At 51.7% G+C, this 230,686-nt stretch carries 191 protein-coding genes, 6 tRNA genes, 1 other RNA gene and 20 pseudogenes (2 of these 218 cut by a window edge); 128 read left to right on the top strand and 90 right to left on the bottom strand.

Annotation, left to right across the window (positions count from 1 at the left end; all coding sequences use genetic code 11):
* The 7 genes and pseudogenes from C1P89_RS00790 to C1P89_RS00825 form a co-directional block, all read left to right on the top strand.
* Positions 1–414, top strand: the end of a protein-coding gene (locus C1P89_RS00790; RefSeq protein WP_001063816.1) for an IS110-like element ISSso6 family transposase. 714 nt of this gene lie to the left of the window's left edge; 414 of the gene's 1,128 nt are visible here — the last part of the coding sequence; its start codon lies off the left edge, out of view; it ends in the stop codon at positions 412–414.
* A gap of 346 nt (positions 415–760) precedes the next feature.
* Entirely contained in the window at positions 761–958 is a 198-nt protein-coding gene (locus C1P89_RS00795; protein ID WP_001171526.1) for a transposase, read from the top strand.
* Positions 959–1,009: 51 nt separating this feature from the next.
* Positions 1,010–2,166, top strand: a protein-coding gene (locus tag C1P89_RS00800) for an IS3-like element IS600 family transposase (RefSeq protein WP_087879964.1) whose coding sequence is annotated in 2 segments (ribosomal slippage) — positions 1,010–1,259 and positions 1,259–2,166 — 1,158 coding nt in all. Because the reading frame shifts where the segments join, the coding sequence is not laid out codon by codon here.
* A gap of 238 nt (positions 2,167–2,404) precedes the next feature.
* Positions 2,405–2,752, top strand: a complete 348-nt coding sequence (gene tnpB, locus C1P89_RS00810; protein ID WP_000612543.1) for an IS66 family insertion sequence element accessory protein TnpB — start codon at positions 2,405–2,407, stop codon at positions 2,750–2,752.
* Positions 2,753–2,837: 85 nt separating this feature from the next.
* A pseudogene (locus C1P89_RS00815) lies at positions 2,838–3,260 on the top strand (IS66 family transposase); the annotation flags it as partial.
* A gap of 38 nt (positions 3,261–3,298) precedes the next feature.
* Positions 3,299–4,486 (top strand): annotated as a pseudogene (locus tag C1P89_RS00820) (prophage tail fiber N-terminal domain-containing protein); the annotation flags it as partial.
* Entirely contained in the window at positions 4,437–5,060 is a 624-nt protein-coding gene (locus tag C1P89_RS00825; RefSeq protein WP_000930150.1) for a DUF4376 domain-containing protein, read from the top strand. The pseudogene C1P89_RS00820 and the gene C1P89_RS00825, both read left to right, overlap by 50 nt.
* 179 nt (positions 5,061–5,239) lie before the next feature.
* Here C1P89_RS00825 and ipaHb read toward each other — a convergent pair whose 3' ends face one another.
* Positions 5,240–7,066, bottom strand: a complete 1,827-nt coding sequence (ipaHb, locus tag C1P89_RS00835) for a T3SS effector E3 ubiquitin-protein ligase IpaHb (protein WP_005154515.1) — start codon at positions 7,064–7,066, stop codon at positions 5,240–5,242.
* 489 nt (positions 7,067–7,555) lie between these two features.
* On the opposite strand from ipaHb, the pseudogene pinE reads away from it, so the two are divergent.
* A pseudogene (gene pinE, locus C1P89_RS00840) lies at positions 7,556–8,113 on the top strand (site-specific DNA recombinase).
* A 338-nt stretch (positions 8,114–8,451) separates the two neighbouring features.
* On the opposite strand, the gene C1P89_RS00855 reads toward pinE, so the two are convergent.
* Positions 8,452–9,300 carry a MurR/RpiR family transcriptional regulator gene (locus C1P89_RS00855; RefSeq protein WP_001013779.1) on the bottom strand — a complete coding sequence of 283 codons (849 nt, stop codon included), beginning with the start codon at positions 9,298–9,300 and terminating at the stop codon, positions 8,452–8,454.
* 208 nt (positions 9,301–9,508) lie between these two features.
* Between C1P89_RS00855 and yfhb the strand changes: the two genes are divergently transcribed.
* Positions 9,509–10,144, top strand: a complete 636-nt coding sequence (gene yfhb / locus C1P89_RS00860; RefSeq protein ID WP_000190655.1) for a phosphatidylglycerophosphatase C — start codon at positions 9,509–9,511, stop codon at positions 10,142–10,144.
* Between the two features lie 57 nt (positions 10,145–10,201).
* Positions 10,202–10,705: a tRNA adenosine(34) deaminase TadA gene (gene tadA, locus C1P89_RS00865; RefSeq protein WP_001364833.1), complete on the top strand. Its 504-nt coding sequence runs from the start codon at positions 10,202–10,204 to the stop codon at positions 10,703–10,705.
* On the opposite strand, the gene mltF is transcribed toward tadA, so the two are convergent.
* Positions 10,702–12,258 carry a membrane-bound lytic murein transglycosylase MltF gene (mltF, locus tag C1P89_RS00870; protein WP_000734222.1) on the bottom strand — a complete coding sequence of 519 codons (1,557 nt, stop codon included), beginning with the start codon at positions 12,256–12,258 and terminating at the stop codon, positions 10,702–10,704. The genes tadA and mltF overlap by 4 nt on opposite strands.
* Before the next feature lie 257 nt (positions 12,259–12,515).
* Between mltF and purL the strand changes: the two genes are divergently transcribed.
* From purL to glnB, 5 genes are all read left to right on the top strand, one after another.
* Positions 12,516–16,403 carry a phosphoribosylformylglycinamidine synthase gene (purL, locus tag C1P89_RS00875; protein WP_000970088.1) on the top strand — a complete coding sequence of 1,296 codons (3,888 nt, stop codon included), beginning with the start codon at positions 12,516–12,518 and terminating at the stop codon, positions 16,401–16,403.
* Between the two features lie 557 nt (positions 16,404–16,960).
* Positions 16,961–18,388, top strand: a complete 1,428-nt coding sequence (gene qseE, locus C1P89_RS00880) for a two component system sensor histidine kinase QseE/GlrK (RefSeq protein WP_001298980.1) — start codon at positions 16,961–16,963, stop codon at positions 18,386–18,388.
* A gap of 164 nt (positions 18,389–18,552) precedes the next feature.
* Positions 18,553–19,266 (top strand): two-component system QseEF-associated lipoprotein QseG, encoded by a 714-nt coding sequence (qseG, locus tag C1P89_RS00885; RefSeq protein ID WP_001215862.1) that lies wholly within the window; start codon positions 18,553–18,555, stop codon positions 19,264–19,266.
* Complete coding sequence (glrR, locus tag C1P89_RS00890; protein ID WP_001295369.1) at positions 19,256–20,590, top strand: two-component system response regulator GlrR; 1,335 nt, start codon at positions 19,256–19,258, stop codon at positions 20,588–20,590. The genes qseG and glrR overlap by 11 nt, the downstream gene beginning before the upstream one ends.
* 60 nt (positions 20,591–20,650) lie before the next feature.
* Positions 20,651–20,989 (top strand): nitrogen regulatory protein P-II, encoded by a 339-nt coding sequence (gene glnB, locus C1P89_RS00895; protein WP_000717694.1) that lies wholly within the window; start codon positions 20,651–20,653, stop codon positions 20,987–20,989.
* 44 nt (positions 20,990–21,033) lie between these two features.
* Here the strand turns inward: glnB and hmpA are convergent, their stop codons facing one another.
* Positions 21,034–22,224: an NO-inducible flavohemoprotein gene (hmpA, locus tag C1P89_RS00900; RefSeq protein WP_000883116.1), complete on the bottom strand. Its 1,191-nt coding sequence runs from the start codon at positions 22,222–22,224 to the stop codon at positions 21,034–21,036.
* A 327-nt stretch (positions 22,225–22,551) separates the two neighbouring features.
* On the opposite strand from hmpA, the gene glyA reads away from it, so the two are divergent.
* Positions 22,552–23,805, top strand: coding sequence for a serine hydroxymethyltransferase (gene glyA, locus C1P89_RS00905; protein ID WP_000919158.1), 1,254 nt, complete (start codon positions 22,552–22,554; stop codon positions 23,803–23,805).
* 197 nt (positions 23,806–24,002) lie between these two features.
* Here the strand turns inward: glyA and C1P89_RS00910 are convergent.
* Positions 24,003–25,196 (bottom strand): annotated as a pseudogene (locus tag C1P89_RS00910) (ROK family protein).
* 117 nt (positions 25,197–25,313) lie between these two features.
* Here C1P89_RS00910 and C1P89_RS00915 point away from each other — a divergent pair.
* From C1P89_RS00915 to C1P89_RS00940, 6 genes and pseudogenes are all read left to right on the top strand, one after another.
* Positions 25,314–28,591 (top strand): annotated as a pseudogene (locus C1P89_RS00915) (DUF5107 domain-containing protein).
* 96 nt (positions 28,592–28,687) lie between these two features.
* Complete coding sequence (locus C1P89_RS00920) at positions 28,688–29,671, top strand: substrate-binding domain-containing protein (RefSeq protein WP_001124881.1); 984 nt, start codon at positions 28,688–28,690, stop codon at positions 29,669–29,671.
* A gap of 22 nt (positions 29,672–29,693) precedes the next feature.
* On the top strand, positions 29,694–31,205 hold the full coding sequence (locus tag C1P89_RS00925; protein WP_000493478.1) for a sugar ABC transporter ATP-binding protein: 1,512 nt from the start codon (positions 29,694–29,696) through the stop codon (positions 31,203–31,205).
* 24 nt (positions 31,206–31,229) lie between these two features.
* Entirely contained in the window at positions 31,230–32,228 is a 999-nt protein-coding gene (locus C1P89_RS00930) for an ABC transporter permease (protein ID WP_001276664.1), read from the top strand.
* Between the two features lie 32 nt (positions 32,229–32,260).
* Entirely contained in the window at positions 32,261–33,355 is a 1,095-nt protein-coding gene (locus tag C1P89_RS00935; protein ID WP_000700781.1) for a zinc-dependent alcohol dehydrogenase family protein, read from the top strand.
* A gap of 11 nt (positions 33,356–33,366) precedes the next feature.
* Entirely contained in the window at positions 33,367–34,239 is an 873-nt protein-coding gene (locus C1P89_RS00940) for an aldose 1-epimerase (RefSeq protein ID WP_000158541.1), read from the top strand.
* Positions 34,240–34,286: 47 nt separating this feature from the next.
* Here the strand turns inward: C1P89_RS00940 and C1P89_RS00945 are convergent, their stop codons facing one another.
* From C1P89_RS00945 to hcaE, 7 genes are all read right to left on the bottom strand, one after another.
* Positions 34,287–34,721 carry a DoxX family protein gene (locus C1P89_RS00945; RefSeq protein WP_032156306.1) on the bottom strand — a complete coding sequence of 145 codons (435 nt, stop codon included), beginning with the start codon at positions 34,719–34,721 and terminating at the stop codon, positions 34,287–34,289.
* Positions 34,718–35,415 (bottom strand): IS1-like element IS1A family transposase gene (locus C1P89_RS00950; protein WP_229318984.1). Its coding sequence is split into 2 segments (ribosomal slippage): positions 34,718–35,166 and positions 35,166–35,415, totalling 699 coding nucleotides; the frame shifts between segments, so codons are not numbered across the junction. The genes C1P89_RS00945 and C1P89_RS00950 overlap by 4 nt, the downstream gene beginning before the upstream one ends.
* A 167-nt stretch (positions 35,416–35,582) precedes the next feature.
* Positions 35,583–36,785: a phenylpropionate dioxygenase ferredoxin reductase subunit gene (hcaD, locus tag C1P89_RS00960; protein ID WP_000660780.1), complete on the bottom strand. Its 1,203-nt coding sequence runs from the start codon at positions 36,783–36,785 to the stop codon at positions 35,583–35,585.
* Between the two features lie 9 nt (positions 36,786–36,794).
* Positions 36,795–37,607, bottom strand: a complete 813-nt coding sequence (hcaB, locus tag C1P89_RS00965) for a 3-phenylpropionate-dihydrodiol/cinnamic acid-dihydrodiol dehydrogenase (RefSeq protein ID WP_001281374.1) — start codon at positions 37,605–37,607, stop codon at positions 36,795–36,797.
* A complete protein-coding gene (locus C1P89_RS00970; RefSeq protein WP_001080102.1) occupies positions 37,604–37,924 on the bottom strand; it encodes a bifunctional 3-phenylpropionate/cinnamic acid dioxygenase ferredoxin subunit in 321 nt (106 codons plus the stop codon). Before C1P89_RS00970 ends, hcaB begins: the two co-directional genes overlap by 4 nt.
* The gene (gene hcaF, locus C1P89_RS00975) at positions 37,924–38,442 is read right to left on the bottom strand and encodes a 3-phenylpropionate/cinnamic acid dioxygenase subunit beta (RefSeq protein WP_001276080.1); all 519 of its coding nucleotides are present in this window, start codon (positions 38,440–38,442) and stop codon (positions 37,924–37,926) included. The genes C1P89_RS00970 and hcaF overlap by 1 nt, the downstream gene beginning before the upstream one ends.
* A complete protein-coding gene (hcaE, locus tag C1P89_RS00980; protein ID WP_000211172.1) occupies positions 38,439–39,800 on the bottom strand; it encodes a 3-phenylpropionate/cinnamic acid dioxygenase subunit alpha in 1,362 nt (453 codons plus the stop codon). The genes hcaF and hcaE overlap by 4 nt, the downstream gene beginning before the upstream one ends.
* Before the next feature lie 135 nt (positions 39,801–39,935).
* Here hcaE and hcaR point away from each other — a divergent pair, with 135 nt between their 5' ends.
* A complete protein-coding gene (gene hcaR, locus C1P89_RS00985) occupies positions 39,936–40,826 on the top strand; it encodes a DNA-binding transcriptional regulator HcaR (protein WP_000423257.1) in 891 nt (296 codons plus the stop codon).
* 159 nt (positions 40,827–40,985) lie between these two features.
* Entirely contained in the window at positions 40,986–42,125 is a 1,140-nt protein-coding gene (locus tag C1P89_RS00990; RefSeq protein WP_000244198.1) for a 3-phenylpropionate MFS transporter, read from the top strand.
* Here C1P89_RS00990 and csiE read toward each other — a convergent pair.
* From csiE to suhB, 3 genes are all read right to left on the bottom strand, one after another.
* On the bottom strand, positions 42,117–43,397 hold the full coding sequence (gene csiE, locus C1P89_RS00995) for a stationary phase inducible protein CsiE (RefSeq protein WP_000983000.1): 1,281 nt from the start codon (positions 43,395–43,397) through the stop codon (positions 42,117–42,119). The two genes, C1P89_RS00990 and csiE, sit on opposite strands and share 9 nt — an antisense overlap.
* A gap of 190 nt (positions 43,398–43,587) precedes the next feature.
* Entirely contained in the window at positions 43,588–44,442 is an 855-nt protein-coding gene (locus tag C1P89_RS01000) for an alpha/beta hydrolase (protein ID WP_001445932.1), read from the bottom strand.
* A 144-nt stretch (positions 44,443–44,586) separates the two neighbouring features.
* Entirely contained in the window at positions 44,587–45,390 is an 804-nt protein-coding gene (suhB, locus tag C1P89_RS01005; protein WP_000553459.1) for an inositol-1-monophosphatase, read from the bottom strand.
* A 118-nt stretch (positions 45,391–45,508) separates the two neighbouring features.
* Between suhB and trmJ the strand changes: the two genes are divergently transcribed.
* From trmJ to sseB, 12 genes are all read left to right on the top strand, one after another.
* Complete coding sequence (trmJ, locus tag C1P89_RS01010) at positions 45,509–46,246, top strand: tRNA (cytosine(32)/uridine(32)-2'-O)-methyltransferase TrmJ (RefSeq protein ID WP_000940018.1); 738 nt, start codon at positions 45,509–45,511, stop codon at positions 46,244–46,246.
* Positions 46,247–46,546: 300 nt separating this feature from the next.
* Complete coding sequence (iscR, locus tag C1P89_RS01015) at positions 46,547–47,035, top strand: Fe-S cluster assembly transcriptional regulator IscR (protein WP_001241356.1); 489 nt, start codon at positions 46,547–46,549, stop codon at positions 47,033–47,035.
* Positions 47,036–47,275: 240 nt separating this feature from the next.
* A complete protein-coding gene (gene iscS / locus C1P89_RS01020; RefSeq protein ID WP_001295373.1) occupies positions 47,276–48,490 on the top strand; it encodes a cysteine desulfurase in 1,215 nt (404 codons plus the stop codon).
* A gap of 27 nt (positions 48,491–48,517) precedes the next feature.
* A complete protein-coding gene (iscU, locus tag C1P89_RS01025) occupies positions 48,518–48,904 on the top strand; it encodes a Fe-S cluster assembly scaffold IscU (protein WP_000331707.1) in 387 nt (128 codons plus the stop codon).
* A 16-nt stretch (positions 48,905–48,920) separates the two neighbouring features.
* Positions 48,921–49,244: an iron-sulfur cluster assembly protein IscA gene (iscA, locus tag C1P89_RS01030; protein ID WP_000028953.1), complete on the top strand. Its 324-nt coding sequence runs from the start codon at positions 48,921–48,923 to the stop codon at positions 49,242–49,244.
* Positions 49,210–49,332: a hypothetical protein gene (locus tag C1P89_RS26225; protein WP_000117579.1), complete on the top strand. Its 123-nt coding sequence runs from the start codon at positions 49,210–49,212 to the stop codon at positions 49,330–49,332. The genes iscA and C1P89_RS26225 overlap by 35 nt, the downstream gene beginning before the upstream one ends.
* A gap of 7 nt (positions 49,333–49,339) precedes the next feature.
* Positions 49,340–49,855, top strand: coding sequence for a co-chaperone HscB (gene hscB, locus C1P89_RS01035; protein WP_000384389.1), 516 nt, complete (start codon positions 49,340–49,342; stop codon positions 49,853–49,855).
* 16 nt (positions 49,856–49,871) lie between these two features.
* Positions 49,872–51,722 (top strand): Fe-S protein assembly chaperone HscA, encoded by a 1,851-nt coding sequence (hscA, locus tag C1P89_RS01040; protein WP_001196613.1) that lies wholly within the window; start codon positions 49,872–49,874, stop codon positions 51,720–51,722.
* Between the two features lies 1 nt (position 51,723).
* On the top strand, positions 51,724–52,059 hold the full coding sequence (gene fdx, locus C1P89_RS01045; RefSeq protein WP_001124469.1) for an ISC system 2Fe-2S type ferredoxin: 336 nt from the start codon (positions 51,724–51,726) through the stop codon (positions 52,057–52,059).
* Positions 52,060–52,070: 11 nt separating this feature from the next.
* The gene (gene iscX / locus C1P89_RS01050; RefSeq protein ID WP_000523616.1) at positions 52,071–52,271 is read left to right on the top strand and encodes a Fe-S cluster assembly protein IscX; all 201 of its coding nucleotides are present in this window, start codon (positions 52,071–52,073) and stop codon (positions 52,269–52,271) included.
* 177 nt (positions 52,272–52,448) lie between these two features.
* Positions 52,449–53,732 (top strand): aminopeptidase PepB, encoded by a 1,284-nt coding sequence (pepB, locus tag C1P89_RS01055; RefSeq protein ID WP_000133582.1) that lies wholly within the window; start codon positions 52,449–52,451, stop codon positions 53,730–53,732.
* A gap of 141 nt (positions 53,733–53,873) precedes the next feature.
* Positions 53,874–54,650: an enhanced serine sensitivity protein SseB gene (sseB, locus tag C1P89_RS01060; RefSeq protein WP_001299505.1), complete on the top strand. Its 777-nt coding sequence runs from the start codon at positions 53,874–53,876 to the stop codon at positions 54,648–54,650.
* 31 nt (positions 54,651–54,681) lie between these two features.
* On the opposite strand, the gene timP is transcribed toward sseB, so the two are convergent.
* Together timP and sseA are read right to left on the bottom strand one after the other, a co-directional pair.
* Positions 54,682–54,807, bottom strand: coding sequence for a small toxic inner membrane protein TimP (gene timP / locus C1P89_RS25720; RefSeq protein ID WP_001385884.1), 126 nt, complete (start codon positions 54,805–54,807; stop codon positions 54,682–54,684).
* A 335-nt stretch (positions 54,808–55,142) separates the two neighbouring features.
* Positions 55,143–55,988, bottom strand: coding sequence for a 3-mercaptopyruvate sulfurtransferase (gene sseA / locus C1P89_RS01065; RefSeq protein ID WP_000108626.1), 846 nt, complete (start codon positions 55,986–55,988; stop codon positions 55,143–55,145).
* 206 nt (positions 55,989–56,194) lie between these two features.
* Here sseA and yfhM point away from each other — a divergent pair, with 206 nt between their 5' ends.
* From yfhM to C1P89_RS01120, 11 genes are all read left to right on the top strand, one after another.
* Complete coding sequence (yfhM, locus tag C1P89_RS01070; RefSeq protein ID WP_000736276.1) at positions 56,195–61,156, top strand: alpha2-macroglobulin; 4,962 nt, start codon at positions 56,195–56,197, stop codon at positions 61,154–61,156.
* Positions 61,157–63,469 (top strand): peptidoglycan glycosyltransferase PbpC, encoded by a 2,313-nt coding sequence (gene pbpC, locus C1P89_RS01075; RefSeq protein WP_001137664.1) that lies wholly within the window; start codon positions 61,157–61,159, stop codon positions 63,467–63,469.
* 148 nt (positions 63,470–63,617) lie between these two features.
* Complete coding sequence (gene ndk, locus C1P89_RS01080) at positions 63,618–64,049, top strand: nucleoside-diphosphate kinase (protein WP_000963837.1); 432 nt, start codon at positions 63,618–63,620, stop codon at positions 64,047–64,049.
* Between the two features lie 149 nt (positions 64,050–64,198).
* On the top strand, positions 64,199–65,353 hold the full coding sequence (locus C1P89_RS01085; RefSeq protein WP_000003317.1) for a bifunctional tRNA (adenosine(37)-C2)-methyltransferase TrmG/ribosomal RNA large subunit methyltransferase RlmN: 1,155 nt from the start codon (positions 64,199–64,201) through the stop codon (positions 65,351–65,353).
* A gap of 284 nt (positions 65,354–65,637) precedes the next feature.
* Positions 65,638–66,651 (top strand): cytoskeleton protein RodZ, encoded by a 1,014-nt coding sequence (rodZ, locus tag C1P89_RS01090; RefSeq protein WP_001090857.1) that lies wholly within the window; start codon positions 65,638–65,640, stop codon positions 66,649–66,651.
* A 26-nt stretch (positions 66,652–66,677) separates the two neighbouring features.
* Positions 66,678–67,796, top strand: a complete 1,119-nt coding sequence (gene ispG / locus C1P89_RS01095; RefSeq protein ID WP_000551818.1) for a flavodoxin-dependent (E)-4-hydroxy-3-methylbut-2-enyl-diphosphate synthase — start codon at positions 66,678–66,680, stop codon at positions 67,794–67,796.
* A gap of 110 nt (positions 67,797–67,906) precedes the next feature.
* Positions 67,907–69,181 carry a histidine--tRNA ligase gene (gene hisS / locus C1P89_RS01100; RefSeq protein ID WP_001107150.1) on the top strand — a complete coding sequence of 425 codons (1,275 nt, stop codon included), beginning with the start codon at positions 67,907–67,909 and terminating at the stop codon, positions 69,179–69,181.
* A 17-nt stretch (positions 69,182–69,198) separates the two neighbouring features.
* Positions 69,199–69,819 carry an ancillary SecYEG translocon subunit YfgM gene (gene yfgM, locus C1P89_RS01105; protein ID WP_000409207.1) on the top strand — a complete coding sequence of 207 codons (621 nt, stop codon included), beginning with the start codon at positions 69,199–69,201 and terminating at the stop codon, positions 69,817–69,819.
* 10 nt (positions 69,820–69,829) lie between these two features.
* The gene (gene bamB / locus C1P89_RS01110) at positions 69,830–71,008 is read left to right on the top strand and encodes an outer membrane protein assembly factor BamB (RefSeq protein ID WP_001177048.1); all 1,179 of its coding nucleotides are present in this window, start codon (positions 69,830–69,832) and stop codon (positions 71,006–71,008) included.
* A 117-nt stretch (positions 71,009–71,125) separates the two neighbouring features.
* Positions 71,126–72,598: a ribosome biogenesis GTPase Der gene (der, locus tag C1P89_RS01115; RefSeq protein WP_005136520.1), complete on the top strand. Its 1,473-nt coding sequence runs from the start codon at positions 71,126–71,128 to the stop codon at positions 72,596–72,598.
* Positions 72,599–72,666: 68 nt separating this feature from the next.
* Positions 72,667–72,882, top strand: a complete 216-nt coding sequence (locus C1P89_RS01120; RefSeq protein WP_001297332.1) for a zinc ribbon domain-containing protein — start codon at positions 72,667–72,669, stop codon at positions 72,880–72,882.
* Here the strand turns inward: C1P89_RS01120 and xseA are convergent.
* Positions 72,879–74,249, bottom strand: a complete 1,371-nt coding sequence (gene xseA / locus C1P89_RS01125) for an exodeoxyribonuclease VII large subunit (protein ID WP_000937933.1) — start codon at positions 74,247–74,249, stop codon at positions 72,879–72,881. The genes C1P89_RS01120 and xseA overlap by 4 nt on opposite strands.
* Positions 74,250–74,410: 161 nt before the next feature.
* On the opposite strand from xseA, the gene guaB reads away from it, so the two are divergent.
* Both guaB and guaA read left to right on the top strand, forming a co-directional pair.
* Positions 74,411–75,877: an IMP dehydrogenase gene (gene guaB / locus C1P89_RS01130; protein ID WP_001299507.1), complete on the top strand. Its 1,467-nt coding sequence runs from the start codon at positions 74,411–74,413 to the stop codon at positions 75,875–75,877.
* A gap of 68 nt (positions 75,878–75,945) precedes the next feature.
* Positions 75,946–77,523 (top strand): glutamine-hydrolyzing GMP synthase, encoded by a 1,578-nt coding sequence (gene guaA / locus C1P89_RS01135; protein ID WP_000138283.1) that lies wholly within the window; start codon positions 75,946–75,948, stop codon positions 77,521–77,523.
* A 94-nt stretch (positions 77,524–77,617) separates the two neighbouring features.
* On the opposite strand, the gene C1P89_RS01140 is transcribed toward guaA, so the two are convergent.
* The 3 genes from C1P89_RS01140 to C1P89_RS01150 all read right to left on the bottom strand — a co-directional run bounded on the left by C1P89_RS01140 (position 77,618) and on the right by C1P89_RS01150 (position 79,193).
* Positions 77,618–78,157, bottom strand: coding sequence for a DUF5384 family protein (locus C1P89_RS01140; protein ID WP_000755180.1), 540 nt, complete (start codon positions 78,155–78,157; stop codon positions 77,618–77,620).
* A gap of 15 nt (positions 78,158–78,172) precedes the next feature.
* Entirely contained in the window at positions 78,173–78,691 is a 519-nt protein-coding gene (locus C1P89_RS01145) for an outer membrane lipoprotein (RefSeq protein WP_001295476.1), read from the bottom strand.
* Positions 78,692–79,001: 310 nt separating this feature from the next.
* Positions 79,002–79,193: a YfgG family protein gene (locus C1P89_RS01150; RefSeq protein WP_000076001.1), complete on the bottom strand. Its 192-nt coding sequence runs from the start codon at positions 79,191–79,193 to the stop codon at positions 79,002–79,004.
* A gap of 17 nt (positions 79,194–79,210) precedes the next feature.
* Here C1P89_RS01150 and C1P89_RS25725 point away from each other — a divergent pair, with 17 nt between their 5' ends.
* Positions 79,211–79,363 carry a hypothetical protein gene (locus C1P89_RS25725; protein ID WP_000017562.1) on the top strand — a complete coding sequence of 51 codons (153 nt, stop codon included), beginning with the start codon at positions 79,211–79,213 and terminating at the stop codon, positions 79,361–79,363.
* Between the two features lie 181 nt (positions 79,364–79,544).
* Positions 79,545–81,788: a cyclic-guanylate-specific phosphodiesterase PdeF gene (gene pdeF, locus C1P89_RS01155; RefSeq protein ID WP_000772790.1), complete on the top strand. Its 2,244-nt coding sequence runs from the start codon at positions 79,545–79,547 to the stop codon at positions 81,786–81,788.
* A 38-nt stretch (positions 81,789–81,826) separates the two neighbouring features.
* Here pdeF and ppx read toward each other — a convergent pair whose 3' ends face one another.
* The 4 genes from ppx to purM form a co-directional block, all read right to left on the bottom strand.
* Positions 81,827–83,368, bottom strand: a complete 1,542-nt coding sequence (gene ppx, locus C1P89_RS01160; RefSeq protein WP_001121363.1) for an exopolyphosphatase — start codon at positions 83,366–83,368, stop codon at positions 81,827–81,829.
* 4 nt (positions 83,369–83,372) lie between these two features.
* Positions 83,373–85,439, bottom strand: coding sequence for a polyphosphate kinase 1 (gene ppk1 / locus C1P89_RS01165; RefSeq protein WP_000529576.1), 2,067 nt, complete (start codon positions 85,437–85,439; stop codon positions 83,373–83,375).
* A gap of 170 nt (positions 85,440–85,609) precedes the next feature.
* On the bottom strand, positions 85,610–86,248 hold the full coding sequence (gene purN / locus C1P89_RS01170; RefSeq protein WP_001028603.1) for a phosphoribosylglycinamide formyltransferase: 639 nt from the start codon (positions 86,246–86,248) through the stop codon (positions 85,610–85,612).
* The gene (gene purM, locus C1P89_RS01175; protein WP_001295474.1) at positions 86,248–87,285 is read right to left on the bottom strand and encodes a phosphoribosylformylglycinamidine cyclo-ligase; all 1,038 of its coding nucleotides are present in this window, start codon (positions 87,283–87,285) and stop codon (positions 86,248–86,250) included. Before purM ends, purN begins: the two co-directional genes overlap by 1 nt.
* 324 nt (positions 87,286–87,609) lie before the next feature.
* On the opposite strand from purM, the gene upp reads away from it, so the two are divergent.
* From upp to C1P89_RS01190, 3 genes are all read left to right on the top strand, one after another.
* Positions 87,610–88,236 carry a uracil phosphoribosyltransferase gene (gene upp / locus C1P89_RS01180; RefSeq protein ID WP_001295473.1) on the top strand — a complete coding sequence of 209 codons (627 nt, stop codon included), beginning with the start codon at positions 87,610–87,612 and terminating at the stop codon, positions 88,234–88,236.
* 85 nt (positions 88,237–88,321) lie between these two features.
* On the top strand, positions 88,322–89,611 hold the full coding sequence (uraA, locus tag C1P89_RS01185; protein ID WP_000198328.1) for a uracil permease: 1,290 nt from the start codon (positions 88,322–88,324) through the stop codon (positions 89,609–89,611).
* A 94-nt stretch (positions 89,612–89,705) separates the two neighbouring features.
* Positions 89,706–90,407: a DnaA inactivator Hda gene (locus C1P89_RS01190; protein ID WP_001307333.1), complete on the top strand. Its 702-nt coding sequence runs from the start codon at positions 89,706–89,708 to the stop codon at positions 90,405–90,407.
* Between the two features lie 137 nt (positions 90,408–90,544).
* On the opposite strand, the gene arsC is transcribed toward C1P89_RS01190, so the two are convergent.
* Together arsC and bepA are read right to left on the bottom strand one after the other, a co-directional pair.
* The gene (gene arsC / locus C1P89_RS01195; protein ID WP_000166469.1) at positions 90,545–90,904 is read right to left on the bottom strand and encodes an arsenate reductase (glutaredoxin); all 360 of its coding nucleotides are present in this window, start codon (positions 90,902–90,904) and stop codon (positions 90,545–90,547) included.
* Positions 90,905–90,924: 20 nt separating this feature from the next.
* On the bottom strand, positions 90,925–92,388 hold the full coding sequence (gene bepA / locus C1P89_RS01200; protein ID WP_000489669.1) for a beta-barrel assembly-enhancing protease: 1,464 nt from the start codon (positions 92,386–92,388) through the stop codon (positions 90,925–90,927).
* Positions 92,389–92,600: 212 nt separating this feature from the next.
* On the opposite strand from bepA, the gene C1P89_RS01205 reads away from it, so the two are divergent.
* On the top strand, positions 92,601–93,662 hold the full coding sequence (locus C1P89_RS01205; RefSeq protein ID WP_000892044.1) for an AI-2E family transporter: 1,062 nt from the start codon (positions 92,601–92,603) through the stop codon (positions 93,660–93,662).
* A gap of 37 nt (positions 93,663–93,699) precedes the next feature.
* On the opposite strand, the pseudogene C1P89_RS01210 reads toward C1P89_RS01205, so the two are convergent.
* From C1P89_RS01210 to C1P89_RS01290, 16 genes and pseudogenes are all read right to left on the bottom strand, one after another.
* Positions 93,700–93,864 (bottom strand): annotated as a pseudogene (locus C1P89_RS01210) (formate/nitrite transporter family protein); the annotation flags it as partial.
* 28 nt (positions 93,865–93,892) lie between these two features.
* A pseudogene (locus C1P89_RS01215) lies at positions 93,893–95,099 on the bottom strand (IS110-like element ISEc20 family transposase).
* Between the two features lie 226 nt (positions 95,100–95,325).
* A pseudogene (gene focB, locus C1P89_RS01220) lies at positions 95,326–96,006 on the bottom strand (formate transporter FocB); the annotation flags it as partial.
* Positions 96,007–96,027: 21 nt separating this feature from the next.
* On the bottom strand, positions 96,028–98,040 hold the full coding sequence (gene hyfR, locus C1P89_RS01225) for a DNA-binding transcriptional regulator HyfR (RefSeq protein ID WP_001251511.1): 2,013 nt from the start codon (positions 98,038–98,040) through the stop codon (positions 96,028–96,030).
* Positions 98,041–98,069: 29 nt separating this feature from the next.
* Positions 98,070–98,483: a hydrogenase 4 assembly chaperone HyfJ gene (hyfJ, locus tag C1P89_RS01230; RefSeq protein WP_005136528.1), complete on the bottom strand. Its 414-nt coding sequence runs from the start codon at positions 98,481–98,483 to the stop codon at positions 98,070–98,072.
* Positions 98,476–99,234, bottom strand: a complete 759-nt coding sequence (gene hyfI / locus C1P89_RS01235; RefSeq protein WP_000075541.1) for a hydrogenase 4 catalytic subunit HyfI — start codon at positions 99,232–99,234, stop codon at positions 98,476–98,478. Before hyfI ends, hyfJ begins: the two co-directional genes overlap by 8 nt.
* Positions 99,231–99,770 (bottom strand): hydrogenase 4 subunit H, encoded by a 540-nt coding sequence (gene hyfH / locus C1P89_RS01240; protein WP_000916083.1) that lies wholly within the window; start codon positions 99,768–99,770, stop codon positions 99,231–99,233. Before hyfH ends, hyfI begins: the two co-directional genes overlap by 4 nt.
* A gap of 9 nt (positions 99,771–99,779) precedes the next feature.
* Complete coding sequence (hyfG, locus tag C1P89_RS01245) at positions 99,780–101,495, bottom strand: hydrogenase 4 catalytic subunit HyfG (RefSeq protein ID WP_001102309.1); 1,716 nt, start codon at positions 101,493–101,495, stop codon at positions 99,780–99,782.
* Positions 101,485–103,065: a hydrogenase 4 subunit F gene (gene hyfF, locus C1P89_RS01250; RefSeq protein WP_000122550.1), complete on the bottom strand. Its 1,581-nt coding sequence runs from the start codon at positions 103,063–103,065 to the stop codon at positions 101,485–101,487. Before hyfF ends, hyfG begins: the two co-directional genes overlap by 11 nt.
* Positions 103,066–103,069: 4 nt before the next feature.
* Positions 103,070–103,720 carry a hydrogenase 4 membrane subunit gene (gene hyfE, locus C1P89_RS01255; protein ID WP_000147987.1) on the bottom strand — a complete coding sequence of 217 codons (651 nt, stop codon included), beginning with the start codon at positions 103,718–103,720 and terminating at the stop codon, positions 103,070–103,072.
* An 11-nt stretch (positions 103,721–103,731) separates the two neighbouring features.
* Positions 103,732–105,170: pseudogene (hyfD, locus tag C1P89_RS01260) on the bottom strand (hydrogenase 4 subunit HyfD).
* Positions 105,171–105,186: 16 nt separating this feature from the next.
* Entirely contained in the window at positions 105,187–106,134 is a 948-nt protein-coding gene (gene hyfC / locus C1P89_RS01270; RefSeq protein ID WP_014334039.1) for a hydrogenase 4 subunit HyfC, read from the bottom strand.
* A 10-nt stretch (positions 106,135–106,144) separates the two neighbouring features.
* A complete protein-coding gene (gene hyfB, locus C1P89_RS01275; protein WP_000339479.1) occupies positions 106,145–108,163 on the bottom strand; it encodes a hydrogenase 4 subunit B in 2,019 nt (672 codons plus the stop codon).
* Positions 108,163–108,780, bottom strand: coding sequence for a hydrogenase 4 subunit HyfA (hyfA, locus tag C1P89_RS01280; RefSeq protein WP_001299064.1), 618 nt, complete (start codon positions 108,778–108,780; stop codon positions 108,163–108,165). Before hyfA ends, hyfB begins: the two co-directional genes overlap by 1 nt.
* A 252-nt stretch (positions 108,781–109,032) precedes the next feature.
* Positions 109,033–109,503, bottom strand: a complete 471-nt coding sequence (gene bcp, locus C1P89_RS01285; protein WP_001068682.1) for a thioredoxin-dependent thiol peroxidase — start codon at positions 109,501–109,503, stop codon at positions 109,033–109,035.
* Positions 109,503–110,075, bottom strand: coding sequence for a glycine cleavage system transcriptional repressor (locus tag C1P89_RS01290; RefSeq protein WP_000176187.1), 573 nt, complete (start codon positions 110,073–110,075; stop codon positions 109,503–109,505). Before C1P89_RS01290 ends, bcp begins: the two co-directional genes overlap by 1 nt.
* Before the next feature lie 145 nt (positions 110,076–110,220).
* On the opposite strand from C1P89_RS01290, the gene dapA reads away from it, so the two are divergent.
* The 6 genes from dapA to ypfH all read left to right on the top strand — a co-directional run bounded on the left by dapA (position 110,221) and on the right by ypfH (position 116,894).
* The gene (gene dapA, locus C1P89_RS01295; protein WP_001295469.1) at positions 110,221–111,099 is read left to right on the top strand and encodes a 4-hydroxy-tetrahydrodipicolinate synthase; all 879 of its coding nucleotides are present in this window, start codon (positions 110,221–110,223) and stop codon (positions 111,097–111,099) included.
* 16 nt (positions 111,100–111,115) lie between these two features.
* Positions 111,116–112,150 carry an outer membrane protein assembly factor BamC gene (gene bamC / locus C1P89_RS01300; RefSeq protein WP_001297320.1) on the top strand — a complete coding sequence of 345 codons (1,035 nt, stop codon included), beginning with the start codon at positions 111,116–111,118 and terminating at the stop codon, positions 112,148–112,150.
* Between the two features lie 212 nt (positions 112,151–112,362).
* Positions 112,363–113,076: a phosphoribosylaminoimidazolesuccinocarboxamide synthase gene (gene purC / locus C1P89_RS01305; protein WP_001385429.1), complete on the top strand. Its 714-nt coding sequence runs from the start codon at positions 112,363–112,365 to the stop codon at positions 113,074–113,076.
* A 167-nt stretch (positions 113,077–113,243) separates the two neighbouring features.
* On the top strand, positions 113,244–114,092 hold the full coding sequence (gene ypfJ / locus C1P89_RS01310; protein ID WP_001267494.1) for a KPN_02809 family neutral zinc metallopeptidase: 849 nt from the start codon (positions 113,244–113,246) through the stop codon (positions 114,090–114,092).
* A gap of 14 nt (positions 114,093–114,106) precedes the next feature.
* On the top strand, positions 114,107–116,122 hold the full coding sequence (tmcA, locus tag C1P89_RS01315) for a tRNA cytosine(34) acetyltransferase TmcA (protein WP_000829339.1): 2,016 nt from the start codon (positions 114,107–114,109) through the stop codon (positions 116,120–116,122).
* A 73-nt stretch (positions 116,123–116,195) separates the two neighbouring features.
* Positions 116,196–116,894, top strand: coding sequence for an esterase (ypfH, locus tag C1P89_RS01320; protein WP_000679808.1), 699 nt, complete (start codon positions 116,196–116,198; stop codon positions 116,892–116,894).
* A gap of 109 nt (positions 116,895–117,003) precedes the next feature.
* Here ypfH and C1P89_RS01325 read toward each other — a convergent pair whose 3' ends face one another.
* From C1P89_RS01325 to C1P89_RS01335, 3 genes are read right to left on the bottom strand one after another with little or no spacing between them, the layout of a single operon-like run.
* Complete coding sequence (locus tag C1P89_RS01325) at positions 117,004–117,204, bottom strand: YpfN family protein (protein ID WP_000383836.1); 201 nt, start codon at positions 117,202–117,204, stop codon at positions 117,004–117,006.
* A 27-nt stretch (positions 117,205–117,231) separates the two neighbouring features.
* A complete protein-coding gene (dapE, locus tag C1P89_RS01330; RefSeq protein ID WP_001277785.1) occupies positions 117,232–118,359 on the bottom strand; it encodes a succinyl-diaminopimelate desuccinylase in 1,128 nt (375 codons plus the stop codon).
* A gap of 3 nt (positions 118,360–118,362) precedes the next feature.
* Positions 118,363–118,719, bottom strand: coding sequence for an ArsC family reductase (locus C1P89_RS01335; protein ID WP_000258247.1), 357 nt, complete (start codon positions 118,717–118,719; stop codon positions 118,363–118,365).
* A gap of 381 nt (positions 118,720–119,100) precedes the next feature.
* Here C1P89_RS01335 and ypfM point away from each other — a divergent pair, with 381 nt between their 5' ends.
* Entirely contained in the window at positions 119,101–119,160 is a 60-nt protein-coding gene (gene ypfM / locus C1P89_RS01340) for a protein YpfM (protein ID WP_001386977.1), read from the top strand.
* 98 nt (positions 119,161–119,258) lie between these two features.
* Here ypfM and acrD read toward each other — a convergent pair whose 3' ends face one another.
* Positions 119,259–122,372 carry a multidrug efflux RND transporter permease AcrD gene (acrD, locus tag C1P89_RS01345; protein WP_001263102.1) on the bottom strand — a complete coding sequence of 1,038 codons (3,114 nt, stop codon included), beginning with the start codon at positions 122,370–122,372 and terminating at the stop codon, positions 119,259–119,261.
* A 163-nt stretch (positions 122,373–122,535) separates the two neighbouring features.
* Positions 122,536–124,236 (bottom strand): nitrate/nitrite two-component system sensor histidine kinase NarQ, encoded by a 1,701-nt coding sequence (gene narQ, locus C1P89_RS01350; protein ID WP_005143133.1) that lies wholly within the window; start codon positions 124,234–124,236, stop codon positions 122,536–122,538.
* Positions 124,237–124,441: 205 nt separating this feature from the next.
* Here narQ and aegA point away from each other — a divergent pair, with 205 nt between their 5' ends.
* The 3 genes and pseudogenes from aegA (at position 124,442) to C1P89_RS01365 (ending at position 128,233) form a co-directional block, all read left to right on the top strand.
* Positions 124,442–126,421, top strand: coding sequence for a formate-dependent uric acid utilization protein AegA (gene aegA, locus C1P89_RS01355; RefSeq protein WP_001078861.1), 1,980 nt, complete (start codon positions 124,442–124,444; stop codon positions 126,419–126,421).
* 67 nt (positions 126,422–126,488) lie between these two features.
* Positions 126,489–127,064: pseudogene (gene nudK / locus C1P89_RS01360) on the top strand (GDP-mannose pyrophosphatase NudK).
* A gap of 125 nt (positions 127,065–127,189) precedes the next feature.
* Entirely contained in the window at positions 127,190–128,233 is a 1,044-nt protein-coding gene (locus C1P89_RS01365) for a DUF1176 domain-containing protein (RefSeq protein ID WP_001270503.1), read from the top strand.
* A gap of 95 nt (positions 128,234–128,328) precedes the next feature.
* On the opposite strand, the gene tkt is transcribed toward C1P89_RS01365, so the two are convergent.
* Together tkt and tal are read right to left on the bottom strand one after the other, a co-directional pair.
* The gene (gene tkt / locus C1P89_RS01370) at positions 128,329–130,332 is read right to left on the bottom strand and encodes a transketolase (RefSeq protein WP_000087267.1); all 2,004 of its coding nucleotides are present in this window, start codon (positions 130,330–130,332) and stop codon (positions 128,329–128,331) included.
* Between the two features lie 19 nt (positions 130,333–130,351).
* Positions 130,352–131,302, bottom strand: a complete 951-nt coding sequence (tal, locus tag C1P89_RS01375; RefSeq protein WP_001003712.1) for a transaldolase — start codon at positions 131,300–131,302, stop codon at positions 130,352–130,354.
* 288 nt (positions 131,303–131,590) lie between these two features.
* Between tal and maeB the strand changes: the two genes are divergently transcribed.
* The 18 genes from maeB (at position 131,591) to eutR (ending at position 149,149) form a co-directional block, all read left to right on the top strand.
* Positions 131,591–133,870 (top strand): NADP-dependent oxaloacetate-decarboxylating malate dehydrogenase, encoded by a 2,280-nt coding sequence (maeB, locus tag C1P89_RS01380; RefSeq protein ID WP_000342643.1) that lies wholly within the window; start codon positions 131,591–131,593, stop codon positions 133,868–133,870.
* Between the two features lie 293 nt (positions 133,871–134,163).
* Complete coding sequence (gene eutS, locus C1P89_RS01385) at positions 134,164–134,499, top strand: ethanolamine utilization microcompartment protein EutS (protein WP_005136545.1); 336 nt, start codon at positions 134,164–134,166, stop codon at positions 134,497–134,499.
* Positions 134,500–134,511: 12 nt separating this feature from the next.
* Positions 134,512–134,991, top strand: a complete 480-nt coding sequence (gene eutP, locus C1P89_RS01390; RefSeq protein WP_000820764.1) for an ethanolamine utilization acetate kinase EutP — start codon at positions 134,512–134,514, stop codon at positions 134,989–134,991.
* A complete protein-coding gene (gene eutQ, locus C1P89_RS01395) occupies positions 134,966–135,667 on the top strand; it encodes an ethanolamine utilization acetate kinase EutQ (RefSeq protein ID WP_000733935.1) in 702 nt (233 codons plus the stop codon). Before eutP ends, eutQ begins: the two co-directional genes overlap by 26 nt.
* Positions 135,664–136,467: an ethanolamine utilization cob(I)yrinic acid a,c-diamide adenosyltransferase EutT gene (gene eutT, locus C1P89_RS01400; RefSeq protein ID WP_000651296.1), complete on the top strand. Its 804-nt coding sequence runs from the start codon at positions 135,664–135,666 to the stop codon at positions 136,465–136,467. Before eutQ ends, eutT begins: the two co-directional genes overlap by 4 nt.
* Entirely contained in the window at positions 136,464–137,480 is a 1,017-nt protein-coding gene (gene pta, locus C1P89_RS01405) for a phosphate acetyltransferase (protein WP_000582982.1), read from the top strand. Before eutT ends, pta begins: the two co-directional genes overlap by 4 nt.
* A 38-nt stretch (positions 137,481–137,518) precedes the next feature.
* Positions 137,519–137,812, top strand: a complete 294-nt coding sequence (gene eutM, locus C1P89_RS01410) for an ethanolamine utilization microcompartment protein EutM (protein WP_000387713.1) — start codon at positions 137,519–137,521, stop codon at positions 137,810–137,812.
* A 106-nt stretch (positions 137,813–137,918) separates the two neighbouring features.
* The gene (eutN, locus tag C1P89_RS01415; protein WP_000762196.1) at positions 137,919–138,206 is read left to right on the top strand and encodes an ethanolamine utilization microcompartment protein EutN; all 288 of its coding nucleotides are present in this window, start codon (positions 137,919–137,921) and stop codon (positions 138,204–138,206) included.
* An 11-nt stretch (positions 138,207–138,217) separates the two neighbouring features.
* Positions 138,218–139,621, top strand: coding sequence for an aldehyde dehydrogenase family protein (locus tag C1P89_RS01420; RefSeq protein WP_001075692.1), 1,404 nt, complete (start codon positions 138,218–138,220; stop codon positions 139,619–139,621).
* 10 nt (positions 139,622–139,631) lie between these two features.
* Positions 139,632–140,468, top strand: a complete 837-nt coding sequence (gene eutJ, locus C1P89_RS01425) for an ethanolamine utilization protein EutJ (protein WP_000929737.1) — start codon at positions 139,632–139,634, stop codon at positions 140,466–140,468.
* Positions 140,458–141,645 (top strand): ethanolamine utilization ethanol dehydrogenase EutG, encoded by a 1,188-nt coding sequence (gene eutG, locus C1P89_RS01430; RefSeq protein WP_001362549.1) that lies wholly within the window; start codon positions 140,458–140,460, stop codon positions 141,643–141,645. Before eutJ ends, eutG begins: the two co-directional genes overlap by 11 nt.
* A 316-nt stretch (positions 141,646–141,961) precedes the next feature.
* On the top strand, positions 141,962–143,188 hold the full coding sequence (gene eutH, locus C1P89_RS01435) for an ethanolamine utilization protein EutH (RefSeq protein ID WP_000512373.1): 1,227 nt from the start codon (positions 141,962–141,964) through the stop codon (positions 143,186–143,188).
* Complete coding sequence (eutA, locus tag C1P89_RS01440; RefSeq protein ID WP_001097501.1) at positions 143,185–144,588, top strand: ethanolamine ammonia-lyase reactivating factor EutA; 1,404 nt, start codon at positions 143,185–143,187, stop codon at positions 144,586–144,588. Before eutH ends, eutA begins: the two co-directional genes overlap by 4 nt.
* An 11-nt stretch (positions 144,589–144,599) precedes the next feature.
* Positions 144,600–145,961: an ethanolamine ammonia-lyase subunit alpha gene (eutB, locus tag C1P89_RS01445; RefSeq protein WP_000769939.1), complete on the top strand. Its 1,362-nt coding sequence runs from the start codon at positions 144,600–144,602 to the stop codon at positions 145,959–145,961.
* A gap of 20 nt (positions 145,962–145,981) precedes the next feature.
* Positions 145,982–146,869, top strand: coding sequence for an ethanolamine ammonia-lyase subunit beta (gene eutC / locus C1P89_RS01450; protein WP_000372319.1), 888 nt, complete (start codon positions 145,982–145,984; stop codon positions 146,867–146,869).
* A gap of 9 nt (positions 146,870–146,878) precedes the next feature.
* Positions 146,879–147,538 (top strand): ethanolamine utilization microcompartment protein EutL, encoded by a 660-nt coding sequence (eutL, locus tag C1P89_RS01455; RefSeq protein WP_001111038.1) that lies wholly within the window; start codon positions 146,879–146,881, stop codon positions 147,536–147,538.
* Positions 147,539–147,550: 12 nt separating this feature from the next.
* Positions 147,551–148,051, top strand: a complete 501-nt coding sequence (gene eutK, locus C1P89_RS01460; protein WP_001295463.1) for an ethanolamine utilization microcompartment protein EutK — start codon at positions 147,551–147,553, stop codon at positions 148,049–148,051.
* 45 nt (positions 148,052–148,096) lie between these two features.
* Positions 148,097–149,149, top strand: coding sequence for an HTH-type transcriptional regulator EutR (eutR, locus tag C1P89_RS01465; RefSeq protein WP_000753696.1), 1,053 nt, complete (start codon positions 148,097–148,099; stop codon positions 149,147–149,149).
* Positions 149,150–149,154: 5 nt separating this feature from the next.
* Here eutR and hemF read toward each other — a convergent pair whose 3' ends face one another.
* Positions 149,155–150,054 carry an oxygen-dependent coproporphyrinogen oxidase gene (gene hemF / locus C1P89_RS01470; RefSeq protein WP_000801367.1) on the bottom strand — a complete coding sequence of 300 codons (900 nt, stop codon included), beginning with the start codon at positions 150,052–150,054 and terminating at the stop codon, positions 149,155–149,157.
* A 3-nt stretch (positions 150,055–150,057) separates the two neighbouring features.
* Entirely contained in the window at positions 150,058–150,927 is an 870-nt protein-coding gene (gene amiA, locus C1P89_RS01475) for an N-acetylmuramoyl-L-alanine amidase AmiA (RefSeq protein ID WP_000102885.1), read from the bottom strand.
* Positions 150,928–151,140: 213 nt separating this feature from the next.
* Between amiA and C1P89_RS01480 the strand changes: the two genes are divergently transcribed.
* From C1P89_RS01480 to yfeX, 4 genes are all read left to right on the top strand, one after another.
* Positions 151,141–151,566, top strand: coding sequence for a GNAT family acetyltransferase (locus C1P89_RS01480; RefSeq protein WP_000406000.1), 426 nt, complete (start codon positions 151,141–151,143; stop codon positions 151,564–151,566).
* Positions 151,553–152,002, top strand: a complete 450-nt coding sequence (locus tag C1P89_RS01485; protein WP_001325675.1) for a DUF2919 domain-containing protein — start codon at positions 151,553–151,555, stop codon at positions 152,000–152,002. The genes C1P89_RS01480 and C1P89_RS01485 overlap by 14 nt, the downstream gene beginning before the upstream one ends.
* A gap of 60 nt (positions 152,003–152,062) precedes the next feature.
* Positions 152,063–152,638, top strand: coding sequence for an RpoE-regulated lipoprotein (locus C1P89_RS01490; RefSeq protein WP_000838944.1), 576 nt, complete (start codon positions 152,063–152,065; stop codon positions 152,636–152,638).
* 95 nt (positions 152,639–152,733) lie between these two features.
* Positions 152,734–153,633, top strand: coding sequence for a porphyrinogen peroxidase (gene yfeX / locus C1P89_RS01495; protein WP_000084590.1), 900 nt, complete (start codon positions 152,734–152,736; stop codon positions 153,631–153,633).
* Positions 153,634–153,690: 57 nt separating this feature from the next.
* Here the strand turns inward: yfeX and pbp4b are convergent, their stop codons facing one another.
* The 3 genes and pseudogenes from pbp4b to murQ all read right to left on the bottom strand — a co-directional run bounded on the left by pbp4b (position 153,691) and on the right by murQ (position 157,324).
* The gene (gene pbp4b / locus C1P89_RS01500; RefSeq protein WP_005136548.1) at positions 153,691–154,995 is read right to left on the bottom strand and encodes a penicillin binding protein PBP4B; all 1,305 of its coding nucleotides are present in this window, start codon (positions 154,993–154,995) and stop codon (positions 153,691–153,693) included.
* 4 nt (positions 154,996–154,999) lie between these two features.
* Positions 155,000–156,424, bottom strand: a pseudogene (gene murP / locus C1P89_RS01510) (PTS N-acetylmuramic acid transporter subunit IIBC).
* A 3-nt stretch (positions 156,425–156,427) separates the two neighbouring features.
* Positions 156,428–157,324, bottom strand: a complete 897-nt coding sequence (gene murQ / locus C1P89_RS01515) for an N-acetylmuramic acid 6-phosphate etherase (RefSeq protein ID WP_001175650.1) — start codon at positions 157,322–157,324, stop codon at positions 156,428–156,430.
* Between the two features lie 163 nt (positions 157,325–157,487).
* Here murQ and murR point away from each other — a divergent pair, with 163 nt between their 5' ends.
* The 7 genes from murR (at position 157,488) to cysM (ending at position 164,292) form a co-directional block, all read left to right on the top strand.
* Entirely contained in the window at positions 157,488–158,345 is an 858-nt protein-coding gene (gene murR / locus C1P89_RS01520; RefSeq protein ID WP_000966441.1) for an HTH-type transcriptional regulator MurR, read from the top strand.
* A 128-nt stretch (positions 158,346–158,473) separates the two neighbouring features.
* Complete coding sequence (gene ucpA, locus C1P89_RS01525) at positions 158,474–159,265, top strand: SDR family oxidoreductase UcpA (RefSeq protein WP_000517430.1); 792 nt, start codon at positions 158,474–158,476, stop codon at positions 159,263–159,265.
* A 170-nt stretch (positions 159,266–159,435) separates the two neighbouring features.
* Positions 159,436–160,452: a thiosulfate/sulfate ABC transporter substrate-binding protein CysP gene (gene cysP / locus C1P89_RS01530; RefSeq protein WP_000290249.1), complete on the top strand. Its 1,017-nt coding sequence runs from the start codon at positions 159,436–159,438 to the stop codon at positions 160,450–160,452.
* Entirely contained in the window at positions 160,452–161,285 is an 834-nt protein-coding gene (gene cysT, locus C1P89_RS01535; RefSeq protein WP_000458406.1) for a sulfate/thiosulfate ABC transporter permease CysT, read from the top strand. The genes cysP and cysT overlap by 1 nt, the downstream gene beginning before the upstream one ends.
* On the top strand, positions 161,285–162,160 hold the full coding sequence (gene cysW, locus C1P89_RS01540) for a sulfate/thiosulfate ABC transporter permease CysW (protein WP_000852686.1): 876 nt from the start codon (positions 161,285–161,287) through the stop codon (positions 162,158–162,160). Before cysT ends, cysW begins: the two co-directional genes overlap by 1 nt.
* Positions 162,150–163,247 (top strand): sulfate/thiosulfate ABC transporter ATP-binding protein CysA, encoded by a 1,098-nt coding sequence (cysA, locus tag C1P89_RS01545; RefSeq protein WP_000021016.1) that lies wholly within the window; start codon positions 162,150–162,152, stop codon positions 163,245–163,247. Before cysW ends, cysA begins: the two co-directional genes overlap by 11 nt.
* Before the next feature lie 133 nt (positions 163,248–163,380).
* Positions 163,381–164,292, top strand: coding sequence for a cysteine synthase B (gene cysM, locus C1P89_RS01550; protein ID WP_001297645.1), 912 nt, complete (start codon positions 163,381–163,383; stop codon positions 164,290–164,292).
* A 2-nt stretch (positions 164,293–164,294) separates the two neighbouring features.
* On the opposite strand, the gene C1P89_RS01555 is transcribed toward cysM, so the two are convergent.
* Positions 164,295–164,663, bottom strand: coding sequence for a YfeK family protein (locus C1P89_RS01555; RefSeq protein WP_000719954.1), 369 nt, complete (start codon positions 164,661–164,663; stop codon positions 164,295–164,297).
* Positions 164,664–164,767: 104 nt separating this feature from the next.
* Between C1P89_RS01555 and pdxK the strand changes: the two genes are divergently transcribed.
* The gene (pdxK, locus tag C1P89_RS01560) at positions 164,768–165,619 is read left to right on the top strand and encodes a pyridoxine/pyridoxal/pyridoxamine kinase (protein WP_000096660.1); all 852 of its coding nucleotides are present in this window, start codon (positions 164,768–164,770) and stop codon (positions 165,617–165,619) included.
* A gap of 32 nt (positions 165,620–165,651) precedes the next feature.
* On the opposite strand, the gene C1P89_RS01565 is transcribed toward pdxK, so the two are convergent.
* The 6 genes from C1P89_RS01565 to cysZ form a co-directional block, all read right to left on the bottom strand.
* A complete protein-coding gene (locus C1P89_RS01565; protein ID WP_000483769.1) occupies positions 165,652–166,998 on the bottom strand; it encodes an IS4-like element IS4 family transposase in 1,347 nt (448 codons plus the stop codon).
* A 100-nt stretch (positions 166,999–167,098) separates the two neighbouring features.
* Entirely contained in the window at positions 167,099–167,608 is a 510-nt protein-coding gene (gene crr, locus C1P89_RS01570) for a PTS glucose transporter subunit IIA (protein WP_000522247.1), read from the bottom strand.
* Between the two features lie 40 nt (positions 167,609–167,648).
* Positions 167,649–169,376, bottom strand: coding sequence for a phosphoenolpyruvate-protein phosphotransferase PtsI (ptsI, locus tag C1P89_RS01575; protein ID WP_000623136.1), 1,728 nt, complete (start codon positions 169,374–169,376; stop codon positions 167,649–167,651).
* 44 nt (positions 169,377–169,420) lie between these two features.
* On the bottom strand, positions 169,421–169,678 hold the full coding sequence (ptsH, locus tag C1P89_RS01580) for a phosphocarrier protein Hpr (RefSeq protein ID WP_000487600.1): 258 nt from the start codon (positions 169,676–169,678) through the stop codon (positions 169,421–169,423).
* 383 nt (positions 169,679–170,061) lie between these two features.
* Positions 170,062–171,033, bottom strand: a complete 972-nt coding sequence (gene cysK / locus C1P89_RS01585; protein WP_000034402.1) for a cysteine synthase A — start codon at positions 171,031–171,033, stop codon at positions 170,062–170,064.
* 184 nt (positions 171,034–171,217) lie between these two features.
* Complete coding sequence (gene cysZ, locus C1P89_RS01590) at positions 171,218–171,979, bottom strand: sulfate transporter CysZ (RefSeq protein ID WP_000254839.1); 762 nt, start codon at positions 171,977–171,979, stop codon at positions 171,218–171,220.
* Positions 171,980–172,208: 229 nt separating this feature from the next.
* Here cysZ and zipA point away from each other — a divergent pair, with 229 nt between their 5' ends.
* The 3 genes from zipA (at position 172,209) to C1P89_RS01605 (ending at position 175,501) form a co-directional block, all read left to right on the top strand.
* Positions 172,209–173,195, top strand: a complete 987-nt coding sequence (gene zipA, locus C1P89_RS01595; RefSeq protein WP_005136557.1) for a cell division protein ZipA — start codon at positions 172,209–172,211, stop codon at positions 173,193–173,195.
* A 70-nt stretch (positions 173,196–173,265) separates the two neighbouring features.
* Positions 173,266–175,281, top strand: a complete 2,016-nt coding sequence (gene ligA / locus C1P89_RS01600; RefSeq protein ID WP_000443667.1) for an NAD-dependent DNA ligase LigA — start codon at positions 173,266–173,268, stop codon at positions 175,279–175,281.
* A 1-nt stretch (position 175,282) separates the two neighbouring features.
* Positions 175,283–175,501 carry a DUF3820 family protein gene (locus C1P89_RS01605; RefSeq protein ID WP_000410201.1) on the top strand — a complete coding sequence of 73 codons (219 nt, stop codon included), beginning with the start codon at positions 175,283–175,285 and terminating at the stop codon, positions 175,499–175,501.
* Here the strand turns inward: C1P89_RS01605 and C1P89_RS01610 are convergent.
* Positions 175,498–176,496 carry a bile acid:sodium symporter family protein gene (locus C1P89_RS01610; protein WP_000765604.1) on the bottom strand — a complete coding sequence of 333 codons (999 nt, stop codon included), beginning with the start codon at positions 176,494–176,496 and terminating at the stop codon, positions 175,498–175,500. The two genes, C1P89_RS01605 and C1P89_RS01610, sit on opposite strands and share 4 nt — an antisense overlap.
* An 89-nt stretch (positions 176,497–176,585) precedes the next feature.
* On the opposite strand from C1P89_RS01610, the gene C1P89_RS01615 reads away from it, so the two are divergent.
* Positions 176,586–177,512 carry a LysR family transcriptional regulator gene (locus tag C1P89_RS01615; RefSeq protein ID WP_001109787.1) on the top strand — a complete coding sequence of 309 codons (927 nt, stop codon included), beginning with the start codon at positions 176,586–176,588 and terminating at the stop codon, positions 177,510–177,512.
* Here C1P89_RS01615 and C1P89_RS01620 read toward each other — a convergent pair.
* From C1P89_RS01620 to C1P89_RS01645, 6 genes are all read right to left on the bottom strand, one after another.
* On the bottom strand, positions 177,503–177,844 hold the full coding sequence (locus C1P89_RS01620) for a FlxA-like family protein (protein ID WP_000201406.1): 342 nt from the start codon (positions 177,842–177,844) through the stop codon (positions 177,503–177,505). The two genes, C1P89_RS01615 and C1P89_RS01620, sit on opposite strands and share 10 nt — an antisense overlap.
* A 119-nt stretch (positions 177,845–177,963) precedes the next feature.
* A non-coding RNA gene (locus C1P89_RS01625) (RtT sRNA) lies at positions 177,964–178,089 on the bottom strand.
* Positions 178,090–178,119: 30 nt separating this feature from the next.
* Positions 178,120–178,195: transfer RNA gene (locus tag C1P89_RS01630), tRNA-Lys, on the bottom strand.
* A gap of 4 nt (positions 178,196–178,199) precedes the next feature.
* Positions 178,200–178,275 (bottom strand) — tRNA-Val (locus C1P89_RS01635).
* A 46-nt stretch (positions 178,276–178,321) separates the two neighbouring features.
* A tRNA-Val gene (locus C1P89_RS01640) sits at positions 178,322–178,397 on the bottom strand.
* A gap of 44 nt (positions 178,398–178,441) precedes the next feature.
* Positions 178,442–178,517: transfer RNA gene (locus tag C1P89_RS01645), tRNA-Val, on the bottom strand.
* A 258-nt stretch (positions 178,518–178,775) separates the two neighbouring features.
* Here C1P89_RS01645 and gltX point away from each other — a divergent pair.
* Complete coding sequence (gltX, locus tag C1P89_RS01650) at positions 178,776–180,191, top strand: glutamate--tRNA ligase (protein WP_000695655.1); 1,416 nt, start codon at positions 178,776–178,778, stop codon at positions 180,189–180,191.
* Between the two features lie 51 nt (positions 180,192–180,242).
* Here the strand turns inward: gltX and C1P89_RS01655 are convergent, their stop codons facing one another.
* Positions 180,243–180,635, bottom strand: coding sequence for a MerR family transcriptional regulator (locus tag C1P89_RS01655; RefSeq protein ID WP_000826505.1), 393 nt, complete (start codon positions 180,633–180,635; stop codon positions 180,243–180,245).
* 1 nt (position 180,636) lies between these two features.
* Positions 180,637–180,996, bottom strand: a complete 360-nt coding sequence (locus tag C1P89_RS01660) for a YfeC-like transcriptional regulator (protein ID WP_000472021.1) — start codon at positions 180,994–180,996, stop codon at positions 180,637–180,639.
* A 220-nt stretch (positions 180,997–181,216) separates the two neighbouring features.
* On the opposite strand from C1P89_RS01660, the gene C1P89_RS01665 reads away from it, so the two are divergent.
* The 3 genes and pseudogenes from C1P89_RS01665 (at position 181,217) to C1P89_RS01675 (ending at position 183,804) form a co-directional block, all read left to right on the top strand.
* A tRNA-Ala gene (locus C1P89_RS01665) sits at positions 181,217–181,292 on the top strand.
* A 39-nt stretch (positions 181,293–181,331) separates the two neighbouring features.
* Positions 181,332–181,407, top strand: a tRNA-Ala gene (locus tag C1P89_RS01670).
* Positions 181,408–181,615: 208 nt separating this feature from the next.
* Positions 181,616–183,804, top strand: a pseudogene (locus C1P89_RS01675) (bifunctional diguanylate cyclase/phosphodiesterase).
* Positions 183,805–183,853: 49 nt separating this feature from the next.
* Here C1P89_RS01675 and nupC read toward each other — a convergent pair.
* Entirely contained in the window at positions 183,854–185,056 is a 1,203-nt protein-coding gene (gene nupC, locus C1P89_RS01680) for a nucleoside permease NupC (RefSeq protein WP_005143092.1), read from the bottom strand.
* Positions 185,057–185,354: 298 nt separating this feature from the next.
* On the opposite strand from nupC, the gene C1P89_RS26380 reads away from it, so the two are divergent.
* Entirely contained in the window at positions 185,355–185,411 is a 57-nt protein-coding gene (locus C1P89_RS26380; protein ID WP_418134935.1) for a hypothetical protein, read from the top strand.
* Complete coding sequence (locus tag C1P89_RS01685) at positions 185,392–186,630, top strand: Nramp family divalent metal transporter (RefSeq protein ID WP_000186369.1); 1,239 nt, start codon at positions 185,392–185,394, stop codon at positions 186,628–186,630. Before C1P89_RS26380 ends, C1P89_RS01685 begins: the two co-directional genes overlap by 20 nt.
* 140 nt (positions 186,631–186,770) lie before the next feature.
* On the opposite strand, the gene ypeC is transcribed toward C1P89_RS01685, so the two are convergent.
* Both ypeC and C1P89_RS01695 read right to left on the bottom strand, forming a co-directional pair.
* Positions 186,771–187,097, bottom strand: a complete 327-nt coding sequence (ypeC, locus tag C1P89_RS01690) for a DUF2502 domain-containing protein YpeC (RefSeq protein ID WP_000490072.1) — start codon at positions 187,095–187,097, stop codon at positions 186,771–186,773.
* Positions 187,098–187,211: 114 nt separating this feature from the next.
* Positions 187,212–188,468, bottom strand: coding sequence for an ion channel protein (locus C1P89_RS01695; RefSeq protein WP_000903129.1), 1,257 nt, complete (start codon positions 188,466–188,468; stop codon positions 187,212–187,214).
* 203 nt (positions 188,469–188,671) lie between these two features.
* Here C1P89_RS01695 and glk point away from each other — a divergent pair, with 203 nt between their 5' ends.
* The 6 genes and pseudogenes from glk to ptsP all read left to right on the top strand — a co-directional run bounded on the left by glk (position 188,672) and on the right by ptsP (position 196,109).
* Positions 188,672–189,637, top strand: a complete 966-nt coding sequence (glk, locus tag C1P89_RS01700; protein WP_000170351.1) for a glucokinase — start codon at positions 188,672–188,674, stop codon at positions 189,635–189,637.
* A 219-nt stretch (positions 189,638–189,856) separates the two neighbouring features.
* Entirely contained in the window at positions 189,857–190,183 is a 327-nt protein-coding gene (locus C1P89_RS01705; RefSeq protein ID WP_000038456.1) for a PTS fructose transporter subunit IIB, read from the top strand.
* Positions 190,184–190,204: 21 nt separating this feature from the next.
* On the top strand, positions 190,205–191,452 hold the full coding sequence (locus C1P89_RS01710) for a PTS fructose transporter subunit IIC (RefSeq protein WP_000985316.1): 1,248 nt from the start codon (positions 190,205–190,207) through the stop codon (positions 191,450–191,452).
* Positions 191,453–191,466: 14 nt separating this feature from the next.
* A pseudogene (ypdF, locus tag C1P89_RS01715) lies at positions 191,467–192,552 on the top strand (aminopeptidase).
* Positions 192,552–193,589 (top strand): aminopeptidase, encoded by a 1,038-nt coding sequence (ypdE, locus tag C1P89_RS01720; protein WP_000366026.1) that lies wholly within the window; start codon positions 192,552–192,554, stop codon positions 193,587–193,589. The pseudogene ypdF and the gene ypdE overlap by 1 nt, the downstream one beginning before the upstream one ends.
* 24 nt (positions 193,590–193,613) lie before the next feature.
* A pseudogene (gene ptsP / locus C1P89_RS01725) lies at positions 193,614–196,109 on the top strand (phosphoenolpyruvate--protein phosphotransferase).
* 2 nt (positions 196,110–196,111) lie between these two features.
* Here ptsP and C1P89_RS01730 read toward each other — a convergent pair.
* The 3 genes from C1P89_RS01730 to ypdA are packed head-to-tail and all read right to left on the bottom strand — an operon-like array spanning position 196,112 to position 199,428.
* Positions 196,112–196,969 carry an AraC family transcriptional regulator gene (locus tag C1P89_RS01730; RefSeq protein ID WP_000646844.1) on the bottom strand — a complete coding sequence of 286 codons (858 nt, stop codon included), beginning with the start codon at positions 196,967–196,969 and terminating at the stop codon, positions 196,112–196,114.
* Positions 196,970–196,981: 12 nt separating this feature from the next.
* Positions 196,982–197,716, bottom strand: coding sequence for a two-component system response regulator YpdB (gene ypdB, locus C1P89_RS01735; protein WP_001295458.1), 735 nt, complete (start codon positions 197,714–197,716; stop codon positions 196,982–196,984).
* Positions 197,717–197,730: 14 nt separating this feature from the next.
* Positions 197,731–199,428: a two-component system sensor histidine kinase YpdA gene (gene ypdA, locus C1P89_RS01740; RefSeq protein WP_000544347.1), complete on the bottom strand. Its 1,698-nt coding sequence runs from the start codon at positions 199,426–199,428 to the stop codon at positions 197,731–197,733.
* Positions 199,429–199,804: 376 nt separating this feature from the next.
* Here ypdA and alaC point away from each other — a divergent pair, with 376 nt between their 5' ends.
* Positions 199,805–201,043, top strand: coding sequence for an alanine transaminase (gene alaC / locus C1P89_RS01745; protein ID WP_000785943.1), 1,239 nt, complete (start codon positions 199,805–199,807; stop codon positions 201,041–201,043).
* A 64-nt stretch (positions 201,044–201,107) separates the two neighbouring features.
* Here alaC and ypdK read toward each other — a convergent pair whose 3' ends face one another.
* Together ypdK and lpxP are read right to left on the bottom strand one after the other, a co-directional pair.
* Complete coding sequence (ypdK, locus tag C1P89_RS01750) at positions 201,108–201,179, bottom strand: membrane protein YpdK (protein ID WP_010723117.1); 72 nt, start codon at positions 201,177–201,179, stop codon at positions 201,108–201,110.
* A 355-nt stretch (positions 201,180–201,534) separates the two neighbouring features.
* Entirely contained in the window at positions 201,535–202,455 is a 921-nt protein-coding gene (lpxP, locus tag C1P89_RS01755) for a kdo(2)-lipid IV(A) palmitoleoyltransferase (protein WP_000484410.1), read from the bottom strand.
* Positions 202,456–202,807: 352 nt separating this feature from the next.
* On the opposite strand from lpxP, the gene C1P89_RS01760 reads away from it, so the two are divergent.
* Complete coding sequence (locus tag C1P89_RS01760; protein WP_000639883.1) at positions 202,808–203,050, top strand: YfdY family protein; 243 nt, start codon at positions 202,808–202,810, stop codon at positions 203,048–203,050.
* 76 nt (positions 203,051–203,126) lie between these two features.
* Here C1P89_RS01760 and ypdI read toward each other — a convergent pair whose 3' ends face one another.
* Positions 203,127–203,402 carry a colanic acid biosynthesis lipoprotein YpdI gene (ypdI, locus tag C1P89_RS01765; protein WP_000867637.1) on the bottom strand — a complete coding sequence of 92 codons (276 nt, stop codon included), beginning with the start codon at positions 203,400–203,402 and terminating at the stop codon, positions 203,127–203,129.
* A gap of 296 nt (positions 203,403–203,698) precedes the next feature.
* Here ypdI and C1P89_RS01770 point away from each other — a divergent pair, with 296 nt between their 5' ends.
* The 5 genes from C1P89_RS01770 to yfdE all read left to right on the top strand — a co-directional run bounded on the left by C1P89_RS01770 (position 203,699) and on the right by yfdE (position 210,066).
* Positions 203,699–204,322, top strand: a complete 624-nt coding sequence (locus C1P89_RS01770; RefSeq protein WP_000825597.1) for a YfdX family protein — start codon at positions 203,699–203,701, stop codon at positions 204,320–204,322.
* A gap of 512 nt (positions 204,323–204,834) precedes the next feature.
* Positions 204,835–206,085 carry a formyl-CoA transferase gene (frc, locus tag C1P89_RS01775; protein ID WP_000106764.1) on the top strand — a complete coding sequence of 417 codons (1,251 nt, stop codon included), beginning with the start codon at positions 204,835–204,837 and terminating at the stop codon, positions 206,083–206,085.
* A 53-nt stretch (positions 206,086–206,138) separates the two neighbouring features.
* Positions 206,139–207,833 (top strand): oxalyl-CoA decarboxylase, encoded by a 1,695-nt coding sequence (oxc, locus tag C1P89_RS01780; protein WP_001283490.1) that lies wholly within the window; start codon positions 206,139–206,141, stop codon positions 207,831–207,833.
* Between the two features lie 69 nt (positions 207,834–207,902).
* Complete coding sequence (yfdV, locus tag C1P89_RS01785) at positions 207,903–208,847, top strand: transporter YfdV (RefSeq protein ID WP_000955028.1); 945 nt, start codon at positions 207,903–207,905, stop codon at positions 208,845–208,847.
* A gap of 73 nt (positions 208,848–208,920) precedes the next feature.
* Positions 208,921–210,066, top strand: a complete 1,146-nt coding sequence (gene yfdE, locus C1P89_RS01790; RefSeq protein ID WP_001433504.1) for a CoA:oxalate CoA-transferase — start codon at positions 208,921–208,923, stop codon at positions 210,064–210,066.
* A gap of 55 nt (positions 210,067–210,121) precedes the next feature.
* Here yfdE and evgS read toward each other — a convergent pair.
* Together evgS and evgA are read right to left on the bottom strand one after the other, a co-directional pair.
* Positions 210,122–213,713, bottom strand: a pseudogene (evgS, locus tag C1P89_RS01795) (acid-sensing system histidine kinase EvgS).
* A 4-nt stretch (positions 213,714–213,717) separates the two neighbouring features.
* The gene (gene evgA / locus C1P89_RS01800) at positions 213,718–214,332 is read right to left on the bottom strand and encodes an acid-sensing system DNA-binding response regulator EvgA (protein ID WP_000991366.1); all 615 of its coding nucleotides are present in this window, start codon (positions 214,330–214,332) and stop codon (positions 213,718–213,720) included.
* Between the two features lie 415 nt (positions 214,333–214,747).
* On the opposite strand from evgA, the gene emrK reads away from it, so the two are divergent.
* The gene (gene emrK, locus C1P89_RS01805; protein ID WP_000435185.1) at positions 214,748–215,911 is read left to right on the top strand and encodes a multidrug efflux MFS transporter periplasmic adaptor subunit EmrK; all 1,164 of its coding nucleotides are present in this window, start codon (positions 214,748–214,750) and stop codon (positions 215,909–215,911) included.
* Complete coding sequence (emrY, locus tag C1P89_RS01810) at positions 215,911–217,449, top strand: multidrug efflux MFS transporter permease subunit EmrY (protein ID WP_001018714.1); 1,539 nt, start codon at positions 215,911–215,913, stop codon at positions 217,447–217,449. The genes emrK and emrY overlap by 1 nt, the downstream gene beginning before the upstream one ends.
* A 107-nt stretch (positions 217,450–217,556) precedes the next feature.
* Here the strand turns inward: emrY and dsdA are convergent, their stop codons facing one another.
* Together dsdA and C1P89_RS01820 are read right to left on the bottom strand one after the other, a co-directional pair.
* The gene (dsdA, locus tag C1P89_RS01815) at positions 217,557–218,885 is read right to left on the bottom strand and encodes a D-serine ammonia-lyase (RefSeq protein ID WP_000426408.1); all 1,329 of its coding nucleotides are present in this window, start codon (positions 218,883–218,885) and stop codon (positions 217,557–217,559) included.
* A gap of 17 nt (positions 218,886–218,902) precedes the next feature.
* Positions 218,903–219,121: pseudogene (locus tag C1P89_RS01820) on the bottom strand (GntT/GntP/DsdX family permease); the annotation flags it as partial.
* 230 nt (positions 219,122–219,351) lie between these two features.
* Between C1P89_RS01820 and cscR the strand changes: the two are divergent.
* Complete coding sequence (gene cscR / locus C1P89_RS01825; protein ID WP_001344440.1) at positions 219,352–220,347, top strand: sucrose operon repressor CscR; 996 nt, start codon at positions 219,352–219,354, stop codon at positions 220,345–220,347.
* Positions 220,348–220,354: 7 nt separating this feature from the next.
* Here cscR and cscA read toward each other — a convergent pair whose 3' ends face one another.
* Together cscA and C1P89_RS01835 are read right to left on the bottom strand one after the other, a co-directional pair.
* Positions 220,355–221,788: a sucrose hydrolase gene (cscA, locus tag C1P89_RS01830; RefSeq protein ID WP_000194509.1), complete on the bottom strand. Its 1,434-nt coding sequence runs from the start codon at positions 221,786–221,788 to the stop codon at positions 220,355–220,357.
* Between the two features lie 244 nt (positions 221,789–222,032).
* Positions 222,033–223,379, bottom strand: coding sequence for an IS4-like element IS4 family transposase (locus C1P89_RS01835; RefSeq protein ID WP_000483769.1), 1,347 nt, complete (start codon positions 223,377–223,379; stop codon positions 222,033–222,035).
* Positions 223,380–223,441: 62 nt separating this feature from the next.
* On the opposite strand from C1P89_RS01835, the pseudogene C1P89_RS01840 reads away from it, so the two are divergent.
* From C1P89_RS01840 to C1P89_RS01855, 4 genes and pseudogenes are all read left to right on the top strand, one after another.
* Positions 223,442–224,014: pseudogene (locus C1P89_RS01840) on the top strand (PfkB family carbohydrate kinase); the annotation flags it as partial.
* Between the two features lie 73 nt (positions 224,015–224,087).
* Positions 224,088–225,256 (top strand): IS3-like element IS911 family transposase gene (locus C1P89_RS01845; protein WP_087619092.1). Its coding sequence is split into 2 segments (ribosomal slippage): positions 224,088–224,337 and positions 224,337–225,256, totalling 1,170 coding nucleotides; the frame shifts between segments, so codons are not numbered across the junction.
* 10 nt (positions 225,257–225,266) lie between these two features.
* A pseudogene (locus tag C1P89_RS01850) lies at positions 225,267–225,560 on the top strand (PfkB family carbohydrate kinase); the annotation flags it as partial.
* 50 nt (positions 225,561–225,610) lie between these two features.
* Positions 225,611–226,308, top strand: a protein-coding gene (locus C1P89_RS01855) for an IS1-like element IS1A family transposase (RefSeq protein ID WP_094096600.1) whose coding sequence is annotated in 2 segments (ribosomal slippage) — positions 225,611–225,860 and positions 225,860–226,308 — 699 coding nt in all. Because the reading frame shifts where the segments join, the coding sequence is not laid out codon by codon here.
* A gap of 163 nt (positions 226,309–226,471) precedes the next feature.
* Here C1P89_RS01855 and C1P89_RS01860 read toward each other — a convergent pair.
* Entirely contained in the window at positions 226,472–227,074 is a 603-nt protein-coding gene (locus C1P89_RS01860; RefSeq protein WP_000120037.1) for a hypothetical protein, read from the bottom strand.
* Positions 227,075–227,315: 241 nt separating this feature from the next.
* Between C1P89_RS01860 and C1P89_RS01865 the strand changes: the two genes are divergently transcribed.
* The 3 genes and pseudogenes from C1P89_RS01865 to C1P89_RS26540 form a co-directional block, all read left to right on the top strand.
* On the top strand, positions 227,316–227,660 hold the full coding sequence (locus C1P89_RS01865; protein ID WP_001281193.1) for a hypothetical protein: 345 nt from the start codon (positions 227,316–227,318) through the stop codon (positions 227,658–227,660).
* 122 nt (positions 227,661–227,782) lie between these two features.
* Complete coding sequence (gene torI / locus C1P89_RS01870; protein WP_001163428.1) at positions 227,783–227,983, top strand: response regulator inhibitor TorI; 201 nt, start codon at positions 227,783–227,785, stop codon at positions 227,981–227,983.
* 297 nt (positions 227,984–228,280) lie between these two features.
* Positions 228,281–228,370 (top strand): annotated as a pseudogene (locus C1P89_RS26540) (DUF4942 domain-containing protein); the annotation flags it as partial.
* Between the two features lie 141 nt (positions 228,371–228,511).
* Here C1P89_RS26540 and cscB read toward each other — a convergent pair.
* The 3 genes and pseudogenes from cscB to istB form a co-directional block, all read right to left on the bottom strand.
* Positions 228,512–229,759 carry a sucrose MFS transporter gene (gene cscB, locus C1P89_RS01875; RefSeq protein ID WP_001197016.1) on the bottom strand — a complete coding sequence of 416 codons (1,248 nt, stop codon included), beginning with the start codon at positions 229,757–229,759 and terminating at the stop codon, positions 228,512–228,514.
* A 148-nt stretch (positions 229,760–229,907) separates the two neighbouring features.
* Positions 229,908–230,434: pseudogene (locus tag C1P89_RS01880) on the bottom strand (IS1-like element IS1A family transposase); the annotation flags it as partial.
* A 58-nt stretch (positions 230,435–230,492) separates the two neighbouring features.
* Positions 230,493–230,686: the end of an IS21-like element IS21 family helper ATPase IstB gene (istB, locus tag C1P89_RS01885; RefSeq protein WP_000544828.1), read on the bottom strand. The gene runs 604 nt beyond the window's last position; 194 of the gene's 798 nt are visible here — the last part of the coding sequence; its start codon lies beyond the right edge, outside the window; it ends in the stop codon at positions 230,493–230,495.

A 230,686-nucleotide genomic window follows, 5' to 3' on the forward strand; every position in this document is an offset into this window, starting at 1 on the left:
TTAATTTCTGAACTGGGTGATCTGACCCGTTTTGAACATCCACGACAACTGATGTCATGGTTTGGTATCACGCCATCAGAATATTCATCGGGTGGAAGCAGACATCAGGGCAGCATTACCAAAGCCGGAAACAGCTATGCCAGAAAGCTATTGGTCGAGGCAGCGTGGAGTTACCGTCATCCGGCACGCATCAGTCCGGCAATACAAAAAAGGCAGGAAAATTTACCCCGCCCCGTCATTGACAGAGCATGGGATGCTCAACTCAGGCTTTGTAAGAGGTATCGAAAACTTCAGGCCAAAGGAAAGAATGTCAATATTACAATTGTTGCTGTTGCACGTGAGCTGGCGGGTTTTATCTGGGATATGGGCCGAATAGCAATGTCTGTCGCACAACAACCACAATGTCACAAATAAAAAATGAGAATAACCAGTTCCCTGAAGGCGACGTAGCCCGGTACAAGAGTAACCCACGTTAGCGCTTGGCGACGGCGGAACAAAGCTGATTCGCGACGTAAGAAAGTGGCAGGCTCATATGACGGACCTCTGTAATGCGGTATCCAACCCGCGAATATCAGCGTGATTCACCGTCGGATTTACTGCTACGTCGCCCTCAGGGAATTAAACCTAAAAAGAAAATCGTCAAAATTAGAGATTCCGGTTTGACACGGAAAGTCATATCAGCCGAACCGTCTGGTCAGAATCTGACGAATTAGACAAAGTGGTGTCCACCAAATAAGTAGTGGGAACCAAAGTGTCAGATATGCAGAAAAATGTGACTCCCGGCAGGCGAAAAGGCTGCCCTAATTATCCTCCCGAATTTAAACAGCAGCTCGTTGCTGCCTCCTGTGAACCCGGGATATCCATCTCAAAACTTGCTCTTGAAAATGGCATTAACGCCAATCTGTTGTTCAAATGGCGACAACAATGGCGCGAGGGAAAGCTGCTTGAGGTAGCCTGAGTTTAACGGACACTCCTTCCTGAAATAGAATGGCATCAGAAGGAGCTAATAATGAGCAGAAAAACCCAACGTTACTCTAAAGAGTTCAAAGCCGAAGCTGTCAGAACGGTTCTTGAAAATCAACTTTCGATCAGTGAAGGCGCTTCCCGATTATCTCTTCCTGAAGGCACTTTAGGACAATGGGTTACCGCCGCCAGAAAAGGGCTCGGTACTCCTGGTTCCCGCACGGTGGCTGAACTGGAATCTGAAATTCTGCAACTGCGTAAGGCGTTAAATGAAGCTCGCCTTGAGCGAGATATATTAAAAAAAGCAACAGCGTATTTTGCACAGGAGTCGCTGAAAAATACGCGTTAATCGAACAATGGCGACAACAATTTCCCATTGAAGCGATGTGTCAGGTATTTGGTGTATCCAGGAGCGGTTATTACAACTGGGTACAGCATGAACCCTCAGACAGAAAACAAAGTGATGAGCGGCTAAAACTGGAGATTAAGGTGGCACATATCCGCACTCGCGAAACATATGGAACCCGGCGGCTCCAGACGGAGCTGGCAGAGAATGGCATCATCGTTGGTCGTGACCGACTGGCACGTCTTCGTAAGGAGCTAAGGCTACGCTGTAAGCAGAAACGCAAGTTCAGAGCGACTACGAACTCGAACCACAATCTGCCAGTTGCGCCAAATCTGCTGAACCAGACGTTCGCTCCTACAGCACCAAATCAGGTCTGGGTGGCGGACCTGACGTATGTTGCCACACAGGAGGGATGGTTGTACCTCGCTGGCATCAAAGATGTTTATACGTGCGAAATTGTCGGCTACGCCATGGGAGAGCGCATGACAAAAGAGCTGACAGGTAAAGCCCTGTTTATGGCGCTCAGGAGCCAGCGCCCACCTGCCGGGCTAATCCACCACTCTGATCGAGGTTCACAGTACTGCGCATACGATTACCGGGTCATACAGGAGCAGTCTGGTCTGAAAACATCAATGTCGCGTAAAGGTAACTGTTACGACAACGCTCCGATGGAAAGCTTCTGGGGAACGCTGAAAAATGAGAGCCTGAGCCACTATCGTTTTAATAACCGGGATGAAGCCATCTCAGTAATACGGGAATACATTGAGATTTTCTACAATCGTCAGCGTCGTCACTCTCGTCTGGGGAATATCTCCCCGGCAGCCTTCAGGGAAAAATATCATCAGATGGCTGCTTAAAAAAAGAACAAATGGTAGTGTCCGCTATTGCCAGTACACCTCAGCTATTACCTTCTTCAGAGAGCCCCCAGCTACTTCCTGTGACTCTCGATGCAGCTGCCGAACAGCCAGAATCGCTCGCAGAGGACCCGAAAACCCTCAGTATCAGCTGTGAGGTAACGTTCCGGCACGGGACGCTCCGCTTCAATGGCAATGTCAGCGAAAAGCTCCTGACTCTGCTGATACAGGAACTGAAGCGATGATCCCGTTACCTTCCGGGATCAAAATTTGGCTGGTTGCCGGTATCACCGATATGAGAAATGGCTTCAACGGCCTGGCTGCGAAAGTACAGACGGCGCTGAAAGACGATCCCATGTCCGGCCATGTTTTCATTTTCCGGGGCCGCAGCGGCAGTCAGGTTAAACTGCTGTGGTCCACCAGTGACGGACTGTGCCTCCTGACCAAACGGCTGGAGCGTGGGCGCTTCGCCTGGCCGTCAGCCCGTGATGGCAAAGTGTTCCTTACACAGGCGCAGCTGGCGATGCTGCTGGAAGGTATCGACTGGCGACAGCCTAAGCGGCTGCTGACCTCCCTGACCATGCTGTAAATCTCTTTATCCTGGTTGTCACAGAATAAGCCCGGTAAAATACGGGCTTATGAACGACATCTCTTCTGACGACATCTTCCTGCTGAAACAGCGCCTTGCCGAACGTCAGTTGAAAACGAAACCGCTGCTGAAATCCCTGGAAAGCTGGCTGCGTGAAAAGATGAAAACCCTGTCGCGACACTCAGAACTGGCGAAAGCGTTCGCATATGCCCTGAACCAGTGGCCGGCGCTGACGTACTATGCAGATGATGGCTGGGCTGAGGCGGACAATAACATCGCTGAAAATGCGTTGCGGATGGTCAGTCTGGGCCGCAAAAACTACCTGTTCTTCGGTTCGGATCATGGAGGAGAGCGGGGAGCGCTGCTGTACAGCCTGATCGGGACGTGCAAACTGAACGGAGTGGAGCCAGAAAGCTACCTCCGCTATGTCCTTGACGTCATAGCCGACTGGCCGATAAACCGGGTCGGCGAACTGCTCCCCTGGCGCGTAGCACTGCCGACTGAATAACACATTCCCGTCAATACGGTTCTTGCTGCACGCTTACGGTAAACACCCCGGAAGTGGTGATGCACACTGTTGCTGATGTGATGACAGGAAACGATGGTGAATACTGTTTCCATGCGCGGACTGGAAAATATGGTGTGTATCTGAAACCGGGCTGGCACAACGAGTACAACGTTGGCGACATTGCTGTATATGAGGACTCAAAGCCCGGCACGCTGAATGACTTTCTGATTGCTCCTGATGAGGGCGACCTGAAACCGGATGTCGTCAAACGCTTTGAGGAAATGGTGGCGCAGGCGCAGCAGAGCGCCGGGGCCGCAGCCGGAAACGCACAGCAGACGGCGCAGGATGTGGCGGCAGCCGCAGGTTATGCCCGCGCAGCAGAGCAGGCCAAAAATGACATTGATGCTGCGCTGACCGGCACTCTGAAAACGGCTAACCATCTGTCTGAAATCGCAGCAGCAGGCGAAAAGGCACAACAGAAGTCCCGGGATAATCTGGGGCTGAAAAGTGCGGCCACGATGGAAGCACAGAGCGACATTTACGACCGGACAAAAGGCCGTCTGGCGATACCCGGCGCATTCGGCTTTGGGTGTGCTTTTCTGCCTGAAGATGTTATCCGTTTTGACACTAAGAGTGATTTCCTGGCCTGGGTAAGGAATGCGCTGCCAGGTGAATATTCCGTTGCTGGCCCCTACGACATCATCATACCCGACACACGGTTTGAAGGGGTGCTCAGCATCCGGTGGACTGATGCACGCCCTGAGACAACAGAACCGAGGTACAGAGCCAAATCCCTTACTTTTTACGGCATTAACGGCCCCATTTATCACACCCGCTACTGCTACTGGCCCATATCCAGACTGACTGGCTGGGTGAAAATAAATATAACCACAGAAGATATTATTTACAGAATCGTGGCGAGCTCTGTCTGCAACAGATGGGGAGACCCTGACATTGGCGGGCTGATTATTGCTGCGTACCAGGGAGAAGCTGACGGTGATAAAGTCATCAGACTTGTCAGGGGGCAGTCATACAGAGGCTCACGACTGGGACCGGTGGGGATTTCAGTGCCCAGTACTCCCACCGGAACGTATATAGCATCCCCACAATTTTTCATTACGGGATGTTCAGAGCATTCATTACCGGGGTCATATAGCGCCCTGTCCGGGGTGCCGGATGCTCATGTCTCTGGCGCAATGCCCGGGCTTTTTATTCGCACATCGTGAGGAATGCACCGTGGAAATTAAAAAAATCATTAATCCCCGTTATACCGAAAGTGGCGCAGTAGACTGTGACGTTTTTTTTGACGACAGGGACCAGGCAGTCCCCTACACAGCCACCGCTGATGATGTCGCACCGACGGGTCAGCGAATCTGGCAGGAACTGCAAAGTGGCAAATGGGGTGAGATAGCCCCATTCACTGTGACACCAGAAATGCTGGAAGCGGCCAGAGAGGCCAGACGTCAGGAAATTGAAGCATGGCGCACAGAACAGGAGGCGAAGCCGTTCACGTTTGAATGGAACGGTCGTATCTGGAATGCTGGCCCCAACTCACTGGGCCGCCTGTCCCCGGTAGTCATGCTGGCAAAATCTGTCACAGCACAAACACATATGGCGTGGAGCGATGCCGATAATCAGCAGGTGAAACTGTCGATGCCGGAACTGGAAGAACTGGCGGCAGCAATGGTGCAGGCGCAGGTCGATCGCAACGATGAGATTTATCGCCGTCAGCGTGAAATGAAAGAGGAGCTGAGCGGTCTGGATGATTTGGCTTCAATTCGGGCGTTTGACGTTGAGTAATGAATAAGCCGCAACTGGCGGAATCACAGAAGACCGCTTTGCTTACCGAAGCGGAGTCTGTCATCCGGCCGCGGGGGCGTGCTGTCAGGCTGAACAGGGAAACGGATGAATCCGGGGAGGCCCGGGGGCGGGCCTCTGTTTTTCCGGAGTCAGTCCGGTCTGTGGTTTATGCGATGTGATTATGAATGGTGCAGTTGTGAGCCGTTTTCAGACAATCGCAGGGCCAGTACCTCGTCAGTCAGCTGACGGTAAATCTGCTGTTCAGTCTCACGCATCACCTGTGCACCGGCTTCCCTCTCCGCATCCGCATCACCGCTCAGACCTGATGCTTTCAGCCGGTCAGCCACCCTCTGAGGGTACTCATTCTCCAGCATCTCATATTTCTGCTCTTCTGCCAGCGCCCAGCGGTCAGCTTCCGTACGCTTCAGTACAGCATGCCATGGTCCCCAGAGGGAGAACCAGTCCGTAAATTCATTCTCTTCACGGCTTCTGACCATGGCTTCGGCAGTGCGGAGGTCATTTGCTGTCACTCCCGACACGCCATAGAAACGCATTTCCTTCACGGCAGTGGAGAGCTGAAGTTTCTCTGCGAGCATGGTCTGGAAGGCCAGGTAGACTTCTATCTCATCCACAAAATGGAGAGTTCTGACTTTATCCCGGGCAATGTCCTCCAGAATTTCGAGGCGGAACATTTCCCTGCCCAGGGAGAGCAGAGCGCCGGTATCATTATCGAAAAGGCCTTCTGATGCCTGATGGACCAGGAGGGTTTTCCGGAGATTGTTCCATGTGAGCGCGACACGGTCCTCACAGCTCTCAGTGGCATCAGCAGCAACAGTGAAAGACTGCTGTCGAAGCTCCGCAGAGGCACTGAGTTTTTCCAGCCATGCAGCGACCTGTTCACGGAATCCGGAGGTATTGCGTGCAGAGACGGTATCGGAAAGGCGGTCAAGGAACGCGGAGAATGCCCGGGAATTCTCCTCGGTGGAAAAAGAAGTCCATTGTGTAGAAACCTCCCGACGATCTGCTTCAGGAAACCAGGCTGCCACAGTTTCGGGAAGAGGGGGGATCTGAAAGTTCTGCCCCCCTTCAGTGATGACTCTGATATGGCGCGAATGTAAATTTTGCGGCAACATCTGGCGTAAAAACAGTCTGTTTTGGTCTGACAGGGAAATACGAAACTGAGGCCCGTTAAAATTTGGAACCGAAGTTTGCTGTATTAAGAATAGCAGAGTTTGATCTGATAAGGGGTTATTTGCAATCTCAATAGTTATATGAGGATCTAAACGAAAAAGATTTGTCGGGATTGTAGTTATTTGGTTGTTTTCAAAATAAAAAAATCTTCTCATGATAATATTTTCTTGGATGTTTGGTAAGTTGCTTAATCTATTGCTATATGCAAAAAGAAGTTGCAGTCTCCTAGGTAAAGGGGGCAGTTCAGTAAGATGGTTGTGCGCAACCTTAAGTATCTTAAGATTAGAAGGCAGAGATGGAAGAGTTTGCAGTTCGTTGTTCCTAACCTCAAGTTTTTTTAAATTCAAGGGTAATGAAGGCAGTGTGGATAACCTATTATACTCTGCGCTTAGTGATTTGATGGTGTCTGGTAATAACGGCAGATTCTCTAATTGATTTTCGGACACATCCAAAGTTATTAGATAATGTGGTAATGCAGATATATGTGTTAAGAAATTATCTCTTGCAATAAGTTCTTTAATATTTTCAGGTAAATCAGTAAGGATGGTTAATTTATTACAGCTCACATCAAGCTTTTTAATGCAAGCAGGGAGTACAGGTAACGAGGAAAGCGCCAAGGCTCGCAGGTCCAGTTTATGCCCCTTAGAGGTAAGACATGCACGAAGTCTTCTTACCGCCTCAGTACGCTGTTCTTCCGGTAACCCCTGTTTCTCCCAATCATCCCATTCGGACAAATAATGGTTGGGGGATGTAATTGTGCTGATATGTGGAAATAAACAGGATGAAATATTTCTGAGCATATTAATTTCTCGCATATGGATATGGAATTAGATTGTGAATAAATTGTATTTAATGTATCTCTCCTAATGAGGAGGGTGATTCAGAATATTCGCCATAAGGGAATGAGTGTTATATCATGCTTTCTACCCTGGTAAGTATATTTGCTTTTTTCGTATATTTGGTTCATCTTTTTTTGATGTTTTACATATTCACAATGCAGAGGATTTATACCAGAAGACATTAGTCTTGAGTAAGATACTACAACATCTCCAACTATTTTAGCCAGCCTGACTACTTGACTTGGTAATATTTGTTGCTAATAATCATGTATAAAATAAGCTTATATACATAGTAACTTCAGCAAAGGATTTAGTAATGATCCAAATCATATCTCAATGTACTGTTTTTTTCTTTAAAAAAACAGTACATTCTACTTTATAATGACTGTGTATTCCCATGGAAGGAGATCACCCAATTCTCCCCCCGACTTTTGACGCAGTGTCTTGTTAACAGGGGGATTTACCATGCTTATTGGCTATGTACGCGTATCAACAAATGACCAGAATACCGATCTACAACGTAATGCGTTGAACTGTGCAGGATGCGAGCTGATTTTTGAAGACAAGATAAGTGGCACAAAGTCCGAAAGGCCGGGGCTGAAAAAACTGCTCAGGACATTATCGGCAGGCGACACACTGGTTGTCTGGAAGCTGGATCGGCTGGGGCGCAGTATGCGGCATCTTGTCGTGCTGGTGGAGGAGTTGCGCGAACGAGGCATCAACTTTCGTAGTCTGACTGATTCAATTGATACCAGCACACCAATGGGACGCTTTTTCTTCCATGTGATGGGTGCCCTGGCTGAAATGGAACGTGAACTGATTGTTGAACGAACAAAAGCAGGACTGGAAGCTGCTCGCGCACAGGGACGAATTGGCGGTCGCCGTCCCAAACTTTCACCAGAATAATGGGCGCAGGCCGGGCGACTAATTGCATCAGGAGTTTCTCGCCAGAAGGTGGCGATCATCTATGATGTTGGCGAATCGACTTTTTTGTATAAGAGGTTTCCAGCCAGGGTTATATAAAACCGCAGACACGGCGTATACAAGAACGTGCTACGGTTGACTGAAAAGTTAATGTGGTATGTCACAGGCCTTTTGCGCCGTAAAGCCCCGTCCTTTAGGGCGCGGAGGACGTTAAAGAAAGTGGTGTTCTTTGTGTTGCTGAACTTATGCAAAATTTTTTTGCACCATAAATCCAACAACACATTCAATAACACATTGCTGTATCACTATGAAAATAAATGTGTTTTTATTTGATTTCACACATATCACAATTGATGCATTTTTTAGTGATTAACAACGCCATAAGGAAACTCTCAAAACAACACAAACCGGGCGGGCATTGTACGCGCATTCTTTACTCAGACCAGTTTTTTCACCAGCGCTTCACTATGACGAATACGTTCTGGTGCCAGTTCCAGATCCTGCTGAATCAGCGCAATGAACAGCAAATCCGTTAACATTCCCTGAGCGTGACAAGCAGAGATTGAAGCACTGTTTGTCGCTTGTTCTTCGGCAATGGTATACAGGCAATGAGAAGCACGCTGTTGCAGGGCATTCGGAGTAAAGCCGGTAATCGCCAGCACTTTTCCGCCCACTCGCAGCATCTCATCTGCCGCCAGGTTTAACTCGCGTCGTACACCGGTGTAGGAAATGGCTAATAACAGATCGTCAGGGGACGACGCCTGTACTGTTGCGAGTAGCGCATGCATATCGCGCACTGCGGCAGCATTGAAGCCAATCTTCATCAGCTTCCAGGCAAAGTTTTGCGCCACCAGACCCGAAGCGCCAATACCGGTCAGAATTATCCGCCGCGCAGAGCGCAACATTGTTACGCATTCATGCAGTTTCTCTTCACTATTAACGTTTAGCGTTGCGTACATAGCGGCAGTATTTTCTTTAATCAGTTTTTCGCCGACCAGCCGTAACGGATCATCACCGCGGATTTGGTTATGAATGGGCACGGAGGGCGATTCCGGCTGGCTTGCCAGCGCTTCACTCAACGCCAACTTAAGCGCCGGAAAACCTTTATAGCCGAGTTTTTGCGCGAACTTCACGACGCTGGACTGACTGACTCCGGCTTCGTTGGCCAGTTGCTGAGAGCTTAAATGGCGCGCCGTATCAGGTTGTAGCAGCAGATAATCCGCCAGTTTTTTATCACTCTGGGCAAGCCCCTGGTAACGCTGACGGATACGAAGTAAGCCGTTCATATCTTTCCTCGCGATGAAATAGTGGCGACAACAGGCAATATGAGACACACGCGAGTGAATTTTATATTCCATTGCCGCTAATTGCCATGAATTAAAAATTCCAGTTAGCCATGATGCGGTCGATTGTTGCCGGAAAAGTGATGATCTATCTGTTAGGCTATGTAGTAGCGAAAATTAATCAGGATGTTTCAGTCCAGAGGAGTATGGTTTGGCAACTCACGAGCGTCGTGTGGTGTTTTTTGACTTAGATGGAACATTGCATCAGCAGGATATGTTCGGCAGTTTTCTGCGCTATTTACTGCGTCGCCAACCGCTGAATGCGTTACTTGTCCTGCCGTTGTTACCGATTATAGCCATTGCGTTATTGATAAAAGGTCGTGCGGCACGCTGGCCGATGAGTCTGCTTCTGTGGGGGTGCACTTTTGGTCACAGCGAAGCACGTTTACAGACGTTGCAGGCCGATTTCGTGCGCTGGTTTCGCGACAATGTTACCGCCTTTCCGCTGGTTCAGGAGCGATTAACCACCTACCTGTTAAGTTCCGATGCTGATATCTGGTTGATTACCGGCTCTCCGCAGCCGCTGGTTGAAGCGGTTTATTTCGATACGCCCTGGCTGCCGCGGGTTAATCTTATCGCCAGCCAAATTCAGCGTGGCTATGGTGGTTGGGTATTGACGATGCGTTGTCTGGGACATGAAAAGGTCGCACAACTGGAGCGCAAAATCGGCACTCCGCTGCGGCTGTACAGTGGCTATAGCGACAGTAATCAGGACAATCCGCTGCTTTATTTCTGTCAGCATCGTTGGCGAGTAACCCCGCGCGGTGAACTCCAGCAACTGGAATAGAGTAAAGCATAGCGTCCGTGTATAATGCGCCGCGCTTTTATAACCGGAGTTTTCTTTTTGTCTGAAGTCGAATTTAGCCACGAATACTGGATGCGTCACGCGCTGACGCTGGCGAAACGTGCCTGGGATGAGCGGGAAGTGCCGGTCGGCGCGGTATTAGTGCATAACAATCGGGTAATCGGCGAAGGCTGGAACCGCCCGATTGGTCGCCATGATCCCACCGCACATGCAGAAATCATGGCCCTGCGGCAGGGTGGTCTGGTGATGCAAAATTATCGTCTGATCGACGCCACGTTGTATGTCACGCTTGAACCATGTGTAATGTGTGCCGGAGCGATGATCCACAGTCGCATTGGTCGCGTGGTCTTTGGTGCGCGTGACGCGAAAACTGGCGCTGCGGGATCTTTAATGGATGTGCTGCATCATCCGGGTATGAATCACCGAGTGGAAATTACGGAAGGAATACTGGCGGATGAGTGCGCGGCGTTGCTCAGTGACTTCTTTCGCATGCGCCGCCAGGAAATTAAAGCGCAGAAAAAAGCGCAACCCTCGACGGATTAATTTTGTTTCTCTTCACTCCCTTTCCTGGAAAACAGCAGAGAGGGAGAATGGGTCAAATAGTTTGATGACGACTGGGAAAGAAACGAGAGAAAAGGAAATTTCTCTTTGCCCAACTCCGTAGGCGATACCGCCGGATAATCCTGCGCCAGTTGCATCGCCGCTTCTGTAGCCTGCTTCTCTTTCTCTTGCAGATAACCCACCAGGCTAATCTGATACTTACGAATATTTTCGACATAAGCGTAGGCTTCATGTCCACGAGCGTAGCCGTAAGTCAGCTTGCTGTAATAGGGTTTCTGGCTAAGTAAAGGCAGACGCTGTTTTACGTCAGCCCAACTGTCAGGATTCCCTTTGGTTTTTGCCGTCAGGGCGCGGGCATCCAGCATATGCGCATAGCCCATATTGTACGCAGCGAGGGCAAACCAGATCCGCTCGTTCTCCGGCACACTTTCCGGCACTTTACTCATCATATCCTGCAAATAACGCACGCCACCGCTGATGCTCTGTTCGGCATCGGTACGATCCGTAATGCCGAGGCTTTGCGCGGTATTTTTGGTTAACATCATCATGCCGCGCACACCCGTCGGTGAAGTGGCCTGTGCATCCCAGTGCGATTCCTGATAAGCAATAGCGGCCAGCAAACGCCAGTCAATTTCTTCGGCGTATTTCTCAAACAGGGGCTTTAACTGCGGCAGTACCGCATCGACGGCGCGTAAAAATGTGCGCGTATCGACGTAATCAAAATCATCGCCATGCCCCAGGTATTTCTCTTCAATGCGTGCCAGCGTACAGTCTTCATTCATTTCGTTGAAGAAGTCGAGCAGGGCGGCGGAAAGGGTATTATCGCCATCTAACGGGCTAAACCAAGTCACCGGTTGTTCATCGGTGATATCGAGCGCTACGGCGAGCTCCGGGTGAACGCGCTGAAACAGGCTGATGGCGACAGAATCAGCAATGGTGTAATCGAGTTTTCCTTCGATGACATCTTCCATTAATTCCGCAGAGCCTTTTTTGTCGTCTACCTTCCAGCTTAATTCCGGGAATTTTGTGTCTTTCAGGGTTTGGAGATCGTTAACCACCACGTGACCCGGTGCAACGGTGAGTTGCTCCGCCGTCAGGTTGCCCAGTGTGCGCGGGCGATACTGACTCACTTTATAAACCAGTTGTTGTGACACGGAATAATAGGTAGGGCCAGGCTGATAATTTTTTACCCGCTCACTGTTATAGACCAGTCCTGCCGCCAGCAGGTCGGCGTTACCATTATCGAGGTCGTCAAACAGCTGGCTGATATTCTGCCGCACGGTCACTTTCAGTTTTACACCGAGGTAATCGGCAAACTGTTTCGCCAGTTCGTAATCCAGGCCAAAAGGTTTCCCGTTGATTTCGTTATAAGTCAGGGGAGTATGAATGGTGCTCACACGCAACTCTCCCCGCGCTTGAATGGCGGCGATACGGTTGTCGGCTTTACCAAACCAGGGAATGGATGGCCAGAGAGCGACCGCGAGCAGCAGTGCCAGAATGCCGATGAACAGATAATTAATCTTTAATTTTTTCAATTAGTTAATTCTCTGTGTCGTGCGCGTCCCAGCTTGAAAAAACGTAATAATAGTGAAAGGTTTACTCATAAATGAGCGGCATTTTGCGTAAACCTGCGCCAGATGGCAACTTATTACAGCCATTGGCGGCACGCGTTGCTAATTCACGATGGTGATTTTATTTCCACGCAAACGGTTTCGTCAGCGCATCAGATTCTTTATAATGACGCCCGTTTCCCCCCCTTGGGTACACCGAAAGCTTAGAAGACGAGAGACTTATGATGGAAATTCTGCGTGGTTCGCCTGCACTGTCGGCATTCCGAATCAACAAACTGCTGGCACGTTTTCAGGCTGCCAGGCTCCCGGTTCACAATATTTACGCCGAGTATGTCCATTTTGCTGACCTCAATGCGCCGTTAAACGATGATGAGCACGCACAACTTGAACGCCTGCTGAAATATGGCCCGGCACTCGCCAGCCACGCCCCGCAAGGCAAACTCCTGCTGGTGACCCCGCGTCCTGGCACCATCTCTCCCTGGTCTTCGAAAGCGACCGATATTGCCCATAACTGCGGGCTACAACAGGTAAACCGCCTTGAGCGCGGCGTTGCTTACTATATAGAAGCCGGTACGCTGACCAATGAACAATGGCAGCAGGTTACCGCTGAACTGCACGACCGCATGATGGAAACGGTCTTTTTTGCTTTAGATGATGCAGAGCAGTTGTTTGCCCACCATCAACCGACTCCGGTTACCAGCGTTGATTTGCTGGGGCAGGGCCGTCAGGCGCTGATCGACGCTAACCTGCGTCTTGGCCTGGCTCTGGCGGAAGATGAAATTGACTATCTGCAGGATGCTTTCACAAAGCTTGGTCGTAACCCGAACGACATCGAGCTGTATATGTTCGCTCAGGCGAACTCTGAGCACTGCCGCCACAAAATTTTTAATGCCGACTGGATTATCGACGGTGAACAGCAGCCGAAATCGCTGTTCAAGATGATCAAAAATACTTTCGAAACCACGCCAGATCACGTTCTCTCTGCTTATAAAGATAACGCCGCCGTAATGGAAGGTTCTGAAGTGGGCCGCTACTTTGCTGACCACGAAACGGGCCGCTACGATTTCCATCAGGAACCGGCGCATATTCTGATGAAAGTCGAAACTCACAACCACCCGACGGCGATTTCTCCGTGGCCGGGCGCGGCGACGGGTTCCGGCGGCGAAATTCGTGATGAAGGCGCCACCGGACGCGGTGCGAAGCCGAAGGCTGGTCTGGTTGGTTTCTCCGTTTCCAACCTGCGAATTCCTGGCTTCGAACAGCCGTGGGAAGAAGATTTCGGTAAGCCTGAGCGCATTGTCACCGCGCTGGACATCATGACCGAAGGCCCGCTGGGCGGCGCGGCGTTTAACAACGAATTTGGTCGTCCGGCACTGAATGGCTACTTCCGTACTTATGAAGAAAAAGTGAACAGCCACAACGGCGAAGAGCTGCGCGGTTATCACAAACCGATCATGCTGGCGGGCGGGATCGGCAACATTCGCGCCGATCACGTACAAAAAGGCGAGATCAACGTCGGTGCGAAGCTGGTCGTTCTCGGCGGCCCGGCAATGAACATCGGTCTTGGCGGCGGAGCGGCGTCTTCCATGGCGTCAGGTCAGTCTGATGCCGACCTCGACTTTGCTTCCGTACAGCGCGACAACCCGGAGATGGAGCGTCGCTGCCAGGAAGTGATCGACCGTTGCTGGCAGCTTGGTGATGCCAACCCAATCCTGTTTATCCACGACGTCGGCGCTGGCGGTCTTTCTAACGCGATGCCGGAACTGGTGAGCGACGGCGGGCGCGGCGGTAAATTTGAACTGCGCGATATTCTAAGCGACGAACCGGGCATGAGCCCGCTGGAAATCTGGTGTAACGAATCCCAGGAACGCTACGTGCTGGCGGTTGCTGCCGATCAATTACCGCTGTTTGACGAACTGTGTAAGCGTGAGCGCGCACCCTACGCGGTGATTGGTGAAGCGACCGAAGAACTGCATCTTTCTCTGCACGATCGTCATTTTGATAATCAGCCGATCGATCTGCCGCTGGACGTCCTGCTTGGTAAAACGCCGAAGATGACCCGCGATGTACAAACGCTGAAAGCGAAGGGCGATGCGCTGGTCCGTGAAGGGATCACCATTGCAGACGCGGTGAAACGCGTACTGCATCTGCCGACCGTGGCAGAGAAAACCTTCCTGGTGACCATCGGCGACCGCAGCGTAACCGGCATGGTAGCGCGCGATCAGATGGTGGGGCCGTGGCAGGTGCCGGTCGCTAACTGCGCGGTCACTACCGCCAGCCTCGACAGCTACTACGGTGAAGCGATGGCGATTGGCGAGCGTGCGCCGGTTGCACTGCTGGATTTCGCCGCCTCTGCCCGTCTGGCGGTCGGTGAAGCGTTAACCAATATTGCCGCAACACAGATTGGCGATATCAAACGCATTAAACTTTCCGCCAACTGGATGGCGGCGGCAGGCCACCCTGGTGAAGATGCGGGCCTGTATGAAGCCGTTAAAGCCGTGGGCGAAGAGCTTTGTCCGGCGCTGGGCCTGACGATCCCGGTGGGTAAAGACTCTATGTCGATGAAAACCCGCTGGCAGGAAGGTAACGAAGAGCGCGAAATGACGTCGCCGCTGTCGCTGGTGATTTCTGCATTTGCCCGCGTGGAAGATGTGCGTCACACCATCACGCCACAGCTTTCTACCGAAGATAACACACTGCTGCTGATTGATTTGGGCAAAGGCAATAACGCGCTGGGCGCAACGGCGCTGGCGCAGGTTTATCGTCAGCTTGGCGACAAACCGGCAGATGTACGCGACGTCGCGCAACTGAAAGGCTTCTATGACGCGATTCAGGCGCTGGTTGCACAGCGTAAGCTGCTCGCATACCACGACCGCTCTGATGGCGGCCTGCTGGTAACGCTGGCGGAAATGGCCTTTGCTGGTCATTGCGGCATTAACGCGGATATTGCCTCTCTGGGCGACGATCGCCTGGCGGCGTTGTTTAACGAAGAACTGGGTGCGGTGATTCAGGTTCGTGCCGCTGACCGTGAAGCGGTCGAGTCCGTACTGGCACAGCATGGGCTTGCTGATTGTGTCCATTATGTAGGGCAGGCGGTTTCCGGTGACCGTTTTGTGATTACCGCCAACGGGCAGACTGTATTCAGCGAAAGCCGCACCACGTTGCGTGTCTGGTGGGCAGAAACTACCTGGCAGATGCAGCGCCTGCGTGACAACCCGGAGTGTGCTGACCAGGAGCACCAGGCGAAATCAAACGACGCCGATCCGGGCCTGAATGTGAAACTGTCGTTCGATATCAACGAAGATGTGGCAGCACCGTATATTGCCACTGGCGCACGTCCGAAAGTTGCTGTGCTGCGTGAGCAGGGCGTGAACTCGCATGTTGAAATGGCGGCAGCTTTCCACCGTGCAGGCTTTGATGCTATCGACGTGCATATGAGTGACCTGCTGACCGGACGCACGGGCCTGGAAGATTTCCACGCCCTGGTCGCGTGCGGTGGTTTCTCCTACGGTGATGTGCTGGGTGCCGGTGAAGGTTGGGCGAAGTCAATCCTGTTCAATGACCGTGTACGCGATGAGTTTGCAACCTTCTTCCACCGTCCGCAAACGCTGGCGCTGGGGGTATGTAACGGTTGCCAGATGATGTCTAACCTGCGTGAACTGATCCCGGGGAGCGAGTTGTGGCCACGTTTTGTGCGTAACACCTCCGATCGCTTTGAAGCGCGTTTCAGCCTGGTTGAAGTAACCCAAAGCCCGTCTCTGCTGTTGCAGGGGATGGTGGGCTCGCAAATGCCGATTGCTGTCTCTCATGGTGAAGGGCGCGTGGAAGTGCGTGATGCGGCGCATCTGGCGGCACTGGAAAGCAAAGGGCTGGTGGCACTGCGCTATGTCGATAACTTCGGCAAAGTCACTGAAACCTACCCGGCTAACCCGAACGGTTCACCGAACGGTATTACGGCGGTTACGACTGAAAGTGGTCGAGTCACCATTATGATGCCGCACCCGGAACGTGTTTTCCGTACTGTCAGCAACTCCTGGCATCCGGAAAACTGGGGCGAGGATGGCCCATGGATGCGCATTTTCCGCAATGCGCGTAAGCAGTTGGGGTAAGTCATCAGTTCATTGGTTTTGCAGCCCGGATGCGGCATTAAGCACCAACCACTATCATAAGCTCCCAACTCCGGGAGCTTTTTTGTGTCTGTAAATCACGACAATGGGTGGTTTACCGTGTCGCTTTCTGGCGACACTTAAATGATTGATTTTATTGTAATCTAATAAGTTTATCTTAAGTTGTCTCTTTTTAGCGACACAGTGGCTGATTTACATTCAAATAGCGAAGAAGCCATAAATCCCTCAAAGCAACGTATAATCAGTACGTTACCAAACTATTTTCTTTATTGGCACAGTTACTGCATAATAGTAAGCAGTGGCTCATTCACCGACTTATGTCAGCCCCTTCGGGACGTGCTACATAAAATTCGAATGACGCACAACAAGGTGCCTGCCGTCCAACTTCTGATATCAGCGTAGCTATATCAACCATCGGGCGAAACGTCGAGTTAGGCACCGCCTTATTCCATAACAAAGCCGGGTAATTCCCGGCTTTGTTGTATCTGAACTTCCCCTCGGTTAGCATCAGGCTATTCGCGTCTGACGAGAGTAACACCTTGAAACGCTGGCCCGTTTTTCCCCGCTCATTACGACAACTGGTAATGCTGGCATTTTTGCTAATTCTACTACCCCTGTTGGTGCTGGCATGGCAAGCCTGGCAAAGCCTGAATGCGCTTAGCGATCAGGCGGCGCTGGTTAACCGCACTACGCTTATTGATGCCCGGCGTAGTGAAGCGATGACCAACGCGGCGCTGGAGATGGAGCGTAGCTACCGTCAGTATTGCGTGCTGGACGACCCTACGCTTGCGAAGGTTTATCAAAGCCAGCGCAAGCGTTACAGCGAAATGCTCGATGCCCACGCAGGCGTACTGCCAGACGATAAACTTTACCAGGCATTGCGTCAGGATTTGAACAATCTGGCCCAACTTCAGTGTAACAACAGTGGTCCCGATGCTGCCGCCGCCGCGCGTCTTGAAGCCTTTGCCAGTGCCAATACCGAAATGGTGCAGGCCACGCGCACAGTGGTGTTCTCTCGTGGGCAGCAACTTCAGCGTGAAATCGCCGAACGTGGGCAATATTTTGGTTGGCAATCGCTGGTGCTATTTCTGGTGAGTCTGGTGATGGTGCTACTTTTCACGCGGATGATTATCGGGCCGGTGAAAAATATCGAGCGCATGATCAACCGTCTGGGGGAAGGGCGTTCTCTGGGCAATAGCGTTTCGTTCAGTGGACCGAGCGAGTTACGCTCGGTTGGGCAACGTATTCTTTGGTTAAGTGAGCGCCTGTCATGGCTGGAATCCCAACGCCATCAATTTTTAAGACATTTATCTCATGAATTAAAAACGCCACTGGCGAGTATGCGCGAGGGCACTGAATTACTGGCTGACCAGGTTGTCGGGCCGCTTACGCCAGAGCAAAAAGAGGTGGTGAGCATTCTTGATAGCAGCAGCCGCAATTTGCAAAAACTGATCGAACAACTGCTTGATTACAACCGTAAACAGGCGGACAGTGCGGTGGAACTGGAGAATGTTGAATTAGCACCGCTGGTGGAGACAGTGGTTTCTGCTCATAGCCTGCCCGCACGGGCTAAAATGATGCATACCGACGTCGATCTCAAAGCAACAGCTTGCCTGGCGGAGCCAATGCTGCTGATGAGCGTACTGGATAATCTTTACTCCAATGCGGTGCACTACGGGGCTGAATCCGGTAACATTTGCCTTCGCAGCAGTTCACATGGTGCGCGGGTTTATATTGATGTCATCAATACAGGCACGCCCATTCCGCAAGAGGAACGCGCCATGATCTTCGAACCCTTTTTTCAGGGAAGCCACCAGCGAAAAGGGGCGGTGAAGGGCAGCGGTCTGGGATTAAGCATTGCCAGGGATTGTATTCGCCGTATGCAAGGGGAACTGTATCTGGTCGACGAGAGCGGGCAAGACGTTTGTTTCCGCATTGAATTACCGTCGTCGAAAAACACGAAATAATGCTAACAGCCTATCCTATCAGGCTATTTTATTTGTCAGTTCGGCCCCGGGCAGTGCTCGAAATCTTCACGTACGATATGTACGCTCCGGTTTCTCCGCGCTGTCCATGTCCAGACTGTCTGCAACAATTACGCCCACTGGGATAGGCTTTAAGTCTGGTGAATATGCGACACATTTTTCAACGATTATTGCCCCGACGGCTGTGGCTGGCAGGGCTGCCATGTCTGGCATTGCTGGGTTGCGTGCAGAATCACAATAAGCCAGCCATTGATACGCCAGCAGAAGAAAAAATTCCGGTTTATCAACTGGCTGACTATCTTTCTACTGAATGTAGCGACATCTGGGCGCTGCAAGGTAAATCAACCGAAACCAATCCGCTTTACTGGCTGCGGGCGATGGATTGTGCTGATCGTTTAATGCCTGCGCAGTCGCGTCAGCAAGCTCGCCAATATGACGACGGCAGCTGGCAAAATACCTTTAAACAAGGGATTTTGCTCGCCGACGCCAAAATTACGCCGTATGAGCGCCGCCAGCTGGTCGCGCGTATTGAAGCGTTAAGTACCGAGATCCCGGCACAGGTTCGCCCACTGTATCAACTCTGGCGCGACGGTCAGGCGCTGCAACTGCAACTGGCGGAAGAGCGCCAACGTTACAGTAAACTCCAGCAGTCCAGCGACAGCGAGCTGGATACATTGCGCCAGCAACATCACGTTCTACAGCAGCAACTGGAACTCACCACCCGCAAGCTGGAAAACCTGACCGATATTGAACGCCAGCTCTCGACCCGCAAACCGACTGGAAATTTCTCGCCGGATACGCCGCACGAGAGTGAAAAGCCCGCGCCATCCACCCATGAGGTCACTCCTGATGAGCCATAAACCTGCGCATTTATTATTGGTCGATGACGATCCGGGATTGCTGAAACTGCTTGGCCTGCGCCTGACCAGCGAAGGCTACAGTGTGGTCACGGCGGAAAGTGGCGCTGAAGGATTACGGGTACTGAATCGCGAAAAAGTAGATTTAGTTATCAGCGACCTGCGGATGGATGAAATGGACGGTATGCAGCTATTTGCTGAAATCCAGAAAGTGCAGCCGGGAATGCCAGTAATTATTCTTACTGCGCATGGTTCTATCCCCGATGCCGTTGCTGCAACACAGCAGGGCGTTTTTAGTTTCCTCACCAAGCCTGTCGATAAAGATGCGCTATATCAGGCAATTGACGATGCGCTGGAGCAATCCGCGCCAGCCACCGATGAACGCTGGCGCGAGGCAATTGTCACCCGCAGCCCGCTGATGCTGCGTTTGCTGGAACAGGCGCGGCTGGTGGCGCAATCAGACGTCAGCGTTTTGATTAACGGTCAGAGCGGCACCGGGAAAGAGATTTTCGCCCAGGCTATCCACAACGCCAGCCCGCGCAACAGCAAACCATTTATTGCTATTAACTGTGGCGCATTGCCCGAGCAATTGCTGGAGTCGGAGCTGTTTGGTCATGCGCGTGGCGCGTTTACTGGCGCTGTCAGCAATCGCGAAGGTTTATTCCAGGCGGCGGAAGGCGGAACGCTATTTCTCGATGAAATTGGCGATATGCCTGCGCCGTTACAGGTCAAACTGCTGCGCGTGTTGCAGGAGCGTAAAGTGCGCCCGCTGGGCAGTAACCGCGATATTGATATCAATGTGCGGATTATTTCTGCCACTCACCGTGATCTGCCAAAAGCGATGGCGCGCGGGGAATTCCGCGAAGATCTCTATTACCGCCTCAACGTTGTCAGCCTGAAAATTCCGGCACTGGCGGAGCGCACAGAAGACATTCCGCTACTGGCAAATCACCTGTTGCGCCAGGCGGCAGAGCGACATAAACCGTTTGTCCGCGCGTTCTCTACCGATGCGATGAAACGCCTGATGACCGCGAGCTGGCCGGGTAATGTGCGCCAGTTGGTCAACGTGATTGAACAGTGCGTGGCGCTGACCTCATCTCCGGTGATTAGTGATGCGCTGGTGGAGCAGGCGCTGGAGGGTGAAAATACGGCGCTGCCAACCTTTGTTGAGGCACGTAATCAGTTTGAACTCAACTATTTGCGTAAGCTGCTGCAAATCACCAAAGGCAACGTCACCCACGCGGCGAGAATGGCGGGGCGCAACCGGACAGAATTTTATAAACTGCTTTCCCGACACGAGCTGGATGCAAACGATTTCAAGGAATGAATTGGCGTTATGTGTTACGTTTAGCAGATCAAAAGACAGGCGACCTTTTCAAGGAATAGCATGAAAAAGATTGATGCGATTATAAAACCCTTCAAGCTGGACGATGTCCGCGAAGCACTGGCCGAAGTCGGTATTACCGGCATGACGGTGACCGAAGTGAAAGGCTTTGGTCGCCAGAAAGGCCATACCGAGCTGTACCGCGGCGCGGAGTATATGGTGGATTTTCTGCCGAAAGTGAAAATTGAGATTGTCGTACCGGACGACATTGTCGATACCTGTGTCGATACCATTATTCGCACGGCGCAAACCGGCAAAATCGGTGACGGTAAAATCTTCGTCTTTGACGTGGCACGGGTCATTCGCATCCGTACCGGTGAAGAGGACGACGCGGCAATTTAAACCGCGTCAAGGGTTGCCGGATGTTTCCATCCGGCAACATCAAATTACAGCACCTTATGCGGGCCAAAGCATTCGTAATGAATGTTTTCCTGCTTCACGCCCAGATCCACTAACTGTTTCGCGGTAAACTGCATGAAGCCAACCGGGCCGCAGAGATAGAACTGCATTGTCGGATCGCTGAACGCACCTTCCAGTTTGCTCAAATCCATCAGACCTTCGCTATCAAACTGACCTTTAGCGCGATCGGCTTCGCTCGGCTGACGATGCCAGGTGTGCGCGGTAAAGCGCGGCAGTGACTGCCCCAGTTCCTTAACTTCATCGGCAAAGGCGTGAACATCGCCATTTTCTGCCGCATGGAACCAGTTCACTTGTGCTGTGTGGCCTGCTTTTGCCAGCGTGTCGAGCATTGCCAGCATTGGCGTTTGACCAACACCGGCAGAGATTAACGTCACTGGTGTGTCATCTGCGACAGCCATAAAGAAATCACCTGCCGGAGCGACCAGTTTCACGACATCGCCAACATTGGCGTGATTGTGCAACCAGTTGGATACCTGCCCACCCTCTTCGCGTTTCACCGCAATACGATAGCCTTTGCCATCCGGTTTGCGAGTCAAAGAGTACTGACGAATTTCCTGATGCGGGAAACCTTCCGGCTTCAGCCAGACGCCGAGATATTGCCCCGGACGGTATTCTGCCACTGCGCCACCGTCGACCGGCTCCAGTTCGAAGCTGGTGATAAGCGCGCTGCGCGGTGTTTTAGCCACAATGCGGAAATCGCGAGTACCTTCCCAACCACCGGCTTTGCTGGCGTTTTCGTTATAGATTTCCGCCTCGCGATTGATAAATACATTAGCCAGTACACCATAGGCTTTACCCCACGCGTCCAGCACTTCCTGCCCCGGGCTGAACATTTCGTCCAGCGTTGCCAACAGGTGTTCACCGACGATGTTGTACTGTTCCGGTTTGATCTGGAAGCTGGTGTGCTTCTGCGCGATTTTTTCTACCGCTGGCAGCAGCGCAGGCAGGTTTTCAATATTACTGGCGTAGGCGGCAATAGCGTTAAACAGGGCTTCACGTTGATCGCCATTACGCTGGTTACTCATGTTAAAAATTTCTTTGAGTTCTGGGTTATGAGTAAACATACGGTCGTAGAAATGGGCGGTTAACTTTGGCCCCGTTTCCACCAGTAAAGGGATGGTGGCTTTTACTGTAGCGATGGTTTGAGCGTCAAGCATATGGTCTTCCTTTTTTTGCATCTTAATTGATGTATCTCAAATGCATCTTATAAAAAATAGCCCTGCAATGTAAATGGTTCTTTGGTGTTTTTCAGAAAGAATGTGATGAAGTGAAAAATTTGCATCACAAACCTGAAAAGAAATCCGTTTCCGGTTGCAAGCTCTTTATTCTCCAAAGCCTTGCGTAGCCTGAAGGTAATCGTTTGCGTAAATTCCTTTGTCAAGACCTGTTATCGCACAATGATTCGGTTATACTGTTCGCCGTTGTCCAACAGGACCGCCTATAAAGGCCAAAAATTTTATTGTTAGCTGAGTCAGGAGATGCGGATGTTAAAGCGTGAAATGAACATTGCCGATTATGATGCCGAACTGTGGCAGGCTATGGAGCAGGAAAAAGTACGTCAGGAAGAGCACATCGAACTGATCGCCTCCGAAAACTACACCAGCCCGCGCGTAATGCAGGCGCAGGGTTCTCAGCTGACCAACAAATATGCTGAAGGTTATCCGGGCAAACGCTACTACGGCGGTTGCGAGTATGTTGATATCGTTGAACAACTGGCGATCGATCGTGCGAAAGAACTGTTCGGCGCTGACTACGCTAACGTCCAGCCGCACTCCGGCTCCCAGGCTAACTTTGCGGTCTACACCGCGCTGCTGGAACCAGGTGATACCGTTCTGGGTATGAACCTGGCGCATGGCGGTCACCTGACTCACGGTTCTCCGGTTAACTTCTCCGGTAAACTGTACAACATCGTTCCTTACGGTATCGATGCTACCGGTCATATCGACTACGCCGATCTGGAAAAACAAGCCAAAGAACACAAGCCGAAAATGATTATCGGTGGTTTCTCTGCATATTCCGGCGTGGTTGACTGGGCGAAAATGCGTGAAATCGCTGACAGCATCGGTGCTTACCTGTTCGTTGATATGGCGCACGTTGCGGGCCTGGTTGCTGCTGGCGTCTACCCGAACCCGGTTCCTCATGCTCACGTTGTTACTACCACCACTCACAAAACCCTGGCGGGTCCGCGCGGCGGCCTGATCCTGGCGAAAGGTGGTAGCGAAGAGCTGTACAAAAAACTGAACTCTGCCGTTTTCCCTGGTGGTCAGGGCGGTCCGTTGATGCACGTAATCGCCGGTAAAGCGGTTGCTCTGAAAGAAGCGATGGAGCCTGAGTTCAAAACTTACCAGCAGCAGGTCGCGAAAAACGCTAAAGCGATGGTAGAAGTGTTCCTTGAGCGCGGCTACAAAGTGGTTTCCGGCGGCACTGATAACCACCTGTTCCTGGTTGATCTGGTTGATAAAAACCTGACCGGTAAAGAAGCAGACGCCGCTCTGGGCCGTGCTAACATCACCGTCAACAAAAACAGCGTACCGAACGATCCGAAGAGCCCGTTTGTGACCTCCGGTATTCGCGTGGGTACTCCGGCGATTACGCGTCGCGGCTTCAAAGAAGCAGAAGCGAAAGAACTGGCTGGCTGGATGTGTGACGTGCTGGACAGCATCAATGATGAAGCCGTTATCGAGCGCATCAAAGGTAAAGTTCTCGACATCTGCGCACGTTTCCCGGTTTACGCATAAGCGAAACGGTGATTTGCTGTCAATGTGCTCGTTGTTCATGCCGGATGCGGCGTGAACGCCTTATCCGGCCTACAAAACTTTGCAAATTCAATATATTGCAATATCCGTGTAGGCCTGATAAGCGTAGCGCATCAGGCAATCTTAGGTATGTGATCATCAAGGCTTCCTTCGGGAAGCCTTTCTACGTTATTGCGCCATCAAATCTGTCGTAACTGCGCCTCAACATACAAATAGCCAATCCCCAACACCTGTTGTGCGCGGCTTAATTGCCCAAAGCCAATTTGCGTTGCTTTCACGCTCGGCCCTTCGTCGCGGTCGAACGGGTTAAATCCCGTCTGGCGAATAATGGTATTAAGCCAGTGCTCACCAAAGGCACAACTGCGACCGTACAACCAAATCTGATTAATATTGAGGATGTTGAGGAAGTTATACAGACTCAAACCAATGGCATTGGCACTGCGATCAACCCAACTGGTGATCCACGGTTCTCCACTCTACCAGGCAGCGATTAACTGCGCTGTAGTCAGTTTTTCCGGATCAAGCTGAGTATTAACCGGTTGTGATTTTAGCCATACCCGCGCCTGTTTTTTTAATGCACTTAACGAGGCGACGGTTTCCAGGCAGCCGTAACGTCCACAGTCGCAGACGACGCCATCCGGATTAACGATGGTGTGACCAATCTGTCCGCTACCATACAAACTGCCGCGATAAATTTGCTCGTTAATCACGAACGACGAGCCAATGCCGTAATCAACGTTGATCACGCAGAAATCCCGTTTCTGCGAATTATTTTGCCATTTCTCCGCCAGCGCCAGCATCACGCAGTCATTATCGACCATCACCCGAATGCCGAGCTTCTCTTCCAGCAGATACTTCACCTCAACCGGCGTTGTCCACGGCGCTTGCGGCATGGTTTGCGACACGCCGGTCACCGGATCAACCTGACCGTGGATTGCCAGCGCCAGATTGATGGTGCGGTCCGGCCACAATTTACGGTGGCGATGCCAGCATTTTTCGATTTCGGACAGCAGCGCCTGCGGCGTCGGTGCATCAATCTGTAAATACTCAAATTCACCTTTCGGACTTAAACAAGCATTAGCAACCTGACACTCAATACTGGTGGGCGTCACGTTCAGGCACAGCGTCCAGTCACCTTCCGGCGCAATCAGCCATGTACCGCTACTATGCCCGCGCGTCTGGCTTTCATCGTCGATATTCACCACCCGTTTTTCGCTTTCCAGTTCCTGCAAAATATTACTGACTGCCGGAATCGAAATTTGCGCCAGCCGGGCCAGCGTTGATTTATTGGCGCGCTTTTGCCGGTACAGCAGTTCCAGAATCACGCATTTGTTATGGTGGCGAATCTGTTGATTGTTAATGCAGGCTCTCATCTTCACTAAACCTTGTTTAGTTAATTGCGTGATTATTCCGCGAAAACATTGCCAGATTGTTCAATACACTGCCACAAATCTTTTAATTCAGTATGTCTTGTTAATATTGAGGGCACCATGACTCCAGTAAAAGTGTGGCAAGAGCGCGTTGAGATCCCGACCTATGAAACCGGGCCGCAGGATATACATCCCATGTTCCTGGAAAATCGCGTTTATCAGGGATCGTCCGGCGCGGTTTATCCCTACGGCGTGACCGATACGCTGAGCGAGCAGAAAACCCTGAAATCCTGGCAGGCGGTGTGGCTGGAAAACGACTACATCAAAGTGATGATCCTGCCGGAACTGGGCGGTCGGGTGCATCGCGCGTGGGATAAAGTGAAACAGCGCGATTTTGTTTATCACAATGAAGTCATTAAACCTGCGCTGGTGGGGCTGCTGGGGCCGTGGATTTCCGGTGGGATTGAGTTTAACTGGCCGCAACATCATCGCCCGACCACCTTTATGCCCGTTGATTTCACCCTCGAAGCCCATGAAGACGGTGCACAGACGGTGTGGGTAGGCGAAACGGAGCCGATGCATGGTTTACAGGTGATGACAGGTTTCACCCTGCGCCCTGGGCGGCGCTGGAAATCGCCAGCCGCGTCTATAACGGCAACGCCACGCCGCGTCATTTCTTGTGGTGGGCCAACCCGGCAGTGAAAGGGGGTGAAGGGCATCAGAGCGTTTTCCCACCGGATTTGACTGCGGTGTTTGATCACGGCAAACGGGCCGTCTCCGCTTTCCCCATCGCTACCGGCACTTACTACAAAGTGGACTACTCCGCTGGAGTGGACATTTCTCGCTATAAAAATGTGCCCGTTCCAACCTCATATATGGCCGAAAAATCGCAGTACGATTTTGTCGGCGCGTGGTGTCACGATGAAGATGGCGGTTTGCTGCACGTTGCCAACCACCATATTGCGCCAGGTAAAAAACAGTGGAGTTGGGGACACAGTGAATTTGGCCAGGCGTGGGATAAGAGTCTGACCGACAATAACGGCCCGTATATCGAACTGATGACCGGTATTTTTGCCGATAACCAGCCCGATTTTACCTGGCTTGATGCTTACGAAGAGAAGCGTTTTGAGCAGTATTTCCTGCCTTATCATTCTCTGGGCATGGTGCAAAATGCCTCCCGCGATGCGGTGATAAAACTCCAGCGTAGTGAGCAGGGGATTGAGTGGGGGCTGTATGCCATCTCTCCGTTGAACGGATACCGCCTGGCGATCCACGAAATCGGCAAATGCAACGCGTTACTTGATGATGCCGTGGCACTGATGCCTGCGACCGCCATCCAGGGCGTGTTGCACGGTATCAATCCTGATAGGCTGACCATTGAGCTTTCCGATGCCGACGGCAATATTGTACTGAGTTATCAGGAACATCAGCCGCAAGCGTTGCCGTTACCGGACGTCGCCAAAGCGCCACTGGCAGCACAAGACATTACCAGTACAGATGAAGCCTGGTTTATCGGTCAGCATCTGGAGCAATATCATCACGCCAGCCGTTCACCGTTCGATTACTACCTGCGCGGCGTGGCGCTGGACCCGCTGGATTATCGCTGTAACCTGGCGCTGGCGATGCTGGAATATAACCGCGCAGATTTCCCGCAAGCGGTGGCGTATGCCAGTCAGGCGCTGAAACGCGCACATGCGCTGAACAAAAACCCGCAGTGTGGACAAGCAAGTTTGATTCGCGCCAGTGCTTACGAACGTCAGGGACAATATCAACAAGCCGAAGAGGATTTCTGGCGTGCGGTCTGGAGCGGCAACAGCAAAGCCGGTGGCTATTATGGCCTGGCACGACTGGCGGCGCGTAATGGTAACTTCGACGCTGGTCTGGATTTTTGCCAACAAAGTCTTCGCGCCTGCCCAACCAATCAGGAAGTGCTTTGCCTGCATAATCTGCTGCTGGTGTTAAGTGGTCGTCAGGACAACGCGCGTTTGCAGCGCGCGAAACTGCTGCGTGATTATCCGCTGAACGCCATTCTGTGGTGGCTGAACTGGTTCGATGGTCGTAGCGAATCAGCCCTCGCGCAGTGGCGCGGTCTGTGTCAGGGACGCGACGTTAACGCCCTGATGACCGCCGGGCAACTGATTAACTGGGGAATGCCCACTCTGGCGACAGAGATGCTGAACGCACTGGACTGTCAGCGCACGTTATCGCTTTATCTACAAGCCAGCTTGCTGCCGAAAGCCGAACGCGGCGAACTGGTCGCAAAAGCCATTGATGTCTTCCCGCAGTTTGTCCGTTTCCCGAATACGCTGGAAGAAGTGGCGGCGCTGGAGAGTATTGAAGAGTGCTGGTTTGCCCGTCATTTACTGGCCTGCTTCTACTACAACAAGCGCAGCTACAACAAAGCCATTACTTTATGGCAACGTTGCGTAGAGATGTCGCCGGAGTTTGCCGATGGCTGGCGCGGGTTGGCGATCCATGCGTGGAATAAGCAACACGATTATGAACTGGCCGCGCGTTATCTTGATAATGCTTATCAGCTTGCGCCGCAGGATGCACGTCTGCTTTTCGAACGGGATTTGCTGGATAAGTTAAGTGGAGCCACACCGGAGAAACGACTGGCGCGTCTGGAAAATAATCTGGAAATTGCGCTGAAACGCGACGACATGACCGCAGAACTGCTCAATTTGTGGCATCTCACGGGTCAGGCAGACAAAGCGGCGGACATTCTCGCCACGCGCAAATTCCACCCGTGGGAAGGCGGGGAAGGGAAGGTCACCAGTCAGTTTATCCTCAACCAGTTATTACGCGCCTGGCAGCATCTTGATGCCAGACAGCCGCAGCAGGCCTGCGAACTGCTTCATGCCGCGCTGCATTATCCGGAGAATTTAAGCGAAGGCCGTTTACCGGGGCAAACTGATAACGACATCTGGTTCTGGCAGGCGATATGCGCCAACGCGCAGGGCGATGAAACTGAAGCGACGCGTTGTTTACGTCTGGCGGCGACCGGCGATCGCACCATTAACATCCACAGTTATTACAACGATCAGCCGGTTGATTATCTCTTCTGGCAAGGAATGGCGCTGCGACTGCTGGGCGAACAACAAATCGCACAGCAACTGTTTAGTGAAATGAAACAGTGGGCGCAAGAGATGGCGAAAACCAGTATTGAGGCGGATTTCTTTGCTGTTTCACAACCTGACCTGTTGTCGCTGTATGGCGATTTACAACAGCAGCATAAAGAAAAATGCCTGATGGTGGCGATGCTGGCGTCCGCGGGACTCGGGGAGGTTGCGCAATATGAATCTGCTCGCGCTGAATTGACGGCGATTAATCCGGCCTGGCCGAAAGCGGCATTATTCACCACCGTGATGCCTTTTATTTTTAACTACGTTCACTAAACCCTATTAACTGTAATATTTGAGCGGCACGCGCTGCCGCTCATCACAAAATAATTAGAATAAGCCGTTGTTAATAAAAACTCTACAGGAGGCACTATGCCTAAAAAAATGAGAACAACCCGTAATCTATTATTAATGGCTACGCTATTAGGTAGCGCACTATTTGCCAGGGCTGCGGATAAAGAAATGACCATTGGTGCAATATACCTTGATACCCTGGGATATTACGCTGGAGTGCGTCAGGGCGTTCAGGATGCGGCAAAAGATTCTTCAGTACAGGTACAGTTAATTGAAACTAACGCCCAGGGTGATATTTCGAAAGAAAGTACCTTTGTTGATACCCTCGTGGCGCGTAATGTCGATGCCATTATTTTATCGGCAGTGTCTGAAAATGGCAGTAGCCGTACCGTTCGTCGCGCCAGTGAAGCGGGTATTCCGGTGATTTGCTACAACACCTGTATTAATCAAAAGGGTGTCGATAAATATGTCTCGGCGTATCTGGTCGGCGATCCACTGGAATTTGGTAAAAAACTGGGTAACGCTGCCGCCGATTATTTTATTGCCAATAAAATTGACCAGCCGAAAATTGCCGTCATCAATTGCGAAGCCTTTGAAGTTTGTGTGCAGCGACGTAAAGGATTTGAAGAAGTATTAAAATCCCGCGTTCCCGGCGCGCAAATTGTCGCTAATCAGGAAGGGACTGTTTTAAATAAAGCGATTTCCGTTGGTGAAAAACTGATTATCTCCACGCCGGATCTCAACGCCATTATGGGGGAGTCGGGCGGTGCGACACTCGGCGCGGTAAAAGCGGTACGTAATCAAAATCAGGCCGGAAAAATTGCTGTTTTCGGTTCGGATATGACAACCGAAATTGCTCAGGAGCTGGAAAACAATCAGGTGCTGAAAGCGGTAGTGGATATTTCCGGTAAGAAAATGGGCAATGCTGTTTTCGCGCAAACATTGAAGGTTATCAATAAACAAGCCGACGGTGAAAAAGTGATTCAGGTGCCAATCGATCTCTATACCAAAACGGAAGATGGTAAACAGTGGCTGGCAACGCACGTTGATGGTCTGCCCTAATCGCTGATTCGCAGAGGTCCCTATGTTCACGGCAACAGAGGCAGTCCCGGTAGCAAAAGTGGTGGCAGGAAATAAGCGTTACCCCGGCGTCGTTGCGCTGGATAACGTTAACTTCACGCTCAATAAAGGCGAAGTTCGTGCGCTGTTAGGTAAAAACGGCGCGGGCAAATCGACTCTCATTCGAATGCTTACCGGCAGCGAACGCCCGGATAGCGGTGATATCTGGATTGGCGAGACGCGACTGGAAGGTGACGAAGCTACGTTGACTCGCCGTGCCGCTGAACTGGGGGTTCGTGCGGTTTATCAGGAATTAAGTCTGGTGGAAGGGCTGACGGTGGCAGAAAACCTCTGCCTTGGTCAATGGCCTCGCCGCAACGGCATGATTGATTACCTGCAAATGGCGCAGGATGCCCAACGTTGCTTACAGGCGCTGGGCGTTGACGTTAGTCCTGAACAACTTGTTTCAACGCTAAGCCCGGCGCAAAAGCAACTGGTGGAAATTGCACGGGTGATGAAGGGCGAGCCGCGCGTGGTCATTCTTGATGAACCCACCAGCTCGCTTGCCAGTGCAGAAGTTGAACTGGTGATCAGTGCGGTGAAAAAGATGTCGGCACTGGGCGTGGCGGTGATTTATGTCAGCCACCGGATGGAAGAAATCCGCCGCATTGCCTCCTGTGCCACCGTTATGCGCGATGGTCAGGTGGCGGGCGATGTGATGCTCGAAAACACCTCCACGCATCATATTGTGTCGCTAATGCTAGGGCGTGATCACGTTGATATTGCGCCGGTTGCCCCTCAGGAAATTGTGGATCAGGCCGTACTGGAAGTCCGTGCGTTACGCCATAAGCCCAAGCTGGAGGATATCAGCTTTACGTTACGTCGCGGCGAAGTGCTTGGCATTGCTGGCCTGCTGGGGGCAGGGCGCAGTGAATTGCTGAAGGCGATTGTTGGGCTGGAGACGTATGAACAGGGCGAAATTGTTATCAACGGCGAGAAAATCACGCGCCCCGATTACGGCGACATGCTGAAACGCGGCATTGGCTATACGCCAGAAAACCGCAAAGAAGCGGGGATCATTCCCTGGTTGGGCGTTGACGAAAATACAGTGCTGACCAATCGGCAAAAAATCAGCGCCAACGGAGTGCTGCAATGGTCCACCATCCGCCGCCTGACCGAAGAGGTGATGCAGCGGATGACGGTCAAGGCCGCTAGTAGCGAAACGCCCATCGGCACGCTTTCTGGTGGCAATCAGCAAAAAGTGGTGATCGGTCGTTGGGTCTATGCCGCCAGCCAGATTTTGTTGCTCGACGAGCCAACGCGCGGCGTCGATATCGAAGCCAAACAGCAGATTTACCGTATTGTCCGTGAGCTGGCTGCCGAAGGAAAAAGCGTGGTGTTTATCTCCAGTGAAGTGGAGGAGTTGCCGCTGGTGTGTGACCGCATCCTGTTATTACAGCACGGCACGTTCTCGCAGGAGTTTCACTCGCCGGTCAATGTGGATGAGCTGATGTCCGCCATTCTGTCTGTGCACTGATGAATTTTACCGAGGAACCTGAAGATGTCTGCTTCGTCATTACCATTGCCGCAGGGCAAGAGCGTCTCGCTCAAACAATTTGTCAGTCGCCATATTAATGAGATCGGTTTGCTGGTGGTGATTGCCATTCTTTATCTGGTCTTCTCCCTGAACGCGCCTGGCTTTATCTCATTGAATAACCAGATGAACGTGCTGCGCGATGCCGCCACCATTGGGATTGCCGCCTGGGCGATGACGCTGATTATTATCTCCGGTGAAATTGATGTCAGCGTTGGGCCGATGGTGGCTTTTGTCTCGGTGTGCCTGGCATTTTTGCTGCAATTTGAAGTTCCGTTGGCGATTGCTTGTCTGCTGGTGTTGCTGTTAGGCGCGCTGATGGGAACGCTCGCCGGGGTGCTGCGCGGCGTGTTTAACGTACCAAGTTTCGTTGCCACACTGGGGCTGTGGAGCGCCCTGCGCGGAATGGGGCTGTTTATGACCAACGCACTGCCAGTGCCGATTGACGAAAACGAGGTGCTGGACTGGCTGGGCGGACAATTTCTCGGTGTGCCAGTATCCGCGCTGATCATGATGGTGTTGTTTGCGCTGTTTGTGTTCATTAGCCGAAAAACCGCCTTCGGGCGCTCGGTTTTTGCCGTTGGCGGTAATGCCACGGCGGCGCAGTTGTGCGGTATTAACGTTCGTCGGGTGCGCATTCTTATCTTTACCCTTTCGGGATTATTAGCGGCGGTGACCGGCATTTTGCTGGCGGCACGCCTCGGTTCCGGTAACGCAGGTGCCGCAAACGGTCTGGAGTTTGACGTCATCGCCGCGGTCGTGGTCGGCGGTACGGCACTTTCCGGCGGTCGCGGTTCCCTGTTCGGTACATTGCTTGGTGTGCTGGTGATTACGCTAATCGGTAACGGTCTGGTGCTGCTCGGTATTAACTCCTTTTTCCAGCAGGTGGTACGCGGCGTCATCATCGTGGTGGCGGTGCTGGCGAATATCTTGCTGACCCAGCGAAGCAGTAAAGCGAAACGCTAAACCTTAACGCCCCTGGCGCGGGTGCGGCAGGGATGAAAATTAATCGTATTGTTAATGAGGGATTTATGAAAACGATGCTGGCAGCTTATTTACCAGGAAATTCAACCGTCGATCTGCGGGAAGTTGCGGTGCCGACGCCGGGGATTAACCAGGTACTGATCAAAATGAAATCCTCCGGGATTTGCGGAAGCGATGTCCACTATATCTATCATCAACACTGTGCCACGGCGGCGGCACCCGATAAACCGTTATACCAGGGATTTATCAACGGTCATGAACCGTGCGGGCAGATTGTGGCGATGGGGCAAGGCTGCCGCCATTTTAAAGAGGGCGACCGCGTGCTGGTGTATCACATTTCTGGCTGTGGTTTTTGCCCGAACTGCCGCCGCGGCTTTCCTATCTCTTGTACTGGCAAAGGAAAAGCGGCTTACGGCTGGCAGCGTGACGGCGGTCATGCCGAATATCTGCTGGCGGAAGAAAAAGATCTGATCCTCCTGCCGGATGCGCTGAGCTACGAAGATGGTGCGTTTATCAGTTGCGGCGTTGGCACGGCCTATGAAGGGATTTTGCGCGGCGAAGTTTCCGGCAGCGATAACGTGCTGGTGGTCGGTCTGGGGCCGGTCGGCATGATGGCGATGATGCTGGCGAAAGGTCGCGGTGCAAAACGGATCATCGGCGTTGATATGCTGCCGGAACGTCTGGCGATGGCAAAACAGTTAGGGGTGATGGATCACGGCTATTTAGCAACCACCGAAGGTCTGCCGCAGATTATCGCCGAACTCACCCACGGTGGCGCGGATGTTGCGCTCGATTGTTCTGGTAATGCCGCAGGTCGCTTGCTGGCACTGCAATCCACCGCTGACTGGGGACGGGTGGTTTACATTGGTGAAACCGGAAAAGTGGAATTCGAGGTCAGCGCCGATCTGATGCACCATCAACGGCGGATTATCGGCTCCTGGGTGACCAGTCTGTTCCATATGGAAAAATGCGCCCACGATTTGACTGACTGGAAGCTGTGGCCGCGTAACGCCATTACCCATCGCTTCTCGCTGGAACAGGCAGGTGATGCCTATGCGCTGATGGCGAGCGGCAAATGCGGGAAAGTTGTGATTAACTTCCCGGATTAAGGAGTTAGCGGATGACCATCTATACCTTATCCCACGGGTCGCTAAAGCTGGACGTTTCTGACCAGGGCGGCGTAATCGAAGGCTTCTGGCGCGATACGACGCCGCTCTTACGTCCTGGTAAAAAAAGCGGTGTGGCAACCGATGCCTCATGTTTTCCGCTGGTGCCATTTGCAAACCGGGTGAGCGGCAACCGTTTTGTCTGGCAGGGGCGTGAGTATCAACTGCAACCGAATGTTGAGTGGGATGCGCACTATCTACACGGCGATGGCTGGCTGGGCGAGTGGCAATGTGTCTCGCACAGCGATGATAGTTTGTGTCTGGTGTATGAACATCGCAGCGGTGTCTATCACTATCGGGTAAGTCAGGCGTTTCATTTAACGGCGGATACGCTGACGGTGACGCTCTCTGTCACCAATCAAGGGGCAGAGACGCTGCCATTTGGTACCGGCTGGCATCCTTATTTTCCGTTGTCACCACAAACGCGGATTCAGGCGCAGGCGAGCGGTTACTGGCTGGAACGGGAGCAGTGGCTGGCGGGTGAGTTTTGCGAGCAGCTACCGCAGGAACTGGATTTTAACCAGCTCGCGCCGTTGCCGCGCCAGTGGGTGAACAATGGTTTTGCCGGATGGAATGGTCAGGCCCGCATCGAGCAGCCGCAGGAAGGTTATGCCATCATCATGGAAACGACGCCACCTGCACCGTGTTATTTCATCTTTGTTTCCGACCCTGCGTTTGATAAAGGATATGCGTTTGATTTCTTCTGTCTGGAACCGATGAGCCATGCGCCGGATGATCATCATCGCCCGGAAGGGGGTGATCTCATTGCGCTAGCACCAGGGGAATCAACAACTTCAGAGATGTCGTTGCGGGTAGAGTGGCTGTAATTTATTAAATGCCGGATAAGGCGTTCACGCCGCATCCGGCATCTTTCCTAACGCCGATCGAGAGAAATTGCCCCCGGCCCGGTAATTGCCAATAGCAAGAACGCGCCAGCGATACTGACATTCTTCCAGAAATTAATCATATTTGGCCCAACCGCATCGCCGGTCATATCCCAGTAATGGTGACCAATCACCGCCGTACCCAGCGTGTAGAAAATAAACAGCACCGCCAGCGGACGGGTGAAAAAGCCAAGCACGATTAATATCGCGGCGGGCACTTCCATAACTACCGCAATAATCGCTGCCAGCATCGGCATTGGCGCGCCCAACGAGGCCATATATTGGACCGTACCGTCAAAGCCCATCATTTTGGGAAAACCAAAAATAATGAAAATTAAGACCACGGCGATACGGGCAATTAATAACAAAACGGGGCGGGCAGCTCCAAAATCAAAATAACGTAGTGGGTAATGACTCCAACTTATTGATAGTGTTTTATGTTCAGATAATGCCCGATGACTTTGTCATGCAGCTCCACCGATTTTGAGAACGACAGCGACTTCCGTCCCAGCCGTGCCAGGTGCTGCCTCAGATTCAGGTTATGCCGCTCAATTCGCTGCGTATATCGCTTGCTGATTACGTGCAGCTTTCCCTTCAGGCGGGATTCATACAGCGGCCAGCCATCCGTCATCCATATCACCACGTCAAAGGGTGACAGCAGGCTCATAAGACGCCCCAGCGTCGCCATAGTGCGTTCACCGAATACGTGCGCAACAACCGTCTTCCGGAGACTGTCATACGCGTAAAACAGCCAGCGCTGGCGCGATTTAGCCCCGACATAGCCCCACTGTTCGTCCATTTCCGCGCAGACGATGACGTCACTGCCCGGCTGTATGCGCGAGGTTACCGACTGCGGCCTGAGTTTTTTAAGTGACGTAAAATCGTGTTGAGGCCAACGCCCATAATGCGTGCAGTTGCCCGGCATCCAACGCCATTCATGGCCATATCAATGATTTTCTGGTGCGTACCGGGTTGAGAAGCGGTGTAAGTGAACTGCAGTTGCCATGTTTTACGGCAGTGAGAGCAGAGATAGCGCTGATGTCCGGCAGTGCTTTTGCCGTTACGCACCCCCCCGTCAGTAGCTGAACAGGAGGGACAGCTGATAGAAACAGAAGCCACTGGAGCACCTCAAAAACACCATCATACACTAAATCAGTAAGTTGGCAGCATCACCAACGTAGTGTGTTCATAACCAATCCCTTTGCAAGATAATGTGATTTAAACGTAATACACACTCTTGCACCTCGCCACGCCCCAGGCGTTGAGATATTCGCTAATTATCCTGGTTACAGTGATTTAAGCGCGATGTTCTCATCTATCAGCAGTTTCGCATCAAACGTTTTGCCGCTCTGGATCCATTTGCGAATTGGGCGAATCTCACGCCCCTGATTCAGCGTGACCGCACCGATAAGCACGCCGTTTTGCAGATTAAACCAAATCGCCTTCTGAGTTTCCGGGTTGCCACGACAAAGCCAGTCATCGCCACGCATATCGCCAATAAACTGTAAGTTATCACTGTACTGATCGCTCCAGAACCACGGCGGCGGCAGTAGCGGTAGCGGTAGCCCTAACATTGCGGCAGCGGCAATTTGCGCCTGGTTATTGGCGTTTTCCCAGCTTTCGCAGCGGTGTAGTGCACCATTATCAAGACGAGTGATTGCCACATCGCCACCGGCAAAGATCGCGGGATCGCAGGTGCGGCAAGCCTCATCAATGACAATGCCATTGGCAGTATCAAGGTTGGCCTCGCGAGCCAGTTGCTCGTTGGCGCTGATACCAATACCGTAAATCACCACATCAGCCTGAAGCGTTTCCCCACTTTGCAGCGTCAGTTCTACTTTTTCACCATCGACCACATGTTCAATGGCATTATTGAGCAGAATGCGCACACCAGCCTGCTGGTGGCGCTGTAAAAGATAGCGTTGCACGGGCGGTGGTGCATTACGGCCCATGACGGTTGCCGCCAGTTCAATCACTGTCACCTTACATCTGCGCTGCGTGGCGCTGGCAGCCAGTTCCAGACCAATAGTTCCGGCACCGACAATCACGACTGACCGTTCGGGCTGCAGAACTTCTCGCAGTCTGGCGGCATCACCGGCATGGCGTAGGGTAAAGCAGCGTTCTCCCAGTGCATCAAGCAACGGCAGCGGTCGAGCTGCCGCGCCGATTGCTATAAAAAGCTGATCCCAGTGCCAGCTTTCGCCGTTGGTTAACACTAACTCTCGTGTGTCGCGACCCAGCGTTTTGATGGTTACACCGGAATGCAGATGAACATTGTTTTCCTGCCACCAGTTAGCGGGTAACACCTGCTGTAACTGCGGGGAATCTTCCAGCAACATGGATTTCGAGAGTGGAGGTCGTTCATAAGGAAGATGTCGCTCATCGGAAAACAGATGCAGCTCACCGGTGAACCCTTGCTGGCGTAGCGAGGCCGCAGCCATTGCCGCCGCTTGCCCGCCACCGACAATAATGATCGTTTTTTCTTTCATCGTGCTTCCTTAAAGATCCAGCCCAGCCGCTACGTGGCGAATGCCGCGAATCGCTAAACCCGCATCAGCGTTGATCATCACACCGCTTAATGCGCGATTATTGCGCCGCGATGCCAACATCACATACGGCCCCGTAAAATCCGCCGGTTGCGGGAAAAATTGCAGCGGTAAAATGGCGGCAATTTTCTCCGGCGTCAGAGACTGCATTATCGAGGTTTCACTTTGCCCGAGCGCCTGTGGGCCGCGCAGGTCGCTGGCCATACCACACGGGCCGACGCCATTCACCCGCACTTTCGGTGCCAGTTCATAAGCCAGTTGGCGAATAAGTCCGGTTGCGGCATGTTTACTGGCGGTGTACAGCGGGCCACCGCCGCCAGGATACCTGGCGGCATTTGACAGTGTGAAAATCATGCTGCCTTCACTGGCGATTAACGCCGGAGCGCAGGCTTTTGCGCCCAGCAGGTAACCGAGTACGTTGACGTTAAACAGCTCGTGGAAGCCGGTTTCGAGCGTCTCTGCGGGAGTATTAACCAGTGAGGCATTGTGATCCCAGATGCCTGCATTGCCGATAAAACAATCCAGCTTGCCGGAACGAGTCAGGATCTGATCGACCGCGCGTTGATAATCGGCATAACAGGTCACGTTACCTTCCACCGCCAGAATATGTTCGCCAAATCGCTGACGCAGACTGGCGACTTTTGCCGCCGACAGTTCCAGCGTGGCAACTTGCGCGCCTTCTTCGATAAATCGCTCGACCAGCGCCAGCCCTAATCCCGATCCGCCGCCGGTAATAAAAATGGACTCGTTATGCAGATCGCTCATGGCTGCGCCTCCGGTAAGTCGATGAAAATGTCACCACCTTCAACGTGTACTGGATAAGTGGTGAGCGGATCGGTGGCGGGCAGGCATAACGCTTTCCCCGTTTTCAGGCAAAAACTGGCGGCGTGTAGCGGGCACTCCACCGTGGCGTCATCTTCCAGATACCCTTCTGACATCGACGCATTACCATGGCTGCAACGATCGTTAATGGCATAAAACTCGCCGCCAACGTTGAACAGGGCGATGACGGGCGAGGTATCGATCCGGAGAGCCTCACCCTCCGGCACATCCGCAACGGGACACGCATAAATTCGATTCATCAGAACAGTACACTCAGGTTATGGGAAGTGATTACCGCTTGATCCAGGACGATATCCCGTTCCAGCAAGCGCCAGTTGTCATCTTCCAGACGGCGAACTTTGTCGAAACGCGTTCCAACATAGAATGTTTCATCGCGCTCTTTTTGTGCCCGATAAAGCAGATAATTTACCCGCACAGCAAATACGTTTGGGATGTCGGTTTCGCTTATCTGGCAGTTGCTGATTAAGTGACGGGTGCGTGACGGCGGCTCTTCTGCCCAGGCCATGCCCGTTTCCAGACGGGCGATTCGCCGCTCCAGCTGGTCTTTGGTGTCATTAAAAATCCAGGTTGTCGGTGGCTGGACGCCTTTGCGGCGGTCGCGTGTTTGCGCGTTAACTGTGGTGCGCATGGTGTAACGAATCTCTTTGTCGAGCTGCTCCAGCCAGTCACGAAATTTCCAGTCGTCCAGTAAGCTGGCTTCGTGAAAGAGAAACTGGCTAATGCGGTGATGTAACTCTAGTGAAACTTGCGCACTCATTTCATCACCTCCTGCTGGTAAGCGGCGGTTTTATCGAGCACTTCCTGCCAGCTTTCGCTACTCAGAAGATCGGCCCAGCGTTGGTACATTCCACGAGCGGCAGTTTCTGAAAAGATATAGTTAGTAATGCCAGGAATGCCGTCGTCGCGGCGCTTTTCCTGACCAAGCCCCATTTCCAGACACAGTTTGCTGTTGCGGGCGCGGTGGCCTTTAAGCAATTTCTGGATTTCACACCAGTTCTCCGAGTCATCCTGCTCGAGAAAACCAGCAGGACCAAAAGCACGAGTGGCGCTGTTTTCAAAAGCGGCTTTAACTTCATCGGAGGCGGCTTTGTCAGTAATACAGAACGCCCACACTTCAACTTGATCAGGGCCGCGCGGATGCCAGACGCGGAGCGTGGCAGTGCCGTTGAGCCATGAAAGCGTGGGGAAAATATTGTTATGACCCGCCAGGCGCAGGGCGCGAACTTCACCTAAACGTTGTTCTGCTTCGGCATAGGTTTCGCGGTAATAGCTTGAAACTGCGCCATCGACCCAGACATTAGCATCCGGTTTTTCAGTAAAGAAGAAACCGCTACCGTGACCGTCCTGACCAAATTGCAGCGCATCTTTGGCGGTTTCCCACACCGGGCGGGCGGTTTGTCCATCACCGAGGCGCTTATCGCTGCCATCATCTTTCGCCCCTAATACCTGAACGGCAGAAGCATGGCTGAACAGAGCATGATACTGGTCACTGGCGAACTGCTCTGCCGGGAATTTCCAGTTACAGTTGATCACCCACTTTTGTACGCCGCCGACAATTTCGGTGCCGCCTTCGCGACGATCCAGCATGCCATCCAGATACCAGGCAATGTCACCCAGGTAATCACGCAGGCCCGGTGCGCTGGTATCCCAGTTGCCAAAAATCAGCCCTTTATAACTCTCCACACAAGGAACTTCGTTTAGTCCCCAGTGGGATTTACACAACCCTTGTGGGTAGGCGCGAGGTTCCAGCGGTACATCGATCAACTCGCCGTTAATGCCATAAGACCAGCCGTGATACGGACAGGTAAAGGCGCGAGTGTTGCCGCAATCTGCATAACTCACACGCATGGCCCGGTGGCGGCATTGGTTGAGAAACGCCTTAATGCTGCCGTCTTTCTGACGCACTACGACAACCGCATCTTCCCCCATGTAGGTGTTAAAGAAATCACCAGGTTTTGGGATCTGGCTTTCGTGGGCGAGAAATAACCAGCAACGGCCGAAAATACGTTCAAGCTCCAGTTGGTAAATATCTGGGTCGGTATAAATACGCGGAGTGACCCGACCATTTTGGGTATCAATCAGTTGGTAAATGTTTAAATCTGAGGGTGTGGTCATATTTTTTAATCCTGAAAGATAAGATGTATTGACCTTCTATTTTTGTGTCATAAGGATGTTGCTGGTTGGTTGCTAATATGTGAAATAGTTAATTTCTACCAGCTGAGACGTTTTTTCGATAACAAGGGGAAGGTGATGGAACTACGGCATTTACGCTATTTCGTCGCAGTGGCGCAGGCACTGAACTTTACCCGTGCGGCGGAAAAACTGCATACCTCACAGCCTTCGTTAAGCAGCCAGATCCGCGATCTTGAAAACTGTGTCGGTGTTCCGTTACTGGTGAGGGATAAGCGCAAAGTCGCGTTGACGGCGGCGGGAGAATGTTTTCTCCAGGACGCGCTGGCAATCCTCGAACAAGCGGAAAATGCCAAATTACGGGCGCGGAAAATTGTTCAGGAAGACAGACAATTAACCATTGGCTTTGTGCCATCGGCGGAAGTGAATTTATTGCCAAAAGTATTACCAATGTTTCGTCTCAGACAGCCAGACACCTTGATTGAGCTGGTGAGTTTAATCACCACGCAACAGGAGGAAAAAATTCGCCGTGGTGAACTCGACGTCGGCTTAATGCGCCATCCTGTTTATAGCCCGGAGATTGATTATCTGGAGCTTTTTGACGAACCATTAGTGGTGGTGTTACCGGTTGATCACCCTTTAGCACATGAAAAAGAGATCACCGCCGCGCAACTGGATGGCGTGAATTTCGTCAGTACCGATCCGGCGTATTCCGGTTCGCTTGCGCCGATCGTTAAAGCGTGGTTTGCGCAAGAAAACAGCCAGCCAAATATCGTCCAGGTGGCAACGAATATTCTGGTGACCATGAATCTGGTGGGCATGGGGCTGGGCGTCACTTTGATACCCGGTTATATGAATAATTTTAATACCGGGCAGGTTGTTTTTCGTCCCATTGCCGGAAATGTGCCTTCCATTGCTTTACTGATGGCGTGGAAGAAAGGGGAGATGAAGCCGGCATTACGCGATTTCATCGCCATTGTGCAGGAACGTTTGGCAAGCGTAACGGCATAATTACGCATTATTTTTGCAACATGCGTCGCGGATCGCAGTTTTTTAGTGCTTGTGAACTGGCGTTACAGACATCGGGAAGCAGGCTCGAATATTCTTATTTTTCAACTTGCACCAACATTCGATTAACCCCAGACTAACGCCTCCTGACGGGAGGGACTCATGGTTTTGCAATCCACGCGCTGGTTGGCGCTCGGCTATTTCACATACTTTTTTAGTTACGGCATTTTTCTACCTTTCTGGAGCGTCTGGCTTAAAGGGATTGGTTTAACGCCAGAAACCATCGGCCTGTTATTGGGGGCAGGTCTGGTTGCCCGTTTTCTCGGGAGTTTGCTCATCGCGCCCCGCGTCAGCGATCCTTCCCGCCTGATTTCCGCCTTGCGCGTGCTGGCACTGCTGACACTTCTCTTTGCTGTCGCCTTCTGGGCGGGGGCGCACGTAGCGTGGCTGATGCTGGTGATGATTGGCTTTAACCTCTTTTTCTCACCGCTGGTACCGTTGACCGATGCACTGGCGAATACGTGGCAAAAGCAGTTCCCGCTTGATTACGGCAAAGTGCGACTGTGGGGCTCGGTGGCGTTTGTCATTGGCTCGGCGCTGACGGGCAAACTGGTCACTATGTTTGATTATCGGGTGATCCTCGCGCTGTTGACGTTGGGCGTGGCATCCATGCTGCTCGGCTTTCTCATCCGTCCGACGATTCAGCCACAAGGGGCAAGTCGCCAGCAGGAGAGCACCGGTTGGTCTGCGTGGTTGGCGCTGGTTCGCCAGAACTGGCGCTTTCTGGCCTGCGTTTGTTTATTGCAGGGGGCACATTCGGCCTATTACGGTTTTAGCGCCATTTACTGGCAGGCAGCTGGCTACTCGGCCTCGGCGGTGGGGTATTTGTGGTCGCTGGGCGTGGTGGCGGAAGTCATTATCTTTGCGCTGAGTAATAAACTTTTCCGCCGTTGTAGTGCTCGCGATATGCTGTTGATCTCGGCGATTTGCGGCGTAGTGCGCTGGGGCATTATGGGAGCAACTACGGCGTTGCCGTGGTTGATAGTGGTGCAAATTTTGCATTGCGGCACCTTCACGGTCTGCCACCTGGCCGCCATGCGCTATATTGCTGTTCGCCAGGGTAGCGAAGTCATCCGTTTACAGGCGGTTTACTCTGCCGTCGCGATGGGCGGCAGTATCGCTATCATGACCGTTTTCGCCGGTTTCCTGTATCAATATCTGGGCCACGGCGTGTTCTGGGTAATGGCGCTGGTGGCGCTTCCGGCAATGTTTTTGCGCCCGAAAGTTGTTCCCTCATGCTGATTCGAGCATTTTGCGGATCTGCTCCTGTTGATGTGTTGTCAGCGTCAGGTCCGTATAGATCAGCGGTGGTGAAAAGAGCGGTAATGGCATGGTATAAGGCGCAATAATCAGTGCCGCGCCACGCGGAGCGCCTGTCTGCAAAAATGCCTTTACCGACATATGCTTAATGTTGAGCGGCAGTAACGTTAGTTCGCGTAACTGCTGCTCAATCTGCGCTTCTCGCTCGCTATCATTCCCGGTCAGTAGAATAATCTGTTTTTCATGCAGATCGTTTTCCTGCATTAGCCAGGCACCGAAAATCACCGCGACCAGACCGCTTTCCTCATCAGAAAGATGGACGCCGTATTCACTTTCAAATCCGGCCAGCGCCGCGCGGGTGGTGCGCACCAGGCGTGGGTACAGTCTGGCGAACTCTTCCGGCAGGGTATTATCAATACCGATGGCAAACAAACTGCGATTTAACGCCTGGGCGAGGTGGGTATAAAGCTGATCGCATAACCCCTGTTCATCATAAAAACGAACATTTCCCAGCTCACGAAAATGGTTTACCAGACGTTTGATAGACTGACGCAATTGTCTGTCTCGCTGATGCGCATCACGCAATGGATCGGGAACCCGCAACATGGAAAAAAGTAATGCCATAAACAGTGGCTCATCAGGCGGTACAGGCTGGAGCGCCCGACGCTGCCAGTGGCGTCCAATTTCCTGCGCTACCTGAAATTCAAGGCAGGATTCCGCCCAGCGACGTTGGAGCGGATTAAACTGAGGCGTAATTCCAGCGTGGTGTTGCAGCAAACAATATTGCAGATACAGACACAGGAAATGAATATCGCGCGTTTCAAAGCGTTTTTGCAGCCGTCGGGAGCAGAGATTCACTAACGCTTGTAGATTGGTATCGTCGTAAAAGTTACGCGCAATTCCGCGCCGCTTCAGTTCACTCTTCAGGGCGGGGGTGAATTGGCTGGTAATAAATGACGGACACAGACGGAAACCACGTCGTAGCCAGTGAAATAAACACAAACGTTGGTTAAGCACTGTACCTTCAACCCGGTAGCTACCGTCATAACCAGTCGTCAGTGTGAGTTGATGATAGCGCAGGATCTCCCGTCCTGTTTCGCTGATATCAAGACTGGCAATATCATCATCCACACCATTAAGCTCGCTGAAGGTTGCCATGGTGGCGGTCAACCCCGGCTGAAAGAGCGTCAGCAAGATCTGGCAGCGGCGCTGGGGAGCCGAAAGGACAGATGGTGGAGCAAGCGTAGGCATCATCTGTAGATCTCCCATAAGCATAATTGATAAGAATAGCTAAAGTTTGCTCAGGGAGATGGCGAAGGGAATGCTAATCATCAGAAATGTTGGCAAGCGTCACAGAATTTTTCTCATCTTAAACTGTTCTGACCAGTGGATTAGCATGTCTTAAGGTGGTTTTGTGAATGATTATCGTGCTAGCGATCATGGGTTAGTTCTGCGGATTCAACGCGCTAAGGATAAAGTCCACCATCTGTTCGCGATAAACATCGCCGTGACGATCGGAAAAAGCATCAATGTGTTCGCCATCCGGGATTAGGATCAACCGTTTTGTCTCTTTTGCCAGGCTATACAACTTTTCGCTGTGCTGCCATGGGATAACGTGATCAGCTTTACCGTGAATGAGTAAAAGCGGGATCGGGCTGACGCTGGCGATATAATTTTCGCCGCTGTAACTCTCATCAAGTAAGTAGCCACTGCCGGGGATCATCTGATTGGCGATGGTTGCATAAGAGGCAAATGTGGAGTCGAGGATCACCGCACGTATGCCTTCACGATCATCCTGACCAATAACAGCAAGAATATTCGCCCCGCCAATACTCTGCCCGAACAGCACCAGCCGTTGTGGGTTTACATCACTGCGATGGCGCACCACATTGATGGCACTTTGCGTATCGTCCAGCAATCCGGCCTGGGACGGCGTGCCTTTTGATTTACCAAACCCGCGATAATCAAACATAAAAACGTTGAAATTACGCTCGGGTAACCAACTGACCAGCGGCCAGTGGGCGGACATATTTCCGGCATTGCCGTGAGCATGAATGATGGTTGCGATGGCATTGTCAGCAGGGCCCGTCGAAGAAGGAATAAACCAGCCTTGCAGACGAGTACCGTCCTTAGCCGTAAATTCGACGGATTCCGCCGACCAGGGGTCGGGACCGTAAATTTTATCGTCAGGATAATAGAAGAAGTTGATGGCAACGCGCGGCACTAAATAAACGCAGAAGGCAACAACAAAGAGAATAAACAGAATTTTGAGAACGCGTTTGTTCACTGGCAGCGCCATAACCTTTCCTTGTGACTTCTTTATCATCCATTAATCGGGGAAAGATGGTGGGAGAGTGACGAAAGAAAGTAAAGCGGTGAGGAAGTATTTCAGAATAGCGCCTGAAAGGCGAGGGCGGGTGAGTGACATCACCCGCCTGAGTCATTAACGCTTCAGAGCGTCGCTTAACTCGTCACGCATGTTCGCCAGCATGGCTTTCACAACGCGCGGGTTACCAGCAACGATGTTACCGGTCAGCATGTAGTTATGACCACCGGTGAAGTCGCTGACGATGCCGCCTGCTTCACGAACCAGCAGCTCGCCTGCCGCGAAATCCCACGGACGCAGACCGATTTCAAAGAAACCGTCAACACGACCCGCAGCGACGTAAGCCAGATCCAGCGCCGCAGAACCGGTACGACGGAAGTCTGCACATTCGTTGAACAGTTTGCCGACGATGTTGATGTAGGTAGTGGCGTACTGTTTTGCTTTGAACGGGAAGCCGGTCGCCAGAATGGTACCGTCGAGATCGCGAGCGGTGCTACCGCGCAGACGGTAGCCGTTCAGCTGTGCGCCCTGACCGCGAGTGGCGGTGAACAGTTCGTTACGCATAGGATCGTATACCACAGCAACTTCGGTGCGGCCTTTGATACGAACGGCGATAGATACCGCGAAGTGCGGCAGACGTTTGATAAAGTTGGTAGTGCCATCCAGTGGATCGATAACCCATTGAACATCCTGATCAGTACCTTCAAGTTCACCGCTTTCTTCGGTGATGATGGTGTGCTGTGAGTAAGATTTACGAATCGTGTCGATAATCACCGCTTCGGCAGCTTTATCTACGTTGGTCACGAAATCGTTACTGCCTTTCTGGCTCGCTTCTACAGCGTCCGGGGTTTCATAGTTTTTGGCAATTAAATTACCCGCCTTGCGCGCTGCGCGCACGGCGATGTTCAGCATCGGATGCATCGGTCTCTCTCACTGGATGTTAAAGAACGGGAAAACGGCGCAGAGTATAGCAGCGAGATCGGCATCTGTCTTCGTTTTATGATAAGATGCGTGAATAATCTTTAGATGAAGAAAGACAATGCTGCAAAATATTCGAATTGTGCTGGTGGAGACGTCACACACCGGCAATATGGGTTCTGTTGCCCGTGCCATGAAAACAATGGGATTAACCAATCTGTGGCTGGTTAATCCACTGGTGAAACCCGACTCCCAGGCGATTGCCCTGGCAGCAGGGGCCAGCGATGTGATTGGTAATGCTCACATCGTCGATACGCTCGACGAAGCGTTAGCCGGTTGTAGCCTGGTGGTGGGCACCAGCGCACGCTCCCGCACGCTGCCGTGGCCGATGCTCGACCCGCGCGAATGCGGTCTGAAAAGCGTCGCTGAAGCGGCAAATACCCCGGTGGCGCTGGTGTTTGGTCGTGAGCGCGTCGGCTTGACCAATGAAGAGTTGCAGAAATGCCATTATCATGTCGCGATTGCGGCAAACCCGGAATACAGTTCGCTGAACTTGGCAATGGCGGTTCAGGTTATTGCCTATGAAGTGCGTATGGCCTGGCTGGCAACTCAGGAAAATGGCGAGCAGGTCGAGCATGAAGAGACGCCGTATCCGCTGGTCGATGATCTGGAGCGTTTTTATGGTCATCTGGAACAAACGCTGCTGGCAACCGGTTTTATCCGTGAAAACCATCCGGGGCAGGTGATGAATAAATTGCGCCGTCTGTTTACCCGTGCGCGCCCGGAAAGCCAGGAATTGAATATCCTGCGCGGGATTCTGGCTTCTATAGAGCAGCAGAATAAAGGTAATAAGGCCTGAGGGCTAAGCCAGATAAATGCACGGACGGTCCCCTCGCCCCTTCGGGGAGAGGGTTAGGGTGAGGGGAAGAGGCCAGCGCTAATGCGAATAATTGCCCTCAACCCGCCCATGGTCTGGAAGGACAACAGGTACAAACGCCACGATAAAAAAATGGCACTGAAGGTTAAATACCCGACTAAATCAGTCAAGTAAATAGTTGACCAATTTACTCGGGAATGTCAGACTTGACCCTGCTATGCAATACCCCCACTTTTACAATAAAAAACCCCGGGCAGGGGCGAGTTTGAGGTGAAGTAAGACATGAGACTGACATCTAAAGGGCGCTATGCCGTGACCGCAATGCTTGACGTTGCGCTCAACTCTGAAGCGGGCCCGGTACCGTTGGCTGATATTTCCGAACGTCAGGGAATTTCCCTTTCTTATCTGGAACAACTGTTTTCCCGTCTGCGTAAAAATGGTCTGGTTTCCAGCGTACGTGGACCAGGCGGTGGTTATCTGTTAGGCAAAGATGCCAGCAGCATCGCCGTTGGCGAAGTGATTAGCGCCGTTGACGAATCTGTAGATGCTACCCGTTGTCAGGGTAAAGGCGGTTGCCAGGGCGGCGATAAATGCCTGACCCACGCGCTGTGGCGTGATTTGAGCGACCGTCTCACCGGTTTTCTCAACAACATTACTTTAGGCGAACTGGTTAATAACCAGGAAGTGCTGGATGTGTCTGGTCGTCAGCATACTCACGACGCGCCACGCACCCGCATACAAGACGCGATCGACGTTAAGTTACGCGCTTAATTTAACCGTCCTGTTTCGTGTTGCATCTGCGTTGACTGCACATACTCACTCCGGTCACTTACTTATGTAAGCTCCCGGAGATTCGTAAGTTTGTCAACTTGCTGAAACCCGAAACAGTTAGGTTAAAGATAACAAGATATTAGAATCAGGCCGGGGCGTATCGCGCTCCGTAAACACGGTCGTACATCCAGCCGGTAGCCTGGTTCCTTGCATTGAGTGATGTACGGAGTTTATAGAGCAATGAAATTACCGATTTATCTCGACTACTCCGCAACCACGCCGGTGGACCCGCGTGTTGCCGAGAAAATGATGCAGTTTATGACGATGGACGGAACCTTTGGTAACCCGGCCTCCCGTTCTCACCGTTTCGGCTGGCAGGCTGAAGAAGCGGTAGATATCGCCCGTAATCAGATTGCCGATCTGGTCGGCGCTGATCCGCGTGAAATCGTCTTTACCTCTGGTGCAACCGAATCTGACAACCTGGCGATCAAAGGTGCAGCCAACTTTTATCAGAAAAAAGGCAAGCACATCATCACCAGCAAAACCGAACACAAAGCGGTACTGGATACCTGCCGTCAGCTGGAGCGCGAAGGTTTTGAAGTCACCTACCTGGCACCGCAGCGTAACGGCATTATCGATCTGAAAGAACTTGAAGCAGCGATGCGTGATGACACCATCCTTGTTTCCATCATGCACGTAAATAACGAAATCGGCGTGGTGCAGGATATCGCGGCTATCGGCGAAATGTGCCGTGCTCGTGGCATTATCTATCACGTTGATGCAACCCAGAGCGTGGGCAAACTGCCTATCGACCTGAGCCAGTTGAAAGTTGACCTGATGTCTTTCTCCGGTCACAAAATCTATGGCCCGAAAGGTATCGGTGCGCTGTATGTACGTCGTAAACCGCGCGTACGCATCGAAGCGCAAATGCACGGCGGCGGTCACGAGCGCGGTATGCGTTCCGGCACTCTGCCTGTTCACCAGATCGTCGGAATGGGCGAGGCCTATCGCATCGCAAAAGAAGAGATGGCGACCGAGATGGAACGTCTGCGCGGCCTGCGTAACCGTCTGTGGAACGGCATCAAAGATATCGAAGAAGTTTACCTGAACGGTGACCTGGAACACGGTGCGCCGAACATTCTCAACGTCAGCTTCAACTACGTTGAAGGTGAGTCGCTGATTATGGCGCTGAAAGACCTCGCAGTTTCTTCAGGTTCCGCCTGTACGTCAGCAAGCCTCGAACCGTCCTACGTGCTGCGCGCGCTGGGGCTGAACGACGAGCTGGCACATAGCTCTATCCGTTTCTCTTTAGGTCGTTTTACTACTGAAGAAGAGATCGACTACACCATCGAGTTAGTTCGTAAATCCATCGGTCGTCTGCGTGACCTTTCTCCGCTGTGGGAAATGTACAAGCAGGGCGTGGATCTGAACAGCATCGAATGGGCTCATCATTAATCGGTATCGGAATCAGGAGAATTTATAATGGCTTACAGCGAAAAAGTTATCGACCATTACGAGAATCCGCGTAACGTGGGTTCCTTTGACAACAACGACGAGAACGTCGGCAGCGGCATGGTGGGGGCACCGGCCTGTGGCGACGTGATGAAGTTGCAGATTAAAGTCAACGATGAAGGTATCATTGAAGACGCGCGTTTTAAAACTTACGGCTGCGGTTCTGCTATCGCTTCCAGCTCCCTGGTCACCGAATGGGTGAAAGGGAAGTCTCTCGACGAAGCGCAGGCGATCAAAAATACCGATATTGCTGAAGAACTTGAACTGCCGCCGGTGAAAATTCACTGTTCTATTCTGGCAGAAGACGCGATCAAAGCCGCCATTGCGGACTATAAAAGCAAACGTGAAGCAAAATAAGAGTTGAGGTTTGGTTATGTCGATTACACTGAGCGACAGTGCAGCAGCGCGAGTAAATACCTTTCTGGCTAACCGCGGCAAAGGGTTTGGCCTGCGTCTGGGCGTGAGAACCTCCGGATGTTCAGGTATGGCTTATGTACTGGAATTTGTTGACGAACCGACGCCGGAAGACATCGTGTTTGAAGACAAAGGCGTGAAAGTCGTGGTCGATGGCAAAAGCCTGCAATTTCTGGACGGTACGCAGCTGGACTTCGTAAAAGAAGGCCTGAACGAAGGGTTTAAATTCACCAACCCGAACGTCAAAGATGAGTGTGGTTGCGGCGAAAGCTTCCACGTTTGATGCGCATACCGATAACCCCACCGTGGTCGCCTGCGCGTGGGGTTTGTTTTACCTGATTCGCCGTTATCGCGGCGGATCGCAGCCCTGAGAATGTTATGGATTACTTCACCTTCTTTGGCTTGCCTGCCCGTTATCAACTCGATACCCAGGCGCTGAGCCTGCGTTTTCAGGATCTACAACGTCAGTATCATCCTGATAAATTCGCCAGCGGAAGCCAGGCGGAACAACTCGCCGCCGTACAGCAATCTGCAACCATTAACCAGGCCTGGCAAACGCTGCGTCATCCGTTAATGCGCGCGGAATATTTGCTTTCTTTACACGGTTTTGATCTCGCCAGCGAGCAGCATACTGTGCGCGACACCGCGTTCCTGATGGAACAGTTGGAGCTGCGCGAAGAGCTGGACGAGATCGAACAGGCGAAAGATGAAGCGCGGCTGGAAAGCTTTATCAAACGTGTGAAAAAGATGTTTGATACCCGCCATCAGTTGATGGTTGAACAGTTAGACAACGAGGCGTGGGACGCGGCGGCGGATACCGTGCGTAAGCTGCGTTTTCTCGATAAACTGCGGAGCAGTGCCGAACAACTCGAAGAAAAACTGCTCGATTTTTAATTTCTGGAAGCTAAACATGGCCTTATTACAAATTAGTGAACCTGGTTTGAGTGCTGCGCCGCATCAGCGTCGTCTGGCGGCTGGTATTGACCTGGGCACAACCAACTCGCTGGTGGCGACAGTGCGCAGCGGTCAGGCCGAAACGTTAGCCGACCATGAAGGCCGTCACCTGCTGCCATCTGTTGTTCACTATCAACAGCAAGGGCATTCGGTGGGTTATGACGCGCGTACTAACGCAGCGCTTGACACCGCCAACACCATTAGTTCTGTTAAACGCCTGATGGGGCGCTCGCTGGCTGATATCCAGCAACGCTATCCGCATCTGCCTTATCAATTCCAGGCCAGCGAAAACGGCCTGCCGATGATTGAAACGGCGGCGGGGCTGCTGAACCCGGTGCGCGTTTCTGCGGACATCCTCAAAGCACTGGCGGCGCGGGCAACTGAAGCCCTGGCAGGCGAGCTGGATGGTGTAGTTATCACCGTTCCGGCGTACTTTGACGATGCCCAGCGTCAGGGCACCAAAGACGCGGCGCGTCTGGCGGGGTTGCATGTTCTGCGCTTACTTAACGAACCGACCGCTGCGGCTATCGCCTACGGGCTGGATTCCGGTCAGGAAGGCGTGATCGCTGTTTATGACCTCGGTGGCGGGACGTTTGATATTTCCATTCTGCGCTTAAGTCGCGGCGTGTTTGAAGTGCTGGCAACCGGCGGTGATTCCGCGCTCGGCGGCGATGATTTCGACCATCTGCTGGCGGATTACATTCGCGAGCAGGCGGGCATTCCTGATCGTAGCGATAACCGCGTTCAGCGTGAACTGCTGGATGCCGCCATTGCAGCCAAAATCGCGCTGAGCGATGCGGACTCCGTGACCGTTAACGTTGCGGGCTGGCAGGGCGAAATCAGCCGTGAACAATTCAATGAACTGATCGCGCCACTGGTAAAACGAACCTTACTGGCTTGTCGTCGCGCGCTTAAAGACGCGGGTGTAGAAGCTGACGAAGTGCTGGAAGTGGTGATGGTGGGCGGTTCTACTCGCGTGCCGCTGGTGCGTGAACGGGTAGGCGAATTTTTCGGTCGTCCACCGCTGACTTCCATCGACCCGGATAAAGTCGTCGCTATTGGCGCGGCGATTCAGGCGGATATTCTGGTGGGTAACAAGCCAGACAGCGAAATGCTGCTGCTTGATGTGATCCCACTGTCGCTGGGCCTCGAAACGATGGGCGGCCTGGTGGAGAAAGTGATTCCGCGTAATACCACTATTCCGGTGGCCCGCGCTCAGGATTTCACCACCTTTAAAGATGGTCAGACGGCGATGTCTATCCATGTAATGCAGGGTGAGCGCGAACTGGTGCAGGACTGCCGCTCACTGGCGCGTTTTGCGCTGCGTGGTATTCCGGCGCTACCGGCTGGTGGTGCGCATATTCGCGTGACGTTCCAGGTCGATGCCGACGGTCTTTTGAGCGTGACGGCGATGGAGAAATCCACCGGCGTTGAGGCGTCTATTCAGGTCAAACCGTCTTACGGTCTGACCGATAGCGAAATCGCTTCGATGATCAAAGACTCAATGAGCTATGCCGAGCAGGACGTAAAAGCCCGAATGCTGGCAGAACAAAAAGTAGAAGCGGCGCGTGTGCTGGAAAGTCTGCACGGCGCGCTGGCTGCTGATGCCGCGCTGTTAAGCGCCGCAGAACGTCAGGTCATTGACGATGCTGCCGCTCACCTGAGTGAAGTGGCGCAGGGCGATGACGTTGACGCCATCGAACAAGCGATTAAAAACGTAGACAAACAAACCCAGGATTTCGCCGCTCGCCGCATGGACCAGTCGGTTCGTCGTGCGCTGAAAGGCCATTCCGTGGACGAGGTTTAATATGCCAAAGATTGTTATTTTGCCTCATCAGGATCTCTGTCCTGATGGCGCTGTTCTGGAAGCTAATAGCGGTGAAACCATTCTCGACGCAGCTCTGCGTAACGGTATCGAGATTGAACACGCCTGTGAAAAATCCTGTGCTTGCACCACCTGCCACTGCATCGTTCGTGAAGGTTTTGACTCGCTGCCAGAAAGCTCAGAGCAGGAAGACGACATGCTGGACAAAGCCTGGGGACTGGAGCCCGAAAGCCGTTTAAGCTGCCAGGCACGCGTTACCGACGAAGATTTAGTAGTCGAAATCCCGCGTTACACTATCAACCATGCGCGTGAGCATTAACAGAGGTTAGTATGGGACTTAAGTGGACCGATAGCCGCGAAATTGGCGAAGCACTGTACGATGCGTATCCTGATCTTGATCCGAAAACGGTTCGATTCACCGATATGCATCAGTGGATTTGCGATCTGGAAGATTTCGACGACGACCCGCAGGCATCCAACGAGAAAATCCTCGAAGCGATTTTGTTAGTCTGGCTGGACGAGGCCGAATAATTTCCGCGTCATGCTTCACGCCGCAGATGCGTTGGCTGCGCTCGTTCACCCCAGTCACATAGTTATCTATGCTCCTGGGGCTTCACTCACTTGCCGCCTTTCTGCAACGCGAATCATTTAGCGGAAAAATCCTGGGGCTGCCAACTGGCGGCCCTTTTACAAAGAAGGATAACTAAAATGACAGAAGCGATGAAGATTACCCTCTCTACCCAACCTGCCGACGCGCGCTGGGGAGAAAAAGCAACTTACAGCATTAATAATGACGGCATTACCCTGCATTTGAACGGGGCAGACGATCTGGGGCTGATCCAGCGTGCGGCGCGCAAGATTGACGGTCTGGGCATCAAGCATGTTCAGTTAAGCGGTGAAGGCTGGGATGCGGATCGCTGCTGGGCATTCTGGCAAGGTTACAAAGCCCCGAAAGGCACGCGTAAAGTGGAGTGGCCGGATCTGGACGATGCCCAGCGCCAGGAACTGGATAACCGCCTGATGATCATCGACTGGGTGCGTGACACCATCAACGCACCGGCAGAAGAATTGGGACCATCGCAACTGGCACAGCGTGCTGTTGATCTGATCAGCAACGTCGCGGGCGATCGTGTGACTTATCGGATCACCAAAGGCGAAGATCTGCGTGAGCAAGGTTATATGGGGCTGCACACCGTCGGACGCGGTTCAGAACGTTCTCCGGTATTGCTGGCGCTGGATTACAACCCAACTGGCGATAAAGAAGCGCCAGTGTACGCGTGCCTGGTAGGTAAAGGTATCACTTTTGACTCCGGCGGCTACAGCATCAAACAGACTGCGTTTATGGACTCGATGAAGTCGGACATGGGCGGCGCGGCAACGGTTACCGGGGCGCTGGCATTTGCCATTACGCGCGGACTGAACAAGCGCGTGAAGCTGTTCCTCTGCTGTGCGGATAACCTGATTAGCGGCAATGCGTTCAAGCTGGGCGATATCATCACCTATCGCAACGGTAAAAAAGTTGAAGTGATGAACACTGATGCCGAAGGGCGTCTGGTGCTTGCCGATGGTCTGATTGATGCCAGTGCGCAGAAACCGGAAATGATCATTGATGCGGCGACCCTCACCGGGGCGGCGAAAACTGCGCTGGGTAATGATTATCACGCGCTGTTCAGTTTTGACGATGCGCTTGCCGGTCGTTTGCTGGCGAGTGCCTCACAAGAGAACGAACCATTCTGGCGTCTGCCGCTGGCGGAATTCCACCGCAGCCAGCTGCCGTCTAACTTTGCCGAACTGAACAATACCGGAAGCGCGGCGTATCCGGCAGGCGCGAGCACGGCGGCGGGCTTCCTGTCGCACTTTGTTGAGAACTATCAGCAAGGCTGGCTGCATATCGACTGCTCGGCGACTTACCGTAAAGCGCCGGTTGAACAGTGGTCTGCGGGCGCTACGGGACTTGGTGTGCGCACGATAGCTAATCTGTTAACGGCGTAAACTAATATGCCGGATGCGGCGTAAACGCCTTATCCGGCCTACAAATTCTGCAAATTCAACAAATTGCGAATCCCTTGTAGGCCTGATAAGCGTAGCGCATCAGGCATTTGCGCCCCGAACGTTGAATGAATTGTGGTTCTTATGTCCGAAACAAAAAACGAACTTGAAGACCTGCTGGAAAAAGCAGCAACCGAACCGGCGCACCGCCCGGCCTTTTTCCGTACTCTACTGGAATCCACCGTCTGGGTGCCTGGTACGGCGGCGCAGGGCGAGGCTGTGGTTGAAGATAGTGCGCTTGATTTACAGCACTGGGAAAAAGAAGACGGCACCAGCGTCATTCCTTTTTTCACCTCGTTAGAAGCGCTTCAACAGGCGGTTGAAGACGAACAGGCATTTGTCGTAATGCCCGTTCGCACATTGTTTGAGATGACCCTTGGCGAAACGCTCTTCCTTAATGCCAAACTGCCGACCGGTAAAGAATTTATGCCGCGTGAAATCAGTTTGTTGATTGGTGAAGAGGGAAATCCGCTGAGCAGCCAGGAAATCCTGGAAGGCGGTGAATCGCTGATATTATCGGAAGTCGCAGAGCCGCCAGCACAAATGATTGATTCACTCACCACCTTATTTAAAACCATTAAGCCGGTGAAGCGTGCTTTTATTTGTTCAATTAAAGAGAACGAAGAGGCACAGCCTAATTTACTTATTGGCATTGAAGCCGATGGTGATATCGAAGAAATTATTCAGGCGACGGGAAGTGTAGCGACCGATACATTACCTGGCGATGAACCAATCGATATTTGTCAGGTGAAAAAAGGGGAAAAAGGAATTAGCCACTTTATTACCGAACATATTGTGCCATTCTATGAACGTCGCTGGGGTGGTTTTTTGCGTGACTTTAAACAAAACCGGATAATCTAAAATATGCCGCCCTAAAGGGCGGCATTCGGGCTTACTTGCTGCTCTGAAGGTTGTTAACCACCAGTAAATTGTCGCCGGAGAGACTCCGGTTATTATTTACTTGGGAAAACAGCGCACCAGAAACAATAAGTACGATACAGAAGCACCGTATCTTCATTGTGCGGTCCATGCGAAGACCGCATCACGACAGCACCACTGGCGATATTGCCGCGATAGCAAGCGCTGAGACGCGCTTGCTCTAACGGTCGCGGAACATCCTTTCCTTAAGCCAGCGCCCGCTTGCGAGACGGCGGAAAGGGCCGCAGTGGATAATACACTAACAGAACAATAATAACTCTCTTTTGCTTGACAAAAAGAGAGTTACTGGCGAGTATTGTCTCCGCTGAGACGCGCTTGCATTACTACGGTAATACAACCTGCTGGAAAGGCCGCGAACCAGACCAGCAATAAAAAACCGCCAAATTCGGCGGTTTTTTATTGCCTGTAAAATACTTATTTCACTGGCTCAACCGGTAAATCTGCCCGCGCGCCCCATTCACTCCATGCGCCGTCGTACAGTTTCACGTTTGGCACATCCAGCGTCGCGAGTGCTAACAAAACCACGGCTGCCGTTACACCAGAGCCGCAGCTGACGATAATTGGTTTGTCGTAGCTGACGCCGCGACCAAAAAATATCGCATCCAGTTCATCGGTCGTTTTTAGTTCGCCTTCGCGCACCAGTTCCGTCCACGGAACATTCAGTGCTCCGGGAATATGTCCGCGACGTAAACCTGGGCGAGGTTCATCAACTTCTGCGTTAAAACGTGCAGCCGGGCGGGCATCAATAATTTGCGCCGTATTTTCATGGCTTGCCAATAATACATCGGTTACTTTCACCACGGCTTCAGGATTAAACGCGGCGTTAAACTCTCCTTCCGGCAGCTCTACTGCACCTTCTTCTAACAGCAGATCATCGCGCTGCCAGCCTGCAAGTCCACCCCCCAGAATCGACACTTTCTCTACACCAAAGGTGCGCAGCATCCACCATGCTCGTGGGGCTGAGAAAAGATTACCTTCGTCATAGACAATCAGGTGCTTATCCTGGTTAACGCCTAATTCACGCATCGCCACGGCGAACGTTTCCGGGCGCGGCAGCATGTGCGGAAGCGGGGAAGTGTGATCAGAAAGCGCTTCGATATCAAAAAACACTGCGCCGGGAATATGTCCATTCAGATACTCCTGAGCAACGTTACGATCTTCCTGTCCAGGCGACGCCATGCGGGCATCGATAATCTGAATTTCCGGGTCATCAATATGTTCGGCGAGCCAGTCGGCTCCTACAAACCATGTCGTGGACATAGGCATCTCCATTTTTGCCGGGGTTAGGCTAAATTGTCGGATGTTTAGTGAAAAGCGACAAGCGAAAGAGGCTGATTTGGCTGTCTGAGCCACAATTCTCACTAAAATTCGGATTGTATGGGCGTGATACTGAATTACATAACGTAAATTCTCACGCATAATAATTATTCGACGTTGCTAACGGGCCATTGTGGCAGGGATGAAAAATGAAAAAGTTACGCGTAGCCGCCTGCATGCTAATGCTGGCGCTGGCAGGGTGCGACAACAACGATAACGCGCCAACAGCGGTGAAAAAAGATGCGCCTTCTGAAGTTACTAAAGCGGCCTCTTCAGAAAACGCGAGTTCAGCAAAACTCTCCGTGCCGGAGAGACAAAAACTGGCCCAACAGAGTGCCGGTAAGGTGCTGACATTGCTGGATCTCTCTGAAGTCCAACTTGATGGTGCAGCCACGCTGGTGCTGACGTTCTCCATCCCTCTCGACCCGGATCAGGATTTCTCACGCGTTATTCATGTCGTCGATAAAAAAAGCGGCAAAGTGGATGGTGCCTGGGAGCTGTCAGATAATCTTAAAGAGCTACGTTTACGCCACCTCGAACCGAAACGTGATTTGATCGTTACTATTGGCAAGGAGGTCAAAGCACTCAACAACGCAACCTTCAGTAAAGATTACGAAAAAACTATAACTACCCGCGACATCCAACCCAGCGTCGGTTTTGCCAGCCGTGGTTCGCTGCTGCCTGGCAAAGTCGTTGAAGGGCTGCCGGTAATGGCGCTCAACGTTAATAATGTCGATGTTAACTTCTTCCGCGTTAAGCCAGAATCTCTGCCAGCATTCATTAGCCAATGGGAATACCGCAATTCGCTGGCGAACTGGCAGTCAGACAAACTGCTGCAGATGGCGGATCTGGTCTACACCGGACGGTTTGATCTCAATCCTGCGCGTAACACCCGTGAAAAATTATTGCTGCCGCTGGGCGATATCAAACCGCTTCAGCAGGCGGGCGTGTATCTGGCTGTGATGAATCAGGCTGGACGTTACGATTACAGTAATCCCGCGACGCTGTTTACGTTAAGTGATATCGGCGTTTCAGCTCACCGTTATCACAATCGTCTGGATATCTTTACCCAAAGTCTGGAAAACGGCGCGGCCCAGCAAGGAATTGAAGTCTCTTTATTAAATGAGAAAGGACAGACTCTGACTCAGGCAACCAGTGACGCTCAGGGGCATGTGCAGCTGGAAAATGATAAAAATGCGGCATTACTGCTGGCACGTAAAGACGGTCAGACAACGCTACTCGATTTAAAACTTCCGGCGCTGGACTTAGCAGAATTTAACATTGCTGGCGCGCCAGGCTATAGCAAACAGTTTTTCATGTTTGGCCCACGCGATCTTTATCGCCCAGGTGAAACGGTAATCCTCAATGGTTTACTGCGCGATGCAGACGGTAAAGCATTGCCCGATCAACCCATCAAGTTAGACGTGATTAAACCTGACGGGCAGGTACTCAGGAACGTCGTTAGTCAGCCGGAGAATGGCCTCTACCACTTTACCTGGCCACTCGATAGCAATGCGGCAACCGGTATGTGGCATATTCGCGCCAACACGGGCGATAACCAGTACCGGATGTGGGATTTCCACGTCGAAGATTTTATGCCAGAGCGTATGGCGCTGAATCTGACCGGTGAGAAAACCCCGCTTACGCCGAATGATGAAGTGAAATTCTCCGTGGTGGGATACTACCTGTACGGTGCGCCTGCTAATGGTAATACTTTGCAAGGGCAACTTTTCCTGCGCCCACTGCGTGAGGCTGTGTCAGCCTTACCTGGTTTTGAATTCGGCGATATAGCTGCCGAAAACCTTTCCCGCACGCTGGATGAAGTTCAGTTGACGCTGGATGATAAAGGGCGCGGCGAAGTTTCTACAGAAAGCCAGTGGAAGGAAACGCATTCCCCATTGCAGGTTATTTTCCAGGGCAGTTTGCTGGAATCGGGCGGTCGCCCGGTGACGCGCCGCGCTGAGCAGGCTATCTGGCCTGCCGATGCATTGCCGGGGCTCCGTCCGCAGTTCGCCTTGAAATCGGTTTACGATTATCGCACTGACAGCACGGTGAAACAGCCCATTGTTGATGAAGGCAGTAACGCCGCTTTTGACATCGTTTATAGCGATGCGCAAGGCGTGAAAAAAGCCGTGTCGGGCTTGCAGGTGCGCCTGATTCGCGAACGCCGCGATTACTACTGGAACTGGTCAGAAGATGAAGGCTGGCAGTCACAGTTTGATCAAAAAGATCTGATCGAAAATGAACAAACTCTGGATCTTCAGGCGGATGAAACCGGTAAGGTCAGTTTCCCGGTAGAGTGGGGCGCTTATCGTCTGGAAGTCAAAGCGCCGAATGAAGCGGTCAGTAGCGTGCGTTTTTGGGCTGGCTATAGCTGGCAGGACAACAGCGACGGGAGCGGCGCAGTGCGACCCGACCGTGTCACGCTGAAACTAGATAAAGCCAGTTATCGCCCCGGCGATACCATTAAGTTGCATATTGCCGCGCCAACGGCGGGTAAAGGTTATGCGATGGTCGAGTCCAGTGAAGGGCCGCTGTGGTGGCAAGAGATTGATGTTCCGGCTCAAGGGCTGGATCTGACGATTCCGGTCGATAAAACCTGGAATCGTCATGATCTTTATTTGAGTACGCTGGTGGTGCGTCCTGGCGATAAATCTCGCTCCGCGACGCCAAAACGCGCGGTTGGTGTGTTGCATCTGCCGCTTGGTGATGAAAACCGTCGCCTCGATCTGGCGCTGGAAACACCAGCAAAAATGCGTCCCAATCAACCATTAACCGTGAAAATTAAAGCCAGCACTAAAAATGGCGAGAAGCCTAAACAGGTGAATGTGCTGGTGTCTGCCGTTGATAGTGGTGTGCTGAATATTACTGACTACGTTACGCCAGATCCGTGGCAGGCGTTCTTTGGTCAGAAACGCTATGGCGCAGACATTTACGATATTTACGGTCAGGTTATTGAAGGTCAGGGGCGTCTGGCAGCTCTGCGTTTCGGTGGCGATGGTGATGAGCTGAAACGTGGTGGTAAACCGCCGGTCAATCACGTCAATATTGTCGCGCAGCAGGCGCTGTCGGTAACGCTCAACGAACAGGGCGAAGGCTCGGTTACACTGCCGATTGGCGATTTTAACGGTGAATTGCGCGTCATGGCGCAAGCCTGGACGGCAGATGATTTCGGTAGCAACGAAAGCAAAGTGATAGTTGCCGCACCGGTGATTGCTGAACTGAACATGCCGCGCTTTATGGCGAGTGGCGATACCTCGCGTCTGACGCTGGATATCACTAATCTTACCGATAAACCGCAAAAACTGAACGTTGCCCTGACCGCCAGTGGTTTGCTTGAACTGGTCAGCGATTCACCCGCAGCCGTTGAATTAGCGCCAGGTGTGCGTACTACGCTGTTTATCCCGGTGCGAGCATTGCCGGGTTATGGCGATGGAGAAATTCAGGCCACCATTAGCGGGTTAGCGTTACCGGGTGAAACCGTTGCCGATCAGCATAAGCAGTGGAAAATCGGCGTCCGTCCGGCGTTCCCGGCACAAACGGTTAATTACGGTACGGCGTTACAGCCTGGTGAGACATGGGCGATTCCGGCGGATGGATTGCAAAACTTCTCGCCTGTTACGCTGGAAGGGCAATTGTTGTTGAGCGGCAAACCACCGCTGAACATTGCACGTTATATCAAAGAGTTAAAAGCGTATCCGTACGGCTGTCTTGAGCAAACCGCCAGCGGCCTGTTCCCGTCACTTTATACCAACGCAGCCCAACTGCAGGCGTTGGGCATCAAAGGCGACAGTGATGAGAAACGCCGTGCATCGGTCGATATCGGCATTTCCCGTTTGCTGCAAATGCAACGTGATAACGGCGGCTTTGCGCTGTGGGATAAAAACGGTGACGAAGAGTACTGGCTGACGGCTTACGTGATGGATTTCCTGGTCCGCGCAGGCGAACAGGGTTACAGCGTGCCGACAGACGCCATTAACCGGGGTAATGAGCGTCTGCTGCGCTATTTACAAGATCCGGGCATGATGTCGATCCCGTACGCGGATAATCTCAAAGCCAGTAAATTCGCCGTTCAGTCTTACGCTGCGCTGGTGCTGGCCCGTCAGCAAAAAGCACCACTGGGTGCGCTGCGTGAAATCTGGGAGCATCGTGCAGATGCCGCTTCTGGTTTACCGCTGCTGCAACTTGGCATTGCGCTGAAAACCATGGGTGATGCGACGCGTGGTGAAGAAGCGATTGCGCTGGCGCTGAAAACGCCGAGAAATAGTGATGAGCGGATATGGCTGGGTGATTACGGTAGTCCACTGCGCGACAACGCGTTAATGCTCTCCTTGCTGGAAGAAAATAAACTGCTACCCGATGAGCAGTACACTTTGCTGAACACACTTTCGCAGCAGGCGTTTGGTGAACGCTGGCTATCGACGCAGGAAAGTAACGCGTTGTTCCTGGCTGCCCGTACGATTCAGGATTTACCGGGTAAATGGCAGGCGCAAACCTCTTTCTCAGCTGAGCCGCTGACAGGCGAGAAAGCGCAAAACAGCAATCTGAATAGCGATCAACTTGTCACCTTGCAGGTGAGCAACAGTGGCGATCAGCCGTTATGGTTGCGTATGGATGCCAGCGGTTATCCGCAATCCGCACCTTTACCGGCGAACAATGTGCTGCAAATCGAGCGTCATATTCTTGGTACTGATGGTAAGAGCAAATCGCTGGACTCGTTACGTAGCGGCGATCTGGTGCTGGTGTGGTTGCAGGTAAAAGCCAGTAACAGCGTGCCGGATGCGTTAGTCGTGGATCTGCTGCCTGTGGGTCTGGAACTGGAAAACCAGAATCTGGCGAACGGTAGCGCCAGCCTGGAGCAAAGTGGTGGCGAAGTGCAGAACTTACTGAACCAGATGCAGCAGGCGAGTATTAAGCACATTGAGTTCCGTGACGATCGCTTTGTGGCGGCGGTTGCCGTTGATGAATACCAACCGGTAACGCTGGTGTATCTGGCGCGGGCGGTGACGCCGGGAACGTATCAGGTACCGCAACCGATGGTGGAATCAATGTATGTTCCCCAATGGCGGGCGACCGGCGCGGCTGAAGATCTGCTGATTGTCCGACCGTAAATGCCTCGCTTGTTAACCAAACGCGGCTGCTGGATAACGCTGGCAGCTGCGCCATTTCTCCTTTTTCTTGCAGCGTGGGGAGCAGATAAACTCTGGCCTCTACCGCTGCATGAAGTCAATCCCGCACGAGTGGTCGTGGCGCAGGATGGTACGCCGCTCTGGCGCTTCGCCGATGCTGACGGCATCTGGCGTTATCCGGTAACAATCGAAGATGTTTCTCCACGTTACCTTGAAGCGCTGATCAATTATGAAGATCGCTGGTTCTGGAAGCATCCGGGGGTGAATCCATTCTCGGTGGCGCGCGCAGCATGGCAAGATCTCACTTCGGGACGGGTTATTTCCGGTGGCAGCACGCTCACTATGCAGGTTGCTCGTCTGCTTGATCCTCACCCCAAAACATTTGGCGGCAAAATTCGCCAGCTCTGGCGCGCGTTGCAACTGGAATGGCATCTGTCTAAGCGTGAAATTCTGACCTTGTATCTTAACCGCGCTCCGTTTGGCGGTACGTTGCAGGGGATCGGTGCGGCAAGTTGGGCTTATCTCGGAAAGTCGCCTGCGAATTTAAGCTATTCCGAGGCGGCAATGCTGGCGGTTTTGCCGCAAGCGCCCAGCCGTCTTCGCCCGGATCGTTGGCCGGAGCGTGCCGAAGCCGCGCGTAATAAAGTGCTCGAACGGATGGCTGCGCAAGGTGTGTGGTCCCGTGAGCAGGTAAAAGAGTCAAGGGAAGAACCCATCTGGCTGGCACCCCGACAAATGCCGCAACTGGCACCGCTGTTTTCGCGCATGATGCTCGGTAAAAGCAAAAGCGACAAAATCGTTACTACGCTGGATGCCGGTCTTCAACGACGTCTGGAAGAACTGGCGCAAAACTGGAAAGGGCGGTTGCCACCGCGCAGCTCACTGGCGATGATCGTGGTTGATCATACCGATATGCGTGTTCGCGGCTGGGTGGGATCGGTTGATCTCAACGATGATTCACGCTTTGGTCATGTTGATATGGTCAATGCGATCCGATCGCCAGGATCGGTGCTCAAACCGTTTGTTTATGGTCTGGCGCTGGATGAAGGCTTGATCCACCCGGCATCACTGCTGCAAGACGTCCCCCGGCGCACCGGTGATTATCGACCAGGTAACTTTGATAGCGGTTTTCATGGCCCGATCAGCATGAGCGAGGCGCTGGTGCGCTCGCTGAACTTACCTGCTGTGCAGGTGCTGGAAGCCTATGGACCGAAACGGTTTGCGGCAAAGTTACGCAATGTTGGATTGCCGTTATATTTGCCCAACGGCGCTGCGCCGAATCTTTCACTCATTCTCGGCGGCGCTGGTGCAAAACTGGAAGATATGGCGGCAGCGTATACCGCGTTTGCTCGCCACGGCAAGGCAGGCAAATTGCGCTTACAGCCTGACGATCCGCTGCTTGAACGGCCTTTAATGTCGTCGGGGGCGGCGTGGATCATTCGCCGGATTATGGCTGATGAAGCGCAACCCTTGCCGGATAGTGCCTTGCCGCGCGTCGCCCCACTGGCATGGAAAACGGGCACCAGCTATGGCTATCGTGACGCCTGGGCGATTGGGGTTAACGCTCGCTATGTCATTGGGATCTGGACTGGCAGACCTGACGGCACGCCCGTTGTTGGTCAGTTTGGCTTTGCCAGTGCCGTACCATTGTTGAATCAGGTCAATAATATCTTACTGTCGCGCAGTGCGAATCTGCCGGAAGACCCGCGCCCGAACTCAGTCACTCGTGGCGTTATCTGCTGGCCGGGCGGACAGTCTTTGCCGGAAGGTGACGGTAACTGTCGCCGCCGCCTGGCAACCTGGCTGCTGGATGGCAGCCAGCCGCCAACGCTGTTACTGTCAGAGCAGGAAGGGATTAATGGCATTCGCTTCCCCATCTGGCTGGATGACAAAGGGCAGCGCGTCGCCGCTGACTGCCCGCAGGCGAAGCAAGAAATGGTAAATGTCTGGCCGCTACCGCTGGAACCCTGGCTGCCCGCATCAGAACGTCGCGCTGTGCGCTTACCACCGGCCTCGACAATTTGCCCGCCATACGGTCACGATGCCCAGCTCCCTCTGCAGCTGACAGGCGTTCGCGATGGCGCGATTATTAAACGTTTACCGGGCGCAGCGGAAGCGACTTTGCCGTTGCAATCAAGTGGAGGGGCAGGTGAACGCTGGTGGTTTCTGAATGGCGAACCGTTAACTGAACGCGGGCGCAACGTGACCCTGCATTTGACGGATAAAGGTGATTATCAATTGCTGGTGATGGATGACGTGGGGCAAATCGCGACAGTGAAATTTGTCATGCAATAGTCTGTTTTGTCCCTGATTGTTGCTAAAACTCATTTTATTTTAAAAAAATGTTACCTTCATCAATAGTCAACGGCCCTGTTGCTCATTATAATCCGCGCCATCTCGTACGCTGGTACAGACAACAACAGAACAATTTACAGAGGTAAAAATGGCTATTGAACGTACTTTTTCCATCATCAAACCGAACGCGGTAGCAAAAAACGTCATTGGTAATATCTTTGCGCGCTTTGAAGCTGCAGGGTTCAAAATTGTCGGCACCAAAATGCTGCACCTGACCGTTGAACAGGCTCGTGGCTTTTATGCTGAACACGATGGAAAACCGTTCTTTGATGGTCTGGTTGAATTCATGACCTCTGGCCCGATCGTGGTTTCCGTGCTGGAAGGTGAAAACGCCGTTCAGCGTCACCGCGATCTGCTGGGCGCGACCAATCCGGCAAACGCACTGGCCGGTACTCTGCGCGCTGATTACGCTGACAGCCTGACCGAAAACGGTACCCACGGTTCTGATTCCGTCGAATCTGCCGCTCGCGAAATCGCTTATTTCTTCGGCGAAGGCGAAGTGTGCCCGCGCACCCGTTAATAATTTCGTAAATGCCGCGTGCAAACGTGGCATCCGTGCGCCAGAATTTGTACAATGCAGCGCCCCCGGACGAGCAGCCGCTCACCGGGGCGTTTCTTTTTTCAACCCTCCAGGGGCCATAACGTGTAATAACGAGGCCGGAATAGCATATGTCTGAACAATTAGTCACACCTGAAAACGTCACCACGAAAGATGGAAAAATCAACCTGCTGGATCTCAACCGTCAGCAGATGCGGGAGTTTTTTAAAGATTTAGGTGAAAAACCCTTCCGCGCCGATCAGGTGATGAAGTGGATGTATCACTATTGCTGCGACAACTTTGATGAGATGACCGACATCAACAAAGTGTTGCGCGGCAAACTGAAAGAGGTGGCGGAGATCCGCGCACCGGAAGTGGTTGAAGAACAGCGTTCATCCGACGGCACCATTAAATGGGCGATCGCCGTTGGCGATCAGCGCGTCGAAACGGTGTATATCCCGGAAGACGACCGTGCCACGCTCTGCGTCTCTTCGCAGGTGGGGTGTGCGCTGGAGTGTAAATTCTGTTCCACCGCCCAGCAGGGCTTTAACCGCAACCTGCGGGTGTCGGAAATTATCGGCCAGGTGTGGCGGGCGGCGAAAATCGTCGGCGCAGCAAAAGTCACCGGTCAGCGGCCAATCACTAACGTAGTGATGATGGGCATGGGCGAGCCGCTGCTCAACCTGAACAACGTCGTTCCGGCGATGGAAATCATGCTTGATGATTTCGGTTTTGGCCTGTCTAAACGTCGCGTCACGCTTTCTACTTCCGGTGTAGTTCCGGCGCTGGATAAACTGGGCGATATGATCGACGTTGCACTGGCAATTTCCCTGCACGCGCCGAACGACGAAATTCGTGACGAAATTGTGCCGATCAACAAAAAGTACAATATCGAAACGTTCCTTGCTGCGGTGCGCCGTTATCTGGAGAAATCCAACGCCAATCAGGGCCGAGTCACTATTGAATACGTGATGCTTGACCACGTTAACGACGGCACTGAACACGCGCACCAACTGGCGGAACTGCTGAAAGATACGCCGTGTAAGATCAACCTGATCCCGTGGAACCCGTTCCCGGGTGCGCCGTATGGACGCAGCTCGAACAGCCGTATCGACCGTTTCTCAAAAGTGCTGATGAGCTACGGTTTCACCACTATTGTGCGTAAAACTCGTGGTGATGATATTGATGCTGCCTGTGGTCAGTTGGCGGGCGATGTTATCGACCGTACGAAACGTACCCTGCGTAAACGGATGCAGGGTGAAGCCATCGACATTAAAGCGGTCTGATAGCCATTACGCCACGGTTACTTTATGTACCGTGGCGTAATGTTTTATGAATGAAGTATTAAGTTGCAATTGTCTGGTCAATATTAACGGTGCGTTTTTGCTGACTTTAAGGCAGTATGTAACGATGCAACAGTAAGTTAGCCTTAGTGAATGTGGGCTTTGTCACGAGCACACAGACGGTCTTATACTGTATGATAACGGTTAACTTAACGGATGTTTCGCGGTGTGGGTGAGCATGATGGTTCACCGGCATCTCAATTCTCATTTAAACGTACCTGCAGCGAATGAATACTGAAGCCACGCACGACCAAAATGAAGCACTTACTACCGGCGCTCGCCTGCGTAATGCTCGCGAACAACTAGGACTTAGTCAGCAGGCCGTTGCCGAGCGACTTTGCCTGAAGGTTTCCACGGTACGCGACATTGAAGAAGATAAGGCACCCGCCGATCTTGCTTCAACATTCCTGCGCGGATATATCCGCTCTTATGCGCGTCTGGTACATATTCCAGAAGAAGAACTGCTGCCAGGGCTGGAAAAGCAGGCTCCACTACGGGCTGCAAAAGTTGCGCCAATGCAGAGTTTTTCCCTCGGTAAACGCCGCAAAAAACGTGATGGCTGGCTGATGACCTTCACCTGGCTGGTGTTGTTTGTGGTTATCGGCCTGAGCGGTGCCTGGTGGTGGCAAGACCACAAAGCTCAGCAGGAAGAGATCACCACTATGGCCGATCAATCTTCGGCAGAACTGAGCAGTAATAGCGAGCAGGGGCAGAGTGTCCCGTTAAATACGTCGACAACTACAGACCCGGCTACAACGTCCACGCCGCCAGCGTCTGTGGATACTACCGCAACCAACACGCAAACACCTGCCGTAACTGCGCCAGCACCAGCTGTTGATCCGCAACAGAATGCGGTTGTTTCGCCTTCGCAGGCAAATGTTGATACCGCCGCGACCCCGGTACCAACGGCAGCAACAACGCCAGATGGTGCTGCGCCGTTGCCAACCGATCAGGCTGGCGTGACCACGCCGGCGGCTGATCCGAATGCGCTGGTGATGAACTTTACTGCCGATTGCTGGCTGGAGGTCACTGATGCTACCGGTAAAAAATTGTTTAGCGGGATGCAGCGTAAAGACGGTAATTTGAATTTAACCGGCCAGGCACCGTATAAACTGAAAATTGGTGCGCCAGCCGCAGTACAGATCCAGTATCAAGGGAAACCTGTCGATCTGAGTCGTTTTATCAGAACTAACCAGGTTGCGCGTCTGACCCTCAATGCCGAACAATCACCGGCGCAGTAACAGACGGGTAACGCGGGAGATTTTTCATGCATAACCAGGCTCCAATTCAACGTAGAAAATCAACACGTATTTACGTTGGGAATGTGCCGATTGGCGATGGTGCTCCCATCGCCGTACAGTCCATGACCAATACGCGTACGACAGATGTCGAAGCAACGGTCAATCAAATCAAGGCGCTGGAACGCGTTGGCGCTGATATCGTCCGTGTCTCCGTACCGACGATGGACGCGGCAGAAGCGTTCAAACTCATCAAACAGCGGGTTAACGTGCCGCTGGTGGCTGACATCCACTTCGACTATCGCATTGCGCTGAAAGTAGCGGAATACGGCGTCGATTGTCTGCGTATTAACCCTGGCAATATCGGTAATGAAGAGCGTATTCGCATGGTGGTTGACTGTGCGCGCGATAAAAACATTCCGATCCGTATTGGCGTTAACGCCGGATCGCTGGAAAAAGATCTGCAAGAAAAGTATGGCGAACCGACGCCGCAGGCGTTGCTGGAATCCGCCATGCGTCATGTTGATCATCTCGATCGCCTGAACTTCGATCAGTTCAAAGTCAGCGTGAAAGCGTCTGACGTCTTCCTCGCTGTTGAGTCTTATCGTTTGCTGGCAAAACAGATCGATCAGCCGCTGCATCTGGGGATCACCGAAGCCGGTGGTGCACGCAGCGGGGCAGTAAAATCCGCCATTGGTTTAGGTCTGCTGCTGTCGGAAGGCATCGGCGACACGCTGCGCGTATCGCTGGCGGCCGATCCGGTCGAAGAGATCAAAGTCGGTTTCGATATTTTGAAATCGCTGCGTATCCGTTCGCGAGGGATTAACTTCATCGCCTGCCCGACCTGTTCGCGTCAGGAATTTGATGTTATCGGTACGGTTAACGCGCTGGAGCAACGCCTGGAAGATATCATCACTCCGATGGACGTTTCGATTATCGGCTGCGTGGTGAATGGCCCAGGTGAGGCGCTGGTTTCTACACTCGGCGTCACCGGCGGCAACAAGAAAAGCGGCCTCTATGAAGATGGCGTGCGCAAAGACCGTCTGGACAACAACGATATGATCGACCAGCTGGAAGCACGCATTCGTGCGAAAGCCAGTCAGCTGGACGAAGCGCGTCGAATTGACGTTCAGCAGGTTGAAAAATAATAACGTGATGGGAAGCGCCTCGCTTCCCGTGTATGATTGAACCCGCATGGCTCCCGAAACATTGAGGGAAGCGTTGAGGGTTCATTTTTATATTCAGAAAGAGAATAAACGTGGCAAAAAACATTCAAGCCATTCGCGGCATGAACGATTACCTGCCTGGCGAAACGGCCATCTGGCAGCGCATTGAAGGCACACTGAAAAACGTGCTCGGCAGCTACGGTTACAGTGAAATCCGCTTGCCGATTGTAGAGCAGACCCCGCTATTCAAACGTGCGATTGGTGAAGTCACCGACGTGGTTGAAAAAGAGATGTACACCTTTGAGGATCGCAATGGCGACAGCCTGACTCTGCGCCCTGAAGGGACGGCGGGCTGTGTACGCGCCGGCATCGAGCATGGTCTTCTGTACAATCAGGAACAGCGTCTGTGGTATATCGGGCCGATGTTCCGTCACGAGCGTCCGCAGAAAGGGCGTTATCGTCAGTTCCATCAGTTGGGCTGCGAAGTTTTCGGTCTGCAAGGTCCGGATATCGACGCTGAACTGATTATGCTCACTGCCCGCTGGTGGCGTGCGCTGGGTATCTTCGAACACGTAACTCTTGAGCTGAACTCTATTGGTTCGCTGGAAGCACGCGCCAATTACCGCGATGCGCTGGTGGCATTCCTTGAGCAGCATAAAGAAAAGCTGGACGAAGACTGCAAACGCCGCATGTACACTAACCCGCTGCGCGTGCTGGATTCAAAAAATCCGGAAGTGCAGGCGCTTCTCAACGACGCTCCGGCATTAGGTGATTATCTGGACGAGGAATCTCGTGAGCATTTTGCCGGTCTGTGCAAACTGCTTGAGAGCGCGGGGATCGCTTACACCGTAAACCAGCGTCTGGTGCGTGGTCTGGATTACTATAACCGTACCGTTTTCGAGTGGGTGACTAACAGCCTCGGCTCCCAGGGCACCGTGTGTGCAGGCGGTCGTTATGACGGTCTGGTGGAACAACTGGGCGGTCGTGCAACACCGGCAGTCGGTTTTGCGATGGGCCTCGAACGTCTTGTATTGTTAGTACAGGCCGTTAATCCGGAATTTAAAGCCGATCCTGTTGTCGATATATACCTGGTGGCTTCAGGTGCTGATACACAATCTGCGGCTATGGCATTAGCTGAGCGTCTGCGTGATGAATTACCGGGCGTGAAATTGATGACCAACCACGGCGGCGGCAACTTTAAGAAACAGTTTGCCCGTGCTGATAAATGGGGTGCCCGCGTTGCTGTGGTGCTGGGTGAGTCTGAAGTGGCTAACGGCACAGCAGTAGTGAAGGATTTGCGCTCTGGTGAGCAAACGGCAGTTGCGCAGGATAGCGTAGCCGCGCATTTGCGCACGTTACTGGGTTAAGGAAGGAGAAGGACAGCGTGGAAATTTACGAGAACGAAAACGACCAGGTAGAAGCGGTTAAACGCTTTTTTGCTGAAAATGGCAAAGCACTGGCTGTTGGGGTGATTTTGGGCGTTGGCGCACTGATTGGCTGGCGCTACTGGAACAGCCATCAGGTTGATTCTGCACGCTCCGCTTCTCTTGCCTATCAAAATGCGGTTACCGCAGTGAGCGAAGGCAAACCGGATAGCATCCCGGCGGCGGAAAAATTTGCTGCTGAAAATAAAAATACTTATGGTGCGCTGGCTTCTTTGGAACTTGCGCAGCAATTTGTTGACAAAAATGAACTAGAGAAAGCTGCCGCCCAGTTACAACAGGGGCTGGCAGACACGAGTGATGAAAATCTCAAAGCCGTGATAAATCTGCGTCTTGCTCGCGTTCAGGTACAGCTCAAGCAGGCTGATGCCGCGCTGAAAACCCTTGATACCATCAAAGGTGAAGGGTGGGCTGCCATTGTTGCCGACCTGCGTGGTAAAGCATTGTTGAGCAAAGGTGATAAGCAAGGTGCGCGTAGTGCATGGGAAGCAGGCGTGAAAAGCGATGTTACTCCGGCACTGAGCGAAATGATGCAGATGAAAATTAATAATTTGTCCATCTGAGAGGGACCCGATGCAATTGCGTAAATTACTGCTGCCAGGACTGCTTTCCGTTACCCTTTTAAGCGGCTGTTCGCTGTTTAACAGCGAAGAAGATGTGGTAAAGATGTCCCCATTGCCAACCGTTGAAAACCAGTTTACGCCGACCACGGCGTGGAGCACTTCCGTTGGTAGCGGCATTGGCAACTTCTATTCCAATCTTCATCCGGCACTGGCGGACAACGTTGTCTATGCAGCGGACCGCGCTGGTTTGGTAAAAGCGCTGAATGCGGATGATGGCAAAGAAATCTGGTCTGTCAGCCTGGCCGAGAAAGATGGCTGGTTCTCTAAAGAGCCTGCATTACTTTCTGGCGGTGTGACCGTGTCTGGTGGGCATGTCTACATTGGCAGCGAAAAGGCGCAGGTTTACGCGCTGAATACCAGCGATGGTACTGTGGCATGGCAAACTAAAGTCGCGGGTGAAGCACTTTCTCGCCCGGTGGTCAGCGACGGTCTGGTGTTAATCCACACTAGTAACGGTCAGTTACAAGCGCTGAACGAAGCTGACGGCGCTGTCAAATGGACAGTTAACCTCGATATGCCTTCGCTCTCTTTGCGTGGCGAGTCTGCGCCGGCAACGGCTTTTGGTGCGGCCGTCGTGGGGGGCGATAATGGTCGCGTCAGCGCAGTGCTGATGGAACAGGGCCAGATGATTTGGCAGCAGCGTATTTCCCAGGCGACCGGTTCTACCGAAATTGACCGTCTGAGCGATGTTGACACGACTCCCGTCGTTGTTAACGGCGTTGTTTTCGCTCTGGCCTATAATGGTAACCTGACGGCGCTTGATCTGCGCAGTGGTCAGATTATGTGGAAACGCGAACTGGGTTCGGTGAATGATTTCATCGTCGACGGCAATCGCATCTATCTGGTCGATCAAAATGACCGGGTGATGGCGTTGACCATTGATGGCGGCGTTACGCTGTGGACACAAAGCGATCTGCTGCATCGCCTGCTGACTTCGCCGGTGCTGTATAATGGCAACCTGGTGGTAGGTGACAGTGAAGGTTATCTGCACTGGATTAACGTCGAAGATGGTCGTTTCGTTGCCCAGCAAAAAGTTGATAGTTCCGGTTTCCAGACTGAACCGGTTGCCGCTGACGGCAAACTGCTGATCCAGGCAAAAGACGGAACCGTGTACTCTATTACACGTTAATCGTCTCTGTCGTTCACTTTGAAAACGGCTCCTGGACAGGGGCCGTTTTCCTGTTTTTAACAACGACGCGAATATAGCGTGCGTTGTCTGATGATTTATAAAAATGAGGCTTTAAACATGGTACCTGTGGTCGCGCTTGTCGGGCGCCCTAACGTAGGAAAATCCACGTTATTTAACCGTCTAACTCGCACCCGAGATGCGCTGGTTGCGGATTTCCCGGGTCTGACTCGTGACCGTAAGTACGGTCGTGCGGAAATTGAAGGCCGTGAGTTTATCTGTATTGATACCGGCGGGATTGATGGCACAGAAGACGGTGTAGAAACCCGCATGGCGGAACAGTCGCTGCTGGCGATTGAAGAAGCGGACGTCGTACTGTTTATGGTGGATGCGCGCGCGGGCTTGATGCCGGCAGATGAAGCGATTGCCAAACATCTGCGCTCTCGTGAAAAACCGACCTTCCTGGTGGCAAACAAAACTGACGGTCTGGATCCCGATCAGGCAGTGGTTGATTTCTACTCGCTTGGTTTAGGTGAAATCTACCCGATCGCCGCATCTCACGGTCGTGGCGTATTAAGTCTGCTGGAGCGTGTGCTGCTGCCGTGGATGGAAGATCTCGCACCGCAAGAGGAAGTCGACGAAGACGCTGAATACTGGGCGCAATTTGAAGCGGAAGAGAACGGCGAAGAAGAAGAGGAAGACGACTTCGACCCGCAAAGTCTGCCGATCAAACTGGCGATTGTGGGTCGTCCGAACGTAGGTAAGTCTACACTCACTAACCGTATTCTTGGTGAAGAGCGCGTTGTTGTTTATGACATGCCTGGCACGACGCGTGACAGTATCTACATTCCAATGGAACGCGATGGACGTGAGTATGTGCTCATTGACACCGCTGGCGTACGTAAACGCGGCAAAATCACCGATGCTGTAGAGAAATTCTCCGTAATCAAAACGTTGCAGGCCATTGAAGATACCAACGTGGTGATGTTAGTGATTGATGCGCGCGAAGGTATTTCCGATCAGGATCTCTCGCTGCTGGGCTTTATTCTCAATAGTGGGCGCTCACTTGTCATTGTGGTGAATAAGTGGGATGGCCTGAGCCAGGAAGTGAAAGAGCAGGTGAAAGAAACGCTGGACTTCCGTCTGGGCTTTATCGATTTTGCTCGTGTGCACTTTATCTCTGCCTTGCACGGCAGTGGTGTTGGTAACTTGTTTGAATCAGTACGTGAAGCGTATGACAGCTCCACCCGTCGTGTGGGGACCTCTATGCTGACGCGCATCATGACGATGGCTGTTGAAGATCACCAACCGCCGCTGGTACGCGGTCGTCGTGTGAAGCTGAAATATGCCCACGCTGGTGGTTATAACCCGCCGATTGTGGTGATTCACGGTAATCAGGTGAAAGACCTGCCTGATTCCTACAAGCGCTACTTGATGAACTACTTCCGCAAATCGCTGGACGTAATGGGATCGCCGATTCGTATTCAGTTCAAAGAAGGGGAAAACCCGTATGCGAACAAGCGTAACACCCTGACGCCAACCCAGATGCGTAAACGTAAGCGTCTGATGAAGCACATCAAGAAAAATAAATAATTATCCGTAAGTATTTTATCTGCCATTCCCTCTATGAATGTAGAGGGATGGCTACCGGAGGAATTCATATGGAACTGCATTGTCCACAATGTCAGCATGTGCTTGATCAGGATAACGGCCATGCGCGTTGCCCATCCTGCGGGGAAATTATTGAAATGAAAGCTCTTTGTCCAGACTGCCATCAACCGTTGCAGGTGTTAAAAGCCTGCGGTGCAGTAGATTACTTCTGTCAGCACGGGCATGGCTTGATATCGAAAAAACGCGTTGAATTCGTGCTGGCTTAATGCACCTTTTTACGCGATTTTTTTACTGGCTGGATGTTTTTAACTTCACTTTCTATCCAGCCGTCTTCCAGACGTGTGGTTAGCATTTCACCCGCTTTAACTTGCTTCACTTTTTTCAGTACATTGCCGTCAGTAGCAGTAGTAACGCTGTATCCACGCGCCAGCGTTGACAGTGGGCTTACGGCTTCGAGGTGCGTTACTGCATTACCGAAACGTTCACGCGTGGCGCTAAGCTGTACGCGCAGGGTTTCTGCTAAACGATATTCCAGTTGCTGAATGCGCGTTTGCGCGCGATGAATCTTCGGCTGTGGATTTTGCTGATTCAGCCGCTGTGTTAACCGCTGCTGCTGTTGCCCGGTACGCTTAAGTTGATTTTCCAGCGCAAAGCTCATCCGCTTTTGCAGGCGCTCAAGCATGGTTTGCTGGCGTGCCAGCCGGAGCTGCGGATGCTGTTGCTGTAATCGGTGATGGATCTGCGTAAAGCGACGCGTGCGGTTGGCGAGATAATAATCCATCGCCATCTCCAGCCGTTGACGGGTCGATTGCACCTGGCGCAGTAACTCTTGCTGATTACGGCTCACTACTTCAGCGGCGGCAGACGGCGTTGGCGCACGCAGATCGGCAACAAAATCGGCAATGGTCACATCCGTCTCATGCCCGACGGCGCTGACGACCGGAATGCGGCTGGCAAAAATCGCCCGCGCTACGCGTTCGTCGTTAAAACTCCATAAATCTTCCAGCGAACCGCCGCCGCGCCCAACGATCAACACGTCGCACTCATTGCGCTGATTCGCCAGTTCAATGGCGCGAACAATTTGCCCCGGTGCGTCATCGCCCTGAACGGCGGTGGGGTAGATGATCACCGGTAGAGAAGGATCGCGACGTTTTAACACATGCAAAATATCATGTAGCGCAGCACCGGTTTTTGAGGTGATCACACCAACGCAATGCGCAGGGGAGGGAAGTGGTTTTTTGTATTGCTGATCGAACAAACCTTCAGCCTGCAACTTCGCTTTGAGCTGTTCGTACTTCTGTTGCAGCAGCCCTTCACCGGCCGGCTGCATACTCTCAACGATTATCTGGTAGTCACCGCGCGGCTCGTAGAGCGTAATATTGGCGCGAACTAAAACTTGTTGTCCATGCTGTGGACGGAAGGTCACCCGGCGGTTGCTGTTGCGGAACATCGCGCAGCGTACCTGGGCGGTGTCGTCTTTGAGTGTAAAGTACCAGTGACCGGAAGCCGGTTGTGTGAAATTAGAGATTTCGCCGCTGATCCAAACCTGTCCCATCTCATGCTCAAGCAGCAGACGAACCGTTTGATTCAGGCGACTAACGGTAAAAATTGCAGGGGATTGAGAAGGTAACATGTGAGCGAGATCAAATTCTAAATCAGCAGGTTATTCAGTCGATAGTAACCCGCCCTTCGGGGATAGCAAGCATTTTTTGCAAAAAGGGGTAGATGCAATCGGTTACGCTCTGTATAATGCCGCGGCAATATTTATTAACCACTCTGGTCGAGATATTGCCCATGCTACGTATCGCTAAAGAAGCTCTGACGTTTGACGACGTTCTCCTCGTTCCTGCTCATTCTACCGTTCTGCCGAATACTGCTGACCTCAGCACCCAGCTGACGAAAACTATTCGTCTGAATATCCCTATGCTTTCCGCAGCAATGGATACCGTAACGGAAGCGCGCCTGGCTATTGCTCTGGCTCAGGAAGGCGGTATCGGCTTTATCCACAAAAACATGTCCATTGAACGCCAGGCAGAAGAAGTTCGCCGTGTGAAAAAACACGAATCTGGTGTGGTGACTGATCCGCAGACTGTTCTGCCAACCACGACGCTGCGCGAAGTGAAAGAACTGACCGAGCGTAACGGTTTTGCGGGCTATCCGGTCGTTACCGAAGAAAACGAACTGGTGGGTATTATCACCGGTCGTGACGTGCGTTTTGTTACCGACCTGAACCAGCCGGTTAGCGTTTACATGACGCCGAAAGAGCGTCTGGTCACCGTGCGTGAAGGTGAAGCCCGTGAAGTGGTGCTGGCAAAAATGCACGAAAAACGCGTTGAAAAAGCGCTGGTGGTTGATGACGAATTCCACCTGATCGGCATGATCACCGTGAAAGACTTCCAGAAAGCGGAACGTAAACCGAACGCCTGTAAAGACGAGCAAGGCCGTCTGCGTGTTGGTGCTGCAGTTGGCGCAGGTGCGGGTAACGAAGAGCGTGTTGACGCGCTGGTTGCCGCTGGCGTTGACGTTCTGCTGATCGACTCCTCCCACGGTCACTCAGAAGGCGTTTTGCAGCGTATCCGTGAAACCCGTGCTAAATATCCGGATCTGCAAATCATCGGCGGCAACGTGGCAACAGCTGCAGGTGCACGCGCTTTGGCAGAAGCTGGTTGCAGCGCGGTTAAAGTCGGTATCGGCCCTGGTTCTATCTGTACGACTCGTATCGTTACTGGCGTAGGTGTTCCGCAGATCACTGCCGTTGCTGACGCAGTTGAAGCCCTGGAAGGCACCGGTATTCCGGTTATCGCAGATGGTGGTATTCGCTTCTCCGGCGACATCGCCAAAGCTATCGCCGCTGGCGCAAGCGCGGTGATGGTAGGTTCCATGCTGGCGGGTACTGAAGAATCTCCGGGTGAAATCGAACTCTACCAGGGCCGTTCTTACAAATCTTACCGTGGTATGGGTTCCCTGGGCGCGATGTCCAAAGGTTCCTCTGACCGTTATTTCCAGAGCGATAACGCTGCCGACAAACTGGTGCCGGAAGGTATCGAAGGTCGCGTAGCTTATAAAGGTCGCCTGAAAGAGATCATTCACCAGCAGATGGGCGGCCTGCGCTCCTGTATGGGTCTGACCGGCTGTGGTACTATCGACGAACTGCGTACTAAAGCGGAGTTTGTACGTATCAGCGGTGCGGGCATTCAGGAAAGCCACGTTCACGACGTGACCATTACTAAAGAGTCCCCGAACTACCGTCTGGGCTCCTGATTCTCTTCGCCCGACTTCATGTCGGGCGATTTATATTATCTGTTTCACTTGCCTCGGAATAAGCGTCAATGACGGAAAACATTCATAAGCATCGCATCCTCATTCTGGACTTCGGTTCTCAGTACACTCAACTGGTTGCGCGCCGCGTGCGTGAGCTGGGTGTTTACTGCGAACTGTGGGCGTGGGATGTGACAGAAGCACAAATTCGTGACTTCAATCCAAGCGGCATTATTCTTTCCGGCGGCCCGGAAAGTACTACTGAAGAAAACAGCCCGCGTGCGCCGCAGTATGTCTTTGAAGCAGGCGTACCGGTATTCGGCGTTTGCTATGGCATGCAGACCATGGCAATGCAGTTGGGCGGTCACGTTGAAGCCTCTAACGAACGTGAATTTGGCTACGCGCAGGTTGAAGTCGTAAACGACAGTGCACTGGTTCGCGGTATCGAAGATGCGCTGACCGCAGACGGTAAACCGCTGCTCGATGTCTGGATGAGCCACGGCGATAAAGTTACCGCTATCCCGTCCGACTTCGTCACCGTAGCCAGCACCGAAAGCTGCCCGTTTGCCATTATGGCTAACGAAGAAAAACGCTTCTATGGCGTACAGTTCCACCCGGAAGTGACTCACACCCGCCAGGGTATGCGCATGCTGGAGCGTTTTGTGCGTGATATCTGCCAGTGTGAAGCCCTGTGGACGCCAGCGAAAATTATCGACGATGCTGTAGCCCGCATCCGTGAGCAGGTAGGCGACGATAAAGTCATCCTCGGCCTCTCTGGTGGCGTGGATTCCTCCGTAACCGCAATGCTACTGCACCGCGCTATCGGTAAAAACCTGACTTGCGTATTCGTCGACAACGGCCTGCTGCGTCTCAACGAAGCAGAGCAGGTTCTGGATATGTTTGGCGATCACTTTGGTCTGAACATTGTTCACGTTCCGGCAGAAGATCGCTTCCTGTCAGCGCTGGCTGGCGAAAACGATCCGGAAGCAAAACGTAAAATCATCGGTCGCGTTTTCGTTGAAGTATTCGATGAAGAAGCGCTGAAACTGGAAGACGTGAAGTGGCTGGCGCAGGGCACCATCTACCCTGACGTTATCGAATCTGCGGCGTCTGCAACCGGTAAAGCACACGTCATCAAATCTCACCACAACGTGGGCGGCCTGCCGAAAGAGATGAAGATGGGCCTGGTTGAACCGCTGAAAGAGCTGTTCAAAGACGAAGTGCGTAAGATTGGTCTGGAGCTGGGCCTGCCGTACGACATGTTGTACCGTCACCCATTCCCGGGACCAGGCCTTGGCGTTCGTGTGCTGGGTGAAGTGAAGAAAGAGTACTGTGACCTGCTGCGCCGTGCTGACGCCATCTTCATTGAAGAACTGCGTAAAGCGGACCTGTACGACAAAGTCAGCCAGGCGTTCACTGTGTTCCTGCCGGTACGTTCCGTTGGCGTAATGGGCGATGGTCGTAAGTATGACTGGGTTGTCTCTCTGCGTGCTGTCGAAACCATCGACTTTATGACCGCACACTGGGCGCGTCTGCCGTACGATTTCCTCGGTCGCGTTTCCAACCGCATTATCAATGAAGTGAACGGTATTTCCCGCGTGGTGTATGACATCAGCGGCAAGCCGCCAGCTACCATTGAGTGGGAATGATTTTAATCCCTGCACTATGAATGAACAAAACCCTCTGTTACTACAGAGGGTTTTTTATCTTCAAGAATCATAGGCTTGAAGTTACTAACATCGATTAATTAAACCAGCTGTCCGATTTGTTCTCTTCTGCTTTGCCCACGCTTTTCATCAGATCGCGACCGCCTTCAGTCATATTTCTGTTGGCGTCAGCTTCAGATTGCACCACATCGGTTTGCGCAGCTTTGTGCTTCAGTTCCTGATCGATAAATTCGTTTTCTCGCTTAACGCGGGCTTCTTCTTTCGCCAGCGTCAGTTTTTGTTTCTGAATCTCTAAGCTGCGTAGCTCATCTTCATAACTTTGATCGCGTTTTTTGTCCGCAGTGGCTTCGGCGTCCAGTTTATCCTGACGAGCTTTCTTATTTGCCGCTGCCGTTGCCGCTCTTTTGTTAGCGGCGGCCTGGGCATTTGCGCGACGTTGCTTCTCTTGCTGGATTTCCCTGTTGCGCTCCGCGACCCATTCGTCATGCTGCCTTTGCTCTTCATTTTTACCTTGCTGTTCCGCTTCTGCGACAGCAGAGAGTTGATCCTGCAATGATGAGGCGATAGCCGGATAGCTTAAGGAGGCTAAGATGGCGCAAAGAAAAACTTTCTTCATGACTCCTCCTGATTATTAGCTCTTTTCAGGACATTTAGTATTTGGCTGAATACGCGTTTCGTTATACGTTGTGGTAATAACAACGGCTAAACCTGTCGTAAACTGGCACTCTTTACCCACCTGGGTGGAGGTATACACTTTGGTGCCTTCCTTATATGTTAAAGAAACACCTTCCACTAAGGTTTTATCATTCACCATAGAACCCGCTGCCGCGCCTACAGCTCCGCCGCCAACTGCCCCTGCCGTCGTTCCGGAATTGCTGCCAGAACCGACGTTGTGGCCGATAACACCGCCAGCGACTGCGCCAATAAGCGCGCCGAAGGCTTGTGCGTTCCGTTTATTTTGGGAGTTGTCTACGGCAACTTTTGCGGGAAGAATGGAAATAATATTAACGGTTTTAGTTTCTTGTTTGGTATTCAGTTGATCGGTTTGATAAACATCGGCGGCATGATCGTCAGCATTTGACTGGCATCCTGCCAGAGTGAATGACGCTAACATTGCCACAGGCAGAAGACATTTTTTAAATTTCATCACTATTCCTTGTTATACACATTACGAAAAATAAGACATTTAAGATCATCAAAAGAGGAAAGTAAATGTATTGCGTATAAAGGGATAGATTAAATTTATTAAAATTCACGCAGGGAATAATTTATAAAAATATATCATTACAACATATATATTAATTTTATATTTATTCCGCAGCCAAACAGGATAAACATCAGTCAGGACAAAGACGTAAAATTTAAGATGAAAGAATATCTGCCGCTTTGATAATCCCAAAGAGCAAAAGCATCCGACAGCGAAGTGCCGTTATGTTCTGTGAAAGTGAAGAAGGTAACCGCTAACGTTGTACCGGTGATTCGACGGAGAGTGTGGATTGCTGAGCTTCTTTTTTGCTCTGATGGTGCTGCCAGGCACCGACGGACGAGTAGATAAAACGGCCAAAGAAGAAGATAAAGCTGATGAGCAGTACGATACGGGTCATGCGACTGTTAAATCGGTGTCGTTTTCGCATACTGGTTGCCTGACTCACAAAAGGTTCCTTGAAGTATGTCCCACGCTGTGGACGGTACTTACATTAAGGCACAACAGGACAAAATGGTCAATTCTTCGTTATGTAAAAAAACGTCAGTGGATACATATTTTAATGTTATGGAAGTTAATTTAATTATTTACAATGATGATGTAATAATGATGAATTAACATGATAAACGTAATAATTCATTAATCAGGGTTATTTTGTTTGATATATATCAATTGGAACTTTCATATGACACTTAGAATCAATGCTCTCTATAGTGATGAATAATCATCATTCGAAGTCAGGTGGGATGCCTGTCTGAATACACCTCCTTCAGGATGTGGGGGATTCTGCTGAGCATCTATGAAACTGAATGCAACTTATATAAAAATGCGTGATAAATGGTGGGGGCTTCCGCTGTTCCTGCCTTCTTTAATCTTGCCCATTTTCGCCCACATTAATACTTTCGCGCATATTTCTTCCGGTGAGGTTTTTCTCTTTTATCTGCCTCTGGCACTGATGATCAGCATGATGATGTTTTTCAGCTGGGCGGCATTGCCAGGGATCGCCTTAGGGATTTTTGTCCGCAAATATGCAGAGCTGGGTTTTTACGAAACGCTATCATTAACGGCTAATTTTATTATCATTATCATTCTCTGTTGGGGCGGTTACAGGGTCTTTACTCCCCGGCGTAACAACGTTTCACATGGTGATACCCGTTTAATTTCCCAGCGTATATTCTGGCAGATTGTGTTTCCTGCAACGCTGTTTCTGATACTTTTCCAGTTTGCTGCATTTGTAGGATTACTGGCGAGCAGAGAAAATCTGGTCGGTGTCATGCCTTTTAACCTCGGGACTTTAATCAATTATCAGGCCTTACTGGTGGGTAATCTGATCGGTGTCCCGCTGTGCTACTTCATCATTCGGGTAGTGCGAAATCCATTTTATTTACGTAGCTATTATTCGCAATTAAAACAGCAGGTTGATGCCAAAGTCACCAAAAAAGAGTTCGCGCTCTGGCTACTGGCATTAGGTGCTTTATTGTTGCTGTTATGCATGCCGTTAAATGAAAAAAGCACAATTTTTAGCACCAATTATACCTTGTCATTATTGCTGCCCCTGATGATGTGGGGAGCGATGCGCTATGGTTATAAGCTGATTTCGCTGCTCTGGGCGGTCGTGTTGATGATCAGCATCCACAGCTATCAAAATTACATTCCCATTTATCCTGGCTATACCACGCAGCTGACCATAACCTCCTCCAGTTATCTGGTATTCTCTTTTATTGTCAATTATATGGCTGTACTGGCAACCCGTCAGAGAGCGGTAGTCAGACGCATTCAGCGGCTTGCGTATATGGACCCGGTGGTTCATCTGCCAAATGTTCGCGCCCTGAATCGCGCGTTGCGTGATGCTCCCTGGTCTGCGCTTTGTTATTTACGCATCCCTGGCATGGAAATGCTGGTTAAGAACTATGGCATCATGCTGCGGATTCAATACAAGCAAAAACTTTCTCACTGGCTGTCACCCTTGCTGGAACCGGGTGAAGATGTTTATCAGCTTTCGGGTAACGATCTCGCGCTGCGACTGAATACAGAATCGCACCAGGAGCGCATTACCGCACTGGATAGTCATCTCAAGCAATTTCGTTTCTTTTGGGATGGGATGCCGATGCAACCGCAGATTGGCGTCAGTTACTGCTATGTGCGCTCGCCAGTGAATCATATCTACCTGCTGCTGGGAGAGCTAAATACGGTCGCCGAACTTTCCATCGTGACCAACGCCCCGGAAAATATGCAGCGTCGCGGGGCAATGTATTTGCAACGCGAATTGAAAGATAAAGTCGCGATGATGAATCGACTACAGCAGGCGCTGGAACACAACCATTTTTTCCTGATGGCCCAGCCGATTACCGGTATGCGTGGTGATGTTTACCATGAAATTCTTCTGCGCATGAAAGGTGAGAATGATGAACTGATCGTCCCCGATAGCTTCTTGCCGGTCGCGCACGAATTTGGTTTATCGTCGAGTATCGACATGTGGGTCATTGAGCATACGCTGCAATTTATGGCTGAAAACAGAGCGAAGATGCCCGCTCACCGTTTTGCTATTAATCTGTCTCCAACCTCGGTATGTCAGGCTCGTTTTCCTGTTGAAGTCAGTCAGTTGCTGGCTAAATATCAGATTGAAGCGTGGCAACTTATTTTTGAAGTCACCGAAAGTAATGCTCTGACCAATGTTAAGCAGGCGCAAATCACCTTGCAGCATCTTCAGGAATTAGGCTGCCAGATTGCGATTGATGATTTCGGCACCGGCTACGCCAGCTATGCACGGCTTAAAAATGTGAATGCCGATCTGCTTAAAATTGACGGCAGCTTTATCCGCAATATTGTGTCAAATAGTCTGGATTATCAGATTGTGGCGTCGATTTGCCATCTGGCGCGAATGAAGAAAATGCGGGTAGTGGCAGAGTACGTTGAAAACGAAGAGATCCGCGAGGCGGTGCTCTCTTTGGGGATCGATTATATGCAGGGTTATCTTATTGGTAAGCCGCAGCCGTTAATTGATACGTTGAATGAAATCGAACCCATTCGCGAAAGTGCCTGAATAATGCGGGCCGACATTTCTCGTCGGCCCGCAAAGCATTAAGCGGCGATTTCAGGTGTACTTTCTTCTTCAATTTTCAACCGCCAGCCAGCCACGCCTTCCCAGTATTCTTGCTCCTTTTCCAGATCAAGCAGTACCAACGCATTCTGACTAAACCAGTCATGCGGGAAACGCAGTGTCCAGTGACTGTCATCAGTAATCAGTGTCAATGTTGGCGGTGTGGTGGTTGCCTGACGTTGATTGTTGAGTAATACGCCAAGGCGCAATAGCTGAATCAGTGGCAGGAACTGTTTCTTCTTAAACAAGGTAAAGCGCGGCAGATCGTCGAGTTTAATCGCTTTACGGTGATAGCGCACCAGTGTCGCCATCATCAGCTGCTGTTCCTGATTAAAACCCGGCAAGTCACTGTTTTGCAGAATATAAGCGGAGTGGCGATGCAAACCGCTGTGGTTGATATTCAACCCGACCTCATGCAGCATGGCGGCCCATCGCAGTAGCGCCTCCAGTTGCGGATGCGCCAGCTTCGGTTGCTGTTCCCGCCACTGTTCGTACATTTGCATAGTGGTATCCAGCACCCGTCGGGCCTGTTCGCTGTCGATGTGATACTGGTTGGCGAGGCTGCTGGCGGTGCGACTACGCACATCCTGATGACGGAAACGTCCTTCCATTTCGTACAGTACGCCTTCGCGTAACGCCCCGTCAGAAAGGCGCAGTTCACGGATGGCTAAAGCATCAAACACACCGCATAAAATCGCCAGTCCAGGAACGAAGACTGTTTTCCGCTCTTCGGAAAGACCCGGTAAACTCAGCGATGCGAAATTACGGTGACGTAAAACTTCTTTTACCAGTTTTTCCAGACGTTCCGGGGTAATTATCCCGTCTTTCTCGCCCATTTCCATTAACACTTCATGGGCGGCTTTTATGGTACCGGAAGCGCCCATTGCCACGTTCCAGCCCTGAATACGGAATTGCCAGGTTAAAGTTTCCAGTTTTTGTGCTGCCGCCATACGAGCGCGCTGAAAATTCTCTTTATTGATGACCCCGCCAGGGAAGTAAAGCTGGGCAAAGCTGACACAACCCATCCGGCGGCTTTCAACGAGAATCGGTTCGAAATTTTCACCAATCACCAGTTCCGTAGATCCGCCGCCAATATCAATAACCAGTTTGCGACCTTTCTCCGGTTGGGTATGTTCCACGCCCATAAAAATCAGACGGGCTTCTTCATTACCGGAAATAATTTCAATCGGGTAGGGAATGACCTTTTCCGCGCGTTTCAGAAAGTCAGTGGCGTTCAGCGCCTGACGCAGCGTATGGGTGCCGACTATACAGACGCTGGCAGGAGAAAACCCTTGTAGCCGTTCGGCAAACAGCGACAGACAGTTCAAACCGCGCGTCATTGCCTCTTCACTCAACATATTATCTGGCCCCAGGCCGTCCGCCAGATGCACCCGCTGTTTCAGGCGGCCAATAATCTGCATGGCACCATCTACCACACGGGCTATGACCATGTGAAAACTGTTTGAACCAAGATCGACCGCAGCAAACTCCTGCGGACGAGGGGATTTATCGTGTATTGGCATAGGGTTATTCAGGTTGTTCGAGTGATTTGATGTAGTCATAAATCGCCAACTGCGCCCGTACTTTGCGGCGATTGCCGCGGGGAACGTAGCGATTACTGAGTTCTTTATCGATATAACGAGCTTTGACCGTATCGCTGAACAATATGTCGATGATGTCCAGCACCCGCTGCTTCAGGCGCGGATCGAGCAGCGGTGTCGCCACTTCAATACGATAATCAATATTGCGCGTCATCCAGTCGGCGGAAGAAAGGTAGACCTTTTTATCGCCGCCATTTTCAAAAATATAAACCCGGTCATGTTCAAGGTAACGGTCAACAATACTGATGGCACGAATGTTGTCGCTAATGCCTTCCAGATTGGGGATCAGCGAACACATTCCGCGAACCAGCAGATTAACCGGTACGCCGGAGCTGGAGGCCGCATACAGACGATCAACCAGGCCTTTATCGACAAGGTTATTTAGCTTCAGGGTGATACCACTGGGCAGCCCTTGCTGCGCGTTGGCGATTTCGCGGTCTACCATTTCATATAACAGACGGCGAGAGTTTTGCGGTGACACCATTAAATAATCAAATGTCACCGGGCGGTATGGGTTTTCAATAAAGTTAAATACCCGCCGTACTTCGTTGGTGATACGCGCATCTGCGGTCAGCAACGAATAGTCAGTATAAAGACGCGCGGTTTTTTCGTTAAAGTTCCCGGTCCCGATGTGTGCGTAACGGACCACTTCACCGTTTTCTTTACGTGAAATCAGGAACAGTTTGGCGTGAATTTTCAGCCCCGGCGCAGAGAAGATAACGTGCACGCCTGCTTCGGTCAGGCGCTTCGCCCAGTGAATGTTGGCTTCTTCGTCGAAACGCGCCTGTAACTCAACCACCACGGTCACTTTCTTGCCGTTGTGCGCAGCGTGGATCATCGAGTCGATGATACGTGAATCTTTTGCCACACGGTAAATGTTAATTTTAATCGCCAGTACGCTCGGGTCGAACGAAGCCTGACGCAGCAGTTCCAGCACATGCTCAAAGGTGTGATAAGGATAATAGAGCAACACATCGCGTTCGCGAATGGCATCAAAACCATTGCGGAACTGGGCTTTATCAAACCAAATATGGCGTAAACGCGGCAGTGGTTTGTTCACCAGATTGGCTTTGCCGACATTGGGGAAATTAATAAAGTCTTTAAAATTATGATAACGACCGCCGGGGACGATGGAGTCGTAGCGGGAAATAGTCAGTTTTTCGCGTAACACTTCAACCAGCGCATTGGGCATATCGCGCTGATAAACAAAACGCACCGGCTCAGCAGTTAAACGCTGCTTGAGACTGGAAGACATCAACTCCATCAGGCTGGCTTCCATCTCATGCACTAAATCGTATTCGGCATCGCGGGTCATCTTCATTGAATAGGCATTCAGCGCGTCATAATCAAAGAAGCCTTTGAAAATATCATCAAGGCAGTAACGCAGAATGTTATCCAGAAGAATCATCGGCTTGCGTCGACGCGGTGCTTCTGGCGGTAAATTCACAAAGCGCGGCACTTTATCTGATGGGATCTCCAGCAGCGCGTAACGGATGGTATCGCCACGGATAATTTCCACCGCCAGATAGGTGTAATCATCTTTCAGGAACTGCACTAAGTCAGTGTCAGGATTGATTAAAATCGGCGTAATGTGCTGACGCAGATACTGCTTAAAATAATGACGCAGCCAGTTTTGTTGATTGACGGAGAGCTGGCGTTCATTAATCAGGAAGATCTGGTTACGCGCCATCTCCAGCAGCAGCTCGTTGTAGAGGCCGTCGAATTCCTGATCGGCTTTCAGCACCCGGGACTGAATTTTGCCCAGTAAATGGCGGGAATGAGAGTTGGAGCCTTGTTCTTCGCTAATAATGATGCGTCGCTTCAGTTCAGCGAAGCGGACTTTATAGAACTCATCAAGGTTATTGGAATAGATCCCCAGGAAACGCATCCTTTCAATCAGCGGGTTAGATTTGTCCGCCGCTTCCTGAAGCACGCGTTCATTGAACGATAACCAACTGAGCTCTTTTTCGATGTATAGCTTTTCCTGACCCATTACCACTTTTACTCCGTTTTATTCACGGGACACTGCCTGGATATTATGGCGAGCAATATTGGCAGATGTCCAACTATGCCAGAAAAGGGGGAAAAAAACTGCTGGAGCTTGCGATTTACAGGTGAATTGAAAAACGCCAGCGGCAGAGCTGGCGCTTTAACTACGGGGCATTACTCGTCGGCAGCGTAGCCCTGCGGCGGCAGACGTTGACCATCCAGCCACGCGGCGTTTTCGTGCATTTTCAGACGACCATCGGCAAACCAGCTAATCACCAGTGGATAAATAGCGTGTTCCTGGGTTTGCACGCGGGCGGTGATGTCATCTTCCGTATCACCAGCAAATACCGGGACTTTCGCCTGTAAAATAACCGGGCCACCGTCCAGTTCATCGGTGACGAAATGCACCGATGTACCGTGCTCTTCATCACCATTTTCCAGCGCCTGACGATGGGTGTGTAATCCGGGATATTTCGGCAGCAGAGAAGGGTGAATGTTCAGCAAACGCCCGGCATAGTGGGAGACAAACGCCGGGCTGAGAATGCGCATAAAACCAGCCAGCACGACCACATCGGGTGCGTACATGTCGATTTCATGAATCAACTCCCGGTCATAGGCTTCACGACTGTCAAACGCGCTGGCGATGAGCGTATGCGTTGCAATACCCGCCTGGCGGGCGCGTTCAAGGCCGAACGCGTCGGCCTTATTGCTGAAAACTGCCCGTATGGTGCCTTTAATTTTGTTGGTTTTACAGGCGTCAATAATTGCCTGTAAATTACTTCCGTTGCCGGAAATAAGCACCACAATATTCATTATTCGATAACCACGCGTTGTTCGGAATCAGAGGCTTTGATGATACCGATTTTCCACGCGTTTTCACCGTTGGCATTTAGCAGGGCGAGGGCTTTGTCCACTTCCGGAGCAGGCAGGGCGATAATCATCCCGACGCCGCAGTTGAAGGTGCGATACATTTCATGGCGCTCAACGTTACCAGCCGTTTGCAGCCAGTTGAACACTTCCGGCCACTGCCAGGAAGATTCATCAATCACTGCCTGAGTATTATCTGGCAATACGCGCGGAATGTTTTCCCAGAAGCCGCCGCCGGTCAGGTGCGCAATGGCATGCACATCGACCTTTTCAATCAACTCCAGCACTGACTTCACGTAAATGCGGGTCGGTGCCAGCAGATGATCGGCTAATGGCTTACCATCAAGTTCGGTGGTTTGCGGATCACAACCGCTGACTTCAAGAATTTTGCGCACCAGCGAATAGCCGTTCGAGTGCGGACCGCTGGAACCGAGTGCAATCAGCACATCGCCGTCGCTGACTTTAGAGCCGTCGATGATTTCTGATTTTTCTACCACGCCAACGCAGAAACCCGCGACATCGTAATCCTCACCGTGATACATCCCCGGCATTTCTGCCGTTTCGCCACCCACCAGTGAACAGCCCGATTGCAGACATCCTTCCGCGATACCGCTGATCACCGCTGAAGCGGTATCAACATCCAGTTTTCCGGTTGCGTAATAGTCGAGGAAAAACAGCGGTTCTGCACCTTGCACCACCAGGTCATTAACGCACATGGCGACCAGATCAATACCAATGGTGTCGTGACGTTTTAAGTCCATTGCCAGACGCAGCTTGGTACCTACGCCGTCAGTGCCGGAAACCAGCACGGGTTCACGATATTTTTGCGGCAATGCACACAGCGCACCGAAGCCGCCCAGACCGCCCATCACTTCCGGACGACGCGTTTTCTTCACTACGCCTTTGATTCTTCCAACCAGAGCATTACCCGCGTCAATATCAACACCGGCATCTTTGTAGCTAAGAGAGGTTTTATCGGTCACTGCTTGGGTCCCCACGCGTTACTTGCGGTAGAAAAATAAAATTCGGCGCAATTCTAACAGGGAAAGCAAACGTTTTCGAGACTGCTTTGCACAACCTTTTTGCACGTCTTTTCCCCAGACGCGCGGCGAAAGAAGACTTGTGCCAGGGCAAAGGTTAGTTTTCGGATGGAATAATCTTCTTTCATAACCATTTGAATATAAAATAACTTTATCTCAAACCGTTATCATTTTGACTAAAGTCAACGAAAAGAATATTGCCGCCTTGAAGAAAGGAGGTATAATCCGTCGATTTTTTTTGTGGCTGCCCCTCAAAGGAGAAAGAGTATGAAGATCGTGGAAGTCAAACACCCACTCGTCAAACACAAGCTGGGACTGATGCGTGAGCAAGATATCAGCACCAAGCGCTTTCGCGAACTCGCTTCCGAAGTGGGTAGCCTGCTGACTTACGAAGCGACCGCCGACCTCGAAACGGAAAAAGTAACTATCGAAGGCTGGAACGGCCCGGTAGAAATCGACCAGATCAAAGGTAAGAAAATTACCGTTGTGCCAATTCTGCGTGCCGGTCTGGGGATGATGGACGGTGTGCTGGAAAATGTTCCGAGCGCGCGCATCAGCGTTGTCGGTATGTACCGTAATGAAGAAACGCTGGAGCCGGTACCGTACTTCCAGAAACTGGTTTCTAACATCGATGAGCGTATGGCGCTGATCGTTGACCCAATGCTGGCAACCGGTGGTTCCGTTATCGCGACCATCGACCTGCTGAAAAAAGCGGGCTGCAGCAGCATCAAAGTTCTGGTGCTGGTAGCTGCGCCAGAAGGTATCGCTGCGCTGGAAAAAGCGCACCCGGACGTCGAACTGTATACCGCATCGATTGACCAGGGACTGAACGAGCACGGATACATTATTCCGGGCCTCGGCGATGCCGGTGACAAAATCTTTGGTACGAAATAAAGAATAAAAATAATTAAAGCCGACTTTAAGAGTCGGCTTTTTTTTGAGTAAAGCGCCTATAACACATAATACAGAGGATAATACTATGACGCGCCGTGCTATCGGGGTGAGTGAAAGACCGCCACTTTTACAGACAATCCCGCTTAGTTTGCAACATTTGTTCGCCATGTTTGGTGCAACCGTCCTGGTGCCCGTCTTATTTCATATTAACCCGGCGACTGTACTGTTATTTAACGGTATTGGAACGCTGCTGTATCTCTTCATCTGTAAAGGGAAAATTCCGGCTTATCTTGGTTCCAGCTTTGCCTTTATTTCACCGGTATTGTTACTGTTGCCGTTAGGGTATGAAGTCGCGCTGGGCGGCTTTATTATGTGCGGCGTGCTGTTCTGCCTGGTTTCTTTTATCGTGAAGAAAGCGGGGACCGGCTGGCTGGACGTGCTGTTTCCACCTGCGGCAATGGGCGCAATCGTTGCCGTCATCGGTCTGGAGCTGGCGGGCGTAGCTGCCGGTATGGCGGGTTTACTCCCGGCTGAAGGGCAAACGCCAGACTCCAAAACCATCATCATCTCTATTACCACCCTGGCGGTCACGGTTTTAGGTTCCGTGCTGTTCCGTGGTTTCCTGGCAATTATCCCGATTTTAATTGGCGTGCTGGTGGGGTACGCGCTCTCTTTCGCAATGGGAATTGTCGATACCACGCCGATTATTAATGCTCACTGGTTTGCGCTGCCAACCCTCTATACGCCGCGCTTCGAGTGGTTTGCCATTCTGACTATTCTGCCAGCGGCGTTAGTGGTTATTGCCGAACACGTAGGGCACCTGGTAGTAACGGCTAATATCGTCAAAAAAGATCTGCTGCGCGATCCAGGTCTGCACCGTTCGATGTTTGCTAACGGCCTGTCGACTGTGATCTCCGGCTTCTTTGGCTCTACGCCAAATACCACTTACGGAGAAAACATTGGCGTGATGGCGATCACCCGTGTTTACAGTACCTGGGTTATCGGTGGGGCGGCGATTTTCGCTATCCTGCTTTCCTGCGTCGGTAAACTGGCTGCCGCTATCCAGATGATCCCATTGCCGGTGATGGGCGGCGTTTCGCTGCTGCTTTATGGTGTCATCGGTGCTTCCGGTATTCGTGTTTTGATCGAATCAAAAGTGGATTACAACAAAGCACAGAACCTGATCCTGACTTCCGTGATTTTGATCATCGGTGTCAGTGGCGCGAAGGTAAACATTGGCGCGGCGGAGCTGAAAGGTATGGCGCTGGCGACCATCGTCGGTATCGGCTTAAGTTTGATCTTCAAACTGATTAGTGTGCTGCGCCCTGAAGAAGTGGTGCTGGACGCAGAAGACGCGGATATAACAGACAAATAATGTACCGACCGGGCAGTGTTGCTGCCCGGTTCAAACATCATGGGATTCTGTGGTAAACTTCTCGCGATTTTGTGAAATCCTGGTTGAGGTATCTCTGAACACACCGGCACAGCTCTCTTTGCCACTTTATCTTCCTGACGACGAAACCTTTGCAAGTTTCTGGCCGGGGGATAACTCCTCTTTACTGGCTGCGCTGCAAAACGTGCTGCGTCAGGAACATAGCGGTTACATCTATCTCTGGGCACGCGAAGGCGCGGGGCGCAGCCATCTGCTGCACGCGGCTTGCGCGGAATTGTCGCAGCGTGGCGATGCGGTGGGCTATGTCCCGCTGGATAAACGCACCTGGTTTGTTCCGGAAGTGCTCGACGGTATGGAGCATTTGTCGCTGGTCTGTATCGACAACATTGAGTGTATTGCAGGCGATGAGTTGTGGGAGATGGCGATTTTCGATCTCTACAATCGAATTCTGGAATCGGGCAAAACACGATTGTTGATCACCGGCGATCGTCCACCGCGGCAGTTGAATCTGGGATTACCGGATCTCGCGTCGCGACTCGACTGGGGGCAGATCTACAAATTGCAGCCACTTTCTGATGAAGATAAGTTGCAGGCGCTACAGTTACGCGCGCGTTTGCGTGGTTTTGAACTGCCGGAAGATGTGGGGCGTTTCTTGCTGAAGCGGCTCGACAGAGAAATGCGCACGCTATTTATGACGTTGGATCAGTTGGATCGTGCGTCGATTACCGCGCAACGTAAGCTGACCATTCCGTTTGTGAAAGAAATTCTGAAGTTGTAGATAAGGTGTTTATTGTCGGATGCGGCGCGAACGCCTTATCCGAACTACGCGAAGTTAATCCATAGTATTCGTAGGCCGGATAAGACATGGCAAGCGTCGCATCCGGCAATGTGCTTCAACTAGCGATGGGGCACATCTTAACCCACGATTTCCAGTACCTGCTCCGGTGGACGACCAATCCGCGCTTTGCCATTCGCGACCACAATCGGGCGCTCCATCAGCTTCGGATTATCCACCATTGCCTGAATCAGCGCCTCTTCGCTAAGCGAACTGTCAGCCAGGTTCAGTTCTTTATAAAGATCCTCTTTCTGGCGCATCAATTCACGGGCGCTATTCATCCCCAGCATTTTCAGCAAATCGCGCAGCGTTGCCGCATCGGCGGGTGTCTCAAGGTAGAGTACCACTTCTGGCTCCACGCCGTTTTTTTTCAGCAGGTTCAGCGTTTCCCGGCTCTTTGAACAGCGTGGGTTATGGTAGATTTTTACCTGTTTGGTCATTGTTCTTCCTTTAATGCGAATTACATCTTGGTATAAGGCTTAAAGCGTTCCTGCAGCTGGCGCAACTGGTCGATGCGCGCATCGTAACGCGCTTGTTGCTGGCTGCCTAATTTCACCTGCGAACTGGCGCTACTCAACAGCGAAATGGCCTGATCGAGTCGTCCGGCGAGCGCATAACCTTCTGCTCGCGCAGCCAGCTCCTGATCGCGGTTATTTAGCGCGGCTTCCGCCTGTGCCAGTAAATCCCAGCCGTTGCTGTCATCTTTATTATTAAAGGTGTAGCGATTCAGAATATTGGCCGCTTCTTGTGGTTGACCGCCTTGCAGATAAGCGTTTGCCAGGTTGAGCTGCAACACCGGATTGGTGCGCAAATCACGGGCATTTTTCAGGCGATTGATTGCCTCATTGGCTTTGTTTTGCCCAAGATCGATATCGGTAGCCAGATCGAGATACCATGCGTTGCCAGGTTCTGCCGCCAGTAACGGTTGCAGCGTTTTACGCGCCTCGTCGTATTTATTGGCTTCCATCGCCTGTAAAGCACGACCATATTGCGCCGCTCGTTGCTGACGAACGTTTCCTTTCGCCCATTCATCCAGCAAATCACTGGTGAGCTGGTTACGTCCGGAATTATACATCCCCAGTGTGCGCGCTTTCGCCAGATAGAAATCTTCCGACGACTGCACCACCATCGGGCGCATCTGATTAGCACGGTTGCGGGCATCTGCCAGACGACTTTCCGGCAACGGGTGAGTCAATAAAATTTCCGGCGGGCGCGAGGAGTAACGCGCCTGATCGAGTAATTTTTCGAGGAAGGTTGGCATCGCCTGCGGATCGAATCCCGAGCGTTGCAGCACCTGAATACCAATGCGGTCCGCTTCCTGTTCATTTTGCTGGGTGAAACTGATCATCCCCTGACGCGTTCCCGCCAGTGTACCGGTCAGCGCCGCCATCCCCGCCTGCGGACTGGCCATCGCCAGTAAAATAGAACCTAACGCGCCGACCCAGGTCAGCGGCGCGCTGCGCTGCTGATCTTCCATCGCTCGCGCCAGGTGACGTTGGGTGACGTGGGAGATTTCGTGCGCCATAACTGAAGCCAGTTGACTTTCGTTATCGGAATAACGGAACAGGGCAGAGTGCAGCACCACGTTGCCGCCAAAGAAAGCAAAGGCGTTAATTTCGTCGTTGTTGATCAGAAAAAAATGAAACGGTGTCTTAACCGAATTGGCATGCGAAACCAGACGCATCCCCAGCGAATTAATATATTGCGTTAACAGCGGGTCATTAATTAACGGCGCGCTGCCGCGTAGCTGGCGGACATAATAGTCGCCCATCTGCATTTCCTGACCAATGGAAAGCGTGCTTCCTGCGGAGGTTCCCATATCCGGCAAGGTGTCTGCGCTGTCGGCAAACGCCGGGGCTACCTGACCAATGGTCATAGCAGCAATGAGGGTTGCAACCAGGTTTTTTTTCAACTGCCTGAACATAACCTCTATCCTGTATTTCTGAAGATAGTCATTTGACCGATACTGTGAAATATTGTTCCCACCGCGCCGCCTTTGAGTGTAACGGCGAAGATTAGCCCACTCAAATGACTTTTCAGTTTCCTGAATCCGTCATAAAAAGCGAAGTCTTTTTTGTGACATTTCGATACAATTGCGGATCGCAATCCCGCTCTTGAGGTTCAGGGAAGGTCTTTATGCTCGAAATGTTGATGCAATGGTATCGCCGCCGTTTTAGCGACCCGGAAGCGATTGCCTTGCTGGTTATTTTAGTTGCCGGATTTGGCATTATCTTTTTCTTTAGTGGCCTGCTTGCTCCGTTGCTGGTGGCTATTGTGCTGGCCTATTTGCTGGAATGGCCAACCGTGCGCCTGCAATCTATTGGCTGCTCCCGCCGCTGGGCGACGTCGATTGTATTGGTGGTTTTCGTCGGTATATTGCTACTGATGGCGTTCGTGGTACTGCCTATCGCCTGGCAACAGGGCATCTACTTGATCCGCGATATGCCGGGGATGCTCAATAAGCTTTCTGACTTTGCCGCCACGTTGCCGCGCCGCTATCCGGCATTAATGGACGCGGGCATTATTGATGCAATGGCCGAAAATATGCGCAGTCGGATGCTGACCATGGGCGATTCGGTGGTGAAAATTTCCCTCGCCTCGCTGGTCGGTTTGCTGACCATTGCCGTCTATCTGGTGCTGGTACCATTGATGGTCTTCTTCCTGCTGAAAGACAAAGAGCAGATGCTGAACGCCGTTCGTCGGGTGCTGCCGCGCAACCGTGGACTGGCAGGACAGGTGTGGAAGGAGATGAATCAACAAATCACCAACTATATCCGCGGCAAAGTGCTGGAGATGATCGTGGTGGGGATCGCCACTTGGCTGGGGTTCTTGCTCTTTGGGCTGAACTATTCGCTGCTGCTGGCGGTGCTGGTCGGCTTCTCGGTACTTATTCCGTACATTGGCGCATTTGTGGTGACCATTCCGGTGGTTGGCGTGGCGCTATTCCAGTTTGGTGCAGGCACGGAATTCTGGAGCTGCTTCGCAGTGTATCTGATTATTCAGGCGCTGGACGGTAATCTGTTAGTACCGGTGTTGTTCTCCGAAGCGGTTAACCTGCATCCGCTGGTGATTATTTTATCGGTGGTGATCTTCGGTGGTTTGTGGGGATTCTGGGGCGTATTCTTCGCTATTCCATTGGCGACGCTGATCAAAGCCGTGATCCACGCCTGGCCCGATGGGCAAATAGCGCAAGAATAATCTTCAGCCCGACGAACTGTTTCGCCGGGCTGATTTTTCAGGATTCCTGACGTAAATAAATAGCCCGATAACACATACTCACCAGCACTGCACCGCCGATAATATTACCCAGCATCACCGGGAGCAGATTGGCGGTAATAAAATGGCTTACCGTCAGTGCCGGAAAATTGTCTGCGCTACTGTGCGCCAGTTGCCAGAAGGGGGGGGCCCCTATTAAGTTGTCAAGCATGTTATGACCCCTGCGGGGTATAAAAAGTCCCGTCGCGCATCATGGCGAACAGAACGTCGCAGCGTCGTCTCGCCAGGGCGATAAGCGCCTGATTGTGTCGTTTTCCCTGACTCATTTTGCGGGTGTAGTAAGCCCTGGAGAGCGGATCCCTGAGCGCGGCGAAGGCCGACAGGAACAACGCCCGTTTGAGAGCTTTATTACCCCGTCGCGAGGGATGCTCACCGCGTATTGACGAGCCGGATCGCCGAGTTACCGGCGCAAGGCCAGCATAAGCAGCGAGATGTGCGGCAGAGGCGAAGGCGCGGCAGGCGACCTCGGTGAGGAGTCTGGCTGCGGTCCTGACACCGACTCCGGGCATACTGGTCAGGACCGGGTAAAGAGGGTGAGCAAGAACTCGCTGTTCTACCTCAAGCGCCACCTCGTCTCTTTGCTTACGCAGCGTGATGAGCTGGAGTGCCAGACGTGGCAGTACTACGGCAGCGGCATTCGTGCCGGGAACGACGACGGTTTGTTCGGCCAGTGCCTGAGCTATGTCTGCTGCAAGGCGTTTACCCAGACGAGGCGCAAGTTTGCAGAGCTGGGCTGCCAGCTTCTTCTCACCCAGCGAAGCCCAGCGAAGCGAGTTTTTCTGGTGAGGGATATCGCTGGAGAAGATCGAGTACCGCCGGGTGCTCAAGTCTCGGACCGAGAACGCGCTCCAGTGCCGGATGTATCTGGGTCAGAAGGCCGCGGATACGGTTGCTGGCCTGCGTTGTCTGTGCGGCAAGATCATCATCGAAGCCGCAGAGCATGGAGAGTTCGGCGATTTGCTCGTCAGCCAGTTTCAGCGTGCGTAGCGCGTGAGGCAGGGTACGGGCAGCTTCGGCAATGATGGCAGCGTCACGAGCATCAGTTTTAGCTTCACCGGCGTGTAAGTCGGCTATGCGGCGCATGGCCAGTCCAGGGAGGTATCCGACAAGGACTCCTTCTGAGCGGGCAACGGCGACAGGTAACGCACCGATGGTAGCTGGCTGATCAACAACCAGCAGTATCTGACCATGTTGTTTCAGGTCAGATATTAGCGACCTGAGTTTGTTTTCGTCGTTGGGTAATGCTTTATCGAACAGGCGTTTACCTGAACGATTAATGGCAACAGCGTGATGCGTATCTTTACCGACATCAACGCCGATAAAGACCTGGACGGATTCGTAATCGCTGGATTCGGTCATTCTGTCTCCCTTGTATATGGGTTAACCAGATAACCACGGGGAGCAGGTACCGGCATCCACGTTACAGACGGTCCCGGCAAAAGTGCCTGACCTGACCCCTATTAGCGGTTACCAGCGCCCCACCAGACCCGGTGACATCACCCCCCGGATCATGGACGACTGGGGGCAGTAATCATGCCGGGTCTGGCTGGCTAACACCCCATTATAAGGGGTACGAATAAAGTAACGGGGCGAAATGGCGAATGGCAATGGCGAACGGAATCACAAACAAATTGGCGATACAGTGCTCAAACCCACTGGCGACAAACAGGGTGATGGGCAAAATCATGGCGACGATTTTGTCGCATAATGAACGCCCGCAATAACTCATCCACAGCGCCAGACAAACCATCAGATTGCACATAATGCCGAGGCTGACAGATTCAGTAAATGTATGATGCATTTTGCCCTCGGCGCAGTGTAAAACCGCGACTCCCCACATCGCGTTTTCACTCATCACCAGCCCGGAAAACCAGATTAACAAACTGAAACAGGCAATACCTGCCAGATTACCGCAGGCCACCAGAAGTGCGTTAATCAGCCAAGTTCGCCAACTAATAACGCCCCGACTTTTTGCCATCACCGTCATTACCGACGAGGTGAACAGGCTGGTGCCACAAACCGCCAGCAAAATAAAGCCGAGTGTAAAGCAAAGGCCGCCCACCAGATGGGTTAATGCCTGTGAAGACGGGGCATCGGCGATAACGGAAAGGTAAAAAGTAAATCCAATCGCCATAAACACGCCAGCGGACATCGCCATTAAAAAGACCGACACTTTGCTGCGGGCAATTTTATGGGCAGTAATCCGTTCAGCGATTGCCGCTTTTCTGGCGCTCAACTGCAAGTCGAAAGAGAGTTTGTTTCTCATGCATACTCCTGCAAAAGCAGATTACAACACCTCGCGAACCGAGAGCCCCAGACGCTGCATTCGTGACAGCAGCGTGGTGCGCTTCATCCCTAATCGTGTCGCCGCGCCACGGGGCCCGGCAACAATGCCATTGGTTTCTCGCAATACCTGAACAATGCGCTGACGTTCTTCTTCGTCATTCTCTGGCGTCGTCGGGTGCAGCAACTGCGCCATTGAACTGCGAAGCGCTGAATCTTCATTTAGCGTCGGCAGTAAATGGCTTTGTCGGACATTAAGATGTAAATTCAGACTGTTACCGCGAGTCAGCAGTACCGCTCGCTCAATCACGTTTTCCAGCTCGCGCACGTTGCCCGGCCAGTCCCACGACATCAACTGGCGTAGCGCCTCGGTCGGGATGGCGTCAATTGAACGATTCATATGGCGCGCCATTTTTTGCGTGAAATGCTTTGCTAAAAGAGGGATATCTTCCGGACGGTCGCGTAGCGGCGGCAATTCCAGTGGGAAGACATTCAGGCGATAAAAGAGATCGCTGCGAAACTGGCGATCTTCAACCATTTGCCACAAATCACGGTTGGTGGCGGCAATGACTCTGACATTCACCGGGATCGTTCTACTCCCGCCGAGACGCTCAATCTCCCGCTCCTGCAATACGCGCAGCAGTTTAGGCTGAAGTTCTAACGGCAGATCGCCAATTTCATCAAGAAACAACGTGCCGCCATCGGCAATTTCAAAACGACCACGATGGGTATTAATCGCACCAGTAAACGCCCCTTTGTCATGACCGAATAACTCACTTTCCAGAAGACTGGCGGGGATGGCAGCGCAGTTGATTTTGACCAGCGGCTTGTCGCGTCGCGGGCTAAGTTGATGGATCGCTCTGGCGATCACCTCTTTGCCGGTTCCGGTTTCACCACAAATCAACACTGTACTGTCGCTCTTCGCCACAATATCTACCTGCTGGAGCAGGTCTTCCATTGCCTGGCTTTGATAGATAATGTCACCGACGCCCAGATTCGAAAGGAGCTGCTCGCTAAGCTGGTGGTTTTCTTGCTGCAAACTTTCCTGCAAATCGGTCATGCTACGCCAGGCATCGGCATTGCCAACGGCAATAGCGATGCGATCGGCTATGTGTTGTAGTAGCTGACAGTTTTCCTCACTAAAGAGAGTGGAAGAGGTATGCGCCAGCAACAATGCACCCGGTGTATGGTTGCCAAAGGTAAGCGGTATAAGGAGCGCAGATTCGCAGCCGTTAGATGCAAGTAAGAGTAATAACGGGTCGCGTTGCCAGAGAAACAGATCGTCTGCACGGTGCGTCAAGGTCGGTTGTCGGGTTTGTAGCGTTTGTGTCAGCAATACACTGTCGCCAGGCATATTGCGTGGCAGACACGCACAATGTGAGGCAGAAAGATCGCTGCACCACAGGCTAAACTTCTCGTTCTTTCGATGATCGCCCAGTACCATACTGACTGAAGCCAGACCGAAAAAATGATGGATCTCACGAGCGACGTCAGCGATCAGATCGTCGAGATCAAGATGTGACAGCACTGCATTAGTAATATCAACCAGTACCCGATGATGATCGCGATCTTTCTCCAGCAAACGCAGCGCCACCTGCTGTTCTTCATCATTGAGCCATGATTGCAGAACCGGGGTGATTATCCGCGCCAGCCAGTTAAACAGTGTGCAATCCTGGGGAGTAAAACGGCAGCCGTGGGTGCGAATAAAGCGTAGCTCCGCCATTCCACTACTGCCGAGAAGGACGGCGTGACGCGAATAATCGACCATCTCGCCCTGATACTCTGTTGTTGCCGTCACATCGCTGCCATCATCATGGTAGCGGTAATAGAAGTTGCTTTTGAGAACATGCAGTTCAATAAGTTGTACCGGGCTGAACGGCGGCGGCAGCGGGATGAAGGCGCGTAATAAAGACGCCTTACCGTGTTTCTGCGCTAACCGCTCCGCGAGCATTCCGTTTACCGCTTCAATTGTTATTCCTTGCGGCGGGGCAAACATCGCCTCGTCTGACATAGCCATCAACAGTCCTTATTAATGAGAAATCCTTCTCACGCAATTTTTCTGGCCATCAGATAGATGGCCGGTTCCTGCACAATTTCATCCAACAGATGAATGAATTGAATGCTACGCGCCTGCCACACAGACGTCGCGTCATCCGCCAGTGGCGCGAATGCCCGGGTCAACAGGGCGGTGTGGCTGGCGTCAATAACAATCTCACCAAAAGTCATCACCCCCAGCATCTTACGTCGGGCTTGCTCCTCTTCGACCAGTGCAAGCCAATCTTCGTATTCCGTCAGTGGGCAGGGGAAGGCGACATTCAGACAATCAATCACGCCAACGTGATGACCGATAGCCAGCGAGTAATACATTACCTGAGAGCTGTGTTCCGGCATCTCGTCGCTACTGGCGACAAACTTTTTTCGCAGCGTCCAGAAAACAATTTCCCCGCACTCTTCAGTCATGTAACCCCCGGAGTACGCGAAAGAGTTGCTGAACGATACTATTGAGACGTGGATCGTCGGCATCGCGCAACCAGGTGTTAACCCGATTTCCTGTAGGATCGTCGCTTAAATGGCGCAGGAGCCGATCGCAAATTTCTCGCCCCTGACGATAGCCCGCCAGCCGCCGCGCTTCTCGCTCAATGGCGATACGCTGTGATGGCGGGATCTGCGGCCACAACGGTTGCATAGTCACCCCGGTGGGATCGCGATAATCCACCGCGTGAATCTTCTGTTGCAGCAAACCGAGCGCCACGGCGAAACCGTGAATGGTGGCGGCCGGTGTTGGCGGGCAGCCGGGGATCCAAACATCAATGGGGACAATGGTGTCGCTGCCGCCCCAGACGCTGTAGAGATCGTGGAAAATACCGCCGCCGACACCGCACGCGCCGTAGGAAACACAAATTTTATGATCGGGGGCAGACTCATACGCCCGAAGTGCAGGCATACGCATCGCCCGGGTGACTGCGCCTGTAAATAACAAAATATCGGCGTGACGCGGTGATGAAATAACCTTAATGCCAAAACGTTCTGCGTCGAATACTGGTGTGATGGCGGCAAAAATTTCGATTTCACAGGCGTTGCAGCCGCCGCAATCGACGCGATAAACGTAAGCCGAGCGACGGATATCCTGTAGCAAATGCTGCTTCATCTTTTGCGTTTGCTCGTCCAGCGTGATGGGCTGGCTGACATGTTGTGTAAGCACTGGACTCATAGCTGCTCCTTAGCCACCAGCGGTACATCTGTATCGTCGTTGAGCAGCGTCGCGCGTTGTTTGCACTCCGGGCAGACGCTCGCTTGCGCCCATAACATTTCGCGGTTTTGTGGCGCATTTTGTTGCTGTGCCAACAATTCAGCAGCCAGTGCGACGGTTTTTTGCGGGGCAAACGGGCGTTCGCAACGGCTGCAACGTTGTAGATGGAACGTCGCGCGGGTATAGAGATCGGCTTTATTGGTGACGGTCAGTTCAAAGTTATTGGTAAGCTGGATGGCTCTGGTCGGGCACACTTCTTCACAACGTCCGCAGTAAATACAACGCCTCAGATAGAGCTGCCAGGTGCGCGAATTTTGCTGGTCGTCGGTCTGGATAGTCAGCGCATTTGCCGGACAAGCACAGGCGCCGCAGGCAATACATTGGCTGGGCATCAGGTCCGGTTTCCCGCGAAAGCCTGGGCTGACCTCCAGTGGCGCGAAGGGATATTTCACCGTCGCGGTTCCGGCGCGCATAATAGTTTTCAGTAACTTCAGCATCTTCTGTCCTTACTTCAGCGGCGAACGGTTACGATCAATGCCGTAGCGTTCGATCTCTTTATACGGCACGGTTTTTGACTGGCGCTTGCGCACATCTACCAGCGTCACACGGTCGGTACAGGAGTAGCAGGGATCAAGGCTACCGATAATCAGCGGTGCGTCAGAAACGGTATTGCCGCGCAGCATGTAACGCAACACCGGCCAGTTGGCGTAGGTGGCGGCACGGCAGCGCCAGCGGAACAATTTTTGGTTATCACCGAGCATGCTCCAGTGCACGTCTTCACCGCGTGGCGCTTCAACAAAGCCCAGCGCGAATGCGTGAGGTTTATAGCTAAAGCCTTCGGTCAGCAGTGGGGTATCCGGCATGTTGTCGAGGGCAAATTCCAGCATTGCCAGCGAATCAAACGTCTCTTTGACACGGACCATCACGCGGGAGAAAACATCGCCGCCGGTAAAGGTAAACAGTGTTTTTGGAATATTGCCGTAGTCGGCGTAGGGGTGATCAAAGCGCAAATCACGGGCAAAACCACTGCCGCGGATCAGCGGCCCTACAGGGCTATAATCACGGGCGATTTGTCGGTCGAGAATGCCAATGCCCTGAGTGCGTTGTTCCATATTCGGCGTGGCAAGCAGCATCTCTACCAGCTCCGACACGTCGGCGCGCATCTCGCGCACCAGTTTCAGCGTTTGCAGACGTTGCTCTTTGAGAATATCGCGGCGAACACCACCAATCAGATTCAGACCGTAGGTTTTACGCGACCCGGTCAGCAATTCCGCCATTGTCATCGACTTTTCCCGCACGCGGAAAAATTGCATAAAGCCGGTATCAAATCCAACAAAATGGCAGGAGAGGCCAAGGTTGAGCAAATGACTGTGCAGACGTTCGACTTCCAGCAGAATCGAGCGAATAGTATGCGCTCGTTGCGGCACCTCAATCCCCAGTGCATTTTCAACCGAGTTGGTATAGGCCACACTGTGGGCAAAACCGCAAATCCCACACACGCGATCCGATAAGAAGGTCACTTCGTTGTAGCCCATCCGCGTTTCTGCCAGTTTCTCCATGCCGCGATGGACATAAAACAGGCGGTAATCAGCATCGACAATTTGCTCGCCATCCACAAACAAGCGGAAGTGACCCGGTTCATCGGAGGTGATATGCAGCGGGCCAATAGGGATCACCCGCGCATCGCTATTGCCCTCATTGATAAACGGATACGTTTCGGTATCAGTCGTCGGTTCAGGGCGCAGTCGATAATCCATCGCATCTTTGCGCAGCGGATGCATATCTTCCGGCCAGTCATCGGGCAACACCAGGCGACGCTGATCCGGCAGGCCAACCGGAATCAGCCCGTACATATCGCGAATTTCTCGCTCGCCCCAGACCGCGGCAGGGACGCGCGGTGTGACTGACGGAAACTCCCGACTGTCGGCATCGACCAGTGCCTTCACCACGATCCAGCATTTTTCGGCCCCTTCCATTGAAAGGGCATAATAAACCGCGTAATGACCGTTAAGTGTCCGCTCGTCGTTGCCAAACAGGACTGGAAGCCAGCCATCATGTTGATAATAAAGATAATGTACAACGTCAGGCAGCAGATTGATTTTCACCGTAATGGTGACCTGTTCAGGCGTTTGTCGCTCTTCATCCAGCACCGCGCCGGGGAACTGCGTTTTCAGGGCGGCGAGAATCGCTTCGCCACGATTTGACGATGAATTAACGTTCACTGTGTTTCTCCGAAACAGATGCGGTGCCTGAAGGCAAAAAATCATGCCAGGTGCTACGTTGTGCAGGCAGGTCGTGCGTCCCTGAGAGGACTATAGTGGAAGCGCCCGCCAGGATCCTGATGACAGGTTGTGGAATATGCGTTCCCATCGCCAGCATCATGACCAGCAGAATCACCATTGGCGAGGTGGTCAACCAGCCGAGATCACCCCGGTTAACGGCCTGCGGCGGTTTCGCCATTAACACCCGCGCTGCCATCCGTACCAGGCCCGCCAGCACCAGCGTTAACAGCAATAACAGCAGGACGATAATCAGCAGGTGATTACGTGCCAGTCCGGCGGTAATGGTCATAAATTCGCTAAGAAAAATGTTGAAGGGCGGCATCCCTGCCAGCGCCAGCGCACCGCCGCCAAACAGCACGGCGGTAAATGGCATGATTTTGAGCATCCCACAGACGACGTTGAGATCGCGCGTGCCGTACTTGAGCAGTACATTGCCGGAACCGCAGAACAGCAGCGTTTTTGCCAGACTGTGGTTTAAGATGTGCAGCAGCGCGGCAAAAATTCCCAGCGGCCCGCCAATGCCTAGCGCCACCGCGACCAGCCCCATGTTCTCCACGCTGGAGTACGCCAGCAGACGCTTAATGTCCCGCTGTACCAGAATGAAAAATGCCGCCACGGCAACCGACAACATGCCGAAGATGAGCAACAACCGGTTGGGGAAATCGCTGCCGATGGCTTGGCAAATAATGATGTAATAGCGAATCAGCACCAACAGCGCGCAGTTCAGCAATACGGCGGAGAGCAGGGCGCTGACCGGACTCGGCGCTTCACTGTGAGCATCCGGCAGCCAGGCGTGCATGGGAAATAGCCCGGTTTTGGTACCAAAGCCAATTAGCACAAACACAAAGGCCAACAGCATTAATGTTGGGTCAAGCAAGGACGATTGCTTAAGAACCTCGCTCCAGAATATCGCCATTTCTGCCTGCGGCATAACGCTGGCGGCGTTGGCGTATACCAGCACGGTACCGAACAGACCAAAAGCGACACCAACAGTACAAATAATGATGTACTTCCATGCTGATTCCAGCGATGAACGCTGACCGTAAATGCCTACCAGAAACGCCGAGCTTAAGGTGGTGGCTTCGATCGCCGCCCACATCACAATCAGGTTATTGCTGGTAACAACCAGCAGCATGGTGAACAAAAACAGATGGAAGAAACCGTAGTAATCGCACAGCGTAACGGGTGAAAGCTCGCCGTGTGCCACTTCATGACGCATGTAGCCAATCGAGTAAACACCGGTGAGAAAGCCAATCACACCAAGAATGGCGAGGAACAAACCGCCCAGACCATCAATATGAAGCCACAGTCCCGCAGCGAATATTTCTCCTGCATCAGCGGCAGTTTGGACCACCCAGAGTGCCAGAATCAGCAGCAGTGTGATCCCTAAGCTATGTAATACAGTCACCGTACAAGTCGCAGAGAGCCCCCGTTTCCGGCAGGCAAAACAGAGCAGCGAAAAAAGCAGCGGCGTGAGCAGGAGTAAAGCGAACATCACAGAATAACTCATCTCATTATCCCTTCAGCGCGGTCAAGTTGTTCACGTCCAGCGTGCCGTGGGTACGCCATATTTTTCTTGCCAGTAACACCATCACAATGACGGCGAAGATGGCGTCGGTAGCGATACCTATTTCCACCAGTTCCGGTGCTCGCCAGGCAAGAAGCGCCAGCACCAGATGGGAGCCGTTTTCCATCAGGCAGTAACCAAAAATTTGCCGCAGGATATTGCGCTGGCTGACAATGCACAGCAGGCCAAGCAGAAAATGACCTAACGCTACCGCCAGCGCCGGTTTCAGCCCGGTAGCCATCGGTAGCTTCACGGGCTGAACGACAAATGCGCAAAGCAGGACAATTAACGCCGCGAGCAGTGCCATCATTGCCGGACCGAATAACGCTTTTTCCGGGATGTTCTGGGGAATATTTCGTGCAGCGTAAGTCATGATTAACGGTACCAGCAGCACTTTGGTGATAAAGGCGCTGGCGGACCAGATCAGCAGTTGCTCTGCGGCGAACAGGCACGAGAGAGTGGCGAAAATAGACACCAGCACCAGCGACTGGCAGGCGTAAAATCCGCATGACAGGCGATAGCTTTTGACGCTAATCACAAACAGCGATGTCAGCATCATCAGTCCCGCCAGATTATTTACGATCATAGAACCGGTCATTCATCATCTCCTTACTGCAACCAGGTCGCGGCGATTACGCTGGAAATCAGCGACATCACAATCAGTACAATCAACACCAGGCGCATTGACCCTGGCAGCGGTGCGGCATCGGCGACGGCCTCGCTCGGTTTGCCCGGCACGACGCGACCAAACCAGCGAATAAACCAGGCGAAACTGGCGACCGATTCAATCATCAGCAGAATCATGGCGGGCAGCAGGATCCAGTACTCCACTGACAACGCAAAACCGACGGCAAACAGCGGGAATTTACTGAAGAAGCCGTTGAACGGCGGCACACCGGTAATCGCCAGCGCTGCCACGCAGAAACCCACGCTTGGCAACGGCAGGGTGTGCAATACGCCACGCAGACGCGGCAACAAGCGCGTGCCGCAGCTGTAACTCAGCGCACCTGCTACAAGGAAAAACAGGCTTTTAGCGAACGCGTGGTTGACGATGTAGGCGATGCTACCCTCCAGCGCCAGCCGCGAGCCGAAGATGGAGAGCGACAAGCCGAAGAACATCCAGCCAAGTTGAGTGATGGTCGACCAGGCCAGCAACCGCTTCATATCCTGCTGTGGCAAATACATCAGAAAGCCATAAAGAATGGTGACCAGCGCCATGACCATGCCAACGCCGCCAATCACATGCGGGATATTGCCGCCGTCGATAATGGCGCGGGCAAAAATGTAAACGCCCACTTTCACCATCGATGCGGCGTGGAGATAGGCACTGATCGGTGTTGGCGCTTCCATTGCATCCGGTAGCCACGCTTGCATCGGTAGCTGGGCCGATTTCCCCCACGCGGCAAACAGGATGCCGCCATAAACCAGATAACGTGCGTCGCCGTGTAACTCGCTCATCGCGCTAAGCGCAAACGTTCCGGTCTGCAAAAACAGCGTGGCGGCGGCAAGATACAACCCCAACGAGCCGATATGAGTGATAAGTAACGCTTTTAGTGCTGAAAGCTGTGCTTTATCGCTCTGGTAATAACTGATCAACGCCCAGGAGCAGCCGCCCGTAATTTCAAAAAACAACAACTGACCGAGCAGCGTCGAGGAGAGTACCAGTCCCGCCATCGCGCCGATAAACACCAGCAAAAATGCGTAATAACGATTCGTGCCGTTATGCGGGTGTTCGCGATTTTTATCCGTCAGATAACCCGTGGAGTAGATCGTGACCAGCAAACCGAGAAACACCACCACAAACAGAATCAGCGTACTCATGCGATCAATGACCAAGCCAAACAATGCCACATCCCCCACGTTGACCAACGTCAACGTGACGGCAACTTTATCGGCCTGATAAAACGCGGAGATCAGCGACAACATGCACAGCGTGGTCAGTGCGGCGAACAAAACCCCCATTCGGCGGCCCGACGTTGTGGCGAAAACGAAACGACCAGTGCGCCGATAAAAGGCAGCATTAACGTCGTCAGAGCAAGATTTTCCATATTCCGTCAGTGCTCCTTACAGACCGGTTAACCAGAAGACCCATGCAAGCGCAGCAAGGCTGAAGCCAAGCCAGGTCACATGGTGAATGAGTAAAAAACGCCCGCGTGCCAGCGTGTTTTCTGCGATTGAGGCCAGTACAAAAATCAGCAAAACCTTGAGCAGCGTAACGACAAGTGAAGTCAGCAGGCAGGCGAGAGAAAGTTCTTGCGCGCGCCCAAAGGGCAGAAACAGGGCCACAAACAGTGCTGCCATCACGACCTGTTTCAGCCCCAGCCCCCATTTCGCTAGCGCCAGCCCGGCACCGGAATATTCGGTCAGCGGGCCTTCCTGTAATTCCTGTTCTGCTTCAGCAACATCAAAGGGAATTTTTCCCATCTCAATGAAGCAGGCAAAACCACAGGCCAGTAACGCCAGTACGGTGGTTAGCGGCGAGTTCCAGCCCGTTGCCAGCGTATTGCTGATCATCTCGATATGCGTGGAACCTGCTATCAGCGCCAATACCAGCAGTGAGAGAATGAGCATGGGTTCGACCAGAATGCCGAGCGTCAACTCGCGACTGGCACCGACTCCCGCAAACGGGCTTCCGGTATCCAGCCCTGAAAGAGCAAAGAAAAAACGAAACAGGGCAAGAAGATAGATAAGGGTGATCAGATCGCCGCCGCCCGCAAAAGGGGAAACGGTAATAAATAGTGGTAGGGCCATCGCCAGCACCAGCATGCTGCTGATTAATACCCACGGCATCAGGCGGAACATCAGACCTGAAGATGTCGGCGCATCTTCCTGGCGTTTAAACAGTTTGTGGATATCGCGATAATCCTGCCAGATCCCCGGCCCGCGGCGGGAGTGCATACGCGCGCGTATCTGCCGGGAAATACCCGTAAAAAGTGGGGTTAGCATCAGCAGAATCACGGCCTGTGCTAACGCAAAAATGACCAGATATCCGTCGCAAAGAGTTTGTCTCATGGTGATTTCCTTAGACGGCAATAGCGATTAGCAGCACAACCAGTGCGGCGACCACATACAGGCAATAGAGACGAAAGTCGCCGCTTTGCAGATGCTGTATTTCTTTGGCCAGCCGTTGGGTGGCGCTCACGATGGGGCGGATCACCCGCTCATCCCAGAAGGGTTCTGTGCTCTGAGCCCTGGCGGTGACGTGCGCAAGACCTTTATTTAGCCTCAGCGTAGGGTCGAGCTGTTGTCGTAGACGAAATAGCGCAGAAAAGACCACACGCAGCGGCTGCATCACGCCATTGCCTGACGGGGCCATCGCATTTTCCCAGCCGTAGCCGCATGCCCAGGCATCTCCTGTGCGACGAAACGCTGCGCGGCGCGAACGACACCACAGCCAGTAAAGGCCAGGCAGCAAAGGCATCGCCAGTAGTAACAGCAACAGTAATGAAGGAGTGACCCGTGTATGAAACGTGCCGGGTACAAGTGCTATTCCGCTGGCGACAGTGACGGGAGGGGTATTGGTAAACGCATGGGCAATGTGCATTATCTTCGGTGCCAGCCAACTGGCACTAAGCGCAATTAATACGCAGAGTGCCGCGAGCAGTAGCATGGCGACGATCATCGTATTTGGCACTTCCTGTGCCTCTTCAGCGTGTGTGCTGCGCGGCGCACCACAGAAAGTAATACCGTACATTTTGACGAAGCACACTACTGCCAGCCCACCAGTGACTGCCAGCATTACCATAGCAATAGGACCCGCAAGTTGTAGCGCTACGGCTTCCACACGACTTAGTGAGAATAGCGACTGCCAGGTGTACCATTCGCTGATAAAACCATTCAGCGGAGGAATGGCTGATATCGCCAGGCAACCAATCAGGCATGCTGCGGCTGTCCACGGCATCCGTTTCGCCAGTGCCCCCATTTTTTCCATGTCGTGGGTATGCAAACGCGAAATAATCGCACCCGCGCCGAGAAATAGCAGCCCTTTGAAAAGCGCATGGTTGAGCAGATGAAACAGTGCGCCGAGCAGTCCAACCACGGTGAGCAGCGGGTCGTGCAGTGACAGACCGACCATCGCCACACCGACCGCCAGCAAAATAATGCCGACGTTTTCGACGGTACTCCAGGCCAGCAGCCGTTTGATATCCTGTTCCGCCAGTGCATACAGCACGCCCAGGAGCGCGGAGATTGCGCCGATCGCCATCACCAGAATGCCCCACCACAGCGGCAAACCCGTTTGCGCCAGCAGATCCATCGCCACTTTCAGGATGCCGAAAATACCGATTTTGACCATTACGCCAGACATCAACGCTGAAGCGTGCGATGGTGCGGCAGGGTGAGCGCGCGGCAACCAGCTGTGCAACGGCATCATCCCGGCTTTCGCGCCAAAACCGAAAAAGGCCAGCAGGAACACCGCCGACGCCAGCCCCGGAGAAAGTGAAAGCGTGCGGAAACTGGCAAAATCGAGGCTGCCGCTTTCGCGCCCCATCAGCAAGAAGGCGATCATTATCAGCACCGATCCGGCGTGGGCGATAAAAAAGTAGAGCATGCCAGCGTTGATCGACGTTTTATCCTGCCTGGCAATGACCAGAAACCAGGAAGACAGCGACATCATTTCAAACAGCACGATGAACCAAAAAGCGTTGTCCATCACCAGCAGGGCAACCATCGATGCGATGAAAATATTCATAAAGAAGCCCATCGCCGCCGCGCCTTTGCCCTCGTATTCGCGCATATAAGTCAATGAATAGAGAGAACAAACCACCACCAGCAAGGAGATAACCAGCACCATAAATGCCGAGAGGCTATCCATTCGCAGGGTTAAATCGGCAAATTCAAAAGGCGTGGCAAAACGGGCGACTAAAGTTACGCCTGCATGTAATTGCGTAATTCCGCTGATGATGCCAATCACGCCGCCTACCAGCGATGTGATGCCGGAAAGCTTAATAGCCAGTCTGTCCAGACCGAGTAAAAACAGCGAAGCCAGACTGGCAAACAGATAGAGGATCAGCGACCAGGTTAATAATTGCAGGGCATCCATTAGCGTTGCTCCTGAGTGAGGGAAAGGGGATCCTCCCCGCCATTGGCAAACCAGCTTGCGGCAAGGCGCTGTTTTTCTTTCATCTGGCGTTGCAGGCTATCGTCGGTGATCAGCCGTAACGCCTGATTCGGGCAAGCGCGAACGCAGGCCGGACCTTCTGGCAAGAAATCACACAGGTCGCATTTCACCGCGACGGTCTGGACACCCGGTTCCCAGCGCAGCAACGCATGTTGGGGCGGCACGTTTTCTTCGCCGTCTTTGAGTGAGCCCTCAGCCTGAAAAACATATTGCGCAGGGGCATTCACCGGACGGCTTCCTGAAGCGCTGATTGCGCCAAATGGGCAGACCACGGCGCAAAGCTTGCAGCCAATACAGAGGCTTTCGTTGAGTTGGATCGCATCATCCCTCTGAGAGATGGCATTGACCGGGCAGACCTGCAGGCAAGGGGCTTCCTCACAGTGATGACACACGACAGGGGCAGTGAGTGTTGACGTCTTCGCCAGGGCCAGGCGCGGGTGTTGCTGTAAACCTTGCGTTTTATGCACGTCCGAACAGGCAGCGAGACAGGTATTACATCCTGTACACCACAGTGGTTCGGCCACCACAAAGCGGTTCATGTCGGCTCCTTGAAAATGATATGAAACATTGCATTTCATATTGCATAAAGGATGCCATTCTGATTAACTCAATATATTCAATAAGTTATGTATTAACTGGATTCTGAACGGTACAAAAATGATGGTCATTAACGTTCAGCAAAAAATGGATTCGACACCCGTGTCGCAGGGGAAAGCGAGAATGTGATCTTGATCACGAGAAGTGAGGTATGCTGGCCGCAAGCGCAGCCAGCACGGAATGGAGCAAAGTAATCAGGCGTGTTCTTTCAGCCAGTTCAGCACAACGTCGTGGTGATTGCTGGTTTTGAAATCGTCAAAGACATGTTCGATTTTGCCATCAGCGTCAATCAGGAAGCTGATGCGATGAATGCCATCGTAGGTTTTGCCCATGAAGGACTTTTCACCCCAGACGCCGAATTGTTCGCACACCTGGTGGTCCTCATCAGACAGGAGCGTAAAGTTAAGCAGCTCTTTTTCCGCAAAACGGGAGAGTTTTTCGGGTTTATCGGTGCTGATACCCAGCACATCAACGCCCGCTTTTTTCAACTCATCCATGTTATCGCGTAAGCCGCAGGCCTGTACGGTACAGCCGGGGGTCATGGCTTTCGGGTAGAAATAAACCAGAACACGCTGTCCCTGGAAGTCGGTCAAATTAACTTGTTCTCCGTCTTGATCCGGCAAGCTAAATTTCGGTGCGATATCACCGGCTTTCAGTGGATTCATTACTTAACTCCATCCTGTTCATCATGTTGGGAATAATTGACGACGTTAATACTGCCTTGTGCATTGAGTTCTGTACATAGGGCTTTGAACGCTTGCTCAATATTTGCTGCGTCCGCAGATGCGGGGCTGTGGGCGGTTATCTGAATATGCAACTGCGCAGCCCGTTCATTTTCAGCAGGTTGCGTGCGCGACACCAGCTCCGCAATGTTCATATGATGCGCGTCGAAAAGTGCTGTGAAGCGTTCAATTAAATGCGGGGAGTCTGCCACATCGACCTGAACCCAGACAGATGCTGGCATTGGCGGACGCGGACGCGCCGTCGTGCGCTTCATCACGATTAAAAGATCCAGCTCGGCACCTTTCAACGGTAACGTTGATTCAATCAGAGTAATGGCATTCCATGAACCGGAAAGCAGCATGATAAACGTGAACTCTTCTCCCAGCATCGCCAGGCGACTGTCTTCAATATTACAGCCGCAACTACTGACATGACGGGTGATGGTGTTCACAATTCCAGGGCGATCGGCACCCAATGCAGTGATCACCAGATAATGTTGCGATGACAGTGTCAAACTGGTTATTCCTTTAAGGGGTGAGTTGTTCTTAAGGAAAGCATAAAAAAAACATGCATACAACAATCAGAACGGTTCTGTCTGCTTGCTTTTAATGCCATACCAAACGTACCATTGAGACACTTGTTTGCACAGAGGATGGCCCATGTTCACGGGAAGTATTGTCGCGATTGTTACTCCGATGGATGAAAAAGGTAATGTCTGTCGGGCTAGCTTGAAAAAACTGATTGATTATCATGTCGCCAGCGGTACTTCGGCGATCGTTTCTGTTGGCACCACTGGCGAGTCCGCTACCTTAAATCATGACGAACATGCTGATGTGGTGATGATGACGCTGGAGCTGGCTGATGGGCGCATTCCGGTAATTGCCGGGACCGGCGCTAACGCTACTGCGGAAGCCATTAGCCTGACGCAGCGCTTCAATGACAGTGGTATCGTCGGCTGCCTGACGGTAACCCCTTACTACAATCGTCCGTCGCAAGAAGGTTTGTATCAGCATTTCAAAGCCATCGCTGAGCATACTGACCTGCCGCAAATTCTGTATAATGTGCCGTCCCGTACTGGCTGCGATCTGCTCCCGGAAACGGTGGGCCGTCTGGCGAAAGTAAAAAATATTATCGGAATCAAAGAGGCAACAGGGAACTTAACGCGTGTAAACCAGATCAAAGAGCTGGTTTCAGATGATTTTGTTCTGCTGAGCGGCGATGATGCGAGCGCGCTGGACTTCATGCAATTAGGCGGTCATGGGGTTATTTCCGTTACGGCTAACGTCGCAGCGCGTGATATGGCCCAGATGTGCAAACTGGCAGCAGAAGGGCATTTTGCCGAGGCACGCGTTATTAATCAGCGTCTGATGCCATTACACAACAAACTATTTGTCGAACCCAATCCAATCCCGGTGAAATGGGCATGTAAGGAACTGGGTCTTGTGGCGACCGATACGCTGCGCCTGCCAATGACACCAATCACCGACAGTGGTCGTGAGACGGTCAGAGCGGCGCTTAAGCATGCCGGTTTGCTGTAAAGTTTAGGGAGATTTGATGGCTTACTCTGTTCAAAAGTCGCGCCTGGCAAAGGTTGCGGGTGTTTCGCTTGTTTTATTACTCGCTGCCTGTAGTTCTGACTCACGCTATAAGCGTCAGGTCAGTGGTGATGAAGCCTACCTGGAAGCGGCACCGCTTGCGGAGCTTCATGCCCCGGCTGGAATGATTTTGCCGGTGACCTCCGGTGATTATGCAATCCCGGTGACCAACGGTAGTGGTGCTGTCGGTAAGGCGCTGGACATTCGTCCACCAGCCCAGCCGCTGGCACTGGTTTCTGGCGCGCGTACCCAGTTCACGGGCGATACCGCTTCATTGCTGGTGGAAAATGGTCGTGGCAATACTCTGTGGCCGCAGGTGGTTAGCGTGCTGCAGGCGAAAAACTACACCATCACCCAACGTGATGATGCTGGTCAGACACTGACCACCGATTGGGTACAATGGAACCGTCTGGACGAAGACGAGCAGTATCGTGGTCGTTATCAAATCTCTGTTAAGCCGCAGGGTTATCAGCAGGCGGTTACGGTTAAACTGTTGAACCTGGAACAGGCGGGCAAACCGGTTGCAGACGCGGCTTCCATGCAGCGTTACAGCACGGAGATGATGAACGTTATTTCCGCCGGTCTGGATAAATCTGCCACTGACGCCGCGAACGCTGCGCAAAATCGTGCCTCCACCACTATGGACGTACAAAGTGCAGCTGATGACACCGGTTTACCAATGCTGGTCGTACGCGGGCCGTTCAATGTGGTTTGGCAACGTCTGCCAGCGGCGCTGGAAAAAGTGGGCATGAAAGTGACCGACAGCACCCGTTCGCAGGGCAACATGGCCGTAACTTATAAGCCGCTGTCTGACAGCGACTGGCAGGAACTGGGCGCGAGCGATCCAGGCCTGGCATCCGGTGACTATAAACTGCAGGTTGGCGATTTAGATAACCGCAGCAGCCTACAGTTCATCGATCCGAAAGGTCATACTCTGACTCAGAGTCAGAACGACGCGCTGGTAGCTGTCTTCCAGGCTGCGTTTAGCAAGTAAAAATACAGGGCTGGAATCATCCGGCCCTTTTTTCTGATATGATACGCAAACGTGTGCGTCGGCAGGAAAACGCGATTTTAGCGGTAATTCGCACGAAATTTGTTTGTCGGACGTAGTTCGGATAAGGCGTTCACGCCGCATCCGACAAAACATCCGGCACACCAGACAGCAAAAGATTTTAAAACGTTAATTCACACCCAGGAGTGATAAAGATGCAAAAGCAAGCTGAGTTGTATCGTGGTAAAGCGAAAACCGTATACAGCACGGAAAACCCGGACCTGTTGGTGCTCGAATTCCGCAATGATACGTCAGCAGGGGATGGCGCGCGCATTGAGCAGTTTGATCGCAAAGGTATGTTGAACAACAAGTTCAACTACTTCATTATGAGCAAACTGGCTGAAGCGGGTATCCCGACTCAAATGGAGCGTCTGCTCTCCGATACCGAATGTCTGGTGAAAAAGCTGGATATGGTGCCGGTTGAGTGTGTCGTGCGTAACCGTGCTGCGGGCTCTCTGGTGAAACGTCTTGGAATCGAAGAAGGTATTGAGCTGAACCCGCCGCTGTTCGATCTGTTCCTGAAAAACGATGCCATGCACGATCCGATGGTCAACGAATCTTACTGCGAAACCTTTGGCTGGGTGAGCAAAGAGAACCTGGCGCGTATGAAAGAGCTGACCTACAAAGCGAACGACGTGCTGAAAAAACTGTTCGATGATGCTGGTCTGATTCTGGTCGACTTCAAGCTGGAGTTTGGTCTGTACAAAGGTGAAGTGGTACTGGGCGATGAGTTCTCCCCGGACGGCAGCCGCCTGTGGGACAAAGAAACACTGGAGAAAATGGACAAAGACCGTTTCCGCCAGAGCCTCGGTGGCCTGATCGAAGCCTATGAAGCCGTCGCCCGCCGCCTGGGTGTACAGCTGGACTGATTTTTCTGTTCATCATCTTGCCGTGCAGCTGGCACGGCAAGACAACCGCTCTCGGAATATATGCATTGAACGCTCATTCCTCCGCCATTTCATCCCGCTTTCCTGTGGTAATCTTCCTCTGAACCACCTACGATCATTTCTATAATGAATATATTGTTGAGGTATCTATGCGTTGGCAAGGGCGACGTGAAAGTGACAATGTCGAAGACAGGCGTAACAGCTCCGGCGGTCCGTCAATGGGCGGTCCCGGTTTTCGCCTGCCAAGCGGTAAAGGCGGGCTGATTTTACTGATAGTCGTGCTGGTTGCAGGCTACTATGGTGTTGATTTAACCGGGTTGATGACCGGACAGCCGGTTTCCCAACAGCAATCAACACGGTCAATTAGCCCAAATGAAGACGAAGCCGCAAAATTCACCTCGGTGATTCTGGCAACCACGGAAGACACCTGGGGACAGCAATTCGAGAAGATGGGTAAAACCTATCAGCAACCGAAGCTGGTCATGTATCGTGGAATGACGCGTACCGGCTGCGGGGCGGGCCAGTCCATTATGGGACCGTTCTATTGCCCGGCGGATGGCACGGTTTATATCGATCTCTCCTTCTATGATGACATGAAAGACAAACTCGGCGCGGATGGCGATTTTGCCCAGGGGTACGTTATCGCCCATGAAGTCGGTCATCATGTGCAGAAATTGTTAGGCATCGAGCCGAAAGTTCGTCAACTGCAACAAAACGCGACGCAGGCGGAAGTAAACCGCTTATCTGTGCGTATGGAACTCCAGGCCGACTGTTTTGCCGGTGTCTGGGGGCATAACATGCAGCAGCAAGGCGATCTGGAAGAGGCGCTGAACGCGGCGCAGGCCATCGGCGATGACCGTTTACAACAGCAAAGTCAGGGGCGAGTAGTACCAGACAGTTTCACTCATGGTACTTCTCAGCAACGCTACAGCTGGTTTAAACGTGGTTTCGACAGCGGCGATCCGGCACAATGCAATACTTTTGGTAAAAGCATTTAACTTCCGGGGCAAGGATGGCTGAACTGACTGCGCTTCACACATTAACAGCGCAAATGAAACGTGAAGGGATCCGCCGCTTGCTGGTGTTGAGCGGGGAAGAGGGTTGGTGTTTTGATCATGCGCTTAAGTTGCGTGATGCCTTACCTGGCGACTGGCTGTGGATTTCGCCGCAGCCAGATGCTGAAAACCACTGTTCTCCCTCGGCGCTACAAACTTTACTTGGGCGCGAGTTCCGGCATGCGGTATTCGACGCCCGCCACGGCTTTGATGCCGCTGCCTTTGCGGCACTTAGCGGAACGTTGAAAGCGGGAAGCTGGCTGGTTTTGTTACTCCCTGTATGGGAAGAGTGGGAAAACCAACCTGATGCCGACTCGCTGCGCTGGAGTGATTGCCCTGACCCTATTGCGACGCCGCATTTTGTCCAGCATCTCAAACGCGTACTTACGGCGGATAACGACGCTATTCTCTGGCGGCAAAACCAGCCGTTCTCGTTGGCGCATTTTACCCCCCGTACTGACTGGCACCCCGCGACCGGCGCACCACAACCAGAACAACAGCAACTCTTACAGCAGCTACTGACCATGCCGCCGGGCGTGGCAGCGGTAACGGCTGCGCGTGGGCGCGGTAAGTCCGCGCTGGCAGGGCAACTCATTTCTCGTATTGCGGGCAGTGCGATTGTCACCGCGCCCGCAAAAGCGGCAACGGATGTACTGGCACAATTTGCGGGCGAGAAGTTTCGCTTTATTGCGCCGGATGCCTTGTTAGCCAGCGATGAGCAAGCCGACTGGCTGGTGGTCGATGAAGCCGCAGCCATACCTGCGCCGTTGTTGCATCAACTGGTATCGCGTTTTCCTCGAACGTTGTTAACCACTACGGTGCAGGGCTACGAAGGTACCGGACGTGGTTTTTTGCTGAAATTTTGCGCTCGCTTTCCGCATTTACACCGTTTTGAACTGCAACAGCCGATCCGCTGGGCACAGGGATGCCCGCTGGAAAAAATGGTTAGTGAGGCACTGGTTTTTAACGATGAAAACTTCACCCATACACCACAAGGCAATATCGTCATTTCCGCATTTGAACAAACGTTATGGCGAAGCGATCCAGAAACGCCGTTAAAGGTTTATCAGTTATTGTCTGGTGCGCACTACCGGACCTCGCCGCTGGATTTACGCCGGATGATGGATGCACCAGGGCAACATTTTTTACAGGCGGCTGGCGAAAACGAGATTGCCGGGGCGTTGTGGCTGGTGGATGAGGGCGGATTATCTCAAGAACTCAGTCAGGCGGTATGGGCAGGTTTTCGTCGCCCGCGGGGTAATCTGGTGGCCCAGTCGCTGGCGGCGCACGGCAGCAATCCACTGGCGGCGACATTGCGCGGACGGCGGGGCAGCCGGATTGCAGTCCATCCGGCGCGTCAGCGCGAAGGCGTTGGGCAACAGCTCATTGCCAGCGCTTTGCAATATAGGCCTGGCCTCGACTATCTTTCGGTGAGTTTTGGTTACACCGGGGAGTTATGGCGTTTCTGGCAACGCTGCGGTTTTGTGCTGGTGCGAATGGGTAATCATCGTGAAGCCAGCAGCGGTTGCTATACGGCGATGGCACTGTTACCGATGAGTGATGCGGGTAAACAGCTGGCTGAACGTGAGCATTACCGTTTACGTCGCGATGCGCAAGCTCTCGCGCAGTGGAATGGCGAAACGCTTCCTGTTGATCCACTAAACAATGCCGTCCTTTCTGACGACGACTGGCTTGAACTGGCCGGTTTTGCTTTCGCTCATCGTCCGCTATTAACGTCGTTAGGTTGCTTATTGCGTCTGCTACAAACCAGTGAACTGGCATTACCGGCGCTGCGTGGGCGTTTACAGAAAAACACCAGTGACGCGCAGTTATGTACCACACTTAAACTTTCAGGCCGCAAGATGTTACTGGTTCGCCAGCGGGAAGAGGCCGCGCAGGCGCTGTTCGCACTTAATGAGGTTCGCACTGAGCGTCTGCGCGATCGCATAACGCAATGGCAATTTTTTCACTGACTCCTTCAATTTTCTCCCATGGTCATTGTGAGTCAGCGGCGTAAAATTAATGACATCAGTTAAGGAGTTCGCCATGAAACATGACCATTTTGTTGTTCAAAGCCCGGATAAACCTGCGCAACAGTTGTTACTGCTTTTCCACGGTGTCGGGGATAACCCGGTGGCAATGGGGGAAATAGGCAGCTGGTTTGCGCCGCTATTTCCTGATGCGCTGGTGGTGAGTGTCGGAGGCGCGGAGCCGAGCGGTAATCCGGCGGGGCGTCAGTGGTTTTCGGTGCAGGGTATTACGGAAGATAATCGCCAGGCGCGTGTGGATGCCATCATGCCGACGTTTATTGAGATGGTGCGCTACTGGCAGAAACAGAGCGGAGTAGGGGCTAACGCCACAGCGCTAATCGGTTTCTCTCAAGGCGCGATTATGGCGCTGGAGAGCATTAAAGCCGAACCGGGCCTTGCTTCACGCGTCATTGCTTTTAACGGACGCTATGCGAGCCTGCCGGAAACTGCGTCTACAGCCACGACAATTCACCTGATTCATGGCGGTGAAGATCCGGTTATCGATCTGGCGCATGCGGTTGCGGCGCAGGAAGCGTTAATCAGTGCCGGTGGTGACGTGACGCTGGATATCGTGGAGGATTTAGGCCATGCGATCGACAATCGCAGTATGCAATTTGCCCTGGATCACTTGCGTTATACCATTCCGAAACATTATTTCGACGAAGCGCTAAGTGGCGGTAAGCCTGGCGATGATGATGTGATTGAAATGATGTAAAAGACAGATTACCTGGCCTGATAAGACGCGTGAGCGTCGCATCAGGCATCGTTCACCATTGCCGGATGCGGCGTTAACGCCTTATCCGGCCTACGGTTGAGCACTCAGCTTACTTCTTCGGTTGATCCTTTTTCGGCCAGTCGTCGTCATCGTCCCACTTATCGTTGAAATCACGATGCGGGGGAAGCTCCGGCTTGTTGGCGAGAAATTTCTTGTGGTCGACGCGCTTGAGATCTTTAATCACGTTCAGCAGGACGCCTACCAAAAAGACAATCACCAGAATCCACCAATATTTAGCCAGCCAGTCCATGCTTATTTCCTCTTGCAGAACCACTCATCAGGCGACGAGCTGTTCCATGATACGTTGATACATACGGGCAAGTAGCTGCAGGTCGGCAGCGTTCACACATTCATTAATTTTATGAATAGTGGCATTGACCGGCCCGAGTTCCACCACCTGCGCCCCCATGCGAGCAATAAAGCGCCCGTCGGACGTTCCGCCTGTGGTCAGTAGCTGCGGTTTAATTTCATTATAGTGCTCAACCGCGTTAACGACCGCATCCACCAGTTTACCGCGCGCGGTCAAAAATGGCTGCCCGGAAAGCCACCAATCCACCGTATAGCGCAGTTGATGTTTTTCAAGCAGGGCAAGCACCTGCGCTTTGATCATCTCATCAGTCAGTTCGGTGCTGAAGCGGAAGTTAAACTGCACAAACAGTTCACCCGGAATAACGTTGTTACTGCCCGTTCCCGCCTGAATATTGGCAATCTGCATACTGGTCGCCGGGAAGAATTCATTGCCCTGATCCCACTCAATAGCCACTAATTCATTAAGGAAAGGTGCTGCGCGATGTACTGGATTGTCAGCCAGATGTGGGTAGGCCACATGCCCCTGCACGCCATGAATGGTAAGGTTGCAGGTTAACGATCCGCGACGACCATTTTTCACCACATCACCAACCACTTCGATACTCGACGGTTCGCCGACCAGACAGTAATCGAGACGCTCATTACGCGCCATTAACGCTTCGACGACTTTTACCGTACCGTTGTGGGCACTGGCTTCTTCATCAGAGGTGATCAGAAATGCCAGTCGTCCCGTATGGTTGGGATGTTGTGCGACAAAACGTTCTGCTGCTACCACCATCGCCGCCAGCGAGCCTTTCATATCTGCCGCACCGCGCCCGAATAACATGCCATCACGAATGGTGGGTTCAAACGGCGGATTGATCCAACGATCGGCGTCGCCAGGCGGCACCACGTCGGTATGCCCGGCAAAGGCCAATGTTTCACCTTGCCCACGCCATGCCCAAAAATTCTGCGTATCGGCAAAGTCCATGCGTTCAACGGTAAAACCGATCGCCTGCAAACGATCAATCAACAAAGCCTGGCATCCTGCGTCATCAGGACTCAGGGAAGGGCGGCGAATAAGCTGTTGTGTCAGCTCAATAACCGGGCACGACATAGACTACACCTCATGGAAAAATTGCTGATAACTGGAATCACTGAAACCCAGCAGCATAGGCTTACCGGGCGCGCAGAGCAATGGACGTTTGATAATTGCAGGCATTTCAGTCATTAATGCCGCCGCTGAGGCCGCATCGGTGATTTTATTGCGGGTGGTTTCGTCCAGTTTACGCCAGGTTGTACCACGGGTGTTGAGTAACGCCTCCCAACCTAATTCGTTGATAAAACCGTTCAATAATTCGCTGTCCAGCCCATCGACGCGGTAATCATGAAAACGATAGTCGATGTTATTGGCTTCCAGCCAACGGCGAGCCTTTTTAATGGTGTCACAATTTTTGATACCGTAAAGTGTAACCATAATGAATCCTTTTTCGATTTATGAGAATAAATACTCATTTAAGGGTGAAAACATTTTGCCTGCAAATGATTATCAGGAAATATAACATTATCGAAGTATTCAAATTAACAACTATTAAATAATATTAAACATTTTTAACGTAAACATTAAGAATATTCATCTTGTTATCTGTCTGTATTTTAACCTGAATTAAATCAGTATTAGATGCCGTATGAATATCTCGAAATGTTGCTGTGTATCACATACAAATCATCACCGCAGGACCATAGTATTTACATAAGATTTGTCCCCCCGGAGGTAGTCATCGCAGCAATCGAGTAAATTAGCTTCACCACGGTATATTGTTTCCGTAGAATACCCATAATTATAAGAGAGGTTGTTATGATTGAACGTGAACTGGGGAACTGGAAAGACTTTATCGAAGTTATGCTTCGTAAGTAATTCCTGAGACAAAGTATAAACAGCAAGAACCCGCTGAGCAGGTTCTTAATCGGAAAGTTGAAAAAGGCGACACATTGGCATGTCGCCTTTTTTATTGCTTATTCCGGGCGCGGCTTTAGCGGGAAGCGGCGGCGCACCAGCACAAAGAACAGCGGCACGAAGTAAATAGCCAGAATAGTGGCTGAAATCATCCCGCCCATTACGCCAGTACCCACCGCATGCTGACCACCGGAACCGGCACCCGTGCTGGTTGCCATTGGCAATACGCCGAAGATAAATGCCAGCGAGGTCATCAGAATCGGGCGTAAACGCTGACGGCAGGCGTGGAGCGTCGCTTCAAACAGGTCGTGGCCTTTTTGGTTCATCTCGTTAGCAAACTCGACGATCAGGATGGCGTTTTTCGCCGATAAACCAATGACCGTTAACAGGCCCACCTGGAAGTAAACGTCGTTTTCCAGCCCGCGCATCCAGGTTGCCAGCAGCGCGCCGATTACCCCCAGCGGCACGACCAGCATTACCGAGAACGGCACCGACCAGCTTTCATACAACGCAGCCAGACACAGGAATACCACCAGCAAGGAAATGGCGTACAGCGCCGGAGCCTGCGCGCCGGAAAGTCGCTCCTGATACGACATCGCCGTCCACTCCAGACCAAAGCCGTTTGGCAGCTGCTTCACTAACGATTCCATAATATCCATCGCCGTACCGGTACTGACCCCCGGTGCGGCTTCCCCAACAATCTCAACCGCAGAATAACCGTTATAGCGTTCCAGACGCGGCGAGCCTGTTTCCCAGCGTGAGGTCGCGAAAGCAGAGAAGGGCACCATGCCGCCATCTTTATTTCGGACATACCAGAGATTGATGTCATCTGGCAGCATGCGATACGGCGCAGCTGCCTGCACATAGACTTTCTTCACGCGACCGCGATCCATAAAGTCATTCACATAGCTCGAACCCCAGGCGGTTTGCAGTGTGTCGTTAATATCGTCGATAGCAACGCCCAGCGCCTGAGCTTTACGCTGGTCGATATCAATCTGCAACTGCGGACTGTCGTCGAGGCCGTTATGGCGCACACGGGTTAGCTCCGGGTTTTCCGCCGCCAGCGCCAGCAACTGGTTACGTGCTGCCATCAGCGCATCGTGACCTGCTCCAGCGTGGTCCTGCAACTCCATATCAAAACCCGCAGAACTACCAAGACCGCTAATTGCTGGCGGGCTGCTGGCGATAACGCGAGCTTCTTTAATCTTGTTAAACGCCTTTGTTGCACGCTCGATAATGGCAAACGAGGTGCCGGTCTTACTGTCGCGTTCGCTCCAGTCTTTCAGGCGGATAAACATTCGCGCCACGTTTTGCCCGTTACCCCCAGGGCCAGAACCAACGGTGGCAAACACCGACATGATGTTGTCTTTTTCATGGGTGAAGTAATATTTCTCGATTTGCTCAACGACTTTCAGGGTCTGTTGTTGGGTTGAACCGCTGGGCAATTGTACCGAGGTAGTAAACATGCCACGGTCTTCCAGCGGTAAGAACGACGTCGGCAAACGCAGGAACAGGAACACCATGCCGCCAAGCAGCAGGACATAAATCACAATCCAGCGCAGGCTGCGGTGGAGAATTTTCGCCACCCCTTTTTCGTAGCGTTCGGCGTTGCGGTTAAACATCTGGTTAAACCAGGCAAAAAAGCCTTTTTGCCCGTGATGCTCACCTTTTTTCAGTGGCTTAAGTAGTGTGGCACACAGAGCCGGAGTGAGGATCATCGCTACCAGTACTGACAGCACCATCGCCGCAACAATGGTAATAGAGAACTGGCGATAGATGGCACCGGTGGTGCCGCCGAAGAAGGCCATTGGTACAAATACCGCCGAAAGCACCATCGCAATCCCGACCAGTGCCCCCTGGATCTGCCCCATCGATTTACGTGTGGCTTCGCGAGGAGTGAGTCCTTCCTCACTCATAATACGTTCGACGTTTTCCACCACCACGATTGCGTCATCCACCAGCAGACCGATCGCCAGTACCATCGCGAACATGGTTAAGGTGTTGACGCTGTAACCGAAGGCGTAAAGTACGGAGAAGGTTCCCATCAACACCACCGGCACGGCGATAGTGGGTATCAGCGTGGCGCGGAAGTTTTGCAGGAACAGATACATAACGAGGAAAACCAGGGCGATAGCTTCCAGCAGCGTTTTCACCACGTCTTCAATGGAGGCTTTAACAAACGAGGTGGTTTCATACGCCACCTTGTATTCCAGTCCGTGCGGGAAGTACTGCGCCAGCTCGTCGAGACGATTGAGCACCAGCTCCGCTGTCGCCATTTCGTTTGCGCCGGAGGCCAGTTTTACCCCCAGCCCGGAGGCTGGCTTACCATTGAAGCGGCTAAGATAATCGTATTTCTCCGCCCCCATTTCGACGGTGGCGACATCGCCCAGCCTTACCTCTGAGCCGTCTTGATTCACCCGCAAGGTGATATCGCGGAACTGTTCTGGTGTTTGCAGCAGTGACTGGGCGTTAATGGTGGCGTTGAGCGCCTGCTTATCGACGGAAGGTGTACCACCAAGTTGCCCAACCGCAATCTGCGCGTTCTGTGACTCAATGGCATCAGTGACATCTTTAGCCGTCATCTGGAAACTGTTGAGTTTCGCCGGGTCCAGCCAGATACGCATGGAATATTGCGAACCATAGGCATCGATATCCCCGACGCCATTCACGCGGCTTAACGGGTCCTGAATATTACTGGCAACATAATCGGCAATATCCTGTTTATCCATCGAACCATCGGTAGAGACGAAAGCAATGGTCAGAATATTGGTATCGCCGGTTTTACGCACCGTCACGCCCTGATTTTGCACCGCCTGCGGTAACTTTCGCATGGCTGATTGCAGCTGGTTTTGTACTTGCTGCACGGCTTCGTCCGGATCGGTGCCTGCTTTAAAACTTAAAGTGACAGATGCCTGACCGATGCCACTGCTCTGAGATGACATATACATGAGATTATCGAGGCCGGTCATATTTTGCTCGATAACCTGGGTCACGGTGTTTTCCAGCGTCTGGGCCGATGCGCCGGGATAGTTAGCGGTCACTCGCACATTCGGTGGCGCGAGATCGGGGTATTGTTCAACGGGCAATGAAAAAATCGCCAGGGTCCCTGTCAGACACAACAGGATTGCCAGCACCCAGGCAAAAATGGGGCGATCAATAAAGAAATTCGCCATTAAAAGAGGACCTCGTGTTTCTGCGTATCGTTGTAGGCTTGACTTGCTTCACTGTAGCGGCAAGGTACGAGCCAATCGTGGAGAAAAAAAGGAGTTAATGTAAATTATCATGCCCTTTTATACTGAACCTTAAGTGCAAGTATTCTTTGGTCAGTAGGAGGCATTACATCAACTGACTTTCCTCACCCTCCGCAGAGCGAAAGCTAATACTCACTAACGTGCCGCCGCCGGAAGGTTGTGAAAAAGTCAGCGTCCCACCCAGCCGTTCCGCGCGTTCGCGCATGATATTCAGACCATAATGACCTTCGGGTTCTTTCGGTTCACCGATACCAATCCCGTTATCACGGATATAAACCGTGTGATTGCCGTCCGGCGCGGTGACGCAACTGACGGCGATTTCGCTGGCGTTGGCGTGCTTCATCGCATTCAGCACCGCTTCGCGAATAATTTGCAACAAATGCACCTGCATTTGCGCATCCAGCGCCAGGGTTGGCAGACGGCAGTCGAGGGTCAGTTTGGCGCTGGTTTGATTTTGTAACGTATCCAGCATTTCCCTCAACGCGGAGGGGAGATCCGCCTGCTGCAGCGTCAGGCGGAAAGTAGTCAACAGCTCGCGTAACTGCCGATAAGCATCATTCAACGCCTGGGAAAAATCGGCCATGATACTTTGTGCGGTGGCGTTATCTTCCGGTATCGAACGCTTCAGTAACGTCAACTGGATACGTAAGTAAGAAAGTACCTGAGCCAGCGAGTCGTGCAATTCGCGGGCGATGGTTGCACGTTCTTCCATCAACAATAACTGCTGAAAATGCTTTTGCGCCTGATTAAAGTACAAACCGCGTCCCAGCATCGACGAAACGCTGTTAAGCAGCGGTTCTGATGATGAAACGTGACTATTTTGCCAGTGCAGTTCGCCGTAAACCGTCTCTTGCATTGTCACCGGTAAAATCTGCATCGGCAATTCCGGGTTTGGTTGCCCTTCGCTAATCCGCCAGTTTTCACCGACATTTAACTCCAGATATTCAGCCGCTTCATTGTCGCGAACAATCTGCAAAATATGGCGGAAACAATGCACATCAATCTGGCTTGTGTTCAGCGCCTGCGAACATTGATACAACACCTCCAGACGACGCTTGGCCTCGTGGAGATCGCGGGTCTTTTCTTCTACTGACGCCTCCAGCGAAAGGTACAATTTATGCAGCTCGCTCGACATCTGGTTAAAGGTTTTTGCAAGCAGACCAAGCTCATTCGGCAGACTGGTATCCAGCGGCGGCGAGTCGAACTGCCCGTGTTCAATACGTTGACTGGCGGTAACCAGCTGATTCAGCGGGGCAACCACCTGATGGCGTATACGGCGCAAAGTAAAAAAGACCAGCGTGAAAATACCGATACCGCCAGCCAGGGAAATCGCCACCACCAGCAGCATTTTGCGTTCAGCGTAGTGCTGTAAAGCCAGCACGAACAGGTCTATCTGATTAACATAATTATTAATATTGGCCTGATACCACGGCAAATCGCCCTTGCTGAGCCGATTATTCATCTCCAGCCAGTTGGCATTCAGATGCGCATAGCGAGTTTTTACTGCTTCTGGCACATACCAGACGTTGAGATTGGTTAATACCGATGAATGCAGTGCCTGCTGAAACAACTGGCGATGTGCATTGAGTTGTGGACTGCCACTTTGCAAGTCGTAGCCCAGGCGGTAACTCTGCATACGCAGCGATCCGGCAATATTGATAGCCTCAGCGTCGCGCAAACTGCTCGCCAGAGTTAGCAGAGCGATACCCGTGGAAAGAATCGACAGCAGCACAATGTAAAAAAAGGCCCGGGCCAGACTGGCCGAGACGGGTCGTTTAACAATCACACGCGTCTTCTCCACAAAAAATCATTAATGTTCCAGTTCGCTAAAACGCAATTTAGTCAGTGATGGGATTATTTGATCTGCCACAGTTTATAGCGAAATAGTTACTTATTCTGGGCACATGAACATTGCCGATTCCCCTGTAAGTCGGGTAATAACAACACTCATATAAAGAATAAGGTTTTTACAACCAAAAAAGAAGGTCGTTATGAATCGTTTTATTATGGCCAACAGTCAGCAATGTCTGGGTTGTCATGCTTGTGAAATCGCCTGTGTCATGGCTCACAATGATGAGCAACATGTCCTGAGCCAACACCATTTTCATCCCCGAATTACGGTTATCAAACATCAGCAGCAACGTAGTGCAGTGACCTGTCACCATTGTGAAGATGCGCCCTGCGCCCGTAGCTGCCCTAATGGCGCAATCAGCCACGTTGATGACAGCATTCAGGTCAATCAGCAAAAGTGTATTGGCTGTAAATCCTGCGTGGTGGCCTGTCCGTTTGGTACGATGCAAATCGTCCTGACACCCGTCGCGGCAGGAAAAGTAAAAGCCACGGCGCATAAATGCGACCTTTGTGCAGGGCGCGAAAACGGTCCTGCCTGTGTCGAGAATTGCCCGGCGGACGCGCTGCAACTGGTCACTGACGTCGCACTCTCCGGCATGGCGAAATCCCGCCGCTTGCGCACCGCACGTCAGGAGCATCAACCGTGGCATGCCAGTACCGCTGCACAAGAAATGCCGGTAATGAGTAAAGTCGAACAAATGCAGGCAACGCCCGCGCGTGGCGAGCCGGATAAACTGGCGATTGAAGCGCGCAAAACCGGTTTTGATGAAATTTATCTGCCATTCCGTGCCGATCAGGCACAACGGGAAGCCTCGCGCTGCCTTAAATGCGGCGAGCACAGCGTTTGTGAATGGACCTGCCCGCTGCATAACCATATTCCGCAGTGGATTGAACTGGTGAAAGCCGGAAACATCGACGCCGCCGTCGAGCTTTCTCACCTGACCAACACCCTGCCGGAAATTACCGGACGCGTTTGTCCGCAGGACCGTTTGTGTGAAGGTGCCTGTACTATTCGCGATGAGCACGGCGCGGTAACTATCGGCAACATTGAACGCTACATTTCAGATCAGGCGTTGGCGAAAGGTTGGCGTCCTGACTTAAGCCATGTCACCAAAGTGGACAAGCGGGTGGCGATTATCGGTGCGGGTCCGGCAGGGCTGGCCTGTGCGGATGTTCTGACCCGCAATGGCGTGGCGGTGACGGTGTACGATCGCCATCCAGAAATTGGTGGCTTGCTCACTTTCGGCATTCCTTCTTTCAAACTGGATAAATCCCTGCTGGCACGCCGTCGGGAAATCTTCAGCGCGATGGGGATTCACTTCGAACTCAATTGTGAAGTGGGTAAAGATGTCTCTTTGGATTCGCTTTTGGAACAATACGACGCGGTCTTCGTTGGCGTAGGCACTTACCGTTCCATGAAAGCGGGTTTACCCAATGAAGATGCGCCGGGCGTTTATGACGCGCTGCCGTTCCTCATCGCCAACACTAAACAGGTGATGGGACTCGAAGAGCTACCGGAAGAGCCGTTTATCAATACCGCCGGACTCAACGTCGTGGTACTGGGCGGCGGCGACACCGCGATGGACTGTGTGCGTACCGCGCTGCGCCACGGCGCGAGTAACGTCACCTGCGCTTATCGTCGTGATGAAGCTAACATGCCAGGCTCGAAGAAAGAGGTGAAGAACGCCCGCGAAGAGGGGGCCAACTTCGAATTTAACGTCCAGCCGGTGGCGCTTGAGCTGAATGAGCAAGGTCACGTTTGCGGAATTCGTTTCCTGCGCACGCGTCTTGGCGAGCCGGATGCCCAGGGGCGCCGGCGACTTGTACCGATTGAGGGCAGTGAATTTGTCATGCCAGCCGATGCGGTGATTATGGCGTTTGGCTTCAATCCACACGGGATGCCGTGGCTGGAGTCGCACGGTGTAACGGTAGACAAATGGGGCCGCATCATCGCGGATGTGGAAAGCCAGTACCGTTACCAGACCACCAATCCGAAAATCTTCGCCGGTGGCGACGCCGTGCGTGGTGCGGATCTGGTGGTTACCGCAATGGCAGAAGGACGTCATGCGGCACAGGGGATTATTGACTGGCTGGGGGTAAAATCAGTCAAATCTCACTGATAGCCTGCGCAGACAAACCCGACTTCACAGCGTAATATAATTGTTCATTTCGCGCTGTGGAGTCGGTATGACGCAACAAATCACCCTCATTAAAGACAAAATTCTCTCCGATAACTATTTCACCCTGCACAACATTACTTACGATCTCACGCGCAAAGATGGCTAAGTTATCCGCCATAAACGTGAAGTTTACGATCGCGGTAATGGTGCGACGATCCTCCTGTACAACGCGAAGAAAAAGACCGTGGTTCTGATTCGTCAGTTCCGTGTCGCTACCTGGGTTAATGGCAATGAAAGCGGGCAGCTGATTGAAACCTGCGCCGGGCTGCTGGATAACGACGAACCGGAAGTGTGCATTCGTAAAGAAGCGATTGAAGAGACGGGCTATGAAGTGGGCGAAGTGCGCAAATTATTTGAACTGTATATGTCGCCTGGCGGTGTGACTGAGCTAATCCACTTTTTTATCGCCGAATACAGTGACAATCAGCGCGCTAACGCCGGTGGCGGTGTTGAAGATGAAGATATTGAAGTGCTCGAGCTGCCGTTCAGCCAGGCGCTGGAGATGATCAAAACCGGCGAGATACGTGACGGTAAGACGGTGTTATTGCTTAACTATTTGCAAACGTCACATTTAATGGACTGAAAAATAACAATAATATTTCGTTGTTTATTATTGGCTCAATCCGACAAATCTGATTGAGCCGCGCTACCTGCGCAACGAAGATACGACTTGTGCTGTTTGTTTGAACTTCTGGGGTCGTACCGTCCATGCGCTATCGCATTTTCCTTCTCTTTTTTTTCGCTTTGTTGCCGACGTCTTTGGTGTGGGCGGCACTAGCGCAACGGGCGTTTTCCGACTGGCAGGTCACCTGTAATAACCAAAACTTCTGCGTGGCGCGCAATACGGGCGATCATAATGGACTGGTGATGACCCTGAGCCGCAGCGCCGGGGCGCATACCGATGCCGTTTTACGTATTGAGCGCGGCGGGTTGAAGTCGCCGGATGCGTCTGAAGGAGAGATAGCGCCACGGCTGCTGTTAGATGGTGAGCCGTTGGCGTTAAGTGGTGACAAGTGGCGGATTTCACCATGGTTATTAGTAACCGATGATACGGCAACCATCACCGCGTTTTTGCAGATGATTCAGGAAGGGAAGGCGATCACCTTACGCGACGGCAATCAGACCATTTCTCTGAGTGGCTTAAAAGCGGCGTTGTTGTTTATTGATGCTCAGCAAAAGCGCGTTGGCAGTGAAACCGCGTGGATCAAGAAAGGGGACGAACCGCCGCTCAGCGTACCGCCCGCGCCTGCGCTGAAAGAGGTCGCGGTGGTTAACCCAACGCCGACGCCACTCTCACTCGAAGAACGCAACGATTTGCTGGATTATGGAAACTGGCGGATGAATGGTCTGCGCTGCTCGCTTGATCCGTTACGTCGTGAGGTGAATGTCACTGCGCTGACTGATGATAAAGCGCTGATGATGATCAGCTGTGAGGCAGGGGCCTATAACACCATTGATTTGGCATGGATTGTGTCGCGTAAAAAGCCGCTAGCCTCGCGCCCGGTTCGGTTGCGTTTGCCGTTCAACAACGGGCAGGAGACGAATGAACTGGAACTGATGAACGCAACATTTGATGAGAAATCGCGTGAACTGGTGACCTTAGCGAAAGGGCGCGGATTAAGCGATTGTGGCATTCAGGCGCGCTGGCGCTTTGACGGTCAGCGTTTTCGCCTGGTGCGTTACGCCGCAGAACCCACCTGCGATAACTGGCATGGGCCAGACGCCTGGCCCACGTTGTGGATCACCCGTTAAACAAAATGGCGGGGACATGTAGGCCGGATAAGACGCTGTAGGCCGGATAAGACGCGTCAGCGTCGCATCCGGCAATCAGCATCCGGCGATCACTATCAGGCACCTTTCACTCCCAGCACCTTATGCGCTTTTGCCACAATATTCTCGGCGGTAAAGCCAAAGAACGGGAACAGCTTATCCGCCGGAGCAGATTCCCCATAACCCGTCATCCCGACAATTGCCCCTTTCAGACCAACATACTTGTACCAGTAATCGGCAATACCTGCTTCCACCGCCACGCGAGCCGCAACGTTAGAAGGCAACACCGACTCCCGATATTCCTCATCCTGGGCGTCGAAAATATCGGTCGAGGGCAGGGAAACCACGCGAACATTGCGACCTTCTCCTGCTAATTTCTCCGCAGCTTGCAGGGTGATTTCCATCTCTGAACCGGTGGCAATCAGAATAATATCTGGCTTACCGCCGCTGTCTTTCAGCACATAACCGCCACGAGTAATCTCTTTAACCTGATCCGGCGTACGTTCCACCTGGGCCAGATTCTGCCTTGAGAGGATCAGTGCCGTCGGTCCGTTGTGGCGCTCAACCGCCAGCTTCCAGCCCACCGCCGCTTCCACCTGATCGCACGGTCGCCAGGTGCTGAAATTTGGCGTTAAGCGCAGGCTGGCCAGTTGCTCAACAGCCTGGTGCGTCGGACCATCTTCGCCCAGGCCAATTGAGTCGTGGGTATAAACCATAATCTGCCGCGCTTTCATCAGTGCCGCCATCCGCGCGGCGTTACGGGCGTATTCAACAAACATCAGGAACGTCGCGGTATACGGCACAAAGCCGCCGTGGTGCGCGATGCCGTTGGCGATAGCGGTCATGCCAAATTCACGCACCCCGTAGTGAATGTAGTTGCCCGCCGGATCTTCCTTCAGCGAAACAGAACCTTTCCAGATGGTCAGGTTGCTGGGAGCCAGATCCGCCGAACCGCCGAGCAGCTCCGGTAGCAAGGGGCCATAAGCGTTAAGCGTATTTTGCGAAGCCTTACGGGTGGCGATTTTCGCCGGATTCGCCTGCAACTCATTGATATACTTCTGAGTCGTTTTCTCCCAGTCCTTCGGTAAACCACCGCTCATCCGACGGGTAAACTCTTCTGCCAGTTGCGGATGAGCCTTTTTATAGGCGGCAAACTTCTCATTCCACCTCTGCTGCGCTTTTTCGCCTTTTTCGCGGGCATCCCAGGCGTGATAAATATCTTTAGGGATCTCAAATGGCGGATGGTGCCAGCCCAGTTTTTGCCGTGCCAGCGCCACTTCTTCTTCCCCCAGCGGTGCGCCGTGCGCCTCTTCCTTACCTGCTTTATTCGGCGATCCAAAGCCAATCACCGTACGACAGATAATCAGCGACGGCTTATCTTTCACGCTTTGCGCTTCAAGGATCGCTTCCTTCACCGCCTGCGGATCGTGACCGTCGATTTCATGGATCACATGCCAGTGATAGGCTTCAAAACGTTTTGCCGTATCGTCGGTAAACCAGCCTTCTGTTTCACCGTCGATGGAAATACCGTTGTGATCGTAAAAACCAATCAGCTTGCCCAGTCCCAGCGTGCCTGCCAGCGAACAGACTTCGTGGGAAATACCTTCCATCAGGCAGCCGTCGCCCATAAACACATAGGTGAAGTGATCGACGATCTCATGGTCTGGCTGGTTAAACTGCGCCGCCAGTGTACGCTCTGCTATCGCCAGCCCGACGGCGTTCGCCAAACCTTGTCCAAGTGGACCGGTGGTGGTTTCAACGCCTGGCGTATAACCAATCTCCGGGTGGCCTGGGGTTTTCGAATGCAGTTGACGAAAGTTCTTCAGCTCTTCCAGCGGCAGGTCGTAACCGGTCAGATGCAGCAAACTGTAGAGCAGCATCGACGCGTGACCGTTGGAAAGAATAAAGCGGTCGCGATCATACCAGGTTGGGTCGGTAGGGTTATGTTTAAGAAAATCGTTCCACAGCACTTCGGCAATATCAGCCATGCCCATCGGCGCGCCGGGATGACCAGAATTGGCTTTTTGTACCGCATCCATACTGAGTGCGCGAATCGCATTGGCAAGGTCTTTTCGGGACATATAACACTCCGTGGCTGGTTTATAGTTTGGCGGCAAGAAGATCTTCCAGTTTGCGTTGATCAACGGCGAACAGACGAATGCCTTCAGACAGTTTTTCTACCGCCATCGCATACTGATTGTGCTCCCAACGGAACTCCGCTTCGCTCATGGGAGCTGGGCGTGGGAACGTCTGAGAAGGTGGGATTAATTTACGTACCACTGGCGAAACTTTTTCCTGCAGCTCCTTCAGCAAATTCGGTGCGATAGTCAGTCGATCGCAGCCGGTTAAGGCGAGGATTTGTTCGGTGCGACGGAAGCTCGCGCCCATCACAATGGTTTCATAGTGGTGTTGCTTATAGTAGTCGTAGATATTGCGCACCGATTTAACGCCCGGATCTTCTTCCACCACATACGGGTCCATCGGCTTGCGTGCCTGATACCAGTCATAAATACGCCCGACAAACGGCGAAATCAGAAAAACGCCTGCTTCCGCACAGGCCCGTGCCTGTGCAAAAGAAAACAGCAGCGTCAGGTTGCAGTTAATACCTTCTTTTTCCAGCTCTTCTGCCGCGCGAATTCCTTCCCAGGTCGAAGCCAGCTTGATCAGAATGCGTGATTTCTCAACGCCTTGTTGCTGATACAAGTCCACCAGATGGCGCGCCTTCTCAATACTCTTTTCTTTATCAAAAGAGAGGCGTGCATCAACTTCTGTTGACACGCGACCGGGTACGATTTTGAGGATTTCAGCACCGAAATTGACCGCCAGTTTGTCACACGCTGCGACCACCTGTTGTTCCTGGGTCTTGCCATTTTTTTTACCCCAGGCGATAGCATCGTCTATTAAATGCTCATATTGTGATAATCCGGCAGCCTTGAGTAACAGCGAAGGATTGGTGGTGGCATCCTGGGGATGATAATGGCGAATGGACTCAATATCGCCGCTGTCTGCCACGACAGTGGTGAACTGTTTGATGCCGTCTAACTCGTTCATAGGAAATACTCCTTGAAAAGTAAAGTGTTAGATGAGTGCGTTAATTCACACTTCTGAGAAATTTCGCTAAACGCATCAAAAAAGCATAGCAGACAGGCATGGTATTGCTGGATTAAGCAGGTAACATCAGTGTTATAGGATTATTACCAAAACATTATATTAATGGTGAGAGTTTGGACTTGCTCAAAGTCTGTAGACTCCGGCAAGGTAATAATGTGCGCCACGTTGTGGGCAGGGGGTGTTGCCCACACACTTTATTTGTGAACGTTACGTGAAAGGAACAACCAAATGGATGACCAGTTAAAACAAAGTGCACTTGATTTCCATGAATTTCCAGTTCCAGGGAAAATCCAGGTTTCTCCAACCAAGCCTCTGGCAACGCAGCGCGATCTGGCGCTGGCCTACTCACCCGGCGTTGCCGCACCTTGTCTTGAAATCGAAAAAGACCCGTTAAAAGCCTACAAATATACCGCCCGCGGTAACCTGGTGGCGGTGATCTCTAACGGTACGGCGGTGCTGGGGTTAGGCAACATTGGCGCGCTGGCTGGCAAACCGGTGATGGAAGGCAAGGGCGTTCTGTTTAAGAAATTCGCCGGGATTGATGTATTTGACATTGAAGTTGATGAACTCGACCCGGACAAATTTATTGAAGTTGTCGCTGCGCTCGAACCGACCTTCGGCGGAATCAACCTCGAAGACATTAAAGCGCCAGAATGTTTCTATATTGAACAGAAACTGCGCGAGCGGATGAATATTCCGGTATTCCACGACGATCAGCACGGCACGGCAATCATCAGCACTGCCGCCATCCTCAACGGCTTGCGCGTGGTGGAGAAAAACATCTCCGACGTGCGGATGGTGGTTTCCGGCGCGGGTGCCGCAGCAATCGCCTGTATGAATCTGCTGGTAGCGCTGGGTCTGCAAAAACATAACATCGTGGTTTGCGATTCAAAAGGCGTTATCTATCAAGGCCGTGAGCCAAACATGGCGGAAACCAAAGCCGCATATGCGGTGGTGGATGACGGCAAACGTACCCTCGATGATGTGATTGAAGGTGCGGATATTTTCCTGGGCTGTTCCGGCCCGAAAGTGCTGACCCAGGAAATGGTGAAGAAAATGGCTCGGGCACCAATGATTCTGGCGCTGGCGAATCCGGAACCGGAAATTCTGCCGCCGCTGGCGAAAGAAGTGCGTCCGGATGCCATCATCTGCACCGGTCGTTCTGACTATCCAAACCAGGTCAACAACGTCCTTTGCTTCCCGTTCATCTTCCGTGGCGCGCTGGACGTTGGCGCAACCGCCATCAACGAAGAGATGAAACTGGCGGCGGTACGCGCGATTGCAGAACTGGCCCATGCGGAACAGAGCGAAGTGGTGGCTTCAGCGTATGGCGATCAGGATCTGAGCTTTGGTCCGGAATACATCATTCCAAAACCGTTTGATCCGCGCTTGATCGTTAAGATCGCTCCTGCGGTCGCGAAAGCGGCGATGGAGTCGGGCGTGGCGACGCGTCCGATTGCTGATTTCGACGTCTACATCGACAAGCTGACTGAGTTCGTTTACAAAACCAACCTGTTTATGAAGCCGATTTTCTCCCAGGCTCGCAAAGCGCCGAAGCGCGTAGTTCTGCCGGAAGGGGAAGAGGCGCGCGTTCTGCATGCCACTCAGGAACTGGTAACGCTGGGACTGGCGAAACCGATCCTTATCGGTCGTCCGAACGTGATCGAAATGCGCATTCAGAAACTGGGCTTGCAGATCAAAGCGGGCGTTGATTTTGAGATCGTCAATAACGAATCCGATCCGCGCTTTAAAGAGTACTGGACCGAATACTTCCAGATCATGAAGCGTCGCGGCGTCACTCAGGAACAGGCGCAGCGGGCGCTGATCAGTAACCCGACAGTGATCGGCGCGATCATGGTTCAGCGTGGCGAAGCCGATGCAATGATTTGCGGTACGGTGGGTGATTATCATGAACATTTTAGCGTGGTGAAAAATGTCTTTGGTTATCGCGATGGCGTTCACACCGCAGGTGCAATGAACGCGCTGCTGCTGCCGAGTGGTAACACCTTTATTGCCGATACCTACGTCAATGACGAACCAGACGCAGAAGAGCTGGCGGAGATCACCTTGATGGCGGCAGAAACTGTCCGTCGTTTCGGTATTGAACCGCGCGTTGCTCTGTTGTCGCACTCCAACTTTGGTTCTTCTGACTGCCCGTCGTCGAGCAAAATGCGTCAGGCGCTGGAACTGGTCAGGGAACGTGCGCCAGAACTGATGATTGATGGTGAAATGCACGGCGATGCGGCGCTGGTGGAAGCGATTCGCAACGACCGTATGCCGGACAGCCCTTTGAAAGGTTCTGCCAATATTCTGGTGATGCCGAACATGGAAGCTGCCCGCATTAGTTACAACTTACTGCGCGTTTCCAGCTCGGAAGGTGTGACTGTCGGTCCGGTGCTGATGGGCGTGGCGAAACCGGTTCACGTGTTAACGCCGATCGCATCGGTGCGTCGTATCGTCAACATGGTGGCGCTGGCCGTGGTTGAAGCGCAAACCCAACCGCTGTAATTCTTTTTTAACTCTCACGCTTACCCTGAATATTCAGGGTAAGCGGTTTGGCTGCAATATATTAGTAAAGCTTATTACTGAGTTTGCGAATAATAAAAAAAAGCAGTCTATATAATATCTCGATATTATTTTATTTATATTCATGCGTTGCATATGAAAGTTTATGCACCACAGCGAATATCTCTCCATTCTTAGTGATCTACCTCACCTTTTAAACGCGCTTGCCGAATTTTGTTATTTACTCTGACGAAAAATTGTCACGATACACGAAAGTTTTTCACAGGCGGCGACTCATGGATAAAGAACGCATCATTCAGGAATTTGTGCCCGGCAAACAGGTCACACTGGCGCATCTCATCGCGCATCCCGGTGAGGAACTGGCGAAGAAAATCGGCGTTCCGGATGCGGGCGCAATTGGCATTATGACGCTAACTCCCGGCGAAACGGCGATGATCGTCGGTGATTTAGCGCTGAAAGCCGCTGATGTGCATATCGGTTTTCTCGACCGCTTCAGCGGTGCATTGGTGATTTATGGCTCGGTGGGCGCAGTAGAAGAAGCGTTATCACAAACCGTCAGCGGTTTAGGTCGCTTATTAAATTATACGCTTTGTGAAATGACCAAAAGTTAATACGAGGCATTCATGAAACGAATTGCGTTTGTGGGTAGCGTCGGGGCAGGAAAAACAACGTTATTTAATGCGTTGCAGGGGAATTATACCCTCGCCAGAAAAACACAGGCCGTGGAATTTAATGATAAGGGCGATATTGATACGCCGGGTGAATATTTTAGCCATCCCCGCTGGTATCACGCCTTAATTACCACGCTACAGGATGTAGACATGCTGATCTATGTCCATGGCGCAAATGACCCGGAAAGTCGGTTGCCTGCCGGGTTGCTGGATATTGGCGTCAGCAAACGGCAAATCGCCGTCATCAGTAAAACGGACATGCCAGATGCTGACGTCGCCGCAACGCGAAAGTTATTGCTTGAGACGGGTTTCGAAGAGCCGATTTTCGAGCTAAACAGCCACGACCCGCAAAGCGTGCAGCAACTGGTGGATTATCTGGCATCTCTCACCAAACAGGAGGAAGCAGGTGAAAAAACTCATCACAGCGAATGATATTCGTGAAGCACACGCGCGCGGCGAACAGGCAATGTCCGTGGTTCTGCGCGCCAGCATTATTACCCCGGAAGCCCGTAAAGTGGCGGATCTACTGGGTTTTACCATCACCGAATGTGATGAATCGATCCCGGTAACGGCGTCCGTGCCCGCCAGCGTGCCAGCCGACAAAACCGAAAGCCAGCGCATCCGCGAAACCATCATTGCCCAGCTGCCGGAAGGCCAGTTTACCGAAAGCCTGGTCGCACAGCTGATGGAAAAAGTGATGAAGGAAAAACAGTCGCTGGAGCAGGGCGCAATGCAGCCGAGCTTCAAATCGGTGACCGGCAAAGGCGGCATCAAAGTGATTGATGGCAGCAGCGTCAAGTTTGGTCGTTTTGATGGCGCACAACCGCATTGCGTGGGCTTGACTGATCTTGTGACCGGAGACGACGGCAGCAGCATGGCCGCCGGTTTTATGCAGTGGGAGAACGCATTCTTCCCGTGGACCCTGAACTACGACGAAATCGACATGGTGCTGGAAGGGGAGCTCCATGTTCGCCACGAAGGCGAAACCATGATCGCCAAAGCAGGCGACGTGATGTTTATCCCGAAAGGCTCCAGCATCGAATTTGGTACGACATCCAGCGTGAAATTCCTGTATGTCGCCTGGCCGGCTAACTGGCAATCCCTATGAAAGATTTCATCACCGAAGCATGGCTAAGAGCGAACCATACGCTCAGCGAAGGCGCAGAGATCCATCTCCCTGCGGACAGTCGCCTGACGCCCTCTGCCCGGGAGTTGCTGGAAAGCCGCCATCTGCGCATCAAGTTTATTGACGAGCAGGGCCGCCTGTTTGTTGACGATGAACAGCAGCAGCCGCAGCCCGTTCATGGGCTGACCAGTAGCGATGAACATCCGCAGGCGTGCTGCGAACTGTGCCGCCAGCCGGTGGCAAAAAAGCCGGATACGCTGACTCACCTGTCGGCGGAAAAAATGGTCGCCAAAAGCGATCCGCGTCTGGGTTTTCGCGCGGTTCTCGACAGCACCATTGCGCTGGCAGTGTGGCTGCAAATTGAACTGGCGGAACCGTGGCAGCCGTGGCTGGCGGATATCCGTTCGCGTCTTGGCAACATTATGCGCGCCGATGCGCTGGGGGAACCGCTGGGCTGCCAGGCGATTGTCGGGCTTTCTGACGAAGATCTGCATCGACTTTCTCACCAGCCGCTGCGCTATCTCGACCACGATCATCTGGTGCCGGAAGCCAGCCACGGGCGCGATGCGGCGTTGCTCAATCTGCTACGTACCAAAGTGCGGGAAACCGAAACCGTAGCGGCGCAGGTGTTTATCACCCGCAGCTTTGAAGTATTACGCCCGGACATCTTGCAGGCGCTGAACCGCCTTTCGAGCACGGTCTACGTAATGATGATCCTGAGCGTAACGAAGCCGCCGCTAACGGTGAAGCAGATCCAACAACGACTGGGGGAAACGCAATGATTATTGAACGTTGTCGTGAACTGGCGTTGCGAGCGCCCGCCAGAGTGGTTTTTCCGGATGCGTTAGATCAACGTGTGCTGAAAGCTGCGCAATATTTACATCAACAAGGTCTGGCAACGCCCATTCTGGTCGCTAATCCGTTTGAACTTCGTCAGTTTGCGCTCAGTCACGGCGTGGCGATGGACGGGCTACAGGTGATTGATCCGCATGGCAACCTCGCAATGCGGGAAGAATTTGCTCATCGCTGGCTGGCCCGCGCGGGCGAAAAAACGCCGCCGGATGCGCTGGAAAAACTTACCGATCCGCTGATGTTCGCCGCAGCAATGGTCAGCGCCGGTAAAGCGGATGTCTGTATCGCGGGCAACCTCTCTTCCACGGCGAATGTGCTGCGTGCCGGATTACGTATTATCGGCTTGCAGCCAGGCTGTAAAACGCTCTCATCCATTTTCCTGATGCTGCCACAGTACAGCGGTCCGGCGTTGGGCTTTGCCGATTGCAGCGTGGTGCCACAGCCGACGGCGGCGCAACTGGCGGATATCGCGCTTGCCAGTGCCGAAACCTGGCGCGCCCTCACCGGAGAAGAGCCGCGCGTGGCGATGCTGTCGTTTTCCAGTAACGGTAGCGCCCGTCACCCCTGCGTTGCCAACGTCCAGCAGGCGACAGAAATCGTCCGTGAGCGCGCACCAAAGCTGGTGGTTGATGGCGAGTTGCAGTTTGACGCCGCCTTCGTGCCGGAAGTGGCGGCGCAAAAAGCGCCTGCCAGCCCGCTACAGGGCAAAGCCAATGTGATGGTTTTTCCGTCGCTGGAAGCCGGAAATATTGGCTACAAAATCGCACAACGACTCGGCGGATATCGTGCCGTCGGGCCATTGATACAAGGACTTGCCGCGCCGATGCACGATCTCTCTCGTGGTTGTAGCGTGCAGGAAATTATCGAGCTGGCGCTGGTGGCAGCTGTGCCGCGTCAGACAGAAGTGAACCGCGAAAGCAGTTTACAAACACTGGTTGAATGAACGGTCCCGTTCTGGACCCTGATAAAGAGGAAAGCACAATGGAAGCATTAGGAATGATCGAAACCCGGGGCCTGGTTGCACTGATTGAGGCTTCTGACGCGATGGTTAAAGCTGCGCGCGTCAAGCTGGTTGGTGTTAAGCAGATTGGCGGCGGCCTGTGTACTGCCATGGTTCGTGGTGATGTTGCAGCCTGTAAAGCCGCGACCGATGCAGGTGCCGCAGCGGCACAGCGTATCGGCGAGCTGGTATCTGTACACGTTATCCCGCGTCCGCACGGCGACCTGGAAGAAGTCTTCCCGATCGGCCTGAAAGGCGATAGCAGCAACCTGTAATCACCCTGTGTGACGTCGATTCGGGCGTCACGCTCTCTCCTTTTTCATTTTACCTTCTGCGGAGGGTAGGGGGAGCTTTTACCTGAAATACGCCACGGAGGCGGGTATGAAACTGGCAGTCGTCACTGGACAAATTGTTTGTACCGTACGCCATCACGGACTGGCGCATGACAAATTGCTGATGGTGGAAATGATTGATCCACAAGGTAATCCTGACGGGCAATGCGCCGTCGCCATCGACAATATTGGCGCGGGAACCGGGGAGTGGGTGTTACTGGTGAGTGGCAGTTCCGCCCGCCAGGCGCATAAAAGCGAAACGTCACCGGTCGATCTGTGCGTGATTGGCATTGTCGATGAGGTGGTGTCTGGCGGTCAGGTAATTTTCCACAAATAAGGCAGAACATCATGAATCAACAGGATATTGAACAGGTGGTGAAAGCGGTACTGCTGAAAATGCAAAGCAGTGACACGCCGCCCGCCGCCGTTCATGAGATGGGCGTTTTCGCGTCCCTGGATGACGCCGTTGCGGCAGCCAAAGTCGCCCAGCAAGGGTTAAAAAGCGTGGCAATGCGCCAGTTAGCCATTGCTGCCATTCGTGAGGCAGGCGAAAAACACGCCAGAGATTTAGCGGAACTTGCCGTCAGTGAAACCGGCATGGGCCGCGTTGAAGATAAATTTGCCAAAAACGTCGCTCAGGCGCGCGGCACGCCAGGCGTTGAGTGTCTCTCTCCGCAGGTGCTGACCGGCGACAACGGCCTGACTTTAATTGAAAACGCGCCCTGGGGCGTGGTGGCTTCGGTAACTCCGTCCACTAACCCGGCGGCAACCGTAATTAATAACGCCATCAGCCTGATTGCCGCGGGCAACAGCGTCATTTTTGCCCCGCATCCGGCGGCGAAAAAAGTCTCCCAGCGGGCGATCACGCTGCTCAACCAGGCGATTGTTGCCGCAGGCGGGCCGGAAAACTTACTGGTTACTGTGGCAAATCCGGATATCGAAACCGCGCAGCGTTTGTTCAAGTTTCCGGGCATCGGCCTTCTGGTGGTGACCGGCGGCGAAGCGGTAGTAGAAGCGGCGCGTAAACACACCAATAAACGTCTGATTGCCGCAGGCGCTGGCAACCCGCCGGTAGTGGTGGATGAAACCGCCGACCTCGCCCGTGCCGCTCAGTCCATCGTCAAAGGCGCTTCTTTCGATAACAACATCATTTGTGCCGACGAAAAGGTACTGATTGTTGTTGATAGCGTAGCCGATGAACTGATGCGTCTGATGGAAGGCCAGCACGCGGTGAAACTGACCGCAGAACAGGCGCAGCAGCTGCAACCGGTGTTGCTGAAAAATATCGACGAGCGCGGAAAAGGCACCGTCAGCCGTGACTGGGTTGGTCGCGATGCGGCGAAAATCGCGGCGGCAATCGGCCTGAACGTGCCGCAAGAAACGCGTTTGCTGTTTGTGGAAACCACTGCAGAACATCCGTTTGCCGTGACCGAACTGATGATGCCGGTGCTGCCCGTCGTGCGCGTCGCCAACGTGGCGGATGCCATTGCGCTGGCGGTGAAACTGGAAGGCGGTTGCCACCACACGGCGGCAATGCACTCGCGCAACATCGAAAACATGAACCAGATGGCGAATGCTATTGATACCAGCATTTTCGTTAAGAACGGACCGCGCATTGCCGGGCTGGGGCTGGGCGGGGAAGGCTGGACCACCATGACCATCACCACGCCAACCGGTGAAGGGGTAACTAGCGTGCGTACGTTTGTCCGTCTGCGTCGCTGTGTATTAGTCGATGCGTTTCGCATTGTTTAAGGAGTAACAGATGGCGCACGACGAACAATGGCTCACCCCACGTCTGCAAACGGCGGCAACGCTGTGTAACCAGACGCCCGCCGCGACGGAATCTCCGCTGTGGCTGGGGGTGGATCTGGGCACCTGCGATGTGGTGTCGATGGTTGTCGACCGCGACGGTCAGTCGGTGGCGGTATGCCTCGACTGGGCCGATGTGGTCCGCGACGGCATCGTCTGGGATTTCTTCGGCGCTGTCACCATTGTTCGTCGCCATCTCGACACGCTCGAGCAGCAATTCGGTCGCCGTTTTAGCCATGCGGCGACTTCATTTCCTCCAGGTACGGACCCGCGTATTTCCATCAACGTGCTGGAGTCTGCTGGACTGGAAGTGAGCCATGTGCTGGATGAGCCAACCGCAGTTGCGGATCTGCTGCAACTGGACAACGCCGGTGTAGTGGATATCGGCGGCGGCACTACCGGCATTGCCATCGTGAAAAAGGGCAAGGTGACGTACTCGGCGGATGAAGCAACCGGCGGACATCACATCTCTCTGACTCTCGCCGGAAATCGCCGTATTTCGCTGGAAGAGGCGGAGCAGTACAAGCGCGGTCACGGTGAAGAGATTTGGCCTACGGTGAAACCGGTGTACGAAAAAATGGCGGACATTGTCGCCCGGCATATTGAAGGGCAGGGCATTACTGATTTATGGCTGGCGGGCGGCTCTTGTATGCAACCGGGCGTGGCGGAACTGTTTCGCAAACAATTCCCGGCGTTACAGGTGCATTTACCGCAGCACAGTTTGTTTATGACCCCGCTGGCGATCGCCAGTAGTGGGCGAGAGAAAGCGGAGGGGCTATATGCAAAATGAATTGCAGACCGCGCTCTTTCAGGCGTTCGATACCCTGAATCTGCAACGGGTAAAAACATTTAGCGTTCCACCGGTGACGCTTTGCGGTCCGGGCTCGGTGAGCAGTTGCGGACAGCAAGCGCAAACGCGTGGGCTGAAACATCTGTTCGTGATGGCAGACAGCTTTTTGCATCAGGCAGGGATGACCGCCGGGCTGACGCGCAGCCTGGCTGTTAAAGGCATCGCCATGACGCTCTGGCCATGTCCGGTGGGCGAACCGTGCATCACCGACGTGTGTGCAGCCGTGGCGCAGTTGCGTGAGTCAGGCTGTGATGGGGTGATCGCATTTGGCGGCGGCTCGGTGCTGGATGCGGCGAAAGCCGTGGCGTTGCTGGTGACGAACCCGGATAGCACGCTGGCAGAGATGTCAGAAACCAGCGTTCTGCAACCGCGCTTGCCGCTGATTGCCATTCCAACGACCGCCGGAACCGGCTCTGAAACCACCAATGTAACGGTGATTATCGACGCGGTGAGCGGGCGCAAGCAGGTGTTAGCCCATGCCTCGCTGATGCCGGATGTGGCGATTCTCGACGCCGCGTTGACCGAAGGTGTGCCGTCGCATGTCACGGCGATGACCGGCATTGATGCGTTAACCCATGCCATTGAAGCATACAGCGCCCTGAACGCTACACCGTTTACCGACAGTCTGGCGATTGGTGCCATTGCGATGATTGGCAAATCGCTGCCGAAAGCGGTGGGCTACGGTCACGACCTTGCCGCGCGCGAGAGCATGTTGCTGGCTTCATGTATGGCGGGAATGGCGTTTTCCAGTGCGGGTCTTGGGTTGTGCCACGCGATGGCGCATCAGCCGGGCGCGGCGCTGCATATTCCACACGGTCTGGCGAACGCCATGTTGCTGCCAACGGTGATGGAATTTAACCGGATGGTTTGTCGTGAACGCTTTAGTCAGATTGGTCGGGCACTGCGAACTAAAAAATCCGACGATCGTGACGCTATTAACGCGGTAAGTGAGCTGATTGCGGAAGTTGGGATTGGTAAACGACTGGGCGATGTTGGTGCGACATCTGCGCATTACGGCGCATGGGCGCAGGCCGCGCTGGAAGATATTTGTCTGCGCAGTAACCCGCGTACCGCCAGCCTGGAACAGATTGTCGGACTGTACGCGGCGGCGCAATAAATGCCGGATGCGACGCTTGCCGCGTCTTATCCAGCCTACGGGATTGCACATGTAGGGCGGATAAGGCGTTCACGCCGCATCCGCCAGTGGCGCGGTGCAATTGCCGGATGCGATGCTTGCCGCGTCTTATCCGGCCTACGGGATTGCACATGTAGGGCGGATAAGGCGTTCACGCCGCATCCGCCAGTGGCGCGGTGCAATTGCCGGATGCGACGCTTGCCGCGTCTGATCCGGCCTTCGGGATTGCACATGTAGGGCGGATAAGGCGTTTACGCCGCATCCGCCAATAAATAACAACTAACAGGGAGTAAAGGCGATGGGAATTAACGAAATCATCATGTACATCATGATGTTCTTTATGCTGATAGCTGCCGTAGACAGGATCCTGTCGCAGTTCGGCGGTTCTGCTCGTTTCCTCGGTAAGTTCGGTAAAAGTATCGAAGGATCAGGCGGTCAGTTCGAAGAAGGCTTTATGGCAATGGGCGCTCTGGGTCTGGCGATGGTCGGTATGACCGCGCTGGCACCGGTACTGGCTCACGTACTCGGGCCGGTAATTATCCCGGTTTACGAAATGCTCGGCGCAAACCCGTCAATGTTCGCCGGAACGCTGCTGGCGTGCGATATGGGCGGCTTCTTCCTCGCCAAAGAGCTGGCGGGCGGCGACGTAGCAGCGTGGCTATACTCTGGGTTAATTCTTGGGTCGATGATGGGGCCAACGATTGTGTTTTCCATTCCGGTGGCGCTCGGCATTATCGAACCTTCTGACCGTCGTTATCTGGCGCTCGGCGTGCTGGCGGGCATTGTGACCATTCCGATTGGCTGTATTGCTGGTGGTCTGGTTGCTATGTACTCCGGTGTGCAGATCAACGGTCAGCCGGTGGAATTCACTTTCGCCCTGATCCTGATGAACATGATCCCGGTGATCATTGTTGCGATTCTGGTGGCGCTGGGGCTGAAATTCATCCCGGAAAAAATGATCAACGGCTTCCAGATCTTCGCCAAATTCCTCGTTGCATTGATCACCCTCGGTCTTGCTGCCGCGGTAGTTAAGTTTCTGCTTGGCTGGGAACTGATCCCCGGTCTGGACCCTATCTTTATGGCCCCTGGCGATAAACCCGGTGAAGTGATGCGCGCCATTGAAGTTATCGGTTCTATCTCCTGCGTTCTGTTAGGGGCGTATCCAATGGTGCTGCTGCTGACCCGCTGGTTTGAAAAACCGCTGATGAGCGTCGGTAAAGTGCTGAATATGAACAACATCGCGGCAGCCGGCATGGTGGCAACGCTTGCCAACAACATCCCGATGTTCGGCATGATGAAGCAGATGGATACCCGCGGCAAAGTCATCAACTGCGCCTTCGCCGTTTCCGCTGCTTTCGCCCTGGGCGACCACTTAGGCTTCGCCGCTGCCAACATGAACGCCATGATCTTCCCGATGATTGTCGGCAAGTTGATCGGCGGCGTAACGGCGATTGGCGTGGCGATGATGCTGGTGCCAAAAGAAGACGCGACCACGGCTAAAACCGAAGCGGAGGCACAATCGTGAACACTCGCCAGCTATTGAGCGTCGGTATCGATATCGGCACCACCACCACCCAGGTGATTTTCTCCCACCTGGAGCTGGTTAACCGTGCGGCGGTGTCGCAGGTGCCGCGCTACGAATTCATTAAACGCGAAATTAGCTGGCAAAGCCCGGTGTTCTTTACCCCTGTCGATAAACAGGGTGGTTTAAAAGAAGCGGAACTGAAAACCTTAATCCTCGAGCAATATCAGGCTGCGGGCATTGCGCCGGAAAGCGTTGATTCTGGTGCCATCATCATCACCGGTGAAAGCGCGAAAACCCGCAATGCTCGTCCGGCGGTGATGGTGCTCTCCCAGTCGCTGGGCGATTTTGTCGTTGCCAGCGCCGGGCCGCACCTCGAATCCGTCATTGCCGGTCACGGTGCCGGGGCACAAACCCTTTCTGAACAACGGCTGTGTCGGGTACTGAATATTGACATCGGCGGTGGCACTGCGAACTACGCCCTGTTCGATGCCGGAAAAATCAGCGGCACTGCCTGCCTCAACGTCGGTGGTCGCCTGCTGGAAACCGACAGCCAGGGGCGCGTGGTTTACGCTCATAAACCGGGGCAGATGATTGTGGATGAGTGCTTCGGCGCAGGCACCGACGCCCGTTCGCTGACCGGCGCGCAGCTGGTGCAGGTTACCCGGCGGATGGCAGAACTGATTGTCGAAGTGATTGACGGAACGCTCTCGCCGCTCGCGCAGGCATTGATGCAAACCGGTTTGCTGCCCGCAGGTGTTACGCCCGAAATCATTACGCTTTCTGGCGGCGTGGGCGAATGTTATCGCCACCAGCCCGCCGACCCGTTCTGTTTTGCCGATATTGGCCCGCTGCTGGCAACGGCGCTGCATGACCATCCGCGCCTGCGTGAGATGAACGTACAGTTTCCGGCGCAAACCGTGCGCGCCACGGTGATTGGCGCGGGCGCGCATACCCTTTCGCTCTCTGGCAGCACAATCTGGCTTGAGGGCGTACAACTGCCGCTGCGCAATTTGCCGGTGGCGATCCCGATTGATGAAACGGATCTGGTGAGTGCCTGGCAACAGGCGCTGCTTCAGCTGGATCTTGATCCCAAAACTGACGCGTACGTGCTGGCGCTTCCCGCCTCGCTGCCTGTGCGTTACGCCGCGGTACTGACGGTCATCAACGCGCTGGTCGATTTCGTCGCGCGTTTTCCAAATCCGCATCCCCTGCTGGTGGTGGCCGGGCAGGACTTTGGTAAAGCTCTGGGCATGTTGTTGCGCCCACAGCTACAACAACTCCCGTTGGCAGTCATTGACGAAGTGATTGTCCGCGCGGGGGACTATATCGACATTGGTACGCCTCTTTTTGGCGGATCGGTTGTGCCGGTGACGGTGAAATCACTCGCATTTCCTTCCTGAGGGAACGACTTATGAAACTAAAGACCACATTGTTCGGCAATGTATATCAGTTTAAGGATGTAAAAGAGGTGCTGGCTAAAGCCAACGAACTGCGTTCGGGGGATGTGCTGGCGGGCGTTGCAGCGGCAAGCTCACAGGAGCGCGTGGCGGCAAAGCAGGTGTTGTCGGAAATGACCGTAGCGGACATCCGCAATAATCCGGTGATTGCCTATGAAGATGACTGCGTGACGCGGCTGATTCAGGACGATGTTAACGAAACGGCCTACAACCAGATTAAAAACAGGAGCATCAGCGAACTGCGTGAGTATGTGCTGAGCGATGAAACCAGCGTGGACGACATTGCCTTTACCCGCAAAGGGCTGACCTCGGAAGTGGTCGCGGCGGTAGCGAAGATTTGCTCCAACGCGGACCTGATCTACGGCGCGAAGAAAATGCCGGTAATCAAAAAGGCCAATACCACCATCGGTATTCCGGGCACCTTCAGCGCCCGTTTGCAGCCAAATGACACCCGTGACGACGTGCAAAGTATCGCTGCACAAATCTACGAAGGGCTTTCCTTCGGGGTGGGCGATGCGGTGATCGGCGTTAACCCGGTAACTGACGACGTGGAAAACTTAAGCCGCGTGTTGGACACCATTTACGGCGTGATCGACAAATTCAACATCCCAACTCAGGGCTGCGTACTGGCGCACGTCACCACCCAGATCGAAGCGATTCGTCGCGGCGCGCCTGGCGGACTGATTTTCCAGAGTATCTGTGGCAGCGAAAAAGGGCTGAAAGAGTTTGGCGTGGAACTGGCGATGCTCGACGAAGCGCGCGCAGTGGGTGCTGAGTTCAACCGTATCGCCGGGGAAAACTGCCTCTACTTCGAAACCGGGCAAGGTTCGGCGCTGTCTGCTGGCGCTAACTTCGGCGCAGACCAGGTGACGATGGAAGCACGTAACTATGGGCTGGCGCGTCATTACGATCCGTTTATCGTCAACACCGTGGTCGGCTTTATTGGGCCGGAGTATCTCTACAACGACCGCCAGATTATCCGTGCTGGCTTAGAAGATCACTTTATGGGCAAGCTGAGCGGCATCTCTATGGGCTGTGACTGCTGTTACACCAACCACGCTGACGCTGACCAGAACCTCAACGAAAACCTGATGATCCTGCTCGCCACCGCAGGCTGCAACTACATCATGGGGATGCCGCTGGGCGATGACATCATGCTCAACTATCAGACCACCGCATTCCACGACACTGCCACTGTGCGTCAGTTACTCAACCTGCGCCCGTCACCGGAGTTTGAACGCTGGCTGGAAAGCATGGGCATTATGGCAAACGGTCGCCTGACCAAACGGGCGGGCGATCCGTCACTGTTCTTCTGATGACGCGGAGATAACACATCATGGATCAAAAACAGATTGAAGAAATTGTACGCAGCGTGATGGCGTCAATGGGACAAGCGGCCCCCGCGCCGTCAGAAGCAAAGTGCGCCACCACTAACTGTGCGGCACCGGTGACCTCGGAAAGCTGCGCGCTGGATTTAGGTTCTGCGGAAGCAAAAGCGTGGATTGGTGTTGAAAACCCGCATCGCGCAGACGTATTAACAGAACTGCGCCGCAGCACCGTGGCCCGCGTTTGTACCGGTCGTACCGGTCCGCGTCCACGTACGCAGGCGCTGCTGCGTTTCCTGGCCGATCACTCTCGTTCGAAAGATACCGTACTGAAAGAAGTGCCGGAAGAGTGGGTGAAAGCGCAGGGCTTGCTGGAAGTACGCTCCGAAATTAGCGACAAAAATCTCTACCTGACTCGCCCGGATATGGGCCGCCGCCTGTGTGCAGAAGCTGTTGAAGCGCTGAAAGCACAGTGTGTTGCTAATCCGGACGTACAGGTCGTTATTTCTGATGGCCTGTCAACTGATGCCATCACCGTGAACTACGAAGAGATCCTGCCGCCGCTGATGGCGGGCCTGAAACAGGCCGGGCTGAAAGTCGGCACGCCATTCTTTGTTCGTTATGGTCGCGTGAAGATTGAAGATCAGATCGGTGAGATCCTCGGCGCGAAAGTGGTGATCCTGCTGGTGGGGGAACGTCCGGGGTTGGGTCAGTCAGAAAGCCTCTCCTGTTACGCCGTTTACTCGCCGCGTATGGCGACCACCGTTGAGGCCGATCGCACCTGCATCTCTAACATTCACCAGGGCGGCACGCCGCCGGTTGAAGCCGCAGCCGTCATTGTGGATTTGGCGAAACGTATGCTGGAGCAGAAAGCATCCGGCATCAACATGACCCGATAAGGAGGCATCATGCCAGCTTTAGATTTGATTCGACCGTCGGTAACCGCCATGCGGGTGATTGCCTCCGTTAACGCTGAATTTGCGCGTGAACTAAAATTGCCGCCGCATATTCGTAGCCTCGGGCTGATTTCTGCTGATTCCGATGACGTCACCTACATTGCGGCTGACGAAGCGACCAAGCAGGCGATGGTCGAAGTGGTATATGGCCGCTCGCTGTATGCGGGAGCAGCACACGGACCGTCACCGACTGCCGGTGAAGTGCTGATTATGCTTGGTGGGCCAAACCCGGCGGAAGTGCGTGCTGGTCTGGATGCGATGGTTGCGCATATTGAAAATGGCGCTGCTTTCCAGTGGGCTAATGACGCAGAAAACACCGCATTCCTGGCACATGTAGTTTCGCGTACCGGTTCTTATCTTTCATCAACCGCCGGGATCACGCTTGGCGATCCGATGGCGTATCTGGTGGCACCGCCGCTGGAAGCGACCTACGGCATTGATGCAGCGTTGAAATCTGCCGACGTACAGCTGGTGACCTATGTCCCGCCACCGTCTGAAACCAACTACTCGGCAGCATTTTTAACCGGTAGCCAGGCCGCGTGTAAAGCAGCCTGTAACGCCTTTACCGATGCAGTGCTGGAAATCGCGCGTAATCCAATCCAGCGTGCGTAACGGAGGTTGCCGATGATCAATGCACTGGGATTGCTGGAAGTGGACGGCATGGTCGCCGCGATAGATGCAGCGGATGCCATGCTCAAAGCAGCTAACGTTCGTCTGCTCAGTCACGAAGTGCTTGACCCTGGTCGCTTAACGCTGGTGGTGGAAGGCGATCTGGCGGCGTGTCGTGCGGCGCTGGACGCAGGTTGTGCTGCCGCGATGCGTACCGGGCGTGTCATCAGCCGCAAGGAGATCGGTCGGCCAGACGATGACACCCAGTGGCTGGTTACTGGCTTTAACCGCCAGCCGAAGCAACCCGTAAAGGAACCCGACGCGCCAGTTATCGTCGCGGAATCTGCTGACGAGTTGTTGGCGCTGTTAACATCAGTACGTCAGGGAATGACGGCAGGAGAAGTGGCTGCCCACTTTGGCTGGCCGCTGGAAAAAGCCAGAAATGCGCTCGAACAGCTCTTTTCTGCCGGGACGTTACGTAAACGCAGTAGTCGTTATCGTCTCAAGCCCCATTAACCTGTCGGAGGTGCCGGGTGTCCTACAACACCCGGCATTAACATCATGAAAAAGACCCGTACAGCCAATTTGCACCATCTTTATCATGAACCCTTACCCGAAAACCTGAAGCTCACGCCGAAGGTCGAAGTGGATAATGTTCATCAACGACAGACAACGGATGTCTATGAACATGCTTTGACGATTACCGCCTGGCAGCAGATTTACGATCAGCTGCATCCGGGCAAGTTTCATGGTGAATTTACGGAAATTCTGCTCGATGATATTCAGGTTTTTCGTGAATACACCGGTCTGGCGCTGCGTCAGTCGTGCCTGGTCTGGCCGAACTCGTTCTGGTTTGGCATTCCGGCGACGCGCGGTGAGCAGGGATTTATCGGTTCGCAATGTCTGGGAAGCGCAGAAATAGCGACGCGCCCCGGTGGAACCGAGTTTGAATTAAGTACGCCGGACGATTATACGATCCTGGGCGTAGTGCTGTCTGAAGATGTCATCACCCGTCAGGCTAACTTTTTGCACAATCCGGATCGGGTATTACATATGCTGCGTAGCCAGTCGGCGCTGGAAGTGAAAGAGCAGCATAAAGCCGCGCTGTGGGGCTTTGTCCAACAGGCGCTGGCGACGTTTTGCGAGAACCCGGAAAATCTCCATCAGCCTGCAGTGCGAAAAGTGCTGGGGGATAATTTGCTAATGGCGATGGGGGCGATGCTGGAAGACGCGCAACCAATGGTGACGGCGGAAAGCATCAGTCATCAGAGTTACCGTAGATTACTTTCCCGCGCCCGTGAATATGTGCTGGAAAATATGTCTGAGCTGGTGACGGTGCTGGACTTGTGTAATCAACTGCATGTCAGTCGCCGCACGCTACAAAACGCGTTTCACGCTATTTTAGGCATTGGCCCAAACGCGTGGCTGAAACGCATTCGCCTGAACGCCGTACGCCGCGAACTGATAAGCCCGTGGTCGCAAAGCACAACGGTAAAAGACGCCGCCATGCAGTGGGGATTCTGGCATCTGGGGCAATTTGCCACGGATTACCAGCAGCTGTTTGCCGAGAAGCCGTCGTTGACGTTGCATCAGCGGATGCGGGAATGGGGGTGAGGGAGTTACACCCAATCCCTGACCTTAATAAACTCACTTAACGCCGCTTCTGGGCTGCCATCTTTTGGCTGATAATCATACTCCCAGCGTACCAGTGGCGGCATTGACATCAGGATCGACTCGGTGCGCCCGCCAGTTTGCAGGCCAAACAGAGTGCCGCGATCCCAGACCAGATTGAACTCGACATAACGACCGCGACGGTAGAGCTGAAAATTGCGCTCGCGCTCGCCGTAGGCCATCGCTTTACGTCGCTCTACAATTGGTAAATAAGCGTCGGTGTAGCCTTTGCCTACCGCCTGCATAAAGGCAAAACAGTGGTCGAAATCTGGCGTGTTCAGATCATCAAAGAACAGCCCGCCAATACCGCGCTGTTCGTTGCGATGTTTGAGGTAGAAGTAATCGTCGCACCACTTTTTGTAACGGGGATAAACGTCTTCACCAAATGGCAGGCACAGGTCACGGGCGGTGCGGTGCCAGTGAATGGCGTCTTCTTCAAAACCATAGAAAGGGGTTAAATCGAAGCCGCCGCCAAACCACCAGACGGGCTCTGCACCCGGTTTTTCGGCAATAAAAAAACGCACATTCGCGTGGCTGGTGGGAACATACGGGTTATGCGGATGCACTACCAGTGAAACGCCCATCGCCTCGAAACTGCGCCCGGCAAGTTCCGGGCGATGAGCGGTGGCGGAAGCAGGCATCGCCTCGCCGTGGACGTGAGAAAAGTTGACGCCTGCCTGTTCGAAAACACCACCATTACGCAACACCCGACTACGCCCGCCGCCGCCAGCTTCGCGCTGCCAACTATCTTCGACAAATTCTGCGCCATCGACGGCGGTCAGCTGCTGACAAATCGTATCCTGAAGGTTGAGCAGAAACTGTTTAACCTGGTGTGCGTCGGGTTTCATAACTTATCGCTTTTTCGAATGTGCTTTCTGGTTGTCGAACCAGTGGAAATAACTGATCACGCCTTCAGCAATCGCTGTGGCGATTTTCTGACGAAACGCCGCCGTGCCTAACAGCCGCTCTTCTTCCGGGTTGGTGATAAACGAGGTTTCCACCAGCACCGAAGGAACCGACGGCGATTTCAACACCACAAACGCGGCTTGTTCGGTGTTGCGGCTGTGCAGTTTATGCACCGGCTTAATCTTTTTCAGAATATGCGAGCCAAGCGTCAGGCTGTTTTTAATAGTATCGGTTTGCACCAGATCAAACAGCACTTGCTGCAATAGGTGATCCTTGTCAGTCGCCTTTTTACCGGCAACTTCATCGGCGCGGTTTTCGCGTTCAGACAGGTATTTCGCCATTGCGCTACTTGCCCCACGGTTAGAGAGGGCAAATACCGAAGCACCGGCAGCTTTCGGGTTGGTAAAGCCATCGGCATGAATTGACATAAACAGATCTGCGCCATGTTTATGGGCGATTTCAACGCGATCGTAAAGTGGGATAAACGTATCGCCAGAACGCGTTAAACGCGCATCAATCCCATGATTACGCAAAATGGAACGGACGTTTTTAGCAATCGCCAGCACCACATGTTTTTCTTTCGAACCGTTGCGTCCGATCGCTCCGGTATCAATTCCGCCGTGGCCTGGATCGAGAACAACGACACGTTTGCCGCCAGATTTTTTGGCTTTCGGCTTGCTGTGTCCGTTGCTGGTTTTTAAAGGTTCGTCTTTGGCGATGGCTTGCGACATTCCTGGCAACGTCAGGGCAGCCAAACCGGCTTTCAGCACCTGGCGGCGCGAAGTGAGTGTTTTTAGTGGTTTAAAAGTGCTCATACGGCCTGAGTTGTAATAATAAAGTTCCAGATGTTATATCGTATCGCGTAATCCGTTACGACGGTTTGATGTTGAGAATTGTTTTACTTTTCATTTCAATAGTTGACAACTCCCCATTATGCCACTTTTTCAACCGATTTTCGTCAGATATTGGCTAATTCGACCGTTCACGCCATAATCAGCCTTTTAACCCGCAAAAAGGTAACGAATACCATGGAGATACGCGTATTTCGCCAGGAAGATTTCGAAGAGGTCATCACCCTTTGGGAGCGTTGCGACTTGCTGCGTCCGTGGAACGATCCGGAAATGGACATCGAGCGTAAGATGAACCATGACGTCAGTTTGTTTTTGGTCGCTGAGGTAAACGGTGAAGTGGTCGGAACGGTGATGGGCGGTTATGACGGGCATCGCGGGTCTGCTTATTATCTTGGCGTGCATCCAGAGTTTCGTGGGCGTGGGATTGCCAATGCGTTGCTTAATCGGCTGGAGAAAAAGCTGATTGCTCGTGGCTGCCCGAAAATTCAGATCAATGTGCCGGAAGATAACGACATGGTGCTCGGAATGTATGAACGCCTGGGATATGAACACGCCGACGTGCTGAGTCTGGGTAAGCGTTTGATTGAAGATGAAGAGTACTGAGTTCCATCCTGTCCATTATGATGCGCACGGACGCCTGCGTTTACCCTTGCTCTTCTGGCTTGTGCTATTGCTTCAGGCGCGAACCTGGGTGCTGTTTGTCATTGCCGGTGCGTCGCGCGAGCAGGGTACTGCGCTGCTAAATCTGTTTTATCCCGATCACGATAATTTCTGGCTGGGGCTGATTCCAGGCATTCCGGCGGTGCTGGCGTTTTTGTTGAGCGGTCGGCGGGCTACATTTCCTCGCACTTGGCATGTGCTCTATTTTCTGTTGCTGTTGGCGCAGGTGGTTTTACTTTGCTGGCAACCGTGGCTGTGGCTGAACGGTGAATCCGTTAGCGGTATCGGTCTGGCGCTGGTAGTGGCGGATATTGTGGCGTTAATCTGGCTGCTGACCAATCGACGTTTACGCGCTTGTTTTAATGAAGAAAAAGAATAACGGCACTTTTTGGTGAATTTGCACTCCAAGCAACGTTATTGAATAACCAAAGGAAGTGACATGAAATCGCTGCGTTTAATGTTATGCGCTATGCCGTTGATGCTGACCGGCTGTTCCACGATGTCGTCAGTTAACTGGTCGGCCGCTAACCCGTGGAACTGGTTTGGATCGTCCACCAAAGTGAGCGAGCAGGGCGTGGGTGAATTAACGGCGTCCACACCACTGCAAGAACAAGCCATTGCTGATGCGCTTGATGGCGATTATCGCCTGCGCAGCGGAATGAAAACCGCGAACGGCAACGTGGTGCGCTTTTTTGAAGTGATGAAAGGCGACAACGTGGCGATGGTGATTAACGGCGATCAAGGCACGATCAGTCGCATTGACGTGCTGGATAGCGATATTCCTGCTGACACCGGTGTTAAAATCGGTACACCGTTTAGCGACCTTTACAGCAAAGCATTTGGCAATTGCCAAAAAGCTGATGGTGATGATAATCGTGCCGTCGAATGTAAAGCCGAAGGCAGTCAACATATTAGCTACCAGTTCAGCGGGGAATGGCGTGGTCCTGAAGGGTTAATGCCTTCGGACGATACCCTGAAAAACTGGAAAGTCAGTAAAATTATCTGGCGGCGTTAATTTGCGTCTGAACAAACCGCCGCCGCGAAAAAACACGTAAAATAGCGCTCAACAATGCCACGGATTGCGTGGCATTCTTATTTTCAGGAGGAACAATGTCTCAGGTTCAGAGTGGCATTTTGCCAGAACATTGCCGCGCGGCGATTTGGATCGAAGCCAACGTGAAAGGGGAAGTTGACGCCCTGCGTGCGGCCAGTAAAACATTTGCCGACAAACTGGCAACTTTTGAAGCGAAATTCCCGGACGCGCATCTTGGTGCGGTGGTTGCCTTTGGTAACAACACCTGGCGCGCTCTGAGCGGCGGCGTTGGGGCAGAAGAGCTGAAAGATTTTCCGGGCTACGGTAAAGGCCTTGCGCCGACCACCCAGTTCGATGTGTTGATCCACATTCTTTCTCTGCGTCACGACGTAAACTTCTCTGTCGCCCAGGCGGCGATGGAAGCCTTTGGTGACTGCATTGAAGTGAAAGAAGAGATCCACGGCTTCCGTTGGGTGGAAGAGCGTGACCTGAGCGGCTTTGTTGACGGTACAGAAAACCCGGCGGGTGAAGAGACGCGTCGCGAAGTGGCGGTTATCAAAGACGGCGTGGATGCCGGCGGCAGCTATGTGTTTGTGCAGCGTTGGGAGCACAACCTGAAGCAGCTCAACCGGATGAGCGTTCACGATCAGGAGATGATGATCGGGCGCACCAAAGAGGCCAACGAAGAGATTGACGGCGACGAACGTCCGGAAACCTCTCACCTCACCCGCGTTGATCTGAAAGAAGATGGCAAAGGGCTGAAGATTGTTCGCCAGAGCCTGCCGTACGGCACCGCCAGTGGCACTCACGGTCTGTACTTCTGCGCCTACTGCGCGCGTCTGCATAACATTGAGCAGCAACTGCTGAGCATGTTTGGCGATACCGATGGTAAGCGTGATGCGATGTTGCGTTTCACCAAACCGGTAACCGGCGGCTATTACTTCGCGCCGTCGCTGGACAAGTTAATGGCGTTGTAAGCGTTTCTGATTCGATGATTAAAGGCCAGCCAGTAACAAAACTGACTGGCCTTTTTATTACTTTTGCTTCAACGCCGCATACACCTGATCAACTACCCAACCATAAGTTGCAATCGGTAACTGACCGCTTTCGAACATATTGGGATTTTTTTGTGGATCGGCAACTGGCGAATGGGGCTTGTTGCTTAACATCACAATCGCCATATGATTGACCGGATCGATAACGGTTACTGTCCCGGTCCAGCCAGTGTGACCGTAGGTTTGCGGGCTTGCCAGCGTGCCAAACGTCGGCGTCATGGTGGCATTACCATTCACGCGCCAGCCGAGGCCAAAAGTGGCATCTTCCTTAGAGCTGGTGGTGAACATCTTCACCGTTTCCGCACTGAACAGCTGCACATCGCCATAGCCCCCGCCGTTCAGCATCGTTTGCATTAACACCGCAATATCGCCGGTATTGGAAAACAAACCTGCGTGCCCGGAAACGCCGCCCATCGAATAAAAGGCTTTTTCATCGTGCACCTGACCCCAGAGAGTGGAGGTGCGGATATTCGGGAAATGGATCACGCCATCGCGGGTATTGCCGTTCAATTCCGTGGCGGCAATTTGTTGCGGTTTAAAGCCTTTCAGCAGCGGGTTAAATACCGTATGTGTCAGGCCGAGCGGGCGATAAATCGACTCTTCAACATAGCGGTCAAGCGGCTGACCGGTAACCGACTCGACGATAAATCCAAGCAGCATATAATCGACATCGCTGTAGATATGTTTGCTGCCGGGCTGATATTCCAGCGGCGTGCGCTTGATCATCTCCAGCGTCTGGCCTTTATCCTGGGAATATAACGCGCCCGCGACCGCTTTATTCGGGTATTGCGGATCTGCCGGGAAACCGCCGCTGTGATGCAGCAGGTCAGAAATCCGCAGGGTGTTTTTGCCTTTAATGGTGTCATTTGGACTATCGGCAAACCCCGGAATATATTTCGCAATCCGATCGTCAGGATGCAGTTTGCCTTCGCTCATCAGCTTTTGCAGGGCGAAGTTCGTGGCGTACATTTTGGTGTTTGAGGCCAGGTCATACAGCGTCCCGGTGGTGGCTTTGACAGGCTGTTCCATCAACACGCTGCCATCGTACTTTTTCGCCGCTCCCCAGGCTTTGCGATACACAATCTGATTATCTTTAATGATCAGCAGGTTTACGCCGGGATAACCGACATCAATTTGCTGGCTAATCCAGCGATCCATCTGGTTAAGCCGTTCGACGTTAAACCCTGCTTTCTCTGGCGAGCTTTCTGTCAGAACAGGGTATTTTGCGGCGCTGACGCTACAACTAACAGCCAGCAGAGAAAGATAGAGCATTGTCCGTTTCATGATATCAGTCCAGATTGACGTTACGGCAGCCAAAGAGCGTGGTGAAAATAAACCCGCAAACCCATGCCACCAGAATCCCGCCAGCATAAACCGCCATGGCCGGAAGGATGCCTTGTGCGGAAGTCATCAGCGGCAGCGCTACCAGACCAGACGGCCCAAAGGCGCTGTTTAAGCCCATCGGCAGACCCCATCAGGCTATCAGGCCGATAAACAAACCGCCCGCCGCGCCGCCTAAACAGGCGGTAACAAACGGCTTCATGCGGGGCAGGGTGACACCGTAAATCAGCGGTTCACCAACGCCCAGCAGGCCGGGAATAATCGCCCCGCGTACCTGACTGCGTAGCGCACTGTGCGGTTGCGCCCGCCAGTAGAGTGCCAGCGCCGCGCCCACCTGGCCCGCGCCTGCCATTGAAAGGATGGGAAATAAGCTGTTGAATCCCTGGCTGTCCATTAACGCGAGGTAAACAGGAATAAAGCCCTGATGCACGCCAAATACCACGGCGATCAGGAACAGCCCGGCTAAAACCGCACAACCGAACGGATTACTGTTCAGGTGCATAAACAGCCATGACATACCTTCGAATAACCAGCCACCCAGCGGCATAATGATCAGGTACGCAAGCGTAGCGGTGATCAGCAGGGTGATTAACGAGGTCAGCAGCATGTCGAGATCGTCCGACATAAAGCGGCGCACCATGCCTTCAATGCGGGCGCAGGCCCACGCGGCAATCAGCACGCCGATAATATTGCCGCGCGGATCGATGGGCAGACCAAAGAAATCGTGAAAACCGGCGTAGTAACCGGTGGTTGCAGCGGGGTTATAACCGAGCAAAAAGAGTGCGGCAATAATTGCGCCATTGACGCCCGTGCCGCCAAATGCCTGGGCGGCGTTATAGCCCACCAGAATCACCAGGAAAGTGAACAAACCTTTGCTGAACACCTTCATAAAATTCAGCGCGTCGGGTAGCGTGCCCTGAGCATCTGCCGGAACGTGCATCACCGTGGCAATTAACGTCGCTATCCCCAGCAGCAGACCGGCGGCAATAAAACCGGGGATCAGCGGCGTGAAGATGGTGGCGAATTTGGCGAGAAATTGTTGCACGCCGGAGGTTTGTTTGGCTTTTAACTGACGTTTGTTCTGGGCGGCGATTTCTGCGGCATCCTGTACCGGTGCCTCGCCCAGCAGCTCGCTCATCGCTTTTGCGGCACGATGCGCTTTACCAGGCCCAAAAACGACCTGCACCTGGTCGCTGGTCAAAATGACGCCCTTCACGCCTTCCAGCGTTTTGATATTGGGATCAACCAGTGAACTGTCATGTACACCCAGACGCAGGCGCGTCATACAGTTACCACAACTGGCGATATTTCCCAGTCCGCCGACACGGGTAAGAATGGTGTTCAGAAGTTCACTGCTGATCTCTTTGGCCATGGGTTATTCCTTGTCTAAAACCTGACGAATAAAGCCGCCGTGTTGATCCAGGCGTTTTTTAGCTTCTGCGGCATCGAGATTTTTCAGCACCATCACAATGGCCGTTTTACAGTTGCGCTCGCAGGCAATTAACGCCGCTTCCGCTTGTTCGGCATTACATCCGGTGGCGTTTTTAACGATATTGACCTGGCGCACATGCAGTTTTTCGTTGGTGGCGACCACATCGACCATCAGGTTGCCGAACACTTTGCCGGATTTAATCATCAGCCCGGTGGAAAGCATATTGAGCACCAGTTTCTGCGCTGTGCCTGCTTTCATTCGCGAAGAACCAGTGACCACTTCGGCACCTACAATCGGTGTAATGGCAAACTCGGCGGTGGTGGAAACGGCACTCCCCGGATTACAGGAAATTCCCACTGTGCGGCAACCGAGCTGGCGGGCGTATTCCAGTCCGGCAATCACATACGGCGTACGACCGCTGGCGGCAATACCGACCACCACATCCTGTGCCGTTAAATTTATATTTTTCAGATCGTTAATGCCGCCTTCTCGGCTATCTTCCGTGCCTTCCACCGCGTGCTGAATGGCATATTCGCCGCCAGCAATCAAACCAACCACCAGACCCGGTTTCACGCCGTAGGTGGGCGGACATTCGCTGGCATCCAGAATCCCCAGACGACCGGATGTTCCCGCACCGAGATAAATCAGACGACCGCCGCCGCTTACCTGGGCGTGGATAACATCGATCGCCGCGGCGATATCCGGCAGGACGCGCTCAACGGCAAGCGGTACGGTTTTATCTTCATCGTTGATAATCCGGCACATTTCCAGCGTCGATACGCGGTCAATTTCAGCCGAGGCGGTGTTCGAGCCTTCAGTAATCATCTTTTCAAGTTGCATCGGTGGTGACCTTACTATTTACGATCAAATAATTGCAGATGTATGGAATCATATATCCCGAATTGACAGACTTAAAGGAATCATTGAGTCTACACTTGCAGAGTGTGAAGAGCGTCATAAGAACTTAAGCGGAATTTTTGCTGCCAGCCCGGGAGAGTGGAAGATGTTGTACCTGACGAAAATACGCAATGCGGAAAGTGAATTTACCGAGAACGAGCAAAAAATTGCTGACTTTCTGCGGGCCAACGTGAGTGAGCTGAAATCCGTCTCTTCGCGCAAGATGGCGAAACAGCTCGGCATCAGTCAGTCGAGCATTGTGAAATTTGCCCAGAAGCTCGGCGCGCAAGGATTTACTGAATTGCGTATGGCGTTAATTGGCGAATACAGTGCCAGCCGGGAGAAAACGAATGCCACGGCGCTGCACCTGCACAGTTCGATTACCAGTGATGATTCGCTGGAAGTGATTGCCCGCAAACTGAATCGCGAAAAAGAGCTGGCGCTGGAGCAAACCTGTGCGTTGTTCGACTACGCTCGGCTGCAAAAAATCATTGAGGTCATCAGTAAAGCACCGTTTATCCAGATAACGGGCCTGGGCGGGTCGGCGCTGGTGGGGCGCGATCTGTCGTTCAAACTGATGAAAATTGGCTATCGCGTGGCCTATGAAGCCGACACACACGTACAAGCCACCGTTTCCCAGGCGTTGAAAAAAGGCGATGTACAAATCGCTATCTCTTACAGCGGCAGTAAAAAAGAGATTGTCTTGTGCGCAGAAGCGGCACGAAAGCAGGGGGCAACGGTGATTGCCATTACTTCTCTGGCTGACTCTCCGCTGCGGCGGCTGGCGCATTTCACGCTCGATACCGTTTCCGGTGAAACCGAATGGCGTAGCTCGTCGATGTCTACCCGCACGGCGCAAAATTCTGTTACCGATTTACTGTTTGTTGGTCTTGTGCAACTCAATGATGTGGAGTCATTGAAAATGATTCAGCGCAGCAGTGAGCTAACACAACGCCTGAAATGATGCATAAAGCAGCGACTGGATTGAGATTTTCCTGAATTAGTGAGCTGATCCGCAGCAATATTTTGTTTATCCTGTATTTTCAGAGGGAATGGAGTGTAACGCTCTGTATTAACAAGGAGAGCATTAAAATGGGTAAACTCACGGGCAAGACAGCACTGATTACGGGCGCATTGCAGGGAATTGGCGAAGGAATTGCCAGAACTTTTGCGCGTCATGGCGCAAACCTAATCTTGCTGGATATCTCCCCTGAGATCGAAAAGCTGGCGGACGAACTGTGTGGTCGTGGTCATCGCTGTACGGCGGTTGTCGCCGATGTGCGTGACCCGGCGTCGGTAGCCGCAGCTATCAAACGCGCGAAGGAAAAAGAAGGGCGCATTGATATCCTGGTGAATAACGCAGGCGTTTGTCGTCTGGGCAGTTTCCTCGATATGAGCGATGACGATCGCGATTTCCATATTGACATCAATATTAAAGGCGTATGGAACGTCACGAAGGCGGTGCTGCCGGAGATGATTGCCCGCAAAGATGGTCGCATTGTGATGATGTCTTCAGTCACTGGTGATATGGTGGCCGATCCTGGCGAAACGGCGTACGCCTTAACGAAAGCGGCGATTGTTGGCCTGACAAAATCGCTGGCGGTGGAGTACGCGCAGTCTGGTATTCGCGTTAACGCCATTTGCCCGGGATACGTGCGCACACCAATGGCGGAAAGCATTGCCCGCCAGTCGAACCCGGAAGATCCAGAGTCGGTGCTGACTGAAATGGCGAAAGCAATCCCGCTGCGTCGCCTCGCCGATCCGCTGGAAGTCGGCGAACTGGCGGCCTTCCTCGCATCGGATGAATCCAGCTATTTAACCGGTACACAGAATGTGATTGATGGCGGCAGCACACTGCCGGAGACGGTTAGCGTCGGTATCTGATTCACCTCTGTTTCCTCCCTGCATTTGTGGGGAGGATTTCGTTTTAAACCCGGTTCTTATTCCCTTTTCAACTTCCAAATCACCAAACGGTATATAAAACCGTTACTCCTTTCACGTCCGTTATAAATATGATGGCTATTAGAAAGTCATTAAATTTATAAGGGTGCGCAATGGCCGTTAACTTACTGAAAAAGAACTCACTCGCGCTGGTCGCTTCTCTGCTGCTGGCGGGCCATGTACAGGCAACGGAACTGCTGAACAGTTCTTATGACGTCTCCCGCGAGCTGTTTGCCGCCCTGAACCCGCCGTTTGAGCAACAATGGACCAAAGAAAACGGCGGCGACAAACTGACAATAAAACAATCTCATGCCGGGTCATCAAAACAGGCGCTGGCAATTTTGCAGGGCTTAAAAGCAGACGTTGTCACTTATAACCAGGTGACTGACGTACAAATCCTGCATGACAAAGGCAAGCTGATCCCGGCGGACTGGCAAACGCGCCTGCCAAATAATAGCTCGCCATTCTACTCCACCATGGGCTTCCTGGTGCGTAAGGGCAACCCGAAGAATATCCACGACTGGAACGACCTGGTGCGCTCCGATGTGAAGCTGATTTTCCCGAACCCGAAAACGTCGGGTAACGCGCGTTACACCTATCTGGCGGCATGGGGCGCAGCGGATAAAGCTGACGGTGGCGATAAAGCCAAAACCGAACAGTTTATGACCCAGTTCCTGAAAAACGTTGAAGTGTTCGATACTGGCGGTCGTGGCGCGACCACCACTTTTGCCGAGCGCGGCCTGGGCGATGTGCTGATCAGCTTCGAGTCGGAAGTGAACAACATCCGTAAACAGTATGAAGCGCAGGGTTTTGAAGTGGTGATTCCGAAAACCAACATTCTGGCGGAATTCCCGGTGGCGTGGGTTGATAAAAACGTGCAGGCCAACGGTACGGAAAAAGCCGCCAAAGCCTACCTTAACTGGCTCTACAGCCCGCAGGCGCAAACCATCATCACCGACTATTACTACCGCGTGAATAACCCGGAAGTCATGGATAAACTGAAAGACAAATTCCCGCAGACCGAGCTGTTCCGCGTGGAAGACAAATTTGGCTCCTGGCCGGAAGTGATGAAAACCCACTTCACCAGCGGCGGCGAGTTAGACAAGCTGTTAGCGGCGGGGCGTAATTAATGTTTGCAGTTTCATCAAGACGCGTGCTGCCGGGCTTTACCTTAAGCCTCGGCACCAGTCTGCTGTTTGTGTGCCTGATTTTGCTGCTGCCGCTCTCCGCGCTGGTGATGCAGCTGGCTCAGATGAGCTGGGCGCAGTACTGGGAGGTGATCACCAACCCGCAGGTAGTAGCGGCCTACAAAGTAACGCTGCTGTCAGCGTTTGTGGCATCGATTTTTAACGGCGTTTTTGGCCTGCTGATGGCGTGGATCTTAACCCGCTATCGCTTTCCGGGCCGCACGCTGCTTGATGCGCTGATGGATTTACCCTTTGCGCTGCCAACGGCAGTCGCCGGTTTAACGCTAGCCTCGCTCTTTTCTGTAAACGGTTTTTACGGTGAATGGCTGGCGAAGTTTGATATCAAAGTCACCTATACCTGGCTGGGGATTGCGGTGGCGATGGCCTTTACCAGCATTCCGTTTGTGGTACGTACCGTGCAGCCGGTGCTGGAAGAGTTAGGCCCGGAATATGAAGAAGCGGCAGAAACGCTTGGCGCAACGCGCTGGCAGAGTTTCTGCAAAGTGGTGCTGCCGGAACTTTCTCCGGCGCTGGTGGCGGGCGTGGCGCTGTCGTTTACCCGTAGTCTTGGTGAATTTGGCGCGGTGATTTTTATCGCCGGAAATATCGCGTGGAAGACGGAAGTGACGTCGCTGATGATTTTTGTGCGCTTACAGGAGTTTGATTACCCGGCAGCGAGCGCGATTGCTTCGGTGATCCTCGCGGCATCTCTGCTGCTGCTGTTCTCAATTAACACTCTGCAAAGTCGCTTTGGTCGGCGTGTGGTAGGTCATTAATGGCGGAAGTTACCCAATTGAAGCGTTATGACGCGCGCCCGATTAACTGGGGCAAATGGTTTCTGATTGGCATCGGGATGCTGGTATCGGCGTTCATCCTGCTGGTGCCGATGATTTATATCTTCGTACAGGCGTTCAGCAAAGGGCTGATGCCGGTTTTACAGAATCTGGCCGATCCGGACATGCTGCACGCCATCTGGCTGACGGTGATGATCGCGCTGATTGCCGTACCGGTAAACCTGGTGTTCGGCATTCTGCTGGCCTGGCTGGTGACGCGCTTTAACTTCCCTGGACGCCAGTTACTGCTGACGCTACTGGACATTCCGTTTGCCGTATCGCCGGTGGTTGCCGGTCTGGTGTATCTGCTGTTCTACGGCTCTAACGGCCCGCTGGGCGGCTGGCTGGATGAACATAATCTGCAAATTATGTTCTCCTGGCCCGGAATGGTGCTGGTCACCATCTTTGTGACGTGTCCGTTTGTGGTGCGCGAGCTGGTGCCGGTGATGTTAAGCCAGGGCAGCCAGGAAGACGAAGCGGCGATTTTGCTTGGCGCGTCTGGCTGGCAGATGTTTCGCCGCGTCACATTGCCGAACATTCGCTGGGCGCTGCTTTATGGCGTGGTGTTGACCAACGCCCGCGCAATTGGCGAGTTTGGCGCGGTGTCGGTGGTTTCCGGCTCGATTCGCGGCGAAACCCTGTCGCTGCCGTTACAGATTGAATTGCTGGAGCAGGACTACAACACCGTCGGCTCCTTTACCGCTGCGGCACTGTTAACGCTGATGGCGATTATCACCCTGTTTTTAAAAAGTATGTTGCAGTGGCGCCTGGAGAATCAGGAAAAACGCGCACAGCAGGAGGAACATCATGAGCATTGAGATTGCCAATATTAAGAAGTCGTTTGGTCGCACCCAGGTGCTGAACGATATCTCACTGGATATTCCTTCAGGTCAGATGGTCGCGTTGCTGGGGCCGTCCGGTTCCGGGAAAACCACGCTGCTGCGCATTATCGCCGGGCTGGAGCATCAAACCAGCGGGCATATTCGCTTCCACGGCACCGACGTCAGCCGCCTGCACGCGCGCGATCGCAAGGTCGGTTTCGTGTTCCAGCATTACGCGCTGTTCCGCCATATGACGGTATTCGACAATATCGCTTTTGGCCTGACGGTGCTGCCGCGTCGCGATCGCCCGAATGCCGCAGCCATCAAAGCGAAAGTGACAAAATTGCTGGAGATGGTGCAGCTTGCTCATCTGGCGGATCGTTATCCGGCACAGCTTTCCGGCGGCCAGAAACAGCGCGTGGCGCTGGCGCGCGCGCTGGCTGTAGAACCGCAAATTCTGCTGCTTGATGAACCGTTTGGCGCGCTGGATGCGCAGGTGCGTAAAGAGCTGCGTCGCTGGCTGCGTCAACTGCATGAAGAGCTGAAATTCACCAGCGTGTTCGTGACCCACGACCAGGAAGAAGCGACGGAAGTAGCTGATCGTGTAGTGGTGATGAGCCAGGGCAATATTGAACAGGCTGATGCGCCGGAGCAGGTATGGCGCGAACCAGCGACCCGTTTTGTGCTCGAATTTATGGGCGAAGTGAACCGCCTGCAGGGAACCATTCGCGGCGGGCAGTTCCATGTTGGCGCACATCGCTGGCCGCTGGGCTACACACCTGCTTATCAGGGGCCGGTGGATCTCTTCCTGCGCCCGTGGGAAGTGGATATCAGCCGCCGTACCAGTCTCGATTCGCCGCTGCCGGTACAGGTACTGGAAGCCAGCCCGAAAGGTCACTACACCCAATTAGTGGTGCAGCCGCTGGGGTGGTACAACGAACCGCTGACGGTCGTGATGCATGGCGACGATGCCCCGCAGCGTGGCGAGCGTTTATTCGTTGGTCTGCAACATGCGCGGCTGTATAACGGCGACGAGCGTATCGAAACCCGCGATGAGGAACTTGCTCTCGCACAAAGCGCCTGATAGGTTGAGTGAATGTTAAACGCCCGGAGGCGCTTCCCGCGATCCGGGCTTTTTAATGGCAAGGTTTGTAACCTGTAGACCTGATAAGACGCGCAAGCGTCGCATCAGGCAACACCACGTATGGATAGAGATCGTGAGTACATTAGAACAAACAATAGGCAATACGCCTCTGGTGAAGTTGCAGCGAATGGGGCCGGATAACGGCAGTGAAGTGTGGTTAAAACTGGAAGGCAATAACCCGGCAGGTTCGGTGAAAGATCGTGCGGCACTTTCGATGATCGTCGAGGCGGAAAAGCGCGGGGAAATTAAACCGGGTGATGTCTTAATCGAAGCCACCAGTGGTAACACCGGCATTGCGCTGGCAATGATTGCCGCGCTGAAAGGCTATCGCATGAAATTGCTGATGCCCGACAACATGAGCCAGGAACGCCGTGCGGCGATGCGTGCTTATGGTGCGGAACTGATTCTTGTCACCAAAGAGCAGGGCATGGAAGGTGCGCGCGATCTGGCGCTGGAGATGGCGAATCGTGGCGAAGGAAAGCTGCTCGATCAGTTCAATAATCCCGATAACCCTTACGCCCATTACACCACTACCGGGCCGGAAATCTGGCAGCAAACCGGCGGGCGCATTACCCATTTTGTCTCCAGCATGGGAACAACCGGCACTATCACCGGCGTTTCACGCTTTATGCGCGAACAATCCAAACCAGTAACGATTGTTGGCCTGCAGCCGGAAGAAGGCAGCAGTATTCCCGGCATTCGCCGCTGGCCTGCGGAATATCTGCCGGGGATTTTCAACGCTTCTCTGGTGGATGAGGTGCTGGATATTCATCAGCGCGATGCAGAAAACACCATGCGCGAACTGGCAGTGCGGGAAGGAATATTCTGTGGCGTCAGCTCCGGCGGCGCGGTTGCCGGAGCACTGCGGGTGGCAAAAGCTAACCCTGGTGCGGTGGTGGTAGCGATCATCTGCGATCGTGGCGATCGCTACCTTTCCACCGGGGTGTTTGGGGAAGAGCATTTTAGTCAGGGGGCGGGGATTTAAGATTATTGCGCAGGCACCGTTTTATCCGTCTGCGCAATTAAGGCATGTAAAAAAGGCTGTGCGTTCTCATCGCTCTTACCGGGGATCTTCACAATATACGGCTTCCCGGTAATCGATGACGACGAAGCAACCTTATCAATAAACTGCTCGGCAGTGTCAATGCGGTTACGGGTATTGCCGAGCTTCAGACGCAGATGAGAAACCGCTTCATCGCAGGTATGTTCATCACCGTTGCGCACAAATATCAAATCCTTTTTCTGTGCTAATCCCTCCAGCATGGCGTTGATGCGGGCTTCTTCATGAACAGTTAACTTCGCGTAAGCGGGGAGTGTCATTAGTAGTGTAATGACCAGACAAATGATTTTCTTCATTGAATTACCTTATCCTTGTTTTGTGATAGCCGATTTGACTGCCAGAATCAGGTAAAGTTTCGGTTGGAATACGATGAGGATCATCGGCAAGGAGAAAAAATTAAATGAGTAGTTTGTTGTTGTTTAACGATAAGAGTAGGGCGCTGCAGGCGGATATCGTCGCCGTGCAGTCGCAGGTAGTGTACGGCAGCGTAGGCAACAGCATTGCGGTGCCTGCTATAAAACAGAACGGCTTGAATGTCTTTGCCGTGCCGACGGTATTGCTGAGCAATACGCCGCATTATGACACTTTCTACGGTGGTGCGATTCCGGACGAATGGTTTAGCGGCTATTTGCGTGCGCTTCAGGAGCGTGATGCGCTGCGCCAACTTCGTGCTGTAACCACGGGCTATATGGGAACGGCATCGCAAATCAAAATCCTTGCCGAGTGGCTGACTGCGCTACGCAAAGACCATCCTGACCTATTGATCATGGTCGATCCGGTGATTGGCGATATTGATAGCGGAATTTATGTCAAACCTGACCTTCCCGAGGCGTATCGACAATATTTACTGCCGCTGGCGCAAGGAATTACCCCCAATATCTTTGAGCTGGAAATCCTGACCGGTAAAAATTGCCGCGATCTCGACAGTGCCATTGCTGCCGCAAAAAGTCTGCTTTCAGACACATTAAAATGGGTGGTGATTACCAGCGCCTCCGGTAATGAAGAAAATCAGGAGATGCAGGTGGTGGTGGTCAGTGCCGACAGCGTGAATGTCATTTCCCATTCACGGGTAAAAACCGACCTGAAAGGGACTGGCGACCTGTTTTGTGCTCAGCTTATCAGTGGTTTGCTGAAAGGGAAGGCGTTAAACGATGCGGTGCACCGTGCGGGGTTGCGCGTACTGGAAGTGATGCGCTACACCCAGCAGCATGAGAGCGATGAATTGATTTTGCCGCCGCTGGCGGAAGCATAAAAAATGGCGCCGATGGGCGTAATGCCAGTCAGTTAAGCAACTGACTGGCTCTTTTTCGGGGCTGTGGGGTATTTCCAGGGCCTCTCCTTTACCACTCTCGGGAAGGCCCTTTCCCTTCTCGTCGGTAATTTCACAAGTTGTCCCATACTTGCAAGATCGCGCATCAGCTCCGGTATACGTCCCGGTGAAGCGCCCTGCAATGTCATCAGCATTCTCATCACCATTCCGCATGATTCTGAGAAACTCAGTTGATTCGGCCAGTAACCTTTCAGATGTTCCGCCATTTTAATCATCTGATATCTCACCAGATTATAAGCCAGTAAGACACCCCACAGCTCTTGCTCCACAAGCTCCGGCTTTTTACTTCTCAGCGTCAGCCTGCTCAGTTGCATCGTCTGTTTTATCTCCCTGTATCCCAGTTCGATTTCCCAGCGATGACTGTACAGATCCGCCATTTCTCCTCCGGGGAAGCGCATGGCGTCCGTCATCGACGTCAGCAGATGGCAGACTTTTCCTTTGCGCGTCACGGTCAGCAGGCGGGCTGTCACTTCATTTCCCAGTCCCGGCCACTTTTTTCGTGCCTGCGGGCTGGTTTTCAGCTTCACCAGATGATCGCCTTTACCCAGTTTTCTGAGCTCTTCATATTGCGCTCCCTTTCTGAGAGGTATCATCCAGTGGCGGTGTTCTCCCGCCAGGCTCCAGGCATTTAACAGTCCCAGTGAGTAATAACCTTTATCCATTAACGTCAGAGTGTTATCGCCGGTTTGTTCTATAAGTTGCTCAGCAAGCTCATTTTCGCTGTTCTTCATCGTGCCGAAGGCTGCAGCCGTCAGCAGATGGCTGGTCAGTTCCATCTGGCAGACCATTTTGACCTGCGGGTAGAGCGCCGGGTTCCCGGCATGTGTCTGGCGGGGGAAGGCTGCATCGTTCTCTGGTGTATCCGGTGTGCGCCAGAACACACCATCGATGGCCAGCAGGGTCAGGCCGCACCAGTGCGGATGCGGCGTGGCGTTATGCCAGAGCTGCGCTGTTTTCGTGAACACGCGGCGGACAGCCTCACTTCCCAGGCGCTGGCGGGCCTGAATAACGGCACTGGGGGCAACGAAGGGGCGATTGCCCGGCAGCATGATGTCCAGGCGATTCACAATCTGGTGAAGAGGTTCTTTACGCTCAAGCGCCATGCCAACAATACACCAGACCATCATTTCGAGGGGAAGACGGCGCTTGCGTAGCGTTACAGTACCTGATTCGGCAAGGCAACGAGAGATGAGTTCGGGGTCGAGGTAATCCCCCAGAGAAGTCAGTGGGTTACGCAGAGAATCGTAACGGGATACCAGATCAAGAGCCTGTCCAATGTGCATAAAAAAATCCGGAAACAAGTGAGCGTTTCCGGATTCTTACACAGCCACTGGATCGGTCAACTGATCCTTAACTGATCGGCATTACGCCGATGGGCGCCATTTTTCACTGCGGCAAGAATTACTTCTTGATGCGGATAACCGGGGTTTCACCCACGGTTACGCTACCGGACAGTTTGATCAGTTCTTTGATTTCGTCCATGTTGGAGATAACAACCGGAGTCAGGGTAGACTTGGCTTTCTCTTCCAGCAGCGGCAGATCAAATTCAATGACAGTATCGCCAACTTTCACGCGCTGACCTTCTTCAGCAATACGCTTGAAGCCTTCGCCTTTCAGTTCAACGGTGTCGATACCGAAGTGGACGAACAGTTCAACGCCGCTATCAGATTCGATAGAGAACGCGTGATTGGTTTCAAAGATTTTACCAATGGTACCGTCTACAGGCGCGACCATTTTGTTACCCGTTGGTTTGATAGCAATACCATCACCAACGATTTTTTCCGCAAAAACGACATCCGGCACGTCTTCGATATTGACGATCTCGCCAGAGAGCGGAGCAATGATCTCAATAGTTCCGGTATCCTTCTTGTCGTCGGAAACCAGAGATTTCAGTTTATCGAACAAACCCATGATCTTCTCCTAAGCAGTAAATTGGGCCGCATCTCGTGGATTAGCAGATTGTTTTTTCTTCAATGAACTTGTTAACCAGCGTCATTAACTCGTCCGTTGTCGGTTGAGCAAGAGCCTGCTCTGCTAACACCTTCGCATCTTCGAAGTTCGTGTTACGGATAATCTTCTTAATGCGCGGGATAGAAATGGCGCTCATAGAGAATTCGTCCAGACCCATCCCCAGCAACAGAAGTGTAGCACGTTCATCGCCAGCAAGCTCACCACACATGCCAGTCCATTTGCCTTCAGCATGAGAAGCATCAATAACTTGCTTGATCAAGTTCAGCACGGACGGTGACATTGGCTGGTAAAGGTGTGAAATCATATCATTACCACGGTCAACTGCCAGAGTGTACTGCGTTAAATCATTGGTGCCGATACTAAAGAAATCAACTTCTTTGGCTAAATGACGTGCAATTGTTGCGGCAGCCGGTGTTTCCACCATTACGCCGATTTCAATTGACTCGTCAAACGCTTTACCTTCGTCGCGCAGTTCCTGTTTGTAGATTTCGATCTCTTTGCGCAGTGCACGCACTTCTTCAACAGAGATGATCATCGGGAACATAATGCGCAATTTACCGAAAGCCGAGGCACGCAGGATAGCGCGGAGCTGATCGCGCAGGATCTCTTTACGATCCATCGCGATACGGATAGCGCGCCAGCCGAGGAACGGGTTCTCTTCTTTCGGGAAGTTCATGTATGGCAGCTCTTTGTCGCCGCCGATGTCCATGGTACGAACGATAACCGCCTGCGAGCCACACGCTTCAGCCACTGCTTTGTAAGCAGCAAACTGTTCTTCTTCAGTGGGCAGCGCGTCGCGGTCCATGAACAGGAACTCAGTACGATACAGACCAACGCCTTCAGCGCCGTTACGCTCTGCACCTTCAACGTCACGAACCGTACCAATGTTAGCGCATACTTCTACCTGGTGACCGTCCAGCGTAATAGCTGGCAGATCTTTCAGTTTAGCAAGCTCTGCTTTTTCAGAAGCCACTTGCTCCTGAACAGCGCGCATTTTATCAATAACTTCGTTGGTTGGATTGACGTAAACCTGATTATTTACGGCATCCAGAATCAGATAGTCGTCATTTTTCACCTGAGAGGTGACGCTACCGGTACCCACGATAGCAGGCAGTTCCAGAGAACGCGCCATGATAGAGGTGTGGGAAGTACGGCCACCCGCGTCGGTGATGAAACCCAGCACCTTCTTCAGGTTCAGCTGTGCGGTTTCGGACGGCGTCAGGTCAGCGGCAACCAGAATGACTTCATCCTGAATGGCGCTCAGGTCGATAATCTTCAGGCCCAGGATGTTGCGCAGCAGGCGCTTACCGATATCACGTACGTCAGCCGCACGTTCTTTCAGGTATTCATCATCCAGCTCTTCCAGGGCAGAAGCCTGACCTTCGATAACTTCATGAGCAGCTGCGTCAGCTGTCATGTGTTTATCTTTAATCAGGGCTATGATTTCCTGCTCCAGCTCCTCATCTTCGAGCAGCATAATATGCCCTTCAAAGATGGCTTCTTTTTCTTCACCGAACGTTTCACCAGCTTTCGTTTTGATCGTTTCCAGCTGGGCTGATGCCTTGGCACGACCGCTCAGAAAACGTTCAACTTCCTGATCAACCTGGTCGGCAGAAATTTTTTTCCGGTCAATGACAATTTCGTCTTCTTTCAGAAGCAGAGCTTTACCGAAAGCGATACCCGGGGATGCTAAAATGCCTGAAATCATAACCCTACCTTACTTGTGACTGATTTTTAAAAGAACCCGGGAAATTACTCGAGTTCCGCCATCAGTTTAACCAGATGTTCAACCGCTTTCTGCTCGTCTTCGCCTTCTGCGGAGATAGTCACAACGGTACCTTGAGTCAGGCCCAGAGTCTGCAGTTTAAACAGGCTTTTCGCGCTGGCGCTTTTGCCGTTGGAAGTCACAGTAATTTCAGAAGTGAAGCCCTTAGCTTCTTTTACAAACTGGGCAGCAGGGCGGGTGTGCAGACCGTTCGGAGCGGTAATGGTAACTTCTTGCTGGAACATTGTATTTCCCCAACTTATAGGTTTAGTGTTGTGGAACTAAAGTCTAGCCTGGCGGTTCGACTTTAGCCTGTATTGTTAGCGCCAGTTTTTAACAGACGCGACGCACGAAGAGCGCAATACAGTCCATTGCTGGCGGGTGTTGACCGCTGACGTTTCGTACGTCATTAAACATTATGCCGTTAAAGGAAGAATTGAACCAAATCATAAAATCGATTCAGCTTTGGCTTTTCCTGTAACGATTAATTTCGCGCATCAAAATAATTAGTCTGGTTAAATACCAGTTCCGACAGGCTGAATCAATGCCAGGAGGGGCGAAAGTTTGAAGCAGGCCACAAAAAAGCACCTAAAAAGGTGCTTTTTTACGCATTTTTAACAAGCTGGCATTACTGTTGCAATTCTTTCTCAGTGAAGAGATCGGCAAACAATGCGGTGCTTAAATAACGCTCACCCGATGATGGTAGAATAACCACAATATTCTTATTGGTAAAGCTTTCATCTTCTTGTAGTTTCAACGCCGCGGCAACAGCTGCTCCAGAAGAGATACCTGCAAGAATACCTTCTTCTTCCATTAGACGACGGGCGGTAGAAATGGCTTCTTCATTGGTGATGCCAATGACTTTATCGACCAGCTTGAGATCGAGGTTAGCCGGGATAAAACCAGCGCCAATACCCTGAATTTTATGCGGGCCAGGTTTAATCTCTTCACCTGCCAGCGCCTGGGCGATAACTGGAGAATCGGTTGGCTCAACGGCGACAGAGATAAGATCGGTCTTGCCTTTGGTGCCTTTAATGTAGCGGCTGACGCCAGTCAGCGTACCGCCAGTCCCAACGCCAGCAATAAATACATCAACCTGACCGTCGGTATCTTCCCAGATCTCCGGACCGGTGGTTTTTTCGTGAATTTCAGGGTTTGCCGGATTGCTGAATTGTTGCAGCAGCAGGTATTTCTCTGGATTGCTGGCGACAATTTCTTCTGCTTTTTGGATTGCGCCTTTCATGCCTTTAGCACCTTCCGTCAGCACCAGGTTTGCACCTAACGCTTTCAGCAGCTTGCGGCGTTCAATACTCATGGTTTCTGGCATGGTCAGGGTGAGTTTGTAACCGCGAGCGGCAGCTACATAGGCCAGTGCAATCCCGGTATTACCGCTGGTCGGTTCAACCAGTTCAACGCCTGGTTTCAGCACGCCGCGCTTTTCGGCATCCCAAATCATGTTGGCACCGATACGGCACTTAACGCTGAAGCTGGGGTTACGAGATTCCACCTTCGCCAGAATGCGTCCGTTACCGATGCGATTCAGGCGAACCAGCGGCGTGTGACCGATAGTCAGCGAGTTATCTTCAAAAATCTTACTCATGGCCTGTCCTTAACTGTATGAAATTGGGATACAACAGGTAGCATACCCGCTCAGAGAATATGCGGAAGTAAGGATTTAGCATATCTATATACAGAAGGGAAATAATGACATGCAAGATGGAATAAGGGGCGGCATAAGCCACCCCTGTTTCACACAAACGGTTTACAAAATAACCGGTAGATTGTTACCGCCACATCGCGTGTTTATCGCGATAGCAATCGACCCACATCGCCGTCGCGCCACAAACGGCAACGGGCATGATGAACAGATTAAGCAGCGGGATCATCGTAAACAGGCTGGTTAAAGCACCAAACTGCATATTGGTGATTTTGCGTGTGCGCAGGGCGGTGCGCATCTCTTTAAACGGCACTTTGTGGTTATCGAAGGGGTAATCGCAATACTGGATGGCTAACATCCAGGCGCTAAACAGGAACCACAGTACCGGCGCGACGGTTTGCCCAATACCAGGGATGAAGTAAAGAATTAGTAATACAATTGCGCGCGGCAGATACCAGGCAAATTTTTGCCATTCGCGTTTCATGATTCGCGGCACATCTTTCATGATACCGAAAATCCCGGTATCTGGCGGTGTAGCGCCAGTCAATCGTGCTTCCAGTTGTTCAGCCAATAAACCGTTAAACGGAGCGGCAATCCAGTTAGCAATCGTGGAGAAGAAATAGCCAAACACTAACAGCACAGAGATGACAGCCAGAGGCCACAACAGATAACTCAGCCATTGTAGCCAGTCCGGAACGTAACTCATGAGAGTCGGGATCCAGACATCGAGCTGTGTAAAGAGCCACCAGAATGCGCCCCCCATCAACAAAATATTGACCAGCAGCGGTAAAATAACGAAACGCCGAATCCCAGGTTGCGAGACGAGCTTCCAGCCTTGCGCAAAATAGTAAAAACCGCTGCGTGGGGCAGATGTGAATGATGAAACCATAATCAGGATGAGCTCCTTTTGACCAATCCCAGGAAAATTCTGCGTATTTTACCGGGTAATTGCGCAATGGACAGTTAGGATATGTTCGAAAAAACAGCAAAAAGCACGATTTCATCTATCTTTGTGCTGTGAAAGTTAATAGTGCACTTGCACTTGAGGTAATCGGCAAATACTCTTAGTGAGTAAATGTTTGCCGTGGTGGCAAGGTGTTAGAACAACAGAGAATATAATGATGCAGGATTTGCGTCTGATATTAATCATTGTTGGCGCGATCGCCATAATCGCTTTACTGGTACATGGTTTCTGGACCAGCCGTAAAGAACGATCTTCTATGTTCCGCGATCGGCCATTAAAACGAATGAAGTCAAAACGTGACGACGATTCTTATGACGAGGATGTCGAAGATGATGAGGGCGTTGGTGAGGTTCGTGTTCACCGCGTGAATCATGCCCCGGCTAACGCTCAGGAGCATGAGGCTGCTCGTCCGTCGCCGCAACACCAGTACCAACCGCCTTATGCGTCTGCGCAGCCGCGTCAACCGATCCAGCAGCCGCCTGAAGCGCAGGTACCGCCGCAACATGCTCCGCGTCCAGCGCAGCCGATGCAGCAGCCTGCCTATCAGCCGCAGCCTGAACAGCCGTTGCAGCAGCCAGTTTCGCCACAGGTCGCGCCAGCGCCGCAGCCTGTGCATTCAGCACCGCAACCGGCACAACAGGCTTTCCAGCCTGCAGAACCCGTAGCGGCACCACAGCCTGAGCCTGTAGCGGAACCGGCTCCAGTTATGGATAAACCGAAGCGCAAAGAAGCGGTGATTATCATGAACGTCGCGGCGCATCACGGTAGCGAGCTAAACGGTGAACTGCTTCTTAACAGCATTCAACAAGCGGGCTTCATTTTTGGCGATATGAATATTTACCATCGTCATCTTAGCCCGGATGGCAGCGGCCCGGCGTTATTCAGCCTGGCGAATATGGTGAAACCGGGAACCTTTGATCCTGAAATGAAGGATTTCACTACTCCGGGTGTCACTATCTTTATGCAGGTACCGTCTTACGGTGACGAGCTGCAGAACTTCAAGCTGATGCTGCAATCTGCGCAGCATATTGCCGATGAAGTGGGCGGTGTCGTGCTTGACGATCAGCGCCGTATGATGACTCCGCAGAAATTGCGCGAGTACCAGGACATCATCCGCGAAGTCAAAGACGCCAACGCCTGATACACTTAAGGCAAATTAACTCCTCTTCGAACCCCCGCTTGTCGGGGGTTTTTAGCATTGATGGTGCGATATGGAATCAATCGAACAACAACTGACAGAACTGCGAACGACGCTTCGCCATCATGAATATCTTTATCATGTGATGGATGCGCCGGAAATTCCCGACGCTGAATACGACAGGCTGATGCGCGAACTGCGCGAGCTGGAAACCAAACATCCAGAACTGATTACGCCTGATTCGCCTACCCAACGTGTAGGTGCTGCGCCGCTGGCGGCTTTCAGCCAGATACGCCATGAAGTACCAATGCTGTCACTGGATAACGTTTTTGATGAAGAAAGCTTTCTTGCTTTCAACAAACGTGTGCAGGACCGTCTGAAAAACAACGAGAAAGTCACCTGGTGCTGTGAGCTGAAGCTGGATGGCCTTGCCGTCAGTATTCTGTATGAAAATGGCGTTTTAGTCAGTGCCGCGACCCGTGGCGATGGCACCACCGGGGAAGATATCACGTCTAATGTGCGTACTATTCGCGCCATTCCGCTGAAGCTGCACGGAGAGAATATCCCGGCGCGTCTGGAAGTGCGTGGTGAAGTGTTCCTGCCGCAGGCGGGGTTCGAAAAGATTAACGAAGATGCGCGACGCACGGGCGGGAAAGTTTTTGCTAACCCACGTAATGCGGCAGCTGGTTCACTGCGTCAGCTTGATCCGCGTATTACAGCGAAGCGACCGCTCACTTTTTTCTGCTATGGCGTTGGTGTTCTGGAAGGTGGCGAGCTGCCGGATACTCATCTTGGCCGTTTACTGCAATTTAAAAAGTGGGGGTTGCCGGTCAGCGATCGGGTAACGCTTTGTGAATCGGCGGAAGAAGTGCTGGCGTTCTATCACAAAGTGGAAGAAGACCGCCCGACGCTGGGCTTTGATATCGACGGCGTGGTGATTAAGGTCAACTCACTGGAACAGCAGGAGCAGCTTGGCTTTGTCGCGCGTGCCCCGCGCTGGGCGGTAGCGTTTAAATTCCCGGCGCAGGAGCAGATGACCTTTGTGCGTGACGTCGAGTTTCAGGTTGGGCGTACTGGCGCGATTACGCCTGTTGCGCGTCTGGAACCTGTCCATGTTGCTGGCGTGCTGGTGAGTAACGCAACCTTACACAATGCGGATGAAATCGAACGTCTTGGTTTACGCATTGGCGATAAAGTGGTGATTCGCCGCGCTGGCGACGTGATCCCGCAGGTGGTTAACGTCGTGCTTTCTGAACGCCCGGAAGATACCCGTGAGGTTGTATTCCCGACGCATTGTCCGGTATGTGGTTCTGACGTTGAGCGTGTGGAAGGTGAAGCGGTTGCCCGCTGTACCGGTGGCCTGATTTGCGGTGCGCAGCGTAAAGAGTCGCTGAAACACTTTGTTTCCCGCCGTGCGATGGATGTTGACGGAATGGGCGACAAAATCATCGATCAGCTGGTTGAAAAAGAATATGTCCACACTCCGGCAGATCTGTTCAAACTCACCGCAGGCAAACTGACCGGACTGGAGCGTATGGGGCCAAAATCGGCACAAAACGTGGTTAACGCGCTGGAAAAAGCGAAAGAAACCACCTTTGCTCGCTTCCTCTATGCACTTGGCATCCGTGAAGTCGGCGAGGCCACCGCAGCAGGTCTGGCGGCATATTTCGGCACGCTGGAAGTGCTGGAAGCCGCTTCGATTGAAGAGCTGCAAAAGGTGCCTGATGTTGGCATTGTCGTTGCATCCCACGTTCACAACTTCTTTGCCGAAGAAAGCAACCGCAATGTCATCAGCGAGCTGTTGGCGGAAGGTGTTCACTGGCCTGCGCCGATCGTTATCAACGCGGAAGAGATTGACAGCCCGTTTGCTGGTAAAACCGTGGTGCTTACGGGCAGCTTAAGCCAGATGTCGCGTGATGACGCTAAAGCTCGACTGGTCGAACTGGGCGCGAAAGTCGCGGGCAGCGTGTCGAAGAAAACCGATCTGGTGATAGCGGGTGAAGCTGCAGGATCTAAACTGGCGAAGGCGCAGGAACTGGGCATTGAAGTCATCGACGAAGCGGAAATGCTGCGTTTGCTGGGTAGCTGAGATGGAAAAAGAGCAGCTGATTGAAATAGCCAATACGATAATGCCGTTTGGCAAATACAAAGGGCGTCGCTTAATCGACCTGCCGGAGGAGTATCTGCTGTGGTTTGCCCGCAAAGATGAGTTCCCGGCAGGGAAGCTCGGTGAGCTAATGCAAATCACGCTGCTGATTAAAACCGAGGGGCTGACGCAACTGGTCCAGCCCCTGAAGCGTCCGCTTTAAGCTTTATCGGCGCTGCTTTCCTGCTGCGCCTGTAACTGTTCGGTCTGGCGTTTGTATCGACGCGCCAGCACCGCACAGACCATCAATTGGATCTGATGGAAAATCATCAGGGGCAGCACCATCATACCGATCACCGATGTGGGGAACAGAATGTTTGCCATCGGGATGCCATTTGCCAGACTCTTTTTCGAACCACAAAAGACGATAGTAATTTCATCTGCCTTATTGAAGCCCAGTCGGCGTGCCATAAAGACGTTAACTACAATCACGATAGCCAGAAGAACGCAGCTGACCACCACGATAAACAGCAATGATCCCCAGCCAACTTTATGCCAGATACCATTAACGACGGCTTCGCTGAACGCTGTATAAACCACCAACAGAATGGACGTCTGGTCAGTTTTCGCAATCCATTTTTTATTGCGCGACACCCAGTCACCAATCCACGGCCGGGAAAGATGCCCCAACACAAACGGCAGCAGCAGTTGCAGCATAATTTTACCGACCTGCTCAAGGCTGCCCCCTGCACCGTGAACATTCATCACCAGACCAACTAGCAATGGTGAAAGGAAAATCCCCAGCAGGCTGGATGCTGACGCAGAACAAACCGCCGCCGCGACGTTACCGCCCGCCATTGACGTGAAGGCGATTGCAGACTGCACGGTAGCCGGGAGAATGCACAAGTAGAGAAAACCGGAGTAGAGCATCGGGTCGACATTTACCGGTTTCCACCAGGCAAACAGTACACCCAGAATCGGAAACAGCACGAAGGTGCTGCACATTACCCACAAATGCAGTCGCCAGTGACCACCGCCAGCAATAATCGCCTCACGCGACAACTTCGCGCCGTGCATAAAGAACAGCAGGGCAATAGCTGCGGTGGTCAGATTTTCAAAGAAGGGGACGAAATCGCCTCTGGCCGGAAAGAAAGAGGCCAGCAACACCACCGTGATCAGGGTTAAGGTGAAAGGATCGAGGATACGAAAAAGTTTCATAAAGACTCCAGATGATCGATGGTTCTATTGTGCTTCTTCCAGTTTGAGAAATAAAATTGATTTATTGCATCCATTCATGAAGAAAACAGATGAATTATTCTTTAAAACAATTAAAGGTTTTCGTCACAGTAGCGCAGGAGAAAAGTTTTAGTCGTGCAGGAGAGCGTATCGGCTTGAGCCAGTCGGCAGTAAGTCACAGTGTGAAGGAGCTGGAAAATCATACTGGTGTTCGCCTGCTGGACAGAACCACGCGTGAAGTGGTGCTTACAGATGCAGGGCAGCAGTTGGCTTTGCGTCTTGAGCGACTGCTGGATGAACTTAACAGCACGTTGCGCGATACCGGGCGTATGGGGCAACAACTGAGCGGAAAAGTTCGGGTCGCTGCCAGCCAGACCATTTCCGCGCATCTTATTCCGCAATGCATTGCTGAAAGCCATCGCCGCTATCCAGATATTCAGTTTGTCCTGCACGATCGTCCGCAGCAGTGGGTGATGGAAAGTATTCGCCAGGGAGATGTCGATTTTTGCATCGTCATCGATCCAGGCCCAGTGGGCGATCTGCAATGTGAAGCGATTCTTTCCGAGCCTTTCTTTCTGCTTTGCCATCGCGATAGCGCTTTGGCCGTGGAAGATTATGTACCCTGGCAGGCATTACAGGGAGCGAAATTGGTGTTGCAGGATTACGCGTCAGGCAGCCGACCGCTGATTGACGCAGCGCTGGCGCGCAATGGTATTCAGGCGAATATTGTGCAGGAGATTGGACATCCGGCGACGCTGTTCCCGATGGTAGCCGCAGGCATCGGCATCAGTATTCTTCCCGCACTGGCGCTACCATTGCCTGAAGGTAGCCCACTGGTGGTAAAGCGCATTACGCCGGTTGTTGAACGCCAGTTGATGCTGGTGCGCAGGAAGAACCGTTCACTTTCCACCGCCGCTGAAGCGTTATGGGACGTGGTACGAGACCAGGGCAATGCGCTAATGGCTGGTTGGGAAGGGGCTCCGTTGTATCAGATATAGATATCGATATGAGTCGTATTTTCAACAGGATTTAGAAGGGATACATTCAGAGACAAACGCTGCTCTTTCTCCTGCGCCTTTTCTGCCTGCTGTCTCTGCAACTGCGCCAGTTGTGTTTCCAGTAGGGTGATTTGCTGTTGAATCAATTCGGCCTGTTTTTGTTTGTCTTCAGCACTGCCGCTAGTGTCTACAATCTCTTTAATTTGTTGAGTGAGTTTGATGATTTGCTGACTTATCCGCGCGATTTTTGAAGCAACATCGCTACCTTGTGATGCCCTGTTACTACTCTGTGTTTGTATGGAAGGAATTGAAGTTGAAGAGATAGTGGCCATTGTTCAGTCCTCGTCACTGTACGAGGTAATATCGGCAGAAGAACAAGGAACTTGAGAAGAAAAATCAATCTTACAAATCGCAGATAGCAAAAAAGCGCCTTTAGGGCGCTTTTTTACATTGGTGGGTCGTGCAGGATGACTCGCTTCGCTCGCCCTTCGGGCCGTCGCCGCGAGCGGCTCCGTTGTTTCGCTGCGCTCAACTCAAACCTGCTGCAGGTTCGAATCTTTGAGTATCGCAGATAGCAAAAAAGCGCCTTTAGGGCGCTTTTTTACATTGGTGGGTCGTGCAGGATTCGAACCTGCGACCAATTGATTAAAAGTCAACTGCTCTACCAACTGAGCTAACGACCCGAAGTGGTGGGTGATGACGGGATCGAACCGCCGACCCCCTCCTTGTAAGGGAGGTGCTCTCCCAGCTGAGCTAATCACCCACTTCGGTACTTCACATTTTTACAAGAAATTTAGCTGGCGAGAAATTGGTGGGTGATGACGGGATCGAACCGCCGACCCCCTCCTTGTAAGGGAGGTGCTCTCCCAGCTGAGCTAATCACCCACTTCTCAATTTCTTGCTACACGGCGGAGACTACATAAAGTAGTTGGTGGGTGATGACGGGATCGAACCGCCGACCCCCTCCTTGTAAGGGAGGTGCTCTCCCAGCTGAGCTAATCACCCCCGCTGTGTGGAGCCGCATTATAGGGAGAGTTCAAAATGAGTCAACGCATTTTCTAAAGAAATTGTTCGTTCGTCGTAAATTTAAGCAAGATGATCGCAAAACAGACCGTGTTGCGCAATTTGTCAACGAAAACAATAATGCGTAAGGTAGAAACCCGAACTACATTGAGGAATCAGGCGGGAGTGATAGAATATCGCCCACTCAATTTTTCCAGGATTTGCCGGTTGTCGGCATCTTTCTAAACGTAAGGCCATTTCATGAAAATCAAAACTCGCTTCGCGCCAAGCCCAACAGGCTATCTGCACGTTGGCGGCGCGCGTACTGCTCTTTACTCCTGGCTTTTTGCACGTAACCACGGCGGTGAGTTCGTGCTGCGTATTGAAGACACCGATCTTGAGCGTTCCACGCCGGAAGCTATCGAAGCCATTATGGATGGCATGAACTGGCTGAGCCTGGAGTGGGATGAAGGTCCGTACTACCAGACCAAACGTTTTGATCGCTACAACGCGGTGATCGATCAGATGCTGGAAGAGGGCACTGCTTATAAATGCTATTGCTCTAAAGAGCGCCTGGAAGCGCTGCGCGAAGAGCAAATGGCGAAAGGTGAGAAGCCGCGTTATGACGGTCGCTGCCGCCACAGCCATGAGCATCATGCTGATGATGAACCGTGTGTTGTACGTTTTGCTAACCCGCAGGAAGGTTCTGTTGTTTTTGACGATCAGATCCGTGGTCCGATCGAGTTCAGCAACCAGGAACTGGACGATCTTATTATCCGCCGTACCGATGGTTCCCCAACCTATAACTTCTGTGTGGTTGTCGATGACTGGGATATGGAAATCACCCACGTTATCCGTGGCGAAGACCATATCAACAACACGCCGCGCCAGATCAACATTCTTAAGGCCCTGAAAGCGCCGGTGCCGGTTTACGCGCACGTTTCTATGATCAATGGCGATGACGGTAAAAAACTGTCCAAACGTCACGGGGCAGTCAGCGTAATGCAGTATCGTGATGACGGTTATTTGCCAGAAGCACTGCTGAACTATCTGGTGCGTCTGGGCTGGTCCCACGGCGATCAGGAAATCTTCACTCGTGAAGAGATGATCAAATACTTCACTTTGAATGCCGTCAGCAAATCTGCCAGTGCGTTCAACACCGACAAGCTGCTGTGGCTGAACCATCACTACATTAACGCGCTGCCGCCGGAGTATGTTGCTACTCACTTACAGTGGCACATTGAGCAGGAAAATATCGATACCCGTAACGGCCCGCAGCTGGCTGATCTGGTGAAACTGCTGGGCGAACGCTGCAAGACGCTGAAAGAGATGGCACAGAGCTGCCGTTATTTCTACGAAGATTTTGCTGAGTTCGATGCCGATGCGGCGAAAAAACATCTGCGTCCGGTAGCGCGTCAGCCGCTGGAAGTGGTTCGTGACAAACTGGCCGCGATTACTGACTGGACCGCTGAAAACGTTCATCACGCTATTCAGGCGACGGCGGATGAGCTGGAAGTGGGTATGGGTAAAGTTGGTATGCCGCTGCGTGTCGCCGTAACCGGGGCGGGGCAGTCTCCAGCACTGGATGTTACCGTTCACGCAATTGGTAAGACCCGCAGTATCGAGCGTATCAACAAAGCGCTGGATTTTATTGCTGAACGCGAAAATCAGCAGTAATTAGCGTGTAAAAAGATAAACGGCAGGAGATAATATCCTGCCGTTTTTTATTTATGCTGATTCGTCAATATCGAGACGGGCGAGGAAATTGCGAATTCCTTCACGTGACAAAAATTGCGCGACTTTTCCCTGCTCAATGTCTGTCATATTATCTATCGCGTTGATGATTTGTCGATACGCCGGGGCGCGTGCTCCAGGAGCGTATTCAGCAATTCTCTCTTCAGCTTCCATCAACATTGGTGTGTTATGGAAGGCTGGCGTGTTCTGAATAAACTCGCAAACTTGCGTATCGACCAGAATAAGTCTGGCACGACCGCCTTTCACGCCGGGAAATTTTTCCGTTTTCCAGCCTTTTTCTCTGATCCAACGGTTAACAGTTTGTTTAGCCACACCGAGGCATTCAGCCAGTTCTTCGGTGGTCATTTTATTGCGTAATCTTTTCATATTATTTGCTATCGCGAATCCCTAAGCGTTGTAACAATCCGATAATCCCTTCCCGCAGAAGCAAGGATGTAAACTGTTTTTGTTCAACTGGCGTCATCTCTTTCGCCAGTGTCACCAGCAATACTTCAAGCGGCGCATCACCAGAAAGGGCAGGCGCTTCTCCCTGACCTTCTGGACGTTCAGCATTGCGAATATATTCACGAACCTGTTCATTGACGTGAACCAGTCGGGCTTTGCCACCCTGGACGCCAGGTTTTGGTGACGTTGTCCAGCCCTCCTTGCGTACCCATTTATTAATGGTCTGGCGGCTATAGCCGGTCAGTCTGGCAAGTTCATCTGGTGTCATCCTCTCCTTGAACATAACAATTCCCTGAATGTATGTGGGTCTATTAGTAGTTCATTTTATAACACCACTTTACAGGAAACCGTGACATGAATAACTACTGAATGCGAGCGGTTTTCCAAAATTGTTCATTTGCCTGATTTTTCAGCGATTGAAACTACACGTTGCAATTTGCCGTTGACACATTCGGGCGGAATTCATATGATGCCGCCCGTCAACTCGACAAGCTTTACGTGACGGGGCTATAGCTCAGCTGGGAGAGCGCTTGCATGGCATGCAAGAGGTCAGCGGTTCGATCCCGCTTAGCTCCACCAAATTTTGCACCCAGCAAATTTGGTACGTAAACGCATCGTGGGGCTATAGCTCAGCTGGGAGAGCGCTTGCATGGCATGCAAGAGGTCAGCGGTTCGATCCCGCTTAGCTCCACCAAATTTCCAACCCTCGCTGCAAAGCGGGGGTTTTTTGTCTCTGCTTTTTGCCGCTTTTGTAATACAGTCTACGTCCGGGTTAGTGCCGCCTGGTGAAAGCATCATTGGATGAAAAATCGGCAACAGGCTGGCCCCCTGTTTGCTTCGCGATGCGAATAAACTTATTATTTGTGTGCCTGAAAACCCCGATCAGTGAGAGTAGTGTACTCATGTTTGTGGAGCATAACCTGATAAAAAATATCAAGATATTCACACTAGCGTTTACGCTCACCGTGGTACTTATTCAGCTATCCCGTTTTATTTCGCCACTTGCCATTATCCATTCCAGTTATATCTTTCTGGCGTGGATGCCACTGTGCGTAATGCTGTCAATCTTGTTTATCTTTGGCTGGCGCGGTGTCGTTCCCGTTTTATGCGGGATGTTTTGCACCAATCTGTGGAACTTTCATCTCTCTTTTTTACAGACTGCGGTCATGCTCGGTAGCCAGACGTTTGTCGTGTTGTGTGCCTGCGCAATATTACGCTGGCAGCTGGGGACGCGTTGGCGTTATGGATTGACCAGCCGATATGTCTGGCAACGTCTGTTCTGGCTTGGTTTGGTGACGCCGATCGGCATCAAATGCAGCATGTATCTTGTGGGGAGCTTCTTTGATTTCCCGCTAAAGATATCCACCTTTTTCGGCGATGCGGATGCCATTTTCACGGTCGTTGATTTGCTAAGCCTTTTCACCGCTGTGCTTATTTACAACATGCTTTTCTACTATCTCACTCGCATGATTGTAAGTCCCCACTTTGCGCAGATATTGTGGCGCAGGGATATCGCGCCGTCGTTGGGCAAAGAGAAACGCGCATTTACCTTAAGCTGGCTGGCAGCGTTAAGCGTGCTTCTACTTCTGTTGTGCACACCTTATGAAAACGACTTTATTGCCGGTTACCTGGTACCCGTTTTCTTCATCATCTTTACCCTCGGGGTCGGTAAGCTTCGCTATCCGTTTTTAAATCTCACCTGGGCTGTTTCAACGCTTTGCCTTCTGAATTACAACCAGAACTTTTTGCAAGGGGTGGAAACCGAATATTCGCTGGCATTTATTCTTGCGGTGCTGATTTCCTTTAGCGTTTGCCTGCTCTATATGGTGCGCATTTATCATCGCAGTGAATGGCTTAATCGCCGCTGGCATTTGCAGGCGCTGACCGATCCGTTAACGCTCCTGCCCAACTTCCGTGCGTTGGAACAAGCGCCGGAGCAAGAGGCGGGCAAGAGTTTTGCTGCCTGCGCATTGATAATCTTGAGTTTATGAGTCGTCATTACGGCTTAATGATGCGCGTTCACTGTATCCGATCAATTTACCGTACGCTGCTGCCGTTGATGCAGGAAAACGAAAAGTTATATCAATTGCCGGGTAGTGAACTGCTGTTAGTGCTGAGCGGGCCGGAAACGGAAGGGCGACTCCAGCATATGGTTAACATCCTGAATAGTCGGCAAATTCACTGGAACAATACCGGGCTGGATATGGGCTATGGTGCTGCCTGGGGGCGTTTTGATGGAAATCAGGAAACCCTGCAACCCTTGTTGGGGCAGTTAAGCTGGCTGGCGGAGCAATCCTGCGCACATCATCATGTGCTGGCGCTGGATAGCAGAGAGGAGATGGTTTCCGGGCAGACCACTAAACAGGTGCTATTGCTGAATACCATTCGCACGGCGTTAGATCAGGGTGATTTGCTGCTCTACGCCCAGCCAATTCGCAACAAAGAGGGTGAAGGTTATGATGAGATCCTCGCGCGACTGAAATATGACGGCGGCATTATGACCCCGGATAAGTTTCTGCCCCTTATTGCTCAGTTTAACCTTAGCGCGCGTTTTGATTTGCAAGTGCTGGAATCCTTGTTGAAGTGGCTGGCAACACACCCTTGCGACAAAAAAGGACCGCGCTTTTCAGTCAATTTAATGCCGCTCACGCTGCTGCAAAAGAATATTGCCGGGCGGATTATTCGTCTGTTTAAGCGTTATCACATCTCCCCGCAGGCGGTCATTCTTGAGATCACCGAGGAGCAGGCGTTTTCTAACGCAGAAAGCAGCATGTACAACATCGAGCAGCTGCATAAGTTTGGTTTCCGGATTGCGATTGATGACTTTGGCACCGGATATGCCAACTACGAACGGTTAAAGCGTTTGCAGGCTGATATCATCAAAATTGATGGCGTCTTTGTGAAAGATATTGTCACGAATACGCTGGATGCGATGATTGTGAGATCAATTACCGATCTGGCGAAAGCGAAGTCATTGAGTGTGGTCGCGGAGTTTGTCGAGACGCAACAGCAGCAGGCGCTATTGCATAAGCTCGGGGTGCAATATCTGCAAGGGTATTTGATTGGTCGCCCGCAGCCATTAGCTGATTAACAGGCGTAAAAAAGCCGGGGAATGATCCCCGGCTTTTTTATGTATGGTTTTACAGCACCAGTGCTGCGATTGACGCAGACAGCACACTCACCAGGGTAGAGCCGTAAACCAGTTTCAGACCGAAGCGAGAAACCACGTTACCTTGCTCTTCATTCAGGCCTTTAACTGCACCTGCGATAATCCCGATTGAAGAGAAGTTAGCGAAGGAAACCAGGAACACAGAGATGATGCCTTCAGCACGCGGAGAGAGCGTGGAAGCAATTTTCTGCAGATCCATCATCGCAACGAACTCGTTGGAAACCAGTTTGGTCGCCATGATACTGCCCACTTGCAGTGCTTCACTGGAAGGAACACCCATCACCCATGCAATCGGATAGAAGATGTAGCCCAGGATGCCCTGGAAGGAGATGCTGTAGCCAAACCAGCCAGTAACGGTGGCAAACAGTGCGTTCAGCGCGGCGATCAGGGCGATAAAGCCGATCAGCATCGCGGCAACGATAATGGCAACTTTGAAACCTGCCAGAATGTATTCACCCAGCATTTCGAAGAAGCTCTGACCTTCGTGCAGGTTGGACATCTGGATGTTTTCTTCACTGGCATCAACACGGTAAGGATTGATCAGCGACAGCACGATAAAGGTGCTGAACATGTTCAGTACCAGCGCAGCAACGACGTATTTCGGTTCCAGCATGGTCATGTATGCACCAACGATGGACATCGACACGGTGGACATTGCCGTGGCAGCCATGGTGTACATACGATTACGGGAGATTTTGCCGAGGATATCTTTATAGGCAATAAAGTTTTCAGACTGACCCAGAATCAGGGAGCTGACGGCGTTAAAGGATTCCAGTTTGCCCATACCGTTGACTTTGGAGAGCAGGAAACCAATTGCGCGGATAATCACCGGCAACACGCGAATGTGCTGGAGAATACCGATCAGTGCAGAGATAAAGACGATTGGGCACAGCACTTTCAGGAAGAAGAATGCCAGGCCTTGATCATTCATGCTACCAAAGACGAAGTTAGTCCCTTCGTTGGCAAATCTGAGCAGTTTTTCGAACATTTCGGAGAAGCCTTTCACGAAGCCTAAACCAACGTCGGAGTTCAGGAAGAACCACGCCAGTAACACTTCGATAACAAGCAGTTGAATAACATAACGGATACGAATTTTTTTGCGGTCGCTGCTTACCAGCAGTGCGAGAATCGCAACAACGGCAAGTGCCAGTACAAAATGAAGGACGCGGTCCATATTTGCTCCAAATATGAGGCAGGTTAAATTTCCGTGCACATTCTATGTAACATGGTTAAGGAAAACGAGATCTGACACACACTATAATGACGTCCTGTGACAGGCTTCAAAAATAGTGATCTGTCATACATTTCTGCTATGTTGTGTATGGAAGCTGAAAGTTATGTAAATGTGCTAACATTAAACATAACCATAACATTCAAGTCATCAATCTTTTCGTAGTCATAATCCTGGTCTATCAGAGAAATCACCACAATCCATTTAAATGAATTTGATAATCATTCTCGTTTATCATAGCATGAAACATAGCAAAGGCTATGTTTTAGAGGCACAAGATGACGAACTATCGCGTTGAGAGTAGCAGCGGACGGGCGGCGCGCAAGATGAGGCTCGCATTAATGGGACCTGCGTTCATTGCGGCGATTGGTTATATCGATCCCGGTAACTTTGCGACCAATATTCAGGCGGGTGCCAGCTTCGGCTATCAGCTACTGTGGGTTGTCGTTTGGGCCAACCTGATGGCGATGCTGATTCAGATCCTCTCTGCCAAACTAGGGATTGCCACCGGAAAAAATCTGGCGGAGCAGATTCGTGATCACTATCCGCGTCCCGTAGTGTGGTTCTATTGGGTTCAGGCAGAAATTATTGCGATGGCAACCGACCTGGCGGAATTTATTGGTGCGGCGATCGGTTTTAAACTCATTCTTGGTGTCTCGTTGTTGCAGGGCGCGGTGCTGACGGGGATCGCGACTTTCCTGATTTTAATGCTGCAACGTCGCGGGCAAAAACCACTGGAGAAAGTGATTGGCGGGTTACTGTTGTTTGTTGCCGCGGCTTACATTGTCGAGTTGATTTTCTCCCAGCCTAACCTGGCGCAGCTGGGTAAAGGAATGGTGATCCCGAGTTTACCTACTTCGGAGGCGGTCTTCCTGGCAGCAGGCGTGTTAGGGGCGACGATTATGCCGCATGTGATTTATTTGCACTCTTCGCTCACTCAGCATTTACATGGCGGTTCGCGTCAACAACGTTATTCCGCCACCAAATGGGATGTGGCTATCGCCATGACGATTGCCGGTTTTGTCAATCTGGCGATGATGGCTACAGCTGCGGCGGCGTTCCACTTTTCTGGTCATACTGGTGTTGCCGATCTTGATGAGGCTTATCTGACGCTGCAACCGCTGTTAAGCCATGCTGCGGCAACGGTCTTTGGGTTAAGTCTGGTTGCTGCCGGACTGTCCTCAACGGTGGTGGGGACACTGGCGGGGCAGGTGGTGATGCAGGGATTCATTCGCTTCCATATCCCGCTGTGGGTGCGTCGTACAGTCACCATGTTGCCGTCATTTATTGTCATTCTGATGGGATTAGATCCGACACGGATTCTGGTTATGAGTCAGGTGCTGTTAAGTTTTGGTATCGCCCTGGCGCTGGTTCCACTGCTGATTTTCACCAGTGACAGCAAGTTGATGGGCGATCTGGTGAACAGCAAACGCGTAAAACAGACAGGCTGGGTGATTGTAGTGCTGGTCGTGGCGCTGAATATCTGGTTGTTGGTGGGGACGGCGCTGGGATTGTAGTTGAATGAGCGTCGCATCTGGCACTATTGGCGGATGCGGCGTAAACGCCTTATCCGCCCTACGCGTTAAAGAGCCGGTTTGTAGGCCTGATAAGACGCGCTAGCGTCGCATCAGGCATTGTGCTCCATTGGAGGACGCGTTTAATGGCGGTGCCCATGTCCGCGGCCTTTTCCGCGATGATCGTCACGATCGCGCCAGCCTTCACGATAGCCACGCTCATATGCTTTACGCTTATCCCAGCCACGATGATAGCCATTATCATGACGCCACCAGCGGTTTTTGCGCCATTCATAATTGCGATGCCAGTAATCACGATCTCGCCAGTGACCACCGTCCCAGTAATTACCGTAATGATCGCGATCGCCAATTTGTAATTTGATCGATGGCAGTAGGGTGATTTCACCTGCATTTGCTGCAAGCGGGGTAAATGCCATCAGGGCGGCCGCCAGAAACAGTGACCTGAACATTGTTATTCTCCTTCACGATCGAAGCCGTCAGCGGCCTGTTAACGCAATATTACGGGGAGGTAAAGCCCCGTATCATCGCCATAACTCTTAAATCATAAAGGAGAGCATTTTTTGCTAAACATTATCGTGGGGTGGCTGTTGCTTCGGACGATTGACCATCATCATCGGCTTACCTGCTAATAACAGCCATGCCGGAAGCATGACGATACAGAGCAGCGGTAGCAATGTGGTATTGGGTACAACGACTGCCGCCATAAAAAGACTTAACCAGCCATCGCGTGTTACCACCAGCACGATGCCGAGAATAGCGCAGGAAACGGTTATTGCCGCTGGAACGGCGGGAACGTGCTCATGCAGCATCAACCCTAATGCCACGCCGACAAACACTGCCGGGAAGATTCGCCCACCGCGAAAGCCACTGGCGGCAGCAACGACCAGGGCGGCAAGTTTAATTACCGCCAGCAAAAAGTAATCGCTGGTGCTGAAAGCCTGATTTGCCACCATCTGCTGCATCTCATCCAGCCCTTTAAACAGCGAAACTGGTCCACCAATAACCCCCAGAATTCCGAGAATAAATCCGCCAATACCCAGCACGAGCACCGGATTTTTCATTTGATTCATCATCGCGTGCAACCGTGGTAAGCACCATACGGCGACCATCCCTGCTGCGATGGCAATCGCCGCGACAATTGCACCGCTGAGAATATCGGTCATTTCCATCTGTCCGTAATGCGCAATGGGCAGTGAAAAATGGGGATGGAAAAATAATCCGGTAGTAAGTGCACCAGCTGCTGCCGCCATTAACGGCGCAAAAAGACGATCCCATAGCGGAACTTCACTACTGCCATTTAAGGTTTGCGAAAATATCAACGCCGCCGCAACAGGTGTACCAAACAGCGCGCCGATGGTTCCGGCAGAGGCTAAAATAGTCCACTCCATTCGGTTGACGCGCGGTAACAGACGAGCGCCAATGGCGACGGCAAGGGCGATATTGACGGTCATGATCGGATGTTCCGGCCCCAGGCTGACGCCGCCAGCAAGACCGAGAATTAATGCTACGATAAGTCCTGGTAGCGCAGAGGGCGGAACTGGTGCGCCGATCAGCGGTTCACAGGCGGGGTCTGGTCCGGCATGACCCTGGCTGAAACGGATAACCAACCCCACCGCAATACCCGTTAGCGTTAATACACCGATGATCCAGATAGGTGAATCCTGGGCTATCCCCAGAGTTCCCGGCAGTCGTTGCCAGAGCAAATTCTGTAATACCGAGGCGATTTTCATCACCACAATCAGAATAAGACTGGACGCAATCCCAATTGCCACGGCGGGGAGCGATAATAACAACATGGTTCTGGCTCGCGGATGGAGCATGTTCTATTCCTTATGCGGGGTCAGATACTTAGTTTGCCCAGCTTGCAAAAAGGCATCGCTGCAATTGGTGCTGAAACGATAAAGTAAATGTGTGACCCAGATCGATATTTACAGGGAGCCTGCCTTTCCGGCGTTGTTGTTATGCCCCCAGGTATTTACAGTGTGAGAAAGAATTATTTTGACTTTAGCGGAGCAGTTGAAGAATGACAAAGTATGCATTAGTCGGTGATGTGGGCGGCACCAACGCACGTCTTGCTCTGTGTGATATTGCCAGTGGTGAAATCTCGCAGGCTAAGACCTATTCAGGGCTTGATTACCCCAGCCTCGAAGCGGTCATTCGCGTTTATCTTGAAGAACATAAGGTCGAGGTGAAAGACGGCTGTATTGCCATCGCTTGCCCAATTACCGGTGACTGGGTGGCAATGACCAACCATACCTGGGCGTTCTCAATTGCCGAAATGAAAAAGAATCTCGGTTTTAGCCATCTGGAAATTATTAACGATTTTACCGCTGTATCGATGGCGATCCCGATGCTGAAAAAAGAGCATCTGATTCAGTTTGGTGGCGCAGAACCGGTCGAAGGTAAACCTATTGCGGTTTACGGTGCCGGAACAGGGCTTGGGGTTGCGCATCTGGTCCATGTCGATAAGCGTTGGGTAAGCTTGCCGGGCGAAGGCGGTCACGTTGATTTTGCGCCGAATAGTGAAGAAGAGGCCATTATCCTCGAAATATTGCGTGCGGAAATTGGTCATGTTTCGGCGGAACGCGTGCTTTCTGGTCCTGGGCTGGTGAATTTGTATCGCGCAATTGTTAAAGCCGACAACCGCCTGCCAGAAAATCTCAAGCCAAAAGATATTACCGAACGCGCGCTGGCTGACAGCTGCACCGATTGCCGCCGTGCGTTGTCGCTGTTTTGCGTCATTATGGGCCGTTTTGGCGGCAATCTGGCATTAACGCTGGGAACCTTTGGTGGGGTTTATATTGCTGGCGGTATCGTGCCGCGCTTCCTTGAGTTCTTCAAAGCCTCTGGTTTCCGTGCCGCATTTGAAGATAAAGGGCGCTTTAAAGAATATGTCCATGATATTCCGGTGTATCTCATCGTCCATGACAATCCGGGTCTTCTCGGTTCCGGTGCACATTTACGCCAGACCTTAGGGCACATTCTGTAAATCCTTTCTGTTATATCGGGAGGTAACTCTCCCGATAATCTTTTAAATCATACAGTTAATTCAATTTTTCTTTGTGTCCCCCTCACAAGGCCGACCTGCGTCACACTTCCGTACAGCGGGATTAATTCTCCAGTAAATGCATTATTTGTCTGGTAACGGCGATTTGTTTTGCACGTTCATAATTTCACTCGTCAACTATCACTGAACGAGGAATTAACGATGAGTAAGAAACTAATTGCCTTATGTGCCTGCCCAATGGGCCTGGCTCACACCTTTATGGCCGCTCAGGCGCTGGAAGAAGCGGCGGTAGAAGCAGGTTATGAAGTGAAAATTGAAACCCAGGGCGCGGACGGTATCCAGAATCGCCTGACGGCGCAGGATATCGCCGAAGCAACCATCATCATCCACTCCGTGGCAGTTACCCCGGAAGATAATGAGCGTTTCGAATCACGCGACGTTTATGAAATCACTTTGCAGGACGCAATTAAAAACGCTGCGGGCATCATCAAAGAAATCGAAGAGATGATTGCCTCTGAACAACAGTAATATTCGACAGGGATAATTGTTATGGCCATTAAAAAACGCAGTGCAACCGTTGTGCCTGGCGCATCCGGTGCGGCAGCGGCAGTTAAGAATCCGCAGGCCTCTAAAAGCAGCTTCTGGGGTGAACTCCCGCAGCATGTGATGTTAGGGATTTCACGCATGGTGCCGACCTTAATTATGGGCGGTGTGATCCTCGCTTTCAGCCAGCTGATTGCTTATAGCTGGCTTAAAATTCCTGCTGAGATCGGCATCATGGATGCTCTTAATAGCGGGAAATTCTCCGGTTTCGACCTCTCCTTACTGAAATTTGCCTGGCTGTCGCAGTCCTTCGGCGGCGTGTTGTTTGGTTTTGCCATTCCGATGTTTGCTGCTTTTGTGGCGAACTCTATCGGTGGCAAACTGGCGTTCCCGGCTGGTTTTATCGGCGGCTTGATGTCTACCCAGCCGACGCAACTGCTGAACTTCGATCCCAGCACTATGCAATGGGCGACCTCTTCGCCGGTGCCGTCCACCTTCATTGGTGCGCTGATTATTTCTATCGTCGCGGGTTACCTTGTGAAGTGGATGAACCAGAAAATCCAGTTACCGGATTTCCTGTTAGCGTTCAAAACCACATTTTTGCTACCGATTCTTTCCGCCATTTTTGTCATGCTGGCGATGTACTACGTCATTACCCCCTTTGGCGGCTGGATCAACGGCGGTATCCGTACCGTGCTGACTGCCGCAGGTGAGAAGGGCGCGCTGATGTACGCAATGGGGATCGCCGCGGCGACCGCAATCGACCTTGGTGGCCCGATCAACAAAGCCGCAGGTTTTGTTGCCTTCAGCTTTACCACTGACCACGTATTACCGGTCACTGCACGTTCTATCGCTATCGTTATTCCGCCGATAGGTCTGGGTCTGGCGACCATTATCGACCGTCGTTTAACCGGCAAACGCCTGTTCAACGCTCAACTTTATCCGCAGGGTAAGACCGCGATGTTCCTTGCCTTTATGGGGATTAGTGAGGGTGCGATTCCGTTTGCGCTGGAAAGCCCCATCACCGCCATTCCGTCGTATATGGTCGGCGCGATTGTCGGCTCAACCGCCGCTGTCTGGCTGGGCGCAGTGCAATGGTTCCCGGAATCCGCTATTTGGGCATGGCCGCTGGTCACTAACCTGGGCGTCTATATGGCGGGGATCGCGCTGGGGGCAGTCATAACTGCGCTGATGGTGGTGTTCCTGCGTCTGATGATGTTCCGTAAAGGTAAATTGTTAATCGATAGCCTGTAAGAAGGAAAATCCAGATGACATTACTCGCTTCGCTGCGCGACTGGCTTAAGGCGCAACAACTGGATGCAGTGCTTCTCTCCTCACGGCAGAACAAACAGCCGCATCTGGGGATCTCCACCGGATCAGGCTATGTGGTTATTAGCCGTGAAAGTGCGCACATTCTGGTAGATTCGCGCTATTTCGTTGAGGTGGAAGCCCGTGCGCAAGGCTACCAGCTGCATTTGCTTGACGCGACGAACACGCTTACCACTATCGTCAATCAAATCATTGCCGATGAGCAGTTGCAAACGCTCGGTTTTGAAGGCCAGCAGGTGAGTTGGGAAACCGCGCACCGCTGGAAGTCTGAACTCAATGCGAAACTGGTTAGCGCCACGCCGGATGTGCTGCGGCAAATCAAAACGCCAGAGGAGGTGGAGATAATCCGCCTCGCCTGTGGGATTGCCGATCGCGGAGCGGAGCATATTCGCCGCTTTATTCAGGCGGGGATGAGCGAGCGCGAGATAGCCGCTGAACTGGAGTGGTTTATGCGCCAGCAGGGCGCAGAAAAAGCCTCTTTTGACACCATTGTCGCCAGCGGCTGGCGTGGGGCGCTGCCGCACGGCAAAGCCAGCGACAAGATTGTTGCAGCAGGCGAGTTTGTCACTCTTGATTTTGGTGCGCTCTATCAGGGGTACTGCTCTGATATGACGCGCACCTTGCTGGTGAATGGCGAAGGGGTAATTGCCGAATCTCACCCGCTGTTTAACGTCTATCAGATTGTCCTGCAAGCACAGCTGGCGGCAATCTCCGCGATTCGCCCTGGCGTACGCTGCTAACAGGTTGACGACGCCGCGCGCCGGGTGATTACCGAGGCAGGATTTGGCGACTATTTTGGTCACAACACCGGTCATGCTATCGGTATTGAAGTACACGAAGATCCACGCTTTTCACCGCGGGATACCACGACGCTACAGCCAGGCATGTTACTGACCGTGGAGCCGGGGATTTATTTGCCAGGGCAAGGGGGCGTGCGCATCGAAGATGTTGTGCTGGTTACCCCGCAAGGCGCAGAAGTGCTCTACGCCATGCCGAAAACAGTGTTGCTCACGGGAGAGGCATAATGGATTTATCGCTATTAAAAGCGTTGAGCGAGGCAGATGCGATCGCCTCCTCGGAACAGGAAGTGCGGCAGATCCTACTGGAAGAAGCGGATCGCCTGCAAAAAGAAGTACGATTTGATGGTCTGGGATCGGTGCTGATCCGCCTCAATGAATCGACAGGTCCGAAGGTGATGATCTGTGCGCATATGGACGAAGTGGGATTTATGGTGCGCAGCATCTCCCGCGAAGGGGCAATTGATGTGCTGCCGGTTGGCAACGTGCGCATGGCTGCCCGCCAGCTGCAGCCGGTGCGCATCACCACCCGTGAAGAGTGCAAAATTCCAGGCCTGCTTGACGGCGACCGGCAGGGGAATGACGTCAGCGCCATGCGCGTGGACATTGGTGCGCGCTCGTATGACGAAGTGATGCAGGCGGGAATTCGTCCAGGCGATCGCGTCACCTTTGATACAACTTTTCAGGTTCTCCCTCACCAGCGGGTGATGGGGAAAGCCTTTGATGACCGCCTCGGTTGCTATCTGCTGGTGACGTTACTACGTGAGCTGCACGACGCCGAACTGCCTGCGGAAGTGTGGCTGGTGGCAAGTTCCAGCGAAGAGGTGGGATTACGCGGCGGGCAAACTGCTACCCGCGCGGTGTCGCCGGACGTCGCCATTGTGCTTGATACCGCCTGCTGGGCGAAAAACTTTGATTATGGCGCGGCTAACCATCGTCAGATTGGTAACGGGCCGATGCTGGTGTTAAGCGATAAATCGCTGATTGCGCCGCCAAAACTTACCGCGTGGATTGAAACCGTGTCGGCAGAAATTGGCGTTCCGTTGCAGGCGGATATGTTCAGTAACGGCGGCACGGACGGTGGAGCGGTGCACTTAACCGATACTGGCGTACCCACAGTGGTAATGGGGCCTGCCACCCGCCACGGACATTGCGCGGCATCGATTGCCGATTGCCGCGACATTTTGCAGATGGAGCAACTTTTATCTGCCCTTATTCAACGTCTTACGCGTGAGACGGTTGTTCAACTGACGGATTTCAGATGATCTCCTGATTAACCCGGAGCGGTTATGTTAACGATTCAATTTCTCTGTCCTTTGCCTAACGGTCTACATGCTCGTCCGGCGTGGGAACTTAAAGAACAGTGCAGCCAGTGGCAAAGCGAAATCACCTTTATCAACCATCGCCAGAACGCAAAGGCCGATGCTAAAAGCTCGCTGGCGTTGATTGGAACTGGCACCTTATTTAATGACAGTTGCAGCCTGAACATTAGCGGCAGCGATGAAGAGCAGGCGCGGCGCGTGCTGGAAGAGTACATCCTGGTGCGCTTTATCGACAGCGACAGCGTTCAGCCGACGCAGGCAGAACTGACGGCGCATCCGCTGCCGCGTTCATTAAGCCGCCTTAACCCGGATTTACTGTACGGCAATGTGCTGGCAAGCGGCGTCGGCGTGGGTACGCTGACCCTGTTACAAAGCGACAGCCTCGACAGTTATCGGGCAATCCCCGCCAGTGCGCAAGATTCCACCCGGCTGGAGCACAGCCTGGCAACGCTTGCCGAGCAACTGAACCAGCAATTGCGTGAGCGTGACGGCGAAAGCAAAACTATCCTCAGCGCTCATTTGTCGCTGATTCAGGATGATGAATTTGCAGGCAATATCCGTCGCCTGATGACAGAACAGCATCAGGGACTGGGGGCGGCGATCATCAGCAATATGGAGCAGGTTTGCGCCAAACTATCTGCTTCTGCCAGCGATTATCTGCGCGAGCGGGTCAGCGACATTCGCGATATCAGCGAACAGTTGCTGCATATCACCTAGCCGGAACTGAAGCCGCGCAACAATCTGGTGCTGGAAAAACCGACCATTCTGGTGGCTGAAGATTTAACCCCAAGCCAGTTTTTGAGCCTTGATTTGAAAAATCTTGCGGGCATGATTCTGGAGAAAACCGGGCGCACCTCGCATACACTGATTCTGGCCCGTGCCTCGGCGATCCCGGTACTGAGTGGCTTGCCGCTGGATGCGATTGCCCGTTATGCCGGGCAACCTGCAGTGCTTGACGCCCAGTGCGGCGTGCTGGCGATTAACCCGAATGACGCGGTGAGCGGTTATTATCAGGTCGCGCAGACGCTGGCGGATAAACGCCAAAAACAACAGGCGCAGGCTGCCGCGCAGCTGGCCTATTCCCGTGATAACAAGCGTATTGATATTGCGGCGAATATCGGCACCGCTCTGGAAGCGCCAGGCGCGTTTGCCAACGGCGCGGAAGGTGTCGGGCTGTTCCGTACCGAAATGCTCTATATGGATCGCGACAGCGCGCCGGACGAGCAGGAGCAATTTGAAGCCTACCAGCAGGTGCTACTGGCGGCGGGCGACAAGCCGATTATCTTCCGCACGATGGACATCGGCGGCGATAAAAGCATTCCTTATCTGAATATTCCCCAGGAAGAGAACCCGTTCCTCGGCTATCGCGCGGTACGTATTTACCCGGAATTTGCTGGCCTGTTCCGCACTCAACTGCGGGCCATTTTGCGCGCCGCCAGTTTCGGCAACGCCCAGTTGATGATCCCGATGGTTCACAGCCTCGATCAGATCTTATGGGTGAAAGGCGAGATCCAAAAAGCGATCGTTGAGCTTAAGCGCGATGGCCTGCGTCATGCAGAGACGATTACGCTTGGGATCATGGTGGAAGTGCCGTCGGTGTGCTACATCATCGACCACTTCTCCGATGAGGTCGATTTCTTCAGTATCGGCTCCAACGATATGACCCAGTATCTGTATGCGGTCGATCGTAATAACCCGCGCGTATCGCCGCTATATAACCCGATTACGCCATCGTTCCTGCGCATGTTGCAGCAAATAGTTACCACTGCGCATCAGCGGGGCAAATGGGTAGGCATTTGCGGTGAACTGGGCGGTGAAAGCCGTTATCTGCCGCTACTGCTTGGGCTGGGCCTGGATGAGCTGAGTATGAGTAGCCCGCGTATTCCGGCGGTGAAAAGCCAGCTTCGTCAACTGGATAGCGAGGCGTGTCGGGAACTGGCGCGTCAGGCATGTGAATGCCGCAGTGCGCAGGAAATTGAAGCGTTACTCACCGCCTTTACGCCGGAAGAAGACGTTCGCCCACTGCTGGCGCTGGAGAATATCTTTGTTGATCAGGATTTTAGCAATAAAGAGCAGGCGATCCAGTTCCTGTGCGGCAACCTCGGCGTTAACGGGCGCACTGAACATCCGTTTGAGCTGGAAGAAGATGTCTGGCAGCGGGAAGAGATTGTTACCACCGGCGTTGGTTTTGGCGTAGCGATCCCGCACACCAAATCTCAGTGGATCCGTCATTCCAGTATCAGCATTGCCCGGCTGGCGAAACCGGTTGACTGGCAGTCAGAAATGGGCGAAGTTGAACTGGTGATCATGCTGACGCTGGGTGCTAACGAAGGGATGAATCATGTGAAAGTCTTCTCGCAGCTGGCGCGTAAACTGGTGAATAAAAACTTCCGCCAGTCGTTGTTTGCCGCGCAAGATGCACAAAGTATCCTGACGCTGCTGGAAACAGAATTAACCTTCTGACGTTAGCCCTGAAAACGGGCGCTGTACTCTCCCGGCGTCAGACCAAACTGACGCCGGAAAACGCGACAAAAATAGTCGCTATCCGGAAAACCGCAACGCTGTGCCACTTCATGAATTGACAGATGATATTTCTGCAAAATCATCCTCGCCTTCGCCATTCGCACCCAACGCACATACTCGATAAAACGCATCGTTCCATGCTGAGCAAACAGTTTTGACAGATGATTGGGCGTGATATTAAAAAACTGCGCCACGCTCTCGCGGGTGAGCGGCTGGGCATAATTATCCTGAACCCAGTTACAAATGCTGTGATAGAGAAAATCGCCGCGCGGTTGCGAATTACCCGGCGGCATATTCACCACGTTGCGGCAAAGATGCAGCAAACTTAACACCAGTGGCTGAATGATATTCTGCTCCAGCGGCGAACGGCTAAGATGGGTGAGGGCGGTAAGCATCGCTTCACCTTCACCGCGTTGCAGGCTGGGAAGCTGGATCTGGCGAGCAGGATGCAACAACGACGTGGTGCGGCTATCGTAAAACGATAACCCAAGCCAGGTCGGTGCGAACACCAGGCTTAACAGCATCACCGGTTTGTTGTTGATCGGTAAATTAGCCGCGCGTGCCGGAATAAACAGCATTTCTCCTTCCACCATTCGCTGCTGCTTTGCTTCCAGCAGGTTGCCGTATTCGCCGCGCAGCACGATATCCAGACGGGGAAAATCAATACATAAACTGCCCACCGGTAACGAGGCAGGCTGGCTGGCAAACCAGACGCGCCCCAGTAGTTGCGGGTTAAGCACCAGGCCGCTGAACAGATCGGCGAAAAATTGTTGATCGGCGGGCAAGCCTGGTGCTTTCATGAAAGTTCCCGATTAAAGATGCATTAACTGGCGAAATTCTTTCACTTTGCTGCGGCTGACCGGCACTTCAAAATCCAGATCTTTCAGTCGCAGAATGTAGGTGTTATTAAACCACGGTTCGATTTCGCGTATTTTGTTCAGATTGACACAAAATGAGCGATGGCAGCGGAAAAAATGCGACGGCGGCAGTTTGCTGCAAAATTCGGTAATGTTCATCGGCATTACGTAGGATTCACGCCGCGTATAGACAAAGGTCATTTTCTCGTGCGCTTCGGCGTAATAGATATCGTTAATTGGCGTGACGATTATTCGCTCATCTTTCACCAGATTAATGGTGTCATTCTCACGCGTTACCGTCGCGGCAGGCGTACTGCTGGTCTGCTGTTGTTGCCAGGCCGCTTCCAGTTTTTGCAGCATCCCGGTAATACGTGACTCCTGATACGGTTTGAGAATGTAGTCAAACGCCTCCAGTTCAAACGCTTCTACCGCATGTTCTTTCCACGCGGTGATGAACACAATAAACGGTTTATGGGCGAACTGGCTGATGTTTTGCGCCAGCAACACGCCATCCAGCGACGGAATATTGATATCCAGAAAAATGGCGTCGACGCGGTTATGCTGCAAAAACTTCAACACGTCCAGACCGTCGTCAAAGGTGCCGACAATCTCCATCTGGCTGTGCTCTTTAATTAGCCAGCTCAGTTCCTGTTGTGCCAGGAATTCGTCTTCAACAATGATGACTTTCACAATATCACTCCGGCTCAAAGCAATAACGTAGCCTGTGAGGCGACTGGGGTGCGTTGGTTAGGAATGTAAAACGCAATTTCCGTCCCCGGCTCCAGGCGGCGGATATGCAGCCCCTCGCCATACAATAACTTCACGCGATGATGGACATTCAGCAGGCCAATTTTATTGCCCGGCATTTCATTCGCTTCGACCCGCTCAATCACCTTTGGATCGATGCCGTGCCCGGTATCTCGCACCGCAATGCGTACCCGATTTCCGCACTCTGCAACGCTGATGGTGACAACGCCTTTACCTTTGCAAGGCTGAATACCGTGGACAATGGCGTTCTCCACCAACGGCTGGATCAGCAGGCTGGGAATGCAGCAATTCACCTCTTCATCAATATCATAGATAACCGTCAGCTTGTCACCAAAGCGGGCCTGCTCAATGGCAATATAGTCTTTAATTTGATACAGCTCTTTTTTGATATCGATTTGCTCATCGTCTTTTAATTCAATGTTATAGCGCAGATAACGCGACAGATTAAAGATCAACTGGCGAGCGGTATCCGGATTCAGACGGATTGACGATGAAATAGCGTTCAGAGCGTTAAACAGAAAATGGGGATTAATTTTGCTTTGCAGGGCGCGAAGCTCTGCCTTATTTGCCATTTCACGTAGCTGCTCGGCGCGTGAAACCTCCAGTTGCGTGGAGATGATTTGCGACAGACCGACCGCCATTTCCTGTAATGACGAGGTGATCTGATGCGCGTGGCAGTAGTAAATTTTCAGCGTTCCGGTCACGACCCCTTTCTCCCACAATGGGATCACCAGCATGGAATGAATCTCTGGTGTGCGGTGGGCTTCATCATTGTTTTTAATGATGATTTTTCCGTAATTCATCGCCTGACGGGTAGTCGGGCTAATGAAGTCATCGCCATTCTGATAGTTATGTTCACCCACGCCAACATAGGCCAGCACATGATCGGTATTAGTAATCGCCACCGCATCGGCGTGAATGTCATCGCGGATAATTTCGCAGACCTTGCGTAATGACTCGCTATTGACATGGCGAAACAGCGGTAGCGTTTTGTTGGCGATATCCAGCGCCAGCTTGGCCTGCCGCGCGGCGCTGGCCTCTTTTTCGCCCTCAACGCTTTGCACCAGAAGCACAATAAAGCCGATACAGACGCTACCGAGGATCATTGGAATGCCGATTTTAGAGACGATATCGATCCCCAACGCGGTAGTTGGTGCCCAGACAATTACCAGAATCATGGTCAACGTCTCACACAACATGCCGCCGAGAATACCGACGCGCCAGCGCTGTGCTTTGGGGATTTTCAGGTTTATCCAGCCTGATATACAACCCGCCAGAATGCTGGTGATAAAGCAGGGGATCGCCGTCACGCCGCCGATATCAATTAAATACCGGTGAATACCCGCAATCACGCCGGTAATGATGCCTACCCACGGGCCAAACAGAATCCCGTCGGACATCACCGCGATAATACGTACGTTCACCAGCGAGCCTTCTACGGGAACGCCGGACCAGGTGCTGAACAGGGCGAACAGCGAGAAAATGGCGGTAACGGCGAGCAATTCTTTTGGGGAGTGCGCCGACTTGTGCAACAGTTCGCGAAACAGGCGGATACGGATGAGAAAGAACAGGCAGATAAGCATTAACGCTGCCCGATCGAAGACCGCCAGCAGCATGTTGAATATTTCGTGCACGGGTGACTCTGAATAAGGATTAAACCTCTATGATAGGTAACCTGAAGGCTGATGACCAGCAGGCCGTTTTTGAGGAAAAACCATAAATTTAAAAGGGGATTGAAAGATAAATGGTGTATTAGCAATGTATCTCTTGATAATGCACTTCTGGCTGGTAAATTTATTGAAATTATAATGTTAATAAAATTGGTGGTAATTTTCTTGTTAGCGTAGAAAAATTTCCTGTTTTTGAAGTGGAGTTCCTCATTTAAAGCCATTGATAAAAATGTTCTAAAACGCTGGACAGACAGAAATTAATCAGGCTATTTTCAAAACAGCCACCATTGTGGCAGCGTCGCTCGGACGGTCCGGGCGCTAACGTTAATCTGAGGAAATTATGGCTGACACTCGCCCTGAACGTCGCTTTACGCGCATTGATCGTCTCCCGCCCTACGTTTTTAACATCACCGCTGAACTGAAAATGGCTGCGCGTCGGCGCGGCGAAGATATTATCGATTTCAGCATGGGTAACCCGGACGGTGCGACTCCGCCGCATATCGTCGAAAAATTATGTACTGTGGCCCAGCGCCCGGACACGCATGGTTACTCCACTTCACGCGGCATTCCGCGGTTACGTCGCGCCATTTCCCGCTGGTATCAGGATCGCTACGACGTTGAAATCGACCCGGAATCAGAAGCCATCGTCACTATTGGTTCGAAAGAGGGCCTGGCGCATCTGATGCTGGCGACGCTGGATCATGGTGACACGGTGCTGGTGCCGAATCCAAGTTACCCGATCCATATTTATGGCGCGGTGATTGCCGGGGCGCAGGTACGCTCAGTGCCGCTGGTGGAAGGTGTCGATTTCTTCAACGAACTGGAGCGCGCCATTCGTGAAAGTTATCCGAAACCGAAGATGATGATCCTCGGCTTCCCGTCGAACCCAACCGCGCAATGCGTGGAACTGGAGTTCTTCGAAAAGGTTGTGGCGCTGGCGAAACGCTACGATGTGCTGGTGGTCCATGACCTGGCCTATGCCGATATCGTCTACGATGGCTGGAAAGCGCCGTCAATTATGCAGGTGCCGGGTGCACGCGATGTGGCGGTCGAGTTCTTTACGCTGTCGAAAAGCTACAACATGGCGGGCTGGCGTATCGGCTTTATGGTCGGCAACAAAACGCTGGTCAGTGCCCTGGCGCGAATCAAAAGCTATCACGATTACGGCACTTTTACGCCGTTGCAGGTGGCGGCGATTGCGGCACTCGAGGGCGATCAACAGTGCGTGCGCGACATTACCGAACAGTACAAACGCCGCCGTGATGTATTGGTTAAAGGGCTGCATGAAGCGGGCTGGATGGTCGAAATGCCGAAGGCTTCGATGTATGTCTGGGCGAAAATCCCGGAACCATATGCGGCCATGGGATCGCTGGAATTTGCCAAGAAGCTCCTTAACGAAGCGAAGGTTTGTGTCTCGCCGGGGATTGGCTTTGGCGACTATGGTGATACGCATGTTCGCTTTGCACTGATTGAAAACCGCGACCGTATTCGTCAGGCCATCAGAGGGATTAAAGCGATGTTCCGTGCCGACGGTTTACTACCCGCCAGCAGCAAACATATTCACGAAAACGCGGAATAAACACCGTCGTCAGAAATGCAAACAGGAGCCTGATGGCTCCTGTTTTTCATTGCACAGTTTGCTTTTAGATCATCAGGGCAAAAGTACCGGCCCAAACGATGACCATAAAAGAAATGCCCATAAAGAAATATTTCACTTTACATCTCTCCGCGTAATTACTGTTACGCCTGAATGACTTCATTACACCTGATACAGTGAGTTGACACCGGGCAAAGCGACCTTAAAAGCCCTGTATTTTACCGTGGGCATCACCCCAGAATTCTGAGCTAAACTGCTCAAGACGGCGTTAATGTACGCCTAAAACTGAAACGAGACAAGAGGCATTTTCTTATTTACTTTTAGTAACTTACAAGTGTCTCATATCGGCGACAGTTTAATTTCTGACGGTAATAATTAGATATTCAGCGAAGGAAAAAACCTTAAGAAAAAAGCCATAAAAACCATGAGGTTATTATGGCCGATTTGAGGAGGGAAAGAGTAAGAGCAGTTTGTTAAATGTACAACGACGATTCTCCCACCGGGCGCGTTTTAAAGCGACGGTGGATCCAGAGGTACTGCTCCGGTGCGCGCATGATCTCTTTCTCGATAATCTTGTTCATATAGGCAGCGGCTTGATTTTCATCTGTCGGGTAGCCTTCCATCTCTGGGGTGATGAACAAACGATATCCGCTGTAATCCGCTTTTCTTACCATCGTTACGGTCAACATGGCTGCGCCAGAGAGACGGGAGAGAACATAGGTGCCATTGGTTGTGGCGACATTTTCCACCGCAAAGAACGGCGCGAAGGAGCTGCCTTTACGACCATAATCCTGATCGGGAGCAAACCATACCGCTTCACCTTTCTTCAGTGCACCGACAATGCCGCGCAGATTATTTCTGCCGATCATCGCTTTGTTAGAGCGCATGCGCCCACGGGTCTGCACCCATTCCATCAGCTGATTATTATGTGGACGATAGGTAGCCATCATTGGTTGGCACAGTCCCATCACGCGGCCGCCCAGTTCCAGCGACATAAAATGGACGCCGACAACCATTACGCCGCGATTTTGCATTTGTGCGCGTTTAGGGTTATCCAACCCTTCAACATCAAACCATTTACGTACGCGACTGTCGGGCCAGAACCATGCCATGCCGGTTTCTACCAGCGCCATGCCGAGTGAACGAAAGTTTTCGGCAATCATCTTCTCGCGTTCTTCCGCAGAATGCTGCGGGAAACAAAGTTCCAGGTTTTTACGGGCGATAGATTCACGACGTTTCAGGAATGGTCGCGCCATTGCGCCAATACGCGTGCCGAGAAAGCAGAGAACAGGATAAGGAAGCTGTACCCAAAGCCAGAGTACACCAAGCCCAAACCATGTGAGCCAGTAGCGAGGATGTAGAAACTCGCGGGAAAATTTGCATTGTGGAAACATAGTTACCTTCTGTAGATACGAATTGTTGTATCGCAGAAGATTCCATGTCGACAGCGGTACACTCAATTGGTTGGGCCATCATGTACGACAATGGTTCCTGTAAAGAGTGTAAAGACTAGTCAGGACATAACCACGAGGAGCATGAATGCGGTGGCTCTACTTTATCACTGGCTGACTGCTTTCAGCTACTGATTATTAATCGTGCAAAGTAAAAAATTTTCCGCACGCAATAGCGTTGCATTTAACGTGCTGTTTTCATTGATGCTTAGCAAAAATTGCCAGAGGTTAAGGATTGTCTTACTATTAAAGTGACTGAAGTTACAGGTTTTTTAGCGCGGCAGGAGGTTGAGCTATGATTTATTTATGGATGTTTCTCGCCCTGTGTATTGTCTGCGTAAGCGGCTACATCGGTCAGGTACTGAACGTGGTATCGGCGGTCTCTTCTTTCTTCGGCATGGTGATCCTCGCTGCACTCATTTATTACTTCACCATGTGGTTAACTGGCGGTAATGAACTGGTGACGGGGATATTTATGTTTCTTGCCCCGGCTTGTGGCTTGATGATTCGCTTTATGGTGGGGTATGGCAGGCGATAGTGGGTCAGGATGGCTCATTTGGGCAGGTGTTCACATCAGCATCAGACATGATTGTTCACCTGCCATGTGACAGACGCTATCGCACAGGATGAATAAGATAATTCGCCTTTGTCGGATAAGTAGGCGTGATTTCTTCTGTGAGGTTTAATGGTGGCGCATCTTCTCTCATCTTAAACAAAATCGCCTGTGATGGCTGAAGTTTTGTAGAGTGTGTGGTTGTCATCGCTGATGTTTTTTCAGTCTCTTTATAGCTCCTCTCACTTACACCACCAGAAATGGAAAATGCAAAAACATTGCATGCCATAATAGAGACCAATAAAAATAAGCTGAAAAGTATTAAGTTTACTTTCATAGAAAGTTATCCTGAAAATGGTTCACTGAGAACCATACGATGTTATGGCTGTATTTACATATAATTAATCAATATTTACATCAATATAATAAATGACATCTCTTTGTGGTATATAAGAATAGTTCTCTGCGACAGGAAGCATATTCCTACAACTGTAAGACTAAATGCCGCTTTGCGATAATAACTACAATTGTAAGATAACCCTTTCAAAATGACCGTTGCTCTCTGATTTCTCATTTCATGCTCACCCAATATGATGGCGGCGTTTTCTAAAACTGTTAAAGAATGAGGTAAGTATGAAACGTTTAATTATGGCTACGATGGTCACAGCAATTCTGGCATCTTCAACTGTATGGGCTGCTGATAATGCACCGGTAGCGGCACAACAGCAAACTCAGCAAACCCAGAAAACGGCAGCAGCAGAGCGTATCTCTGAACAAGGTTTATATGCGATGCGTGACGTGCAGGTAGCGCGCCTGGCTCTGTTTCATGGCGATCCGGAAAAGGCAAAAGAACTGACCAATGAAGCTTCCGCTTTGCTGTCAGATGACAGTACCGAATGGGCAAAGTTCGCTAAGCCAGGTAAAAAGACCAATCTCAATGATGACCAATATATTGTCATTAATGCATCTGTCGGAATTTCTGAGAGTTATGTAGCAACACCCGAAAAAGAAGCCGCGATAAAAATTGCCAATGAAAAAATGGCGAAAGGGGATAAAAAGGGCGCAATGGAAGAGCTTCGCCTGGCCGGTGTTGGCGTAATGGAAAACCAATATCTGATGCCGCTTAAACAGACTCGTAATGCACTTGCTGATGCGCAGAAACTGCTTGATAAAAAGCAATACTACGAGGCAAACCTGGCGCTTAAAGGTGCGGAAGATGGAATCATCGTCGATAGCGAAGCACTGTTTGTGAACTAATGCTGACAGGCAGTATATTGAGGTAAAGGATTTAACTCCCTCCAGCCGACAATTTTTTATGACCACAATACGACAGGTTGTGGTCATAAAATTATTTGGCGCTCGCGGTTCTATAAACACGCATTTTATTTTCCTCAAAGTAAACCGCAATAATCCAGTGTCATCACAAATCATTTATTATGTTATGCTTTATGGTACGCTTTAAAAAGCGTAATCATACTCTTACTTGTAAATCACCGGCGCTTCTTACAGTTGTAAGAATAACATCACAAATGTCGCGACTCTCTCTGATTACCACGAATAAATATTTATCATATTCTTCTTTTCGTCCTCACTACTTACCATGCAGAAAGGAATTGGAAGTGGCGATGAAATAATTTTCAGTACTTGATACAGGAATTTAAAAATATCGAGTGCCGCTACGAAGATATTTTGCAGATTATTTATAGAGGGCGTTATGCCTTAAATAAACGCTAAATTAACACATATTTAATTAACTAATAGGTATTGCTATGTCAACTCCACTTCAAGGAATTAAAGTTCTCGATTTCACCGGTGTGCAATCTGGCCCATCTTGTACTCAAATGCTGGCCTGGTTTGGCGCTGACGTTATTAAAATTGAACGTCCCGGCGTTGGTGACGTAACGCGTCACCAACTGCGAGATATTCCTGATATCGATGCGCTTTACTTCACCATGCTTAACAGTAACAAACGTTCTATTGAGTTAAATACCAAAACAGCGGAAGGCAAAGAGGTAATGGAAAAGCTGATCCGCGAAGCTGATATCTTAGTCGAGAACTTTCATCCAGGGGCCATTGATCACATGGGCTTCACCTGGGAGCATATTCAAGAAATCAATCCACGTCTGATTTTTGGTTCGATCAAAGGGTTTGATGAGTGTTCGCCTTATGTGAATGTAAAAGCCTATGAAAACGTTGCTCAGGCAGCGGGTGGCGCGGCATCCACTACGGGTTTTTGGGATGGTCCGCCGCTGGTAAGCGCTGCAGCGTTGGGTGACAGCAACACCGGAATGCATTTGCTGATCGGTTTACTTGCTGCTTTGCTGCATCGCGAAAAAACGGGGCGTGGGCAACGAGTCACCATGTCAATGCAGGATGCCGTATTGAACCTTTGCCGCGTGAAATTACGTGACCAGCAGCGTCTCGATAAATTGGGTTATCTGGAAGAATACCCGCAGTATCCGAATGGTACATTTGGTGATGCAGTTCCCCGCGGTGGTAATGCAGGTGGTGGCGGTCAGCCTGGCTGGATCCTGAAATGTAAAGGCTGGGAAACCGATCCTAACGCCTATATTTATTTCACTATTCAGGAGCAAAACTGGGAAAACACCTGTAAAGCCATCGGCAAACCAGAATGGATTACCGATTCGGCATACAGTACAGCCCATGCCCGACAGCCACATATTTTCGATATTTTTGCTGAAATCGAAAAATACACTGTCACTATTGATAAACATGAAGCGGTGGCCTATTTGACTCAGTTTGATATTCCTTGTGCACCGGTTTTAAGTATGAAAGAAATTTCACTTGATCCCTCTTTGCGCCAAAGTGGCAGTGTTGTTGAAGTGGAACAACCGTTGCGTGGAAAATATCTGACCGTTGGTTGTCCAATGAAATTCTCTGCCTTTACGCCGGATATTAAAGCTGCGCCGCTATTAGGTGAACATACCGCTGCTGTATTGCAGGAGCTGGGTTATAGCGACGATGAAATTGCTGCAATGAAGCAAAACCACGCCATCTGATATTAACGGGGGCTTCTGGCTCCCAATTTATAAAAATTTCGAGGTTATTAATCATGTCAGATCAACTTCAAATGACAGATGGTATGCATATCATCGTTGAAGCATTAAAACAGAATAATATTGACACTATTTATGGTGTTGTAGGTATTCCTGTGACGGATATGGCACGCCATGCCCAGGCGGAAGGCATTCGTTATATTGGTTTTCGTCATGAGCAGTCGGCAGGCTATGCCGCTGCGGCAAGCGGTTTTCTTACCCAAAAACCGGGGATCTGCCTGACAGTTTCTGCGCCAGGATTCCTCAATGGTTTGACCGCATTGGCCAACGCAACGGTAAATGGTTTTCCGATGATCATGATTAGCGGCTCCAGCGACCGCGCGATCGTCGACCTACAGCAAGGTGATTATGAAGAGCTGGACCAAATGAATGCGGCAAAACCGTATGCCAAAGCAGCATTTCGCGTTAATCAGCCGCAGGATCTTGGCATTGCATTGGCACGCGCTATCCGGGTCTCTGTATCGGGTCGCCCTGGCGGAGTTTATCTTGATTTGCCAGCAAATGTCCTGGCCGCGACGATGGAAAAAGACGAAGCGTTAACCACGATTGTTAAAGTTGAAAATCCGTCGCCAGCATTATTGCCATGCCCGAAGTCAGTCACTAGCGCAATTTCGCTTTTAGCAAAAGCTGAACGGCCATTAATTATCCTTGGCAAAGGCGCGGCGTATTCACAAGCTGATGAACAGCTTCGTGAATTTATTGAAAGTGCTCAGATTCCATTCCTGCCAATGTCTATGGCGAAAGGGATCCTTGAAGATACGCATCCACTTTCTGCGGCAGCTGCGCGTTCGTTTGCCCTGGCAAATGCTGACGTTGTCATGCTTGTTGGTGCACGACTGAATTGGTTATTGGCACACGGTAAAAAAGGATGGGCGGCAGATACACAGTTTATTCAACTGGATATTGAACCGCAGGAAATTGACAGCAACCGCCCCATTGCTGTGCCAGTCGTTGGTGATATTGCATCCAGTATGCAAGGTATGCTGGCAGAACTGAAACAAAACACATTTACGACTCCACTGGTATGGCGCGATATTTTAAATATCCACAAGCAGCAAAATGCACAAAAAATGCATGAAAAATTAAGTACAGATACTCAACCATTAAATTACTTTAATGCATTAAGTGCTGTGCGCGACGTATTGCGCGAGAACCAGGATATTTATTTAGTTAATGAAGGTGCAAATACCCTGGATAATGCACGAAATATTATTGATATGTATAAACCACGTCGTCGTCTGGATTGTGGTACCTGGGGTGTCATGGGCATCGGTATGGGCTATGCCATCGGTGCTAGCGTGACTTCTGGTTCTCCGGTTGTCGCCATTGAAGGTGATAGTGCTTTTGGTTTCAGTGGGATGGAAATTGAAACGATTTGTCGATATAACCTGCCGGTGACGATCGTTATTTTTAATAATGGCGGCATCTACAGAGGAGACGGTGTTGATCTCAGTGGCGCTGGTGCACCATCACCAACGGATCTGTTGCACCATGCAAGGTATGACAAATTAATGGATGCGTTTCGTGGCGTTGGCTATAACGTCACCACGACAGATGAACTTCGTCATGCTTTAACCACCGGTATTCAGTCGCGCAAACCGACCATTATTAATGTGGTCATCGACCCTGCTGCAGGAACTGAAAGTGGCCATATTACCAAACTTAACCCAAAACAAGTCGCTGGTAATTAAATACTGACATCGTCTCCTCTTGCCAACTCATTATGCGATGGTGAGGGGACCCTTATCGGAAATACTATTATGCTAACATTTTTTATTGGCGATTTATTGCCTATTATCGTAATCATGCTGTTGGGTTATTTTAGCGGCAGACGAGAAACTTTTTCAGAAGATCAAGCCCGCGCATTTAATAAACTGGTATTAAACTACGCTCTTCCTGCGGCTCTATTTGTTTCTATTACCCGGGCAAACAGGGAAATGATTTTTGCGGACACTCGTCTGACCCTTGTATCACTTGTGGTTATTGTCGGATGTTTCTTTTTCTCCTGGTTTGGTTGCTACAAATTTTTTAAACGTACCCATGCAGAAGCCGCTGTATGTGCATTAATTGCGGGTTCACCTACCATTGGATTCCTGGGGTTTGCAGTTCTCGATCCTATTTATGGTGATTCCGTATCAACAGGTTTAGTGGTAGCAATTATTTCTATTATTGTTAACGCAATTACTATTCCTATTGGTCTGTATTTGCTGAATCCTTCCTCAGGAGCGGATGGTAAGAAGAATAGTAATCTGAGCGCATTAATTTCTGCGGCAAAGGAGCCAGTAGTATGGGCACCTGTTCTGGCAACGATCCTGGTGCTGGTTGGGGTAAAAATTCCGGCAGCATGGGACCCGACCTTTAATCTGATTGCGAAGGCTAACTCAGGGGTAGCGGTATTCGCTGCGGGGTTGACTCTGGCTGCACATAAATTCGAGTTCAGTGCCGAAATTGCTTATAACACCTTCCTGAAGTTGATTCTGATGCCACTGGCGCTGCTTCTCGTTGGTATGGCATGTCATTTGAACAGCGAACATTTGCAGATGATGGTACTGGCAGGCGCATTACCGCCGGCATTCTCCGGAATCATTATTGCCAGCCGGTTTAATGTCTACACCCGTACTGGTACAGCGTCATTGGCTGTGAGCGTACTGGGCTTTGTCGTCACGGCTCCCTTGTGGATTTATGTCAGTCGACTGGTTTCATAATTAATCATGTTATTGATTTTACATAAATGCCGAAGTGTCTTTTCACCTTCGGCTTTTTTCAAGGCATAAGCAAATGACAAATAATGAAAGCAAAGGGCCGTTTGAAGGCTTATTAGTTATCGATATGACACATGTCCTTAATGGACCTTTCGGAACTCAACTTCTTTGTAATATGGGCGCAAGGGTAATTAAAGTTGAGCCACCAGGTCATGGTGATGATACCCGCACATTTGGTCCCTATGTGGATGGACAGTCACTCTATTACAGTTTTATTAATCATGGCAAAGAGAGTGTGGTTCTTGATTTAAAGAATGATCACGATAAAAGTATATTTATAAATATGCTCAAACAAGCTGATGTATTAGCTGAGAATTTTCGCCCAGGTACAATGGAAAAACTGGGGTTTTCATGGGAAAGGTTACAAGAAATCAACCCGCGCCTCATATATGCTTCATCGTCAGGTTTCGGACATACCGGTCCGCTAAAAGATGCTCCTGCCTACGATACCATCATTCAGGCAATGAGTGGGATAATGATGGAAACAGGGTACCCTGATGCTCCGCCAGTGCGTGTTGGTACCTCTCTTGCGGATCTATGCGGCGGTGTCTATTTATTCAGCGGAATAGTGAGTGCACTTTATGGCCGCGAAAAGAGCCAGAGAGGGGCGCATGTCGATATAGCGATGTTTGATGCCACGCTGAGTTTTCTGGAGCATGGTCTGATGGCATATATTGCGACAGGGAAGTCACCACAACGCCTGGGAAATCGCCATCCCTACATGGCACCTTTTGATGTTTTCGATACTCAGGATAAGCCGATTACGATTTGTTGTGGTAATGACAAGCTTTTTTCTGCGTTATGCCAGGCACTGGAGCTTACGGAACTGGTTAATGATCCCCGATTTAGCAGCAATATTTTACGCGTACAAAACCAGGCTATTCTTAAACAATATATTGAGCGAACGTTAAAAACGCAGGCAGCTGAAGTTTGGTTAGCCAAAATACATGAAGTTGGTGTGCCCGTCGCGCCGTTATTAAGTGTGGCTGAGGCCATTAATTTGCCACAAACTCAGGCGAGAAATATGTTGATTGAAGCCGGAGGAATAATGATGCCGGGTAATCCGATAAAAATCAGCGGCTGCGCGGACCCGCATGTTATGCCGGGAGCGGCAACGCTCGACCAGCATGGGGAACAAATTCGCCAGGAGTTCTCATCATAAATGTAAGATGTGCTGGTAAATAGCTCCCACATTAGAACATTGTGGGAGCCGCTATTTAGTTATTTTTCTGACAGAAAACAGCAATCTCCTGGTCCAGCTCTGCAATGTGTTCTTTTACAGAGTTCAGCAACTGAAGAATTTCAGGCTTACTGTCATCTGAAACAGGTGTTATTTCTAACTGATGGCTAATATTAATCAACTTTTGCAAATTCAGGATGTTAGCCGCACCGTGGATGCGATGAATACACTGATGGAAAGTTCTGTTATCGCCAGCTTCTAGTGCTTGAAACGCAGCGGGTAGATCTTTATGCGTTTCATGCTGGAAAGTCATGAGAATCTCCTGCATCAGTTGTAGATCGTTCGCCGTATTATTTTTCAGGGCTTCGATATCAAGGTGGCGATACTGAGGTGCAATATGCGCAACCTGGTGTAACTGACTTAAATGTGTTTTCAGTACATCCAGGGTCAACGGTTTGAACAAACATAAGTTCATGCCGCAACTTAACCCTTTTTCACGTTCGTTAGCCTGTGCGTTGGCTGTAAGCCCCCAGATGGGTAAGGAAGAATTTTGCTCACGGAGTTTGCGAGTCAACTCAAAACCATCCATATTCGGCATATTAACGTCAGTAATAAGCAGATCATAATGTTGCATACTGACTTTGTGTAGCGCTTGCACACCATCAGTGGCTTCATCAACATCATATCCTAATAGATTTAGCTGGCGTTTGAGTAATAGCCTGTTGGTCGGATGATCATCCGCGATTAATATGCTCAACTTTTCAGGTAGTGTGATGGGGTGTTCTGCTTTTGCCTCGACAGTCGCCACTTGCTGGCTAATTTCTACCGGGATTGTGATCGTAAATGTTGTTCCTATGCCTGGATGACTTTCTAATGACAAATCGCCCTGCATATTTTTAATTAATTCTTTGCAGATCATTAAGCCTAAGCCAGATCCTGTTTGCTGGCGACCTGCACTTGTTTGGCTGTAGCGTTTAAAGAGTTGTTGTTGTTCTTCCTGCGATAATCCACTTCCAGAATCCATAATCGTCATTTTGATAACAGCGTGGTTGTCATCAATGTGAACCAGGGAGGTCGTAATTTTTACTGCCCCCTCGGTGGTAAATTTGAGAGCATTGCTCAGTAAATTTGATAAGACCTGCTTAAACGCCTGAGGGTCGATCTTAACCAGGTAATGATCAGGAAATGTACTGCTGCAAATTAATGCGATCGATTTGCTTGCAGCAATCGCACCGAAAGAGTGACAAGTGTTCTGGACTAAAGTAGGGATATCGACCCATTGTGGTTGAAGTTGATAGTTACCCGATTCAATTTTGTCGACATCAAGGATTTCACCAATTAAGCCGAGGAGTGATTGTCCGGTGGAGTAGGCAAGTGAAATCGCCTCCACCCGTTGCTCCTTGCTAAGACCAGAACCCGACAGAAGTTCCAGGAAGCCCATAATGGAGCTTATTGGTGTTCTTATTTCGTGACTCATTGTTGCCAGAAACTGACTTTTTGCGACAGTTGCATTGATCGCTTTATTTCTCTCTACTTCGAGTGCATGAATTAAATCACGCGTCTCTGTAATATCTTGCCAACCACAAATATAAACAGCATGATCGCTGGCTGGCAGATTGCATAATGTATGCCAGTGATTAATGCATCTTTTCTCGATGCCATTATCAATTTCAAAAACCTGTGTGTATATTGTTCGATTTTCTTTCGTTTCTGCTGTGACTTCATGCGCATTAGAAAAAACATCTTTAAAGGGGAGTCACTGTTTTCTAATGGTAACATTGCATTTTTGTAGTAATCCGCAGTGAAATAATGTTCAAAAGCACTATTATGACTAATGACATTACCTTGCCAGTTTACAACATAAGTTGGATTCGGTAAGGAATCCGAGAGTGCTTTTCGGAATGATATTTGGTTTTCTAAATCACCCTGAATGACTTTACGACGACGAACTGAGCGTAACAGGTAGAATCCCCATAAAAGGCTACTGCCAACTAATAAAACGGATAATGTCGTAACAATATAAAATTGCTCGCTATAGAGGTCCCATGTGTCAATGGTCACATTGGGCATTTTAATCCATTTTTCGGTCAGGCGCAGAACTTCGCTTGGGGGATTGCATTCAGTGCTTTATTAATAATATCCTTAAGTTCCGGTTCTCCGCGAGGAAAAGCGAACGAAAGCGATGCATTCGGAACGCCGGGAATAAGAAAATGATAAAGTTCATTAGGATAGTAATGGTCGATCATGTAACGTGAATTTAACTGTGTCGCGACCAGAGCATCAAGTTCGCCTTCCTTGACCTTGTGAAATGCAGCGCTGGCGTTATCGACTTTTATCCACTCTACCTCCGGATACATCTCTTTTAATTGCGAATGAAGCTCATAATAATATGGAATGGCAACTTTCATTCCTTTTTTTAATGTTTGTTCACTGTCAGGCGCTTTTTGCATGACAAAAACGTAAGGCGTTGTTATGAAGGCTTCAGCAAATAAAACATTATTTTCTCTATCTTCACTATAAATAGCACCGGGTAATATATCCCATCCGCCGGGATTCAGCTGTGTTCCAGCATGGATATTGTGTGAAACGGTGATCGGAGAAAAATTTAAACCTGTTTGCAAAGTAATAATATTAAGAATATCCCCCATAACGCCCCGAACCGAGCCATTTTCATCCGTCATAGAATAGGGAGGGGAGTAAGGATTTTCCAGCACCTTTAAATCGGGATGCTGCTTAATCCATTGTTTTTCATGTTCAGTGAGTTCTAATGGTTTGTTCAGAAAGGCCAGGTTTCCTGTATCAAGCCAATTTTGTGATACTTCATAGCGAACTTCATTTGTCAAAGCATCAACAAATCGATTGAGTACTTCATTAAGAACGACAGATTCTTTTCTGGTCAAGAAAAAATTATATTGACGCGGTGAGTTATAATATTTCACTACATTTAAGGAGTGAGTGAAATAGCGGGAAATCATACTGCTGGTAATGATGTTACTACCAATAAAGTAATCATTCTGTCCGGCTGAGACGGATGCTAATGCCTGATATAAATTTGTAAAAGAGATAATTGTTGCTTTTGGAAATGATTGATGAATTACCTCGTCAGGGGGATAATTTGCTACTCGAGCAATATTTACTGGTTTTGATGAGGTAAGCGGTCGCATTGAATCGTGAAGGGTGGTTACCAGCGCCGGAAAGGTAATTATCAGTGGTTTGGTTGCAGCAATGTCATCATTAAGAGGCGGCGAAGCTACTAAATGTGATAACACTATATCGACTTCACCTTCTTCCAGCGCGTCCATTGCTTTTTGATGATCGGCGTATTCCCGGAGTGTTAATTTGATATTTAACGTTCTTTTTAAAAGATTTAAATAATCAGCATTAATACCACGAACTCGTTGCTGCGAATCGGTATGCAACAACGTAGCCGTTTGGGACTTATGTACTGCAATCACAAGATTTTTTTTGCTCGCTAACCAACGTAATTCCTTGTTGCTCAGACGTACTGGATCAAGTATGACACGGTTGTTACTACTGATGCCACGATATTCGATGTAATCTTCGTCTGCGAAACTTATGGTCGACCAAAGACCACAACAGAGAAGAAAAATATAGGGTAAAAACTTCATGTGGTTAGCCGATTTTGTTACGTTGTGCGAATGTGTAAAGATCCATCAGTGATTTACATTCTAATTTTTCCATCAGGCGACTTTTATAAGTGCTGACAGTTTTGTTGCTGATGAACATTTTTTCCGCAATGTCATTATTATCCTTGCCATCAAGAATATACCGCATGACACTAATTTCTTGTTTCGATAAGGAGTCGAGTTTTTGCTGGTCGGACGTTAAACTTCCAACAAACCGGTTGAGAGAGAAGGGGAAATAGCAGTAGCCATTTTTTGCAGCTTCAATAGCCGCAATGATATTGTTCATGCCTTCTTTTTTACTCACGAAACCATTAGCGCCAGCATCAGCACAATGTTTCCCGTAAAAATGGTCATTTTTAGCGGAGACGATAATAATAATTCCGCTATATTGGCGCTTCCTCAGCGTTTCTAACACCAGGATACCGTTAACTCCGGGGATATCGACATCAATGATGACGATATCAGGCTTAAGTGTTTCCACCCGCTGAACGGCGCTTCCGCCTTCAGTTAACTCCGCTAAGATTTCAATATCGTTTTTGATCAATAAATTACGAATTGCTGCGATAGCAAGAGGATGGTCATCAATAATTATTGCGTTCATAGATTATTCCCTTTGCAATGAAGCATCTCCCTTCTCCCTGTAGTAATACAGACATAAGGCGTCATCTCATTTTCTCAATAAAAATAAGAAAATCTGAGCTTCCTTTAAGATAATTCGACAAGTATACCATATAAATAGTCGGCATAAATGAAATGTCAACAATAAAATCAGGGATTATACCGATGATTTATAGTTTCAAGTTAGCACTATAAGTCTTCTCACTAATCCTACAGGCGTAAGAATTGTATTGCAAAAGCCACGGTTTAGTCCTCTGTTGTTTTTTTTGCACCTCATTTAAATTAGGCCTCCAACGTTCCTGGGATAATGTGCAACACATGCACTGTGTTTGATATGAAGAATGAATACTCTTTTCATTCAATTCATAAATTTCATCTATGCGAAATGAGAGATAATAGTGGAACAGATTAATTCAAATAAAAAACAGTCTAACAGAAAAAAATACTTTTCTTTATTGGTGATAGTTTTATTTATTGCGTTTTCAGGTGCCTATGCCTATTGGTCAATGGAATTAGAAGACATGATTAGTACAGATGACGCCTATGTCACGGGGAATGCAGATCCAATTTCTGCACAAGTCTCAGGTAGTGTCACTGTAGTTAATCATAAAGATACGAACTACGTTCGACAGGGTGACATTTTAGTTTCACTGGATAAAACTGATGCCACTATCGCACTCAATAAAGCTAAAAATAATCTGGCAAATATTGTTCGGCAAACGAATAAACTGTACTTACAGGATAAACAATACAGTGCCGAAGTCGCTTCAGCACGTATTCAGTATCAACAATCCTTAGAAGATTATAACCGTCGTGTGCCTTTAGCGAAGCAGGGGGTTATTTCAAAAGAAACGCTGGAGCATACCAAAGATACGTTAATAAGTAGCAAAGCGGCACTGAATGCCGCTATCCAGGCTTATAAAGCGAATAAAGCTTTAGTAATGAACACACCATTAAACCGTCAGCCACAAGTAGTTGAAGCGGCGGATGCAACCAAAGAAGCCTGGTTGGCGCTTAAACGTACGGATATAAGGAGTCCGGTTACTGGCTATATTGCCCAGCGAAGTGTTCAGGTCGGCGAAACAGTGAGTCCCGGACAATCGTTAATGGCTGTCGTACCGGCACGTCAAATGTGGGTTAATGCCAACTTTAAAGAAACACAACTCACGGATGTACGGATTGGTCAATCAGTCAATATTATCAGCGATCTTTATGGTGAAAATGTTGTGTTTCATGGTCGGGTGACAGGGATCAATATGGGAACCGGCAATGCGTTCTCCTTATTACCTGCACAAAATGCGACAGGGAACTGGATCAAAATCGTTCAGCGTGTACCGGTTGAAGTTTCTCTTGATCCAAAAGAACTCATGGAACACCCCTTGCGCATTGGTTTATCGATGACTGCAACTATTGATACGAAGGACGAAGACATTGCTGAGATGCCTGAGCTGGCTTCAACCGTGACCTCCATGCCGGCTTATACCAGTAAGGCTTTAGTTATCGATACCAGTCCGATAGAAAAAGAAATTAGCAACATTATTTCGCATAATGGACAACTTTAATGGCAATCACTAAATCAACTCCGGCACCATTAACCGGTGGGACGTTATGGTGCGTCACTATTGCATTGTCATTAGCGACATTTATGCAAATGTTGGATTCCACTATTTCTAACGTCGCAATACCGACAATATCTGGCTTTCTGGGAGCATCAACAGACGAAGGCACCTGGGTTATCACCTCGTTTGGTGTAGCAAATGCCATTGCGATCCCTGTTACTGGCAGGTTGGCACAAAGAATAGGCGAATTAAGATTATTTTTACTTTCAGTAACCTTTTTTTCGCTGTCTTCATTAATGTGTAGCCTATCGACCAATCTTGATGTGCTGATATTTTTTAGAGTCGTTCAGGGGTTAATGGCGGGGCCGTTAATTCCACTGTCACAGAGTTTATTATTAAGGAATTATCCGCCAGAAAAAAGAACATTTGCTCTGGCATTATGGTCAATGACCGTGATTATCGCTCCGATATGTGGGCCGATATTGGGCGGTTATATTTGTGATAACTTTAGCTGGGGTTGGATATTTTTAATCAATGTCCCTATGGGGATTATCGTCCTGACATTATGCTTAACCTTACTTAAAGGAAGAGAAACTGAGACTTCACCGGTCAAAATGAATCTACCAGGACTGACCCTGTTAGTGCTCGGTGTTGGTGGCTTGCAAATTATGCTTGATAAAGGGCGCGATCTGGATTGGTTCAACTCGAGTACAATAATAATATTAACAGTAGTATCAGTTATTTCTCTGATCTCTTTAGTCATTTGGGAGTCGACCTCAGAGAACCCGATTCTTGATCTCAGTTTGTTTAAGTCCCGTAACTTCACCATTGGTATTGTGAGTATCACATGCGCGTATTTATTTTACTCTGGAGCGATCGTCCTTATGCCGCAGTTACTCCAGGAAACGATGGGGTATAATGCGATATGGGCCGGACTTGCTTATGCGCCCATCGGCATCATGCCACTATTAATTTCACCTTTGATAGGACGTTATGGCAACAAAATAGACATGCGGTTGTTAGTGACATTTAGTTTTTTGATGTATGCGGTTTGCTATTACTGGCGTTCTGTGACATTTATGCCAACGATTGATTTTACAGGCATCATTTTGCCGCAGTTTTTTCAGGGATTCGCCGTTGCCTGTTTCTTTTTACCCTTAACAACGATTTCGTTTTCAGGCTTGCCAGATAATAAATTTGCCAATGCCTCGAGTATGAGTAATTTTTTTCGTACCTTGTCAGGATCAGTTGGTACGTCGTTGACAATGACGCTGTGGGGACGACGCGAATCGTTACACCATAGTCAGTTGACAGCAACCATCGATCAATTTAACCCCGTGTTTAATTCATCGTCACAAATTATGGATAAATATTATGGTTCGCTTTCAGGAGTTCTTAATGAAATTAATAATGAAATAACCCAGCAGTCACTTTCTATTTCTGCAAATGAGATTTTCCGTATGGCGGCTATTGCTTTTATCTTACTTACGGTTTTGGTTTGGTTTGCGAAACCGCCGTTTACAGCGAAAGGCGTTGGGTGATGATAAAAGGAGGGGGTTATAGCGGGTAAGACCGGGGATCTTAAGTCTGCGCCATCGGCAGCATCGCTCACCCAGGGAAAGGATTGCGATGCTGCGTTGAAACGTTATTAACGGCCTTTTGCCAGATATTGATTCATCTCTTCTTCCGGCACCATTCCACCTCCCGTCGCCCACACCAGATGAGTGGTATTACGCAGTTGTTCTGCGCTGAAACCGTGCATCTGTTGGTAACTTACTGATGCACATACGCGCTGAGGTCCGGCCATACCCGCCAGTGCCGAAGGTTCAAGACGAATACCTTCTTCCTGCGCCAGCCAGCCAAGCATGTCATACATGGTTTGATCGCTAAGGGTATAGAAGCCATCCAGCAGACGCTCCATTGCCCGCCCGACAAAGCCTGATGCGCGACCAACTGCAAGGCCATCCGCTGCGGTAAGGTTGTCGATACCAATATCCTGAACAGAAATCTGATCGTGTAATCCTGTATGGACGCCTAACAACATACAAGGGGAGTGCGTTGGTTCGGCAAAAAAGCAGTGAACATGATCGCCAAACGCCAGTTTAAGCCCGAATGCGACGCCACCAGGACCACCGCCAACACCACACGGCAGATAGACAAACAGAGGGTTATCAGCATCGACGATACGGCCTTGCTGGGCAAATTGCGCTTTAAGACGCTGGCCAGCGACGGAATACCCAAGGAACAACGTGCGGGAATTTTCGTCATCAATAAAGAAACAGTTCGGGTCAGACTGCGCTGCTTTACGTCCTTCCTCGACGGCAACACCATAATCTTGCTCATATTCCACGACCGTAACGCCATGGCTGCGCAGTTTCGCTTTTTTCCATGCCCGGGCATCAGCAGACATATGAACTGTCACCTTAAAGCCAATGCGGGCGCTCATAATGCCGATTGATAACCCCAGATTTCCGGTTGAGCCCACAGCAATGCTGTATTGGCTAAAGAACTGTTTAAACTCCGGAGAAAGCAGTTTGCTGTAGTCATCATCAAGCGTCAGCAACCCCGCTTCCAGAGCCAGTTTTTCTGCGTGTGCCAGGACTTCATAAATCCCGCCGCGTGCTTTTATGGAGCCGGAAATGGGCAAATGGCTATCTTTTTTCAGTAACAGTTGCCCGCTGATCGGTTGCTGATATTCTTTTTCCAGCCGTTTTTGCATAGCTGGAATGGCAACCAGTTCTGATTCAATAATCCCCCCAGTGGCAGCAGTTTCAGCAAATGCTTTTGCCAGATAGGGTGCAAAACGGGATAAGCGCGCATGGGCGTCCTGAACATCCTGTTCGGTCAGGCCAACATAAGGTAAACCTTCAGCCAATGAGGTCGTGCCAGGATTAAACCAGGTGGTTTCTTTAAGAGCAACCAGATCCTTTACCAACGGATACTGGGCGATGAGCGAGTTCATTTTAGCGTTTTCCATAGTACGTCTCTTTGCGCTTAGATGATAAATGACAGCAGGAATGTGCCCGCCAGAGCGACGACTGAAGCGATAAATGTCGCTGTCGTATAGTATTTAAATGTTTCATTGAGCGTAGCGCCGCAATATTGCTTCACTAGCCAGAAAAGCGAGTCCGTAACGATCGTGCAGCCAATTGCACCTGAACCGATAGCAATCGCAATAATTTCCGGGCTGATGTCGGGATACAGCGGCAGCACAATGATCCATATTTATATTTTCTTCTCCAGGTTGGCGATGCCAGTTGGCATGTTTTACTTACTTGCCTATATGGTTACTCGTTGGCGAGAACAGAGGCGGAATTGGGGACAATTGTCCGGGAATTATTGTTATTTTTTATTGTATTGCTGTGTCAGGTGATAGGGCGTTGGATCTCGCCAGTGACGTCTGTTTCTGCTACAGTGCCCGTTTTACGGCAAACGGCTTGGGTATGGCTTCATTAAAGGATGTCGCACGCCTGGCGGGAGTGTCGATGATGACAGTCTCCCGGGTGATGCATAATGCAGAATCTGTGCGTCCTGCAACGCGTGACCGCGTATTGCAGGCAATCCAGACCCTGAATTATGTTCCTGATCTTTCCGCCCGTAAGATGCGCGCTCAAGGACGTAAGCCGTCGACTCTCGCCGTGCTGGCGCAGGACACGGCTACCACTCCTTTCTCTGTTGATATTCTGCTTGCCATTGAGCAAACCGCCAGCGAGTTCGGCTGGAATAGTTTTTTAATCAATATTTTTTCTGAAGATGACGCTGCCCGCGCGGCACGTCAGCTGCTTGCCCACCGTCCGGATGGCATTATCTATACTACAATGGGGCTGCGACATATCACGCTGCCTGAGTCTCTGTATGGTGAAAATATTGTATTGGCGAACTGTGTGGCGGATGACCCAGCGTTACCCAGTTATATCCCTGATGATTACACTGCACAATATGAATCAACACAGCATTTGCTCGCGGCGGGCTATCGTCAACCGTTATGCTTCTGGCTACCGGAAAGTGCGTTGGCAACAGGGTATCGTCGGCAGGGATTTGAGCAGGCCTGGCGTGATGCTGGACGAGATCTGGCTGAGGTGAAACAATTTCACATGGCAACAGGTGATGATCACTACACCGATCTCGCAAGTTTACTCAATGCCCACTTCAAATCGGGCAAACCAGATTTTGATGTTCTGATATGTGGTAACGATCGTGCAGCCTTTGTCGCTTATCAGGTTCTCCTGGCGAAGGGGGTACGTATCCCGCAGGATGTCGCCGTAATGGGCTTTGATAATCTGGTTGGCGTCGGGCATCTGTTTTTACCGCCGCTGACCACAATTCAGCTTCCACATGACATTATCGGGCGGGAAGCTGCATTGCATATTATTGAAGGTCGTGAAGGGGGAAGAGTGACGCGGATCCCTTGTCCGCTGTTGATCCGTTGTTCCACCTGATATTATGTTAACCCAGTAGCCAGAGTGCTCCATGTTGCAGCACAGCCACTCCGTGGGAGGCATAAAGCGACAGTTCCCGTTCTTCTGGCTGCGGATAGATTCGACTACTCATCACCGCTTCCCCGTCGTTAATAAATACTTCCACGGATGATGTATCGATAAATATCCTTAGGGCGAGCGTGTCACGCTGCGGGAGGGGAATACTACGGTAGCCGTCTAAATTCTCGTGTGGGTAATACCGCCACAAAACAAGTCGCTCAGATTGGTTATCAATATACAGCCGCATTCCAGTGCCGAGCTGTAATCCGTAATGTTCGGCATCACTGTTCTTCAGCGCCCACTGCAACTGAATCTCAACTGCTTGCGCGTTTTCCTGCAAAACATATTTATTGCTGATTGTGCGGGGAGAGACAGATTGATGCTGCTGGCGTAACGACTCAGCTTCGTGAACCGGGCGTTGTAGAAGTTTGCCATTGCTCTCTGATAGCTCGCGCGCCAGCGTCATGCAGCCTGCCCATCCTTCACGTTTTGAGGGCATTGGCGATTCCCACATATCCATCCAGCCGATAACAATACGCCGACCATCCTTCGCTAAAAAGCTTTGTGGTGCATAAAAGTCATGCCCGTTATCAAGTTCAGTAAAATGCCCGGATTGTGCAAAAAGTCGTCCTGGCGACCACATTCCGGGTATTACGCCACTTTGAAAGCGATTTCGGTAACTGTATCCCTCGGCATTCATTCCCTGCGGGGAAAACATCAGATAATGCTGATCGCCAAGGCTGAAAAAGTCCGGACATTCCCACATATAGCTTTCACCCGCATCAGCGTGGGCCAGTACGCGATCGAAGGTCCATTCACGCAATGAACTGCCGCGATAAAGCAGGATCTGCCCCGTGTTGCCTGGATCTTTCGCCCCGACTACCATCCACCATGTGTCGGCTTCACGCCACACTTTAGGATCGCGGAAGTGCATGATTCCTTCTGGTGGAGTGAGGATCACACCCTGTTTCTCGAAATGAATACCATCCCGACTGGTAGCCAGACATTGTACTTCGCGAATTGCATCGTCATTACCTGCACAATCGAGCCAGACGTGTCCGGTGTAGATAAGTGAGAGGACACCATTGTCATCGACAGCACTACCTGAAAAACACCCGTCTTTGTCATTATCGTCTCCTGGCGCTAGCGCAATAGGCTCATGCTGCCAGTGGATCATATCGTCGCTGGTGGCATGTCCCCAGTGCATTGGTCCCCAGTGTTCGCTCATCGGGTGATGTTGATAAAACGCGTGATAACGATCGTTAAACCAGATCAGGCCGTTTGGATCGTTCATCCATCCGGCAGGTGGCGCGAGGTGAAAATGGGGATAGAAAGTGTTACCCCGGTGCTCATGAAGTTTTGCTAGTGCGTTTTGCGCCGCATGCAATCGAGATTGCGTCATTTTAATCATCCTGGTTAAGCAAATTTGGTGAATTGTTAACGTTAACTTTTATAAAAATATAGTCCCTTACTTTCATAAATGCGATGAATATCACAAATGTTAACGTTAACTATGACGTTTTGTGATCGAATATGCATGTTTTAGTAAATCCATGACGATTTTGCGAGAAAGAGGTTTATCACTATGCGTAACTCAGATGAATTTAAGGGAAAAAAATGTCAGCCAAAGTATTAATGCCAGTCAGTTAAGCAACTGACTGGCTCTTTTTCGGGGCTGTGGGGTATTTCCAGGGCCTCTCCTTTACCACTCTCGGGAAGGCCCTTTCCCTTCTCGTCGGTAATTTCACAAGTTGTCCCATACTTGCAAGATCGCGCATCAGCTCCGGTATACGTCCCGGTGAAGCGCCCTGCAATGTCATCAGCATTCTCATCACCATTCCGCATGATTCTGAGAAACTCAGTTGATTCGGCCAGTAACCTTTCAGATGTTCCGCCATTTTAATCATCTGATATCTCACCAGATTATAAGCCAGTAAGACACCCCACAGCTCTTGCTCCACAAGCTCCGGCTTTTTACTTCTCAGCGTCAGCCTGCTCAGTTGCATCGTCTGTTTTATCTCCCTGTATCCCAGTTCGATTTCCCAGCGATGACTGTACAGATCCGCCATTTCTCCTCCGGGGAAGCGCATGGCGTCCGTCATCGACGTCAGCAGATGGCAGACTTTTCCTTTGCGCGTCACGGTCAGCAGGCGGGCTGTCACTTCATTTCCCAGTCCCGGCCACTTTTTTCGTGCCTGCGGGCTGGTTTTCAGCTTCACCAGATGATCGCCTTTACCCAGTTTTCTGAGCTCTTCATATTGCGCTCCCTTTCTGAGAGGTATCATCCAGTGGCGGTGTTCTCCCGCCAGGCTCCAGGCATTTAACAGTCCCAGTGAGTAATAACCTTTATCCATTAACGTCAGAGTGTTATCGCCGGTTTGTTCTATAAGTTGCTCAGCAAGCTCATTTTCGCTGTTCTTCATCGTGCCGAAGGCTGCAGCCGTCAGCAGATGGCTGGTCAGTTCCATCTGGCAGACCATTTTGACCTGCGGGTAGAGCGCCGGGTTCCCGGCATGTGTCTGGCGGGGGAAGGCTGCATCGTTCTCTGGTGTATCCGGTGTGCGCCAGAACACACCATCGATGGCCAGCAGGGTCAGGCCGCACCAGTGCGGATGCGGCGTGGCGTTATGCCAGAGCTGCGCTGTTTTCGTGAACACGCGGCGGACAGCCTCACTTCCCAGGCGCTGGCGGGCCTGAATAACGGCACTGGGGGCAACGAAGGGGCGATTGCCCGGCAGCATGATGTCCAGGCGATTCACAATCTGGTGAAGAGGTTCTTTACGCTCAAGCGCCATGCCAACAATACACCAGACCATCATTTCGAGGGGAAGACGGCGCTTGCGTAGCGTTACAGTACCTGATTCGGCAAGGCAACGAGAGATGAGTTCGGGGTCGAGGTAATCCCCCAGAGAAGTCAGTGGGTTACGCAGAGAATCGTAACGGGATACCAGATCAAGAGCCTGTCCAATGTGCATAAAAAAATCCGGAAACAAGTGAGCGTTTCCGGATTCTTACACAGCCACTGGATCGGTCAACTGATCCTTAACTGATCGGCATTACAGCCAAAGTATGGGTTTTAGGGGATGCGGTCGTAGATCTCTTGCCAGAATCAGACGGGCGCCTACTGCCTTGTCCTGGCGGCGCGCCAGCTAACGTTGCGGTGGGAATCGCCAGATTAGGCGGAATAAGTGGATTTATAGGTCGGGTCGGTGATGATCCTTTTGGGGCGTTAATGCAAAGAACGCTGCTAACTGAGGGAGTCGATATCACGTATCTGAAGCAAGATGAATGGCACCGGACATCCACGGTGCTTGTCGATCTGAACGATCAAGGGGAACGTTCATTTACGTTTATGGTCCGCCCCAGTGCCGATCTTTTTTTAGAGACGACAGACTTGCCCTGCTGGCGACATGGCGAATGGTTACATCTCTGTTCAATTGCGTTGTCTGCCGAGCCTTCGCGTACCAGCGCATTTACTGCGATGACGGCGATCCGGCATGCCGGAGGTTTTGTCAGCTTCGATCCTAATATTCGTGAAGATCTATGGCAAGACGAGCATTTGCTCCGCTTGTGTTTGCGGCAGGCGCTACAACTGGCGGATGTCGTCAAGCTCTCGGAAGAAGAATGGCTGAAGTGGCACACTGAATTTGGCCACCTGAACAGAGGTGATATGCTCACCTCAGAACAACACAGGTGCTCCAATGAAAAAAAGAAATTTTAGCGCAGAGTTTAAACGCGAATCCGCTCAACTGGTTGTTGACCAGAAATACACGGTGGCAGATGCCGCCAAAGCTATGGATGTTGGCCTTTCCACAATGACAAGATGGGTCAAACAACTGCGTGATGAGCGTCAGGGCAAAACACCAAAAGCCTCTCCGATAACACCAGAACAAATCGAAATACGTAAGCTGAGGAAAAAGCTACAACGCATTGAAATGGAGAATGAAATATTAAAAAAGGCTACCGCGCTCTTGATGTCAGACTCCCTGAACAGTTCTCGATAATCGGGAAACTCAGAGCGCATTATCCTGTGGTCACACTCTGCCATGTGTTCGGGGTTCATCGCAGCAGCTACAGATACTGGAAAAACCGTCCTGAAAAACCAGACGGCAGACGGGCTGTATTACGCAGTCAGGTACTTGAGCTACATGGCATCAGCCACGGTTCGGCCGGAGCAAGAAGCATCGCCACAATGGCAACCCGGAGAGGCTACCAGATGGGACGCTGGCTTGCTGGCAGGCTCATGAAAGAGCTGGGGCTGGTCAGCTGTCAGCAGCCGACTCACCGGTATAAACGTGGTGGTCATGAACATGTTGCTATCCCTAACTACCTTGAAAGGCAGTTCGCCGTGACCGAGCCAAATCAGGTGTGGTGCGGTGATGTGACCTATATCTGGACGGGTAAGCGCTGGGCGTACCTCGCCGTTGTTCTCGACCTGTTCGCAAGAAAACCAGTGGGCTGTGCCATGTCGTTCTCGCCGGACAGCAGGCTCACCATGAAAGCGCTGGAAATGGCATGGGAAACCCGTGGTAAGCCCGGCGGGGTGATGTTCCACAGCGATCAGGGCAGTCATTATACGAGCAGGCAGTTCCGGCAGTTATTGTGGCGATACCAGATCAGACAGAGTATGAGCCGGCGCGGAAACTGCTGGGATAACAGCCCAATGGAACGCTTCTTCAGGAGTCTGAAGAACGAATGGATGCCGGTGGTGGGTTACGTAAGCTTCAGCGAGGCAGCTCACGCCATAACGGACTATATCGTTGGATATTACAGCGCACTAAGACCGCACGAATATAACGGTGGGTTACCCCCAAACGAATCGGAAAATCGATACTGGAAAAACTCTAACTCGGTGGCCAGTTTTTGTTGACCACTTCAGGCGACTTATCAGTGGAAAAACACAGAACGATCAGGATATATGCGCCCTGGCAAAAGAGTATGAGATCGCCATGCTGTTGGTGACTAAAGGTGCAGAAGGGGTGGTGGTCTGTTATCGAGGACAAGTTCACCATTTTGCTGGAATGTCTGTGAATTGTGTCGATAGCACGGGGGCGGGAGATGCGTTCGTTGCCGGGTTACTCACAGGTCTGTCCTCTACGGGATTATCTACAGATGAGAGAGAAATGCGACGAATTATCGATCTCGCTCAACGTTGCGGAGCGCTTGCAGGGTGATGCTGCCAACTTACTGATTTAGTGTATGATGGTGTTTTTGAGGTGCTCCAGTGGCTTCTGTTTCTATCAGCTGTCCCTCCTGTTCAGCTACTGACGGGGTGGTGCGTAACGGCAAAAGCACTGCCGGACATCAGCGCTATCTCTGCTCTCACTGCCGTAAAACATGGCAACTGCAGTTCACTTACACCGCTTCTCAACCCGGTACGCACCAGAAAATCATTGATATGGCCATGAATGGCGTTGGATGCCGGGCAACTGCACGCATTATGGGCGTTGGCCTCAACACGATTTTACGTCACTTAAAAAACTCAGGCCGCAGTCGGTAACCTCGCGCATACAGCCGGGCAGTGACGTCATCGTCTGCGCGGAAATGGACGAACAGTGGGGCTATGTCGGGGCTAAATCGCGCCAGCGCTGGCTGTTTTACGCGTATGACAGTCTCCGGAAGACGGTTGTTGCGCACGTATTCGGTGAACGCACTATGGCGACGCTGGGGCGTCTTATGAGCCTGCTGTCACCCTTTGACGTGGTGATATGGATGACGGATGGCTGGCCGCTGTATGAATCCCGCCTGAAGGGAAAGCTGCACGTAATCAGCAAGCGATATACGCAGCGAATTGAGCGGCATAACCTGAATCTGAGGCAGCACCTGGCACGGCTGGGACGGAAGTCGCTGTCGTTCTCAAAATCGGTGGAGCTGCATGACAAAGTCATCGGGCATTATCTGAACATAAAACACTATCAATAAGTTGGAGTCATTACCAAAAGACAGTAAGTCAGTATATGAAAACCGCATGATATCATCAGATAAAAATCGATCGTAAAGCGAAATATTCATACCAGAATAAACGAGTCGAGGTAAATTATATTACCTCGATAAATTAACTAAAACTTGCCCGCTATATACTATCTCATTCAGTATCATCACGCGCGGTCTGTGCATATGTCACTACCGCACCTAATGTATTAATTTTCTTTTCAACATAGATAATATTATCGTACTCATAATTGCCATACGGATAGCAAATGCGAATATTCTCATGTAGATCGGGGTCATCCACCTCAGCTCCAGAACAACTTTTTGAACTACCGGAAGTATACCGATACGGTGCAACATAAGACGATGTCTCTCCAGGCAAAAAATAAGTTAGTGTTGTAAGGGGTATAATCAGAAAAAATCCAGAAAATATGCATATCCCTGCATAAACCTTAAGGTATGCTGACAGACTCTTCCAGCCGCTTTGTTTTACTATCCCCTTCTTAACCCAAAACAGAGATAACAGAAAAGCTATTCCCATGCTAAACAGAATGTAATAGTGGGATATACTCTGATTAAGAAACGTGACCCTGTAGATATCTGCCCGCCACCAGAAGAAAAGGAAAATAAAGATCAGCCCTGAAACTGTCATGCAAATCAAATAAGGATACGAATCTTTTTTCATGTTTAGCGCCCATAAAATTTTTCCTGCCCCGGACAAATTTATCATCCATTTTTTGCACAGAAAATAGCTCATTACTTACTGCACAATAATACACAAAATTGCGTAAATTTTTTGCATGGATTTTAGCTCTTTCAGCCGACGTTTAAGGGGTAAAGAGCATTTCCTAAAAGCAACTGACCAACCCAACAGAATGGGCTACCGCTTACGTTGAGAGCAAAAAAGTGTATAGCAGCAATGAACAGCATCCTCGCACTGACGGGGATTTCTTTTATCTGAGCTCGCTACGGCGAGTTTTGTTTTATGGAGACAAGAAATGTCAGATTTGGCTATGAAGGTTTTGAAATGGCAATCAACTGGCGATGTCGGCATCAGTAGCGCAACTCTTGCCTCAATCGCATGTGGCCTGAAAAAGAATATCTATGGTCATCACTTCGGCGCTCCCCATGACGCAGCAGACTTTCGGCGATGCGTTGCACTTGTTGAGCAGATTCCAGAAATCAGAGATTCATTCGACAAGGTTGCAAAGCGCGTTCCGGCATTCAAAGGAATCCTCAACGAATGGGATTCACTCGTTGCTCTGTTGAAGTCTGAAATGAAGACGTACGGGAACAAAGCACCAGAGACTTACAGAAGAATCAGCGAGCTACGCAAGGACTAACCCGCCTCACACTCGATGAGGCCTGTTCATTTCTCAAGATATCCAGACCTACCATTGCTGCATCAATGCGGCTTTTTATTGCCTGATTTGCAGGTTCGATTCCATATTCGGAGATAGCACTCATGCAACACGAACTACAACCTGATTCACTGGTTGATTTGAAATTCATCATGGCTGATACTGGCTTCGGTAAGACCTTCATCTATGACCGGATTAAGTCCGGCGACCTGCCTAAAGCCAAAGTTATCCACGGACGAGCAAGATGGTTATATCGTGACCATTGTGAATTCAAAAATAAGCTCTTAAGCCGCGCCAATGGGTAAAATAGCGGGTAAAATATTTTTCAAATCTAAAAAACAGCATTCCAATCAATCCCCTGCCGCCTCAAGTAGATGTCTGCAGGGGACACCAGATACCCTTCAAACGAAATCTACCTTCACCCCGTAAAAGATGGGTTTGGCAGCACACTTGCCTTATATCTACTCATTTTTACTGCAACAGGTTGAAATCTCAGCACTGTCAGAAAGCGCTGATGACTAAACAGCCCTGGGCCGGGCGATGTAACCATCACACAGAATCCTGATAGCGAAATATGGCGTGACTCGATACTTCACTCCGCAATGCATTCCTTGATGAATTCGCAGGACCGTGATACACGGGACAGGTCGCTGAATGACGACAATGTCCTGGAAATCAGCGAACCGCGCATCTGAAGTACATTTGAGCGACTGTACCAGAACATGAATGAGGCGTTTGGATTAGGTGATTATTAGCCGGGCTAAGCACTTTAGTATTATTATTTTCCGGTTGAGGGATAGGGAGATATCGACAACAACCGGAAAAGTTTACGTCTATATTGCTGAAGGTACAGGCGTTTCCATAACTATTTGCTCGCGTTTTTTACTCAGGAAGAAAATGCCAAATAGCAACATTAGGCAGACAATACCCGAAATTGCGAAGAAAACTGTCTGGTAGCCTGCGTGGTCAAAGAGTATCCCAGTCGGCGTTGAAAGCAGCACAATCCCAAGCGAACTGGCAATTTGAAAACCAATCAGAAAGATCGTCGACGACAGGCGCTTATCAAAATTTGCCACGCTGTATTTGAAGACGGATATGACACAAAGTGGAACCTCAATGGCATGTAACAGCTTCACTAATGAAATAATCCAGGGGTTAACGAACAGCGCGCAGGAAAGGATACGCAACGCCATAATCACAACACCGATAAGTAATGCATTTTTTGGCCCTACCCGATTCACAAAGAAAGGAATAATCGCCATGCATAGCGCTTCGAGTACCACCTGGAATGAGTTGAGATAACCATACAGGCGCGTTCCTACATCGTGTGATTCGAATAAACCTGCATAAAAGACAGGAAAAAGTTGTTGATCAAAAATGTTATAGAAAGACCACGTCCCCACAATAAATATGACGAAAACCCAGAAGTTTCGATCCTTGAAAACTGCGATAAAATCCTCTTTTTTTACCCCTCCCGCATCCGCCGCTACGCACTGGTGATCCTTATCTTTAAAACACATGTTGATCATCATAAATACAGCGCCAAATAGCGAGACCAACCAGAAGTTGATATGGGGACTGATACTAAAAAATATGCCGGCAAAGAACGCGCCAATAGCATAGCCAAAAGATCCCCAGGCGCGCGCTGTTCCATATTCGAAATGAAAATTTCGCGCCATTTTTTCGGTGAAGCTGTCAAGCAAACCGCATCCCGCCAGATACCCCAGGCCAAAAAAGAGCGCTCCCAGAATTAGACCTACAGAAAAATTGCTTTGCAGTAACGGTTCATAAACGTAAATCATAAACGGTCCGGTCAAGACCAGGATGAAACTCATACACCAGATGAGCGGTTTCTTCAGACCGAGTTTATCCTGAACGATGCCGTAGAACATCATAAATAGAATGCTGGTAAACTGGTTGACCGAATAAAGTGTACCTAATTCCGTCCCTGTCAATCCTAGATGTCCTTTCAGCCAAATAGCGTATAACGACCACCACAGCGACCAGGAAATAAAAAAGAGAAATGAGTAACTGGATGCAAAACGATAGTACGCATTTCTGAATGGAATATTCAGTGCCATAATTACCTACCTGTCGTTAAAAAATTCACGTCCTATTTAGAGATAAGAGCGACTTCGCCGTTTACTTCTCACTATTCCAGTTCTTGTCGACATGGCAGCGCTGTCATTGCCCCTTTCGCCGTTACTGCAAGCGGGTAATGACTCCAACTTATTGATAGTGTTTTATGTTCAGATAATGCCCGATGACTTTGTCATGCAGCTCCACCGATTTTGAGAACGACAGCGACTTCCGTCCCAGCCGTGTCAGGTGCTGCCTCAGATTCAGGTTATGCCGCTCAATTCGCTGCGTATATCGCTTGCTGATTACGTGCAGCTTTCCCTTCAGGCGGGATTCATACAGCGGCCAGCCATCCGTCATCCATATCACCACGTCAAAGGGTGACAGCAGGCTCATAAGACGCCCCAGCGTCGCCATAGTGCGTTCACCGAATACGTGCGCAACAACCGTCTTCCGGAGACTGTCATACGCGTAAAACAGCCAGCGCTGGCGCGATTTAGCCCCGACATAGCCCCACTGTTCGTCCATTTCCGCGCAGACGATGACGTCACTGCCCGGCTGTATGCGCGAGGTTACCGACTGCGGCCTGAGTTTTTTAAGTGACGTAAAATCGTGTTGAGGCCAACGCCCATAATGCGTGCAGTTGCCCGGCATCCAACGCCATTCATGGCCATATTGTCAACGCCACGATGTTTGACCGTTATTTGCCATTTTCATGCCCGCTAAATACTTTCGTTACTGATGCTGTCCGCTTTCCACCATTTCATCATCACTGATTGGCGTTGTGTTTTTGGTCAGCACTCCAGCTTTACGTTTCTCTTTTAACCGGTAACTCTCTCCTTTGATATTCAGCGTGGTTGAGTGATGTAGCAGCCGATCCAGGATCGCTGTTGCCAGTACGTGATCTCCGAACATTTCTCCCCAGTCTG

The sequence above is a fragment of the Shigella sonnei genome, from assembly GCF_002950395.1.
Lineage (GTDB): Bacteria > Pseudomonadota > Gammaproteobacteria > Enterobacterales > Enterobacteriaceae > ECMA0423.

Bases quoted from the DNA above. Each gene is read 5' to 3' on its own strand.
- C1P89_RS00795 (WP_001171526.1), top strand. From the start codon at position 761: ATGCAGAAAAATGTGACTCCCGGCAGGCGAAAAGGCTGCCCTAATTAT.
- tnpB (WP_000612543.1), top strand. From the start codon at position 2,405: ATGATCCCGTTACCTTCCGGGATCAAAATTTGGCTGGTTGCCGGTATC.
- C1P89_RS00825 (WP_000930150.1), top strand. From the start codon at position 4,437: ATGCTCATGTCTCTGGCGCAATGCCCGGGCTTTTTATTCGCACATCGT.
- ipaHb (WP_005154515.1), bottom strand. From the start codon at position 7,066: ATGCGAGAAATTAATATGCTCAGAAATATTTCATCCTGTTTATTTCCA.
- C1P89_RS00855 (WP_001013779.1), bottom strand. From the start codon at position 9,300: ATGAACGGCTTACTTCGTATCCGTCAGCGTTACCAGGGGCTTGCCCAG.
- purL (WP_000970088.1), top strand. From the start codon at position 12,516: ATGATGGAAATTCTGCGTGGTTCGCCTGCACTGTCGGCATTCCGAATC.
- qseG (WP_001215862.1), top strand. From the start codon at position 18,553: ATGCGACACATTTTTCAACGATTATTGCCCCGACGGCTGTGGCTGGCA.
- glrR (WP_001295369.1), top strand. From the start codon at position 19,256: ATGAGCCATAAACCTGCGCATTTATTATTGGTCGATGACGATCCGGGA.
- glnB (WP_000717694.1), top strand. From the start codon at position 20,651: ATGAAAAAGATTGATGCGATTATAAAACCCTTCAAGCTGGACGATGTC.
- hmpA (WP_000883116.1), bottom strand. From the start codon at position 22,224: ATGCTTGACGCTCAAACCATCGCTACAGTAAAAGCCACCATCCCTTTA.
- glyA (WP_000919158.1), top strand. From the start codon at position 22,552: ATGTTAAAGCGTGAAATGAACATTGCCGATTATGATGCCGAACTGTGG.
- C1P89_RS00920 (WP_001124881.1), top strand. From the start codon at position 28,688: ATGCCTAAAAAAATGAGAACAACCCGTAATCTATTATTAATGGCTACG.
- C1P89_RS00925 (WP_000493478.1), top strand. From the start codon at position 29,694: ATGTTCACGGCAACAGAGGCAGTCCCGGTAGCAAAAGTGGTGGCAGGA.
- C1P89_RS00930 (WP_001276664.1), top strand. From the start codon at position 31,230: ATGTCTGCTTCGTCATTACCATTGCCGCAGGGCAAGAGCGTCTCGCTC.
- C1P89_RS00935 (WP_000700781.1), top strand. From the start codon at position 32,261: ATGAAAATTAATCGTATTGTTAATGAGGGATTTATGAAAACGATGCTG.
- C1P89_RS00940 (WP_000158541.1), top strand. From the start codon at position 33,367: ATGACCATCTATACCTTATCCCACGGGTCGCTAAAGCTGGACGTTTCT.
- hcaD (WP_000660780.1), bottom strand. From the start codon at position 36,785: ATGAAAGAAAAAACGATCATTATTGTCGGTGGCGGGCAAGCGGCGGCA.
- hcaB (WP_001281374.1), bottom strand. From the start codon at position 37,607: ATGAGCGATCTGCATAACGAGTCCATTTTTATTACCGGCGGCGGATCG.
- C1P89_RS00970 (WP_001080102.1), bottom strand. From the start codon at position 37,924: ATGAATCGAATTTATGCGTGTCCCGTTGCGGATGTGCCGGAGGGTGAG.
- hcaF (WP_001276080.1), bottom strand. From the start codon at position 38,442: ATGAGTGCGCAAGTTTCACTAGAGTTACATCACCGCATTAGCCAGTTT.
- hcaE (WP_000211172.1), bottom strand. From the start codon at position 39,800: ATGACCACACCCTCAGATTTAAACATTTACCAACTGATTGATACCCAA.
- hcaR (WP_000423257.1), top strand. From the start codon at position 39,936: ATGGAACTACGGCATTTACGCTATTTCGTCGCAGTGGCGCAGGCACTG.
- C1P89_RS00990 (WP_000244198.1), top strand. From the start codon at position 40,986: ATGGTTTTGCAATCCACGCGCTGGTTGGCGCTCGGCTATTTCACATAC.
- csiE (WP_000983000.1), bottom strand. From the start codon at position 43,397: ATGATGCCTACGCTTGCTCCACCATCTGTCCTTTCGGCTCCCCAGCGC.
- C1P89_RS01000 (WP_001445932.1), bottom strand. From the start codon at position 44,442: ATGGCGCTGCCAGTGAACAAACGCGTTCTCAAAATTCTGTTTATTCTC.
- suhB (WP_000553459.1), bottom strand. From the start codon at position 45,390: ATGCATCCGATGCTGAACATCGCCGTGCGCGCAGCGCGCAAGGCGGGT.
- trmJ (WP_000940018.1), top strand. From the start codon at position 45,509: ATGCTGCAAAATATTCGAATTGTGCTGGTGGAGACGTCACACACCGGC.
- iscR (WP_001241356.1), top strand. From the start codon at position 46,547: ATGAGACTGACATCTAAAGGGCGCTATGCCGTGACCGCAATGCTTGAC.
- iscS (WP_001295373.1), top strand. From the start codon at position 47,276: ATGAAATTACCGATTTATCTCGACTACTCCGCAACCACGCCGGTGGAC.
- iscU (WP_000331707.1), top strand. From the start codon at position 48,518: ATGGCTTACAGCGAAAAAGTTATCGACCATTACGAGAATCCGCGTAAC.
- iscA (WP_000028953.1), top strand. From the start codon at position 48,921: ATGTCGATTACACTGAGCGACAGTGCAGCAGCGCGAGTAAATACCTTT.
- C1P89_RS26225 (WP_000117579.1), top strand. From the start codon at position 49,210: ATGAGTGTGGTTGCGGCGAAAGCTTCCACGTTTGATGCGCATACCGAT.
- hscB (WP_000384389.1), top strand. From the start codon at position 49,340: ATGGATTACTTCACCTTCTTTGGCTTGCCTGCCCGTTATCAACTCGAT.
- hscA (WP_001196613.1), top strand. From the start codon at position 49,872: ATGGCCTTATTACAAATTAGTGAACCTGGTTTGAGTGCTGCGCCGCAT.
- fdx (WP_001124469.1), top strand. From the start codon at position 51,724: ATGCCAAAGATTGTTATTTTGCCTCATCAGGATCTCTGTCCTGATGGC.
- iscX (WP_000523616.1), top strand. From the start codon at position 52,071: ATGGGACTTAAGTGGACCGATAGCCGCGAAATTGGCGAAGCACTGTAC.
- pepB (WP_000133582.1), top strand. From the start codon at position 52,449: ATGACAGAAGCGATGAAGATTACCCTCTCTACCCAACCTGCCGACGCG.
- sseB (WP_001299505.1), top strand. From the start codon at position 53,874: ATGTCCGAAACAAAAAACGAACTTGAAGACCTGCTGGAAAAAGCAGCA.
- timP (WP_001385884.1), bottom strand. From the start codon at position 54,807: ATGAAGATACGGTGCTTCTGTATCGTACTTATTGTTTCTGGTGCGCTG.
- sseA (WP_000108626.1), bottom strand. From the start codon at position 55,988: ATGTCCACGACATGGTTTGTAGGAGCCGACTGGCTCGCCGAACATATT.
- yfhM (WP_000736276.1), top strand. From the start codon at position 56,195: ATGAAAAAGTTACGCGTAGCCGCCTGCATGCTAATGCTGGCGCTGGCA.
- pbpC (WP_001137664.1), top strand. From the start codon at position 61,157: ATGCCTCGCTTGTTAACCAAACGCGGCTGCTGGATAACGCTGGCAGCT.
- ndk (WP_000963837.1), top strand. From the start codon at position 63,618: ATGGCTATTGAACGTACTTTTTCCATCATCAAACCGAACGCGGTAGCA.
- C1P89_RS01085 (WP_000003317.1), top strand. From the start codon at position 64,199: ATGTCTGAACAATTAGTCACACCTGAAAACGTCACCACGAAAGATGGA.
- rodZ (WP_001090857.1), top strand. From the start codon at position 65,638: ATGAATACTGAAGCCACGCACGACCAAAATGAAGCACTTACTACCGGC.
- ispG (WP_000551818.1), top strand. From the start codon at position 66,678: ATGCATAACCAGGCTCCAATTCAACGTAGAAAATCAACACGTATTTAC.
- bamB (WP_001177048.1), top strand. From the start codon at position 69,830: ATGCAATTGCGTAAATTACTGCTGCCAGGACTGCTTTCCGTTACCCTT.
- der (WP_005136520.1), top strand. From the start codon at position 71,126: ATGGTACCTGTGGTCGCGCTTGTCGGGCGCCCTAACGTAGGAAAATCC.
- C1P89_RS01120 (WP_001297332.1), top strand. From the start codon at position 72,667: ATGGAACTGCATTGTCCACAATGTCAGCATGTGCTTGATCAGGATAAC.
- xseA (WP_000937933.1), bottom strand. From the start codon at position 74,249: ATGTTACCTTCTCAATCCCCTGCAATTTTTACCGTTAGTCGCCTGAAT.
- guaB (WP_001299507.1), top strand. From the start codon at position 74,411: ATGCTACGTATCGCTAAAGAAGCTCTGACGTTTGACGACGTTCTCCTC.
- guaA (WP_000138283.1), top strand. From the start codon at position 75,946: ATGACGGAAAACATTCATAAGCATCGCATCCTCATTCTGGACTTCGGT.
- C1P89_RS01140 (WP_000755180.1), bottom strand. From the start codon at position 78,157: ATGAAGAAAGTTTTTCTTTGCGCCATCTTAGCCTCCTTAAGCTATCCG.
- C1P89_RS25725 (WP_000017562.1), top strand. From the start codon at position 79,211: ATGTCCCACGCTGTGGACGGTACTTACATTAAGGCACAACAGGACAAA.
- pdeF (WP_000772790.1), top strand. From the start codon at position 79,545: ATGAAACTGAATGCAACTTATATAAAAATGCGTGATAAATGGTGGGGG.
- ppx (WP_001121363.1), bottom strand. From the start codon at position 83,368: ATGCCAATACACGATAAATCCCCTCGTCCGCAGGAGTTTGCTGCGGTC.
- ppk1 (WP_000529576.1), bottom strand. From the start codon at position 85,439: ATGGGTCAGGAAAAGCTATACATCGAAAAAGAGCTCAGTTGGTTATCG.
- purN (WP_001028603.1), bottom strand. From the start codon at position 86,248: ATGAATATTGTGGTGCTTATTTCCGGCAACGGAAGTAATTTACAGGCA.
- upp (WP_001295473.1), top strand. From the start codon at position 87,610: ATGAAGATCGTGGAAGTCAAACACCCACTCGTCAAACACAAGCTGGGA.
- uraA (WP_000198328.1), top strand. From the start codon at position 88,322: ATGACGCGCCGTGCTATCGGGGTGAGTGAAAGACCGCCACTTTTACAG.
- arsC (WP_000166469.1), bottom strand. From the start codon at position 90,904: ATGACCAAACAGGTAAAAATCTACCATAACCCACGCTGTTCAAAGAGC.
- bepA (WP_000489669.1), bottom strand. From the start codon at position 92,388: ATGTTCAGGCAGTTGAAAAAAAACCTGGTTGCAACCCTCATTGCTGCT.
- C1P89_RS01205 (WP_000892044.1), top strand. From the start codon at position 92,601: ATGCTCGAAATGTTGATGCAATGGTATCGCCGCCGTTTTAGCGACCCG.
- hyfR (WP_001251511.1), bottom strand. From the start codon at position 98,040: ATGGCTATGTCAGACGAGGCGATGTTTGCCCCGCCGCAAGGAATAACA.
- hyfJ (WP_005136528.1), bottom strand. From the start codon at position 98,483: ATGACTGAAGAGTGCGGGGAAATTGTTTTCTGGACGCTGCGAAAAAAG.
- hyfI (WP_000075541.1), bottom strand. From the start codon at position 99,234: ATGAGTCCAGTGCTTACACAACATGTCAGCCAGCCCATCACGCTGGAC.
- hyfH (WP_000916083.1), bottom strand. From the start codon at position 99,770: ATGCTGAAGTTACTGAAAACTATTATGCGCGCCGGAACCGCGACGGTG.
- hyfF (WP_000122550.1), bottom strand. From the start codon at position 103,065: ATGAGTTATTCTGTGATGTTCGCTTTACTCCTGCTCACGCCGCTGCTT.
- hyfE (WP_000147987.1), bottom strand. From the start codon at position 103,720: ATGACCGGTTCTATGATCGTAAATAATCTGGCGGGACTGATGATGCTG.
- hyfC (WP_014334039.1), bottom strand. From the start codon at position 106,134: ATGAGACAAACTCTTTGCGACGGATATCTGGTCATTTTTGCGTTAGCA.
- hyfB (WP_000339479.1), bottom strand. From the start codon at position 108,163: ATGGATGCCCTGCAATTATTAACCTGGTCGCTGATCCTCTATCTGTTT.
- hyfA (WP_001299064.1), bottom strand. From the start codon at position 108,780: ATGAACCGCTTTGTGGTGGCCGAACCACTGTGGTGTACAGGATGTAAT.
- bcp (WP_001068682.1), bottom strand. From the start codon at position 109,503: ATGAATCCACTGAAAGCCGGTGATATCGCACCGAAATTTAGCTTGCCG.
- dapA (WP_001295469.1), top strand. From the start codon at position 110,221: ATGTTCACGGGAAGTATTGTCGCGATTGTTACTCCGATGGATGAAAAA.
- bamC (WP_001297320.1), top strand. From the start codon at position 111,116: ATGGCTTACTCTGTTCAAAAGTCGCGCCTGGCAAAGGTTGCGGGTGTT.
- purC (WP_001385429.1), top strand. From the start codon at position 112,363: ATGCAAAAGCAAGCTGAGTTGTATCGTGGTAAAGCGAAAACCGTATAC.
- ypfJ (WP_001267494.1), top strand. From the start codon at position 113,244: ATGCGTTGGCAAGGGCGACGTGAAAGTGACAATGTCGAAGACAGGCGT.
- tmcA (WP_000829339.1), top strand. From the start codon at position 114,107: ATGGCTGAACTGACTGCGCTTCACACATTAACAGCGCAAATGAAACGT.
- ypfH (WP_000679808.1), top strand. From the start codon at position 116,196: ATGAAACATGACCATTTTGTTGTTCAAAGCCCGGATAAACCTGCGCAA.
- C1P89_RS01325 (WP_000383836.1), bottom strand. From the start codon at position 117,204: ATGGACTGGCTGGCTAAATATTGGTGGATTCTGGTGATTGTCTTTTTG.
- dapE (WP_001277785.1), bottom strand. From the start codon at position 118,359: ATGTCGTGCCCGGTTATTGAGCTGACACAACAGCTTATTCGCCGCCCT.
- C1P89_RS01335 (WP_000258247.1), bottom strand. From the start codon at position 118,719: ATGGTTACACTTTACGGTATCAAAAATTGTGACACCATTAAAAAGGCT.
- acrD (WP_001263102.1), bottom strand. From the start codon at position 122,372: ATGGCGAATTTCTTTATTGATCGCCCCATTTTTGCCTGGGTGCTGGCA.
- aegA (WP_001078861.1), top strand. From the start codon at position 124,442: ATGAATCGTTTTATTATGGCCAACAGTCAGCAATGTCTGGGTTGTCAT.
- C1P89_RS01365 (WP_001270503.1), top strand. From the start codon at position 127,190: ATGCGCTATCGCATTTTCCTTCTCTTTTTTTTCGCTTTGTTGCCGACG.
- tkt (WP_000087267.1), bottom strand. From the start codon at position 130,332: ATGTCCCGAAAAGACCTTGCCAATGCGATTCGCGCACTCAGTATGGAT.
- tal (WP_001003712.1), bottom strand. From the start codon at position 131,302: ATGAACGAGTTAGACGGCATCAAACAGTTCACCACTGTCGTGGCAGAC.
- maeB (WP_000342643.1), top strand. From the start codon at position 131,591: ATGGATGACCAGTTAAAACAAAGTGCACTTGATTTCCATGAATTTCCA.
- eutS (WP_005136545.1), top strand. From the start codon at position 134,164: ATGGATAAAGAACGCATCATTCAGGAATTTGTGCCCGGCAAACAGGTC.
- eutP (WP_000820764.1), top strand. From the start codon at position 134,512: ATGAAACGAATTGCGTTTGTGGGTAGCGTCGGGGCAGGAAAAACAACG.
- eutT (WP_000651296.1), top strand. From the start codon at position 135,664: ATGAAAGATTTCATCACCGAAGCATGGCTAAGAGCGAACCATACGCTC.
- pta (WP_000582982.1), top strand. From the start codon at position 136,464: ATGATTATTGAACGTTGTCGTGAACTGGCGTTGCGAGCGCCCGCCAGA.
- eutM (WP_000387713.1), top strand. From the start codon at position 137,519: ATGGAAGCATTAGGAATGATCGAAACCCGGGGCCTGGTTGCACTGATT.
- eutN (WP_000762196.1), top strand. From the start codon at position 137,919: ATGAAACTGGCAGTCGTCACTGGACAAATTGTTTGTACCGTACGCCAT.
- C1P89_RS01420 (WP_001075692.1), top strand. From the start codon at position 138,218: ATGAATCAACAGGATATTGAACAGGTGGTGAAAGCGGTACTGCTGAAA.
- eutJ (WP_000929737.1), top strand. From the start codon at position 139,632: ATGGCGCACGACGAACAATGGCTCACCCCACGTCTGCAAACGGCGGCA.
- eutG (WP_001362549.1), top strand. From the start codon at position 140,458: ATGCAAAATGAATTGCAGACCGCGCTCTTTCAGGCGTTCGATACCCTG.
- eutH (WP_000512373.1), top strand. From the start codon at position 141,962: ATGGGAATTAACGAAATCATCATGTACATCATGATGTTCTTTATGCTG.
- eutB (WP_000769939.1), top strand. From the start codon at position 144,600: ATGAAACTAAAGACCACATTGTTCGGCAATGTATATCAGTTTAAGGAT.
- eutC (WP_000372319.1), top strand. From the start codon at position 145,982: ATGGATCAAAAACAGATTGAAGAAATTGTACGCAGCGTGATGGCGTCA.
- eutL (WP_001111038.1), top strand. From the start codon at position 146,879: ATGCCAGCTTTAGATTTGATTCGACCGTCGGTAACCGCCATGCGGGTG.
- eutK (WP_001295463.1), top strand. From the start codon at position 147,551: ATGATCAATGCACTGGGATTGCTGGAAGTGGACGGCATGGTCGCCGCG.
- eutR (WP_000753696.1), top strand. From the start codon at position 148,097: ATGAAAAAGACCCGTACAGCCAATTTGCACCATCTTTATCATGAACCC.
- hemF (WP_000801367.1), bottom strand. From the start codon at position 150,054: ATGAAACCCGACGCACACCAGGTTAAACAGTTTCTGCTCAACCTTCAG.
- amiA (WP_000102885.1), bottom strand. From the start codon at position 150,927: ATGAGCACTTTTAAACCACTAAAAACACTCACTTCGCGCCGCCAGGTG.
- C1P89_RS01480 (WP_000406000.1), top strand. From the start codon at position 151,141: ATGGAGATACGCGTATTTCGCCAGGAAGATTTCGAAGAGGTCATCACC.
- C1P89_RS01485 (WP_001325675.1), top strand. From the start codon at position 151,553: ATGAAGAGTACTGAGTTCCATCCTGTCCATTATGATGCGCACGGACGC.
- C1P89_RS01490 (WP_000838944.1), top strand. From the start codon at position 152,063: ATGAAATCGCTGCGTTTAATGTTATGCGCTATGCCGTTGATGCTGACC.
- yfeX (WP_000084590.1), top strand. From the start codon at position 152,734: ATGTCTCAGGTTCAGAGTGGCATTTTGCCAGAACATTGCCGCGCGGCG.
- pbp4b (WP_005136548.1), bottom strand. From the start codon at position 154,995: ATGAAACGGACAATGCTCTATCTTTCTCTGCTGGCTGTTAGTTGTAGC.
- murQ (WP_001175650.1), bottom strand. From the start codon at position 157,324: ATGCAACTTGAAAAGATGATTACTGAAGGCTCGAACACCGCCTCGGCT.
- murR (WP_000966441.1), top strand. From the start codon at position 157,488: ATGTTGTACCTGACGAAAATACGCAATGCGGAAAGTGAATTTACCGAG.
- ucpA (WP_000517430.1), top strand. From the start codon at position 158,474: ATGGGTAAACTCACGGGCAAGACAGCACTGATTACGGGCGCATTGCAG.
- cysP (WP_000290249.1), top strand. From the start codon at position 159,436: ATGGCCGTTAACTTACTGAAAAAGAACTCACTCGCGCTGGTCGCTTCT.
- cysT (WP_000458406.1), top strand. From the start codon at position 160,452: ATGTTTGCAGTTTCATCAAGACGCGTGCTGCCGGGCTTTACCTTAAGC.
- cysW (WP_000852686.1), top strand. From the start codon at position 161,285: ATGGCGGAAGTTACCCAATTGAAGCGTTATGACGCGCGCCCGATTAAC.
- cysA (WP_000021016.1), top strand. From the start codon at position 162,150: ATGAGCATTGAGATTGCCAATATTAAGAAGTCGTTTGGTCGCACCCAG.
- C1P89_RS01555 (WP_000719954.1), bottom strand. From the start codon at position 164,663: ATGAAGAAAATCATTTGTCTGGTCATTACACTACTAATGACACTCCCC.
- pdxK (WP_000096660.1), top strand. From the start codon at position 164,768: ATGAGTAGTTTGTTGTTGTTTAACGATAAGAGTAGGGCGCTGCAGGCG.
- crr (WP_000522247.1), bottom strand. From the start codon at position 167,608: ATGGGTTTGTTCGATAAACTGAAATCTCTGGTTTCCGACGACAAGAAG.
- ptsI (WP_000623136.1), bottom strand. From the start codon at position 169,376: ATGATTTCAGGCATTTTAGCATCCCCGGGTATCGCTTTCGGTAAAGCT.
- ptsH (WP_000487600.1), bottom strand. From the start codon at position 169,678: ATGTTCCAGCAAGAAGTTACCATTACCGCTCCGAACGGTCTGCACACC.
- cysK (WP_000034402.1), bottom strand. From the start codon at position 171,033: ATGAGTAAGATTTTTGAAGATAACTCGCTGACTATCGGTCACACGCCG.
- cysZ (WP_000254839.1), bottom strand. From the start codon at position 171,979: ATGGTTTCATCATTCACATCTGCCCCACGCAGCGGTTTTTACTATTTT.
- zipA (WP_005136557.1), top strand. From the start codon at position 172,209: ATGATGCAGGATTTGCGTCTGATATTAATCATTGTTGGCGCGATCGCC.
- ligA (WP_000443667.1), top strand. From the start codon at position 173,266: ATGGAATCAATCGAACAACAACTGACAGAACTGCGAACGACGCTTCGC.
- C1P89_RS01605 (WP_000410201.1), top strand. From the start codon at position 175,283: ATGGAAAAAGAGCAGCTGATTGAAATAGCCAATACGATAATGCCGTTT.
- C1P89_RS01610 (WP_000765604.1), bottom strand. From the start codon at position 176,496: ATGAAACTTTTTCGTATCCTCGATCCTTTCACCTTAACCCTGATCACG.
- C1P89_RS01615 (WP_001109787.1), top strand. From the start codon at position 176,586: ATGAATTATTCTTTAAAACAATTAAAGGTTTTCGTCACAGTAGCGCAG.
- C1P89_RS01620 (WP_000201406.1), bottom strand. From the start codon at position 177,844: ATGGCCACTATCTCTTCAACTTCAATTCCTTCCATACAAACACAGAGT.
- gltX (WP_000695655.1), top strand. From the start codon at position 178,776: ATGAAAATCAAAACTCGCTTCGCGCCAAGCCCAACAGGCTATCTGCAC.
- C1P89_RS01655 (WP_000826505.1), bottom strand. From the start codon at position 180,635: ATGAAAAGATTACGCAATAAAATGACCACCGAAGAACTGGCTGAATGC.
- C1P89_RS01660 (WP_000472021.1), bottom strand. From the start codon at position 180,996: ATGTTCAAGGAGAGGATGACACCAGATGAACTTGCCAGACTGACCGGC.
- nupC (WP_005143092.1), bottom strand. From the start codon at position 185,056: ATGGACCGCGTCCTTCATTTTGTACTGGCACTTGCCGTTGTTGCGATT.
- C1P89_RS01685 (WP_000186369.1), top strand. From the start codon at position 185,392: ATGACGAACTATCGCGTTGAGAGTAGCAGCGGACGGGCGGCGCGCAAG.
- ypeC (WP_000490072.1), bottom strand. From the start codon at position 187,097: ATGTTCAGGTCACTGTTTCTGGCGGCCGCCCTGATGGCATTTACCCCG.
- C1P89_RS01695 (WP_000903129.1), bottom strand. From the start codon at position 188,468: ATGCTCCATCCGCGAGCCAGAACCATGTTGTTATTATCGCTCCCCGCC.
- glk (WP_000170351.1), top strand. From the start codon at position 188,672: ATGACAAAGTATGCATTAGTCGGTGATGTGGGCGGCACCAACGCACGT.
- C1P89_RS01705 (WP_000038456.1), top strand. From the start codon at position 189,857: ATGAGTAAGAAACTAATTGCCTTATGTGCCTGCCCAATGGGCCTGGCT.
- C1P89_RS01710 (WP_000985316.1), top strand. From the start codon at position 190,205: ATGGCCATTAAAAAACGCAGTGCAACCGTTGTGCCTGGCGCATCCGGT.
- ypdE (WP_000366026.1), top strand. From the start codon at position 192,552: ATGGATTTATCGCTATTAAAAGCGTTGAGCGAGGCAGATGCGATCGCC.
- C1P89_RS01730 (WP_000646844.1), bottom strand. From the start codon at position 196,969: ATGAAAGCACCAGGCTTGCCCGCCGATCAACAATTTTTCGCCGATCTG.
- alaC (WP_000785943.1), top strand. From the start codon at position 199,805: ATGGCTGACACTCGCCCTGAACGTCGCTTTACGCGCATTGATCGTCTC.
- lpxP (WP_000484410.1), bottom strand. From the start codon at position 202,455: ATGTTTCCACAATGCAAATTTTCCCGCGAGTTTCTACATCCTCGCTAC.
- C1P89_RS01760 (WP_000639883.1), top strand. From the start codon at position 202,808: ATGATTTATTTATGGATGTTTCTCGCCCTGTGTATTGTCTGCGTAAGC.
- ypdI (WP_000867637.1), bottom strand. From the start codon at position 203,402: ATGAAAGTAAACTTAATACTTTTCAGCTTATTTTTATTGGTCTCTATT.
- C1P89_RS01770 (WP_000825597.1), top strand. From the start codon at position 203,699: ATGAAACGTTTAATTATGGCTACGATGGTCACAGCAATTCTGGCATCT.
- frc (WP_000106764.1), top strand. From the start codon at position 204,835: ATGTCAACTCCACTTCAAGGAATTAAAGTTCTCGATTTCACCGGTGTG.
- oxc (WP_001283490.1), top strand. From the start codon at position 206,139: ATGTCAGATCAACTTCAAATGACAGATGGTATGCATATCATCGTTGAA.
- yfdV (WP_000955028.1), top strand. From the start codon at position 207,903: ATGCTAACATTTTTTATTGGCGATTTATTGCCTATTATCGTAATCATG.
- yfdE (WP_001433504.1), top strand. From the start codon at position 208,921: ATGACAAATAATGAAAGCAAAGGGCCGTTTGAAGGCTTATTAGTTATC.
- evgA (WP_000991366.1), bottom strand. From the start codon at position 214,332: ATGAACGCAATAATTATTGATGACCATCCTCTTGCTATCGCAGCAATT.
- emrY (WP_001018714.1), top strand. From the start codon at position 215,911: ATGGCAATCACTAAATCAACTCCGGCACCATTAACCGGTGGGACGTTA.
- dsdA (WP_000426408.1), bottom strand. From the start codon at position 218,885: ATGGAAAACGCTAAAATGAACTCGCTCATCGCCCAGTATCCGTTGGTA.
- cscR (WP_001344440.1), top strand. From the start codon at position 219,352: ATGGCTTCATTAAAGGATGTCGCACGCCTGGCGGGAGTGTCGATGATG.
- cscA (WP_000194509.1), bottom strand. From the start codon at position 221,788: ATGACGCAATCTCGATTGCATGCGGCGCAAAACGCACTAGCAAAACTT.
- C1P89_RS01860 (WP_000120037.1), bottom strand. From the start codon at position 227,074: ATGAGCTATTTTCTGTGCAAAAAATGGATGATAAATTTGTCCGGGGCA.
- C1P89_RS01865 (WP_001281193.1), top strand. From the start codon at position 227,316: ATGTCAGATTTGGCTATGAAGGTTTTGAAATGGCAATCAACTGGCGAT.
- torI (WP_001163428.1), top strand. From the start codon at position 227,783: ATGCAACACGAACTACAACCTGATTCACTGGTTGATTTGAAATTCATC.
- cscB (WP_001197016.1), bottom strand. From the start codon at position 229,759: ATGGCACTGAATATTCCATTCAGAAATGCGTACTATCGTTTTGCATCC.